The sequence below is a fragment of the Spirillospora sp. NPDC052269 genome (genome assembly GCF_040679435.1).
Taxonomy (GTDB): domain Bacteria; phylum Actinomycetota; class Actinomycetes; order Streptosporangiales; family Streptosporangiaceae; genus Spirillospora.
The window spans coordinates 85,115-309,101 of sequence record NZ_JBFAUU010000007.1 but is presented as its reverse complement, the minus strand read 5'-3'; the positions used below and the strand labels follow the sequence as shown (position 1 = coordinate 309,101).

The window sequence follows — 223,987 nt, the reverse complement described above, 5'->3', positions numbered from 1 at the left end:
CCTCGGCGATCACCAGGTCCATGGCGTCACGGAGCGTCACGGCCAGAGGACTGCCGGCCGCGTCGACTCCGTGGACGATCGCCAGAGACGTCCCTCCGGCGCCCCGGAGCCGTTCCGCGTGATCTGCGAAAACGGGAACGGAGTCGAGGCATGCCTTGCATGTCAGAGAGAAGAATCCGACAAGGGTTTCCTTCCCGAGAAGGGACCTTTCCGAGACACTGGTTCCGTCGAGGGTTCGGGCCGAGAAATTCGGAATCCGGTAGATCATCCGGGCCTGGCCTTCGGATCCAGTGGCCGGAGGACCTGCGGACTCCATCTCCCGCCACCGGCGGAGCATCGTCAGGAGGATCGCCAGGTTCAGGACGCCGACAATGCCGACGAGAACCAGCACGACAACAGCGAATACCACGAATGGCTCCTCTCCCAGAACCGAACGGAACCGGTGGGCCGCGGCCACTCGTTCATGATCACCCAGCGGCCGCCAGACCGCAATGGCGGATTTATCAACACTTCAGAGAGAAATGCCTTTAAGATAACTCCGCGTAGTGGGAGTGCCCGGGGCGGCACGATCAGAACGGTGCCGTGGCAGCCGGAGCCGCCGACAGGCCCGGCCGCACACCAGGCCGGGCTGCGATGTCGTCGCGGGTCAGACTGTGGCGTCGCCGGGGCCGGCGGCGGCGATGACGCGGGTGAGGGTGCGGTGCAGGTCCTGGAGTTCGTCCAGGCTCATGCCGAGGCGCTCCATGACCATGGCGGGGATGCTCTCCGCCTCCTTCCGCAGGGCCTCACCGGCGGACGTGACCGTGACGGCCAGCAGGCGCTCGTCGCGGACGTCCCGCTCGCGGCGGATGAGCCCGGCGGCCTCCAGCCGCTTGAGCAGCGGCGACAGCGTGCCCGGGTCGAGCTGGAGCAGGCCACTGAGCTCCTTGATCGACAGCTGGCGGTGCTCCCACAGCGCCAGCATCACCAGGTACTGCGGGTGGGTCAGCCCCATCGGCTCGAGGATCGGGCGATAGTGCGCCAGAACGGTCCGCGAGGCCACCACCAGGGCGAAGCAGACCTGGTTCTCCAACGCCAGGGGGTTGGGGATGTTGCGCAGATCACCGGCCACGGTTCCTCCAGACACGCGCTTGTGGGGTAGAAAGATAGTACTGCAATGTTTTGTACACCAACCATTTGCGCGTCAACAGAGACCGTCCGGTCCGCCGGACGCGCCCGCCCCGCCGGAACCGTCGCCCCGACGGCCGTCCCAGCGCCCTGAGGAGAGTGGATGTCCCTCAAGCGACCGTCCTTCCTGCCGTCCCTGGACGAGCTGGAGGACCAGGCCCTCAAGCGTTCCGCCGCGCCGGCCGAGGCGGGCTCCCAGTTCGACCACCCCACGGCCAAGAAGCTGTTCTGGGCCGTCGGCATCCTCACCGTCATCGCCCACGTCGTCGGCGGCGTCATCTTCTTCTTCCTCGGCTCCTGACCCCCGGTTCCCGCCTCTCGGCTCCTGAGGCCGGGCTTCCGCCGCCCGCCTCCCGAGCCCCGCCCTGCCCACAGGGCGGTCCCCGCCGGCGTCGCACCTCGGATCCGCCATCCCGACGTGCGGCGCCGGCCACCCCAGGCGTCGTAGTCGGCGGCGCCCAGCGCGTCCAGGCCCGCCCAGCGCCCCCCTCCATGTCCCGCGCCTGACCGAGCCCGACCGTGTCGAAGAGGTCGAACGCCCCTCGCGTGTCTGGCCGCTTCCACGCGCCTGCCATCGACCGCCCTTCGCCAGCGGCTCGCCACCGAGGGCGCGGACCTGTGGCAGGTGGAGCCCGGGGTGTCCGGCCAGCTGCTGTGCTCGTGGAACGCGTTCGTCCTGCAGTCGATCGGCGAGAACCTGCTGGACGCCGACTACGCCGCCGACCCGAGGACGGCCGGGTACGTCCCGCCGGTCACGCACACGCAGGTGACGGCGTGCTTCGACCAGGTCGAGCCGTGGACGTCGCGGGCGCGGCAGGCCGCCGGGAACCCGGGCTTCGACGTCGTCGGCGTCGTCCGCCTGCCTGCGGCCCTTCCGGACTGGGCGGAGGCCGAGCCGCGTCCGCTGCCGCACCTGCGGGGCATGCTGGAAGCCGTGCGGATCATCCGGATGCACGCCGAGGTGGCGCTGGGGGCGCTCGAGGCGTCCGTCCAGGACACCGAGGAACACCGGTCGGACCTCCGTCGGCTGCACCAGCTCGCCGCCGAGGGAGCCACCGCGGCGGACTACGCCGACGGACTCCTCAACGCCGCCCACGAGCCGCGGTTGCATGAGGCGGTCGAGCAACGCCTCCGGTGCGCGCTGGACTGCTTCCACCGCCTGGGCCAGCTCACCGCCATGCCGACGCTCATCGCGCGGCACGGCACCGTCAAGGCCGACGCCCGCGGGAACAGGCTGCCCATTCGGGAACTCCCGACGCCCGACTCGTCCGCGTTCGACCCCTGGTGCCTGACCGCGCCGCAGGCGCGTCCCAGGTGGCGCAAGAACCCCCAGGCCCAGCGGTCGATCGAGGAGCTGTGGGAGTTCGATCCCGCGCCCGTGACCACCCTGCGAATCCAGGACGAGATCGACGCGGCCAGGCGCGGAGGGGCGATCGACTACGCCCGGGACAAGACCGGCGGGCTCCTCGGCAGCTACTTCGCGTGCCCCTGGGGCGCGGTCTACACCGTCCGCCGCCCCGTGACGATCAACGGGCGCCGCCTGCGCCTCGGCCAGCAGTTCACCTACGCGGTCAACGCCGACAAGATCCGCGAGGGAGGCGAGTTCACCCGCCGCCTGATCGTCGGGAGGTTCAGCCACACCGACGAGGTCCAGTACAGCGAGCACGACTGAACCTCCGTCCCCCCGCCGCGGACGCGGGCGTGCGAGGCGGCGGGTGCTTCCCGGCCGGGCGGCGTGTTAGGTTCCGAATCTGATTCGGTATCGAGGTGGAGGCGGCCGTGGCGGACGACGTGTGGAGCACTCCCGAGCGGACGGCGCTGCGGAAGATGGTGCGGGACTTCACCGAGCGCGAGGTCCTCCCCCACCTGGACGGATGGGAGGAGGCCGGGGAACTGCCGCGGTCGCTGCACCGGACGGCGGCCGAGGCCGGGCTGCTGGGGATCGGGTTCCCCGAGGACGCGGGCGGCCAGGGCGGGTCCGTCATCGACGCGCTGATCGTCGCCGAAGAAATGATCCACGCGGGCGGGTCGGGCGGCCTGGTGGCCTCGCTGTTCACGCACGGGATCGCGCTTCCGCACATCGTGGCGTCCGGCGACCGGGACCTGATCGGACGGTTCGCCGAACCGACCCTGGCGGGCGAGATGATCGGCGCGCTGGGCGTCACCGAGCCGGACGCCGGGTCCGATGTGGCGGGGCTGCGGACCACGGCCGTCCGGGACGGCGACTCCTACGTGGTAAACGGGTCCAAGCTGTACATCACGTCCGGTGTCCGGGCCGACTTCGTGACCACGGCCGTCCGGACGGGCGGGCCGGGGTTCGGCGGCATCTCACTCCTGGTCATCGAGAAGGGCACGCCCGGGTTCGCCGTCTCGCGATCGCTGCGGAAGATGGGCTGGCTCTGCTCCGACACCGCCGAGCTGTCGTTCACCGACGCGCGGGTCCCGGTGGCCAACCTCGTCGGGGCGGAGAACAGCGGGTTCGTGCAGATCGTCCAGAACTTCGTGGCCGAGCGGCTCTCGCTCGCCGTCCAGGCGAACGCGCACGCGCAGCGGTGCCTCGACCTCACGCTGCGCTGGGTGCGCGACCGGGAGACGTTCGGGCGTCCGCTGTCGTCGCGCCAGCTCGTCCGGCACAAGGTCGCCGAGATGGCACGGCAGGTGGACGTCGCGCGCGTCTACACACGGCACGTCGCCGAGCGCTACGTGGCGGGCGAGGACGTGTTCACCGAGATGGCCTTCGCCAAGAACACGGCCGTCCAGGCCTGCGAGAACGTCGTCAACGAGGCCGTCCAGCTGCACGGCGGCATGGGCTACCTGCGCGAGTCCGAGGTCGAGCGCCACTACCGCGACATCCGGATCCTCGGCATCGGCGGCGGCACCACCGAGATCATGAACGAGATCGCCGCCAAACGCCTCGGCCTGTAGGCGAGCGTGCCGTGCTCCCAGGGAGCACCTTCAGCCGACGAGCAGCCCGCCCCGCCCCCGAGGGGCGGGCATCGTCGTGGCACTCAAAGCCGAAGGCCGCGCCAGGGCTGCCTCCCGCGGACACTCGGCCCGTTCTTGGAATCAGCACCATTGCCGGTAGGCAGTCCCATTGCACGCAACGAGGAGCAGATTCATGCATGGCTCCCGGGCCAAAAGCCAAGCCCGCACTGACCACCGGCGCAGCAGCGACGCGGCGGAATTTCTACATGTCGCGCTCCCCGTTCCACCTCGGCTTTGACATCGACACCGAAACGCTCGAGCGGCTTTCCATCAAGATCGGAACTTTCACCGCACCACGCCGATTGATCAACTTTGACAAGCGTATCGAATTTGATGTTCACCGCTCAATGACCTCTTTGCACAGCGACCGCTGGGGTCGGTTTCTGTTTGCTGCGTCAGTGGGATGCCACCTGCCGTGACCGCACCGTCACCCCCGCTTGCGGCAGGCCGGGGTCCGATGCGAGGCGCGGATGGCGTCCAGGAGGCCGCGCGGTCAGCAGGCCGGCATGGGCGGGGCCGCAGCGGAGAAGGCGACGTCTTCTGGGATTTCCCTGGGCCTGGGCGGGACATCTCGGGGTAGAAACGGTCGACGGGTCTTCGGTGGAGAGGCGATGCGAGATGACGGCCGGTTTCGACGACGGGCGACAGGCCAGCCAGTCCGAGACGGTACGGCGGCTGGTGATGGGCCCGAACGGTTCACAGGCACTGCTGCAGTGGCTTGCGCTGCAGCTCAACGGCCATGTCGTGCTGGCGGACGCGAACGGAACGCCCCTTCAGTCATCCCCCGGGCGTCCTACGAATCTCCTGGCGCAGGCGGAGGAGGGAATCCAGCGCGTCACCGCGGGGAAGGCCACATCCGCGACCGTGGACATCGGATCACATGCCGTGTGGGTCTCGTCCGCGGGCGGCGAGGATCCTCGGATCACACTGATCGCCGCCTGTGGAAAACCCTTCACTCCCCGGCATCGGAAACTGATCTCGGACGCCTCCGGCTATCTGTGGCTACGGTGGCGGCTGGAAGAACTCCAACGACACCGCGATCAGGTGGAGCTGGCGAACGTGCAGAGCCAGGAAGCGGCTTTGCAACTCCTGCTGGTCGGGGATCTCGACGGGGCCCGGCGCGTCACCGGAGCCCTCGGCCTGCCTCTTCCCGACGTCATACGCCTCTACGTCATCGAATGCCCGCCTCATCTCAGGGACGAGTGCCTCCTCGAGTGCGAGCGGGCCGCACAGGGCCGGGTCTGGCTGGTCCGCTGCCCCGTGTACACACGGCACCTCATCGTCCTGGCCCCGCCAGGGCCCGAGGACACGCCTGATCCCTTGGACCAGGCGTTGCGGAACCTGGCGGCGGATCGGAGGCACTGCCACGTGGGCGCGGGCCAGGCTGTGCCGCTCCGTGACATCGCGGCAGGGTACGAACAGGCGTTCCATGCGCTCGCGGTCGCCAGGAACACCGGCGCACTGTGCGCGACCTTCAGCCCGCGCGACGAGTTGGCGGCCTTGATCGGCCCGGCCGGCGGCCGGTGGGCGGCCAGGCGGGTCCAGCCGCTGCTCGATCACCGCCCCCGCCGCGCCCAGGATCCCGGCGCCGCCGAGCTTCAGGCGACCCTCGCCTCCTGGCTGGCCTTCTCCACGCGAGCGGCCCGGCAACTGAAGATCCACCGCAACACCCTGACCGCCCGGCTGCGACTCATCGCCGACCTCCTCGACTGCGACCTCAACGACCTCGCCGTCCTGTCCGAACTCCACCTCGCGCAACGTCTCCTCGGCCAACCCCGGCAGGCCGGGCACCCCGACATGCTCGACGACCTGTCCCTGGATCGGCTCCTCGACGCACCGCACGTCACCCGCTGGGCCCGGAACCGCCTGTCCGAAATCAGCGGTAGTGATCCGCGCCTTCTGCACACCCTGCGGATCTGGCTGAGCCACAACGGACACCTGCCCAGCACCGCGGACTCACTGCAGCTCTCGGTCCCGGCGACACGCAAACGGATCCTTCGCATCGAGCAGATCCTCAAGCGGTCCCTGCTCAACGCGCCTTCTGCGCTCTGCGACATGCAGCTCGCCATCCGGATCGCCGACCAGGGACGCCACCCCGGCGACCGCACGGCGTCCTAGACAAGGCAAGGCGTGGCGACGCTCAGGCGACCGGTGCGGGGGCGTGGGTTCCGGTGGCGCCTTGGACGAGTGCCAGCCGCGCCCGCGCGAGCCTGCGGACCGCCTCGGCGAGCTGAGCCGACGGGAGCGTGTACGGCAGGCGGACGTGGCGTTCGAAGGCCCCGCCGATCCCGAAGCGCGGTCCGGCCGCGATGGTCACTCCGTGGTCCGGTGCGATCGCCGCCAGCCGGGAGCTGATGGGCTCGGGGAACGTCGCCCAGAGCGTGACGCCGCCGGCCGGTCGCGGTGCGTGGACGTCCGGCAGGTGCTCGGCGAGCGCGTGGGACAGCGCGTCGCGTTGCGACCGCAGTTGCCGCAGCATGTCGGCCCGCCTGGTCTGGCCCTGTTCGAGAAGGACGGCCGTGGCCAGCTGTTCGACGACGGGCGTGCCGAGGTCGGTGGCGGGACGGCGTTGTTCGAGGCGTTCCAGGAGGGAGGGGACGGCGCGGATCCAGCCGATGCGGAGGCCACCCCAGATGCTCTTGGAGACCGAGCCGACGCTGATGGCGGTCGGCATGTGCGCTGCGAAGGGTTCCGGTCCGGCGCCGTCCAGGGCCAGATCGGCCATGGTCTCGTCGATGATCGTGGGGCAGGACGGCCTGAGCCGGTGGCGCTCGCTCGCGGACATGCACATCCCGGTCGGGTTGTGGAAGTCGGGAATCAGGTAGGCCAGGTTCGCCTCGCGCCCGGCCGCGTGGAGTTGCGCCGTGTCCCAGCCGGACGTCCCGAGGGCTACGGGCAGGAGCCGGGCGCGCGCGTCGGTGAACGTCCTGATCGCGTGCGGGTAGGTGGGATGGTCGATCAGGACCCTGTCACGTGGGGCCAGGAGCGTTCGCGCGAGCAGACCGAGCGCGTGCTGCGCGCCGTTGGTGATCATGATGTGGTCGGGCGCGGTGGGCAGCCCTCTGCGCCGGTACCAGCCCGCGACCGCTTCGCGCAGCTCGGCGATGCCGTGGCGGTCGTATCCGTGCCGCTCGAAGTGCCGCGGCAGCCGTTCGAGGGCGGCCGCGTAGGCGGCGTGGAGGATCTCGACAGGCGCCGGTGGGGCGGCGAACGACAGGTCGATGGTCGCCGGGTCCGTGCTCGCCGGAGGCTCGGACGGCGTGTCCTGAGGGAGGCGCACCGTCGCCCGGGCGCGTTCCCTCGTGGCGAGGTAGCCGTGCTCGACGAGCGTGCGGTACGCGGCGCCGACGGTGGTCCTGCTGGTGCCGAGCGCGGCGGCGAGGTCGCGTTCGCCCGGCAGCGTCGCGCCGAGGGAGAGCCGTCCGTCCAGGACCAGCAGGCGCAGCCTGTCGGAGAGACGCTGGTGCGCCGGTCCGGGCCCCTCCTGCCAGGTCCCCAGCATGCGCGCGGCCGTGTGCGAGCTGATCTTCACCGGACCAGCGTAGTCAATCTGGCTATGGAATCAGAGGCCAGATGGCCTGGAGGCTTGCGCCATGGCTCCTCCCGCTTCCGCTACGCGCCCGTCCGCCTCGGCCCGTCACGACCGCCCCGCGATGACGCGCATGAACGCCTTCGCCCAGGTCCGCGCGGGCCGGAAGGCGCGCCGTCTGCCCCAACTCCTCGTCGGCCTGGTGGGGTACGGGGCCTCCGTCATGGTGCTCGTCGAATCCGGTCTCGGCACGGCCAGTTGGAGCGTCCTCACGGTCGGCGTGGCCAAGACCCTCGGCATCTCCTTCGGATGGGCCACCAACCTGATCTCACTCCTGGTGCTCCTCGCCTGGATCCCCCTGCGCGAACTACCAGGGCTCGGCACGCTCCTCAACGTCGCGACCATCGGCTTCGCCGCGGACGCCACCGCCGCACTGCTCCCCGTCCCTCACGGGATACCCGCCCAGAGCTGCTACCTCGTGGCCGGCATCATCGCGCTGTCCTTCTTCGACTCGCTCTACCTCGGCGCGCAGTTCGGATCGGGGCCGCGCGACGGCATCATGACCGGACTCATCCGGCTCACCCGCCTACCCGTGGCCGTGGTCCGTACCGGCATCGACATCACCGTCGTCGCCATCGGCTGGGCCCTCGGTGGAGACTTCGGAGTCGGCACGGTGCTCGTCGCGCTGTGCATGGGTCCTCTCGTCGGCTACTTCCTGCCACTTCTGACAGTCCGCCTCCCCTCGGCGACAACCGACGAACGGCCCTGAATGCCTCCGCCTCTGAAAACGTCGGTGGGGCTCGCTTGGATGGCGCGATGAGCGCTGTTGACATCGCCCGGGCCCTGCCGTCGATCGCCGAGGTGCGGGCGCTGAGCCAGTCCTTCGCCGTGCTGGACGCGGTCCTGAGCGGGAACGGATACGGGTCGTACGACTTCGTCCGGACATGGCGTCCGGGGCTGGAGCTCGCCTCGATGGAGACCGGCGGCGGGGACGACTACTCGATCGTTTTCACCCCCGACGGCGCCCTGATTCTAGGGTTCGACCACGAGTCGGAGATGAGCCCATACGGGAACGACGGCTACGAGGTCTGGCCCGGACTGGTCGACGAGGTGCCTGACGACTTCGCCGAGCTGCTGGCCGAGCCGGAGTTCTGCCATCACGGAGGCACCGAGCTCTTCCTGGCGGCCACGGTGTGCCTGTGGCGGCGACACGACGATCCGGCCTGGCGGACGGGCGACATCGCGTTCCCTCCGGGAAACGACCCGGACGGCGCGTCCTGGCTGTTCGAGCTGCTGGCCGCGGGCACACCCGAGGCCTACAGCGCCTACGCCGGGTACGGCGTCGAGGCCGCCATGAAGACCGCCACCATCCGGGCCGTCCTCGAACACCGTCCGCTGACCTCCGACCTGGCCGAACGCCTGAATCCCGAAGCCGACCTCAGGGTGCTCGCCGAGCGGCTCGAGGCCATCGGCTACCCGTCGGCGCTGGGCCGGTAGCGGACGCGACCAGCTCGCCGAGCTGCTGCGTGAGCTGCTCGGGGGGCTCGGTGGCGCCGACCCGCCCAGGGCCGTGCCGCTCGACACGCCGACCACCACGGCACCCGGCGCGGCGGCGCGAGGAGCGCCGCCTTCACCCAGGTGAACACGTGCCGGGTGTCGTTGTGCCAGTTGACGCTGAAGGTCTCCCAGGTCTGCTCGTGGTCGGGACATCGGTCTCTCCCTGGACGGTCTCGATTCGGTCCGCATCAAGACCGTCCGTCCTCCCGGAATCCGTCGCCGCATCCTATGTGATGTAGGTCACGTGTTCTGGAGAGCCGCTCGCAGCGCCTCCACGCTGGGCGCCCCCTCGGGGCGGCCGCCGGAGTCGGACGGGTAGAGGCGGCATGCCAGGCCGACCGGCATGTCCGGGGTGGCGAACGGGTCGCGCCCGTCGACCAGCAGGGTCGGCGACCCGTGCATCCCCCAGCGCTCCGCCTCGTCCTCGGTCCTGACCTCCTGCCGCCGGACGGTCACCCCCGGCCCGTCGCCCGACTCGCCCAACGCCTGCGCGAGCCGTTCTTCGAGCACCGAGCCGTTCGGGCAGTCCGGAACGGTCACCACCATCAGTTCCACGCGGATCTCCTTAGCCAGACGACGCCGAATCCAGACAACGCCGAAGCAGGACGGCGCCGACTTTCCCAACGTCCGGCGCCGGGCGTCAATTTCCGAACGCCGGCGTGACGCCGGCTTCCGGAGGTCAGCCCGTCACCGCGGCGATCAACACCAGGATCACGGTGGCGACCGCCAGCAACCCGTGCACCCCCGCGACCAGGAGCGGGATGGCCTGCTCGGGCGGCCCGTGCTCGTCCTGGGCGGCGGTGGGGCGCTGGGTCGGGAGCCAGCGCGCCAGCAGGGTGAAGCCGAGCAAAGCGATGACCACCAGGACGGCCAGGGCGATCCAGGCGAGGGCGGCCGCGTCGGTGGCCATGTAGACGATCCAGATGATCAGCCCGGCCACCGCCAGCAGCAGGTGGCCGAAGACCACCGGGGCCGGGAAGCGGGTCGGCCGGGTGTCCGCGGGGGCGCGCATCCCGCCGCGGGCCAGCCACAGGCGCAGCATGAAGAAGCCCCCCAGGGCGGTGAGCAGCCAGACGATGAGGGCGGTGACGGCCATGTCGGCCTCCTCGCCGGGTCGGAACCTCGAGGGGGCCCGACCCGTGGATCTCGGAATCGGACGCGGGCGGGCTCAGCGCCGCTTCGGGGCGGTGGCCCCCGCGTCGATGCGAGGGCCTCTCATCTCGGGCGGTGGCCGGTCCCCCCGCCTCGGGGGCGGGTGAACCCCTCGGCCTGGGTCTCCTCGTCGGCGACGCGGACGCCGTACCGGTAGGCGAGCCTGCCGCCCAGGTATCCCGAGGCGCCCAGGGCGACGAGGCAGACGGCCGACAGGGTGATCTGCCCGGCCTCGACCTGGTCGTAGTGGTCGCTCAGCCAGCGCCAGGCCCACCCGGCGCCGTACCCGGCGGTGACGGCGAGGTTCAGCGCCATGTGCAGCAGGGCGGTGCGGAACGCGGGCGTGCCGGGAGCGATCACCAGCAGGTCCAGGAACCCGAACAGGGCCGCGGCCAGCGCGCCGAGCACCCCGATGGCGATCAGCCAGAGCGAGCCGCGGGTCAGGAACGAGGGATCGTGGACGATCCGCGAGCCCACGTCGAACACCAGGCTCGCCACCCACGCGCCGATCGGCACGGTCACCAGGATCGGGTGCAGCGGGTGGCCGTACAGGCCCGACAGCGGTGTCACCGGACGCTTCGCCTGCCGGAGTGGATCGGACATCACCACCCCCACTTCACTGACAAGTCTTCGCCTCACGCCTCTGACCAGTCAATACTCCCCTGGTAAAGCCGTGTCGGCTCCTGCCCGGCCCCTTTCCCGCCGGGTAGCCTCCCGACTGTCGGTGACCAGATCCCGGTACGGAGATGAGAGGTGACGACGCGATGGCGGACCCCGCGACGATCGTGATCGCCGGTGGCGGACTGGCCGCGGCCAAGGGCGCCGAGGCGCTCCGCGACGAGGGCTTCGGCGGCCGGATCATGCTGGCGGGCAGGGAGCGGCACCTGCCGTACGAGCGTCCGCCGCTGTCGAAGGACTACCTGCAGGGCGCCTCCGAACGCTCCAAGATCTTCGTCCACGACGAGGCGTGGTACCGCGACCACGACGTCGACCTGCGGCTCGGCACCGAGGTCACCGCCGTCGACGCGTCCGGGCACCTGGTCACCCTCGGCGACGGCGACCAGGTCGGCTACGACCGGCTGCTGCTGGCGACCGGTTCCACGCCGCGCCGCCTGCCCGTCCCCGGCGCGGACGGCGCCAACGTCCACTACCTGCGGACGGTCGACGACAGCGACCTCCTGCGCGACACCCTCGACGCGTCCGGGCACGTCGTGGTCATCGGCGCGGGGTGGATCGGCCTGGAGACCGCCGCCGCGGCGCGCACCGCTGGCGCGCGGGTCACCGTGGTCGAGACACAGCCGAAGCCGCTGTCGGCCGTCCTCGGCTCGCCGGTCTCCGACGTGTTCACCGCCCTGCACCGCGAACACGGCGTCGACTTCGTCTTCAACGCCCGGACCAGCGAGATCACCGCCACCGGCGTCGCGCTGGACGACGGCACGCGGATCGAGGCCGACATCGTCATCGTCGGCGTCGGCGCCGCCCCGGACGTCGAGCTGGCCAGGTCCGCCGGTCTCTCCGTCGACGACGGCGTCACGGTCGGCGCGGACCTCCGCACCTCGAACCCGGACATCTTCGCCGTCGGCGACATCGCCAACGCCTACCACCCGCTGCTCGGCCGCCACGTCCGCGTGGAGCACTGGGCGAACGCGCTCAACCAGCCCGCGGTGGCCGCCCGCGCCATGCTCGGCAAGCCCGCGAGCTACGAGAACCTGCCGTACTTCTTCACCGACCAGTACGACCTGGGCATGGAGTACGTCGGCCTCGCCGACCCCGCCCGCACCACCGAGGTCGTCGTCCGGGGCGACCTGAAGGCCCGCGAGTTCATCGCGTTCTGGCTCCAGGACGACCAGGTCACGGCCGCGATGAACGTCAACATCTGGGACGTCACCGACCACACCCAGGCCCTCGTCCGCTCCAGGACCCCCGCCGACCGCGCCGCCCTCGCCGACCCGGACGTCCCGCTCGCCGACCTCGCCGCCCGCTGAGCCGCCGCACGCCCGTCGGCATGCTCTCGACTTGCGGACGGGGCGCCGGACGCGCCGCCTCGGACGTGGCCGTCCTGACCTCCTGACCAGGATCTCCCGTCCGCGCGACCCGCCGGGCGACACGCTGTGGGGCCTGGCGCGGGATCGGCCGGGCGTCGTATGGTCGCCCGACCGGGACGCGAGGGGCGGGAATGACTGATCGGCAAGTGGTGGACGCTACGGACCGGCTCGTCGAGGACGGCCGCCGCCGCTGGGGACGGCTGGCCGCCCGGCCCGCCGTCGTGAACCCGCTGGACGCGCCGTCCGCGGTGCCGCGCGCGCTGCGCCGGCTGCGGCTCAAGCAGTGGGTCGGCTGGACGCTCGTCCACCCCGAGGCGTGGTCCTCGATGATCATCCAGGACGCGCACTACCTCGCCAGCTCCGAGAGCTACGTGTACGACGCGGCGACGGGCGCGCTGACCGAGTACGCGGCGTCCGCGCGCGGCGGATCGGCCGCCCTGCCCGCCACCCTGTACGGCAACCGGATGCAGTTCGGGCGGCGCGGCCTGCGGATCGGCTACGACCTGCAGGAGGAGCGCGGCCTGCACCGGATCCGGATCGAGGCGCCCGCCACCGCCGACACCCCCGCCCTGACCGGCGACCTCGAACTCGACGGGTCGGCCGGGACCGCTCCCCTGTCGGTCAGCTCACCGCTGCCCGGCGGCGCCATGTACACCCACAAGCTCGTCCTGCCCGCGAGCGGCGTGCTGCGCGTCGGCGACCGCGTCTACCGCTTCGAGCCCGAACGCGACATGGCGATCCTGGACGAGCACCACACGTTCCTGCCCTACCGGACGCGCTGGCTGTGGGGCACGTTCGCGCAGCGCACTCCCGACGGGATCGTCGGGGCGAACTTCGTGCGGCGGCCGACCGTCCCGGGCACCGAGGAGGAGTCCTGCCTCTGGCTGCCCGGGACGGACGGCCCGCGCGCCGAACCGCTCGCCGACATCGCCTTCACGCCCCGGTCGGACGCGCCACTCGCACGCTGGGACATCGCGTCCGCCGACGGCCGCCTGGACGTGACGTTCGAGCCGGTCGGGCGCAAGGCCGTGAAACACCAGCTGGTCGCCGGGTCCATCGACTACTTCCAGCTGTACGGCACCTACACCGGGACGGTCGGCGGACGCGACGTCCGCGACGTCCACGGCGTCTGCGAGAGCATGCGCGCCCGCCTCTGACCGGCGCACCCGCCTCTGACCGGCGCGCCTGCATCTGACCGGCGCGTCCCACTCGGGCTAGGGCTTGCGGCCGACCCCGCAGTACGCGTCGACCTCGCCGCGCTCGCCGTCCGGGTCGGGGCGCCATAGCTGCAGCGGGACGACGCCCGGCTCGACCAGGTCCAGGCCGTCGAAGAACGACCGGATCTCGTCGGGGTGCCGCAGCTGGTACGGCACCGCGCCGGTCTCGTCGTACCCCTGCTGCGCCTCGAGGAACGCCTGGTCGGTCGCCGTCCCGTCGTACAGCACGAGGAAGCTGCCGGACGGAAGCGGCTCGAGCAGCCGCGCAACGATCGACCGCGCCTCCGCCGGCTCGGCGACGTGCCCGAGGATGCCCATCAGCATCAGCGCCACCGGCCGCGTGAAGTCCAGGTGCTCGCGCGCCCGGTCCGCGACGTCCTTCGGGTCGTGCAGGTCCGCCTCGATGTAGTGCGTCGCCCCCTCGGGACGGCTCGTCAGCAGGGCGCGCGCGTGCACGAGGACGAGCGGGTCGTTGTCCACGTACACGATGTGGCTGTCGGGCGCGGCCTCCTGCGCGATCTCGTGCGTGTTGCCCTCGGTCGGCAGGCCGGTGCCGACGTCCAGGAACTGCCGGACGCCCTCCTCCGCCGCCAGATGCCGGACGGCCCGTCCGAGGAACCCCCGGGACGCCCGCGCCAGGTCCACGATCGCCGGGTACACCGCCGTGTAGTCGTCACCCGCGCGCTGGTCCACGGGGAAGTTGTCCTTGCCGCCCAGCCAGTAGTTCCAGATCCGGGCCGAATGCGGGACCGTGGTGTCGAGGTCGCCCATCAGGTCCCTCTCGGCCGCCGCGAGGATCTCGTGCTCGTCGCCGCTCATGATCGCCTCCTTGTGCCCCCATCACAGCAGAAGCGAACGCCCGCCGGGACACGCTCCGATGGCTGAACCCGGTCAGGCGAAGGGGATCGAGCGCCCCGCGCCCGCGGTCAGCGCAGGTCGTCGAGCATGGCGTGCAGGAGCGGCGGCGTCCGCTCGGGCGGGCACGCCTTGATGAGCAGCCGGCCGTGTTGCGCGACGAAGTGCGAGATGACGCCCGGCTCGGCCGGGTACATCGCCGTGCCGGGCTGGTCCACGCGCACGAGGTCGGGCCGGTCGCGGTCCGGGAACCGCATCACCGTGACCGCGCCGGGAAGGATGGCCGACCCCGCGTCCTCGTCGTCGAGGATCTGCACGGTCACGCCCGGACGGCCCGCCATCCCGATCAGGTGCCGCAGCTGGCCGCGACGCGCCGCGACGTCGCCCACGTCCAGCTCCAGCGCGCGCCGGGAAATGATCGCCCACAGGCGCGGCGGACGCGTCCGGTGCAGGACGTCCTGCCGGAACGCGAGCAGTTCGACGCGGCGGCGCAGCTCGTCCGGGTGGACGTCCGGACTGTCGAGCAGGATCAGATGCCGCGCGTAGTCCGCGGCCAGCAGCAGATCAGGGACCCGGGCGGGCGCGAACACCCGGATGTCGGCGAGCTCGGGCTCCAGCGTCAGGTACAGCGCGACGTGCGGCGCCACGACCTCGTCGTAGGCCCGCCACCAGGCATGATGCGCGCGCAACTCGGCATCGGCGAGCACCTGTCCCGGGCTCCAGCCCCGTCCCGCCGCCGTCGACGGCATCGCGTCCGGGCACCGCGGCGTCGTCACCACCGGCCCGGGCGGCGCGGGCGCGACGAGCCACGCGGGCGCCGCGGGTTCGGCGTCACGAACGAACGAGTACGGAGCCTGAGCGGGCACGGTGGGCCCCGGAACGCCGACCGCCGGAAGGCCGACCGCCTGGACGCCCGCCGCCAGGCCGTTCTCCGCCGGGCCGTTCTCCGCCGGGACGCTCTCGGCGGGCACGCACCGGTCGTAGAGGTCGCGCAGCTCGTCCAGGGGGACCATCGCCGAGACGTCCTGGCCCTTGTCGAGCGCGTGGGCGTAGATCACGGCCCAGACCGACTCGACCTTCTCCCGGCGCGGCCGCCGCGCCGGGACCAGGGTGAACAGGTCGCTGAGCGTCGACCGCGGGACGCCGATGACCGTGACGCCGTGCACCCGGCACCCTTCGAGGCGCCGGGACAGCCGGTCGAGCGTGTTCAGGGTGGGCCGGCCCGCGAGGCGCAGGTTGCGCCGCAGGGCCTCGACGGCCGCACCGCAGGGGTGCCGTTGCTGGTCGGGATCGGGCATGTCGCCGGTCCATTCGGACGAGTCGGGGGCGGGCGCAACCCCATGGTCTCACCCGTCCCGCCCGTCCTTCCGGCCACCTGACACATTCCCGGCCGCATTCCCCGGACGAACTTCCGGATACCCGGAGTATCCGGGCGAACCGCCCCACCTGTCCGAGATTGCCCGAATATTGCGATTCGCGGCCGAACGATGCCGCAGAGTGAGACGGGACGGTATCCACCCACTCCCCTATCGGAGGTCTCACCGTTGCGCGCCGCACCCCGCGCCGCTCCCGACACCCCGTCCGGAACCCCGCCTGAAACCGGAGACCCGGCGCCGTCCCACTCCCCGGACACGGCCATGGAACCCGTACCCGCCGACGCGGACCGGATGGCCCTTTCGCTGGTCACCCTCTGGGCCATGCGGACGGGCCGCACGCCCCCGCCCGCTCCCTACACCGCCCTGACCGGCGCCGAACTGCTCGCCTTCTGGGCCGACCCGCGAATGGAGCCGGAAGAAGAACGACCCGCGCCCGATCCCCTGCCGTAGACAGGGGGCACTCGGCTTGAGGCGGCCGCTAGGACGCCGCCTCGAGCCGCGGGCCGGCGCGCCACGCGGCGGCCAGATCCTGGATCGGCAGGTCGAGGACCTCGCTGAGACAGGCGATCGTGCCGAACCCGGGACTGGGGAGCCGACCGGTCTCGATCTTGCGCAGTGTCTCCGGCGAGATGCCGGCCGCGCGCGCCACGTCGCCGAGCTCCCGGTCCGCCCGCGCCTCCCGCAGCAGCCTCCCGAGACGCCTGCCGGCCTCGACCTGTTCGGGGGTGAGCGGATTGCGAACCATGCCCGCCAGCGTACGGTTGGTATTTTAATACCGCAACCGCTACGGTTGGTATTTTAATACCGGCGTAGCGACGTGTGAGGGTAACCCATGATCGAGTTGAAGTCGCCCGCGGAGATCGAGCGGATGCACACCACCGGGCGGTTCATCGCCCAGATCCTGACCGAGCTGGGTGAACTCGCCGACGTGGGCGTCAACCTCCTCGACCTGGAGCACCACGTCCGCAACCGGATCCGCGAACGCGGCGCGAAGTCCTGCTACTGGGACTACGCCCCCTCCTTCGGCAGCGGCCCCTTCCGCAACGTCATCTGCCTGTCGGTCAACGACGCCGTGCTGCACGGACTGCCCCACGACTACACGCTGCTCGACGGCGACGTCCTCAGCATGGACATCGCCGTCGAGATCGACGGCTGGGTCGCCGACTCCGCCCGCACCGTCATCGTCGGCACCCCCGCGGGCGACGACCTGCGCCTCATCCGCGCAACCGAGGAGGCCCTCAGCGCGGGCATCGCGGCCGCGCTGCCCGGCAACCGCCTCGGCGACATCTCGGCGGCCATCGAGGCCGTCGTCACCGGCTTCGGCTACCCGATCAACACCGAGTTCGGCGGCCACGGACTCGGACGGACCATGCACGAGGACCCCCACGTCCCCAACCGGGGCCGGGCCGGCCGCGGCCTCAAGCTCCGGCCGGGCCTGACCCTGGCCCTCGAGCCCTGGCTCGCCCGCACCACCGACCAGATCGTCTTCGACCCCGACGGCTGGACGATCCGCTCCGCCGACGGCTCGCGCACCGCCCACTCCGAGCACACGATCGCCATCACCGAGGACGGGCCCCTGGTCCTCACCGAACGCCAGCCCCGGCACGCGGACTCGTCCTCCACCCCGGCCTGACCCGCCCTCCGGCCTGACCCGCCCCCGACCTCCGGCCTGACCCGCCCGGACCGCCGGTCAGTTCGTCCGGCCGGTCGCCAGGTGCGGGCCCAGGTACCCGATGTAGATCAGCCCGGTGTTGTCGGTGTCGTCGAAGAAGTGCAACCGGGGGGCGGGGGGCTTGCAGCGCTCGAGCTTGATGTGGGCGGTGAAGCAGGCCCGGCCGGACGGATGCGTCGCCGGACGCACCGGGAACATCCGCGCCTGCCGGAACTTCTCCTGGTGCTCCACCCGGTCCGACTCCGCCAGCGCGATGATGTTCGCGCTGATCAGCGTGCCGGGGGCGCCCGACCGGACGAACGCCAGCAGATCCGACAGGTGCGGGCCGGGCGGGGTCCCGGCCCGGCGGGCCCGCTGCTTGGCCCGCGCGTAGGCGTCCAGCGTGGTGAGCGCGTCCCGCGCCTTGCGCCGCCACGACGCCGCCTTGGGATGCGGGTCGAGCGCGGCGGCCAGGGACCCGTCCAGATCGTCCAGCACCAGCAGCGGATGCCGCGCGGCGATCTCGGCGATCAGCCCCTCGAACGAACCCGGCACCCGGTCGCCGGTGGCGGCGGGCGGCGGCGCGCTCGCGACCGCCGGGGCGACGTCGGCGAGCCGCGCCGCCAGCACCCCCCGGTCCCGGACGGCCGCGTCCCGCTCGGCCTCCGCGTCGTCCAGCGCCTCGGCGAACAGGTCCCGCTCGGTGAGCGCCTCGGCCAGCTGCCCGGCCAGGTGGTCGGCGTGCTGCTCGGCCTGCGTCCGCGCCTGCTGCGCGGCGGTCGCCTCGTCCTGGAGCAGCGTCAGCTCCCGCTTGGCACGCCGCTCGGCACTGGCCAGAACCGACTCCAGCTCTGTCAGGCGGGATTGCAGCCGGTTCACCTCGGACGCCGACTTCCCCTCACCGGCCGCGGGCCCGGCGGGCGACGACTCCGCCTCCGGCGGCTTCGCCGGAGGCGGCACCTTCGGACGTAGACGACGCGGCAGATGCTCGTTCAGCAGCGTCGCCGCGTCGACCGCGACACCCGCCGGGGACGTGCCCGACCGGGCGGACAGCGCGTCGTCGAGCAGCGCCGTCAGCAGGCCGTGCCGGTCCCGGACGGCCGAGCGGGTGAACGTCGTGTCGTCCTCGGCGTTCCCGGGCGGCCCGAAGTACCGCGCGCCGCCCGCCGGGACCGCCCGCTCGGGCAGCAGCCCGGCCAGCACCCGGCGGCCCGGCTCGATCACCACCGCCACGCTCAGCAGTCCGGGCCAGTGCACCCGGAAGAGCGTGTCGATGCTGCTCAGCGCCTTGCGCGAGTCGAGCGACACCACGAGCACGCCGACGCTGCGCTCGGGATGGCCGAGGCTGCCGGCGACCAGCGCGAGCCGCTCGTCCTCGGCCCCGTCGTCCGGCGGGACGCCGTCCAGCGGGAACAGCTTCAGCGGCTCGCCGGTCACCGGCAGCCCGCCCGAGTCGCAGATGTGCTGCCGGTCGATGCCCAGCCGCACGCACGGCGGCACGGCCCGGTGCGTCCAGCCGCGCTCGGCGTGCGCGGCGACGCCCCACTCGACCAGCCCCCGGGGCGAGTCGCGCAGCACGATCGCCGCGCGGACGGCGCCGGCGGCCGGGTCGCTCCAGCGGGCGGTGGTGCGGGCGACCAGCCGGGGCGCATCCGCCCCGTCACCCTCCTCACGGTCGAAGCGCCACGGCCGGATGCCCGCGTCGTCGCCGGGGAGCGGCGCGCGGGGCGGCGGTAGCGGCAGGGTCGCGGCACGGGAGCCGAGCAGGCGGCTCTGCGGCAGCGCGGTGGCACGCGGGGCGCACGCCTGGAGCACGCCGGTGCGCGCCGCGCCCTTCCCGAACGCCTCGAACAGGGCGTCGGCCAGGGCACGGGTCGCGCGGCGGGGGCCTGCGTCGGCGATGCCGCGCATCCAGATCATCCCGGCGCGGGCGGGGACTGCGGGGTCGTCGATCACGGTGTGCTTCCCTCTCGTCACGGGTTCCACACACCCCTATCCAAACCCGAACCGCGCCCTCCCCTCCGGCGAACGGCGTATGTCGCCGTTCTGAGAGTTTTCCGACGTTCCCCGGCCGCCGTCCTTTACGAAGTAAGATCCGTCCCGGTGCGCGGCGGCACGCTCGGCCGGGCGGCCGTGCGAGAACTGGGCGGTCAGCCGTGCGGGAACTGCTGGGTGTCGGTGCGGACCGGATGGGGCTTCGGTTCCTCGAGCGAGCCACCCCGCCGCCGTTCGGTGTGGTGCCCGAACAGCGAGTAGTCCACGATCTCCGGGAGCATGCGCGGCGCGTCCACGACGACGTCGGAGAACAGGTGGACGAACCCGCAGGCCACGAGCCCGACCGCGATCACCACCACCCCGGCGATGAACAGCGCCCAGTTCGGCCCGACGCACAGCGCCACGCCGCCGAGCACGAACCCCAGGAAGACGATCCCGACGGCGACCCACGAACTCGGCCTGCCCGCGTGCGAGCTGTGCACATCCTGCTGGGACGCGGCGGCGCCCGTTGACTCAGACATGGCGAAACCCCCCGTTCGAGGTGAAATCTTCCCTCAATGTCGCTGTGCGTAACCATGGACGGGCGGACCGTCCGGGCCTAGCATCGCCCCCGTGGTTCTTTCCGGTGCCCTGCACTACTTCCGAGTCCTGCCCGAACAGTGGCCGCACCGCCTGGGGATGCTCCGGGCGATGGGCCTGGACACGGTGGAGACCTATCTCGCCTGGAACCTGCACGAACCCGAGCCGGGCCGCTTCGTCCTCGGCGGACGCGCCGACGTCGGCCGGTTCCTCGACCTCGCGGCCGAGGCCGGGCTCAACGCGATCGTCCGGCCCGGCCCGTACATCTGCGCCGAATGGGACAACGGCGGCCTGCCGTCCTGGCTGCTGGCCGACCGGTCCGCGCGGCTGCGCTGCTCGGACCCGACGTACCTCGGGCACGTCGCGCGGTACTTCGACGCCGTCCTGCCGGCGGTCGTGGAACGGCAGCGGACGCGCGGCGGCAACGTGGTGATGGTGCAGGTCGAGAACGAGTACGGCGCGTACGGCACCGACCGCCGGTATCTGGAGTGGCTGCGCGACGGGCTGCGCGAACGCGGCGTGGAGGTCCCGCTCGCGACGTCCGACGGCCCGAACGACCTCTCGCTGACCGGCGGCGTCGTGGCGGGCGCCCGGGCCGCGGTGAACTTCGGGAAGGACCCGGAGACCGCGTTCGCGACGCTCGCCCGGCACCGCCCGGACGACCCGCCGATGTGCATGGAGTTCTGGGACGGCTGGTTCGACCACTGGGGCGAGCGGCACCACAGGCGCGACGCGTCCGACGCCGCGGACGTGCTCGACCGCATCCTCGCGGCGGGCGCGCCGGTGAACCTGTACATGGCCCACGGCGGCACGAACTTCGGCACGACGGCGGGCGCGAACCTGAGCGGCGCCGAGTCGGTCGGCGACTACCAGCCGACGATCACCTCCTACGACTACGACGCGCCGATCGACGAGCGGGGTGCGCCGACGGCGAAGTTCCACGCGTTCCGGGAGGTGCTGGCGAAGTACCAGACGCGCCCGATCCCCGAGCCGGAGCCGACTCCGCCGCTGCTGCCCGCCGGGACCGTCCGGCTGGACGAGACGCTCCGGCTGCTGGACGTCCCGCCCGCCTCGATCGCCGATGCGATCGAGCCGCGGACGTTCGAGGAGCTCGGCCTGCACCACGGCCTGGTGCTCTACCGGACGACGATCCCCGGCCCGCGCGGCCCCGGCGAGCTGCACCTGGACGGCCTCGCCGACCGCGCGCACGTCTTCGTGGACGGCTCCCTCAAGGCCGTCCTGGAACGGTCCGGCGAGACGTCCGTGCCGGTCGAGGTGAAGGGCGCGAACGCCACGCTGGAGATCCTCGTCGAGTCGATGGGACGGGTGAACTACGGCCCGCGGATCGGCGACCGGAAGGGACTGGTCGGGGCCGTCCGGCACGAACGGCAGTTCCTGCACGGCTGGACGGCCTCCACCCATCCCGTGGACGACATCTCCCACCTGCTCTGGGGCACGCCGGACCGGGCCGGGCGCGGGCCGGTCTACCACCGCGGCGTCCTCGCCGTCGACGAGCCGCGCGACGGCTTCCTCGCGCTGCCGAACTGGACGAAGGGCTATGTCTGGGTGAACGGCTTCTGCCTCGGCCGGTACTGGGACCGCGGGCCGCAGCGGGCGCTGTACCTGCCCTGGCCGCTGCTGCGGCACGGGGACAACGAGCTGGTCGTCCTGGAGCTGGACGGCGTCGCCGACCCGGTCGCCGAGATCCGGACCGAGTCCGGCGCGTTCCCGGCCGACCTCGGACGGGCCCGTCGCGGACGGCCCCGGACAGGCACCCGTTTCCGCGAATGAGATGCCGGAGCGTCTCACCCTGACTACGCTTCGTGCGCCATGACGACCACGCACGGGCTCAGCGAGATCATCGTCGGGGAGGCGCTCGAACGGCGCAGTCCCGCCCAGGGAACGTCCTACCTGTCGGGGACGGGGCGCGTCCCCGGCGCGCACATCCCCCCGGTGCTCGTCGCGCCCGTCCCCGAGCTGGTGGCGGCGCTGCGGACCTGCGACATGTACGGAATGGTGAGCGCGCACGTCGACTGGGCGCGCCGGGGGCGTCCGCTCGTCGCGGCGGGGGACCCGGTGCCGGACGACGTGCTCGCGCTCGTCCGGGAGCGGCTCCCCGACACGGCCCCGAGCGGCGACGCGCTGCGCCACGCGGCGCGGGTGTTCTGGGACGTCCTGGTCAGGGCGGACATCCTGCACCCGGACCAGCACACCGGGGTGCTTCGGCCCGGCGCGACCGCCTTGGCCCTGACCGGCCAGGACGAGGACGCGGTGCTCGCCGCCTGGCACCGCACCGTCGTCGCCCTGCTCGACGAGTGGGGCCAGGACGGGCGGCAGGGGCTCACCGCGAACCTGCTCGTCTCGATCTACACCTACGACCAGCCGATCCCCCGCACGAGCATCACCCCGTGGCTGGACGAGGACGGCAGGGCGACCATGGGCCACCACCTGGACGCGCTGCGCGAGTGCGGGCTGGTCGAGTACACGATCGCGACGGGCGCGGGCGCGGCGGCCGCGGGCGCGATGGTCGGCATCACGCCGCTCGGCCGGTCGGTGACCCGCGTCCTGCTGGAGGACGCGACCGGGATCCGGGTGCCGATGGTCGGCGACCACGCGGACGGCGACGCGGCGGGCCTGCTGGAGGCGCTGCCGTTCTACCCGTCGTTCATGGTCGATCCGGAGGTGCGGCTCTGGCTCGTCCACGGCGGCCGGACGCGGGAGGACGGCGCGTCCGAGTTCGCCGCGGCCCTGCGGGGCGTCGCGCCCGGCGCCCGCCGCGCCGGGCTGGACGTCCTGACCGGCAAGTACGGCAGGGCGTTCGGCGAGGCCGGGCGGCGGGCCCTGGCGGACCTGGCGGACGACCCGGCGCTCGGCGGCCTGGCCCGGAGCCGGCTGGACGACGGGGAGCGCGCCGTCCTCCCCCGGCCCGCGCCGCCCGGGTCCGACGCCTGGGCCCTGATCGACATGGTCGCGGAGGGCATGGAGAGCGGCGAGCACACCCCGCACGCGATCATCACCGAGCTGGGCTACACCGGCTGGCCCGGGGACAAGTTCGCCAAGCTGCTGGGCATGTTCGCCGAGTCCGACCACCCGTGGACGGACCGCGTCCTGACCCTGATGGCCGAGCACCACCCCGAGCCGTCCGGCGCCGCCGCCGCCCGCGCCCTCCTCGACCGGGACGCCTGAACCGGGCGCGTCGGTGCCGATCCCCCGGGCCGACACGCGTCCAGCCCGGGGGTCGGCGATCGGGCCTGCTCAGAAGGTCATGGCGATCTTTCCGGACAGGCCGCCGCCGCGGAAGCACTCGTGCGCGGCCTGGATGTCGTGGACGCTGTAGGTGGAGTGCACGCGCAGCCGCAGGACGCCGTGGTCGACGAGGTCGGTGAGCTCGTCCAGCCCCGCGCCGTCCTCGCGCACCTGGTAGACGGTGGTGCGGACGCCGCGCGCGGACAGGTCGGGGACGGGACCGGCCTGGGTGGCGATCGAGGCGTACCGGCCGCCGTCGGCCACCGCGTCCGTCACGAAGGCTCCGAAGGTGTCGAGGACGGCGTCGTAGGCGCGGTGCTCGAGCGTGCCGGGGTCGGTGGTGACGTGGCCCGCGCCGTGGGCGCGGGCGAAGGCGACCTGCTCGTCCCGGGAGACCAGGGCGTCGACCTTGGCGCCCCGTTCCCGGGCGAGCTGCAGGGCCAGCCCTCCGACCAGGCCCGCGGCCCCGGCGATCAGCAGCCGCTCTCCGGCGATGACCTCGAGCCAGTCCAGGGTCTGCAGGGCCGTCAGCCCGGGAAGGGGAAGGGTGGCGGCCTCGGCCATGCTGACCGCCCGCGGCGCGAAGCCCACGGCCTGCGCCGGGAGCGCGACCATGTCGGCCCAGGTGCCCCTGCCACTGCTGAGCTGGTGCGACATGGCGATGACGCGCTCCCCCGCGGCCAGGCCGCTGTCGCCGCCGTCGACCACGATGCCGGCCAGGTCCCAGCCCAGGGTCATCGGCGGCGGGGACGTCGCGTCGCCGATGGCCCCCGCCCGCGTCTTCTCGTCCACGGGGTTGATGCTGGTCGCGATGGTCCGGATCAGGACGTCCCCGGGACCCGGGTCGGGCCGGGGGACCTCCACGAACCCGAGGACACCGGGGGCACCGAAGCGGTCGATCTGTATGGCGCGCACAAAGAGCCCTTCACACGTTCTTGCCACTGACCTGCGCTGCAACAGCGGAGATGATCACCTGATTCCCGGGGCCGGAGGCTTTTTCCCGGAGCCGGCGCCGCTCGACGTGCCGGATTCGAGGCGAATCATGAGCGGGCTTTGACTTGGGCGGGACGCCTTCGCGGGCAAGAAAAGATCATGGGCACACCCGAGCCGAGCGCTCCCCTTCCGGTCCACCGCCATCCGGCCTCCCGAACACCGATCTCCCCGCCCCTGGCCGTCCGACCAGGGCGGACCGGCGCGCGGCCACGGGGAGGTCGGCGGACATGAACCCGGTCTTCTCCCCCGACATCGCCATCGACCTCGGGTCCCGCAGCGTGCGGGTGCACGTCCGGGGACGCGGGAAGGTCGTCGCGCAGCCGCCGTTGCTGGCGACCTGCGCGCGCACCGGGCGGATGCTGGCCGCCGGGGACTCGGCCGCCGAGATGCGGCGGCGCGCGCTGCCCTGGGTCCGGTTCCAGAAGCCGTTCGAGGCCGGGGTCCCGATCGACACCGAGCCCGCCTCCCGGCTGCTGCGCCGCCTGGTCAGGGCCGCGCAGGGCAGGCGTCCGTACCTGGTGAAGCCGCGGCTGGCCGTGGCCGTCCCGACGACGCTGACCGACGTCCAGGAGCGGGCACTGCGGGAGGTGCTGTACTCGGTCGGCACCCGGCAGGCTCACCTGGTCCCGACCCCGATGGCCGCCGCGCTCGGCGCGGACCTGCCGGTGGAGGGCACGCACGCGACCATGGTGGTGGACGTCGGCGCGACCGCGACCAGCGTGGCCGTGCTCGCCTGGGGCGGGCTCATCTGCGCGCACCACTCCCTGGCCGGCGGGGACGCGCTGTCCCGCGCGATCGCCTCGCTGATCCGGCACCGGGACGGGCTGCTGATCGCGGAGCAGACCGCCGACGAGGCCAAGCTCAAGGTCGGCGCCGTGCGTCCGCGCGGCAAGCCCCGCCGCATGGTCGTGCACGGCCGGAACCTCGTGACGGGCCTGCCCGGCGCGACCGTCCTCTCGTCCTCGGACGTGGAGCGGGCCGTCACGGTCCCGCTCGGCGACATCGTCCGGACGGTCCGGACGGCGCTCGCGCTGTGCCCGCCGGAGCTGTCGGCCGACATCATCCCCACGGGCATGCTGCTCACGGGCGGCGGCTCGCGGTTGAAGGGGCTTCCCCTGGTGCTGCGCGAGGCGACCGGCCTGCCCGTCCGGGTGGCGGCGGACGCCGAGGACGCCGTGGTCACCGGCGTGGCCCGCTACCTGGAGACGCTGCCCCCGACGGTGCGGCGCTTCTACGCCGGTTCACCCCGGCTGATCTGGCCGGGCACCAAGCCGTCCTGGCTTCCCGCCTCCTGACCTGCGCGGGGAGAAGGCGGCCGGGCGGTCCTGCGGTCAGGTTCCGGCGGCCCAGGCCCGGGCTCGGTCGGTCAGGGTTCTCAGGGCCCGGGGCGACCAGAGCGCGGACGGGTGCGGCGGACGCGCCGACGGGTCGATGCCGAGGACGTCCCTGACCTGGCCGGACAGGCCGAGGGGCGCGGCCAGGCCGGCGGGGACGCGCAGGGCGTCCCAGGAGCGGGCGAGGTCGTGGCCGGTGGCGTCGCCGAGGTCGGCGGCGGTCAGCGCGGCGATCACGACGGCGGTCAGGGCGGACAGGTGGTTGCTGCCGCGCGCCGCTCCGTCGAGGGCACGGGCCAGGTGCGGGCGCGCCTCGTCCGGACGGCCCAGCCGGCGCAGCGACTCGGCGAGCAGCCCGCGCAGCGGGAACGTCGCCGCGTACGCGCCGGGGTAGGCGGCATCGAGGGCGTCGATGGCGGCGCCGAGTTCGCGGCGGGCCGCGTCCGGGTCGTTCTCGGCGAGCCGGCGGAGGGCGGCCGTCCAGGCGAGGCGCTGCGGATGCGTGGCCGGGCCGCGCAGGGCGTGCCGGTCGCGCAGGGCGTCCTCCCAGCGGCGGGCCTCGTCGAGGTCGCCGCGTTCGAGGGCGAGCAGGCAGCGCGTCCGGACGGCGATGACCCGTGCGATGACCGGCGCGTCCGCCGTGTCGGCGTCGAAGCGGTCCAGGAGCGCCGCCGCCAGGTCGGGGCGTCCCCATTCGGCGAGTCCGCCCGCCGCGCGGGTGCGGCCCTCGGCGAGGTCGTGGCGGCCGAGCCCGGCGAGGATCGCCTCGTGGCCGGTCAGGGCGCACGGGTCGGCGGTGCGGAACAGGCATTCCAGCAGCGTGATCGGCGCGTCGGTGTGCGGGGTGGGGCAGCTGCCGGCCAGGCCGGGAAGGCTGCCCCGCAGCAGCTCGGCGGCCTCGGCGAACTCACCGCGCCAGACGCGCATGGCGCCGCGGGTGAAGTCGACGGCCGGACGGAGCCGGGCGGGCGCGGACGCGGCGGCCCGTTCCGCCCAGCGTTCGAACTCGCCGAGGTGGGTGACCTCCAGGACCCAGAACATCCCGAGCGCGTGGACCAGCTCGGCGGCCCGCGCGGTGTGCCCGGCCGCGAAGCCGTGGACGAGCGCGGCGCGCAGGTTCCCCACCTCGGGGCCGAGCGCGCGCAGCCCCTCGAGCCGGTCGTCCGGGGCCCGGCCGTGGACGGCGCCGGCCCGGTCGAGCCAGTACTCCAGGTGCCGGTCGCGCAGGACGGCGGTCTCGCCGCGCTCGTCGAGCCGGTCGCACGCGTGGTCGCGGACGGTCTCCAGCAGCCGGAACCGCGATCCGGCCGCGCCCCGGTAGGGCTGGACGAGGGAGTCGTCCACCAGCGCGGCGAGGACGGCCGGGACGCGTTTGCCCGGAAGGTCCGGATCGGCGCAGACGTGCCGGGCGGCGTCGGCGGTGAACCCGTCGTGGAACACCGACAGGCGCGCGAGCAGGACGCGGCCCGGCTCGTCCAGCAGGCGGCAGGACCAGTCGAGGGTGGCGGCGAGGGTCCGGTGCCGGGGCTCGACGGCCGCGCCGCCCGCCGACAGCAGCGCGAGGTCGTCCTCCAGGCGGTCGGCGAGCTCGCCGGGGCCGAACGCGCGCAGCCGGGCGGCGGCGAGTTCGAGCGCGAGGGGCAGGCCGTCCACGGCGCGGCAGACGCGGCCCGCCGCGCCGGGGGCGGCGTCCAGGTCCACGTCCGGCGCGGCCTCGGACGCCCGCCGCGCGAACAGCCGGACGGCGGCCGTGACCTCGCCCGCGGCGGGCACCGGCAGCGGCGCGAGCGGCCGGACGACCTCGCCCGGCACCCCGAGCGGACGGCGGCTCGTCGCGAGGATCCGCAGGTCGGGGCAGGCGGGGACGAGCCGGGCGACGAGCCCGGCGCACGCGTGGGCCAGGTGCTCGCAGTTGTCCAGGACAAGCAGCCGCTCGCGTCCGCGCAGCCGTTCCTCGACGCCCCGCCAGGCCGCCTCGCCGTTCCCGGGGACGTCGAGCAGCGCGGCGAGCTCGACCAGCACCTCGTCGTCGCGGGACAGGTGGGCGAGCGCCAGCACCGCGACCCCGCCGGGCGGCGCCTCCCGCGCGGCGACCCGCAGCGCGACCGTGGTCTTGCCGACACCGCCGGGCCCGGTGACCGTGACCAGGCGACGCGTCCGAACGACTCGGGCGAGGCCGACGCACTCGCGGTCGCGCCCGATGACGTCCTCGACCGGGCTGCGCGGCCCGCGCCACGGCGGCGCGTCATCCGCCCGCACCGCCGGCCGGGTCACCGGCTGGGCCGGATCAAGGGCCGGATCACCGGTCAGGACGGCCTGGTGCGCCCCGCGCAGCACGGGCGACGGATCCAGGCCGAGCTCGTCGGCGAGCCGCGCCCGGACGTCGCGGTACACAGCCAGCGCCTCGGCGCGCCGCCCGGAGCGGTAGAGCGCGATCATGAGCTGCGCGGCCGGACGCTCCCGAAGCGGGTTGTTCCGGACGAGCGCGAACAGCTCCGGAACGAGCCGCTCGTGCCGGCCGAGCGCGAGGTCGGCCTCGACGCGCTCCTCGACGACCATCAGGCGCAGCTCGTCCAGCCGCAGCGCCTCGCCCCGGAGCCGGGCGGAGTCGGCGTGACCGGAATAGGCCGCGCCGCGCCACAGTCCGAGCGCCTCGGCGAGGAGCGCGCCGCGCCGCCGCGGGTCGCCGGTCTCGCGCGCCCGCGCGACGAGGTCCTCGAAACGCCGCGCGTCGATCTCCCCGTCGGCGGCGCTCAGCCGGTACCCGGCGTCGTCGCGGACGATCCGTCCGGGGTCGTCCATGATCTGGCGCAGTTGGTGCACGTAGACCTGCAGGTTCTTGCGCGCGGACGCGGGCGGGCCGTCCGGCCACAGCCCGTCGGTGAGCGCGCCGTCGGTGACCGTCCGGTTCGCCGCCGCCAGCAGCATGAGCAGCAGCAGCCGCGGACGGCCGGTGCGGACGGCCACCGGGCGCACCCCGTCCAGCACCGCGAGGGACCCCAGAACGCGGAACTTCACAGCACGCGTTATACCCGTCCTATACCGAAGATCGGGAGGCTGTTCCCGGCAGAGTCAGCGAACCGGAGGTGCCTCTTGTTCGATTCACGCAGTACCCGGCGACGCGCGGCGTCGGCCGCGACGGCCCTGGCCTGTGGCGCGGTCCTGGTGTGGGCCGCCCCGTCGGCGTCGGCCGCCACCCCTGGGGACTGGCGGCCGTACCGGGCCCAGCCCTTCGTCGACGTCGGCGTGTGCGCGTTCACCGTGCGCGGCGACATCGTCAAGGACGAGGAGGAGGTGCGGACGCTGTCCACCTATCCGGACGGCAAGGTCGAGTGGGAGGAGAACAGGGGGGCGCTGGTCATCCGCTTCACCGGCAACGGCCACTCGGTCGACCGGGACGTGTCGGGGTACGGCTGGTTCCACCACCTCAAGGACGGCGGACTGCGCGCCTGGGTCGACGGCGGTTACAGCGCCGGGGTGAAGGCGGGCAACATCGGCTTCCCCGCGGGCGAATACGTCATTCATGGACGCTTCAGCTTTGAGTACACGCCGGACGGGAACCAGGCCATCCATCCGGCGGGCGCCACGGTCGAGAACCTCTGCGACACGCTCGGCTGACGCCCCGGCATGACACGGCGTCGCCGGCGCGGCGCCGTCAACGCGGCGACGAGCCCGGGTCCGCGCGCCGGACCCGGGTTCACCCGCACACGCGCCCGGACGTATACCCGTCCTGTACCGAAGATCGGAAGGCTGATCCCGGCAGAGTCGGCGAACCGGAGGTGCCTCTTGTTCGATTCACGTAGTGCCGCCCTGCGGGCGGCGCTGACCGCGACGGTCCTGGCCTGCGGCGCGAGCCTGGCGTGGGCCGGGACGCCCGCGTCGGCCGCCGCCCGCGGGGACTGGCGGCCGTACCAGGCCAAGCCGTTCGTGGACGTCGGCGTGTGCCCGTTCACCGTGCACGGCGACATCGTCAAGGACGAGGAGGAGGTGAGGATCCTCTCCACCTATCCGGACGGCAAGGTCGAACGGGAGGAGTTCCGGGGACCGCTGGTCGTCCGCTTCACCGGCAACGGCCGTTCGGTCGACCGAGACGTGTCGGGGTACGCGTGGTTCCATTTCCTCAAGGACGGCACGCTGCGCGCCCGGCTCGACGGCGGGCTCAGCTTCAGGATCAAGCAGGGCAACGTCGGCTACCCGGCGGGGAACTACATCCTGCACGGCCGCTTCAGTGTCGAGGTCAAGGCGGACGGGAACCGGATCGTCCATCCGGCGGCCGCCACGGTCGAGAACCTCTGCGACACCCTGTCCTGACACCGCACCGGCCCGCGTCTCCGGTGGCACGGCGCGAACGACGAGCCCGGGTCCGCGCGCCGGACCCGGGTTCACCCGCACACGCGCTCGGACGTCAGCTGAGCTGGCCCCCGACGCGGTGCGCGTTGATGTGCTCGCCGAGCTTGCGCAGCCGGAACGCGGCTCCGACCATCACCGCGCCCATCACGATCGCGAACAGCCCGATCAGCCAGGCGACGGCGATCGCGCCGGACACCGGCCAGATGAACAGCACCAGGCCGAACAGCACCGACACCGCGCCCGCGAGGGCGAGGAGCCACACGTCGTCCAGCTGCGCGCGGAGCCGGATCGCGCCGATGATCTCGAGCACGCCGACGATCAGCGCCCAGGAGGCGATCAGCAGGAGCAGCACCAGCGCCGTGACGCCGGGCCAGATGAAGGCCATCAGGCCGAGCAGGATGCCGCAGACGCCCGCGACCGCGAGCCAGCCGCGCGACTCGCCCTCCACTCCGCTGAACGCCCCGGCGAGTGCGGTCACGCCGTCCACCAGGGCGTAGACGCCGAACAGGATGGTGAGCGCCCAGACCGTGATGCCGGGCCAGAACAGGGCGAGCACCCCGAACAGGATCGCGAAGACGCCCCGGACGAGCAGTGCCCACCAGTGGCGGCTGAGTTGACCGATCATGTCCGTGACCTGTCCGCACCCGGCTGCGGGCAACACCAGCACCACGCCCAGAATGGGCAAAATCTCACGAACATGCAGATCAGCGCGCTTTCCAGGCGCCTTCCGGGCAAGGCCGGGACGGTCGTCTAGGCGCCGATGAAGCTGCCCGCGGCATAGGTGATCGCCATTGCGATCAGCCCGCCGAGGACGTTGCGCAGCACGGCCCGTCCCGGCGGCGCGCCCCCGAGGCGCGCGCTCGTCCAGCCGCAGACGGCGAGCCCGATCACGACCGACACGACGGTGATCCAGACGCGCACGGACGGCGGCGGCAGGACGATCGCCAGCAGCGGCAGCAGCGCTCCGATCGTGAACGCGACGAAGCTCGCCAGCGCCGCCTCCCACGGGTTGGCGAGCTTGTAGGGGTCGACGCCGGCCTCCGTCGCGGCGTGCGCGGCGAGCGGGTCGCGGGCGGTCAGCTCGATCGCGACCTGCCGGGCCACCTTCGGCGACAGGCCCTTGTCCACGTACGCCTGGGTGAGCTCCTCGAGCTCCTCCTCCGGCTCGTCCTCGAGCTCGCGCCGCTCGGTCACCAGGAACGCCCGCTCGGTGTCGCGCTGGGTGCTCACCGACACGTACTCCCCCGCGGCCATCGACAGCGACCCGGCGAGCAGGCCGGACAGGCCCGCGAGCAGCAGCGTGGACTCGGCGGCCGTCGCGCCCGCGACGCCGACGACGATCCCGGCCGTCGAGACGATGCCGTCGTTCGCGCCGAGCACCCCGGCGCGCAGCCAGTTCAGGCGTGAGCCGAAATTACTGTTCTCCACCGGTTCCTCCCGCCGCGGCCCGGTCAGGTGCCGTTCGGCCCGCTGCCGGCGGCCTGCGCGGCACCGGCGCCGGACTTCTCGTGGCCGCGGTCGACCCGGAAGTCCAGGGCGCCGCCGATGTGGTCCACGATCACGGTGTCGCCCTCGGTCAGCTCGCCGCCGAGCAGCATGCGCGAGAGCTGGTTGTCGATCTCGCGCTGGACGGTCCGGCGCAGCGGACGGGCGCCGAACTGCGGCTGGTAGCCCATCTCGGCCAGGTTCTCCTTGGCCGGGACGGTCACGATGAGCTCGACGTCCTGGCCCCGGAGCTTCTGCTTGGTCCTGTCCAGCAGCAGGTCGACGATCTGGAGCAGCTCCTCGCGGCCGAGCCGGTCGAAGATCACGACCTCGTCGATCCGGTTCAGCAGCTCCGGGCGCAGCGTGTGCTGGAGCAGGTCCATGAGCCGGTCGCGCAGCTCGTCCTCGCCACCGGTGTTGTCCAGGATCATCTGCGCGCCGATGTTGCTGGTCATGATGACGAGCGTGTTGGAGAAGTCGACCGTCCGGCCCTGGCCGTCGGTGAGCCGCCCGTCGTCGAGCACCTGGAGCAGGATGTTCATCACGTCCGGGTGGGCCTTCTCGATCTCGTCGAACAGCACCACGCTGTGCGGGCGCCGCCGGACGGCCTCGGTGAGCTGGCCCGCCTCCTCGAAGCCGATGTAGCCGGGCGGCGCGCCGACCAGCCGGGCGACGGTGTGCTTCTCCTGGTACTCCGACATGTCGACGCGGACCATGTGGTCGACGCCGCCGAACAGCACGTCCGCGAGGGCGCGCGCCAGCTCGGTCTTGCCGACGCCGGTCGGGCCGAGGAACAGGAAGCTGCCGACCGGACGGCCCGGGTCGGCCAGCCCCGCGCGGGACCGGCGGACCGCCTCGGCGACCGCCTCGACGGCCCGGTCCTGGCCGATGACCCGCTCGTGCAGGTGCTCCTCCAGCCGCAGCAGCCGGTCCCGCTCCTCCTCGGTGAGCTGCGCGACCGGGATGCCGGTGCGGCGCGACACCACCTCGGCGATGTCGGTGGCGGTGACCTCGGGTGACCGGTCCCGGCCGCGCCGGGCGGCCTCGAGCTCCGGGCGCAGCCGGTCGATCTCGGCGGTCAGCTCCTTGGCCCGGTCGTAGTCCTCGGCGGACACGGCCTGGTCCTTGTCGCGGTGCAGCGTCTCGAGCCGCTCCTCTAGCTCGCGGACGTCGTCGGCGGGCACCGCCGAGCGCAACCGGACCCGCGCGGACGCCTGGTCCATCAGGTCGATCGCCTTGTCCGGCAGGAACCGGTCGGTGATGTACCGGGCGGACATGGTCGCGGCGGCGTCCAGCGCGTCGTCGGTGATCCGCACCTGGTGGTGCGCCTCGTAGGCGTCGCGCAGCCCGGCGAGGATCTCCACGGTCTGCTCGACGGTCGGCTCGGCGACCAGGACGGGCTGGAACCGGCGCTCCAGCGCGGCGTCCTTCTCGATGTTCTTGCGGTACTCGTCGATCGTGGTGGCCGCGACGACGTGCAGCTCGCCGCGGGCGAGGGCGGGCTTGAGGATGTTCGCCGCGTCCATGCCGCCCTCGGCCGAGCCCGCGCCGACCAGGGTGTGCACCTCGTCGATGAAGATGATCAGGTTGCCGGAGTCGGCGCGGATCTCGTCGATGACCTTCTTGATCCGCTCCTCGAACTCGCCCCGGTACTTGGACCCGGCGACCATGCCGGTGAGGTCGAGCGCGACGACCCGCTTGCCCCGCAGGGTGTCCGGGACGCCGCCGTTGACGATCCGCTGGGCGATGCCCTCGACGATCGCGGTCTTGCCGACGCCGGGCTCCCCGATCAGGCACGGGTTGTTCTTGGTCCGCCGGGACAGCACCTCGACGGCCTGCTCGATCTCGTCCTCGCGTCCGACGACCGCGTCCAGGTTGCCCTGCCGGGCCTCCTCGGTGAGGTCGCGGCCGTACTCGTCCAGGGTCGGGGTCCGCGAGCCGTCCTCGGTCCTGCGGGGCGTCCCGCCGGACGTCCCGGACCGCTCCCGCTGCTCGCCCGCCAGGGCCCGCTGGAGGTCGTCCACGGTGACGCCCTGCGACGCCAGCAGCCGCGCGGACGCGGCGTCGGGGTTCGCGGCGAGCGCGAGGACGAGGTGCTCGGGCCCGATGTAGGACGAGCCGAGCGCGTTGGAGATCCGCTGCGCGTCCAGCAGGGCGCGCTTGGCGGATGGCGTGAACGTGGTCGGCGGCGCTCCCGGGGTCCCCGACAGCGCCTCGTCGATCGCCTTGGTCAGGCCGTCCGGGTCGGCGCCCGCCGAGCGCAGCAGCGCCCGCGGCGGGTCGGCCTGCGCGGCGGCGTTCAGCATGTCGAGGGTGTCCAGGTCGGGGGCGCCGCGCTCGCCCGCGTTCCGGACGGCGCGCACCAGCAGTTCCCGCCCCTGCTCGCTGAGCAGGCGGCCGACGTCCACCCGCTGCACGCCGGGCCGCGCGGGCGGCCAGGACTCGCCGCCGAAGACGCGTCCGCCCATCAGGTCGAAGCCCCGGAAGGGATCGTCGAAGAACGATCCGAACGGCGAGTTGGTCACGAGGCCCTCCAAGAACGGCGACAAGGGCCTCGTTTCCGTCGAGGACGGGCCATAACACCAGGTCAGGCACCTGGTTGAGTAAACAGCCGTTCAGCCCCGCGGGCCGCCGGCCCGGGCCTCGCGGACCTCACCGACTCCCGTCAGTCGTCCGTGCGTCCGCCGCGCGAGGACCGCTTGCCGCGGGCCTTCTCCAGCGCCTTCTCCTTGGCCTTGTCGGCGGCGCGCCGCGCGCGGTGCAGAGCGCTCTCCGCCCAGGCGAACTCGGTGGCGAGGATCGCCAGGCCGAGCACGATGCCGAGGATGCCCGGCCCCGGCGTGACCATCATGACCACGCCGACGGCGAGCACGGCGACGCCGACGACCAGCACGCCCCCTCGCCAGGCGAGGCGGGTCGCCCGGTTGCGGCGGACGTGAGCGCGGAGGCGCTCCTTCCGACCTCTCGGCCGATCCTTTTCCATGTCAATAGCCACGCTTTTACCCAAGGTCAGGGGCCGATCGCCATGATGCGCTTCATGCCCGTTTTCATTCGGTCCGGGACAGCCGCTCTCGGCCGTTGCACACTCGAGTCGGATCCGTCTTGAGAACTCAACGACCTGGAGTGCCAAAATGATCCGATTGCCCAGGTCAGCGACCGAATGTTCGTACGTGATATTGGTCACAGAGGCCACGGACGGCGGAATGTTCCCACAACTCGGCCCAGTTACGCGTCATAGATCGCGGGGACATCCGTGAGGGGAGTGAAGTTCCCATCCAGCGCCCGCGCGCACCGCGGGACCGACGTCCGAAGGAATGGCCATGAACAGCAGCAGTACCACCGTCTCAGCGGAGCTGGGCCTCCGGCTGGTCGTCCCCGACCGCACCACGGTCCCCCTGCTCGCCGGCCTGTCCTACGCGGCCGACGACCCCTACGCGATCCGGATGGCCTTCTACGTCGGCGACGACGAACCGGTCGAGTGGATCTTCGCGCGCGAGCTGCTCACGGTCGGCATCGTGCGCCGCGTCGGGGACGGCGACGTGGCGGTCTGGCCCTCGGCCGACGACGACGAGACCCTCGACATCGCGCTCAGCTCGCCGTTCGGCGACGCGCTCTTCGAGGCCCCGCTCAGCCCGCTGGCGGACTTCCTGCACCGCACCTACCAGGTGGTCCCCGCCGGCCAGGAGCCGCGCTTCATCGACATCGACGCGGAGCTCGCCACGCTGCTCTGGTCGTCCTGACCGCCACCGGGACGGCCCCGGGCCCCCGGCCCCGACCGTCCCGGGACGTCTCCCGCGTGACGCGGCGGAACTTCACTCCCCCGATTCCCCGCCACCACCGGCCGCGCCGGCCGGGCCGCCGGCCCCCTCAGCCGCGGCCTCCCCGACGAGCTCGGTCAACCGGGCCACCTGCCGCATCTTGTTCATCGCGTCGAGCGCGGCGACCTTGTAGGACTCGGCGAGGGTCGGATAGTTGAACACCGCGTTGACCAGGTAGTCCACGGTGCCGCCGCAGCCCATCACGGTCTGCCCGATATGTACCAGTTCGGTCGCCCCGGTGCCGAACACGTGCACGCCCAGCAGCGACCGGTCGTCCGGTGAGACCAGCAGCTTCAGCATCCCGTAGGAGTCCCCGATGATCTGGCCGCGGGCCAGCTCCCGGTACCGCGACACCCCGACCTCGAACGGGATCTTCGCCTCGGTCAGCTCGTCCTCGGTGCGCCCGACGAAGCTGATCTCGGGGATGGTGTAGATCCCGATCGGCTGCTGCTCGGACATCCGGGCGACCGGTTCCCCGCACGCGTGGTGCGCGGCGAGCCGTCCCTGCTCCATCGACGTCGCGGCCAGAGACGGGAAGCCGATCACGTCGCCGACCGCGTAGATGTGCGGGACCTCGGTCGCGTAGTGCTCGTTCACCGCGATCCGGCCGCGCCGGTCCGCGCTCAGCCCGGCGGCCGCGAGGTTCAGCCGGTCGGTCATCCCGCTCCGGCCCGCCGAGTACATCACCGTGTCGGCCGGGATCCGCTTGCCGCTCTCCAGCACCGTGATCGCGCCCCCGCCGTGCCGCTCGACGGCCGCGACCGTCTCCCGGAACCGGAAGGTGACCGCGAGGTCGCGCAGGTGGTACTTGAGCGCCTCGACGATCTCCAGGTCGCAGAAGTCCAGCATCCGCTCGCGCCGCTCGACCACGGTGACCTTGGTGCCGAGCGCCGCGAACATCGAGGCGTACTCGATCCCGATCACGCCCGCGCCGACGACCACCATCGACTGCGGGATGTGCTCCAGGTGGATGATCCCGTCGGAGTCGATGACCGTCCGGTCGTCGAAGGCCACCGTGTCCGGACGCGCCGGACGGGTGCCCGTCGCGATCACGATCCGCTCCGCGCTCACCTTCGTCTCCCGGCCCGCGAACTCGGGCGACGCGCCGGAGGACACGCCGACCGTGTGCGGGTCGAGGAACCGCCCGGTCCCGGGCAGGACGGTCACGTGGTTGCGCGCGAGCTGGCTGCGCACCACGTCGATCTCGCGGCCGACGACGTGCCGGGTGCGCATCCCGAGATCGGTGACGGTGATGTCCTCCTTGACCCGGTAGCTCTGCCCGTACAGCTCGCGCTGGCTGAGCCCGGTGAGGTACAGCACCGCCTCGCGCATCGTCTTGGACGGGATCGTCCCGGTGTTGATGCAGACACCGCCGATCATGTCGTGGCGGTCCACGAGCGCCACCCGGCGACCCAGTTTCGCGGCGGCGATGGCGGCGCGCTGGCCGCCGGGCCCTGACCCCAGAACGAGAATGTCGAAGTCGTACACGCCCCTCAGTGTGGCGAAGGTCCCCTGTTACCGACAGGCCCGTCTTGGAATGATCTTTAGGCTGGACCGGAACGAGCGGGGGTAGGCAGTGGGCATGGAGATGCTGGGCGTCGACGTGGGTGGGTCGGGCATCAAGGGCGCGCCGGTCGATCCGGCCACGGGCGAGCTGACCGCCGAGCGGCTGCGGGTGGCGACGCCCGAGCCGTCCGCCCCGGAGGCGGTCGCGGAGGCGGTCGCGCAGGTCGTCGAGCACTTCGGCGGGGACGGGCCGGTCGGGGTGACCTTCCCCGGCGTGGTGATCGGCGGCACGACCATGACCGCGGCGAACATGGACAAGAGCTGGATCGGGCTGGACGCCGCGGGCCTGCTCGCCCGCGTCACCGGGCGGCGGATCACCCTCCTCAACGACGCGGACGCGGCCGGGGTCGCGGAGATGACGTACGGCACGGGACGCGGCCGGACGGGGTCGGTCGTCCTGCTGACGCTCGGCACCGGCATCGGCAGCGCGCTGTTCGTCGACGGGGCGCTCGTGCCGAACACCGAGTTCGGGCACATCGAGATCCGCGGCAAGGACGCCGAGCGTCGCGCGGCGGCGCGGGTCCGCAAGGAGAAGGACCTGAGCTGGGAGGAGTGGGCCGAGCGGCTGAGCGAGTACCTGACGCGGCTGGAGGCCCTGATCAACCCGTCGCTGATCATCCTCGGCGGGGGCGTGAGCCGGAAGGCGGACAAGTTCGTCCCGCTGCTCGAGGGCGTCCGGGCGCCGATCGTCCCCGCCACCCTGAAGAACACCGCCGGGATCGTCGGCGCGGCGATGGCCGCCGCCAAGGACGCCAAGGCCACCAAGAGCGCCAAGCCCGCCGATGCCTCTGCGGCCGTCCGGGTCGCCATCCCGGCCGACTGACCCGCTCCGGCCGGACGGTGTGAGCACCGCCCGGCCGGATCCGCCTCAGCTCAGCGCGACGGTCGCGATCTCCCACGGGCGCAGCGGCAGGACGAGACGTCCGGACGCCACGTCCAGCTCCCCACCCGGACGGCCCGCCAGGTCGCAGCGTGCCGCCGAGGTGAAGTCGCCGGTCACGACGGCCTCGCCCGGCTCGGGACGCTCGTTCACCACGCGCAGTTCGAGCCTCCCGTCACGGCGGCGCAGGGACGACAGGACCACGCCGTCCCCCTCGATCCCGAGGCCGGAACGCGGCCCGGGCGCGGGCGTGCCCTCGGGCGCGGTACCCCGCACGGCCTTCAGCCCGTTCCCGTACAGCTCGGCCGCCGCGAGCACCTCGGGCCCCGGACGGTCGCCGTCGTAGTGCATCAGCGCCAGCTCGAAGGCGTGGCCGCCGAGGCACTGGGCGTCCGGGGTGGCGACCTGCGGCCCGGCGGGCTCCTCCCGCAGGCCGTTGTCGTCGCGGGAGAGCCAGTTCACCGACCGCAGCAGCGTCAGCGCCAGCTCCGTGCCGTCGTTGACGACCTCGTACTCGGTGACGTGCCGGAGCAGAACCGCGAGGCCGCCCGCCGCGACGAACGCGTGCGCGGAGAAGGTCGGGACCGGGACCTCCCCGTGCCCGCCCTCGCCGGTCAGTCCGCGCTCGACGACCGCGAACTGCCCCTCGCCGAACGAACTCTCCGCACGGCGCGGCAAAGGCAGGTGCAGCCGGACGCGGTGGTCGCGGCACGGGTTGTCGAACGCGACGGACACCCGGGTGAACGGCTCGTCCGCGTGGACCTCCGCGAGCGTCCGCACGGCGACCTCCGCGGTCTCCTCCGAACGGGCGTCCGCGTCGGCCTCGACGGGCCAGCGGTACGCGCGGTCGACGGCGACGGACGCGACGAGCGGCCCGGTCTCGACGACCCGGACGTGCTCGGACACCGGCTCGTCCACCACGACGTCCCGCTTCGGCGGCGCGTAGTTGTAGGTGTCGCCCACGTCGCCGACGTCCACGATCCGGCCCAGGTCCCGGACGTCGACCAGGTCGTTCCGCGGACGGTCCGCCTCCACGCGCGCCGGATGCCGCGGCTGGACGGCCGCCGCCGTCGCGGTCGCGACGCCGAGCGGCGGCACCTCCACGAGCACGGGTCCGCCGACCCGGATCACGCCGCGCCGCGGCACGGGCGACGGGTTCACGACCAGGTGGTCGCTCCTGTCGACCTGGGCCGCAAGACGGCCGGTGACCAGGTCGAACACGGCGTGGCCGAGCTGTTCGGCCTCGGCCATGCGGGCGGCGACCTGCTGGGCCGTGGCGTCGCTGCCGCACCCCGTGACCGAGTCGTGGCAGCTCACCTCGATCAGCTTCCGCCACGCCAGTTCGAGGAACCGGTCGGCCGAGGCGTCCCCGAGGTGGAGCGCGGCGAGCGGTTCGGCGTACCGGGCCACGCGGCGTTCGGCCGCGCCCATCGCCGCCTTCAGCGGGATACGCACGGAGAACACGCCGGGCAGGATGTTCGCGCGCGCGTGCGAGCGCATCTCGCCCTCCACCACGGGCAGGCCGTCGACGGACGCGTCCGTGAGGAACTCGCCGAGCGTCGCCAGCCGCATGGGCAGCGACGCGTTCTCGACCTGTTCGGCCAGGTCGGCCGCGGGCGCGGTGTGGTCGGAGCCGTACATCGCCAGCGACGGCCCGCCCTCCGGACGCCACTCGCGCAGCCACGCCGCGACCTCCTCGGCGCGGTGGTCCACCAGGCCCGCGTCGCCGAACATGTGGACGGCGTTGCCGTACCCGCCGGGCAGGTACTCGGTGCGGACCCGCGAGCCGTCCGGCGACTCCCAGACGAACGCGTGCGTCGTCACCCGTTCCGGGACGCCCCGCCACACGCACGCCCGGTCGATCCCGAACCCGCGCAGGATCTGCGGCATCTGCGCGATGTGCCCGAACATGTCGGGCAGGTAGCCGAGCCGCATCGCGCCGCCGAGGTCGTCGGCGCGGCGCAGCCCGAGCTCCAGGTTCCGGACGATCGTCTCGCCCGAGCACAGGAACTCGTCCATGAGGATCTGCCACGGCCCGACCGCGAGCCGCCCGTCCCGGACGAGCCGTCCGACCAGCTCCGCCCGCTCGGGCCGGATCTCCAGGTAGTCGTCCACGGCGGCCATCTGGCCGTCCAGGGTGAACCGCAGCCGGGGGTCGCGGTCCATCCGCTCCAGCACGTCGTCCAGCAGCCCGACCAGCCGCAGCCGGAACCGCTGGAACGGCAGGTACCACTCGCGGTCCCAGTGCGTGTGCGGGACGACCACGAGCCCTTCGTCGGTTGTCGTTGCCGAGTCCTTCAACCGCATAGTGCGATCACCTCGTTCCTGTCAGTTTCGAGGCGGTGGGTTCCTGTTCCGAGGGCGGGCAGCGTCACCCGGTCTCCGCGCACGGCCGCGCGCCGGCCGTCCGGCCCGCACAAGACAGTGCCGTCGGCGTCCAGCGCGTGCAGCTCGTCGCCGACGCGCAGGAGGATCGGGCCGCCGCGCGGGCCGGGGGTGACGGCGGTCCGCCCGGCGGCGATCGCCGCGACGACCGCCTCCGGGGAGTCGTCCTCGACGAGCACCCAGGTGGTCGGCTCGCCGAGCGTCTTGTGCTGGGACGGGTCGTGGAAGTCGCTGCCGCCGAGCGCGACCGTGTCGTCCCGCCAGAGCGCGGCCCACGCCAGCGGCGCACCCCACGTCCGGTCCCACCAGGACGAATGCCACAGTTCGACATGCCGGGCCCGCGCGTCCGGCGGGACGTCGTGCCGCCACGCGCAGTCCCCGGACAGCGGATGGTTGATCGACAGGACGCCTCCGTCGCCCGGGTCCCACTCGGCCGCCGGACGCCGGAAGTCGATCCACCCGACGTCGCCGAACACGTTCGCGTGCCCGTGGTCGGTCGTGACCTCCTGCCCCGGCACCAGCACGATCCCCGCGTGCTTGGACGCCCCGGGCAGTTCGGGATGGTGGCTGACCGTGTTGTGGTCGGTGACGGCGAGGAAGTCGAGGCCCTGCCTCACCGCGAGGCCGGCCAGCTCGGGCACGGTCAGCGTCCCGTCGCTGTGGACGGTGTGCGCGTGCAGGTCACCGGCCATCCACCGCATCCCGGACGGCTCGGGCAGCCCGTCCCGCCGCGCCGGACGGTCCGTCGTGGCGGGCGGCGTCAGCGTCTCCGGACGCTCCGGCGCGCGGTCGTGCAGCGTGACCGTGACCTCGAACGGAGTGCCGTCCGGCGGGATCCGGTGCAACCGCAGCCACACGTTCCACCAGCCCGCCTCCAGCTCGCCGGGAAGGTAGCCCGGCGTCGCCCAGTCGGCGGCGATCGTGTAGGTGTCCCGCGCGCCGCCCGACCAGCCCCGGAACCCGTCCGGCCCGCCGCAGCCGAGGTCGATCACCCCGCCCGCATGGCTCAGCCGGACGGTCAGCGCCGCCGTTCCCGGCGGCACCTCGAACGCCAGCTCGCGCATGATGCGGTCGAGCCTGTCCTCGAGCGTCCAGACGCCCTCGAATCGGATCATGCCGCCGCCGTCACGTCGTTGGTCATGAGCTCTCCTTCGCGATAGAGCAGGGCCCGGCCGGGACGCGGACTCGCCCAGCCCTCGTCCCCCGGCCCGGGTTCGGCGTCCTCGGGGACGACGACGTGGACGAGCACGCCGCCCTCGGTCTCAAGGGTCACCAGTGAGCTGGTACCCAGGTTCTCGACCACCACGACACGGCCGTGGAACGCCGCGTCCACGGGCGTCGCCGAGTAGGCGAGGTACTCGGGCCGGACGCCGTACACGACCGGCACGCCGTCCTCGACCCGCACGGGCGGGCGCAGCCGCGCCCCGGCCGCCTCGACCAGGCCGTTCGCGACCCGCGCGTCCACGAGGTTCATCGGGGTCGAGCCGATGAACGACGCGACGAACAGGTTCGCGGGCCGCCGGAACACCTCGGCGGGCGTCCCGACCTGCCGGATCCGCCCGGCCTCCATGACCGCGATCCGGTCGGCCATCGCGAGCGCCTCGGCCTGGTCGTGCGTGACGAACAGCGTCGTGACGCCCAGCTCGTGCTGGAGCTTCTTGAGGAACGTGCGGGCCTCGAGGCGCATCCGCGCGTCCAGGTTGGACAGCGGCTCGTCCAGCAGGAACACCGCCGGCCGCGCCGCCATCGCGCGGGCCAGCGCGACCCGCTGCTGCTGCCCGCCGCTCAGCTCCGCCGGACGGCGTTCCAGCAGGTCCGACAGGCCGAGTGAGGCCGCGACGGCGGCCGCCGCCGCGTGCCGCTCGGTCTTTCCCTCCTTCTTGATGCGCAGGGGGTAGGCGATGTTGTCGGCGACGGTCATGTGCGGGAACAGCGCGTAGTCCTGGAACACCATGCCGACGTCGCGGCGTCCCGGCGGCAGCCGCGTCACGTCGCGGTCGCCGATCCGGACCGTCCCGGACGTCGCGGTCTCCAGCCCCGCGATCGTCCGCAGCAGCGTGGTCTTCCCGCACCCGGACGGCCCGAGCAGCGCGAAGAACGCGCCGTCCGGGACGGCCAGGTCCAGCCCGTCCACGGCCCGGACGCCGCCCGGGTAGTCCTTGGTCAGCGCGTTCAGTTCGACCCCGGTCACCGTTTGATCCCTCCGTGGAAACGGAACCCGTACCGGCGGCTGACCAGCAGGTACATCAGCACGACGGGCACCGAGTAGAGCAGCGAGAAGGTCGAGATCAGGGCCAGGTCCGGCTGCCCGCCCTCGGTGTAGAAGGTGTACATGATCACCGACGCGGGGGCCTTGTCCGGATCCCGCAGCAGCAGGAACGGCATCAGGAAGTCGCCCCACACCTGCGCGACCGTCCAGATCCCGACCATCGCCAGGCCCGGCCGGATCACCGGGACGACCACGTGCCGCAGCGTCTGCAGCGGCGAGGCCCCGAACACCCGCGCCGCCTCCTCGTAGGACGCGGGCGTGGCGTCGGTGAAGTCCTTGAGCAGGAAGATCGCGGTCGGCAGCAGCCCGCCGGACAGCACCAGCACCACGCCGAGGTGCGAGTCGACCAGGTGCAGCTGGGTGGCGAGCAGGAAGATCGGCACCATCGCGGCCGTGCCGGTGATGATCGACGACAGCAGGAGCAGCAGGTAGAGCAGGACGTCCCGGCCGGGCAGCCGCACCCGGCTGAGCGCGTACGCGGCGAGCGCCGCGAACACCACGACGATCGCCGCGGTCCCGGCCGCGAGGATCACCGAGTTCTCCAGCGACTTCAGCGCGTACGGGTCGTCCAGCAGGACGCGGAAGTTGTCCAGCGTGAAGCTCGGCAGCGACACCTGGATCCTCGGGTTCGCGTTGAACGGCGCGCTGGCCAGCCACAGCATCGGCAGCGCGAAGAACGCGAGGACGAGCGACACGAACGTGGTCGCGGCGATCCGCCGCAGCGCCGTCCTCATGCCCGCCTCCGCCGCAGGGCCCGCAGGTACGCGAACGCGATCAGCAGGTTGATCAGCAGCATGACCAGGGAGATCGCGGCGCCGAAGCCGAGCCGTCCCTCGCCGAGCGCCGTCCGGTACACGTACGCCGACATGACCTCCGACCGGTTCTCCGGCCCGCCCGCCGTGATCAGGAACGGGGTGAAGTCGTTGAACGTCCACAGGCTGACCAGCAGCAGGCTCGTCAGCGCGTGCCCGCGGATCTTCGGCAGCACCGCGTCCCGCAGCGTCTGCCAGGTGGACGCGCCCGCCAGCTTCGCCGTCTCCAGATGGGACGGCGGAACGTTCCCGAGCGCGGCCGTGTAGAGCATCATCGAGAACGCCGTCCCGCGCCAGACGTTGAACACGATGACGCAGGCCATCGGATGGTCCAGCAGCCAGGCCGTGCCGGGCGTGCCGAGCATCGCGTTCAGCGTCCCGCCGTCCCGGTCGAGCAGCGCCAACCACAGGAACGCCACGACCGACCCCGGCAGGATCCAGGCCAGCAGGACGAGCGCCTCGACCGTCCGGCGGACGGCCGCCGGACGCTCCCGCATCACCCACGCGATCGAGAACCCGAACAGGGTCTGCCCGATCACCGCCGACCCGCCGACGAACTCCAGCGTCAGCAACAGCGAGTTGTGGAACCGCCCGTCCGCGAGCACGTCGGTGTAGTTCCGGACGCCGAGGAAGTGCGGATGCGTCGCCTCGAGCCCGGTCAGCCGGTAGTCGGTGACGCCCAGGTACAGCGTCCACAGCGCCGGGAACACCAGGAACACGACGATGAGCACCAGCGCCGGGGCGACGAACGCGGCCGCGCGCCGCCGCCCCAGCCCGACGACGTCGGCCGCCTCCGCCCTGACGGGCTCAGTTCGCGTCGACGTTGCCGGAACCACCGACGATGCCTTCCAGCTTCTTGGTGTACTGCCCGGCCGTGTCGTCCGGACTGTGCCCGGCCACGATGCCCGCCGTCGCCTCCTGCAACGCCGTCGACACCTGCGTGTACGCCGCGAGTCCCGGCCGGAACAGCGTGATCGGCAGCACCTTCTGCGCGACGAAGGTGAGGAACGGGTCGTCCTTCAGCGCCTCGGCGTTCACGTCGTTGCGCGAGGTGACCTCGGGGTTCCCCGCCAGGCGCGCCTTCACCACGTCCGGCTGGTTCAGGTACGCGAGCAGGTCGAACGCCTGCTGCGGGTACTTGGTGTGCGGGTTGATCGCGGCGACCGACCCGCCGGAGACGCTCACGAACGACTGGCCCTTGACGCCCTTGCCGGGGGTCACCGCCGGGATCAGCGCGTACCCGACCGACTGGTCGCGGTCCGCCATCTTCGCGATGCCGTCCTTCGGGTTCAGCACGCCCCGCCACAGGTAGACGCCCTCCAGCAGGACGCCGATCTTGTTGCTCGCGAACTCCTCGAACGACTTGTCCCGGCCCTTGGCCTCCTCCTGCAGCCTCTTGTCACCGAGCCCGCCCGGCCCGTAGAGCTGCCGGTAGAAGCCGAGGACCTGCTTCATCGTGGCCCCGCCGCCGGTCCACTTGCCGTTGGCGTAGATCTCCGAGCCCGCTCCCGCGAGCATCGGCAGGACGCCCTGCGTCGTCGTCGCCTCGCCCATCGCCGTCCCGGCGTTGAACTGGAGCGGCGTCACGCCGGGAAGCCTCTTCAGCGCCCGCCCGGCGGCGAGGATCTCGTCCCAGCTCTTCGGCTGCCAGTTCACCGGCAGCCCGGCCTGCGCGAACAGCTTCTTGTTGTAGAACAGCACGCGGCCGTCCGTGCTCGGCGGGATGCCGTACCGCTTGCCCTGGAACGATCCCAATTGCTGGACCGACGGGCTGATCTGGCCCCAGCCGTCCCAGGAGTCGGCCCGCGCGCCGACCACGTCGGTCAGCGGCTTGAGGTACCCCGCCTGCGCGAACTCGCCGACCCAGATCCCGTCCAGGCTGACGATGTCGGCCCCGGCCTTGGACTTCAGGTCGAGCGCGGTCTTGGTCTTGTACGCCTCGTCGTCCACGCCGTAGCCGTGGTACACGACCTTGACGCGCAGGCCCTTGGCCTTCTCCGCGGCGACGAATCCGGGGATGACGGTCTTGGTGATCCAGGACGCCTCGGCGTCGTTCTTGCCGCCGACGATGGCGTTGCGGGCGATCGTGAGGGTGAACGTCTTGGCCTTGGCGTTGCGCTGCGGGTCGGTCGAGGACGAACCGCCCCCGCAGGACGAGACGGCCGCGCCCGCCAACAGAAGGGCGAGCGCGGCCGTGAGCCGTGAGCGGAACCGTGAATCGAGGGGTGGATGGGGTCGGGAGCGTCCAGGCCGTCCGGAGATGTCCACGGTGACCTCCAATAGGCGTCACCGCTAACGTGAACGATGGGACGGGAGACGTAAAGACCTAACTGATCTTCAATCCGCTCCGGCCCCCGATCACGGGTCGGTCAGCTCGGCGGAGCGGTCGGCGAAGACCTCCATCGCCTTGCGGGTGACCGGGCCCGGCGCGGCCGGCAGCAGCGTGCCGTCCACCTTGCGGATGGGCTGGACGTTCCTGGTCGTGGAGGTCAGGAAGGCCTCCTCCGCGCGGTACAGCTCGGAGATCGGCAGGTCGCCCTCGACGCCGCCGCACCACTCCAGGACGAGCCCGCGGGTGACGCCCGCGAGGCAGCCCGCCTCCAGGGGCGGCGTGATCAGCTCGCCGTCCAGGACGACGAAGACGTTCGTCCCGGTGCCCTCGCACAGGTTCCCGGCGAGGTTCGCGAAGATCGCCTCGCCGCCGCCGCGCTCCTTGGCGTGGGCGAGCGCCAGCGCGTTCTCGGCGTAGGACGTCGTCTTCAGCCCGGCCAGCGCGCCGTGCTCGTTCCGCGCCCACGGGACGACGACCACGTCGGCGGTCTCCGGGAACGGGCTCTGCTCGGCGACGATGATCGTCGTGGTCGTGCCCTCGTCGCCGCGCGCGGAGCCGAGCGGGCCGGGACCGGACGTGTGGGTGATCCGGATCCGGGAGGACGGCCAGTCCGGGGCCGCCGCGAGCGCCGCGCGGCAGCCCTCCGCGAGCTCCTCCACGTCCGGCGCGGCCAGCCCGAGCCCCTCGGCGGACCTGCCGAGCCGCTTCAGGTGCCGGGTCAGCGCGAACGGCTCGCCGTCCACCACCTTGACCGTCTCGAACACGCCGTCGCCGACCAGCACGCCGTGGTCGAAGACCGACACGACCGCCTCGTCGGGATCCAGCAGGGCCCCGTTGACCCACACCTTCGCCCGCTCACCGCTCACCTGATGCCACCTCCAGAAGCCGAGCCGCCTTCAGCTCGGTCTCGTTCCATTCTCCCAGCGTGTCGGACCCCCAGGTGATCCCGGCCCCCGTCCCGAACCGCAGCAGGCCGTCCTCGGCCCAGAACGTCCGGATGCCGACCGCGAGCGCGCCGCGCCGCCGGTCCGCGTCCACCCAGCCGACCGCCCCGCAGTACGGCCCGCGCGGGACCGGCTCGAGCACCTCCAGCAGCGACAGCGCGCTCGCCTTCGGCGCGCCGGTCACCGAGCCCGGCGGGAACGTCGCCTCGATCAGCTCCGGCCACCCCGCGCCCGGCTCCAGCTCCGCCCGGACGGTCGAGACCAGGTGCACCAGCCCCGGATGCTCCTCCAGCGCCAGCAGCTCCGGCACCGTCACCGACCCGACCGCCGCGACCCGCCCGAGGTCGTTCCGGACGAGATCGACGATCATCACGTTCTCGGCGCGGTCCTTCGGCAGCAGGTCGGCCTCGGTCCGTCCGGTCCCCTTGATCGGCTTGGACGTCACGACCCGCCCGTCCCGCGCCAGGTAAAGCTCGGGCGACGCGGACGCGACCGCGATCCCCGGCAGCCGGAGCGTCATCGCGTACGGCGCGGGGTTCCCCCTGGCCAGCCGCGCGCCCAGGCCCGCGATGTCGGCGCCGTCCGGCAGCGGCGCGGACAGCACCCGGCACAGGTTCGCCTGGTAGACGACGCCCTCCGCGATCGCCGCGCGGATCCGCTCGACGCCCCGCATGTACTCGCCCTGGTCCAGGGACGAGACCCACTCCCCGGGCGCGCGCCATGGACCGTCCGGATGCGGCGCGGGCCGCACGTCCTCGAACCGGGCGCAGGTGATCTTGCCTTCGTAGGTGACGACGACCGCCCACCACCCGCGCGAGTCCAGCGCCGCCGGGTCGCTGGTCACCTCCGCGAGCCCGGTCGCCAGCATCCCTCCGACGTGCGCGAACATGCCCCCAGTCTGCCGCCCCGCGCCTCCCCCGAGGACACGGCACGCCCGACGGGCCGCCCACCCGCGACTCCCGGCGCGCGCGGAGGTGCCGCGAACGCGGGTTCGCGGCCAGGCGGGCCAGGCCCGTCGCGGACGAGGCGCTCGGCTCCCGCGCGGCCTAGTACGCCGCGAGGACGCAGCCGAAGGAGTCGGCGAGGCCGGCGAGGCCGTCCTCGGTGATGATGAGCGCGCGGCGTTCGCGGCCGCGCTCGAACCAGCCGAGCTCGATCATCCGCGTGGTCAGCGCCGCGCCGAGCGCCCCGTTCAGGTGCGGGCGGCGTTCCGTCCAGTCCAGGCAGGCGCCCGCGAACCGGCGCCGCCTCCCGCGCAGCGCGGCCACGTCCAGCCCGATCTCCTCGAACCGGTGCTCGCCCTTCTCGGTCGTCTCATACGGGATGCCGGTCTCGACCGGGCGGCCCTCGTCCGGCTCGATCATGCCGCCGTCCACCAGGGCCGCGAACAGCGCCACCCCGGCCTCCCCGGCCAGGTGGTCGTAGCAGGTGCGGGCGGTGTGCAGCCGCCGCGCCAGCCGCGACTGCCGCAGCCCCTTCACCTCGACGTCCGGGCTGATCCGGCTGAGCGCCTCGATCACCGCGGCGACCTCGTCCCCGGCGAGCCGGTAGTACCGCCACCGGCCCTGCGGGACGACGCTCACCAGGCCGCCGTCCAGCAGCTTCCCCAGGTGCGCGCTCGCGGTCTGCGGGCTCACCCCGGCGACCCGGGCGAGCTCCCCGGCCGCCAGCGGACGCCCGTCCAGCAGCGCCGTCAGCATCGCCGCCCGCGCCCGGTCGGCCATCAGCGCGGCCATCGGGGCGATGTCGGAGTCGTACGCGAGGCTCATGCCTGCGAGCCTAGGCGGCGGACGCTTCGACGCCGATCGAAGCGTCCCCGCGCCACGGGCTCGCGTAATCCGGTTTGGGGAAGCGGCCCGGACACGCTAATGTTCTCTCTGTCGCCGGGGAAGCCCGGAGGACACGCGGAAGTGGCTCAGTGGTAGAGCATCACCTTGCCAAGGTGAGGGTCGCGGGTTCAAATCCCGTCTTCCGCTCTGAGAGGTCGGACACGGCCTCGCTCTGGTGGAGTGGCCGAGAGGCGAGGCAACGGCCTGCAAAGCCGTGTACACGGGTTCAAATCCCGTCTCCACCTCCAAGGGCGATTAGCTCAGTGGGAGAGCGCTACCTTGACACGGTAGAGGCCACTGGTTCAATCCCAGTATCGCCCACCATAGAAATGCAGGTCAGAGACCCTGTCCCCCTCGGGGACGGGGTCTTCGCCTGTTCTGGAGAGGCCCCGAAGATCGTCCTCGGTGCCCGGTCTCCACACGCCGGGTCCTGACTCAGCGGGGTTTGAGTTCGTCGGCGCGCTGGAAGCAGGACCGGGCCTCATCCACTCGGCCCAGGCGTTCCAGGACATTGCCGCGGTTCATGGTGTCCCCGTAGCTGTCGGGGTTCAGAGACAGAGCGCGGTCGATGGATTCCAGGGCTTCCTCATAGCGCTCGAGTTCGGTGAGGACGGCACCTCGGTTGCCGTGCAGGCGCGCGGAGTGCTCGCCGCCGGTATCGATTCGGACGCCCTGGTCGAGGGCGGCCAGAGCCTCCTCATTCCTGCCCATGTCGCTGAGCAGCCATGCCTTGTTGACGTAGCTGTTCAGAAAGTTCGGGTCGACCTGGATGGACATGTCGTAGGCGGCGATCGCCGCGTCAGGCCGCCGCATCAGCATGAGCAGCTGGGCCTTGTTGAACCAGACGTCGGCGGAAAACCGATTCAGCCGAAGCGCGTCATTGTAGGCACTGAGCGCCGCGTCATGACTACCGAGCTGCTGCAGCAGCACGGCCCGGCAATGGTGGACGTCAGCACGATGGGGCCAAAGAGCGGCGGCCTTCTGAAATTCCGCGAGGGCCTCAACGGGGCGGCCCTCGCGGTTCAAGCGATGCCCCTCGCTGAAGCAGGCGTTGAAGTCGGCTTCGGTCGCGGCGGCCGCCGCCGGGCCAACGCCGGAGAGCAGGGCTTCGATGTCCGGCTCCTGCAACTCAGCGCCGCACTTCGGACAGGTGTCGACCCCGAAGGCGGCTGTCCGCCTCGCCATGCAGACGTCGCAGAGCGCCCCTTCGCACCGGCCGCAGATGCGGAAGACGAACGCGAACTCCTCCTCGGGTTCCCAGAACGCGGTCGGGTTCCCGCTGCCCACCGAGATCGTGCGCTTGCAACCGGTTCCCGTGCACCCGAGAAACACACAGACCTCCCCAGAGGCGTCGAACGTGTACAGCACGCCCGGGTCGCTCATTTTAAAGTGGATTCTCTGCGCGGTACGGGGTGGAGGCTGCGATGGACTGGACGCAGGCGTCGGCGCCCCTTGACGGGGCGGACGGGTTTCGGCTGTCGAACCGTCCTGTCGCATGCATGATCCGGAGAATCCGTCCCGGCTGACTCCGCCCATCTGTCGAAGCAGGTGCCGCGTCTCGTGAGTTCGGCCCGGTCACCGGTCCAGTGATCCCTTCGTAGGGCGACACGCTTGATCAAATGACGCGGCGCGACATCACCGTCGGCTATAGCTTGATCACGAAAAGTGGCGTGGCTGGGCCTGTGGTTCGTGTCCAGCTGGTCAGGCTCCGGGACGTCCGCCCGCGCCGGACCGTGAGGTCGGGGCCGTTTCTCAAAGCAGTGCGCGTCAATCGGGGGATACGCGATGAGGATGTTCCAGATCGGCACGAGAGTCGGGACAGGGGGCGGCGGGACACGCCCCCGGAGGTGGCGGGCCGGCCTGATGACCGTGCTGATGGCGGTGACGTCCGTGGTCGCCGTACCTGCGGCATCCCACGCGGTCGCCGCCCCGGCACCCCACGCGGCCGCCGCGGCCCCGGCCACCGACCTCGCCCTCGCTACGGGGGACAACTGGTACGGGCAACTGGGGGACGGCTCCGGCATCGGCAGCCAGACCACCCCGGTTCCGGTGGCGCTGCCTGAGGGCGTGAGCCTCACCCAGATCGCCGCCGGCCACTCCCACAGCCTGGGACTGACCTCCGACGGCCGCGTCCTGGCCTGGGGAAACAACAGCAACGGGCAGCTGGGGGACGACTCCACCACCACCCGCCGCACCCCGGTGTGGGTGCACCTGCCCGGAGGCGTCACCATCACCCAGATCAGCGCCGGCAGCTTCCAGAGCATGGCGCTGACCTCCGACGGCCGGGTGCTGGCCTGGGGCCAGAACAACCTCGGGCAGTTGGGCGACGGGACCACCATCACTCGCCCGGCACCGGTCCTGGTGGCGCTGCCTCTGGACGTCACCATCACCCAGATCTCCAGCGGCTCGCAGCACAATCTGGGGCTGACCTCCGACGGCCGGGTCCTGTCCTGGGGCTGGAACAGCAGCGGGCAGCTGGGCGACGGCACCACCACCCAGCGCCTCACCCCGGTGCCGGTCGCGCTGCCTCCAGGCGTCACCATCGACCAGATCGACTCCGGCTACTACCACAATCTGGCGCTGACCTCCGACGGTCATGTGCTGGGCTGGGGTGACAACTACTACGGGGCGGTCGGGGACGGCAGCACCACCCAGCGCAACAGCCCGGTGCCGGTGGCGCTGCCTCCAGGCGTCACCATCACCCAGGTCAGCGCCGGCTACTACCAGAGTCTGGCGTTGGCCTCCAACGGCCAGGTGCTGGCCTGGGGATACAACGAATTCGGGCAGTTGGGGGACGGCACCACCACCGAGCGCCTCACTCCCGTGCCGGTTGCGCTGCCCGGGGGCGTCACCGTCACCCAGATCAGCGCCGGCTGGGGCCATAGCCTCGCGTTGACCTCCCACGGCCGGGTGCTGGGCTGGGGCGGCAACGACGACGGGGCGTTGGGGGACGGCACCACCGTCAACCGCTACACCCCGGTCTTCATGGAGGCGCCACCGGGACATGCGGTGACCGAGGTCTCCGCGGGCTGGCGCGTTTCCTTGATGCTGGCCGAACCGACCGGCAGCAGCACCACGCTGACCGCCGAGCCCGCCCAGGCGCTCCCAGGGCAGGAGGTGAGGCTGACGGCGACCGTGACCTGCAGCCACGTCCCCGCCGCGGGCATCGTCACCTTCCTGGAGGGTGACACCGTCATCGGCACCGCCGAGCTGGACGCCCACGGCGTCGCCACCCTCACCACCACCGGACTCGCCGAAGGGCGGCACCACATCACCGCCCGCTACGGAGGCAACGCCTTCTGCCCGCCGTCCACGTCCGCGCCGGTGACCGTCACCATCACCGAACACCCCGCCCCGCCGTGCGGCCCGTACGAGCTCAAGGTCGACAAGACCGCCGACAAGGCCAGGGTGCGCGTCGGGAACAAGGTGCGCTACCGCATCCACGTCACCAACACCTGCGCCTCCACCTTCACCGGGGCGACGTTCACCGACGACCTGACCGGCGTCCTGCGCAACGGCCGCATCCGGGGCTCCATCCACGCCACGACCGGCCACATCACCCGCACCGGCCGCGGCTTCACATGGACCGGCGACCTCGCCGCCGGACGAAGCGCCGACATCACCTTCACCGTCGTCGCCCGCACGCCCGGCATCATGCGCAACCAGGTCACCTGGCGCTGCCACCCGAGCGACACGGCCCGCCGGGACGAAACGGCGGACGGGAACGGGACGGCACATGGGAACTGCACCAGCCGAACCCGTACCAAGGTGATCCTGCCGAGCACCATCTGACAGATCCGTCCACCCGGGCCCGCTCCGCCACACCGGCGGCGCGGGCCCCCGTCCGCGGCCCCACCAGCCGGCCACCGAACACCGTCCCGCGTCGCGTCCACCATCGCCCCGAGGGCCTTCGGACACGAACAGGCAACAGATCAAACTGCCTTCTTGTCGGCTTCGCGGCGCGATGTCACATTTCGGCCGGGATGGGCCGCATGGGCGCGGTTCTCCGGGGGTCCCATCGCACCAGCCTTCTTGGAGGACCGGCAGTGGCCCGATCTCGTGTTGCTCTCCGGCGCGTCGGCGCGCTCGCCCTGGCGGCGGGCCTGCTGACCGCCGGACTCACCGCCCCGCCCGCCTTCGCCGACGGCCCCGGATCCGGATCGCCGTGGGTCGTCACCCTCGGCGACTCCTACATCTCCGGTGAGGCGGGCCGCTGGGCGGGCAACAGCAACGACGGCGAACCGATGATCGACGCACTGGGCCCGACGGCCTACTACGACAACGCCACCCACACCGCCGAGACGATCACCCGGTGCCACCGCTCGCGGTCCGCCGAGGTGTACATCGGCGGCGGCGTGAACGGCATGAACCTCGCCTGCTCCGGGGCCACGACCGGCACCCACACCGACTCCAGCGGGAACTTCAAGCCCGGGATCGACTTCTACAGCAGCGGCGGCAACCAGGGCCAGGCGCTGATGCTGCAGAACTTCGCGTCGTCCCACAACGTCAAGATGGTCGCGGTCTCCATCGGCGGGAACGACTTCAGCTTCGGCCCGATCGTCCAGAAGTGCGTCACCGACTTCCTGACCTCGCCCTCGTGGCTGCCGAACTACTGCAACGACGACTCGGCGGTGACGTCCAACTTCACGTCCTCCAACATCGCCACCCAGCGGGCCAAGATCGCCCAGGCGTTCCGGAACGTCGCCCAGGCGATGGCGAACGCCGGCTACTCCCCGTCCTCCTACAAGATCGTGGCGCAGGACTACCCGTCCCCGATCCCGACGAGCTCGGGCTTCCGCTACTCGCAGTCCGGCTACACGCGGCAGTCGACGGGCGGCTGCGGCTTCTGGAACGCGGACGCGAACTACGCCAACTCCACCGCGCTGACGCTGATCGACCAGGCCGTGGCGGGCGCCGCGTCCGACGCCGGCCTGTCCAACCTGGTGACCATGCGCCTGTCCTCGGCGTTCAACTCCCGGCGGCTGTGCGAGAACACCGTCGGCCTCGTCGAGGAGGCGGGCCTGAGCTCCTGGAGGAGCGCGGGCGCGGTCGACAAGACCGAGTGGATCAACCAGATCCGCACCGTCACCACCATCGGCTCGGACTACTACATCCAGGAGTCCATCCACCCCAACTACTGGGGCCAGCTGGCGCTGCGCAACTGCCTGCGCCAGGCCTACAACGGCGGTTCCCCCCACGGCGGCGCCTGCACCCGCAGCGCCACCGGCACCAACACCAACGGCGAACCCAACATGAACCTCGGCTGACCCAAGGAACGGACGCCGGGCCGGGTTCCCCGGCCCGGCGTCTATCGAACCTCGCGCAACCACGCTTCGAGGCGTTGATGAATCTGCGCGGCGGCCAGAAGCACCGCCGGGCAGGGCACGGCGACAGCCCCGTTCGATGAGCGGAACCACGGAATGTCGGTGTCCACGAAGACGCCCGGACCGGACGCAACGGTGATGGTGTCGCAGAGCCAGCGATAGCCGGGGTCATAGACATCGAGTCGGGGCGGATCTGCCTTGTACCGGCGATCGCAGACCCAACCTTTGTCCGCGAGAGCGATGGCGAGGCGGTCGAGGTGGACGGTCAGCGGCGGTTCGGCCGCGCGGCCGGGGAAGACGGGGGCGACTCCCCCGGCCACGCGACCTCCCTTCCCCCAGGGCAGGCGCGGGACCCTGATCCGCGCCCGCCCACGGTGACGACCTGGACGACTCACCCGTCCGGCCCTCACCGGTCCTTGTGCCTGGCGCGCAACTGCTCCACGACGAGCGCCTGCTGAAGCTCGTCCGCCGAGGAGCAGATGACGGTCGGGTCTATCCCGGCGTCCGGGTCGTGCAGCGTGGCGCCCCAGTCGCCGAGCCGTCCGTCATGGCGCGTCGAACGCCAGATGCGGTGCCCGTTGAACGTCGAACGCAACTCCGCCAGCGTCACGTCCTCGGGATTCACGCCGTGTCCCATCGCCGTTGACCTCTCGTCGTCTCTTCTCCGGATGACGGGGTCAGCCTGCTCCCACAGAGTTACTCTCTGCTATGAAGCGACCTCAAGCGGTTCTCAAGGGCGAGAGCCACGCATCAAGGGGGAATCTCGTGCCCCGACAAGCGCGTCCGCTGTACCCCCACTCGCTGCGCACCCACTTCGGCGGCGAGGTGCGCTTCCTCCGCGAGAAGGGGGAGTTGTCGCTCGCCGGGCTCGCCGAAGTCCTCGGCTGCACCCCGCAGTGGATCTGGGCCCTCGAACAGGGCGGCGAGAAGCCCTCCCTGGACTTCGCCGACGACTGCGACACGTACTGGAAGACCGACGGCCGGTTCCGCCGCCTCGTCGAAGCCCACGAACGCGAACTCAAACTGCCGCGACCACCCGCGAACTTTCCCCGATTCAAGGTCCTCGAGGACGAGTCTTCTGTTCTCTACATGTACGAGGCGCTGCTGATCACCGGCCTATTCCAGACCGAGCGCTACGCACGTGCCGTACTTGATCCCATCCAGCCGCCAGCCAGCATCGATCAGCTTGTAGCGACTCGCATGGCACGCCAGGCAGTTCTGACCAAGAAGAATGCTCCCCGACTCTGGGTGATTCACGACGAGCGCGCATTGCGCTGCATGATCGGCGAAAGAGAAGTCATGCGTGAGCAGTTGGAGCACCTGATCCAGGTGTGCCAGCTCCCCAACGTCACCCTCCAGGTGGTCCCAAGGAGCGTCAGGGGGCTGGCGAGGGCGGAAGGCAGCTTCACCATCCTCAAATTCCCTGACGAACGGCCAGACATGGTCTATGTCGATGCAGGTAGCGCGGATCAGGTACTCGACGACCCGGCGCACGCGGACGAATACCACGTAAGGTATGACCTGATACGCGCGCACGCCCTGTCGGTCGAGCAGACACTCGAATTGATCAAGTCGATCTTGGAGAGCCTATGACTCAGCATGGCTTCACGACCCTCAACTGGCGTAAGAGCAGCTACACCAGTTCCGGTGGTGGCCAATGTGTTGAGCTGGCGCCCTTCGCGCCAGCAGTGGTTGTGCGAGACTCGAAGGATCCGGACGGGCCGAAACTGATGTTCGACGCTGCCGCCTGGGCCGCATTTTCCTCCGAGGTGAAGGAAGGCAGGCTCGATCTGGCCTGATGGGCGTCCCTGCTCGGCATGGTGATTGCATCCTCTGCCTCAGTCGCGGATTTCCAAGTAAAGTTGGACTTGTTCCGCGGGTACTTAATTCCCGCTAGGCCGTCGCGCGATCCGATCAAGTCGATCTTGGAGGGTCTATGCCCCGGTCCGCAGGCTCAGCCTCCGCATGGCACAAGAGCAGCCACAGCGGCCCTCACGGAGGAGACTGCGTCGAAGTCACTCGCTGGCGCAAAAGCAGCGTCAGCGGCAGCGGTGGCGGGGATTGCATCGAGGTCGGACGCTGGCGCAAGAGCAGTTCCAGCGGCCCCGAAGGGGGCGACTGCGTTGAGGTGTCTGCTTGGCGCAAGAACAGCCACAGCGGACCCGACGGCGGCCAGTGCGTTGAGGTCGCCTCCTTCGCACCCGCGGTGGCGGTTCGGGACTCGAAGGATCCCAACGGGCCGAAACTGGTGTTCGGCGCGATCGCTTGGGCCGTTTTCTCCGCTCGGGTGAAGGACTGCGAGCTCGATCCGGCCTGACGGCCGCGGCCTGCACGACATGATGAGGTGGTGCCGTATCTGCTGATCCTCCGTGGTTCCGTCCGGCCGCTTCCCGCTCTCGTCGCGGAGCGGGCCGCCTATCTGCGCCGCCTGCGCGATGAAGGCGTGTTCCTGATGGACGGGCCGGTCGAGGATGGTGACGCTGCCGGGGTGGCTCTGGCGGTCGGCGCATGGGAGGACGTGGAACGGGCTGCGGACGGTGATCCCTACGTCAAGGCGGGCATCGCCGTCTACGAGATCCTGTCCTTCGCCCCTGAGCACGTCCGCGAAGGTCTCACCGGTCTTGTCGATGTTCGGCCGACGGCACTGGACGGGGCGTTCGGCTGGGACGGCGAGGCGCTGGTCCGGCTGCGTCGACGTGACCTCTCCGTGCTCGGCGAAGGTCGGCCTCTGCGTCCGGTGCTCCAGCACGTCGGCCAGGCGCTTCTGATCAGCGGTGTCGCAGGCCACGCGGACCTCGCCGAGCGATGCGCCCGAGGGCTGCGCGATCGGGGCCTGCCTGGCGACGACGTGCTGGATTGTGAGCTGACCGTTGCGCTCGGCCGTCCGGTGGAGCCTGATTCCTTCGACTGGGAGTGGCCGCTCGCCCCTGCGCCTGTCGACCTCAGCGAGCTCGCCGAGGCGTTGCACGGCGATCCACGCCACGGACCTGGGGCACTCGACCCGGGGTCCGGCATGATCGTCCCCCCTGGCTTGTCGGACCACCTCGCAGAACTCGCAGAGGACGACCTCGTCGACCGGAATTCCAGCCTGACCATCGATCCCGGGAGCGCCGAGGGATTCCGGGACATGCGCGACTTCGCCGATTCGGTCACGGACGCAGGGCTCCAGGCGCGGCTGCTACGTGCCCTGGAGGCACGCGGATCCTTCCGGCGCTTCCGTGATGTCCTGCATGACTTCCCAGAACAGCTCACCCACTGGTCCCTGTTCAGCGGTGAGCGGGAGCTCGGCCGCGCTCGCCTCTGGTTGGCCCGCGAGGGTTACCGGGCCGTCCTCCCCTCCCGCTGAAGCGTGGCCGCACCGGGGCGATCAGAAGTCTCCTTCCGCGACCTGGAGGACGCTGAGGCCGAGGCCGCGCCACATGGCGACGACGGCGGCGCGGTCCTCGAGGACCGCCGTGACCTGTTCGTTCGGTCGGTCCACGACCTGACCGCCACCAGAAGCTGGGGCATGCCACACGAGCCTCGGAGAACGCCGGGTTCCTGGGGTTGGCCGACAAGCTCTACCAAGTGCGGACGGCCGTTGCTCGGTCCGTACCGAGGCACGGGCAAACCTGAGTCGCAGGAGGACGCCAACCGGGCCCACGCCCGACTTCGTGCGCCCGGTGGACGCGCGAACGCGCAGCTCAGCACTGGGCCATCCTCCATAAGCTCCGCTGCCGCCCGCGCCGAGTAGGCCGCCTCGCCGAAGCCGTCCGCGTCCTGCAGACCCGCGAAGCCCGAACTCAATGAAAAGGCTCACTGGTTGTGGTGCGGGTGCATCCGTCTTTCAGGTGGGTGCCATGGGGCAACGGACTTCTCCTGCGGCGGGTGTGTATCGCGGGCGTATTGAAAGACTCATACGTTGCTGCAACGGGCTCCGGTTTTCACTGGGGGAATGACTGATAGCGCATCACTGTCTGCGCCGGCCCGTCGTGGGGTCGCCTGCCGCCTGAGGTTTCGGTGGTGAGGCCTGGTGCAGCACTGGAGACGGTCGCGCTTGAGCGCCGGTCGGGGACGTTTCGTCCGCCGACCTTGCAGACGCTGCCAGTGGCGGTGACGGCCAACGTGGCCAGGGTTCGCGCGAGGACCCGGAGCACGATCATGGCCGTGGTCAAGGCGGACGGTTACGGCCACGGGGCCGTCACGGTGGCCAGGGCCGCCGTCGCCGCCGGGGCCGAATGGCTTGGGACGACGAGTATCGCGGAGGCCTCCGCGTTGCGCGCCGCGGGGCTGACGGTGCCGATCCTCACCTGGCTGAATCCTTCCGGGATCGACGCGGAGGCGGCGGCCTCCGGCGGGATCGACGTCGCGGTCGGGTCGGTGGACGAGCTTGGCGCGCTCGTCACGCAAGCGGCGACGGTGCGGGTTCACCTGCATGTGGACACCGGGATGTCGCGTGGCGGCTGTCCTCGTCGGCAGTGGGACGAGCTGATCGGTCTCGCTCGGCGTGGTCAGCGTTCCGGGAGGGTCCGCGTCGCGGGTGTCATGGGGCATCTGGCGCTGGCCGACCAGGCCGACCCGTCGGCGAACGCGCCCGCCGTCGCCGCGATGCACGAGGCGCGGCAGGCCGTCGAGGCCGCCGGGTTGGGATCCCCGCTCGCCCATCTGGCGGCCACCTCGGGCGTGGTGACCGACCCGGCGACGCATTTCGGCATGGTCCGCGTCGGGGCGGGACTGGTCGGCATCGATCCGTCCGGGACCGTCGAGATGCACGGCGCGTCCCGTCTGACCGCGTCGATCGTGCACACGACGAAGGTCGCGGCCGGCACTCCGGTCGGCTACGGCGGCGCGTATGTCACCGATCGGGCCACCCACCTGAGCGTCCTGCCCATCGGGTACGCCGACGGGATCCCGCGAGAGTGCTCGCCGGAGGCCGGCGTTGAGATCCGCGGGCGCCGTTTCCCTGTCGTCGGACGGGTCTCGATGGACCAGATCGTGATCGACACCGGTGCCGAGTCCTTCCGGGCGGGGACGGTCGCGACCGTGTTCGGCCCGGACGGGGCCGCGACCCCGACCATCCACGACTGGGCCCGCTGGGCCGGAACCATCCCGCACACCATCGTCAGCGGCATCGGGCCGCGCGTGAAGAGGAGCATCGCTTGAGTAGGAGAACCGAATGACACGGCGGATCGCGGTGATCGGCGGCGGGCAGAACGCCGAGCACGAAGTCTCCCTGGCGACCGCCGCGGCGGTGTCGCGGGCGTTGGCTTCCAGCGGATTCACAGTGGACGAGCTGACCATCGACCGCGACGGGACGTGGAGGCAAGGAGCGAACGCGCTCGGAACGCGGCCCATCGGTTCCTTGGCTGCGGCATTGGACGTCATCGGACGTTCCGACGTCGTCTTCCCGGCGGTTCACGGCCCGTGCGGGGAGGACGGCACGCTCGCCGCACTGTGCGCCATGGCGCACACGCCGATGGTCGGCTCGGGCCTGCGCTCCGGAGCGATCGGCATGGACAAGTGGGCGACCAAGCTCGTGGCGGAGGCCGTCGGGATCCGCACGGCTCCCGGTCGGCTGGTGGCGGCGGCGGAGATCGGCGATATCCGGTTTGAGAGGGAGGTGGTGGTGAAGCCAGCCTCGGCCGGGTCGAGCTTCGGCGTCGCCCTGGCACGCGACGCCGACCAACTGCGCGAGGCGCTGGACTGCGCGGCGCGCTTCGACGACCGGATCCTCGTCGAGGACGTCGTCGTGGGCCGGGAGATCGACGTGGCCGTGCTGCGCGAGGCCGATGGCAGCCGCTGGGCGTCGCCGCCACTGGAGATCCACACCGACGGGCCGTTCGACACCCGGTCGAAGTACGACGGTTCGGCCCGGTTCAGTGTGCCCGCCGCCCTCGACGCCCCCGACCGGACGGCCCTGACCGGGGCGGCGCTGCGGATGTTCGACGCGCTCGGCTGCGCCGGCGTGGCCCGCGTCGACTTCTTCCTCACCGACCACGGGCCCGTCCTCAACGAGGTCAACACCATGCCGGGAATGACCGCCGAGTCCCAGGTGCCGAGGATGTTCGCCGCGACCGGGCTCCCCTACGAGCGACTGATCGCGCGCCTGATCGACGCCGCCGCCGTCCCCGCGTCCGCGCCGCTGCCCGCAGCCACCGCCACCACCCGCTGAACGCGGGGCAGAGCTACGATCGGCCCCAGCCTGCTGGAGCGTCCTGGACGGGGAGCAGATCACGATGAAGCCGAACGACATCCAGCCGGCGTCGCTGGTCGGCTACCACGTCGTCGAGATCGGTCTTCGACAGGCTTGGCCGTTCGTGACCCTGGCCCCTGGCGACGAGACGGCAGACGAGACGGCAGAGTTCGGCGAAGTCCGCCTCTACATCGACAGCGCCTTCACCGTGCGACCATCACCACCCGACACGGGCACAGGCGCCGAGGACGACGAGCGGCTCTGGCTGCTGCGGCTGGCAGAGGTCCTCTATCTGACCGTGGATTCCGTCAGCGTCGCCACAGACGCCTCGCTGTCGATGCGGTTCGCCGGAGACATCACCCTGGAAGTCTCCGGGCAGGGCGCACCATGGACGATTGCTGAAGTCTGGTGGCTCGGCCGACCCTGACCGGCGACGATCTCGACAGGGAGGGCACGACTGTCCGATGCGCTTGCCGTCTCAGCTGGGCTGGTCGGTGGGGGGACCAATGGGCTTGTCCGTGCCGTAGAAGCGGCCCTGCTCGCACAGGGCGTCGATCTCGGCGTTGTCTTCCTCGCTCAGTTGTGCATCCAGCGCGACGCTGATGACGCGTCGGGCGCGGGCCAGTCGCCGAGCGACATCCCAGTCGGCGATGAATTCGCCGACTGTATGGTCGTCGGCGGTTCCGGATGCCTGGCGGGATCCGAGTCGGTCCAGGGAGACGACGAACTCGTTCAGGTCCCGCAGGACTGCCACGACCTCGTCGAGGGGCATGCGGATCTCTCGGGCGGACATGTCCATCAGCCGATTCAACTCCAGAGCCGGTGCCCGGTCCAGATCATGCCGCCGGGCGGCGGGCTCGCCGAGGACACCGCCTTTGTGGCCAAGCCCGAACCGGCCCGGGTGATCTACGGCTGGGGGATCAGAAGTCTCCGTCGGCGACCTGGAGGACGGTGAGGCCGAGGCCGCGCCACATGGCGACGACGGTGGCGCGGTCCTCCAGGACGGCCGTGACCTGGTCGTACGGTCGGACGTGGCGCTTGTACAGCTCGGACTTGACGGTGGTGTCGCGGCGGCGGTCGCCGTCCATACGCATGAGCAGTGCCTCGCCGGGGACGGCGACGTGTTCGGCGAGCCAGGCACGGGTGGCGGTACGGCAGGCGTCGGACCGGCCGGTCACGTAGATGATGCGGTGGCCCGCGGCGGCGAGGGCTTGGACGACAGTGATAACGGGCGCGTTGGGGACGTCCTCGCCGACCCGATGCCAGTCGTACGGCGCGCGTTCGTCGGGTCCGGGACGGCGCAGCGCGACGGTGCCGTCGATGTCGACCAGGAACAGGCCTCGGCCTGCGGGCGGCTTGGTCGGCGTCACAGAGCTCCTTGGCGGAATGTGCGAAGAACACGTCGGGGCGGGAACCGCACCTAACCACAGAAACAGCACCCAGATCACCCGATATCCGCATGCAGCGGCTTCAGCTCGCGCGCCTGGTCGCGGCGGTCCCGGGACGCCGGGCCGAACCCTCTCGGCCCGGCGTTCCGTCACCGCGTGGAGGCGTCCTTGCGGGCGCGCCTGAGTGGGAGGCCCAGGGCCACGGCCGCGGTGAGGATCCAGATCGCCTGCACGACCGACAGCAGCAGCGCGCAGCCGACGATGGCCGCGATCCCCGACAGCCGCGCGGCCGTCCCGCTCAGCCTCAGCAGGACCATGAAGAACACGACGCTCAGCAGCGCGCCCGTGGCCTGGAGCCAGCCACCGGCGTAGAACAGCAGCGAATGGCTGTCGGCGTATCTGAGGAGCTTGTCGGGCGAGGCCCCGCCGTAGGGCCAGCCCGTCACCGCGGGCGTCCCGAAGTAGATCACCAGCAGGACGGGGCCCGCGACGCCCGCCAGCGCCCCCAGGAGCCGAAGCCTGTCGTCGCTCATCTCGGCGGGTGCGCGGTCCGCCGTTCCGGCGCGTGACAAGGTGATCTCCCTTCCCTCTGCCCCCGTGTCCCGGAGAGCCCTGTCCCGCGGACGTCGGGAGCCGGTTCGGCGCGGGTCCACTGAGCCCATCGTGCGGGCCGGACCGCCCCCGACCCATGACTTGGCCGTCATCGGCCCCGGTCCAGGCGCGTTCCGCGTCTCCAAGTCCGGCGGAGCGACGCGTCCGGGCGCCTCGCCTGCCGGATCGGGCATCTGATCCGGGCGATAGCGTTGTGGGGTGAGCGCCACTCTCGTTGCCAAGGAACTTGCCGCTGGGCATGGGGACCGTCTGCTGTTCTCCGGGTTGGACCTGGTCGTCGCTCCTGGCGACGTCGTGGGGCTGGTCGGGGTCAACGGGGCTGGGAAGTCGTCGCTGTTGCGGCTGCTCGCCGGGGTGGATGCTCCGGAGGCCGGATCGGTGAGGCTGAGTCCGCCGTCGGCTTTGGTGGGGTATCTGCCGCAGGAGCCGGAGCGGCGGCCTGGCGAGACGGTCGAGGCGTTCTTGGGGCGCCGGACGGGTGTGACGCAGGCCCAGGCCGACCTGGACGAGGCGACCAAGGGCCTGGTCGACGAGGTCGAGGGCGCGGACGACGCGTACGCCGAGGCGCTGGAGCGGTGGCTCGCGCTGGGCGGGGCCGACCTGGCCGATCGGGCGGGTGAGGTGGCGGCGGAGCTCGGCCTCACCGTGGATCTTGGGCAGCCGATGACGTCGTTGTCGGGTGGGCAGGCGGCTCGGGCCGGGTTGGCTTCGTTGTTGCTGAGTCGGTACGACGTCTTTCTGCTGGACGAGCCGACCAACGATCTCGACCTGGACGGCCTGGAGCGGCTGGAGCGGTTCGTCACCGATCTTCGGGCGGGCACCGTCCTGGTCAGCCATGATCGCGAGTTCCTCACCCGGACGGTCACCCGCGTCGTCGAGCTGGACCTCGCTCAGCAGCAGGTCAACGCCTACGGCGGCGGGTACGAGTCGTACCTGGCCGAGCGGGACGTCTCGCGGCGGCACGCGCGGGCCGACTTCGAGGAGTACGCCGACAAGCTGTCCTCGCTCAAGGACCGGGCGCAGACGCAGCGGTCGTGGATGGACAAGGGCGTCAAGAACGCGCGCCGGAAGGCGGGCGACAACGACAAGATCGGGCGGAAGTTCCGGTCGGAGGCGAGCGAGAAGCAGGCGTCCAAGGCGCGGCAGACCGAGAAGGCGATCGAGCGGCTGGAGGTCGTCGCGGAGCCGCGCAAGGAGTGGGAGCTGCGGATGGAGATCGCCGCGGCCCCGCGCTCGGGCGCGGTCGCGGCCACCCTGCGGGGCGCGGTCGTCCGGCGCGGGTCGTTCACGTTCGGCCCGGCCGACCTGGAGATCCGGTGGGCCGACCGGGTCGCGATCACGGGCGCGAACGGCGCGGGCAAGACGACGCTGCTCAGCGCTCTATTGGGGCGGATCCCGGTGGACGAGGGGCACGCGGCGCTCGGTCCCGGCGTCCTGGTCGGCGAGATCGACCAGGCGCGCGGGCTGTTCCTCGGCGACGCCGCTTTGATCGACGCGTTCGGCGCGGCCGTCCCCGAGATGACCGCCGCGGACGTCCGGACGCTGCTGGCGAAGTTCGGCCTGCGCGCCGACCACGTGCTGCGCCCGGCGGGCACCCTCTCCCCCGGCGAGCGGACCCGCGCGGCGCTGGCGCTGCTCCAGGCCAGGGGCGTGAACCTGCTCGTCCTGGACGAGCCGACCAACCACCTCGACCTGCCCGCGATCGAGCAGCTGGAGCAGGCCCTCGAGTCCTACACCGGCACCCTGCTGCTGGTCACCCACGACCGCCGGATGCTGGACGCCGTCCGGACGACGCGGCGCCTGCGCGTCGAGGACGGCAAGGTCATCGAACTCTAGGGCGTGCCTCGAAGTCGGCGCCCGTGGCAAGCGGCGTCGCGCGGTAGGGCCGGGTGGCGCGGGCGGCGAGCCGGACGATCCTGGTGTGGCCGCCCGGCCGGATGGCCAGCCAGCCGGCGGGCCAGGCGTAGCTGGGCAGGCCGTCGCGGTGGAGGTCGGCGACGCGCGGCTCGTCCAGGGACGCGGCGGTGAAGCGGTAGAGCGCGGCGGCGCGTTCGTTGATCAGGCCGTGGTCGAGCAGCCGGGGCAGCCCGCCCTCGGCGCCGGCCAGCGACTCGGCGCTGAGGCCGGTGAGCGGGTAGTGCTCGGGGAAGGCCCGGCGCAGGTCGAGGAAGAAGCCGACCGTCCCCTTGCGCGGGTCGCCGAGGAGGGGGCCGAGCGGCGCCAGCGGGCCGAGGGCGAGGCGCGGGTGGGCGACCATGGCGTGCGTGTAGAGGACGCGCATGAGCGCCACGTTCATCATGATGCGCTCGGCGGGCAGCTCGGCGAGGGCCAGGGGCAGGTTCTCCAGGTAGCCCGCGACGACGCTGGCGTTGTGCGCGCGGTACCAGGCGGCCGGTGACGGCCTGCGGAGGAAGGTCTGCCAGAGGGCGACGCGGGGGTCGGACGCCGGGGTTCCGTCCAGGAGCGCGGCCTCGGTCTTGTCGTGCAGGAGGCGCTCGTTGACGGCCCGCCACCAAGGGCTTCCGGGGGGATCGCCGTCCGGCGGGTTGAGGACGCCGCGGGCGATCGTCCAGCGCAGGAAGCTGAGTTCGGCTCGTCCGTAGCGGGCGTGGCGGTCGTGGTAGAAGGCGGCGGCGAGGCTCAGGCGGCCGGCCGGGGGCCCGTCCCGGACGGCGCCGACCCGTTCCGCCGCCGTCCTCGCCGCCGTGTTCCCGTCTCCCACCCGTCCAGTGTGACAAAGCGTCCCGGTCGCAATTCGGATGAGGGCTTTTGGGGTTTTCGCCCGTCGCCGTTCCCGTCCCTTTCTTCCGCTCACGACCCTCGCGTGGTGATACTCCTCACGCGATCCGGTGTGTGGAGGGAGTCCCATGGGCATCGACGACCTGACACGACGCGGTTTCCTCGCGGGGACGGCGGGCACGGCCGCCGTGCTGGCGGCGGGCGGCGCCGAGGCCGACGCGGCGGCGTCCACCCGCGCGCCCGTCTCAAAGCTGCCGGAGCCGTCCGGGTCGGGGATCGACCACATCGTCGTCGTGATGATGGAGAACCGCTCCTTCGACCACTACCTGGGCTGGCTCCCCGGCGCGGACGGCAGGCAGGACGGCCTGACTTTCACCGACGCCCAGGGCGCCGCGCACCCCACGCACCACCTGACCGTCCCGTGGGGCTGCGGCTTCAACGACCCCGACCACTCCTACGGCGGCGGACGCGTCGAGTACAACGGCGGCAAGTGCGACGGCTGGCTGCGCGCCGGGCACAACGACGTGTTCTCGATCGGCTACTACAAGGGCGCCGACCTGGGCTTCCACGGCCACGCCGCCCGGGACTGGACGGTCTGCGACCGCTACTTCCCGGCGATCATGTCGTCCACCTTCCCGAACCGGATCTTCCAGCACGCGGGCCAGACCGACCGGACGTCCAACACCTTCACGATCTCCCAGCTCACCACCATCTGGGACCGGCTGAAGGCGAAGAAGGTCTCCTGCCGCTACTACTTCAGCGACGTCCCGTTCACCGCGCTGTGGGGCCTGAAGCACCTGGACGTCAGCCGGAACATCGCCGAGTTCTACGCCGACGCCAAGGCCGGACGGCTCCCCGCCGTGAGCTTCGTCGAGCCCGGCTTCCTCGGCGAGGCGCTGCCCGGCATGTCCGAGGACGAGCACCCGCTCGCCGACATCCGCCTCGGCCAGAGCTTCCTGAACCGGGTCTACACGGCCGTCACCACGTCCCCGAACTGGCCGCGGACGCTGTTCGTGATCAACTACGACGAGTGGGGCGGCTTCTTCGACCACGTCCCGCCGCCCGCCGGCCCGGACCCGCGTCCCGACCTCGGCACCGGCCTGCGCGGGTTCCGCGTCCCCTGCCTGCTGATCTCCCCCAGGGCCCGCCGCCGCTCGATCGCCCACGAGGTCTACGACCACACGTCCGTGCTCAAGGCCATCGAGTGGCGCTGGGGCCTCCAGCCGCTGTCCGTCCGGGACGCCGCCGCCCGCAACATCGCCGAGGTCCTGGACTTCCACGCCAAGCCGAACCTGCACGCCCCGCGCTACACGGTCCCCCGGCCGACCACCCTCGGCTGCATCGATCCCCACGCCCACACCGGCGACGACTGGCACGACCTGGCCGCCTACGCCACCCGCCACGGATTCGCCGCCAAGCGCCGCTGACCGCCGAGCCGGACGGCCGTCCGGGCCGTCCGAGGAGGGCCGCGGCGCTGATCAGCCCGGCTCCGATGTCACATGCACTCGGAATCCACGCTAAAGTTTTCCTTGTCGCCGCGAGGGGCCGGACCGAAAGGGAAAGCACCGAGCAGCACACGCGGAAGTGGCTCAGTGGTAGAGCATCACCTTGCCAAGGTGAGGGTCGCGGGTTCAAATCCCGTCTTCCGCTCTCCGGCTCACCCTCTCGAGGGTGGACGTCCGGGCGATTAGCTCAGTGGGAGAGCACTACCTTGACACGGTAGGGGTCACTGGTTCAATCCCAGTATCGCCCACCGCAACGATGCAGGTCAGAGACCCTGTCCCCCCTCAAGGGGATGGGGTCTCGGTCTGTTTCTGGAGATCACCTTCGATGGAGCGCCACCGGCTCGTCCCCACTCCCCTGCTCCGTCCCTCACGCTGGGTTCCAAGCGGCACAGGGCCCGGCGCGGTGGGGCGCCGGGCCGTGCGGTTCGTCAGCCGCAGCGGTAGAGAGAAGGTCCGCTGCTCTGCGTGGAGTCGCCGTACTCCGAAGGCTTGACGGCGGTGCAGTTCTCGCCGACCCAGGAGGCCACCTCGGGCCCGCCCCCTCGGGCGAACCCGCCGCCGGTCATCACGTAGTGCAGTTTTCCAGCCTTGACCAAATCCTGGAGCCTCTGCGCCGTCATCGCCCGGTCACCACCGCCGAAGCCGAACATGGAGATCACCGGCTTGCCGGTCTCCAGGATGACCGACGCCGCGCCCTGCGAGTTGCCGACCGCGACGAGCCAGGTCGCACCGCCCTGGTTCTTCTCCAGATACGAGATCATCTGCGGGTTCAGGCCCATACCGGGACCGCCCCCCATTCCGGAACCACCCCCCTGAGCGGGGCCGCCCTGCGCTTGGCCGCTCGGACCGCCTCCCCGACCAGGGCTGTCGGCCTGATCAGGACCGCCCTGCGCTTGGCCGCCGGGAGCACCACCGGGCGGGGGCACGAAGTTCATGCCGCCGGAGTTCGGGCCGGCCGTCGGGTTGCCGCCGTTCGGGTGGCTGCCGGCGGCGGAGACCGCGAAGGCCGCCGGTCCGGCGAGCCCGGCTGCCAGGCCGACGGTACCCGCCAGGACGCTGAGGCGGGTGAGCGCGCCGTGGCCGAGGCACGCGGCGACCAGGCTGACCACGGCGACCGCGGTGAGACCCGCGACCACCCAGATCAACCAGGGGTTCCAGCCCGGGGCGCGCCTCAGGAGGACGAACGCCCAGGCGCCCGTCACCGCGACGGCCACGGGCAGGACCCAGAGCCGGGCATCGCCGGGCCGGCGCTCGCGGGTGAGCTCGACGGCTCCGATGCCGGCCAACGCGGCGATCGCCGGGGCCATGGCCGTCGTGTAGTAGGGGTGCATGACGCCGCCGGCGAAGCTGAACACGACGAAGTGCAGGACCAGCCAGCCGCCCCACATCACCAGCGCCGCCCGCGTCAGGTCCGTGCGCGGCCGCCTCCGGTAGAGCACCAGCCCGGCCACCAGCACGATCGCGGCCAGGGGCAGCAGCCAGGAGATCTGACCGCCGAGGACGTCGTTGAACATCCGGCCGATGCCGGACTGACCGGAGAAGCCGCCCGCGGGCCCGCCGCGGGCGCCACCGCCCGGCATCTTCGCACCGCCGGCCATGCCTCCGCCGCCCGGACCGCCACCCTCATCGCCGGTGATCCGGCCGATGCCGTTGAAGCCGATGACGAGGTCCCAGGCGGTGCCGTCCATGCTGCCGCCGATATAAGGCCGCTTGCTCGCGGGGATCAGGTCGACGATCGCCATCCACCAGAAGCTCGACACCGCGAGGACGCCCCCGGCGGCCAGCAGGTGCCCGATCCGGCGGAGCGCGCCGCCCTGGGCGAACAGCAGGTGGACGAGTGCCAGCGCGGGCAGCAGGATGTACGCCTGCAGCATCTTGGTGTTGAACCCGCAGCCGAGGAAGAGTGCCGAGGCGAGCAGCCAGCGCAGCCGACCGGATTCCAACGCCCGCTGGCAGGCCCACGCGGCCAGGACCAGCAGCAGCACGAGCAACGTGTCGGGGTTGTTGTCCCGGTTGATCGCCACGGTGATCGGCGTGAACGTCATCACGAGCGCGGCGAGGACGCCCGCGACCGGCCCGAAGACGCGCCGGACCGTCGCGTACACCACGGCGACCGCCGCGACGCCCATGACGACCTCGGGCAGCAGCAGGCTCCACGTGCCGAATCCCACCACCCGGCCGAAGATCTCCTGGACCCACAGGGCCATCGGCGGCTTGTCCACCGTGATGAAGGACGCGGCGTCCAGGGAGCCGAAGAAGAACGCCTTCCAGCTCTCGGTGCCGCTCTTGACGGCGGCGGAGTAGTAGGCGTTCGCGTACCCGCCCCCGGAAAGGCCCGAGGCGTACAGCGCGGTGGCCAGCACGAGCACGATCCACAGCGCGGGGCGGGTCCAACGCGGATCGTCGGGGAGACCGAGCGCGAGACGAGTGAACCGATTCCGGGGTGGCGCGTGCCGTTCATCGATGAGGTCGGACACCTGAGTGGTCAACGGGACTGCTCCTGGGGGACGGGATCCGATCCGTCGGCGGCGCGGCGCGGGTGGAAGACCCAGGCGCGCAGCAGGACGAAGCGTGCGACGGCGGCGAACAGGTTGAGGGCGAACAGCGCTCCGATCTCGCCGAGCCGCGGTGCGTGCGGAAAGACGGCGTTCAGCGTGGCGAGTCCGGCGGTGCTGATGAAGAGGCCGGCGAGGAAGGCGACGCCGCCTTCCAGCTGGTGCCGTACGGCACGCCGACGGCCCCGTACGCCGAACGTGAACCGCCGGTTCGCCGTGGTGTTGGCGACCGCGGCGAGGAAGTACGACACGACGTTGGCGGCGACGACCGGCAGGAGAAAGCGCAACAGCGCGTACAGCACGAGCTGGGCGACGGTGCTGACGACTCCGATCACCGCGAAGCTCGGCAGCTGTCGGCGCATCCCGCTCGGCAACCGCGCCTCCCGTGCGCGGGAGGGGACCGGCACGTGGAAGGCGCCCGACAGGACACGACGGGCCACCCGGGCCATGCCGCGCAGGTCGTCCAGGGCCGTACGGACGACGTCGACTCGGCTGTCGGGGTCGTCGACCCAGTCCACCGGCACCTCGTGGATGCGCAGGCCGTTCCGCTCCGCGAGGAGCAGCAGTTCGGTGTCGAAGAACCACGCCTCGTCCTCGACGGCGGGCAGCAGGGCCCGCACGATCTCGGTGCGGCCCGCCTTGAACCCGCACTGGGCGTCGGAGAAGTGCGCGGCGAGCGTCGTCCGCAGCAGCAGGTTGTAGGTGCGGGAGACCAGTTCCCGCTTCGGCCCGCGGACGACGGCCGAGCCGCGCGACAGGCGGGTGCCGATCGCCAGGTCGCTGTGGCCGGACACCAGCGGCGCGATCAACGGAAGGAACGCGTGGAGATCGGTGGACAGGTCCACGTCCATGTAGGCGACCACATCGGCGGCGCTGGTGCTCCACACGTGCCGGAGGGCCCGCCCGCGTCCTTTGCGGTCCAGGTGGACGACGTCCACCTCGGGGATCTCCAGTGCCAGCCGCTGGGCGACGTCCCAGGTCGCGTCGGTACTCGCATTGTCGGCGATCGTGATGACGAAGCGGTACGGAAGGACGGCGCGGAGGTAGGCGTGCAGTCGGCGGACGCTGGCCGCCAGCACATGCTGTTCGTTGTAGACGGGGATGGCGACCTCGACGAGCGGGTCGCGGGGGTCTTCGTCGTTCCGTTCCGGCGGCCTTCCCAGGAGGCTGAGCCGGGAACGCGCGGCCGCGCCGTGCGCCGGCCCCTCCCCCGGGGGCGCCCCGGAGATCATCGACTCGATCATGGTGACCAAGATCGCCACTCATCGTGGGAGGGGCCTGAGCCGCCTGTTAAGCGGGAATGAGAACCCGTTTCTCAGCGGCCGCCCGCGTCGGTGACGTCGATCCGCGGCTCGTCGCGACCCGGCTCCGAGCCTCGTGGCGGCGTCGCGGATCCCGGCAGGCGGAGCCACGCCAGGGTGCCGCCGCCGTCCGCGCGCCCCAGCCGGACCTCGCCTCCCGCGTTCGCGACGGCACTGGCGACGATCGCCAGGCCCAGTCCTGATCCGGGCAGGCCACGGGCGGAGGGGGAGCGCCAGAACCGGTCGAAGACGTACGGCAGGTCCTCGGACGGGATCCCTGGGCCCTGGTCGCGCACGGTCAGCTCGCCGCCCTTCAGCCGAACGGCGACGGTACCGTCCGGCGGGCTGAACTTCACGGCGTTGTCGAGGAGGTTCACCACCGCGCGTTCGAGTGAGGCGGCGTCACCACGGACGTACCAGGAGGAGACGTCCGCGTCGATGCGCAGGCCGGGGCCGCGCAGCCGCGCCCGGCGTACGGCATTGCCGACGGCTTCGTGCAGGGCGACGCCCTCCTCGACGTGGGCGTCGGTGGCGAATTCGGGCCGGGACAGATCGAGCAGACCGCTGACGAGGTGGGTGAGCTCGACCAGCTGCTCCTTGACGTTGCCGAGGAGCAGCCGCTTGTCCGCGGTGGGCAGCGCTCGGCCGGTCGTCTCGCTGCGCAGCATCAGGTCGATGGTCGTGCGCAGGCTGGTCAACGGCGTGCGCAGCTCGTGGCCGGCGTCGACGATGAGCCGCTGCTGGCGTTCGCGCGCGCCGGCCAGCGCGCAGGTCATGCTGTTGAACGACCGGCCCAGCCGCGCGATCTCGTCGTGGCCGTCGGTGGGGATCGTCGTGGCCAGGTCCTCGGTACGGGCGACGTGCTCGACGGCGGCGGCGAGGCGGTCCACGGGCCGTAGCCCGGCACGGGCGACGAGCAGGCCGGCGGTGGCCGCGCCGACGACCCCGACGGCGGAGACGACGACCAGCAGCATGGCGAGGCCGTCGAGCTTCTCGTCGACCGGGCCGAGGGGCTTGGCGATGGACACCGCCGCTCCGGTCGCCGGGTCCCGCCCGGTGAACACCCGCATCCGCGTGCCGCTCCGCGTGTGGCCGTCGCGGCGCACCCTGTCGCGGCCGCCCTGCGCGACGGCCACGTCACTGGCCGTCGGTACGAGCGGGTCGGAGGTGTCCTGCGGGCTGCAGGTGGTGCCGCCGGCCCACACCACCAGCATGGTGGGCAGGAATTCACGGAACCGGTCGTCGCCGCTCCGCGGTGGCTGCTCGCAGATGTTCGCGATGGAGCCGGCGTTCTTGTGCGGCGGTCCGCCCCGGCCGCCGCCCGGCGGCCCGTCACGGAGGACGATCTTGGGACTCGACAGCGACTGGTCGAGCTGCTCGACGAGCTGCCGCCGGACGACGAACCAGCAGCCGATCGCGCAGGCCGCGACCGCGACGGCCATGGCCATGCTCGTCAGCGCGGCCAGCCTCGTGCGCAGCGACATCCGCATGGTCACACTTTCCGCAGGACGTACCCGACACCACGTACGGTGTGGATGAGCCGCGGCTCGCCCATCTTGCGGCGCAGGTACATCACGTAGACGTCGAGGGAGTTCGAGGCGGGTTCGAAGTCGAAGCCCCAGACCGTCTCGAGGATCCGCTCGCGGGTGAGCACCTGATGCGGGTGCGCCAGGAACATCTCCAGCAGGGTGTGCTCCGTACGGGTCAGGCCGAGGACCCGCACGTCCCGGGTGACCTCCCGCGTCAGCGTGTTCATTCGCAGACCGGCGTATTCCAGGACGTCGCCGGGCTCCGCCGACCGGGAGGTGAGCACGCTGCGTCGCAGCAGCGCGCGGACCCGGGCCAGCAGTTCGTCGAGCTCGAACGGCTTGACCAGGTAGTCGTCGGCGCCGCAGTCCAGGCCGGTGACCCGGTCGCCGATGGTGTCCCGCGCGGTGAGCATGAGGACCGGCACGGTCTCCCCGCGAGCGCGCAGCCGGCGGCAGGTGGTCAGGCCGTCGAGGCGGGGCATGAGGACGTCCAGCAGGATCAGGTCGGGCTTGACGACGTCAAGCCTCTTCAGGGCCGCCAGCCCGTCCACTGCGGTCTCCACCTCGTAGTTCTCAAAGGCGAGGCTGCTCGCGAGGGTTTTTCGGACGGCGGGTTCGTCTTCCACGACCAGAATACGCACGATTTGACGTTACCGACGACCGGCGAGGGACCACCCCAGGGCAGACGATCACCGGTTGCATTCTCATCCAACTCTCAGAAGGACCCGACTTTCACATCCGTGGACGCGACCACCAGCGGCAGGACCATCGCACTTCCGGCACGCACCGGGTTTCTTGAGGCCGGGGATTCCGGGATTGGCGCATATCGCGGGCGTATCAAAAAACGCATACGCCACCGCAACACTCTCTCGTCTTAAGTCGAGGCACCGACCACATGGGTGGGGTGACCGGGGGCCGACAGCGGTCGCCGGTGGACCCGCGAATGGCCGGTTCGTCGATCAGGAAAAGGGCGTGATCATGGGCTCGGATTCGGTACGTGGTGTCGACCGGCGGCGGCTGCTCGGGTGGGGCGGCTTGGCGGCCGCCACCGGAGTGGTGGCGGCAGGCACGCAGCTGGTGGGCGCCCGCCCCGGCCACGCCGACACGGCCCTGGCCGACACGATCCCGCCGGACACCCTGCCCGGCGGAGCCTACGACCGGTACGTGACGAAGCTGGCCGCCGACGGCAGGTTCTCCGGCGTGGTGCTGCTGTCGCACCAGGGCAAGACCGTGCTGTCCCGCAGCTTCGGCATGGCCGACAAGGACGCGAAGACCCCCAACAGCGAGGGCACGGCGTTCACTCTCAGCTCGGCGGGCAAGCCGTTCCTGGCGGTGGCCATCTTGCAGCTGGCCCAGCAGGGCAAGCTGACGCTGTCGGACATGGTGGGCGCCCACCTGACGGGCTACGCCCAGGACATCGCCGAGCAGGTGACCATCCATCACCTGCTCACCGGCACCGGCGGGCTGGACGCCCCGGAGCTGGACGTGCAACGCGTCTTCCAAAGCCCGGACGAGGTGCACGAGTACTACGGGCAGTGGTCCCGGCAGGCGAAGTTGGTGGTACCCCCTGGCTCGGCGGACCAGGGTCATGCCAACGGAGCCGGCGCCGGGATCGCCATGGCCGCGCTGATCCTGGAGGCCGTGACCGGCAAAACGTACTGGGACTACGTCCAGGAGAACATCTTCGGGCGGTGCGGGATGACCGGCTCGGGGTTCTTCACCAGGCCGCAGTGGCTCTCCGACACCCACATCGCGCACCCGTACATGACGCTGGCCGACGGCAGTCAGGTGGACGCCGTCCGCAATCTGGACAAGAGCAGTTCGAACCCGATGACACCAGGCAAGAACCCGGGCCGCGCCTTCATCGATGCCCCCGGCGACGGCGGCTTCGCCACCGCGCCGGATCTGGTCCGGTTCGCGCGCGCTCTGGGCGACGGCACGCTCCTGGACCGGCCCTGGGCCGACGTGCTCACCGCCGCCAACAGCCCCCACGGACCGACGTCGTTCGGCGCCTACGGGCCGGTGGTCCGTATCGTCGGCGGCCAGTGGTCATGGAGCCGGGGCGGCGCCAACCCCGGTGTCGCCGCCAACTGGAGCATCTACCCCTACACCGGCTGGGTCGGCGTCATCCTCGGCAACATCGACGGCGTGCCGCTGCAGGAGATGATCGGGCAGGAGACGCAGGCCGTCACCGGGGCTGCGCCCGGCGGCGGAGGTGGCTGAGGTACTCCGGCGGCCGGCACACCAACGATGCAGGTCAGGCACTTCGCTTGACCTGCTTCTCGTTTTCCGCCCCGATTTCGGGGCTTCCGCACTCAGGGTCGGGGTCGGGGTCGGGGATGATCGTGGCGGCCCGGTTCAGTTCTTGGCGCGGTAGACGCGCATGGTCAGCGGAGCGAAGATCGCCGTGGTGAGGGCCGCCGCGGCCACCACGACGATGATCTGCCCGAGGTGCGGGTGGCCGTTCATGGTGTCGCGGACAGCGGTGACCAGGTGCGTCACCGGGTTGGCGTTGACGAGGACGCGGAGCCAGGCCGGCATGGTCCGGGGGTCGACGAAAGGTGTTGCTGGCCATGGTGAGGGGGAACAGGACCAGGAACGCCAGGCTGGTGACGGCGTTCGCGGTCCGCAGGATCAGCCCGAGCCAGGTGAACACCCACGACAGTGCCGTGGAGAACGCGACGACCAGGGCGACACCGAGGGCGACGCCGGCGGGTCCGCCGTGGGGGCGGTATCCGAGGGTCAGGCCGAGGGCGACGATGAGGACGGACGCCAGAAGGTAGCGCAGGACGTCGCCGAGCAGCGCTCCGACGATGGGCGCGGGCGGCCACATCGGGAGGGTGCGGAACCGGTCGTAGACGCCCTTGCCGAAGTCGGCGTTGAGGTTGACACCGGTGCAGATGGTGGCCAGGAGTACCGCCATGACCAGGGTGCCCGGCAGAAGGAACTGCAGGTAATGGTGGGGCGAGCCGGCCAGGGCGCCGCCGAACAGGTAGGTGAACATCAGGGTGAAGATGACCGGGACGGCCAGCACGTCCGATAGCTGCTCGGGAACGTGCCGGATCTTCAGCAGGGATCGCCAGGCGAACACGCGGGCGGCCGTCAGGGCCGAGGGACGGGCGGGCCGCGGCGCGGCGGCGATGACCGTGACGAGCGTGGCCGCGCCGGAACGGGTGGTGGAGGTCATCGGGAGCTCCCGAGGTCCGGTTCGGTGGTGGACGCGGTCAGGGTGAGGAACGCTTCTTCCAGGCTGGGGCGGTCCAGGGAGAATCCGGACAGGGTGATGCCGCCCGCGAGGAGTTCGGCGAGCACGGCGTTGGCCTCCCAGGGCCGGATGCCCGCGAAGGTGAGCACCGCCGGGTCGGTCGCGCCGACGCTCGGCCGGTCGACGAGGCGGGCCGCGTCGTCCCGGCGGGACGGGTCGTCCAGGTGGAGGCGCAGGACTCCGGACCCGGTGGCGGCCCTGAGCTGACCGGGTGTCCCCTCGGCGATCAGCCTTCCGTGGTCGATCACGGCCAGGCGGTCGGCGAGCCGGTCGGCCTCGTCCAGATACTGGGTGGTGAGCAGCACCGTCGTTCCGTGGGCGGGCAGCATCGCGATGACGTCCCACACCAGGGCGCGGGCGGCCGGATCCAGGCCGGTGGTCGGCTCGTCCAGGAACAGCAGCTCCGGCGTGACGATCAGGCTCGCGGCCACGTCGAGGCGGCGGCGCATCCCTCCGGAGAATGTCTTGACCAGCCGGCCCGCGCGGTCCGCCAGGCCGAAGGCGTCCAGCAGGTCTCCGGCGCGGGCGCGAGCCGCCTTGCGGCCGCGGGGGACGGTCAGGTCCAGCCCGTCCACGGCGCGGGTGTCCCCGAAGCGCTTGGTGAGTCCGGCGGTCTGGAGGGCCGGAGGCGGAGGTGAAGCCGTCATGGTTCCCTCACAGATCTGCACAAGGTTGACAGATGCGTCAACTTTAACTCTCGGATGTATCCTTGACAACCATGTCCAGCTTGACGCCTTCCCCGGCGCCCCGGCGCCGGCGCGCGGACGCGCTGCACAATGCGGCGACGATCCTCGACGCCGCGTCCCGGGTCCTGTCCGAGCGGCCCGACGCGGGCCTGGCGGAGGTCGCCAGGGCGGCGGGGATCAGCCGCCAGACCCTGTACTCGCACTACGCCTCGCGCGAGGCGCTGATCGGCGCGCTGATCGAGCGGGCGACCACCCGCGTCCTGGCGGCGCTGGACGCCGCCGACCTGGAGAAGGGCCCGGCCGACCAGGCGCTGGTGCGGCTGCTGGAGGCCGGCTGGCAGAGCTTCGACACCGACCCCTTCCTGCTCCACCTGTCCACCCCGCCAGTCTCCCCCGAGGAGGACCGGGACCGGCACGCGCCGATCATGCGACGCCTGGGCGAGGTGATCGAACGCGGCCGGCGCGAAGGGGACATCGCCCCGGACCTGGAGACCGGCTGGGTGCTCGCGGCGGTGCTGGCTCTGGGGAACGCCGCGGGCGAGGAGGTCCGCGCCGGACGCATGACCTCCGAGGCCGCGATCCGGGCGCTGCGGATCAGCGTCCCCCGCCTGCTCCGCCCGGCCTGACCGCCCTCGACGCGGGTGCCGTGGCAGTCGCGCGGTCCTCTTCCGAAGTGGACGGCGGGCCGTCCGCGGGGCGCTTTCGCGAGCGCAGCGTGAGGGGGTAGCGCCCGCCGGTGATCTTGTAGTGGATCATTCCGGAATCGGGCGAACTTACTGGTCGGAAGGTGGGCGCGCCGGGTCGGCGGGGTGGCACACTGCGGGCGGGGACGGGATTCATCGGGGGCGATGAGCTTTGGGTGGAGGAGTTTCATGGCCGGGATCACGCGGCGGTCGGAGAAGGAGCCGCTGCTGAAGACGCGGTTCCTTTCGCACGGGACGCTGGAGGTGATCGACCTTCAGGAGTCGCGGCGCTTCTACGAGGAGGTGCTCGGGCTCGAGGTGCTCCAGCACGCGCCGATCGGGCTGCTGGTGCGGCTCGGCGGCGACCACGTGTACGTGGCCGTCGAGACGCCGAAGGCCGAGCAGCACGAGATGCCGCTGCTCGGGCACAACGGCGTCGACGTGGGCAGCCGCGAGGAGGTCGATGACGCGCACGCCAAGCTCTCGGCCGTCCGCGAGGAGTACGGCATCCGGAAGCTGACCAGGCCGGTCGACCAGCACGGGACGTACGCGTTCTACGTGCAGGACCTCGACCGCAACTGGTGGGAGATCGGGCACATGCCGCCCGGCGGCCACACGTTCCGCTTCCGCGACCCGGACCAGTACGACCTCACCGCCCGGGACACCCCGGAGGACCAGGCCGGCTGAGCCCGGCGCGCGGCGGCGGCACCCGGGCCCGGGTGCCGCCGCCTTTTTGCAGGGATGCTCGGTGGCGTTGGTGTTGGACGCCGCGCACGCGTTACGAGAGTTCTTTGAACGCCCTGGCCAGGAGGGCGAGCCCTGTGGGGACGCGGTCGGTCGGGATGGCGCCGTAGCCGAGGACGATTCCGGGGCGGTCGACGTCGGTGCAGTAGGTCGACAGGCTTTCGGCGGCGACTCCTAGTTCCTTGGCTCTGAGCAGCACCGAGGGGACGTCGACGGGGGCTTTCAGCAGGGCGCACAGGTGCAGGCCCGCGGTGGAGGGGACGGGGTCGAGCCAGGTCGCCAGGTCGCCGGTGAGGGCCTCGACGATCAGTTCGTGACGGGCGGCGTAGGTGCGGGTGGCCTTGCGGATGTGGCGAGGCAGCTCGCCCGAGTCGATGAACCGGGCGAGGGCCGCCTGCGTGACGGGGTCCCCGTGCCAGTCGGTGAGCAGCTTGGCCGTGTGCAGGGCCGGTCGCAGCGAGGCGGGCGCGATGAGGAAGCCGACGCGCAGCATCGGCAGGAGGGTCTTGGAGAACGTCCCGACGTAGACGACGCGTCCGGCGCGGTCGAGGCTCTGGAGCGGGTCGAGAGGACGGTCGGAGAAGCGGAACTCGCTGTCGTAGTCGTCCTCGACGATCACGGCGTCGTGGCGTCCGGCCCAGTCGAGCAGTGCGGCGCGGCGGGCCAGCGACATGGGCGTCCCCAGGGGGAACTGGTGCGAGGGCGTCACGTGGACGAGGCGCGCGCCGTCCGGGAGGGCGTTCACGTCGAGGCCCTCGCGGTCGACGGGGACGGGCGTGACGCGGGCGCCGTGCGTGCGGAACAGGTGCCGGGCCGGCGGGTAGCCGGGGTCCTCGACGGCCACGACGTCGCCGGGTTCGATCAGCACGCGTCCGATGAGGTCGAGCGCCTGCTGGGCGCCCTGGGTGACCAGCACGTCGTCGGCGGTCGCGCGGACGGACCGGGACAGTCCGGTGGAGCGGGCGACGGCCTCACGCAGACCCCGGTGTCCGGCCGGGTCGCCGTATCCCCCGCTTCCGACGGTCGCGGCGCGCCATTCCGCCGTGAGCAGCCGCCGCCAGACCGGGAGCGGAAACAAGGCCGGGTCGGGCGTGCCAACGCGGAAATCGTAGGGAAACGTCTCTGATGGCGGTGCCGACGGGTGCGCCAGTGCGTCCCACAGCGGACGGGGGCGGGCGGCATCGCCTTCCGGGACGTCGCGGGGACGCGCGATGGGAGCGCGGCCGACGTAGGTTCCGGAGCCGACCCGGGCGACCAGCAGTCCCTCGGCGGTGAGGCGTTCGTAGGCGACGGAGACGGTGTTGCGCGACACGTCCAGGCGGCGGGCCAGCTCACGCGTGGGAGGCAGCCGCTCCCCCGGGCGCAGGCGTCCGTCGAGGATCGCGTCCAGGATCCGCCGGTGGATGCGCGTGGCGAGGTCGCCCGGTCCGTCCAGGCTGATGTGCAGGTCGATCGTGATTGGCCCATCGAGTCATGCGCCCATTGGCACTTCCTGCCGCCAATCGTAGGGCGTTGACTGGTGCCACCGAAAACACGAATGACCTTGGAGTACGTCCTTGACCACCGTCGACATGTGGTTCGACCCGAAGTGCCCCTGGGCCTGGAACACCTCCCGCTGGCTGCTCGAGGTGGAACGCGTCCGCGATGTGGACGTGCGGTTCCGCGTGATGAGCCTTTGGCTGCTGAACGACGGCCGCGAGGGGTTGGAGGAGTGGTACCAGCGCTGGCTCGGCGACACCCTCGGGCCGGTGCGGGTGGCGATCGCGGCCGAGCAGAAGTACGGGACGCCCGTCCTGCGGGACCTCTACACCGCGTTCGGCAACCGCATCCACCACGAGAAGACGCCGATCGGGCGGGAGCTGTATGTGAGCGCCCTGGACGAGGTCGGCTTGGACGCCGGTCTTGCCGAGGCCGCTGAGGTCGTCGACTTCGACGAGGCGCTGCGGGTGAGTCATCATGCGGGGCTCGATCCGGTCGGCGACAACCTCGGGACGCCCGCGATCCATGTCCCCGGGCCGGACGGGCGGGTCAACGCGTTCTTCGGGCCGGTCGTCACGCCCGTCCCGCGCGGTGAGGACGCGGGACGCCTCTGGGACGGCGTCCTGCTCGTCACGGGCGCGCCGGGGTTCTTCGAGCTGAAGCGCGGACGCACCGAGTCCCCGCGCGTCGGATGATCCGTCCGTTCCGGGGGCTTCCGGGGCCCGCTCGCCCGCTCGCGCTCGGGCAGCTCGCCAACTCGATCGGGGACGGGGCGTTCTACGCGACCTCGGCGCTGTTCTTCACGCGGGTCGCGGGGTTCCCGCCGTCCCGGGTGGGGATCGCGCTGACGGTCGGCTGGGCCTGCGGAATGCTGGCCGGGGTCCCGCTCGGACGGCTCGCCGACCGCCGGGGGCCGCGCCGCGTCACGGTGGCGCTGGCCCTCGCGACCGCGGCGGCCCTGGGCGCGCTGCTCGCCGTGAGCTCGTTCCCGCTGTTCGTCCTGGTCGTGTGCGTGTACGCGTGCTGCCAGGGCGGGTTGAACTCGGCGCGGCAGGCGCTGCTCGCGGGCCTGGTGGAGCCCGCCCGGCGGACGGTCGTCCGCGCCCATCTGCAGTCGACGCTCAACGCGGGGCTGGCTGTGGGCGCGGGTCTGGGCGGCCTGGCCCTGACCTGCGACGACGCCGCCGTCTACCGGGCGGTCTTCGTCATGGACGCGGTGGGGTTCGTCGTCGCGGCCCTCGTCCTCCGGCGGCTTCCCGAGGTCGCCGCGAGCATCGGGGGTCCGTCCGGCGGGCCCCGCGCGGCGGTGTTGCGTGACCGTCCGTACGCGATGCTCATGGTGCTGAGCGCCGTCATGCACCTGAACATGCCGATCCTCAGCTTCGGGTTGCCGCTGTGGATCGTCCGGCACACCGAGGCCCCGGGCTCGATGGCGGCGGTGATCCTGGTGGTCAACATGCTGACCGTCGTGCTGTGCCAGGTCCGTGTGAGCAGGCGGGTGGACGGCCCTCGCGGCGCCGTCCGGGCTTCGCGGCGGGCCGGGGCGCTGATGCTCGCTGCCTGCGGCGTCTACGCGTTGTCGGCGGCCCACGTGGGTGCCGCCGCGGCCGTCGCGATCCTCGTCGCCGCCGCCCTGATCCAGGTGCTCGCCGAGATGCTGCACAGCGCGAGCGCCGCGGAACTCGGCTTCGGGCTCGCGCAGGACGGACGGCAAGGGCAGTACCAGGGGTTCTTCGGCATGGCTCCGCAGCTCGCGCGGATGGCGGGCCCTATGGTCCTGACCTCGCTGCTCGTCGGCTGGGGTTCCCCGGGCTGGCTGGTGCTGGGCGCGTTGTTCCTGCTCAGCGGGCTGGCCGTGGGGCCGGTCGTCCGGCTCGCCCTCGTGGGCTCACGGACGGAGGCCCGGACGGCGCGCGCCGCTGCTGCCGCGCGGGCCGTCCGGTGACCGGTCGTGGGCCGCTACCAGGTCGTCCCGGCGGGGGTGCGGAAGGTGGTGTTGATCCGGTTGAAGAAGTTGGTGAGCGCCACCATCAGCACGATCGAGCCGAGCTGGCGTTCGTCGAAGTGCTTCTTGGCGTCGTCCCAGATCTCGTCGGTGACCGCGCCGGGACGGTCCGACAGCCGGGTGGCCGCCTCGGCGAGCGTCAGCGCGGCCCGCTCGGCGTCGTCGAACGCCGGGTTCTCGTACCAGGCGGCGACGCCGTGCAGCTTGCCCGCGTCGACACCGGCCTTCGTCGCGCCGGCGACACCGGCGTCCACGCAGGCGCTGCACCCGTTGATCTGGCTCACGCGCAGGTGCACCAGCTCCAGCGTCTCGTTCGGGACGCCGCCGGAGTAGACGTCCTTGAAGAGGTGCTGAACGCCCTTGGTGAAGTCGGGCGAGACCGCCGTGTTCTGGATGCGAAGGGTCATCTCTCCTCCAGGAGGATGTCGTCGTGATCGGTGAACGCGACTACGACGTCCGGTCGCGGCGGGAGGTAACGCGGGCCCCGGGCGTTACCTCTGCGGCGCCCGGCGCGTCGTGGTGGTGACACCACCCCACGTCGAGGAGAGCAGTGACCGATCAGGACGATCTCGCCGCGCGGTTCGAGATCCAGCGCCCCTACCTCCACGCGATCGCGTTCCGCGTGCTCGGCTCGCACGCGGACGCCGACGACGCCGTCCAGGAGGCGTGGCTCCGGCTCGCCCGGACCGGCCACGACGGCATCGAGGACCTGCGCGGCTGGCTCACCACGGTGACCGGCCGGATCTGCCTGGACGTCCTGCGTCGGCGCGGCGTGCGGGGCGAGCAGCCGCTCGAACTCCACGTCGGCACGCTCCCGCGGGAGGCGGACGGGAACGCCCGGATCGACCCGGAGGAGGAGGCCGTCCTCGCCGACTCCGTCGGCCTCGCGCTGTACGTCGTCATGGACGCCCTCACCCCGGCGGAACGGGTGTCCTTCGTCCTTCACGACGTCTTCGACGTGCCGTTCAGCGGCATCGCGGCCATCCTCGGCCGGAGCACCGCCGCCACCAAGATGCTCGCCAGCCGGGCGCGCGGACGTCTCCGCTCCGGCTCGCCCGCGACCGACGCCGCGACGCGCGAGGTCGTCGACGCGTTCCTGGCGGCGGCGAGCCGAGGCGACGTCGCCGGACTGCTCGCCGCCCTGGCCCCCGAGGTCGAACTGCGGGCCCAAGGGCCCGAGGGGCTGGCCGTCATCCGCGGCGCGGCCAAGGTCGCCGCCCAGGCCACGCGGTTCGCCGTCCCGGACGCCGTGGCGCACCCGGCCGTCGTGGACGGCGTCCCCGGCGTCCTCATCACCCTGAACGGACGTCCGATCAGCGTTCTGGCCTTCACGGTCGAGGGCGGGGTCGTCACCACCATCCACGGCCTGAGCGACCGAGCCCGCCTCGCCCAGATCGTCCCGTCCTGGGTCGCCTAGCGAGGGTTACCGGCGACACCTTCCGGCTGTTTGTGGCGGGCTCACCGTCGGAGATCGGGCCGTGCCGTCGGCTTGTTCAGGAGTGACCGGCGATCCGGTGGGGGCGGTAGGGGGCCTCCAGCCTGGCCGTCTCCTCTTCGCTCAGGGACACGTCGACCGCCGCGATCGCGTCCTCCAGATGACCCACCTTGCTCGCCCCGACGATCGGCGCGTTCACCCCGGGCTTCCCGAGCAGCCAGGCGAGGGCGAGTTGCGCCGGTGGCAGGCCTCGTTCGGCGGCGACCGCACGCACCACGTCGACGACGTCGAAGTCCGCGTCCTCGTACATGTCGTCCGCCACCGGGTCACTGCCGGACCGGACGGTGCTCTGCTGCCCGCCCCGGTAGCGGCTTCCGGTGAGCAGGCCGCGTGCCAGCGGGCTCCACGGGATGACGCCCACCCCCTGGTCCAGGCAGAGCGGGAGCATCTCGCGTTCCTCCTCCCGGTACGCGAGGTTGTAGTGGTTCTGCATCGACACGAACCTGGTCCAGCCGGCCGTCCGCGCGGTGTGCTGCGCCTTGGCGAACTGCCAGGCGTACATGCTGGACGCCCCGATGTAGCGCGCCTTGCCCGCCTTGACGACGTCGTGGAGGGCCTCCATGGTCTCCTCGATCGGCGTCTCGGGGTCCCAGCGGTGGATCTGGTACAGATCGACGTGGTCGGTCCCGAGCCTGGTCAGCGAGGCGTCGATGGCGGCCATCACGTGCTTGCGGGACAGCCCTCGGTCGTTCGGGCCCGAACCCGTCGGGAAGTAGACCTTCGTGGCGAGGACGTAGTCGTCGCGGCGTGCGAAGAGCTTGCCGAGCAGCCGTCCGGTGATCTCCTCGCTCACGCCGCCCGAGTACATGTCGGCGGTGTCGAAGAACGTCACGCCGGCCTCGACCGCGCGCCGCACGATCGGCTCGGCCGCGTCCTCGCGCAGCAACCAGTCCCTGTTTCCCGGGTCGCCGTACGTCATCATGCCCAGGCAGATCCGGGAGACCTTCAGTCCCGACGTCCCCAGCCTTACGTATTGCATTTCGTCTTACCTTTCTCTGGATTTCACCTCGGCCCGCGGAGGCCGGGATTCCTGATGAAGCGCGACGGAGAGCACGACGAGCCCGACCCCGGCGAGCTCGGCCGGTGTGGGGAGCTGCACGAGCACCGCGATGCCGATGACCGTCGCCGTGGCCGGTAGCAGCGCCACCAGCAGCGCGTACGTGGAGCGGTCCATGCGTGCCATGGCGAGTTGGTCGCACACGTACGGGATCACCGACGAGCAGATCCCCACCCCGACGCCCGCGGCGAGGGTGACCGGGTCGAGCAACGCGGGAGCGGCCTGCCGAACGGCCACCGGCGCGACGAACACGGAGGCGATGAGCATGGCCACGGCCAGCCCGTCGATGCCGCTGATGCCGCGCGGATGCCGGGACGTCCGGTGGGCCAGCACGATGTAGGCGGCGAACAGCACCGCGTTGGCGAAGGCGAACAGCAGGCCCAGCGGCTCACCGGCCAATCGGATGCCGGTCAGCACGTAGACACCAGCGACGGCGGCCACGAGCGCCGCGAGGTTGCGCGCCGTCCGGGCGCCGAGCGCGGCCAGCACGACGACCGGCAGGAACTCGATCGCGGCGACGGTCCCCAGGGGCACGCGGTCGATCGCCAGGTAGAAGCACACGTTCATGGCCGCGAGCACCGCGGCCCAGGCGATGACCGTCCGGCGTTCCTCGGCGTCGAGTCGGCCGAGGGTCCGCCAGGGGCGGCGCCAGAACGCGAAGACGAGTGCGGCGCTCCAGATCCTCAGCACCGCGACGCCGAGCGGGGCGAGCCTGCTGAACAACAGCACGGCGAAGGCCGGGCCGAGGTAATGGAAGACGGCGCTTCCAACGAAACAGGTCCATGGAGGCGCCGCGGAGAGGACGGCGCGAGGGCCGGTTGGCGGCATGACGTCATCGTCGGCCACCGCGTAATTTGGAGGAATGGCGAATCGACGGATCAGGCCGGAGCGGGCCTACGAACCCAAGGGAATGGACGCCCTCGACCTTCGCATTCTCACCGAGCTCCAGGTCGACGCCAGGGTCAGCTTCGCCGAGCTGGGCCGACGCGTCGCCCTGTCGGCTCCGGCGGTGGCCGACCGGGTGCAGCGGCTGGAGGAGGCCAGAGTGATCACCGGCTACCGCGCCGAGGTCGACCCGCGGGCGCTGGGCTTCCCGGTCACGGTGATGGTGCGGATCCGCCCGGCCATCCGGGAACTCCAGCGCATCTCCAAGATCGCCCAGGAGGTTCCCCAGATCGTCGAGTGCTACCGGATGACCGGCGACGACTGCTTCTACTTCACCATGCACCTGCGCGCGGTCGACGAGCTCGAGCCGATCCTCGACCTGTTCACCCCGTACGGCCAGACGACCACGTCCCTCATCCACACCGCGCCCGTGCCCCGCCGTCCCCTCCCTCTGGACTGAGACACGGGCGCGACCAGCCGGACGACGATCCGCGCCGGCTATCTGTAGGTGACGTCGACTCTCAGGTGGGCCTTGTTGGAGGTGACGGTCTCTCCGTTGTCCTGCCGGGTGCCCGTGGCCGTGGCGGTGTTGTCGACGTGGCCCTGGGACTTCTCCTTCGAGGTGACCTTGTGCGTCGCATAGCAGGTGAGCGACTGGCCGGGCTCCAGGGTGCGGGACGCGCAGGACACGCTCCCGGTCAGGGAGTCGTGGATGGTGATCGTGCTGATCGCCACCTCGCCGTCGTTGGTGACGACGAACCGGTACCTGACGGCGTCGTGCTCGCGCCAGGCGCTCATTCTGGCGTTGCTCCGCGACCTGGCCTTGGACTTGGGCCTGGACCCGGCCGGTTCGACGAACCGATCGAACTTCTTGACCAGATAAAGGCTCGCATGTGATCTGATCGGCTCGGCCAGCACCAGCGAGTGGTAGCTGCCCGCGCCGACCGCGGTCGCCACCGTCCCCTCGGGCAGCAGCATCTCCACCGGGGTCTCGCGCTGCTCGGTGGTGCCGTCACCCAATGGCCCGCGGCCGTTGTAGCCCCAGGCCAGGGCCCGGCCGTCCGAGGTCGCCGCGAGGCTGTGGAACCAGCCGGCGGAGACCTGGGTGACGTGTGCGCCGGGCGGCATGTGCACCTCCACCGGGGCGAAGCGGTCGGTGGTGGTTCCGTCCCCCAACTGCCCGCCGCTGTTGGCCCCCCAGGCCAGAGCCCGGCCGTCGGAGGTCACCGCCAGACTGTGGGCGGTGCCGGCGGCGACCCGGGTGACGTGGACGCCCGAGGGCAGCTGCGCCTGCACCGGGGTGAGGCGGGGAGTGACGTCGGTGCCGTCCCCGGTCTTCCCGACGGTGTTGTCCCCCCAGCCCAGGACCCTGCCGCCGGAGGTCACCGCGAGACCGAAGCTGTAACCGGCGGAGACCTGGGTGACGTGGACGCCAGGCGGCACGTGCACCTCCACCGGAGTGGTCCGTTCGTTGGTGGTGCCGTCCCCCAGCCGGCCCTGGTTGTTGTTCCCCCAGGCCAGGGCCCGGCCGTCGGAGGTCGCCGCCTGGCTGTGGTTGTAGCCGGCGGAGACCTGCGTGGCGGTGACGCCCGCGGGCAGGTGCGTCTCCACCGGAGTGGTCCGGTAGGCGTAGGTGCCGTCCCCCAACTGCCCGGCCCCGTTGGAACCCCAGGCCAGGATCCGGCCGTCGGAGGTCAGCGCCAGACTGTGAGTGTGGCCCGCGGCGATCTGGGTGACGGTGACGCCCGCGGGCAGATGCACCTCCACCGGTGTGAGCCGGTCGGTGGTGGTGCCGTCGCCCAGCTGCCCCACGCCGTTGTACCCCCAGGCCAGGACCCGGCCATCGGAGGTCAACGCCAGACTGTGGTACCCGCCTCCGACGACCTGGGTGACCGTGACGCCCGCAGGCAACGCCACTGGTCCCGGGATCTCAAGGTCCGCGTTATTGCCGTCCCCCAACTGCCCGTACTCGTTGTACCCCGCGCCGAGGACGAGGTCGGTGGGCGGAGCCGCGGCCTCTGAACGCCGCACCGCCCCCAACCCCCAGACCGCGCACACCGCGACCATCAGCACGGCCACGACATTGCGCCAACCCACCCGCGATCGGCGCGACCGCGTCCTGCCGCTTCCCCGCACTTCGGGTAGACCGACCCGTCCAGCACTCATCGCGCATCCCCCCGATGCTGATCCGATGCCGCCGATCCGATGCCCGCGCTCCTCAGGACACGCGCCACCGGCGACCTCGCTCAGCCGCGGCCGAAGGCCTCAGAGGAGAACGACAAGATCAACTCGTCGCCGCACAGCGTAGCCCCGCAAAGCCGGAAAGTAATCAACAGAAGCACTGCGTGGCGACCTGCCACGACGCCCGCCCCTCAAACCCCCGACCAAGGGCGTCACGCACAGCAGGGCGATGGTCGGGGCAGGTCGTCCGCTGTATCTTTTGATCGTTTTGTGGTCGTTCGTTGCGTCGACTGGTAGACCACTCGGCAGGACGGGGCGTCGGGCGCGTGCGCTTCGATGAGAGGGGATCTGTGACCGAGCGGCAGTGGCGTGTGGGGCCGCCGGGCCGGGGGCGGCTGGTGGCGTTGGCCGGGGCGCTGATGGTCGGGGCGGGGTTCGGGGCGGCGACTTCCCTGCTCAACGCGTTGTCCGGGCATTTCGCGGACCTGGACAGCAGGGAGGCCACGACGAGCGGGGCGTCGCCGCTGGAGATCGCGAGCACGCTGCTGGACTCGGGGTGGGCCTGGGCGGGGTTCGCGGTCGCCGCCGGATGGCTGTTCACACGTTCCGAGCGCGACGCAAAGACCGCGCTGGTGGTGGGTGCGGCGGCCGGTGCGCTGGGCCTGTTCGCGGCGACGGCCGCCTACAGTGCCGTGGACGTCTGGCGTGGGGCCGCAGCGTCCAGCTGGTCCGAGCCGGTCGTCTGGTGGGTGGCCGGTGTCGTGCTCGGGAGCCCGTTGGGTCTCGTGGGCGCGTACGCCAGGCGGCCGACGGTGGTGGGACTGCTCGCCCGGCTGACCGTGCCGGTCGGGGCCGCCACGCAGATGCTGGTGCTTCCGACCGGCCGCAACGGCAGGATCACCGCCATCACGCAGGGGATCGTGGGGACGGCGGCGGCGGTGTGCGTTCTCCTAGTCGTCGGTCTCTTCGTCGGGGCGAGGCGACGCCGCGCGACGTGACGGCTCGCCGGCCGGGGACGGCGGGGTGGCCAGCTCGCGGCTCAGCCGGTCCAGGTCGGTCTCGGGCTGGTCGTACTTGAGCATGCGTGCGACCTTGGCCTGCTTGGCCTTGGCTCGGCCTCGTCCCATGGGTTACGTCCTCCTGGCGCCGGTTTGCGGCCTGCCAGTATAGGCAATTGCATAATTCGGCAACCTGCGGCCCGGCCGGTGACGGTCAGTGGCTTGCTAGTCTCAGCGAGCTGAGGGTCGCTGGAGGACACGTGATCGGTATGGGGGCGACGTCGATGGACCGGACGCCGTGAGCGCGCCGCTGTACCAGCTGAAGGCGGAGTTTTTCAAGACACTGGGGCATCCGGCGCGGATCCGGGTGCTGGAGCTGCTCAGCGAGCGCGACCACGCGGTGGCGGAGATGCTGCCGGTGGTCGGCATCGAGCCCGCGCACCTGTCCCAGCAGCTGGCCGTGCTCCGGCGGGCCGGGCTGGTGGTGTCGCGCAAGGAGGGGGCGACGGTGATCTACTCGCTGACCAGCCCGCGGATCGCCGAACTGCTGGCGGTGGCCCGGGGCATCCTGACCGGGGTGCTCTCGGAGCAGGCCGGCCTCCTGGACGATCTCCGCGCGTCCGGACGGCCCGTAGCGTCCTGACCGTCCGGTGAGATGGGCACGGGTCAGGCCTCCATGGCAATTGCTAAAGTCTGCAATTGCGCATGTCGGTATCCCGTGTGTGCGCCACCAGAGGACCCACTTTCCGAGGACGCCGTGAGACAGCTGCTGCGCAGGATCCGCGCGACCGGCCGCGCGACCGGCCGGGTGGCCGGGCCTCCGCGCGAGCTGCCGGACGCGGAGGCGCCGGGCAAGGGCCCTGAGCTGGGCGGATCGGTCCAGTTCCGGCATGTGGACGCCGGGTCGTGCAACGGCTGCGAGGTGGAGATCGCCTCGGCGTTCGGACCGGTGTACGACGTCGGGCGGTACGGGGCGCGGCCGGCGGCCTCGTCCCGGGACGCCGACGCGCTGGTGGTGACCGGGCCGGTGACGCGGAACATGCGGACGGCACTGCGCCGCGCCCACGAGGCCGCCCCGGAGCCCCGGCCGGTGGTCGCACTCGGTGACTGCGCGCGCGGCTGCGGAGTGTTCGCGGAGGCGCACGGGGTCGAGGGCCCGGTGTCGGACGTGGTGCCCGTGGACGTCGAGGTGCCGGGGTGTCCGCCCGCGCCCGAGGCGATCGTGGCCGCGCTTCGCGGTCTCACCGGCCGGTGAGGGGATCGTCCGCCCCGTTGAACGTCACCGTCACCGAGGTCTCCCCCGCGCGGCTGCCCGCGCACGCCGCCGTGCTGCTGGACGCCGGGCACCGGCTCGCCCTGACCGCCGCGCACGAGGACCCGGACGGATCACTCCGCGTCGTCTACCTGTTCACCGCCGCCGCCACTGGCGCTTCTCCTGAGCGGCGGGACGAGTTGCACGTCCAGCTCGATCCGTCCGATCCGGTCGTGCCGAGCCTGGCGCAGCTGACCTTCCCGGCCGGACGGTTCGAACTCGAGATGCGGGATCTGTACGGGATCGTCCCGGCCGACCACCCGCTCCCGAAGCCCGAGGCGCGGCTCCGCTTCCTCCACAAGGGTCTGGAGAAGCTGTTCGAGGGCCGCCTCCCGGTGGACGCGCTTCCGCTCGCCGAGCGGGTCAGCGGCGACACCGCCGTCGGCCACGCGCTGGCGTTCTGCCTGGCCGTCGAGGACGCGGCGGGCGTCACGGTCTCGCCCGGAGCGCAGCGGACGCGGGCCCTGCTGCTGGAACTCGAACGCCTCTACAACCACGTCACCGACCTCGGCGCGCTGTGCGACGACGTGGGTCACTCGATCCTGAACGCCCACTTCGGACGCGTCCGGGAGCAACTGCTCAGGCTGAACGCCGCCACGACCGGGCACCGGCTGCTGCGCGGCGGTGTCGTGCCGGGTGGGGCTCTGCTCCTCGCCGTCCCCGACGCCGCCGGGCTGCAGGCGCTGGCCGCCGACATCGCCGAGCTGGTCGACCTGGCACTGGGGCACACCGCCGTCCTCGACCGGTTCACCGGGACCGCGCCGCTCTCCCTGGACGCGGCCCGCGACCTCGGCACCCTCGGCTACGTCGCCCGCGCGAGCGGGCTCGACGTCGACGCCCGCCGCGACCACCCGATCACCGACCTGCGTCCGGCGCTGACCGTCGCGACCCGGTCGTCCGGCGACGTGCTGGCGCGCTTCCAGGTCCGGGCCGACGAGATCGCCGCGTCCATCGCGCTGGTAACCGACCTGGCCTACGGGATGTCCCCCGGCCTGACCAGCTACTGGCCGCCGCTGTCCACTCCGGGCGAGCGGACGTCCGGAACCGGCGTCGTCGAGGGCTGGCGCGGGACGATCGTCCACCGGGTCGAGCTGGCCGCAGGCGGGACGCTGTCCCGCACGAAGATCGTCGACCCGTCCTTCCTCAACCGGCCGGCGCTCCCGGTGGCGCTGACCGGGACGACCGTCCCGGACGTCCCCCTGGCCGGCAGGAGTTTCCACCTCTCCCACGCCGGCGCCGACCTCTGACCGGCGAGGCGAGCCCGCCGCGCCGGGCGCGTGCTCAGTCCCTGGCGGTTTCCAGCAGCCGGTCGATCGCCTTCGCGAGCCGCGCTCGGACCTCGGGGTCGGTGATGACACCGTTCTCGTTCACCTGCGCGCGGTCGACCGGGAGGCGCACGCACGCCTCGTCCACGATCGCCGCACCGGTGTAGCCCAGGACGGTGCGCAGCGTCGCCTCGGCGCCGCCGCCACGTCCCGGCGCCGCCGCGTTCACCCAGGCGGACGGCTTGTCGCCGATCTCGTTGCCGCCCACGGTCCAGTCGAGAAGGTTCTTGAACGCACCGGGCAGGGTGCCCGCGTACTCGGGCGAGCAGACCAGCAGCGCGTCCGCCTCGTCGATCGCGGCGCGCAACTCGGCCACCGGGGCCGGGAGCGGGTCGGTGTCGTCGTCGGGGTTGAAGTGGGGCAGGTCGCCCAGCCCGGCGTAGCGCACCGCGCGGACGCCCGGCGGGACCACGTCCGCGGCCGTCCGCAGCATGACCTCGTTGGACGAATCGGCACGCAGGCTGCCGCTCAGTAGCAAGATCACAGATTCTTCCATCGCTTCAACGTAGCGCTCCGCGACCTCGCTCGAACCTCTCCCCCGGCGCCGGAAAACCCCGGTCCCGCCGGGCCGAACGGGCTTCCATCAAGTGATTGACGGATGCGCGGGAGGGGTTCTAGGTTGAGGCGGCATGAGCGTCGACTCCGCCCGTGCGCGGATCCTCGATGTCGCGACCGGGCTCTTCGCGGAGCTCGGATACGACGGAACGTCCACGCGGCTGATCGCGGAGGCGGCAGGGCTGAACATCGCCACGGTCGCCTACCACGTCGGCAACAAGCGGGACCTGTACCTGGCCGTCATGGAGCGGGCGCACCAGCGGGAGCGCGCCGCCCTGGAGGAGGCCACCGCCGACCTCACCCCGGACGTGGAGGGGGTGATGCGGCTCCTCGACCGCTATGTCGACTTCTGCGCGGCGAACCCCGACGTCCCCGCGCTGTGGGTGCACCGCTGGCTGTCGGACGCGTCGGACGTCGCGCACCTGGAGAACGCCTACGTCCAGCCCCTGATGGAGATGGTCGCCGACTCCGTGGGCAAGGTCGCCGGTGACGACGTCGACATCGAGTACCTGGTGTGGAGCGTCATCTGGTGCACCCACGGGTTCGCGAGCGGCGGAGTGCTGCGGGGCGACGGGGCACGGCACCGGATGGACGACCCGAGCGCGCTGATCCGCTTCCGCGCCCACATGCGGCGCATGGTGACGGCCACGCTCGGACTCGCCCCGTGACCACGCTGTCGCGGCGGCAACTGCTCGGCTACGGGGTCGGCTCGGTCGGGACGGGCGTGTTCTCCGCGGTCCCCGGGCTGCTGCTCCTGTACTACCTGACCGACGTGATGGGCGTTGCGGCGGGGGTCGCGGGCGCCGTCCTGGTCGTGCCGAAGGCTTGGGACGTCGTGCTCAACCCGATCGTCGGCGCGGCCAGCGACCGGGAGGCCGTCCGCACCGGACGGCGCACCCGGCTGCTGCTCACCGGGGCGGTGACCCTGCCGGTGCTGTTCGCCGCGATGTTCGCCGCGCCCGTGGACGGCGCGGGGTTCGCCGCGATCTGGTCGGGCCTGGCGTTCCTGCTGGCGGCCAGCGCGTTCGCGTGCTTCCAGGTCCCGTACGTGGCGCTGCCCGCCGAGATCTCCGAGCTGCCCGCCGAGCGGGGCCGGGCGATGGCGTGGCGGATCGTCTGCCTGACGGTCGGGATCCTGCTGGCGGGCGGGGCCGCGCCCGCGCTGTCGGACGCCGCCGGGGGCGGACGCGGCGGGCACGCCGTCATGGGCGTGACCGTCGGGCTGCTCATGGGCGCGGCGATGGTGGCCAGCGCGCTCGCCACCCGCTGGATCCCGGCGCGTCCGGGGCCGCGTCCGCTCGGGCTCGCCGCCGCGCTGCGCGCCGCCCGGGGCAACCGGCCGTTCTTCGCGCTGCTCGGCGCGTACGCGGCGCAGTCGCTCGCCATCGCGGTGATGCTGGCCGGCGCGCCGTACATCGCGGTGTACCGGCTGGACGACCACGGGCTCACCTCGGTGATGTTCGTGTGCATGGTCGGTCCGAGCGCGCTGGCCGTCCCGCTTTGGCGACGGCTCGCCGGGAAGTACGGTCACGTCGGCTGCTATGTCGCGGCGGTCGTGCTGTTCGCGGTGGCGGATGTGGCGCTGCTGCCCGCCGTCTCGGCCGGGTCCACGGCGGTCGTCCTCGCACTGACGGGGCTCGTCGGCGTCTGCTACGCGGCGCTGCAGCTGCTGCCGCTGTCGCTGCTGCCCGAGACCGTCCACGCCGACGCCGGACGGACCGGACAGGCGCAGCCGGGCGCGTTCACCGGCATCTGGACGGCCGCCGAGACCGGCGCGATGGCCCTCGGGCCGGGCGTCTTCGCGCTGATCCTCGCCGTGACGTCGTTCCACTCGTCCGACCTGGACTCTCCTGTTCGGCAGCCGGACTCGGCGCTGACCGGGCTGACCACCGGGTACACGCTCGTCCCGGCCGTCCTGCTGCTGCTGAGCGTCCCGATGCTGCTGGCCTACCGCGGGCTGGCCGCCGCCCACCGATCCACCGGAGAGCCGCAACCTCATGTCGTCTAAGCCCGCCCTGTCCGACGCCTCTCTCACCGCGACCGCTCTGCCCGCATCGGGTCGTCCGGCCGCCGACGTCCTGGCCGAGCTCGCGCGCCTGCGCGAAGGGGACCTGCCCGTGCGCGGCGGCCGGGTCACGGCCTACGTCTACGACACCGGACGCGACGCCGTGCACGACCTCGCCGCCACCGCGCACCACGAGCTGCTGGAGGTCAACTGCCTGGACCCGACGGCGTTCCCCAGCATCGTCGCGCTGGAGCGGACGGTCGTCGCGGCGGTCGCGGAGCGGCTCGGCGGCGACGCGTCCACGCCCGGGGTGTTCACCAGCGGCGGCACCGAGTCGATCATGCTCGCGGTGAAGGCCGCCCGGGACGCCCGTCCCGTCGAGGGGCGCCCGGAGATCGTGCTGCCCTCCACCGCCCATCCCGCGTTCCGGAAGGCGGCGCACTACCTCGGCCTGGAGGCCGTGACCGTCCCGGTCGACCCGGAGACCTTCCGCGCCGACCCGGAGGCCACGCGCGCCGCGCTCAGCCCGCGGACCGTCCTGGTCGTGTGCTCCGCGCCGTCCTACCCGCAGGGCGTCCTGGACCCGGTCGAGGAGATCGCGGCGATCGCCGCCGGCGCGGGGGTGCTCTGCCACGTGGACGCGTGCGTCGGCGGCTGGGTCCTGCCGTTCCTTTCCGGACGCGAGGTCCCGCCGTTCGACCTGTCCGTCCCGGGCGTCACCTCCCTCTCCTGCGACCTGCACAAGTACGGGTACGCGCCGAAGGGCGCGTCGGTCGTGCTGTTCGCGGACGAGGCGCTGCGCCGGCACGCCTACTACGCGTCCGCCGAATGGCCCGGCTACACGGTGATCAACTCGACCGTGCAGAGCAGCCGGAGCGCGGGGCCGCTCGCCGCGGCCTGGGCGACGCTGAGCGCGCTCGGCGCGGACGGCTACCGCGAGCTGACCGCGTCGGCGATGGCGGCGGCCGACCGGCTGCGGGAGGGCGTCACCGGGATCCCCGGCCTGCGCGTCCTCGGCGACCCCGCCGTGCCGCTCGTCGCGGTCACCTCCGACGATCCCGCGCTGGACGTCTTCGTCGTCGCCGACGAGGCCCGGGCGCGCGGCTGGTTCTTCCAGCCGCAGCTCGGCCACCAGGGGATCCCCGCGAACCTGCACTTCACGCTGACCGGCGTCACCGATATCGAGGCCCTGTTGGAGGCCCTCGCCGCCGCCGCCGAGGCCGCCCGGGAGGCGGGGCCGCCCGACGTCCCGTCCGACCTGGTGGACGCCCTTCGCTCCCTCGACCTGGACGGCATGACCGACGCCGACTTCGCGGGCCTGCTCGGCGCGGTCGGCGTCCAGCTGGACGGCGGCGCCGAGCCGGAGATGGCGTTCGTGAACACCGTCCTTTCCGCCCTCCCGCCCGCCACCCGCGAGAGCCTGCTGATCCGTTTCCTGTCCGTTCTGTACTCCGACGCCCTCTGACCAGGCACGACGGCCACCCCCGGTCGTCACGGAGAATCATCGTGTTGCTACTCTGAGCAACATGAATGATCTTGCCTGGATGGCGGCCGGGCCCGAGTTGCGGATCGACTGGGCCCGGATGCCGACCTACAACACGATCATGGCGGTCGCCGCGGGCACGGGGCTGATCCTGGTCGTGGCGCTGGGCCGGCGGCTGCTGCACCCGCAGGAGCGGGTCGAGACCTCGGGGTGGGCCCTGGCCTTCGCCGCCCTGGGCTTCATCCTGACCCTCACGGGCCTGCACATGACGCTCACCTGGCCGCTCGCCGGCCAGGGGTTCCCGTTCGACAACATCATCTTCGGCGAGCCCTCACTGGCGTTCGGCGTGATGCTGCTGGCGGCGTCGCTGTTCCTCTGGAAGCGCGGCGAGGCGCTCAACGCGGGCCCGGAGCGGGCCGCGATGGTGGCCCGGCTCGCGGGGCCGATCTCGGTGTTCGTGTTCGGCATGGGCCTGGCGTGCTTCGGCATCGCCGCGGCGGGCTGGAAGTACCAGCTGTTCGCCGCCCCGCCCCAGGAGCCGATCTCGGGCGAGTTCGCCAACCACCCGTGGCTCGAGGCGACGTTCATCTCCGGCCTGTACGTGCTGGTCGGCATCGGCTCGGTGCTGTTCCCGTTCGCGCTCCGCACGCCGTCGGGCTGGATCATCAAGGTCATCGGCATCGTCTGGCTGATCGCCGGCGTCCTGTTCCTGCTCTTCGGCGCCCTGAACTACTTCACCCACATCGGGCTCATCATCAACACGTCCTGACCGCGTCCCGCACGCGGCGGCCATCTAGCCCCGGCGCCCCCTGGAGCGCCGGGACGGCTCCGATCTGGGGCGCCACGGGGGCGGCGCCTGAGGAACACCGAAGACCGGTACCGTCCCCGGGTGCGGGATGTCCGCCGCCGCGATCTGCGCGGCGGTGCGCTGTTCGGCGCGGACGGGCGTGGACGGCCATGCGGACCGGTCCCGGGCGACCTCGGCGAGGTGCCGGGAGACCGTTCTCGCGGCGGCGGCCTGAGCCCGCTGGCGGGTGAGCTGGTAGAAGTCGTGGATCGCGTCGACGAGGGCCTGGAGAGCGGACGCGAGCGCGGCGAGGATCTCGCGGCCAGGGCCTTCTCCCGTCGAGGCGACGCCCAGGACGCGGGCCATGCCGCGCAGCCGCTCCCCGGCGGCCGTGCGTGGCGGGATGCGGCCGTGGGGCGGACGGGCCGCGCGGTCGTAGGCGTCCGCGGCCCGGCCGAGAACCGGATCGCCAGTCGCGAGGGCGACGGAACGGAAGAGGTCGGCCGTGGCCCAGCACGCATCGCGGACGGCATCGGGGTCGATGACGATGTCGCGGCGGATCTCTTCGGTGGCGAAGGCCGCCGCCCGGGCGGCGTCCCGGTAGATCGCACGGTATTCGTCGTCCGATGGCTCGGCGTCGCGCCAGAACTCGCCGGCGGCGGCTCGGCGGAGCGAGGCCCGCAGGTAGGCGCGGACGGTCAGCGCGTCCAGGCCCCGTCCGGACACCGGCGGGACGGCCGCGGGCCAGCGGGCGCGGAGCTTGGGCAAGGTCAGATCGGCGGCCAGTTTGGCGCCTCCGAACCAGACCGGCGATCCGGCGGCGGACCGGTAGTCCGGCAGCGCGACCGCATACCCGACCACCTGCTCCGGGTTCTCCCGGCTGTTCCGATGCCGCACCAGCACTCCGGATTCGCCTAGCCGCTCGAAGAAGTCGCGCTCCGTCCGCGCGATGGCGGCCGCCTCCTGGACGTGACGGCGCAACGTCGCGCGGGGGTGTTCCGTCCGGCCCTCGCGCCGGGCCCTCTCCATCTCACCGCGCGTGGGGCCGGGGGCGGCCGTCCGTTCGAACGGCGCGGACCACCGCAGCCCCAGCTCGTCCTCCACCGCACGGCAGCCGTCCCGGACCAGGCGGGCGCTCTTCCAGACGTCCGGCCGATGCCCGTCGACGCAGGCCAGCATGGCGACCACGTGGATGTGGTCCACGGCGTGCCGGACGGCCACCCAGCGGACGGCGTCCGGATCGCCCACCGGCGCGAGCCCGACGCGGTCCATCATCCGGCGCGCGATCCGGGCCCACTGCGCATCGGTCAGGACCGGATCCTCGGGCGCGGCCCGCAGCGACAGGTGCCATACGGGCTTCCTATAGTTCCGCTCCCCCAGCAGCTTCAGCGGCTGGTTGAGCAGCGTGCCGAGCGGGCGCAGGTCACGCCTGCCGTCCGGCCGCCGTACCGGCTCCAACTCGGCGGGCGAGCGGAACCCCGCGACGATGTGCGCGTCGCGAGGCCTGCCTTCGGCATCGGGACCGAACAGGTACCGCAGGAGTCCTTCCACCCGGGTGCCCCGCCCGAGTTTGCCGATCACGCCGCGCGCTCCGTCCGCGTCGTCATGGCAGGCGGCGGCAGATCTCGTCGGCGAGCCGGTCGAGTCGGTCCACCAGGCGGGTGCACGATCGCGCGCAGGCATCGAGCCGCCGCGCCGGATCGTCCGAACACGTTGTGGCGGACGCCCGGTCGAGGGCCTCCCCCAAGCGCCGGACCCGCTCACCGGCGCGCATGAACTCCCTCAGCGCCGCACGCCGCTCGGCGTGGGCGGGGTCCCGGAGCCCCTTCGCCTCGGCCAGCGCCGCCCGCGCGACGAAGGCGGCCATGGACAGGTTCGAGCGGGACGAGCCCTCCCGGATGATCTCGGACTCCGGCTCGGACAGCGTGATGTTGAGCCTCTTGCTCCGTCGCGGCGACTGGAGTCCGCGCCGGTTCCGGTCAGTGCCGGGCCGCCTCTTCGGCACCTGCTCGTGCTTCGGCCCACCGGGCTCGCTCATGAAGGAACTCCGTCATCAGAAGGGAACTGATCATCTGGCATTCCTTCCTGTGAGCCCGGCTGCGGATGACGCGCACAGAGATGAAGCAGCGCGCTGTGCGCTCCATACTCGCCCAGCCATCACTTATAGTCAACGAACTGGAGCGCGGAGTCACTGCGGGATCGGCCTCATTCGCCGGTGAGGCCGTCGATGGCCTCTCGGAGGAGGTCGGCGTGGCCGTTGTGGCGGGTGTACTCCTCGATCATGTGGAGGTAGACCCACCGCAGGGTCAGCGTGCCGCCCCTCCCGGGGAACTCCTCGTCCAGCGAGCGGCCTCGCGCGGTCTGCCGGGCCAGCTCGACCTCACGGGCGTGTGCGGCGAAGTCCTCCTCCGCGCCGTCCGGGTCGGCGAGGTCGAAGTCGCCGTCCGGATGGTCCGGCGAGCAGTAGAGGTCACCGACCTCGTCCTGCCCGTCGAACCTGCGCCGGAACCACCACCGTTCGTTCTCCGCCAGGTGCCGCACGAGGCCGAGCAGCGTCAGGTTCGTGCTCGGCAGCGGCTTCGACGCGAGTTGCTCCCCGGTCAGCCCGGCGCACTTGAGCAGCAAGGTGGCGCGATGGAAGTCCAGGTAGGCCTCCAGGGTCGCGCGCTCGTCTCGGGCCGGCGGGAAATTTCCGCGATCAACCGCGGGTGCAGTCCAAGTCATGGCGGCCAAGGGTCGCCCATGAGCGCCGCAGAATCCACCGGATTTCGGCGGCGGGACGGTGGTGGTCAGGCGGTGCGGGTGCCGGCGGCCAGGAAGAACGGGAGGGCGACGAACAGGCGGTCGGCGCGTGCCCTCTCGGCCTGCTCGTCGAGCCAGGCGCCTTCGGCGATGCCGGCGAGCACCGGCAGGACCCCGGCGCCCGTCCAGACGAACGTGTGGACCTCGACGGTGACGTCGGTGAAGCCGTTGTCCAGAAGGAGGTTCCGATAGCGGCGGGCGACCCGCGGGTTGGGCAGGCGGTCCGCGCGGGCATGGACGAGGGTGCGGACGAGTTCGGGGTCGTCGGAGTCGATCACGAACGTGTCCCAGTCCTGGCCGACGAGGACGGCCCTGCCGTTCCTGGCGAGGACTCGGCGGGCTTCGGCGACGGCTCGTTCGGGCTCGGCCAAAGCGTGCAGGACCTTGTCGGCGCGGTACCCGGTGACCGAGCCGTCCTCCAGGGGCAGTGCGGTGGCTTCGGCGACGTGGAACTCGCCCGCGGGCCAACGTTCGGCGGCGGCCTCGACCATGGCAGGGTCCAGGTCGACGCCGATGGCCCTCACGCCGCGGGCGGCGAGCTCGCCGACGGCGCGTCCGGCGCCGCAGCCGACGTCGACGACGGCGTCGCCGAGCGCTTCGTAGGTTCGTTCTCGCAGGTCACGGGCCTTGGGTAGGTCGTCGAAGGCGTCGAGGAGCGTCAGCAGCGTGGACATGGCTGAGATTGTGCGACTTAATGCCGACATGAAGTCAATCGGCGAAGTGGCGGCCCGGTTCGGGCTGCCGACGCACGTGCTGCGGTACTGGGAGGCGGAGGGACTCCTGAAGCCCGCCCGCGCGGGCGACCGCCGCCGCTACTCCGACGCGGACCTGCACCGGGTGGCGGCGATCCTGATCTCGAAGGAGGCGGGCTTCGAACTCGCCGACATCCGGACGATGCTGGCCGCCCGGTCCGCGGCGTCCCGCCGTGAGGTGGCGGAGCGGCAGCGCGCGAGGTTGCGGGAACGGATCGCCCGGGCGGAGGCCGCGCTCCACATGCTCGAAGGCGATTGCACGCACGACGACATCATGGCGTGCCCGCATTTCCGGGGCCTCCTGGCGGATCGCCTGGAGAACGGTGCCCATTCGACGGGAGTCCACGACGAGGACGGGTAGAACGAGAACGTTTCCGGCGAGCGAGGAGTGGCGATGGCGGCGACCGAGCCCGGGGTGCCCATGCCTGCCAGCCGCATCGGAAACGGGCATCCGCTCGCGCTCACCCTCATGACTCTCACGCTGGTCAGCGGGTTCGTCGACGCCGTCTCCTATCTGGGGCTCGGGCGTGTCTTCACCGCGAACATGACCGGCAACGTCGTCCTTCTCGGATTCGCGGCGGCGGGCGCTCCCGGGTTCTCGGCCGGGCGTTCGCTGGCCTCATTGGCGGCCTTTCTGGTCGGGGCGGTCTGCGCCGGACGCGCCGAGGCGTTCTTCCGGGAGCGGTCCCGGGTCCAGTGGGTCCGGAGCACGCTGGTCGCGGAGGCCGTCCTTCAGATCATCGCCACGATCGTGGCGTTCACGGCCGACGCCGAGTACGTGCTCATCATCCTGCTGGCCCTGGCCATGGGGCTGCGCAACGGCACGGTCCGGAAGCTGGGCGTCCCGGACATGACCACGACCGTCCTCACCCTCACCCTGACCGGGATCGCGTCCGACTCGTCCCTGGCCGGTGGGAGCAATCCCCGGATCGTGCGGCGGGTCCTGGCCGTCGTCGCGATGCTGGCCGGGGCCTTCGCCGGAGCGGCGCTGCTCCGCGGGCCCGGGCTCGCCTGGAGCCTGGCCGCCAGTACCGTGCTGGTCAGCGCCGCGGCCGTGGCCTACCGCGAACGCCTCTGACACTCGACGGCACAATGGCCGGTGACGGTCACGGGCGGCGGGTCGGGGCGGGCGGCGGGCGGGGGAAAGTGTCGGTGCGGGCCGGGAGGATGGTCCCGTGACTTCTGCTGCGATCACTGAGATCTCCGACGAGGCCGCCTACACCGCGGCCGTGCAGACCGCGCTGGACGCGGCGGACGCGTACTACGGGGACGGGACGTCCACGCTGGACGACGACGACTACGACCGGCTGGTGCGGGGCATCGCCGCCTACGAGGCCGCGCACCCCGAGCTGGTGCGGGCCGACTCGCCGACCGGCAAGGTCGCCGGCGGCGCGGTGGTCGGGGACGTTCCGCACACGGTCCCGATGCTGTCGCTGGACAACGTGTTCGGCGCCGAGGAGCTGGCCACGTGGACGGCGGGGCTGGAGCGGCGGCTCGACCGTCCGGTCGGGCAGTGGAGCGTCGAGCCGAAGCTGGACGGTCTGGCGATCTCGGCGCGGTACGTGGACGGACGTCTCGTCCAGTTGGTCACGCGGGGCGACGGCGCGGCGGGCGAGGACGTGTCGCACGGCATCAGCAGCGTCCTCGGGCTGCCGCGCGAGCTGGCCGAGCCGGTCACGGTGGAGGTCCGCGGCGAGATCCTGATGACGACCGCGCAGTTCACGGCGGCCACCGAGAAGCGTGTCGCGGCGGGCGGGACGCCGTTCGCCAACCCCCGCAGCGCCGCCGCCGGGTCGCTGCGGGCTCAGGACCGTCCCTACTCGGTCGAGATGACGTTCTTCGGCTACGGGGCGCTGCTGCTTCCGGCCGACGCCGGGTTCGGCGCGGGGACCACGGGCGATCTCGCCGAGCGGCTTCCGGAGCTGGCGCACAGCGAGGTCATGGCCCAGGTGGAGGCGTGGGGGGTGCAGACGACGTCGGGCACGCCGGTCGCCGCGTCCACGGCGGACACGCTGGAGGCCGTCCAGCGGCGGGTCGAGCAGATCGCCGAGGCCCGCGCCGACCTGGAGTTCGGCATCGACGGCATCGTCGTGAAGGCCGACCTGGCGGCCGACCAGCGGCAGGCCGGGTTCTCGTCCCGCGCGCCGCGCTGGGCGATCGCCTACAAGCTGCCCGCCGCCGAGAAGATCACCAAGCTGGTGGGCGTGGAGTGGAACGTCGGCCGCACCGGCATCATCGCGCCGCGCGCCATCCTGGAGCCCGTCGTCGTCGACGGCGTGACCATCACCTACGCGACGCTGCACAACGCCGCCGACATCGCGCGCCGCGGCCTGATGCTCGGCGACAGCGTGACGGTGTACCGCGCGGGCGACGTGATCCCGCGCGTGGAGGCGCCGGTCGTCCAGCTCCGGACCGGTGAGGAGACGCCGATCGCGATCCCCGAGGTGTGCCCTCGCTGCGGCGACGGGATCGACTCCTCGCAGGAGCGGTGGCGCTGCGTCCGCGGACGGGCCTGCCACGCGGTCGCCTCGATCCGGTACGCGGTCGGACGGGACACGCTCGACATCGAGGGCCTCGGCGAGAAGATCGTCGACCAGCTCGTCGACGCCGGGCACGTGGCCGACTTCGCCGACCTGTTCACCCTGGAGCGCGAGCAGCTCCTCGGGCTGGAGCGGATGGGCGAGACCAGCACGGCCAACCTGCTCGCCGCGATCGAGGCGGCCAAGGCCAAGCCGCTGAACAAGGTGTTCTGCGCGCTGGGCGTCCGCGGCACCGGGCGGTCGATGTCGCGGCGCATCGCGCGGCACTTCGGCACCATGGACGCCATCCGCGCCGCGGACGCCGAGGCGCTGGTGGAGGTCGACGGGATCGGCCCGGAGAAGGCCCCGGTCATCGTCGCCGAGCTCACCGACCTCGCCCCGCTGATCGACAAGCTGGTCGCCGCCGGGCTCGAGATGACCGAGCCGGGAGCGCCCCTTCGCAGCGTAGCCGGGGAGGCGGGCGAGACCGACGTGGAGGACGAGACCGACACGTCCGCGCCGCCGCTGCACGGTATGACCGTGGTCGTCACGGGAGCGATGACCGGCGCGCTCGCCGAGCTGTCCCGCAACGAGATGAACGAGCTCATCGAACGCGCGGGCGGGAAGTCGTCCTCGTCGGTGTCGGCGCGCACGTCCCTGCTGGTCGCCGGGGAGAAGGCGGGATCGAAGAAGGCCAAGGCCGAGGGGCTCGGCGTCCCGGTCGCCACGCCGGAGGAGTTCGCCGACCGCGTCCGCGACCTGCTGTGACCTGGCCGCCCGGCTCCCCCTCGGAGCCGGGCACGACCGGAGTCCGGCGCGACCGGAGTCCGGCGCGACCGGAGCCGACTCGGTGGACGCCGAACGCGACCGGCGCCTTTACGGCGGATCTGCTTCAACTCCGGCATATGCGGACGAGATCGGTAGGGTCGTCCGTCATGACTCCCACCGACGACCAGGTCCGTGAGCTCGTCCGCCGCTTCGTGACGCTCGACATGACCGGATGGGACGACGCGGCGTTCGACCGCGCCCTGGTCCATCTCGGCTGGAGTCCGAGGCAGGACGCCGTCGAGGAGCGCTTTCCGGGGTCCGGGGATTACGACACCGGTCTCGGCACGGGGTACGGGTCCTGCTACCGGCATGGCGCGGGCGACGAGCCCTGCGTGGCGCACGAGTTCCCGGCGCTCGGCGACGAGGAGGCCGAGACCGCCGCGCGCATGCTCGTCGGCGCCCTGCGGTCCCACGGCGTCGACTTCGACGACCTCTGGCACGAGCTCATCTCGGCGCAGCCCGATCTGCTCGGCATCGGCATCCCGACCCGCCGCGGCGCCCGCTTCTGACGCCGGGCGGCCCGCCGCCGCGTCCCACCGCCACCGCACCTCACCGCCTCCGGGCGTCGCGGCGGCCTCGTGACTCTCGCACGCCCGCATACTTCGCATGTCCACACATACACATACATAGATGCATGTAGGACACTCCTAGCCCTGTACCCCAGTTGTCAGTAAAGGGGTGATTTGTGTTTTCCTTCTCGGCGGACGTTCCGCTCCCCCCGTCGAAAGGAAGCGCCCGTGATCCGAGCACGAGCCGCACTCGCCCTTGTCGCCGTCGCCACTGCCGCGACGGCCTGCACGTCCTCCACGGGCGACGCTCCGCGCTCGAAGGCGGGCGAGGTCGCCGCGTCCACGCAGGTCGACCACGTGCCCTGCGCCGACCATCTCAAGCCGAACGCGACCTACCACGCGAACGGCGCGAGCTACTACACCGACTCCAAGGGCCGGCCCGAGCGCGCGGAGGCCACCAATCTGAAGTCGAGCGTCGCCGACCGCGGCAGCTGCCAGGGCAAGGCGGGCCACATGTCCGGCACGACCGGGTACGACGGCGGCCACCTCATCGCCGCGACGCTCAAGGGCGTGGACGAGCGCTACGACCTCGTCCCGCAGTGGGCCAGCCTCAACCGGGGCCTGTACGAGCGCATGGAGGCCGGGACCAAGCGCTGCCTGACCAAGCCCGGCGGCAAGATCCTGCACTACCGGATCAAGGTCACCTACGCGAACGCCACGACCCTGACCCCCAACCGCTACACCACCGACATCCAGGTCGGCACCACCGGCCACAGCGCGCAGACCATCAAGCTCACGATGAACAACCGCGCGCTCACCACGACCGAGAACACGCAGCTGCGCGGCCAGCTGGACAAGAGCCTGACCGCCGCCGGATGCAAGTGACCTGATCCCGGACCACGACGGCGGACGCCCCGGCACACGCCCGGGCCGTCCGCCGTCGGCGTCTCGGCGGCCACATCCCCCACGGCACGAGCCGCTTCGCTCACGCGTCCAACGACTCATGAGGTTCGACGCGTCCGGCATCAGGGTCGTCACCGCGTTCGAGGCGATTCGCCTCCACCCGCGGGCGTACTTCGGAATGACGCTCGACGACCCCGGGCTGCCGGGCATGGCGCTGTCCCTCGCCGTCCAGGAAGCGCTGCTCGAAGAGCCCGTCGACGCGCCGCTGCACGTCAAGGTCGCCATCGAGGGCCCGCACCGCTTCAGCGTCGAGGACGACGGCCCCGGGCTCCCCGTCGAGCCGCTGGGCCCGAACCGCACACCCGCGATCACCGAACTGATGACGACGCTGTACGCCGGCCGCCCCAAGGGCCGAAGCCGAACGGGAATGGCACCGGTGAACGCCCTGTGCACCGAGGTCGTCGCGGACGTATGGCGCGACGGCCGCCACTATCGCCAGCGCGTCGACCGAACCGCCGAACATCTCCCCTTGGACGTCCTCGAGGAATCCGACCGGCACGGCACCCGAGTGTCCTACCGCCTCAACGACTCCTACCTCTCCCCCACGGCGGAGCTCCCCCGTGACGTCGCCCCCATGCTGAGCGGCCTCTTCAACCTCCCCCAACACCCACCACACGTCCCCCGCCCCGTCCCCGGAACCACCATCGAACTCCACGACCTCCGCCACGACACCCGAGCGCGGTGGAGCCGGTAGAAGATCCGTCGTCGGCGACGTCCAGGCGTGACTGAGCCCCCGGTGTCGGGGCCGGGGGCTCGGTCACGTCACCGCCCGAGGGGGCGAGCTAACGGGCGGGCGTTCCTGGGGTCCTCCGCGTCCCTGTCAGCGGAGGAAGTGGTGGCTCCGGTCGAGGTGTCCGCGGGCCTTGAGTTCGGCGCGCAGCGGGATGTCGTCGTCCCACACGCCCGACTCGAGGGTGAAGCCGAAGTGGCTGGCGGCCTCGTCGCCGTCGCCGAGGAGCTGGCGGCGCAGCGGGCTCAGCGACCGCCACCACGCGCTGCGCCGGTCGATCGCGATGTCGTCGCGCCAGCGGATCCAGCGGTAGGTGTAGCAGAGGAAGACCATCTTCCTCGTGATCGCGGACTGGTTGGGCGACCGCGAGTGCCACAGGCGGCGGTCGAACACGAACGCGTCGCCGGGGTTCGCGGTGATCTCGACGGCGCCGGGCGGACGCGGGTACTCGCCGTCCGGGCCCGGCTCCGTCCGGTCCAGGGTGTTGTCGTGCTGGCTCCCCGGCAGGACGAGGGTGCCCCCGCGGCCCTCCTCCGCCAGGTCGCTCAGCACGTACGCCACCTTCATCGAGAACATCGGCCGCGGCTCCATCTCCAGGTCGGCGTTCTGCCGGTAGCCGTCCTGGTGCCAGCTCCACTTCGGCGCGGGCCGTTCGAGCGCGGGCGGGTTGACGTCGATGTGGCTGTGGTGGACGTAGATGTTCCAGCCCAGGTGTCCCCACAGGTGCGGGAACGTCGTGGGCAGGTCCAGCAGCTCGGTGAACGCCTCGTCACGGAACATCGCGCCGAGCACGTGCATCGAGCCGTTGTCCCCGAGGCGTCCGGCCCGGCCCTCGGACTCGTAGACGCGGTCGACGGCCGCCTCGATCCGGGCCCGCGCCGCCTCGTCCAGGGCGTTGCGGACCAGCAGGTAGCCCTGCTCGGCGAAGGTGCGGCGGCTGTCGGCGTCGATCGGCGCGAACCGGTCGGCCGGCTCGACCCGGTCGGCCTTCTCCTGGTTCAGCGTGTCGGGCATGGGCGTCTCCGCGGACGGATCGGTGGCGGCTCCCCGATGGCGCCGCCGGACGAGGCGTCACTCAAACCGAAGGCCGTGAAGAACCCGTGAAGAACCCGTGCGAAAACGATCTTTCTCCGCTCGGGCGGATCGTCCGGTTGGCCCGGTAGGTATGGTCCTGATCATGTGGACGGCCGCCCGGATCCTGCTCGCCGAAGACGATCCCAAACAGGCCCGCCTGATCCGGGTCTACCTGGAGCGGGAGGGACACCGCGTCACCGCGGTCGGCGACGGACGCCAGGCCCTCGAACAGGCCCGCGCGCTCCGTCCCGACCTGCTCGTCCTGGACGTGATGATGCCGGGCGTCGACGGCCTGGACGTGTGCCGGATCCTGCGCGCCGAGTCCTCGGTCCCGATCCTGCTGCTGACGGCCCGCTCGACCGAGGACGACCAGCTCCTCGGCCTCGACCTCGGCGCCGACGACTACCTGACCAAGCCGTTCAGCCCCAGGGTGCTGACCGCCCGCGTCCGGGCCCTGCTCCGCCGCGCGGGCGCCGGGAAGGGCGCGGAGACGTCCGCCGAGGTCCTGCGCGTCGGGGACCTGGAGATCGACCCGGACCGGTTCGAGGTGCGGATCGCCGGACGGAAGGTGGAGCTGACCGCCAAGGAGTTCGGGATCCTGCAGACCCTCGCGGCCGAGCCCCACCGGGTGTTCACCCGCGCGCACATCCTGGAACTGGCCTTCGGCTTCGACCACCACGTCCTCGAACGGACCGTCGACGCCCACGTCATGAACCTGCGCCGCAAGATCGAGGACGACCCGGCCGACCCGGTCTACGTGACCACGGTCTACGGCCGCGGCTACCGCCTCGGGCCCCTCGCCGACCGGTCCCGGCCCGAGCACGGCCCGGCGGAGGCGACCGGCGAGCGGTCGGGCTGAGGACGTGTCCTGGGGGTTCCGCGCGCGGGTGTTCGTCGTCGTCGCGCTGGTCGCGGCCGCGGCGGTGGGGGCGACCGCGTGGCTGACCGTCCGGGCCACCCGCGCGGAGTTCGCCGAGTCGGCGGCCGTCGAGAAGCGGGTGGTGGACGGCGTCTACGACACGCTGAACGTCTACGGGGTCAAGCACGGCACCTGGGAGGGGGTGGTGGGGCCGGTCGTCCGGCTCGGGCGGAGCACCGGCCAGCGGATCCGGCTCACCACCCTGTCCGGCGAGGTGGTCGTCGACACCGACACCGAGGCGGCCCGGACGGCGCGTCCGGTCACCCGGCGGCCGTCGGGCGCGCTGGACCCCCGGCAGATCATCCTGCGCGCCGACGGCGAGACCGAGACGGCGCTGCCGGCGGGTCCGTCGGGCGCGGACACGGCCGGTCCACCGCTGAAGGCGTTCCAGGCCCGGATCGCCTTCTACCGCCAGGCGCTGCGCCTCCGGGCGTGCCTCACCCGCCGGGGCGGCCTCGACCTCGACTCGGTCGAGGCCGCCCGCTGGCCGAAGGACACGCTGAGGAGCGGCGTCCCACCGGGCTTTCCCAGCGAAGCGGTCCACGGCTGCGTGCGGCTGAGCGGCAACAGCGTCGCCGAGCTCGGCGGCGACGACCGCGCGACCGAGAACTGTCTCGTCCTGCTTCGGCGCGACCCCGCGACCCGACCGACGAACGCCCCTGGGAGCGCCCGGAAGAACACCCCGGCGGGCGGTTCCGCGAACCGGCCCGCGGCTCCCCCGACCACGGTCTCCAGGGCATCGCCGTCCACCGAGGTCCAGGCCTGCGCCGAGCAGATGCTGCAGCAGCGGCTGGAGGGGGTCGCGCCCGAGCCCCTGCTGCTGTGGCTCGGGTACGGGCAGACGACCGGGCAGCGGACGTTCCAGCCCGCCCGCGTGATCACCGCGGCCGTCGTGGTCGCCGTGCTCGTGATCGCCTGCACGCTGCTGCTGAGCCGCCGGGTGCTCGCCCCGATCGGGGCGCTGGCCGCGGCGGCGCGCCGGCTCGGGGCCGGGGACCTGTCCGAACGGGTCGCCGTGCGCGGCCGGGACGAGATCGCCGAGCTGGCCCGGAGCTTCAACCGCATGGCCGACTCGCTCCAGCGCAGCGAGGAGGCGCAGCACCGCATGGTCAGCGACATCGCACACGAGCTGCGCACTCCGCTGGCCAACATCCGCGGCTACCTGGAGGCGCTGCACGACGGCGTCCTTGAGCCCGATCCCGACCTGGTCCTGTCACTGCTGGAGGAGGCGGTGCTGCAGCAGCGGCTCATCGACGACCTGCAGGACCTGGCGCTGGCCGAGTCGGGCGCGCTGCGGATGCTCCGCACGCCCCTGGACGTCCGGGAGCTGCTCGAGACCAGCCGGGTGGCGCATCGGGCGGTCGCCGAGTCGCACGGCGTGGAGCTCGGCGTCGCGGCGGACGTCGTGCCGCCGGTCAACGCCGATCCGGACCGGCTGCGCCAGGTCATCGGCAACCTCGTGACGAACGCGCTGGCCGCGACGCCGCCCGGCGGGACGGTCACGCTGCGCGCCTCGTCCGCCGGCGGTGTGGTGAAGATCCAGGTCGTCGACACCGGACGCGGCATCGCCCCGGACGAGTTGCGGAACGTGTTCGACCGCTTCTGGCGGGCGGACTCGGCGCGGGGCCGGGCGACCGGCGGACGCGGCCTGGGGCTGTCGATCGCGCAGGGGATCGTCCAGGCCCACGGCGGGAGCCTCGTCGCCGAGAGCGAGCCCGGCCGCGGCTCGACCTTCACCATCGTCCTGCCGCGAGCGGACGCGCGGACCGAGCCGGAGTGAACACGCGCGGACTGGCTGCGATAGGGGCGTGCGCGCAGGTCCGGGGCGGGGACGCGCGCTGGGCCGGGGTGAGGACGCGCGCTGGGCCAGATGAGGGAGCGTGGCGGGGGGACACCGGGTGCCGTCGATGGGGCCTCGGGCACCCGGTCGGCGTCCGTGACGGACGCCCTATCCGATCAGGCGGATCGTGTTAGCGCTTGCCGTGGTAGCGGTCCCACAGGGGCTTCATGCCCGAGGTGTAGACCACGACGTTCCCGTCGTTCTGGACGGCGAGCCAGGTGGGCTTGCGCCACGTGTGCGTGGACCAGAGCGCCTTCTTGCTCTTGCTGTAGACGACCAGGTTGCCGTCCCCTTGCATGACCGTGTACGCGCCGTTGTTGCCCGACGTGCCGGTGTGCCACGCGAACTTGCCGTAGCGGTACAGGGCCAGATCGCCGTTCGGCTGCATACGGAGCTGCCAGGCCCCGTTCTGAGACCTGACCGTCTGGTACTGGTACAGCGTCACACCGCTCGACAGCGTGGAGATCCAGTGGTAGCTGGACCAGAGCGGGGTCTTGCCCGTGTAGACGACGGCGTTGCCGTCGTTCTGCATCGTCAGGTACGCACCGTGCGCACCGGGGCGGCCCGACGTGTGGCTGCTCCAGTACCTGTGGCTTCCCTTGGCGACGACCAGGTCACCGTCGGTGCGCATGGTCGCGACCGAACCCTTGACCCAGGTGTGGGAATTCCAGATCGCCTTGGACCCCCGGTAGACGACCAGGTTGCCGTCGGCCTGCATCGCCAGCTTGTAGCCGCCGTTGGGCGAGCGCAGGTACTGCCCGGCCTTGAGGGTCTGGCCGGACTTCAGCACCGAACGCACCGCGCTCGCCTCGACACGAGGCTGCGCGGACTCGGCGAAGGCGGGCACCGCGGACGTGACGGCGGCCGTCGCCAGCGTGGCCGCGGCGAGCGCGGTCAGCTTGATCTTCATCTGTTGAACGAAACCCTTCTGTCGCTGATGTCGCGTGGAGCACGGATGTGACGTGCGAGGACGATCTTCGGTTCATGGTCTTCGAAATCAAAATCGAGTCTCAGCACGACTCGTGCCCGCCGCGGTCCCGGCGCCCGGCGGCGACCCGGCTGACGCCTTCCACGTCGTGGCGCCGTCCCCGGCCTTCCGAAGCCGGGGACGGCGGCGTGCGGCGCGGGTCATGATTCCTTCGGCGCGGATCGTGATTCCCTTCGGCGCTGGACAGGCATCGGCGGACGGAGGAAGGTCGGGAAATGGACGGGCCCACCCCACGCCGCGACCAGGCGGCCCCAGGGCCGGACGTGCTGGTCGGCCGCGAGGGCGAGGCCACGCGGCTGCGCCGGTTCGTCCGGCGGATCCTGCTGGGAGAGGGCGACGCGCTCCTGCTCGCGGGCGACGCGGGCGTGGGCAAGACGTCCCTGCTGAACCATGCCGCCGCCCTCGCCGGCGACGCCGGGATCCGGCGGCTGCGCGCGACCGGCACGCAGTACGAGGCGGACATCTCGTTCGCCGCCCTCCACCAGCTCCTGCACCCCTGCCTGGACGGCCTGCCCCGGCTGAAACCCGTCCACGCGCGGGCGCTGAACGTGGTCTTCGGGCTGGGCGACGGCCCGCCGCCCGCGCAGATGATGGTCGCCGGCGCCGTCCTGGCGCTGCTGAAGCAGGAGTCCGCGGCGCGGCCCCTGGTGCTCGTCGTGGACGACCTGCCGTGGCTCGACCGTGCCAGCGCGCTCGTCCTCGGCATGGTCGCGCGCCGCCTCACGGGCCTTCCGGTCGGGCTCCTGGCCGCGGGACGCACCGGTGAGGCGGGCTTCTTCGACCGGAGCGACCTGCCCGTCCTGCGTGTGGAGCCGCTGTCCCGGCAGGCGGCGGCGGACCTGCTGGCCTCCCGCTACCCCGTGATGACCCCGCGCGTCCGGCGGCGGCTGCTGGAGACGGCCCTGGGCAACCCGCTCGCCCTCCTCGAACTGCCCGTCTCGCTCGGCGACCTCGCGCACACGGTCGCCGGAACCCTGCCCGTGGCGCTCCCGCTCGGCCACCGGCTGCAGGAGGTCTTCGCCTCGCGCGTCCAGGCGCTGCCGCCGTCCACGCACGACCTGCTCCTGCTCGCCGTCCTGGACGGCACGGACGACCTGCGCCTCGTCCGCGCGCTGGCCGCCGGCCTCCCCGGCGAGGGCCTCGAACCGGCCGAGCACGCCGGACTCGTGCGGGCCGACGAGACCACCGAGCGGCTGGCGTTCCGGCACCCGCTGATCCGCTCGGCGGTCGTGGCGCTGTCCACCAGCGCGCAGCGCCGCCGCGCGCACGCCGCGCTCGCCGCGCGCCTCACCGACCAGCCGGAACGGCACGCCTGGCACCTGGCCGAGGCCACCGACCACCCGGACGAGCGGGTCGCCGCGCTCCTGCAGGACGTCGCGCACGCCAACCTGCGGCGCGGCGACTCCGTGGGCGCGGTCACCCAGCTCCTGCGCGCCGCCGAGCTGAGCCCGTCCGGCAGGGAGCGCAGCGGTCGGCTCTCCGAGGCCGCCTACCTCGGGTCCATCGTCACCGGCGACCTGCGCGACGCGCCCCGCCTGCTCGCGCGCGCCCGGACCGCGCACCCGGGCCCGGACGGCCCGCTGTCGGCGGCCGTCGCGGGCGCCTACCACCTCCTGCACGGCGACGGCGACGTCGACACCGCCCACCGGCTCCTGACCACGGCCATCGCCCACCGGGACGACCCGCGCGACGCCCACGACAAGGTCCTCGTCGAGGCGCTGTACACGCTGCTGATGATCTGCTTCTTCGGCGGCCGCGCCGACCTGTGGCCGCCTCTGCGGGACACCGTCGACGGTCTCCTGCCGCGTCCTCCCGAGCTGCTGGCGATCCTGTCGCGCACGTTCGGCGACCCGGCCCACCTCACCCCGGCGATGCTGGCGCGCGCCGACGCCTCGGTCGCCGACCTCGGGCAGCAGGTCAGCCCCGCCCGCATCATCCGCACCGGGATCGCCGTCGCCTACCTCGACCGGCTGTCCCTCTGCCGGGAGCCGCTCCGGCGCGTCATCCAGCACGGACGCGAGGGCGGCGCGGTCACCTCGGCCATCGAGGCGCTGTTCCTGCTCGCCCAGGACGACTTCCACACCGGCCGCTGGGACGAGGCCCGGGACCACCTCGACGAGGGCCTCCGCCTGTGCGGCACCCACGGCTACGACCTGCTCGCCTGGACGGGCCGCTTCACCGAAGCGCGCCTGGCGGCGGCCCGCGGCGACACCCGGACGGCGTCCGGGATCGCCCGGGCCATGGACGCCTGGGCCGCGCCGCGGCGCGCCGGGATCGTGAGCGACTACGCGTCCCACATCCGCGCCCTGTCCGCACTCGGCCAGGCCGACTTCGAGAGCGCGTTCCACGACGCCGCCGCCGTCAGCCCGCCCGGACCCCTCGCCCCCTATGCCCCGCACGCGCTCTGGGTCTTCCTCGACCTCGTCGAGGCCGCCGTCCACACCGGCCGCCACGAGCAGGCCGCCGCCCATGTCGCCGCCGCCCGGGACCTGCGCCTCGACCGGCTGTCCCCGCGGCTGCACCTGGTCGTCCTCGCGTGCGCCGCCATCACCGGCCCCGCGTCCGGCACCGCCGTGCTCGAAGGCACGATCGAGGACGCCATCGCCGAGCCGGGCGACGACCGGTGGCCCTTCGACCTGGCCCGCATCCGGCTCATGTACGGATCCCACCTGCGCCGCGCCAAGCGCAGCACCGCCGCCCGCCGCCACCTGACCGCCGCCGCGGACCTCTTCCACCGGCTCGGCGCGACGCCCTGGGCGGAGCGCGCGGACCGCGAACTGCGCGCCACCGGCGTCCGGCTCGCCCCGCCCGGCGCAGGCCTGGCGTCCCTCACTCCGCAGCAGCGCCAAATCGCCCAGCTCGCCGCGGCGGGCCTCAGCAACAAGGAGATCGCCGCCCGCCTGTTCCTCTCCCCGCGGACGGTCTCCACCCACCTCTACCAGCTGTTCCCCAAGCTCGGCGTCACCTCCCGGGCCGCCCTGCGCGACGCCCTGTCCGAGCCGTCCGCCGACTGACCTCAGACGCACGACGCCCCCAAGCGGGAGGCAGGACGACCCCAATACGTCATTTGACGGAATCGCCCCCGCGCCGCGCCGACCTACGTTCGGGCCATCTCCACTCCATCAACCGCCCGCCGGCCCGGGGCCGCGGGCCGAGGAGGCGCAGCGTGAACGCAGGTCCGCAGATCAAGAACGTCGTGCTCGTGCACGGCGGATTCGTGGACGGCTCGGGATGGCAGGGGGTCCACGAGCACCTGACCGCCCAGGGCCACCGGGTCGTCGTCGTGCAGAACCCGACCCTCTCGCTGGCCGACGACGTCGCCGTCACCCACCGGGCGCTGGACGGCCTGGACGGTCCCGCCGTCCTGGTCGGCCACTCCTACGGCGGCGCGGTCATCACCGAGGCGGGCGGCCACCCCAACGTCGCCGCCCTCGTCTACATCGCCGCGTTCGCCCCCGACAAGGGCGAGTCGGTCGTCACGCTGACGTCCGACCCCGCGCCGGGCGCGCCGGTGCCACCGATCCTGCCGCCCGCCGACGGGTTCCTGTTCCTGGACCGGGAGAAGTTCCCCGCGTCGTTCGCCGGTGACCTGCCTGAGGCGCAGGCGCGGTTCATGGCCGACGCGCAGGTCCCGTGGAGCGTGGACGCGGCGGGCGGCGCGGTGTCCGAGCCGGCGTGGCGGACCAGGCCGTCCTGGTACCTGGTCGCCGCCGACGACCGGATGATCCCGCCGCCCGTCCAGCACTCGATGGCCGAACGCGCCGGGGCGACCGTCACCGAGGTCCCCGGCAGCCACGCGGTGTACGTCTCCGACCCCGCCGCGGTGGCCGCCTTCATCGTCCGCGCCGCCGCGGGCGAGCGCTGACCGCCTCCGTCGCGCATCGTCCAGCCCGGCCGGGTCTTCCGGCCGGGCCGGACCCGTTCCCCCGCCTGCGGCGACCGTGACCAGGTAGTCACCGCGAGGCCACTCTCTGGCGGCGGCGACTGATCGTCCGCCCTCGCCCGGCGCGGGCGCGAGGGACGCCAGACCGGCGTCCAGGCCGGGCCGCCGGACGCCCCGGACGCGTCCGCAGGGCCCTGACCTGGAGTGCTTGCTTCCCCGGACGGCCCGCACGGTCCCCGCGGTTTGGGCCATGACGCTCTTGATGTCGTAGAACAATCGATTCGGCTGCGGCACGTCTGAGGGGACATGGGACTCATGCGGCTGGTCATGCAGTGGGCGGCGAGGATACGGGTGCTGAGTGCGCCCGGCGTCAGCCTGCTGGCCCTGAGTTACGGCTGGGCGCTCTGGAAGATGCCCGACCTGATGCACCTGGCGGATCCCAAGGACCGCCACAACGCGCGGATGCTGGTGGTGTCGGTCGCCGGGGGCATCTTCGTGGCCCTCACCCTGCTCTACACCGCCCGCGGCTACCAGCTCGCCCACCGGGGCCAGGTCACCGACCGGTTCAGCAACGCGCTCGAGGCGCTCTCCGCCGACCACAGCGACCAGCGGCTGGGCGCGGTCTACGCGCTCCAGCACGTGGCGCGCGACTCCCGCCTGCACCGCACCGAGGTCTTCGACGTGCTGGAGGCGTTCCTCCGCCGCAACGCCTTCGGCGGCGGTTCCCCGGACGTCCAGGCGGCCCTCCGGGCCATCCTGCGTCCCCCCACGTGGGCGCGTCCGCTCAACCTGCCGGACGCGAACCTGTCCGGCGCGAACCTCCACCACGCGAACCTGGCCGACTCCGGCCTGCCCGGCGCCGACCTGTCCAAGGCGACTCTGACCTGGGCGAACATGGCCCGGGTGACGCTGACCGGCGCGACCCTCCCCGGCGCCGACCTGACCGGCGCCGACCTGCACCGCGCGAACCTCACCGGCGCGAACATGACCAGCGCGAGCCTCATCCGCGCGGACCTCACCTGGGCCGACCTCACCGACGTGGACCTGACCTGGGCCGACCTGATCGGCGCCCTCCTGCGCCGGGCGACGCTGACCCGCGTGACCCTCGCCCAGGCCGACCTGAACCGCGCCGAGCTGCCCGGCGCGAACCTGACCGCCGCCACCCTGACCGAGGCGACGCTCATCCGGACGGACCTGACCTGGGCGGACCTGAGCGGCGCGAACCTCTCCCGCGCCAACCTCACCCACGCCGACCTGACCGACGCCGACCTCACCCGCGCCAACCTCTCCAACGCCGACCTCACCGGCGCCGATCTCACCGGCGCGAACCTCTCCCGCGCCAACCTCACCGACACCGACTTCACCGGCGCCGACCTGACCGACGCCGACCTCACCGGCGCCCTGGGCGTCACCTCCAAGCAACTCAGCGAAGCCGGCAAAACCGCCGGCCTCATCGGCTTCCCCGCCTGACCGTCCATCCGGACCTCCCGAGCCCGACAGGCGCACCTGGGCGGCGTGCGTCCCACGGGCAACGCCGAGCACTTCGTTCCTGCGGAACACATACCCCCCGGAGGGTGTTACCTTCGTGCATATACCCCCTATGGGTACAAGCCGGGATCGGAGAAGAAGATGCGCAACCTGCAGCCCCTCACGCCCGAGGACGCGCCGGGCAAGTCCAAGGAACTACTCGGCGACATCGTCGGACGGCACGGCTCGGCCGGCGACATGGTGAGCACGATGGCCCACTCCCCGGCGCTGCTGCAGGGGTACCTCGACCTCTCCCGATCGATGAAGCGGGTCAAGATGCCCCGCGCGCTGAGCGAGAAGATCTCCCTGGCGCTCCAGGAGTGGATCGGCTGCGGGACCTGCATGATCGCCCACATCGAGGCCGGTCAGGCGGCGGGGCTGAGCGACACCGACATCACCCTGGCCCGTCAGGGCACCTCGACCGACGTCCGCGAGGCGGCCCTGATGGGCTTCGCCCTGCGCGTCCTGACCGAGCCGTCCTCCCTCACGCCCGAGGACGTGGCGGCGCTGCGCGAGCACGGCTGGAACGACCGGGTGATCTCCGAGCTCGTCGGCCTGGTCACGCTCAACATGCTCACCGGCTCGTTCAACCTCGTCGCCGGGATCCAGCCCGACACCAGGCCGTAGGCGACATCCCGGGCGTAGGGTGTGGCGCGATCACGCAGGCGACCCGGAGGTCCGAGAATGCGTTCGACGTTCCGCACTCCCGCTGGTGTCACGCTCGGGATCGAGCACTTCGGCGACGCGGCGGCGCCCCTCGTCCTGCTCGCGGGGGGCACCACCATGCTCTCCTGGCCCGACGCGCTCTGCGAGTCGCTCGCCCAGGGCGGGCGTCACGTCGTCCGCTACGACCTGCGCGACAGCGGCGCGTCGACGACCGTCGACCCCGAGGCGCCGGCGTACACGCTGCGCGACCTCGCCGCCGACGCCGCCGCGCTCGCCCGCGGGCTCGACGACCGCCCGGCGCACGTGGCGGGCATCGGCGTCGGCGGGATGGTCGCCCAGGTCGCCGCGCTCGACCACCCGGACGCGTTCTCCGCGCTCACCCTCGCCGGAACGCGGCCCGTCGCGCCCGGTCCGGCCGACGACGACCTCCCCGACCACGACGCGGCGGCCATGGGACGCCTGTTCTCCACCCCGATGCCCGACTGGTCCGACCGTGCCGCCGTGGCGGAGTTCGCCGCCGCTGGCGCGGAGGCCCTCGGCAACGACCCCGCCGCGGCGCGCGCGAACGCCGGGCGCGTCTTCGACCGCACCCCGGGCACGGAGCCCGCGATCCAGATGGCCAACCAGATCGGCATGGTGTTCTCCAAGCTCGACTGCACGCCGCGCTGGCGCGAGCGCCTGCCCGAACTCGCCATGCCCGCGCTCGTGGTCCACGGCCGCCGCGACCCGTTCTTCCCCGTCGGCAACGGCGAGGCGCTCGCACGCGAGATCCCCGGCGCGCGGCTGCTCGTCCTCGAGGACGCCTCGACCGCGATTCCGGACGCCGCCGCCGGCGAGGTCGCCACGGCGATGCTCGCGCTGTAGACGGCCGCCGATCCCTTTCGCAGGCGGACGCCCCGCGACGCGACTCGTCCAGCGCGGCGGGTAGGAAGGGTCAGGCGGGCGGGGACGGCCAGTTCCGGAGGGCGACGTCGAGCGCGTCCAGCGTCCTCGTCCAGGACGTCTCCGAGTCGCCCGAGTGCTCGAAGCCGCCGGACGCCTCCAGGCTGACGAACCCGTGGAACGTGCTGCCCAGCAGGCGGACGGCATGGGTCTGCTCCTCGTCCGGGACGCCGTAGCCACGCAGGATCGCACGGGACATAGCGGCGTGCCGGGGGCCCGCGCTGGAGGCCGCCGTCTCAGGGTCGAGGCGCAGCCGAGCAGCCGCATAGCGGCCCGGATGCTGCTGCGCGTAGGCGCGGTAGGCGTTGCCGAACGCGACCAGGGCGTCCTTGCCCGCGCGTCCGGTCACGGCGTCGGCGACCCGGTCGGCCAGCTCCGCCAGGGCGAGCAACGCCACGCGAACGCGCAGGTCATGGGCGTTGGCGACGTGCGCGTACAGGCTCGCCACGGAGACGTCGAACCTGCGCGCGACCGCCGAGGCGGTCACCTTGTCGAAGCCGACCTCGTCGGCCAGCTCCGCCGCCGCCCGCGCCAGGCGCTCGGGGGTCACCCCAGCCCGTGCCATGAGTCTCCTCCTAGAAACTTAAAGCCTTTAATGATTTGCATGGTACCTCTAGCTTGGCTACCTTCGCGGGCATGAACCCGCTCACCGAACGCGAGATCCGGGCGTCCTTCGTCAACTGCTCCAAGGGCGAGGCCGGACGGCTCCACCTGCCGAAGGACTTCACCGACCTCGCCTGGGACGACCTGGACTTCCTCGGCTGGCGCGACCCCGCCGCCCCCGAGCGCGCCTACCTGGTCGCCGAGCACGGCGGGCGCCTCGTCGGGATCGCCCTGCGCGCCACCGGCGCGGCCTCCCGCGGCTTCACCGCCCGCAGCATGTGCTCGCTGTGCCTGACCACCCGGGCCGGCGGCGGCGTGTCCCTGATGACCGCGCGCCGCACCGGCGAGGACGGCCGCCAGGGCAACACGGTCGGCCAGTACATGTGCACCGACCTGGCCTGCTCCCTCTTCGTCCGCGGACGGAAGGAGTCGGCCACCGCCCGCGACATGGAGGAGACCCTCAGCCTGGACGAGAAGATCGCCCGCACCCGCGCCAACCTGGACTCCCTGCTGACCAAGGTCACCCGATAACCCTCCGGCCGATCGGCCGGAGAACGGCCCGCGATCGGCCCGCGATCGGCCGCGGTCACGGCTAGCGTTTCGCCATGATCACTGAGCAGGCGGCAACTCGACGCCGCGTTCTCCTCAACTTCACCGCGCTCGGCGGCTGGGCGACGGTGCCCTTCATGGTGGCCCTGACACCGATAGGACAGTCTCATCGGCTCTCGTTAACCGATGACGGCACCGGCCCTCCGCCCGGGGGCACCGGGACGGCGTGGTTCACGGCCACGGTGGTGATGACGGCCGTGGTCGGCGGAATGTCGGCGATGGCCGCGCTCGACGCCCTACACGTTCTCCGCGACAGCGGTCCGAGACCGGGATGGGACCAGAACTTCACCTATGTGTCCGGGGTCGCCCTGGGCGCACTGCTGTGGTTCGTCGGCGGGATCGCGAGCGCCTTCTCGGTGATCACCACAAGTGATTGCGGGACGGGCGGCTCAGCGCCATGCCTGGATCATCCCGGCCCCGCCATCCAACCGTTCTTCCTGTTGTGCATGGTGGCGCCGACGCTTCTGCTGGGGATCTCGTTCTGGCTCGGCGTCCGCTCACAGGTGTTCGCGCTCCTCACACCTCCCCTCATCGCGGGGATGTACCTGCTGGGGGTCCACCTCCACCTTCCGCACGTGGGCTTCGGTGACCTGAGCGGGTAGCGGCGGCGGCCCTCCGAAAGTGAGGTCGCTCACCCTCGGAGGGCTCGGCCGCACAACCCGCGACGCGCTGCATGGCCTGCGGCGTAGGGGCTGCGGGGGTCGAAAGCACGTGTCGTCGAGGCGGTCGGACGGCGTCGGCCGGACGTCGGTGGCGCGTGGCGTTGGGATCCGACCCAGAAGGTGTGCTACGGTTAGATCGTTGGTTGCAGTTGTGGTACCCATGAATTCATGTGCGCCTGACGGAAATTCCTCCATCGGGCGCATTAGTTTTTTCCGGCATCTCCGGATGGGGCCTCTGCCTACAGATCGGAGAAGGTCATGGCAACTCAGGGAACCGTGAAGTGGTTCAACGCCGAAAAGGGTTTCGGCTTCATCGAGCAGGACGGCGGCGGCCCCGACGTCTTCGCTCACTACTCCAACATCGCGTCCCAGGGCTACCGTGAGCTCCAGGAGGGCCAGCGGGTCTCCTTCGACGTCACGCAGGGCCAGAAGGGCCCGCAGGCGGAGAACATCGTCCCCGCCTAATCGGCCGGACGCGTATTCCACTCGCCGGGGTCCGCACCGCATGGTGCGGACCCCGGTTTGTGCTGTTTCCAGGAAGGCATACACCCGCATGTCCCGCAGGCCCCAGAAGCCGAACCGGCGCGCCTCGTCCTCCCCTCGGTCCGGGGCGTCGCCTCGGTCCGGGTCGTCTCCGCGGTCCGGGTCGTCGCCGACCGAGTTCAAGCTGCCGGAGAGCACGACACCCGCACTTCCCGCCGTCGAGGAGTTCGCCGCTCTCGACATGCCCGCGGGACTGCTGAGGACCCTCACCGAGCAGGGCCTCACCACTCCCTTCCCCATCCAGGGCGCCACGCTGCCCAACTCGATCGCCGGACGTGACGTGCTGGGACGGGGCCGGACCGGCTCCGGCAAGACCCTGGCGTTCGGGCTCGCGCTCCTGGCCCGCACGGCCGGACTGCGCGCCCAGCCCAAGGCGCCCCTCGCCCTCGTGCTGGTGCCCACCCGCGAGCTCGCCCAGCAGGTGACCGACGCGCTGACCCCCTACGCGGCGGCGGTCGACCTCCGCCTGGCCACCGTGGTCGGCGGACTGTCCCTCAACAAGCAGGCCATGACGCTCCGGCGCGGCGCCGAGGTGCTCGTGGCGACCCCCGGCCGGCTCAACGACCTCGTCGAACGCGGGGACTGCGTGCTCGGCGACGTCCGCATCACGGTGCTGGACGAGGCCGACCAGATGACCGACATGGGCTTCCTGCCGCAGATCACCAGGCTGATCCAGCAGGTGCGGCCCGACGGGCAGCGGATGCTCTTCTCCGCCACCCTGGACCGCAACATCGACCGCCTGGTGCAGCGGTTCCTCTCCGACCCGGTGGTGCACTCCGTGGACCCGTCCGCGGGGGCGGTGACCACCATGGAGCACCACGTCCTCCACGTCCAGGACGAGACCGACAAGAAGGCCGTCACCACGCGCATCGCCGCCCGCGACGGCCGGGTCATCCTGTTCCTCGACACCAAGCGGTCCGCCGACCGGCTCGCCAAGCGGCTGCTGGCCGTCGGCGTCCGCGCGGCGGCGCTGCACGGGGGCCGCTCCCAGCCGCAGCGCAACCGCACCCTGGAGCAGTTCAAGAACGGCCAGGTCACGGCGCTGGTGGCGACGAACGTCGCGGCCCGCGGCCTGCACATCGACGACCTCGACCTCGTCGTGAACGTCGATCCCCCGGGCGACCACAAGGACTACCTGCACCGAGGCGGACGCACCGCCCGCGCGGGCGGCTCCGGCGGCGTGGTCACCCTCGTCCTGCCCGACCAGAAGCGGGACGTCAACAAGCTCATGTCGGACGCGGGCATCCGTCCCCGGACGGCCAGCGTCACCTCGGACGACGCGGAGCTCGCCACCATCACCGGCGCCCGCGAGCCGTCCGGGCTGCCCGTCACCCTCGAGGTTCCGCAGCCGGCGACTCCGTCCCGTCCGGAGCAGAAGTCCGGCAGCGGGCGCAGCCGGCGCTCCGGTCGCGGACGTCGAGGCGGCGGCTCCGGCTCCGCCTCTGGAGCGGTGGCGAGCACGGCAGCCGGGACGAACGGCCGGGGCTCGGCCTCCCGTTCCGGAGCCGGGGCGCCAGCGGCCGGTGGCGCGTCCGCGACCGGCGGGCGCGGTTCCGCCCGCCGGGGAGGATCCACTGGGGCCAAGGCTGCATCCGGCAGCGCGGGCGGCCGCGGTTCCGAGCGTCAGACCGCGTCCGGTGCGTCGTCCGCCAAGGACGCTCGCACGCCCCGCCGCCGAACGGGCTCCGGCGGCGGCACCGGCGCCACCGGCACCCGCAATTCCAACCGCCAGGGTACCCACCGCACCTCGAACAGCTGATTCTCGCGCCTCCGGCCTCGACCACATGGTCGAGGCCGGAGGCGTTTCGTTCGATATTCAGGCAGCGGATCGTCCTCCCGGCCGGCCGACGCGGCTGGCCTTCGCTCCGCGAGACGCCGGGCCGGAATCGCTCAGTTCTCTGGTGACGCGGCCAAAGCGGTCAGGGCGAGTTCCTGTATCTCGTCGTCCATGGCCATGCCTCGCCAGCCACCGCTGTCGGTGATCCGCTCGTCGCGGTCGAGGCAGGCGTGCAGCAGGGGTGCGAGCGGACGGGCCGCGGGTCCCATGTCCGCGAGGTTTCGCAACGCGGCCAGCTCGATCTGGCTGTAGGACGCGCCTGACCTCACGTCCAGGATCTCTTGGAACACCTGGAGGGCCAGGTCGGCGTTCCCGGTCGTCCTCCAGTGCGCCCAGGCGACGGGGACGGCCTCGTGGCTCCTCCATTGCCGCTCGTTCGCGCGCAACCACTGCTCGGGCCAGGTCATCCGGCTCGTCCCAGGTCCCGGTCCCAGCGGGGCAAGACAGCGGGCCAGCGCGCTCGCGAGCGTCGCCGCGTCGCCGCTCGCCGCGGCCGCCTCCTTGGACTTCGGACGGCCGTCCTCAAGCCCCGCTCCGGCGTTCTGGCGCAGTGGAGCCGTCAGGGTGAGCACCTCGTCCACCGTGCGCAGTAGTGTCGCCTCCTCGCGGACGACGGCGAAGCGGGCGCGGGCGGCGGTGAGCGCGATGATCCAGGGGTCCGCAAGGCCGGATGTGCGAGGTCGGGCGGGCTCGGCCGGTATTGCGGGGACGTCGCGTCCGGACATCTGCGCTGACGACTCGTCCAGGGCTGTGCGTTCCACTCGTTCCAGGTGCGGGGCGCAGCTCGAGGCTGCGGGGCCTGCGGCCTCGATCACGGTGCAGGCCAACTGCGGATGCGTGGAATCGAGCAGCGCTTTCAGCTCGGGCACTGCCACGGCCGCTGCGGGCCCGCATGCCGCGAGGGCCTCGCAGAGTAGGTGGAATCGGGGCAGGCCGTCCGTACGCAGGACGATCGGGGTGGCGTCCTCGGCGTTTGGCTGCGCCGCCAGGCACCGGGCGAGCGCGGACCGCAGCGCGGGGGCCAGCAGCGAGCCGTGCCGTGCGGCGGCCGCGACCAGGGCCTCACGCAGCGGAGGTTGCGAGAACCAGTACGAACGGCCGCTGTAGAAGCCGGACTCGCCGAATCCCCTGTCCTCCTCGCGGTCCAAGGCGTGGACGAGTGCGGGGACGGCGCGCGCGTCCCCGTGTCTGGCCAGTGCCCAGGCGGCCTGGGCGGCGGTCGGACGGTCCGGGTCATCGAGCGCATGGGCCAGCCGGTCATCGAACACTTCGCCGGTGGTGCCCACTGCCGCGAGCAGATCGGCGGACATCCTGCGGTTCTCCGGTTCGGAATCCGTCAGGGTGGCCCCGACCAGCGGGAGCAGCGCCGGGACGGCCGAACGCCGTCGCACCATCGCGTCACCGGCCGCCTGCAGTGCGCCCGTGCGGACCTGCGCCCGCTCATGGCCGATCAGAGCACGGATGACGTTCAGTTGTGCGGACGCGTCGTCCCCGCACATGGCGCACAACGCCCTGGCCAGGCGAGAACCGTCCTCGGCCCACGCCGAGTAGGCCTCGTGAGGGGTGGTCGGCGCGAGCGCCGCGTCGAGCAGGTCCCGCCAGTCGGCGGCGTCCGGGTCGAGACGCTTGTTCGCAGCCAGGCAGGCGAGCCTGAGCGCTTGGGGGTCCCGGTCCGGTGCCTCCGCGAGACCGCGGACGGTCGCCGCGAGCACGCCCGCCGAAGGCGCGTTCGATTTCCGCGCCTTGGCCGCTGCTCCCGCGCCGTGCAGTCTGAGCGACACGCGCAGGGCGAGGTCCGGCTCCACGGCGTCGCGGCCGGCCAGTGCCCTCGCGGCGTCCTCCGCGCGCGGAGACCAGAGGGCGTACTCCCACAGCAGGGCCGCCGCCACGCCCCGAACCGCGCGGTCGGGGTCGTCCAGGAGGGCGACCAGAGTGTCGTGCCCGGCGACCAGCGCCGCCTGGCAGGACAGCGCCTGCTCGTCCGAGCGCCAGGGCTCGCGCATCTGGTTCTGCAGGGCCACGAACTGGCCGATCAACTCGACGATCTCCGCCCTCATCGCCAGGCCGGACGTCGCCGCGAGCTCGATGAGGAACGGCACGGCCGCCGCGCCCGCCGAATACACGGCGCCGCCCTGGTGGTAGATCGAGGCGTCCAGGTCGTCGAGCAGTTCCTCGCGTTCGGGATCAGTGCCTGGACACGCCAGCGCACGAAGCGCCGCCGGGACATCGTCAGCCGCCCCGTACGCGTGCCGGAGGTCCGCCCATGGGACGTCGTCGAGGCCGTCGAGCGGTGTCAGAGCCCCGTCCGGCGCCGGTGTCGACGTGGATTCGGCGCGCGGGCCCGCGCCGTCGGAAGGATCGAATCGACTGGCTATCGCTGACGCTTCCCCAAGGAGTCGAGACCGTCGGGCCCCGCGACTTCGCAGGACGAACCCGCCTGAACGCCGAGGCTACCGGCTTACTCAGGACCCCACGTCAGGCGGGTGCGCCAGCGCGCGGACGGAAGCGCGCATCGCGAAGCGGCGGACGATCCGGGCGAGGTAGGCGACCTTCACCCGTCCAGATCGACGGCGTTGGCGGAGCGCCCGGAATCTGCCGGAGGGCGCGGTATCGGTAGGTGACCGGCGCCCAGGTCACCGCCAGGGTCTGGGGGGCGTCCCACCTCAGGTCGGTGCACAGCACCGCGGGACCGTCGAACAGCTCCGGAGTGGCCGCGACCATCGACTCCCATGCGTGATCCATGGCTGACTGATCGGTAGCGCTCAGGGTCGGCGTCGGACCTTCACGGAACCGGATCCGACGCACGTCCAACACCTCGACAGGTGATTCGCCGGGCGACCTGATGACGGCTCTCGCGGACATCGGACTAGCGATGGTTCGGTGGCGGCGGGATGGTGGACGTGCTGGGCGCGGTCTCCGGCCAGACCAGCAGGACGGGGCAGGGGGCGTGGTCGACGATGAATCGGCTGGCGGGGCCGAGGCTGCGGGGGCCGAGGTGGGTGATGTCGCCGTCGCGGGCGAGGATGAGCAGGTCGGCGCCCTCGGCGGCGGCCACGACCTCCCGTTCGACACGGCCCGAGCGTTCGGTCCGGGTGCACGGGCGTCCCAGCCGCTCGGCCGCGGCGTCCAGGAGCCGTTCGCCCGCCGCGGCGGCCAGGTCCTCGACCCGCGTGCCGGGGTCGCGGTCGGGGCGGGCGCGGCCCAGCAGTCCCGCGTAGGCGCCGTGCGCGGCGTCCGACACCTCGTGCCCGGAGACGTGCAGCAGCACCACGTCGGCGTCCCTGGACGCGTGGGTGCGCGCGGCATCGACGCAGGCGGGCCAGGTTCCCTCCACGATCCAGACGATGATGGTCACCGTGTTCAGCCTCCGATCGCTTGGAGCGACACCCACAATGCCACCACCGAGAGCAGCAGTGCGGTGGGCACGGCGAGCAGGCCGAGCCGGGTGAACTCGCCCAGGTCCACGTCGGTGTCGTGCTCGCGCACGACGCGCCGCCACAGCAGGGTGGCCAGGGAACCGGCGTAGGTGAGGTTCGGGCCGATGTTCACGCCGAGGAGGACGGCCAGGACGGCTCCCGGTCCGATGGGGGCCGTCAGCGGCAGCAGCACCAGCACGGCGGGCAGGTTGTTGATGACGTTCGCCAATACGGCCGCCAGCACCGCGATGGCGAGGAGGGCCCCCAGGCCGGTGCCAGTGGGAACCAGGTGGCCGAGCGCGTCCGCGAGGCCGTTGTCGACCACCGCCCGGACCACGATGCCCAGCGCCAGCACGAACGCGCAGAACGGCAGAGCCGCCGCCCGGACGATCGCCGTGGGGGTGGTGCGTCGCTGAGCCAGGGCACGTGCCGCGAGGACGGCCGCGCCCGCTGCCGCCGCCCAAGCCGGATTGACGCCGAGCGCCGAGGTCAGCACGAGACCCGCCAGGGTGCCCGCCACCGTGAGCAGGGCGAACAGCGGCAGCTCACGAGGCTCGGAGGCGAGCGGGGCACCGGCGCCCGCGTCCAGGTCGGTGGCGAAGAACCGGCGGATCACCACGTACTCGGCCCCGATCGCGACCAGCCAGGGCAGCGCCATCAACATGGCGAAACGGGTGAAGGTCAGGCCGCTGGCGGCGAACGCCAGCAGGTTGGTCAGGTTGGACACCGGCAGCAGCAAGGACGCGGTGTTCGACAGGTGGGTGCAGGCGTAGACGTGCGGCTTGGCGCGAGCGCCCAGCCGGGCGGCGGTCGCGAACACCACCGGCGTCAGCAGCACCACCGTGGCGTCCAGGCTGAGCACCGCGGTGATCGACGAAGCCGTCACGAAGACGAGGACCAGCAGGCGCCGGGGGCTGCCGGCCGCCCGGCGGGCCATCCAGGCGCCGCAGGCGTGGAACAGTCCCTCGTCGTCGCACAGCTGGGCCAGGACCAGGACGGCCGCGAGGAAGCCGATCACCGGGCCCAGCCGGGCGGCCTCGGCCACCGCGTGGTCGAGCGGGATCGCTCCGGCGGCGACGACCACCCCGGCGGCGGGAACGGCCACGACCGCCTCGGTCAGACCCCACGGCCGGATCACCGCGCAGCCCAGCACCACCAGGAGCAGCACGACGGACAGCGCTTCTGCGAGTGCGGCGTTCAGCGGCGGACCCTTTCCCGACGGACCCATGACGCGAGGATTCTTCACCCACCCTCGTGCCTCAGCCCCACCCAGGACCGTAAGCCTCGCCCACCCCGCCAGAACCCACCGTCACCAAACCACCGCCAATACCGTCCCACCACCCCCGAAACCCGCCCCAACCCTCCTCACGAGTTGAAAGCCCCACCCCGACAGCCCAGCACAGCGCTCACCGGGCCGGAGACACGGGGGTGGGCCAGGGGGTTTTGCGGGCGCGGGGTGGGGGTGTGGGGGGTGAGGGTGGGGACATGATCCTTTGTTTCGGTGGTCTCGCCGTTGGTGGGGGAACCTCGTGACCGCGCTCGTCGAGGAGCTCGTCGGGGCTCGGGGGTTGCTCAGCGACCTTGATCTCGGGGGCGGGCGGGCGCGGGAGTTGTTGGCGCTGGCGGCTCGGTCGAAGGGCGCGGGGGACGCTGCGGGCCGGCCGTTGGAGGGGCGGAGCATCGCGCTGGTCTTCGAGCGGCTCTCGACCCGGTCCCGCTGTGCGCTCGAGGCGGCCGCGGGAGAGCTGGGGGCCCGAACCACCTTTCTGGACGCGTCGACCCTGCATCTGGGAAGTCAGGAATCGCCTGGCGACACCGCGCGGGCGCTGAGCGAGATCTTCGACGGGATCGTCTACGCGGGTGCCCATGCCACGCTGGTCCAGATGGCCGGGGCCGCTTCCGTGCCGGTGTGGAACGCAGGGACGGAGCGCTGGCGTCCGGTGCAGGCTCTGGCCGATGTGCTGACGATGCGGGAGTACGGCGGGGACGAGCCGAGCGAGATCGCGTTCTGCTTCACCGGGGACGCTCGCGCTCCCATCGCCGCGTCGCTGCTGGTCACCGGGGCGAGCCTGGGGATGGACGTGCGGATCGCCTCGCCTGCCCACATGCGGCCGTCGAGTGACGTCCTTCGCGGGGTCCGGGATCTCGCGCGTCGCAGCGGTGCGCGCGTCCTCGTCACCGAGGGGGCGCGGGACGCCGTCGCGGGGGCCGGGTTCGTGCACACCGCCGCCTGGCTCCGGGCGGACGAGACCCGCAGCAGTTGGATCACCCGTGTCCCCAATCTCGTCCCCTACCGCGTCACCGACCAGCTCATGGAGGCCACGGGACGGCCCGACGCGCGGTTCATGCACGACCTGCCGGCCGTCCACGACGCCGGTTCGGCGCTCGGCCGGCGGGTTCACCAGCAGTTCGGGCTCAATGGGGCCGAGGTCACCGAGGCGGTGTTCAGGTCGCCGAGGTCCGTCGTCTCCCGCCAGGTCGCCAACTGCGGGCCGGTGTTCAAGGCGGTTCTGCTGAGCACGTTCGAGCGGGATGTGTCCGGCACGTGAGCGTCTCCACGCCCCCTGGAAGGGCCCCGATGAGTGACCGAACGTTCGTGAGGAAGGGCTCGCGGTGTTCCGTTCTGGAGGACGCCGCCGTCACCGCGCTGGCGCTCCGGCTGACGCGTGCCGCTGAGCTGGCGGGGGAGCGTCCGGAGGATCTGGTGGCCGGCCTGTCGGACGCCGACCTGGGCGTCCTGTACCGCGGCTGCGTCAGGCGGATCCGCAGAGAACACGACGAGCAAGCCGTCCCCCGGGACGAGAGCCTGATCAGGAGCCGCATCCGATGAACAATCTGCACCGCGAACTCGCGCCCGTCTCCGACGCCGCTTGGGCCGATCTGGAAGGGGAGGCACGGCGGACCTTCATGCGTCATGTGGCGGGGCGCCGGGTCGTGGACGTCCCGCAACCGGGCGGGGTCGAGCTGTCCTCCGTCGCGACCGGCGGGCTCGAGCCGGTCCCCGCTCCGGCGGACGGGATCGTGGCGCACGCGCGCCGGTCCCAGCCGCTCGTCGAGCTGCGGCTGCCCTTCACCGTAGACCGGCGGCAGCTGGACGCCGTCGAGCGCGGCGCCCGCGACGCGGACTGGGGACCGGTGAAGGACGCGGCGCGGCGGATGGCGTTCGCCGAGGACCGTGCGGTCTTCCACGGGTACGCGGCGGCGGGCATCACCGGCCTTCAGGACGGCTCGTCGCATACCGGGCCGTCCCTGCCGGACGACGTGCGCGGCTATCCGGACGCCGTCAGCCAGGCGGTGACGGCCCTGCGGCTGGCGGGCGTCGGCGGGCCGTACGCGCTGGTGCTGAGCGCGGACGTCTTCACCGCCGTGAACGAGACGTCCGACCACGGCTACCCGGTCCACGAGCACATCGCCCGCGTCCTGAACGGCGACATCGTCTGGGCGCCCGCGATCGAGGGCGCGTTCCTCCTGTCCACGCGCGGCGGCGATTTCGAGCTGCGAATCGGCCAGGACCTGTCCATCGGCTATCTGTCCCACGACGCGGACACCGTCCAGCTGTACCTCCAGGAGACCATGACCTTCCTGACCCACACCAGCGAAGCCGTGGTGCCGCTCACGCGCTAGCCCCGAGGCTGGAAGGGAACCCGACGGAACGCGTTCTCTGAATCACGGCCCGGCGTTCGATCCCGCCCGGGCCACAGGGCACCGTCTGAACGGGGTGCGGGACGGCGACGAATTCACCTTCGGACGCGCCGGGCACCATGTGCGGGTGGTCGAGTGCGACCACAAGGTGCCCTGCGTGGGATACGCCTTCTCCAAACCGAGCAAGCGCTGTCGCCGGAATTCGAAGAGTTGCGGCGCCGCCTGGCGAGCGAAGGGCGGAGCCGCGAGTTCGGCCCTCTCATCGCACGCGCACGCAAGGACGGCGCAGAGGTCGAGCAGGAAGTCCAGCGGCCGCTGTTCGCCTTTCTCAGCGACACCCATGTCAGCGTGTTCGAGCGGAACCCGTGGCTGTTCGACTACCCGGTATCACCGAGTGCACCTATCTCGACGAGGACCAGCGGGAACGCGCGGACCGCGTCGGCCACACCCTCTGGAGCCAACTGCGTCCCGTGGTCGAGGCCCACCCGCGGACCCTGTTCGTCCTGACGCACTTCAGCCTGCGCCACTCGGACGCCGACGTCCTCGCGTTCTTCCAGCGTCAGTCAGCGGAAGAGGGCACCGAGGCGCTCCGCAACGTCCTCCCGTGGGCCCACCCGGCGAGTCACCTCCCCGAGCAGCACCAGCGCCGCTGACCCGGCGTGCCGCACCGAGCGTTCTGCCGGTGGCGGTCACGGGTGCCGTCCCGGGGCCCTCGGATCGGCGGGCATCCGGCGGGGGCTGGTCAGGGGGCGCCCAGGGTCATGAGGCCGGATTCGTAGGCGGCTATGACGAGTTGGGCGCGGTCGCGGGCGGCGAGTTTGGCGAGGAGGCGGCTGACGTGGGACTTGGCGGTGGCGACGGACATGTGGAGTTCGGTGGCGATCTCGGTGTTGGACAGGCCGCGCGCGATCTCCACCAGGACCTCGCGCTCGCGGTCGGTGACGTCGGCGAGGCGGCCCGCGGCCTCGGCCGCGACGGCGGGGCGGCGGGCGAACTCGGCGACCAGGCGCCGGGTCACGCGGGGGGACAGCAGCGCGTCGCCGCCGGCGACGACGCGGATGGCGGCCAGCAGGTCGTTCGGCGGGGTGTCCTTGAGGAGGAATCCGCTGGCCCCGGCGCTCAGTGCGGCGAAGACGTAGCGATCGAGGTCGAAGGTGGTGAGGACCAGCACCCGGACGGGGACGGGGTCGGGGCCCGTGAGCAGCCGCCGGGTCGCCTCGATGCCGTCCGTCCCGGGCATCTGGATGTCCATCAGGGCGACGTCGGGACGCTCGCGGCGGATCAGGTCGACGGCCTCGTCGCCGGTTCCGGCCTCGCCGACGACGGTCAGGCCGTCCGTGATGTCGATGAGCACCCGGAAGCCCGCCCGCACCAGCGTCTGGTCGTCGCAGACCGCGACCCGCAGCGTCTCGCCGATCATTCCGCGCCGCCGATCGGGAGGCGGGCCCAGACACGGAATCCGCCGAGGGGACGGGGGCCCGCGGAGAACTCGCCGCCGTAGAGGGCGACCCGTTCGCGCATCCCGACCAGGCCGTGCCCACTGGTGACGGTCTCGCCGCCGGGCGGCCCGGTTCCCTCGTCGGTCACCTCGATCTCCATATCCGTCTCTCTTCGGACGATCCGGACGCGCACCCGGTCGGTGTCCGCGTGTTTCACCACGTTGGTCAGCGCCTCCTGCACGATCCTGTATCCCGCCAGTTCACGTGCCGGGGGTAGTTCTCCCGGATCTCCGTCGATCCGGAGCTCGACCCGCAGCCCGGTGGCCTGCTCGGTCTGTTCGGCGAGCCGCTCGAGGTCGGCCAGGCCCGGCGTGGCGAGGAACGGCTCGGCGGTGTCGTCCATGGTCTCCTCGCGCAGGACGCTGAGCAGCCCGCGCATCTCGCGGAGCGCGGACCGGCTGGTCGTCTCGATGGCGGCGAGGGCCTTGGCCGCCTCGTCCGGGCGCGCGCCCGCGACGTGGTGCCCGACGCCCGCCTGGACGGCGATGACGCTCATGCTGTGCGCCACCACGTCGTGCAGTTCGCGGGCGATCCGCATCCGCTCCCGGGTGACGGTGCGCCGGGCCTCCTCGATCCGGTCCCGCGCGCTGCGCTCGGCCTGGGCCTGGAGGTGACGTTCGTATCTGCGCTGCGTCCGCAGCATGAAACCGGTCGTCCAGAAGCCGAGGAGCGCGGTGCTCTGCCCGAACCACAGGTCCCGCCAGTCGGCTCCGAAGGAGAGGGAGCCCGGCGCGCCGGACGATGCGGCGAGGGCGCAGCCGAGCCCGACCGCCAGCTCCGTCACGACCAGCGCGGTCAGGGCCCTCCCGCGCGGACGGGACGCCGCGACCAGGTAGAGGACCAGCGCCACCGCCATCGTCGGGAACTTGGCGAAGCCGTGGAGCGCCAGCCCCAGGTAGGCCGCCAGGGACGTCCCCAGGGCGGCGAACGGCCAGGGCCGCCGGATCGCCACCGCTCCGGCCGACATCGCGAGCAGCACATAGCAGAGTTCGGCCGACAGGCCGTTGCGGGCCAGTTGCGCGTCGGTCGGACGGCCGGCCGCCAGGAGCACCACGGCGGCCAGCACGTCGACGGCGACGAGCTGCCGCCAGGTCAGGCGCTTCAGCAGCGGTGGACGGGTGTTCACCGCGTGACGATAGCCCGCCGTGGCACGCCGGGGCATCCGCCTGTGGGCGGAGGCTTCCGCTCCGCCTCCGGGCCGATGCCGGACCTGTCCCCGGACGGATCCGCCGCTCCGCGCGGCCCCTCGGGTCGGAGCCGCGAAAGGGCCCGCGGCCCGATTCGCGACGGCCCGCCGGACCGGCACCGTGAAGCGGTCCCGACCAGCACTCACGGAGCGGCCATGCCCCAGCGCGAAGACCCACCCCGAATCCGCCCCGGACGGCGGGACCGGCCCCGTCCCAGACGACGGGACCGGACCCGTCCCCGACTCAGAGCGCGGCTCCCCGGCCGTGCGCCGATGCTCAGGATCGCCCTTCGCGGCCTGGTCGCGCGCAAGGCGCGGCTCGTCCTCTCGTGCTCGGCGGTGGTCCTCTCGGTGGCGTTCGTGACGGGCTCCCTGATGTTCACCCAGGCCGTCGAGGTCTCCTTCGGCGGGCCGCACGGCACCGCACCGGACGTCCTGGTGACCGCGCCTCGCAACGGCCCGGTCCGCAGCGCCGAGGACGTGGCGCAGCAGGCTGCCCGGGGCGACGGCGGCACCCTTCCCGAGGGCCTGCTCGCCCGGGTCCGCGGGGTTCCCGGTGCCAAGGCGGCCTTCGGCGACGTGACCGTCCAGAGCACGACGCTCACCACCATGTCGGGGCGCGGGATCGACACGGCGTCGGCCCTCCGGCTGAGCGGCCTCGGCAAGGACGCCTCCCCGGTGCTGGCCGGAAACTGGCCGGCGTCCGGCCGGAGTCCCGTGCGCCTGGCCTCCGGCCGCCCACCGAACGGGCCGGACCAGGTCGTCCTCGACGGTGACTCGATGGACCAGGCGCGGCTCGGCATCGGCGACGTCATCCGCGTGGTGGCGCTCCCCGGCACGTTCCAGGCGCGGATCACCGGCATCGCCGCCTTCCGGACGGCCGGCCCGGGCGGCACCCGCGCCTACTTCGACACCGTCACCGCCCAGCGCCGCCTGCTCGGACGGCCCGGGACGCTCACCTCGATCCGGGTGGACGCCGCCCCAGGGGTCACCGCCACCGAGCTGCGCCGACGCGTCGCCGCGGCCCTGGGGGGCGCGGCCACGACGCTGCCCGGAAGCGCGGCCGCCGCCGGAACCAGCGACCTCGCCGGGACGCTGGGCACCTGGACGCTGTCCTTCGCCGCGGTGGCAGTGCTGGTGGGCGGGGTCCTGATCTTCAACACGTTCTCCATGCTCGTCGGCGCGCGGACCGGCGAACTCGCCCTGCTGCGCGCCCTCGGGGCCGACCGCCGCCAGGTCGTCCGGTCGGTCCGCCTCGAAGCGCTGGTACTGGGGGTCCTCGGCTCGACCCTCGGCCTGCTCGCGGGCATCGGCCTGGTGGCCTGCCTCGAACAGGCGATGACGGTGCTGGGGCTGAACCTGCGGCACGCGCCCCTCGGCTTCTCCGCCACCACACCACTGGCCGCCTACGGCGTCGGCGTCGGCGTCGGCGTCACGCTGCTGGCGGCCCGGCAGCCCGCCCGCCGCGCGGGACGCGTTCCGCCGATGGCCGCGCTCCGCGAAAGCGTCGAGCCGCCGGCCGGGGTGTCCCGCGCCCGTACGGTCACGGGTTCGCTCCTGCTGCTCGCGGGCGCGGTCCTGCTCGTCCTCGGGAGTCCCGTCGTGCCCTTGGGCGTGCTGCTCAGCCTCGTCGCGGTCATCGTCCTCGGACCGGTCCTGGTGCTCAGGGCGGTGCCCGTCCTGACCGCCGGATACGTCCGGTTCCTCGGCCCCGTCGGCACGGTCGGGACGCGGAACGCGCTTCGCCATCCGCGCCGGACCGCCGCCACCGCCGGGGCGCTGATGATCGGCATCGCGGTCGCCACGGCGCTGTCGGTGGAGGTCGGCTCCGTCCGCGCCACCGTGGAGGCACGGGCCGACGCCATGCTCGGCGCGGACTTCGTCCTGGGCGGGCAGCGTGGAGAGGTCGGCTTCGGCCATGAGGCCGTCGACGCCGTCCGGCGCGTTCCGGGCGTCGGGCGGACCGTCCGCGAACGCGTCGCCCGCGTCACCCTCACGGCCGGGAGCAGGTCCGCCGGGCTCAGCCTGTACGGAACCGATCCGGCGTTCCCCGACGTCATGCACGAGACGTACACCGGCGGTTCCGCCTCCTACGCCCTGGCGCACGGCCAGGTCATCATGGTGGACGGCGTCGCCCGCGACCTCGGCCTGGCCGTGGGGAGCCGGGTCGTCCTCCAGTCACCCGGCGGCCGGCCGATGTCCCTCACCGTCGGGGCCCTGCAGAAGGAGGAGCCCGCGGGCACCAGCATCGGCCGCAACCGGACCGCGCCGATGGTCGGGATCGACCTGCTGGCGAGGCTCTCCCCCACGACCCCCGACTCCCGGATGTACGTCTCCGCCGCCCACGGTGCCGACACCGCGGAGGTCGGCGCCGCCCTCAGGCGGGCCGTGGCCGGGTTCCCGCAGGTGACCGTCCAGGACCGCACCGCCTACAAGGCGTTCGTCCGCGCCCGGATGGGCGACATGCTCGCCCTGGTGTACGGGCTCCTGGCACTGACCGTCCTCATCGCCGTGCTCGGCGTGGTCAACACCCTGGTCCTCGCGGTCACCGAGCGCACCCGTGAGATCGGCCTGCTGCGGGCCGTCGGCGCGTCCCGGGCCCAGGTGCGCTGGATGATCCGGCTCGAGGCCGTGCTGGTCGCCGTCCTGGGCACGGCCCTCGGCGTCCTGCTCGGCCTCGCCTGGGGCCTCGCCCTCCAGCACGGCGCGGGCCCCGGACAGGACGTCCTCGCTGTGCCCTGGCCCATGCTCGGCGCGACCGTCCTCGCCGCGGTCCTCGTCGGCCTGGCGGCGGCGGCGATGCCGGCCGCGAAGGCCGCCCGCCTCACCGTCCTGGCCGCCCTGGATCGCGACTGACGGACGTCGGCACGGACATGGTCACCATCGAGACGTCGGTCTGAGACGTGAAAAGACCCCCGGCACCGACCGGTGCCGGGGGTCTCCGGGAAGGTCACTTGGCGCCGAGGACCTCGGTGTTGGCGCAGTGCAGGAGGGGCTCGCCGTTGAGGTGCCGGGCCACGTCCTTGGCGAGGATGCGGGCGGCGTTCACGGCGGTCTGCTTGCTGGCGCCGGCCAGGTGCGGGGTGACGGTGAGGTTCTGTGTGGAGAGGAGCCGGGATCCGGCCGGGATCGGCTCCTCGGGGAAGACGTCGCAGGCGGCGGCGTACAGGTGGCCCTTGTCGAGGGAGTCGCAGAGGGCGTCGTAGTCGAGCAGGGCGCCGCGGGCGCAGTTGACGACGACGGCGCCCTCGGGGAGGGCGGCGAGCTCGGCGGCGCCGATCATCCCGGTGGTCTCCGGGGTGACGCGGGCGTGCAGGGACAGGATCTGCGCGCGGGAGAGCAGCTCGTCCAGCGAGACCAGTTCGGCGACGTCGCCGAGGTCGGTCGCGTACGGGTCGTGGACGAGGACGCGGGCGCCCAGCGCGTTGAGCATGCGAGCGACGCGGCTGCCGACGGCGCCGTAGCCGACCAGGCCGACGGTGCTTCCCTCGATCTCCGGGCCGACCTCCTCGTACCGGTAGTAGTCGCCGCGCCACAGGCCCGCGTGCAGGTCCGTGTGGGTCTGCGGGATGCGCCGGACGGCCGCCATGATCATGCCGAGGGTGTGCTCGGCGGTGGCGGCGGCGTTGCGTCCGGGGGCGAAGGCGACCGCGACGCCGTGCTCGGTGGCGGCCTCCAGGTTGGCGTTGACCGGGCCGCCGCGGCTGACGCCGAAGAACGCCAGGTCGGGGCACGCCTCGAGGACGCGCCGGGTCAGCGGCGCCATCTGGGTGACGCAGACCTGGACGCCCTGGAGTGCCTCGATGAGCTCGTCCTCGGTGCCGGACGCCTCGTCCACCTCGGCGACGCGGCCGAACGGCACGACGGGCCAGGGCAGGGTGAGCTCGGAGAACGCCAGGTCGGCGGAGGTCTCGGCGCGGACGGCGTCGACCAGGAGCCGGTTGAGGACGAAGTGGTCGCCTGCGGCGAGGACACGGGTGGTCATCGTTGACTCCTAGTGCGCGGTCGTGGTCTGGGCGCGGTCGCCGTTGCACGGGACGCCGAGGGCGCCGCGCAGCGGGGTGTTGAATTCCAGCAGGGCGGCGCGTCCGTCGGTGATCTTCAGCTCGGTCAGCGCGCAGTTGCCCACCGACGGGAACACCCGGCGGTAATCGCTCAGCGGCATGCCGAGGTGGTGGCACAGCACCAGGCGGATCGCGGTGGTGTGCGCGACGACCATGACGCGACCGTCCGGGTGCCGGGCGATGATGTCGTCCAGGCAGGAGGTGAAGCGCTCGGCGGCGGCCTGCGGGTCCTCGCCGCCGGGGAGGTGGCCGCTGACCGGGTCGTCGTGGAAGGCCCGGAGGGCGTCGGGGAAGCGTTCGCGCATCTCGGCGCGGGTGAGTCCCTCGGCGCGTCCGAAGTCGAGCTCGCGCAGGCGCGGGTCGACCTGCAGGGGCAGGCCGGTGGCCTCGGCGCTGAACGACGCGGTGAGCCGGGCGCGGGTGAGGTCGGACGACCAGAGCGCGGACAGTCCCGCCCCCTGCGCCCAGCCGGCCAGGAGTCCGGCCTGCTCGAGCCCCCGCGGGGTCAGCGCGACGTCGGAGACCCCGGCGTACCGGTTCTCGGCGTGCCATTCGGTCTCACCGTGGCGGACCAGGACCAGGCGGGTCATGCGGGCGTCCTTTCCCGTGCGTGCTCGGCGACCGGCTGAGGCAGCCAGCCGCGCCGTTCCAGTTCGCCGACCAGGCTCAGGTAGCCGTCGTCGAACCGGGTGTGGTGGGTGGGTCGGGGGTCCAGCGTCGCGCGGACGGAGACCATCCCGGCGGCGACCTCGGGCAGCGCCCGTCCGGCCGAGGCGGCGAGGACGGCCGCGCCGAGCGCGGGCTCGGCGTGCTCGGGCAGGATCACCGGGCGGCCGAGGATGTCGGCGCGCAGCTGGCTCCAGTAGGTACTGCGGGCGGCGCCGCCCGTCAGGGTGAGGTCACCGTCGACGGGCGCGCCGAGCATGGCGAGGTAGTCGAAGCACAGCCGCTCGACGTACCCGACGCCCTGCAGGATCGAGGCGAACCGCTCGGCGTCGTCGCGGGGCTCGCCGAGGACGAAGCCGCGCGCGTCCGCGGCGACGAACGGGAACCGCTCCCCCGCCGACACCAGCGGGTAGGTCACCGTGTCGGACGGCTCGTACGCGGCGGCGGCGCGGTCGAGTTCGGCCAGGTCGCGGCCGGGGAAGTCGAGGCTGATGCGGCCCGCGCCGGTGCTGGACGCGCCGCCGGGCAGCCACCGTCCGTCGGGGGCGCGGTGGGAGTAGACGACGCCGAGCGGGTCCTGGAGGAGGTCGTCGGTGACGCCCTTGAGGACCAGCGTCGTGCCGAGGACGGAGTTCCAGGAGCCGACGGTGAGGCGTCCGGTGCCGAGCTGGGACGCGCAGCCGTCGGTGCATCCGGAGACGACCGGGATCCCGGCGGGCAGGCCGGTGTGCTCGGCGGCGGACGCCGAGACGGCGCCGAGCGGGGTGCCGGAACGTTCCAACGCGGGCAGCAGGCCGTCCGGGACGCCCAGGTCGGACAGGACGTCCCGGGGCCAGTCCTCGGCGATGAGGTCGGCGCCGGTCTTCAGCGCGCTGCTGAGGTCGGTCGCGACGGGGTGGCCGGTGAGGCGCATGTTGACGAAGTCGGTCTGGTGCGCCAGCCGGACGCCGTCGCCGACGAGCTCACGGCGGTTCTCCAGCAGCCACAGCAGCCGGGGCAGCGCCCAGGCGGGCTGCATGCGCTGGTAGCCGAGCCGTCCCCAGACGTGCCCGCCCGCGCGGTTGATGCGTTCGACCTGGCCCGCGGCGCGGGTGTCGTCGTACATGAGGCCGGGCGTCAGCGGACGGCCCGCGGTGTCGGCGAGCAGGATGGTGCCGGACGTGCCGTCCACGGCGACGGCCTGGACGGCCTCGGCGGGAACGTCGCGCAGTGCCTGGCGGCAGGCCGCGCCCACGGCCGTCCACCACTCCTCCGGGTCCTGCTCGTGCCGGGGGCCGTCGCGGTGGTCGGTCAGCGGGTGGCCGCCGGCGCCGCGCACCTCCCCCTCGGCCGTCACGGCGACGGCCCGGACGCTCTGGGTGCCCAGGTCGATGCCGATCCATACCGGCTCGTTCCATACCGCCTCGTCCCGGGCGTTGAGCCGGGTCACAGGGTCCCCCCGTCGGTTCGGTCACGGTGACGCGCGTCCGCCAGGATCGGCCAGGTGGCCGCCGCGGCGTTCCGCACGTCGAGGAAGGTCTGGTACATCCGCGCGTAGAACTCCGCGCGGTCGGGGTCGGGCCGGTACGCGTCGCCCACGCGGACGTGGGCGCGCGCGGCCTCGGCGATCGTGGCGGTCCGTCCGGTGGCGACCGCGCCGACCAGGAACGCGCCGCGCGCGCCGGCCTCGGCGTCGGTGGTCCGGACGACCGGGACGCCGGTGACGTCGGCCATCATCGCCAGCCACACCGGGCTGGCCGAGCCGCCGCCGCTGACGCGCAGCTCGGTGGCGGGCGTCCCGGCGGCGGCGAGGCAGTCCCGGACGACCATGGTCAGTCCCTCCAGGACGGCCCGCGCCATGTGCGGACGCTCGTGGTCGACGGTCAGCCCGTGGAACGCGCCGCGCGCCTTGGGGTCGAGGAACGGCACCCGCTCCCCCGCCTGGGACAGGTAGGGCAGGAACACCAGGCCGCCCGCCCCGGGCGGCGCCTGCGCGGCGAGCTCCGCGAGCCCGCCGGGGTCGCCGTCCATGCCGAGCAGGCGGCAGGCCCAGTCGATGACCTGCCCGCCGGACAGCGTGGGGAAGGACCGCAGGTAGCGGCCTTCATCCCGGCCGCCCGCCAGCCCGAGGGGCAGGGTCAGGCCGGTCGGACGGCCGCCCAGGTCCGGCGCGTCGACGATCGTCTCGGTGCACACGGTGGTGCCGAGGATGACGCACGCCTGGCCGGTCTCGGTGGCTCCCGCGCCGAACGCCGTCGAGGCGACGTCGTAGGGCGCGAGGACCACCGGCGTTTCGGCCGGAACGCCGAGTTCGTCCGCGGCCCAGGCCGTCAGCCCGGCGACGCGCCGGTCGTCGGACCGGATCTCCGGCAGCAGCGGACGCGCCCACTCCATGTCGTACAGGCGCAGCAGCTCGGTGGAGTAGTCGCGCGTGCGGATGTCCATGAAGGGGACGGCCGCGTCCGACTCGTCCACGGCGATCTCGCCGGTGAGCCGGGAGAAGATCCAGCCGCCGCAGGTGAGCGTGGCGGCGGAGCGGGCGAGCCGCTCCGGGTCGTGCGCGCGCAGCCAGGTCAGGATGCCCGTGGGCACCCCGGCGAACGACACCGAGCCGTTCGTCCGGAACGCGGTGTCCATGACGCCCGCGTCGGCCCAGGTCCCGACGGTGCCCGCGGCGCGGCCGTCGCTCCAGAGGATCGCCGGGCCGGTGGGACGGCCCGAGGCGTCCACCAGCCAGCAGCCGTCGCCCTGGGCGGTGACCGCGAGGTAGGACACCGGCGCGCCGCCGAGCCGCTCGCGCACCTCGCGCACGCCGCTCGCCACGGCCCGCCAGACCTCGTCCATGTCCTGCTCGACGTGGCCGGGCGCGGGCCGCCGCACCTCGGTGGGGCGGCGGACCACGACCCGCTCGGCGCCGTCCTCGTCATACCCGACGACCTTGATCATCGTGGTTCCCGCGTCGACGCACACGACTGCCATCGAAGGAGTCCCTCTCCGCTAGGCCCGGCCCGCTGAGGCACGCGAGCGGCGGGCGACCGAGTCCAGGGCCACCGCCAGCATCAGGACGACGCCGGTGACCATGAACCGGTAGGACGAGTCCAGGTTCAGCAGCGTCAGCCCGTTGGAGATGGACTGGATGACCAGGATGCCCAGCAGGGAGGCGAACGCGCCGCCCCGTCCGCCGAACAGGCTCGTCCCGCCGATGACGGCGGCGGCGATCGCGTTGAGGTTGACGTCGCCCGCGCCGGTGCTCTGGTTGGCCGCGGCCAGCCGCGCCGCGGCGAGGATGCCGCCGATCGCGGCGAGCGTGGTGCAGATGACGAACGCGGAGGTGTAGATGGTGCGGACGTTGATGCCCGCGCGGCGCGCCGCCTCCACGTTGCCGCCGACCGCGTACACGGCCTTGCCGTACTTGGTGCGGGTCAGGACGTAGTTCGCGACGACCACCAGGGCCAGGAAGAACACGAACATCCAGCCGACGCCGCGGTCCCGGTTGAGGTACCAGACCGCCAGCACGAGCCCGGCCAGGACGGCCACGCTGCGCGCGATCAGCACCCGCTGGGACGTCGCGGTCAGCCCGGCCTTGCGGCGCGCCGAGGCGCGGGCATGGCCGGTGCCGTACAGCGCGGCGGCGGCGAGCACGACCAGCGTGTAGGCGAGCCACGGCGGGACGAAGTCCAGCTGGGCGAAGGTGACCAGCCTGGAGTCGAACGGCAGGTTGATCGCGCCCTTGGGCCCGAGGACGTGCAGCTGCAGGCCGAGGAAGCCGAGCAGGCCGGCGAGCGTGATGACGAAGCTCGGCACCCCGAACCGGTTGAAGACCTGCGCGTACACCCAGCCGATCAGGCAGGCGATCGCGACGGCGGCGAGCACCGCCAGCCACGGGTTGAACCCCTGGTCGACGAACAGCACGGCGGTGACCGCCGCGGAGACGCCGCTCAGCGAGCCGACCGACAGGTCGATCTGCCCGACCAGCAGCATGAAGACCACGCCGAGCGAGATCACACCGACCGGCACCATCTCCATGGTGAGGTTCGACAGGTTGTCGCTGGACAGGAAGACCGGGTTGAGGATCTGCATGACCGTCCAGATGACGATCAGGCCGGCGACCACGGGCGCCACGCCCAGGTCGCCGCCGCGCATCCGGGCGGTGAGGGCGGAGACAGAGCCGCGCAGGCCGGACGGCTCGTCCGCCGCGCCCGCGGCTCCTGCGGCCGCCGCGGGCGGCCGGACGTCGACGTCACTCATCGGCGTCGCCTTCCTTGTCGGCGGTGGTCCCGGCGGGCTCCGCAGCGGTGGTGGCGCCGCCCGCGGAACGGCTGGCGCGGCGCGTCACCTCGTTGTCGGTGGCGCCGGTGATGGCGGCGACGAGTTCCTCGGCGGACGTGGTGGCCGCGTCGAACACGCCGTTGTTGCGGCCCAGCCGCAGCACCGCGACGGTGTCGGCGACCGCCTTCACGTCGGCCATGTTGTGGCTGATCATGATGACGCCGTGGCCGCGCTCGCGGAGCCGCTCGATGAGGTTGAGCACCTCGGCGGTCTGCGCGACGCCGAGGGCCGCGGTCGGCTCGTCCAGGATGATGATCTTGGGGTCGCCGAGCAGCGACCGGGCGATCGCCACGGTCTGCCGCTGCCCGCCGGACAGACCGGCGATCGGCACCCGCACCGACGGGATCTTCGCCGAGAGCTGCTTGAGCAGCTCGCGCGAGCGGACCTCCATCGCGACGTCGTCCAGGCGGAGCCCGCGCAGCTCGCGGCCGAGGAACAGGTTCTCGATGACGTTGAGGTTCTCGCAGAGCGCGAGGTCCTGGAACACGGTGGCGATGCCGAGCTGCTGCGCCGCCGCGGGGCTTGCGACGCTCACCTCGCGGCCCTCGAAGGTGATGGTCCCCGAGGTGGGCGGGTGCACTCCGGACAGCGTCTTGACCAGGGTGGACTTGCCGGCGCCGTTGTCGCCCACCAGGGCGACGACCTCGCCCGCGGAGACGTCGAGGTCGACGTCGGTGAGAGCGGCGACCGCGCCGAAGGACTTGCTGATGCCGCGCAGCGACAGCAGGGGCGCGGGCGTGCCGCCCGCCTTCCCGGCGTCCGCCGCGACCGACCGGGTCGGCGAGGGTGGCGATGAGGACATGGCGAACCTTCGTGAGGCGTTCGTGGGCTGACGTCGTCGTGGGGCCGACGCCAACGTGGGCTGACGGCGTCCCGGGCAGGACGCCGTGGGCCGACCGTCCGGCGGGTGGCGGGCCGTGGGGTGGGGCGGCGTCCTCCTCGTGGTTGCGGACGAGGAGGACGCCGCCGGGCCGGCCACCCGGACGCCCGTTACCGGACGTCCGTTCCGGAGGTCTCTTCCGTGTGCCGGACTACTGGATGCCGAGCTTGGTGCAGGCCTGGGCGTACACGCCGGTGCAGACCTGCGCGGGCGTGAGCACGCCGCCCTGCTTCACCACGTCCTTGACGTTCTGCTGCGTCACCACGGTCGGGACGAACAGCTGGGACGGGGTGTCGAAGAGCGTGGTGTTGCCCTGCGGCTTCTTGCCCTGGGCGAAGTCGTGGGCGGCGACCGCCGCGGCCTCGGCCACGATCTTGATGGGCTTGGAGATCGTGTTGTACTGGTCGCCCGAGACCACGCGCTGGACCGCGGCGAGCTCGGCGTCGTTGCCGGTGACCGGCGGGACCTTCGCGCCGGCGGCCTTGAAGGCGGCGATCGAGCCGCCGCCGGTGCCGTCGTTGGCGGCGGCGACGCCGACGATCTGGGTGCGGAACTTGGTGATCTGGCCGGTGACCCACTCCTGGGCCTTGGCCGGCTCCCAGCCCGGGGTGTCGTACTCGGCGAGCAGCTTGAAGCCGCTCGGGTCGACCGCGCTGTGCATGCCCTTCTTGATCAGGCCGGCGGCCGCGTCCGTCGGGGAGCCGTTGACCTGGAGCAGGCCGCCCTGGGCCTTGGACTCCTTCAGCTTGTCGACCAGGGACTGGCCGATCATCTGGCCGAGCTTCTCGTTGTCGAACGAGACGTAGTAGTCGGCCTTGGCGGCCGGGATGGGCCGGTCGTAGGCGATGACCGTGGCCTTGCGCGCCTGCGCCAGCCGGACGATCGAGGCGGCCGCGGCCGAGTCGACCGGGTCGATGACGATGACCTTGGCGCCCTGGGCGAGCGCGGAGGTGGCCTGCTGCTGCTGCTTGGCCGCGTCGGCGTTGGCGTTCTGGTAGAGCACCTCGCAGCCGCCGCAGAGTTCCTTCATCTTGGCCTTGAACAGCGGCGCGTCGTACTGCTCGTACCGGGTCGAGGCGATGTCGGGCATCAGGAACGCGACCTTGGCCTTGTCCCCGCCGCCGCCTCCGGATCCTGAATCCTTGGACGAGCAGGCGGCGGCCGGGGCCAGGACGGCCAGCGCCACGGCCGCGGCGGCGGCCGAGCGGAAGGACAGCTTCCTCACTGAGTTCTCCTCGAAGATCCGCCCGTGGAACCCGGGCGGCTGGGCCGGGGGTGGAACAGCGCCGACTTCGCGCCGCTGCGGATGTGAAGACAACACCCGTTCACCCGCGAATGTCAACATGAAGCCGTGAACTTCACATCAAAACCTGTGACTTAGACCGGTCCGAACGTGAAGATCGTAACGTCGAACATCACTGCTCATCGCCTGCGGCCTGGGATTCCCCGACCACTGCACGGTTCCCACCGGGGAGCACGTCGCAGGCGTCGACAGTACGTAGTACGTTACTTTCCACACGAACGTCACATCGACGCCCTGCCGGGTCCCCTCCCGGCAACCCCCAGAAGGGAACCCGGTGACCGACGACACACTGCCGAGCACGACCGGACCGGACGCCGACGGCGGCAGCACCCGCCATCGCCGGGAGGCCATCCGCAGGCAGGTGACCGACGAGGGCTTCGTCCGGATCAAGGACCTGGCCGCGGCGCACCGGGTCAGCACGATGACCATCCACCGGGACCTGGACGAGCTGCAGAGCACCGGCTGGCTGCGCAAGGTCCGCGGCGGGGCGACCGCCGAGCCGTCCGCCAGCTACCACGGCGACGTCCGGCACCGCCGCCAGGCCATGGCCGCCGAGAAGCTCGCGCTGGCCGAGGCCGCCGCGGGCCTGGTCGGCGCGGGCGCGACCGTGATGATCGACGAGAGCACCACCGCGCTGGAGCTGGCCGGGCTGCTGCCCGGGCGCGGCCCGGTCACGGTGATCACCAACTTCCTGGCCGCGGTGAACGCGCTGACCGGCGAGTCCGGCGTCGACCTCATCGCGCTCGGCGGCGCGTACTACCCGGCCTACGACGCCTTCCTCGGCCTGCGCACGTCCGAGGCGATCCGGTCGCTGCGCGCGGACCTGCTGTTCATGTCCACGACCGCCATCACCAACGGCCAGTGCTACCACCAGTCGCAGGAGACGGTCGCGGTCAAGCGGGCGCTGATGGAGTCGGCCGACCGGCGGGTGCTCATGGCCGACCACACGAAATTCACGAAAAACGGTCTCTTCCAGCTCGCGCCGCTGACCGACTTCGACCTGGTCATCGTGGACTCCGGCACGCCCGAGTCCGATCTGGAGGCGCTGCGGGCGCGGGGCGTGCGGCTGCACGTCGCCGGACGCGACGGCACACCGTCCTGGCCCACCCCCACAGACCGCTGACCTGCTCTTTCACCCTCCGGGAGGGGCGGTCGCGCGATGTCGCGGCCGATGTTCACCCGAGCGTGGGGGGCTTGACAGGCGGGGTACGTTTCCGGCCCAAACGATGATCATCGAGCGAGGGGACGCTCTCGCGACCGTCGTCGGGCCTGGGTTCGCCCATGCCCGGAACACCTCACACCCGGAGACCGAAACCCACCATGCGTACTGTGCTGCTGAGTTCCGTCCTGGGCGCGGCCCTCGCCGTCGCCGGTCCCGCCGCCGCCTTCGCCGACTCCCCGTCCCGCCCGGGCGCGCTCTCGCGCCCCGACCTGCCGAAGGAGGTCTACGGCGGGGCATGGCAGTCCCCCCACGTGCAGGGCATCGCCGTGGACCGCCGCCGCGGCCACATGTACTTCTCGTTCACCGACCTGCTGGTGAAGACCGACATGTCGGGCAAGCCGATCGGCTCGGTCGTCGGCTTCACCGGCCACCTCGGCGACCTCGACTTCAACGACGAGGACGGCCGCGTCTACGGATCGCTGGAGTACAAGGAGGCCAAGTCCTTCTACATCGCGATCTTCGACGGCGACAAGATCGACCGGATGAACATGAACGCCGAGGATTCGGGCGTCGTGTCGACCGTCTACCTCAAGGAGGTCGTGGACGACTACTCCGCCGACATGAACGGCGACGGCGTCTTCGACGGCAACACGGGCGCGACCCCCGACCACCGCTACGGCTGCAGCGGCATCGACGGCGTCGCGTTCGGCCCGGCGTTCGGCAAGCGCGGCGGCCCGCAGCGCCTGTCCGTCGCCTACGGCATCTACTCCAACACCGGACGCGTGGACAACGACTACCAGGTCGTCCTGCAGTACGACATCGCGCGCTGGAAGAGCTTCGAGAAGCCCCTCACCCAGGAGGCCCCGCACACCAGCGGCCCGTCCGAGACCGGCGGCAAGTACTTCGTCCACACCGGCAACACCACCTACGGCGTCCAGAACCTTGAGTACGACCCGAGCTCCGGCACCTGGCTGATGGCGGCGTACAAGGGCGTCAAGCCGGGCTTCCCGAACTACGCCCTGTTCTCCGTGGACGCGACGGCCCAGCCCAAGCTCCAACCGATCGAGGGCCAGCCGACCGCCGAGAAGGGCAAGGTCATCCCCCTCGCGAAGCGCGGTGAGCTGGACGCCGCGACCGGCGTCCGCGGCTGGTCCGACTCGTCCGGCCAGTTCGGCCTGATCGCCGTCGGCGACGGCCTCTACTACGTCGTCGAGAGCGCCCAGATCACCGAGAACGGCGTCACCAAGCAGACCGCCCGCGCCCGACTCCACCGCTTCACCGGAGCCACCCCCAACCCCTTCACCCCGGTGAGCTGACCTGCCCCGTGGTCGCCGGGCACACTGGCCGCGTGCCCGGCGACCACCGGATCATGCCGGGCGCTCTCACCCGAGATAAACGTCTCGACCGCTCGAACGCGCAATGCGACGATCGCGAAGAAGGCCCGTCGGTTGTTCGCCGGGCCGCGCCGTCGCGCATCGGAGGGCCCTGTGTTCAGCGAACTCACCCCGCCAAACGAGTCTCCTCGGACCAGACGAAAGCTCGAAGCACTCGGGTTGAGTTGGCCACTGCTGTGGACCGCCATCCGCGCCGGCGAGGAGGCCCGCCGGACCGCGACACCCGAGGAGCCGCCGTCTTCGGGCGACCTGAAGGACTGGATCGCCCGTGTCGGCGCCCTCCGCTCCGAACTCCGCAGGCACGGATGGACCGCGGCCGACAACGAGCAGATCCCCATCTCGGTGAATCCCGGCCAGGACATCGGAATCGGCCAGTTGCTGGACTACGCGGCGACGGCGTCCCCCGATTCCGATCCGGTCAGCGGATACCCGCGTCGGAACGAGCCCCTCAATCCCCGCCACACCGCTGACGGGCTCTTCAGCCTCGCCGAGGCGGGGCGTCCCGACCTGCTGGAAGAGCACATCTACGCCAGGTTGACGACCTGGTTCCTCATCACCTTCCGGACCGTTCGGCACTCGTCGCACACCGGAATCGTCGAAGCCGTCGTCGTCAGTGAACTGGCTCTGCCCGGCGCTCGCCCCGGCCGTCTCACCGGGTTGGACGACGAGCAACACGTTCAGTTCCACAGTTGGCGGGACCACATCCTCCTGCCCGAGAGCATCTTTCCGTTGCCCGATCGAGTCGCGGGTGACGAAGGCGTTCCGACTGTGGACGTCAGCCCCTGACGGCGGCATCACCCGGTCTTCGTCCGTCCAGCGGTAGAGCCACGCCTCGTACATCTCGGGATGTACGGGCGGGGTGGGGGTTGCGGCTCGAGGTGTAGGCGGAGTGGCATCTGAGGCCCGACGCGGTGGGGAGGGGGGTGGAATGACGATGAGTGCCTGGTCGAGAGCTGGGAGGCACTCATCGTGAACGGGAGCCGGAGGGGTTCCGGAGGACGGCTGGTGGCGGTCGTTTCGGGGAGGCGCGCCAAGTGGGGCGTGCTCGCGTTGTGGATCGTCCTGCTGGTGGTCGTGGGGCCGCTTTCGGGGCGGCTCAAGGACGTGCAGAAGGACGACGCGGCGAGCTGGCTGCCGGCGGGCGCGCAGTCGACGCGGGTGGTGAAGCTGGACGAGCGGTTCCACTCCGGGGAGCCCGTCACAGCGGTCGTCGTGTACGAGCGCGCGGCGGGTATCACCGCGTCTGACCAGGTCAAGGCGCGGGCCGACGCAGTGGCCTTCGGACGGCTGCCTGGGGCCGGAGCCATGCAGGGGCCGTTCGTGTCGAAGGACGGACGGGCGCTGCGGACGCTCGTCCAGATCCGCAAGGACGACGCGGCCGACGCCGTCAAGACGGCACGGGCCATCGCCGCGCGCGGAGACGCGGGGCTGGAGACGCACGTCACCGGGCCGGCGGGCGGGGTCGCGGACCTGAGCGCGGTGTTCGGGTCCATGGACGGAATGCTGCTGATGGTCGCGGCGGGCGTCGTGATCGCGCTGCTGCTGCTCATCTACCGCAGCCCGCTGCTGTGGCTGGTCCCGCTGGTCAGCGCGGTGTTCGCGCTCGGGCTGTCGCAGTCGGCGGTGTACCTGCTCGCCCGGTACGCGGGGCTGACCTTCAACGGGCAGACCTCGGGGATCCTGACCGTCCTGGTGTTCGGCGTCGCGACGGACTACGCGTTGCTGCTGGTCGCGCGGTACCGGGAGGAGCTGCGGCGGCACGCCGACCGGCACGAGGCGATGGCCGCGGCCCTGCACCGCGCGGGACCGGCGATCCTCGCCTCGGCCGGGACGGTCGCCGTCGGGCTGCTGTGCCTGCTGGCGGCGACGATGAACAGCAACCGGGGCCTCGGGCCGGTCGCCGCCGCCGGTGTCATCGCCGCGCTGGCGGCGATGATGACACTGCTGCCCGCACTGCTGGTGGCGCTCGGCCGGTGGATCTTCTGGCCGCTCGTCCCCCGCTACGAACCCGGCGCCTCCCCGGCGGACGACCCGCAGGGCCTGTGGGGACGCGCCGGACGGCTCGTCGCGACGCGTCCGCGGGTGCTCTGGGCGGGGACGTCGCTGGTGCTCGCCGCGATGGCGTTCGGGCTCGGGTCGCTGTCGGCGAACGGCCTGTCCAACAAGGACCAGTTCGTCACCACGCCCGACTCGGTCACCGGCGCCCAGGCCATGGCACGGCACTTTCCCGCCGGATCCGGCGCTCCCGCCGTGGTCATCGGCGCGGCGTCCCGGGCCCCGGGGCTGGAGACCACCCTGCGCGGGACCGACGGGGTCGCGGAGGTCGGACGTCCGGTCGTCGCGCAGGGATACGTCCGGTATGAGGCGACGCTGCGCGATCCCGCCGACAGCCGTACCGCGCAGGACACCGTCGACCGGCTGCGGAGGGCCGTCGGGGACGACGCGCTGGTCGGCGGCACCACCGCCACCGCGCTCGACACCCGCCGCGCCGCCGCGCACGACAACCGGGTCATCATCCCGGTCGTGCTCGCCGTGGTGTTCCTCATCCTCGCCGTCCTGCTGCGGGCGCTGGTCGCGCCGCTACTGATGATGGCCACGGTCGTGCTGTCGTTCCTGGCCTCGCTCGGTGTGAGCGCGCTGGTGTTCCGGCACGGGTTCGGTTTCGCGGGCAGCGACGCGTCGTTCCCGCTGCTCGCGTTCATCTTCCTGGTCGCGCTCGGCGTCGACTACACCATCTTCCTGATGCACCGCGTCCGGGAGGAGGCGCAGCGGTCCGGGACACGGCGAGGGGTCGTGCGCGGCCTGACCGTCACCGGCGGCGTGATCACCTCGGCCGGTCTCGTGCTGGCCGCCACGTTCGCCGCCCTGACGGCGTTGCCGCTGGTCGCGATGGTGCAGATGGGCTTCGCGGTGGCGTTCGGGGTGCTGCTCGACACCGTCATCGTCCGGTCGCTGCTGCTGCCCGCGCTGGCCTACGACCTCGGATCCCGAATCTGGCTGCCCGGACGCCTCGCACGACATCCCGCGTCCGCTCAGGAGCGGACCGGAACCCTGGAACCGCTCGCCTGACAGCCGCGTGGGATCCGCCTCCCGAAGGCGGATCCCACGTTCGCGTCCGCGTTCAGGCCCGGTTCACGTTCGCGGTCGGGACCGGGTTCGCGTTCGTGGTCAGCCGAGCCAGCCGGGGCGCACCACGCCCGACTCGTAGGCGAGCACCACCAACTGCGCCCGATCGCGCGCCCCGACCTTCGCCAGGATGCGGCTGACGTGCGTCTTCGCCGTCGCATGGCTCAGCACGAGGTGCCGCGCGATCTCGTCGTTCGACATCCCCGCCGCGACCAGTTCCAGCACCTCCCGCTCCCGGACGGTCAGCGCGTCCAACACGGTGCCGGACGGCGGTGGCGCCGCCAGCCGGGTCGCGAACTCGGCGATCAGCCGCCGCGTCACGGCCGGGGCGAGCAGCGCGTCCCCGCGCGCCACCACCCGCACCCCGTGGATCAGCTCCATCGGCTCGGTGTCCTTCACCAGGAACCCGCTCGCGCCCGCCTGGATCGCCCCGTACACGTACTCGTCCAGGTCGAACGTCGTCAGGATCACCACCCGGACGCCCGCCAGCCGCGCGTCCCCGACGATCCGGCGGGTCGCCTCCAGACCGTCCAGCACCGGCATCCGGACGTCCATGAGCACCACGTCGGGCCGCAGCTCCCCCGCCAGCCGCACCGCCCGCGCGCCGTCCTCGGCCTCACCGAGGACGTCGATGTCCGGTTCGCCCTCCAGGATCGAACGGAATCCGGCGCGCACCAGCGTCTGGTCGTCGGCCAGCACCACCCGGATCACGCGGACCCCTCCCCGGGCAGCGGCAGCCGCGCCCGCACCCGGAACCCGCCGTCCGGGCCGGGGCCCGCCGTCACCTCGCCGCCCATCGACACCGCACGCTCCCGCATCCCGCGCAGCCCATGCCCGCCGCCGCCCGCCGCCGTCCCGTCCACCGGTCCCCGCCCGTCGTCGTCCACCTGCACCACCAGCGCCCCGGCGGACCTCTCGATCCGCACCGCGACCGTCCTCGCCCGCGCGTGCCGCACCGCGTTGGTCACCGCCTCCTGGACGATCCGGTACCCGGCCAGATCGACCTCGACGGGCAGCCCGGCCGCCGCGTCCCGGCCGTCCAGCCGGACCGCGAGGCCCGCCGCGACCGCCTGGTCGAGCAGCTCGCCGACCCGTTCCAGGGACGGCGCGGGCGCGACCGCCGCGACGTCCTCGTCCACCTGCCGCAGGACGCCGAGGGCCGTCCGCAGCTCCCGCAGCGTCTCGCGGCTCGCCAGCTTGATCGCCTCCAGCGCCGTGTACGCCCGCTCCGGCTCGTCCCGCCGGTGCAGCGCCGCGCCCGCCTGCACATTGATCAGCGAGATCTGGTGCGCGAGGACGTCGTGCAGCTCCCGCGCGATCCGCAGCCTCTCCTGGACGGCCCGCCGTTCCGCCTCCAGCTCGCGCGTGGCCTCGGCCTCCGCCGCGCGCCGCTCCGCCTCGTCCGTCCGAGCCCGGCGTCCCCGCACGTAGTGGCCGAGCCAGACCGTGATGAGCAGGCCCAACGCCAGCCACGCCAGCGCGTTGTCGTCCATGAGCCGCCGCCCGCGAACGAGCCCCGCCCCCACGGCCACGCCTTCGACGACCCCGGCGAAGGTCAGCGCCACCCACGACCGGCGCTCGACCGCCACCGTGAACAGCGCGACCGGGAACACCAGCGCGAACGCCCCGCCCGGATACCCGAGCGGGTAGTACAGCAGCACCGCCGACGTCACGACGACGAGCACCGAAACCGGAAACCGCCGCCGCGCCGCCAACGACGAGGCCGCCACCAGAACCAGCACCCCGCCCCAAGGCCACAGCGCCCGCTCCCCGGCGAGCCCCCGAACGGCCGGAACCCCGAAAAGCACCAAAGCCGCCACCGCCGCGAACCCCACGTCCCCACGCGAAACCCGCAGCATCCGGATCAGCCTCACGGACCCAACGTAGCTACCTTCGTCCCCCAAATCCCGCATACACAGAACCGCATACCTCGCGGTTCGCCCACAGCACGCCCAGCCCATCCCCGCATACGCGGGGAGCACGCCACCACTGGACGGCGCCTGTGGCGCAAGACGGGACCATCCCCACATGCGCGGGGAGCACATTTCGTGACCACATGCTTGCACGGTGTGGGGTGTTTCGCGTGCGATTCGAAGGTCTGCGACTAGCCCTTTCGGGACGAGACAGGCGCTCTAGGCTGACCGGATGTCATCCGATACCGGACGCTCACACGCCATCGCCGCCGACTACGAGTGGGCCGACGACGGCGGCGGGGGCCTGTTCTCGGCGTACTGCCTCACGCTGGTCCGCGGGGTCGCGCCGGACGAGTTCATGCGGCGGCTCGGCGCCCGGATCCTGCACCAGGCGCGGCCGCTCGACCTGGACTTCTACGAGACGGCCTTCGAGTACTGGGACGAGCCGCACTACGGGAACGTCCAGTTCATCGGCGCGACGAGCGTGCCCGGGGACGGCGGCGAATGGACGCTCGCCATTGAGGTGAACGGGCATCTGGGCGTCACGCCCAACGTGATCTGCCCGGTCTCGGCGGGGACCCGGCTGGTCTCGCACCGCTACAACGACGGCAACGGGCACGGCGACTTCATGTGGGCCGAGGACGGCGACGTCCGGCTGGAGTTCGAGCCGCTGTTCGCCTGGAACCGGGCGGGCAGCACGCCCGACGCGCTGCTCGACGACATGCGGCAGATCGGCTTCGACCTGGACCAGGACGGCGACGACGTCGGGCCGTCCACCTCGGGGGCGTTCGCGCTGACCGAGCGGCTGACGGGAATCCGTGTCACCGAGGCACTCGTCGATGAGGCCGTGTTCCTCTGCGGAGAGGCGTCGGACTCCCGAGCCGGTTCGTGATCGCGTAGAGCCGGACGACGCGAGGGCGCGGACACGGCCGCTGCCCCGCGCCGAAGACCTGCCTCACGTCTTCGACCGTTTCTGGCGGGCCGAGAAGTCCCGCTCGCGCCAGACCGGCGGCAGCGGGCTCGGCCTGTCGATCGTGCGCAAGCTGGTCGAGGCGCACGGCGGGACGGTCGAGGCCCGCAGCATCCTGGGCGCGGGCTCGACCTTCATCCTGCGCCTGCCTCCGGCCCCACCGGCATCGGACGGCGCCACACCGTGATCGCGGAAAATGGGTCGGGAGCGGTCGGGGGGCGGCGCTAGGGTGCGGATCATGGCAGGCGAGGAGACGGTACGGGTTGATCTGTGGATCTGGTCGGTTCGGCTGTTGAAGACCCGGTCGCAGGCGACGACGGCGTGCCGGGCCGGGCATGTGCGGGTGAACGACGAGCGCGCCAAGCCCGCCACGGCGGTCAAGGCCGGGGACGAGGTGCGCGTGCGGGTCGAGGGCCGCGAGCGCGTGGTCGTCGTGAAGAAGGTCATCCGCAAGCGGGTCGGGGCGCCGGTGGCGCAGGAGTGCCTGATCGACAACAGTCCGCCTCCGCCGCCGCGTGAGCTGACGATGCCGATCGGGCTGCGGGACCGCGGCGCGGGCCGTCCGACCAAGCGCGACCGGCGGGACATGGAGCGGCTGCGGGAGCGGCTGGACGCCCCGCTGTTCGGCGATCCGGACAAGATCAAGCGCCGGCTCGACGAGGACTGACCCCGGCGCGGGACGCCCCGATCCGCGTGGACGTCACGTCCCCGCCGATCGGGGTGTCACGTCCATGCGGATGTCGCCGTCCGCCCACAGGACGAACCGCTCGATCGGCGTGATCGTCTGCCCCGGCGCGAGCCGGAACCGGAAGCGCTTCAGCAGGATGGCCAGGACGAGCTGGGCCTCGACCATCGCCAGGGCGGCGCCCTCGCAGCCGCGCGGGCCGAGTCCGAACGGGATGTAGGCCAGGCGCGGACGTCCGGCCGACGCCTCCGGGGTGAACCGGTCCGGGTCGAAGCGCTCCGGGTCGGGCCAGTACTCCGGGTTCATGTGGACGGCCCAGAACGGATAGAAGATCGTCGTCCCCGCCGGGACGGTGTACTCGCCGAGCGCGACCTCCTCGGTGGCCTCGCGGGCGCCGTAGGGGCCCGGCGCGAACAGGCGCATCGCCTCTTTGAGGACCCTGTCCAGGTAGGTCATCCGCCTGAGGTCGCCGTAGTCCGGGACGGCCCGTCCGCCCAGGACGGCGTCGACCTCGGCGGCGGCGCGCGCGGCCGCGTCCGGGTGGCGGGCGAGCAGGTAGAGCGTCCAGGAGATCGCGACGCCGGTGGTGTGGTGGGCCGCGAGCATGATCATCAGCGCCGAGTCGCGGATCCGGGCCGGCGGGATGTCCGCCCTGGCCAGGGCCGCGATCAGGTCGGTGCGGTCGGCGTCGCCGGGTGCCGCGTGATGGGCGGCGAGGACGTCGTCCACGGTGCGGCGCAGGTAGGCCAGCGAGGACGCGGCGCGCGGCTCCGCCTCGGATCCGACCTGGTAGAGGCGGGACAGGTACTCGGTCAGGACGTCCTCGAAGGCGGAGACGACGCGTCCCGACCGCTCCGGGGAGAGGCCGCCGCCGAGCGCGTAGGCGCTGATCATGCGCAGCGACAGTTCGCTCAGGTCCTTCTGCAGCTCGACCTCGCCCTGACGCTCCCACCGGGCGGCCAGCTGGACGGTCAGCTCGACGAAACGGTCGAAGTGCGCCTCGTGCGAGGGCCGTCCGGCCAGGACGGACAGGAGCACCCGGCGCCACGGCGCGTGCTCGTCGGCCGGGAGCGTCTGGAGGTTGCCCGCCTCCTGGAGCGGGGCCAGGAAGGCGAACAGGGCCTCCGGACGCTTGTCGATCCCGGCCGTCGCCTCCAGCAGGACGGGGTCGGCGACCGAGACCGCGACGTCCGCGCCGGGCAGGGCGAACCGGACGACCGGACCGTACTCGGCGTGCAGTTTCAGCTGGTAGTTGTGCAACCCCCCGGCCGCCGCGATGGCCTCCACGCCGTCCTGCGTTGGCGGGCCGGGGATTCGGTCCAGGTCCGGGGTGCCGTCGCCTCGCATGGTGCCCTCCCGTGTCGACCGGTCACGGCACCAGGCGTACCCGGGGACGGCGCGGGGAAGCCGTCAGGGCTTGAGGACGATCCGGATCGGGTCACCCTCCTTGGCCTCCAGCGCCCGGACGGCCTTGGCGGCGTCCGCGAGCGGCATGACGGCGCTGACCGAGCGGGAGAAGTCGAGCCGGTGCGTGCGCAGGAGCTTGACCAGTTCGACGACGTGCTCGGGCGTGGAGCCGTAGTGGCCGAGCAGCTTCTTCTGGAAGAAGCTGAACAGGGTGCCCTCGGTGATCGTGATGGGCTTGTCGGTGAGGCCGACGAGGGTGAGGCGTCCGCCGGGGGCGAGGGCCGCGACGGCCTGCTCGCGGACGGCGGGGACGCCCGCGAAGTCGAACGCGGCGGCGACGCCCAGGCCTCCGGTGGCGGCGAGGACCCGATCGCGGAAGCCCGGGTCGGCCGGGTCGAGGGCGAGGTCCGCGCCGAACTCGAGCGCGCGCTCGCGGGCGGCGGGCAGCGGGTCGACCGCGATGATCGGGGCGGCTCCGGCCATCCGCAGCAGCTGGACGCCGTGCGCGCCAAGCCCGCCGACGCCCCACACGCCGACCGCCTCGGCCGGACGCACCTGGGCGGTCGCGGTGATCGCGCCCCACGGGGTGGAGACCGCGTCCGGGACGAAGCACGCCTGCTCGAACGGCAGGTCGTCGGGGATCGCGACGAGGGTGTCGACACGGGCGAGGGCGTACTCGGCCCATCCGCCGTCGTAGTCGACGCCGCGCGTGTAGGTCATGCCGTCGCGCTCCTCGCCCGCCTGGAGCAGGACGCGGTCGCCGACCTTCGCACGGGTGACGCCCGGGCCGAGGGCGTGGACGGTGCCCGCGGTCTCGTGGCCGAGGGTGACCGCGTCGGCGGTGAGCAGGAACGGGGTCAGGGTGCCGTCGATGAGGTGGGCGTCGGACAGGCAGACCCCGGCCGCCTCGACCTTGACCAGCACGTGGTCCGGGCCGGGCTCGGGCACCGGGACCTCGTCGACCCGGAACTCGCGTCCGCCTTCCTCGTTGAAGTGCAGCCGTCCGGCCAGCATGGCCATCGCCTCCCGATCCGCCGCGCCACAGGGGACGCGCGCGATGTTTGTAGCCGTATGTCCCTTTATTCCCTCCAACTCTCGACACAGTGTCGATGTTCCCGACGTGTCGTAGATCTCGACACCGTGTCGACTGGAGTCGACGGATTTAGAATCGAAGGCATGGCGACGTCACGACCCTCGGCGCACCACTCCTCGGCGAACGGCCCCTCGGCGCACCGGGCCTCCCGCAGCCGCCGCTCGTCGCGCCCGTCGGGCGACGAGCGCGAGGCGGCCATCCTCGCTACGGCCGAGCGGCTGCTGGCGGAGCGTCCCCTGGCCGAGATCTCGATCGAGGACCTCGCCTCCGGCGCGGGCATCTCCCGTCCGACCTTCTACTTCTACTTTTCGTCCAAGAAGGACGTCCTGCTCTCGCTGCTCGACCGGGTGGCCGAGGAGGCGGACCGGGCGATCGTCCCGCGCCCGCCCTCCCCCATCGCCGATCCGGCGGCCTTCTGGCGGGACGTCCTGACCGCGTTCCTCGGCGCCTTCGGCTCGCACCGCGCGGTCACCGCCGCCGCGGACGCGGCCCGCGCGAGCGATCCCGAGATCGGCGCGCTCTGGTCCCGGCTCATGACCGGGTGGGTCGACCGCGACGCCGCGATCATCGAGGCCGAGCGCGCCGCCGGCGCCGCCCCGGACGGCCCGCCCGCCCGCGAGCTGGCGACCGCCCTGAGCCTCATGGTCGAGCGCTCCATGACCGCCCTGTTCGCCGACCAGGAGCCCGCGCTCCCCCGGGAGCAGCTGGTCGAGACCCTGCTGCACGTCGTCCTGAGCGCGGTCTACGGCACGGCCGCGTGACCGTCACAGGGACCTCGAACAGCGCACGGTAAGCACTACGTCACCGAGGGACACCAAGGGGTTTTGTGGGGTTCCCACAAGGCAAAGGGCCCGGCACGTGTGGGCGCACGCCTTGGTTTGGCGGGTCGAGATCGGACAGGCTGGAGGACGGACTAGGCGACACCCGGCACCGGGTGTCGCCCATCGTGTTCACGGGTGTTTGGAGGCTCGGCCGGTGTTCAGGCGAATCGCGATCGTCAACCGCGGAGAGGCCGCGATGCGGCTCATCCACGCGGTCCGGGACCTCGCGGCGGAGACGGGGGCGCGGATCGAGACCGTCGCGCTGTACACCGACGCCGACCGCACCGCGACGTTCGTCCGGGAGGCGGACGTCGCCTACTCGCTCGGCGCGGCGGCGGACCGGCCCTACCTGGACCTGGCGGTCCTGGAGCGGGCCCTGGTGGAGACCGGCGCGGACGCGGCGTGGGTCGGCTGGGGCTTCGTCGCCGAGGACCCGGCGTTCGCCGAGCTCTGCGACCGGATCGGGGTCACGTTCGTCGGGCCGTCCGCGGACGCGATGCGGCGGCTGGGCGACAAGATCGGCGCGAAGCTGATCGCCGAGGAGGTCGGCGTCCCCGTCGCGCCGTGGAGCCGCGGCGCGGTCGAGACCCTCGAGGACGCGCTGCGCGCCGGGGAGGAGATCGGCTACCCGCTGATGCTCAAGGCGACCGCGGGCGGCGGCGGGCGCGGCATCCGGAAGGTGTCGTCGCACGACGAGCTGACCGACGCCTACGAGCGGACGAGCCAGGAGGCGCTGCGCGCGTTCGGCTCCGGCGTGGTGTTCCTGGAGCGCCTGGTCACCGGGGCGCGGCACGTGGAGGTCCAGGTCATCGCGGACGGCCAGGGCACCGCCTGGGCGCTCGGCGTGCGGGACTGCTCGGTCCAGCGCCGCAACCAGAAGATCATCGAGGAGTCGGCGTCGCCGGTGCTCGAGCCGGAGCAGGTCGCCGACCTGAAGTCGTCGGCCGAGCGGCTGGCGCTGGCGGTCGGGTACCGCGGCGCGTGCACGGTGGAGTTCCTGTACCACCCGGGCGAGCGGCTGTTCGCGTTCCTGGAGGTCAACACGCGCCTCCAGGTCGAGCACCCGATCACCGAGATCACCACGGGCACCGACCTCGTCCGGCTCCAGCTGCACGTCGCGGACGGCGGGCGGCTGGAGGGCGAGCGGCCCGCCGAGCTCGGGCACGCCGTCGAGGCGCGGCTGAACGCCGAGGACCCCGATCGCGACTTCGCGCCCGCGCCCGGACGCATCGCGCGGCTCGTGCTGCCCGCCGGCCCGGGCGTCCGGGTGGACACCGGGGTCGGCGAGGGCGACCGGATCCCGGCCGACTTCGACTCCATGATCGCCAAGATCATCGCGTTCGGCCGGGACCGCGACCACGCGCTCGGCCGCCTGCGCCGGGCCATGGCCGAGACCACGGTCGTGATCGAGGGCGGCGCGACCAACAAGAGCTTCGTGCTGGACCTGCTGGACCGTCCCGAGGTGGTCGACGCGTCCGCCGACACCGGCTGGATCGACCGGGTCCGCGCCGAGGGCGGGCTGGTCGCGCACCGGCACTCGGCCGTGGCGCTCGCCGCCGCGGCGATCGAGGCGTACGAGGAGCAGGAGCGGGCCGAGCGGCAGCGGCTGCTGGCGACGGCGTCCGGCGGACGGCCGCAGGCGCGGCACGAGTCGGGGCGTCCGCTGGAGCTGAAGCTGCGCGGCGTCGGCTACCGGGTGCGGGTCGCGCGGGTCGGCGCGCAGCGGTTCCGGGTCGGGCTGGAGGCGGGCGACCAGGTCCGCACGGCGGACGTGGAGCTCGACCGGTTCGACCGGCACGCCGGGCAGATCGTGGTGAACGGCGTCCGGTACCGGCTGCTCACCGGCACGCACGGGCCCGTCCACCTGGTCGAGGTCGACGGCGTCGCGCACCGGATCAGCCGGGACGAGGGCGGCGTCGTCCGCTCCCCCGCGCCCGCGCTGGTGGTGGCCACGCCCCTCGCGGTCGGCGCGGAGGTCGAGGCGGGCGCTCCGGTGCTGGTGCTGGAGTCCATGAAGATGGAGACGGTGCTGCGCGCGCCGTTCAAGGCCCGGCTGAAGGAATGCCTGGTGTCGGTCGGCGGCCAGGTCGAGACGGGCGCGCCGCTGCTGCGGCTCGAGCCGCTCGTGGACGACGAGGCCGAGGACGAGGACGACACGGCGCCGGTGGACCTGGACCTGCCCGCCGTCCCCGACTCGCTGCCGCCGCACGAGCGGGTCTCCCACGGCCGGAGCGAGCTGCTCGGCCTGCTGCTCGGCTTCGACGCCGACCCCTACGACGAGCGCCGGACGCTGGACGACTACCTGGCCTCGCGCCGGGCCGCCGTGGGGAACGGGGACCGTCCGCTGGGCGCCGAGCTGGAGCTGCTCACGGCGTTCGCCGACCTCACCGAGCTGGGCCGCGACCGCGCGGCCGCCACCCTGTTCGCCGGGAGCGACGTCGGCCCCGACGGGCACGTGCACAGCCCGCGCGAGTACTTCCACACCTACCTGCAGTGCCTGGACGTCGAGCGGGCCGGGCTGCCCGAGGACTTCCAGGGCAGGCTCCGCGCCGCGTTCGCGCACTACGGGGTCACCGACCTGGACCGGTCGCCCGAGCTCGAGGCGGCGGTGTTCCGGATCTTCCTGGCGCGGCAGCGGGCGTCCGCGCACGCGTCGGTCATGACCGCGCTGCTGCGCGCCTGGCTGGAGGGGCAGCCGCCGGAGGAGGCGCTGGCCGAGCCCGCCGCGCTGGCGCTGGAGCGGCTGATCTCCGCGACGCAGGTGCGGTTCCCGATGGTGTCGGACCTGGCGCGCGGCGTGGTGTTCGCGTGGTTCGGGCAGCCGCTGCTGCGCCGCAACCGCGCCCGCGTGTACGCCGGGGTCCGCCGCCACCTGCGGCACCTGGACGCGCTGCCGGACTCGCCGGACCGCGCCGAGCGCATCGCCGAGATGGTGCGCAGCACCGAGCCGCTGGTGCGGCTGCTCGGGCAGCGGCTGATCCGCGGCGGCCGCAACGGCGCCGGGCTGGACAACTCGGTCATGCTCGAGGTGCTGACCCGCCGCTACTACGGCAACAAGGAGCTGCTGGACGTCGGGACCGCGACGGCCTCGGACTGCGCGTTCGTGGTCGCCCGGCGCCGGTCCGGGTCGTCGGTGGTGTCGGCCGCGGTCGGCTTCGAACGGCTCGGCCGCGCGCTGGACGGCCTCGCCGAACTCGCCTCGGCCGCGGACGGGTCCGACGCGATCGACGCCGACATCTACCTGTCCTGGGAGAAGCAGCCCGAGGACTTCGACGCCATGGCGGCGGCCCTCCAGCAGGTGCTGGCCGTCCACCCGCTGCCCGGGCGGGTGCGCCGCCTGACCGCGACGGTCGCGGGCAGCGGCGGCGCGGTGATGCACCACCACTTCACGTTCCGGCCGTCCACCGGCGGCATGATCGAGGAGCGGCTGATCCGCGGCCTGCACCCCTACATCGCGCAGCGGATGCAGCTGGAGCGACTGAGCGCGTTCGACCTCACCCGGCTGCCGTCGGCCGACGAGGAGGTGTACCTGTTCCGGTGCGTCGCGCGGGAGAACCCGTCCGACGAGCGGCTCGTCGCGTTCGCGCAGGTCCGGGACCTGACCGCGCTGCGCGACCAGGACGGCGAGCACGTCGCGCTGCCGATGGCGGAGTACACGATCGCGACCTGCCTGGACTCGATCCGGCGGGCGCGGGCGGAGCTGCCGTCGAGCAAGCGGTTCGCGACGAACCGGATCGTCTTCTACGTCTGGCCGCCGAGCGACCTGAGCCGCGCCGAGCTGGAGCAGATCTTCGAGCGGGTGCTGCCGACGGCCGAGGCCGCGGGCCTGGAGGAGATGCTGTTCATCGGGCGGCGGCGGGACGGGGAGTCCGGCGAGCTGCGCAAGGTCGCCGTCCGGGTGCGGTTCGACGCCGCGGGCGGGGTCGAGCTGACCGTCGGCGACCCGTCCGACGAGCCGGTCGAGCCGCTGGACGACTACCGGCAGAAGGTGCTGCGGGCGCGCTCCCGCCGGACGGTGTACCCGTACGAGCTGACCGGGCTGCTCGGCGACTTCGTCGAGCACGACCTGGACGAGGCGCACCGGCTGGTCCCGGTCGACCGGCCGAAGGGCCGCAACCGCGCCGCGATCGTCGCGGGCGTCGTGACGACGCCGACCGAGCGGCATCCGGAGGGCGTCGTCCGGGTCGTCCTGCTGGGCGACCCGACCAAGGCGCTCGGCGCGCTGTCGGAGCCGGAGTGCCGCCGCGTGATCGCCGCGCTGGACCTGGCCGCCGAGATGCGGGTGCCGCTGGAGTGGTACGCGCTGTCGGCCGGGGCCCGGATCTCCATGGAGTCCGGCACCGAGAACATGGACTGGGTGGCGGCCGCGCTCAAGCGGATCGTCGAGTTCACCCAGGACGGCGGCGAGGTCAACGTCGTGGTCGCGGGCATCAACGTCGGCGCGCAGCCGTACTGGAACGCCGAGGCGACCATGCTCATGCACACCAAGGGCGTGCTGGTCATGACGCCGGACTCGGCGATGGTGCTGACCGGCAAGCAGTCGCTGGACTTCTCCGGCGGCGTGTCGGCCGAGGACAACTTCGGCATCGGCGGCTACGACCGGGTGATGGGCCCGAACGGCCAGGCGCAGTACTGGGCGCCGGACCTGCCGTCCGCGCGGGACGTCCTGATGGCGCACTACGACCACACCTACGTCGTCCCGGGCGAGTCCGGGCCGCGCACGACCGGCACGTCCGACCCGGTGGACCGCGACATCCGGGACTTCCCGCACGTGGTCGAGGGCAGCGACTTCGCCCGGGTCGGCGACATCTTCTCCGCCGAGCACAACCCGGACCGCAAGAAGCCGTTCGACATCCGCACGGTCATGCGCGCGCTGTCGGACCAGGACCACCCGGTGCTGGAGCGGTGGGCCGGGATGGCCGACGCCGAGACCTCGGTGGTGCAGGACGTCCACATCGGCGGACGCCCGGTCTGCCTGGTCGGGATCGAGTCGCGGGCGGTGCCGCGGCGCGGCTTCCCGCCCACCGACGGCCCGGACTCCTACACGGCCGGGACGCTGTTCCCGCAGTCGTCGCGGAAGACCGCGCGGGCGATCAACGCCGCGTCCGGGAACCGTCCGCTGGTGGTGCTGGCGAACCTGTCGGGCTTCGACGGCTCGCCGGAGTCGATGCGCAAGCTCCAGCTGGAGTACGGCGCGGAGATCGGCCGGGCGATCGTGAACTTCGACGGCCCGATCGTGTTCACCGTGATCTCCCGCTACCACGGCGGCGCGTTCGTGGTGTTCTCCAAGGCGCTCAACCCGAACATGACGGTGCTGGCGCTGGAGGGGTCGTTCGCGTCCGTGCTGGGCGGCGCCCCGGCGGCGGCGGTCGTGTTCTCCGGCGAGGTCAACGCCCGGACGGCGAACGACCCGCGGGTCACGGCGCTGCAGGCGGAGGTCCCGGCGGCGATGGGCGCGGAGGCGGTGGAGCTCCGGGCGCGGCTGGCCGAGGTCCGCGCGTCCGTCCGCGCCGAGAAGCTGGGCGAGGTCGCCGCCGAGTTCGACCGCGTGCACAGCATCCAGCGCGCCGTCGAGGTCGGCTCGGTGGACGCCATCGTCGGCGCCGCCGAGCTGCGTCCCCGCGTCATCGAGGCGATCGAGCGCGGCGTCCGGAAGTGACGCGGACCCCTGACCCGCCCGGCCGTCAGGCCAGGCAGGTCAGGGGTTTCCCGTCGTTGTACTCGATCATCTCGAGGATGGCGGCGCCGATGTCGAGCCGCGCGGCGGGCTCGGCCCCGGCGTGCTCGGCGAAGGCCCGGTGCAGGTTGCCGACGACGCGTTCGGCGTCCGTCCAGTCGGCGAACTCGCCGAGGTCGGCCTCGCGGGCGGCCTGCAGGGGCGTCAGGCCGGCGCCCGCGGCGTCCCGGGCGAGGTCCTGGATCCAGCGCAGGTAGCGCTCGGTGCGGTCGAACAGCTCGGGCCCGCCGACCGGCCCGTGACCGGGCAGGACGTGGTCCGCGCCGAGCGCGCGCAGCCGGTCGAGCGCGGCGAGCGTCCCGGACACTGATCCCCACAGGACGAACGGGGTGCCGCCGTTGAACACGATGTCCCCGGCCAGCAGCGTCCGCCTCTCAGGGATCCACACCACCACGTCGTTGTCGGTGTGCGCCGGGCCCGCGTGGCGCAGTTCGACCGGAAGGTCCCCGAGGTGGAGGGTCATCCGGTCGGAGAACGTCACGTCCGGCGGGCTGACCGGGACGTCGCCCCACTCCACGTCCGGCCAGAGCTGCCGCACGAGCGTCCCCTGTTCGAGGACGGCCGGACGGCAGAGGTCGTGCCCGATCACCCGTGCCCGGCCCGCGAACAGGTGGTTGCCATGCGTGTGGTCGCCGTGGTGGTGGGTGTTGACGACCGTCCGGATCGGACGATGCGTCACCGACGCGACGGCCTCGCGCAGCCGCCGCGTCCTCCGCTCGGTCGCGGCCGTGTCGACGAGGGTGACCGCGTCCGGGCCGACGAGCACGCCGGCGTTGTTGAGGCACCACGTCCCGTCCGGCTGGACGTAGGCGTGGATCCCGTCGGCGATCTCCTGGAGGTAGGGCTCGGGCACGGCGGACATTCGCGTCTCCTCGGGCGGGGGCGGCGGGACGATCGGCTCCGGGAGGGATACCCACGTCCCGGGCCGCGTACGGCTTGCTCCGCGGGCGGTCTGCGTTTCCTGTGACCCGGGTCGTCCAAAGCGGGCGAACGTGGCAGGCTGCACGCGTGGAAGCGGGTACGGGGTGACGCCTCCCCGGTGGGGGACGGGGCGTCCGCCACGGCCGGAGGGGGCGCGTCCCGGACGGTGGTCATGGGCGGACGCCGTCGTCGCGGTCGGGGTGGCGGTCCTGCTGTTCGTGGTGGTCCGCGCCGGATCCGGAACGGCGGTGTCGTTCGTGCCGTCGCGGGGCGGGCCCCTGGGCGCGGATCCCGGGCACCTGCCGTACTACGCGGTGCGCAGCCTGCTGCGGATGTTCGCGGCGCTCGCGCTGTCGCTGCTGTTCGCGCTGGTCTACGCGTACGCGGCGGCGCACTCGCGGCGGCTGGAGCGGGTGCTGATCCCGCTGCTGGACGTCCTGCAGTCGGTGCCGGTCCTGGCGTTCCTGACGGTCGCGGTGAGCGGGTTCGCGGCGCTGCTCCCCGGCTCGACGCTGGGCCTGGAGTGCGCCTCGGTCTTCGCGATCTTCACCTCGCAGGCGTGGAACATGGCGTTCGCGTTCCACCACTCGATCATCCGCACGCCGCGCGAGCTGGACGAGCTGTCCCGCGACCTCGGCTTCACCCGGTGGATGCGGTTCTGGCGGATCGAGCTGCCCGGCGGGGCGATCCCGCTGGTGTGGAACGCGATGATGAGCTTCGGCGGCGGCTGGTTCTTCCTCGTCGCGTCCGAGATGGTGACGGTCCGGAACGGCGGCCGCGCGCTGCCGGGCGTCGGCGCCTACGCGGGCCGGGCGATCGCCGCGGGCAGCCTCCGGGACGTCGGGTGGGCGATCGCGACCATGGCCGTGATGGTCGTCGGGGTGAACTTCCTGTTCTGGCGTCCGCTGGTCGCGTGGGCCGAGCGGTTCAAGGTGGAGCAGTCCGAGGCCCCCGAGGTGCAGCGGTCGCTGGTGCTGGACCTGCTGCGGCGGGCGCGCTGGCCGCGCATGCTCGCCAGGGCGCTCGCGCCGGTCGGGGAGGCCGCCGGACGCGCCGGACGCGTCTTCGGCCGCGACGGCCGCTCCTTCGGCGCGTCACGCCGGCGGCGGCGCGCCGGGGACGCGGCGTTCGCGACGGTCGTCGTGGTCGCGGTCGGCTGGGGCGCGGTCGACCTCGTCCGCTACCTGGACGACCGGACCGGCCTCGGCGTGTTCGGCGAGCCGCTGCTGCTCGGGCTCGCGACGCTCGCCCGGGTCGTGGTGCTGATCGCCGTCGCCACGCTGGTGTGGGTGCCGATCGGGGTGCGGATCGGCCTGTCCCCCCGGCTGACCCGCGTCGCGCAGCCGGCCGTGCAGGTGCTGGCAAGCTTCCCCGCGAACTTCCTGTTCCCCCTGGCCACCTGGTTCTTCGTCCGGACGGGGCTGCCGCTGAACCTCGGCGGCATCCTGCTGATGGCGCTCGGCGCGCAGTGGTACATCCTGTTCAACGCGATCGCCGGGGCCATGGCCGTCCCCACCGACCTGCGCGAGGCGATGGACGACCTGGGCCTGCGCGGATGGCGGCGATGGCGGCGGCTGATCGCCCCGGCGGTCTTCCCGGCGTACGTGACCGGCGCGGTCACCGCGTCCGGCGGCGCGTGGAACGCCTCGATCGTGTCGGAGATCGTGGCGTTCGGCGGGACGACTCTGACCGCGACCGGGCTCGGCGCCTACGTCGCGCACGCCGCCGAGGCCGGGGACCACCCGCGGCTGTTCGCGGGCGTCACCGTGATGGCGTTGTACGTGGTGGGGATGAACCGGCTGCTGTGGCGGCGGCTGTACCGGCTCGCCGAGCGCCGGTACTCGCTGTGAGGCCTGTGCTCAAGGTGGGGTGGAAATGACGGACGAGTTGCTGACCGCGCGGGGGCTGACCAGGTCGTTCGCGGGCGCGGACGGCGAGCTGCCGGTGCTGTCGGGGATCGACCTGACCGTCCGGGAGGGGGAGATCGTCGCGCTGCTGGGCCGGAGCGGGTCGGGCAAGTCGACGCTGCTGCGCTGCCTGGCCGGGCTGATCCCGCCGACCGAGGGCAGCGTGGCGTACCGGGGTGAGGTGCTGACCGGCGCGAACCCCGGCACGGCCATGGTGTTCCAGACGTTCGCGCTGCTGCCGTGGCTGACCGTCCAGCAGAACGTGGAGGTCGGGCTGGAGGCGCGCGGGATGCGGGCGGCGCGGCGGCGCGCGGCGGCGTCGCAGGCGATCGACCTGATCGGCCTGGACGGGTTCGAGTCGGCGTACCCCAAGGAGCTGTCCGGCGGGATGCGGCAGCGCGTCGGGTTCGCGCGGGCGCTGGTCGTGGAGCCGGACGTGCTGCTGATGGACGAGCCGTTCTCCGCGCTGGACGTGCTGACCGCCGAGAACCTGCGCGGCGAGCTGCTGGAGCTGTGGGAGTCGGGCGAGTTCCCGACCCGGGCGATCGTGCTGGTCACGCACAACCTCGAGGAGGCCGTGCTGATGGCCGACCGGATCGTGGTGCTCGGCGCGCGGTCCGGGGCGCCACGCGCCGGGGAGGGCGGGGTGCCGCAGGCCGGGTTCGGCGGGGCCCTGCGCGCCGAGTACGCCGTCCCGCTGGAACGGCCGCGGGACCGGGACGCGCCCGGGTTCGCGGCGCTCATCGACCGGATCTACCGGACGATGACCGGCCGCGGCGACGACGGTCCGGGCCCGCTTCCTCCGCTCGGTCTCGAGCCCGCCGCGGGGAACGGCGGTCCGGCCGCGCCGCGCCGCACCCTGGCGGGCACGCCGCTGCCGCCCGCGTCGGTGGACGGCCTGTCCGGGCTTGCCGAGATCCTGCTCCAGCACGACGGTCGGCTCGACATCGCCGAGCTGGCCGACGAGCTGGCGCTGGAGATCGACGACCTGCTCCCCCTCGTGGACGCGCTGGAGCTGCTCGGGTTCGGCGCGGTGGACGGCGGCGGGATCGCGCTCACCGGCGCGGGACGGCGGTTCTCCGGCGCGCACGTCCAGGAGTCCAAGAGGCTGTTCGCCGAGGCGGCGCTGCGCGTCCCGCTGGTCGGCACGATCACGACGAGCCTGGCGAAGGCCGCCGACCGCACCCTGCGCGCCGGGTTCTTCCGCGACCTGCTCGCGCACCACTACACCAGCGAGCAGGTCGCCCGGCAGATGGAGATCGCCATCGACTGGGGCCGGTACGCCGAGCTGTACGCCTACGACGCCGACCACACCGAGTTCCGGCTCGCCTCCGACACCCCCGGTGCCCCCGCGGCCGTCTGACCCGCGACGTCCGTCCGGCCCCCGCCTGCCGGACGGACGCCGCGCGCCGTCAGCCGCCCGCCGTCAGCCGTCCACCGTCAGCCGCCGGTCGCGAGCTGGACGATCCGGACGGCGACCAGCAGGCTCGCGACCACCAGGTAGAGGCGGAGCGAGGCCAGGCCGATCTTGCGTCCGGTGGACACGGCCGGCGCGGGCAGCTCGTCCAGCGGCGGCATGCGCCACGACATCCGGTCGCCGCCCGGAACCCGCGCGGAGGACCCGGCCGGGCGGCGCCGGACGGCCCGGACCGCCCAGAACGCGAGCGCCACCAGCCCGGCGGCTCCGCAGCCCGCGAAGATCCCGGTGATCTGCCCGCCGGTGATGCCGGGGAACAGCACGGCGGCGGTCAGGACGACCGACAGCGCGATCAGCACCGCGACGACGACCGCGGTGAACGCGTTCTTCGCCCGCCCGTTCACCCAGGGGCCGAGCACCGCGCGGTCGTTGCAGAGCAGCAGCAGGAACACCGACGCCGACGGCAGCAGGACCCCGGCCAGGGTCTGCACACCCTCGGTGAGCAGCCCCAGCGGCGAGCCCGGCGTGACGACGACCGCGGCCGAGACCGCGATCAGCCCGGCGAACACGGCGTAGAAGCCCTTGGCCTCGGCCGGGCGGCGGTGGAGGGAGTGCTTGAGCCCGAGCACGTCGCCGATCGCGTAGGCGGTGGACAGCGACACCGCGCACGCGCCGATGATGGAGGCGTCCAGCAGGGCGATCGCGAAGAGCACTCCGGCAGTGCGTCCGGCCTGGGCCTCCAAGCCCCGGGCGACGCCCTCGGCGTCGGTGAAGCCGCCCTGCCCGTGCAGCGCGGCGGCGGTGAAGCCGATCATCGCGGCGGCGCCGACGACCACGACGACGATGCCGATCCACAGGTCGGCGCGCTCGTACCGGATGAACCGGGGCGTGATGCGCTTGTCGATGACGTAGGACTGCTGGAAGAACAGCTGCCAGGGCGCGACGGTGGTGCCGACGATCGCGATGATCAGCAGCATGACGTCCGCCAGGTGCCCGCCGGGCAGGCCGGGCACCACCAGGTCCCGCGCCATCCGCCCGGTCGCGGGGTGAACGATCAGGTAGATCGGGACGAGCAGCAGGCTGCCGAGGCACAGGGCGACCGCGATCCGCTCGAACCGGCGGAAGTCGCCGGTGGACGCCGCGAGGATCACCACGCCCGCGGCGACCACCACCCCGGCCGCCTTCGGCAGTCCGAGGTAGGAGGTGGCGAGCGCGACGCCGATGAACTCGGTGACGATCGTCAGCGCGTTCAGCAGGAACAGGTCGATGACGCTGAACGCGCCCCAGAACCGTCCGAACCGCTCCAGGATCAGCCGAGCGTGCCCGACGCCGGTGACCGCGCCGAGCCGCAGCACCATCTCCTGGTTCACGTACAGGACGGGGACGAGCAGGAGCAGCGTCCAGAGCAGGCGGGTGCCGTAGTCCTGGCCCGCCTGCGAGTACGTGCCGAACGCGCCCGCGTCGTTGTCGCCGACCATGACGATCAGGCCGGGGCCGATGATCGCGAGCAGGGTCCGGAACCGGGCGGACAGGCCGGGCCGGGCGGCGAGGTCGCCGTGCCGGATCGAGCCGAACGCGCCGCGGATGTCGCCCACGTGCGCGTCGTCGAGCACGGCCTCGCGCGGCGTCGAGGTGAAGTCGGTGGTCATGTTTCAGACCCCTTTCCGGCCCGAGGGGCGGGCCGTTTCAGGGCATGCGGAAGTCCGCTCGCGAGCGCACGCGCTCAACGCCCGGCCTCAGGACAGCGCGAGAGGCATGGGCTCAGGACATGGGCTCAGGGCATGCGTCGGCGCGACCGCACAGGTCACGGCGACGAAAGGGGAAAGGCGAGCGGCTACAGCGTGCCAGGAGAGAAGAACACGCGGATGAGGGGCCGACTTCGGCCCGGACTACTACCGGACATCGTCCTCACCTCCGCCCGGTCCGGGACACCGCGCTCGGCGCGGCACCGCTCTCTCGACGGGGCCGTCCCGCGACCGGGACGGCGCGTCTTCGGGCGCACTCCGGCGCCCAGACGTATTTCACACGTATTTTCGCAACTATGCAACTAGCCAAGTATGCGGCGGTACGGGCCGTCGGAGGAAGTGAGAGGTCGCGCGGGCACGCGAGCAGCGCGTTATGGCGGGGCCGCCAGTTCGGCGGAACCGGGCGTCAGCCCCGGGCGAGACCGAGGCGCGCGACCGCCTGGCGCCGTCGCTGGACCGAGACGGTCACCGGCGCGGGCGCGTCGCCCCCGTCGCCGGGATCCGGCGGGTCGATCACGCCGGTGAGGTGCCCGGCCAGCAGCCCGGCCTCCGCGAGCACCGGACCGACGTGCGGGCTGGCCGCGCGGTAGAAGATCCGCGTGCCGTCCCGGCGCGAGGCCACCAGACCCGCGCCGCGCAGCTTCGCCAGGTGCTGCGACACGGCCGTCACATGCACCCCGATCAGCTCGGCCAGCTCACCCACGCCGTGCTCGCGCTGCGACACCGCGTACAGGATCTGGAAACGCGTGGGGTCCGCGATCGCCTTCAGCACCTCGACGATCGCCTCGACCCGCACCACCGGCGAGTCACCCGAGTCCTGCGCGTCCATGCGTCCAGCCTAAGCCACCCGCCCGATCTACGGAGGACCCGGCGGCAGGGTCCCCGGGCGCTCCCGCCGGGCCGCCGGTCTTGACGCTCGGGCCCCTTGACATGATCCACTACCTGAGTTGACTGTGCGCGAAGGATCATTCACCGGCAGGAGGGCCCGGGTCATGCCGATTCTGGACGCCGAAGACGCCTACGCCGCGGCGCTGTCCGAGACCGCGCGACTGCTCAGGGAGGACGCGCTGCTGCACGAGGCGCTCGCGGACCTGGCCGGGGACGACGCCGAGTACGCCCCGATCGGGCCGCGGCGGCCGCGCGCCGACCCCTGAAGGGCCGGCACGACAGGGGTCAGCGGGGGCACAGGCCGGCGGAGCGCGGCCCGGCAGGGCTCGGGTCGGCGGGACTCGGGTCAGCGGGACCTGGTGACGTGGACGCCGAGGTCGGCGAGCCCCGCCGCGAAGACCTCGTCACGAAAGAACGGCGTGAGCCTGCCCGTGTCCGCCTCGTCCGCCTCGTAGTCGGCCCACCACTCGACGAACGTCGCGCCGGACGCGGTGATCGGCGCGACCCGGATCGTCGCCCGGTAGCCGCGCACCGGGAACGGGCTCTCGACGAACTCGTAGCTCTGGGTGCGCGCCGCGTCGTCCAGCCCGGTCAGGCGCTCGACGAAGACGGCGTCGCCCGAGGTGAGGCGGCGGACGGCCCCGACGGTGTGGTCGTCGCCCTCCTGGAGGACGCAGGTGTCCAGCGCGGGATGCCACTCGGCGATCCCGCCGAACGCGCGGACCCACGTCCACACGTCGTCCACCGGGGCGTCGATGACCGCGCTCGCGTAGGGCTTCGGCATGGCGCCATCATGGCCCACCCGCCGCGCCCGTCCAAGGACCGGGAGCGCCGCGGCCGGGGCGCGGGCGGCCCACCTGATCACCCAAGGTAGCGTCGGGTGCGTTGAGGGAGGTGGCGAGCCTGATGGCTGCTGAAAACGGTCGGGTCGCCCTTGTGGTCGGGACGTTCGACACCAAGGGTGCGGAGCTGAGGTACGCGGCGGAGCTCGTGGCGGCGGCGGGGACGCCGGTCCGCACGGTGGACGTGTCCACCGGCGAGCACGACGAGAAGGGCGTGGACGTGACGGCGGCGGAGGTCGCGGCGTCCCATCCGGGCGGCCCGGGCGCGGTGTTCACCGGCGACCGCGGCACGGCCGTGTCGGCGATGGCCGTGGCGTTCGAGCGGTTCCTCGCCGGACGCGGCGACGTGGCCGGGGTGCTCGGGCTCGGCGGCAGCGGCGGCACGGCGATGATCGCGCCCGCGCTGCGCGCGCTGCCCGTGGGCGTCCCGAAGCTGATCGTCAGCACGGTCGCGGCGGGCGACGTCGCGCCGTACGTCGGGGTCAGCGACCTGACCATGATGCACTCGGTGACCGACGTCGCCGGGCTGAACCGGATCTCCCGGCAGGTGATCGGGAACGCCGCGCACGCGCTGGCCGGGATGGTCGCGCACCCGATCCCGCCCGCCGAGGACCGGCCCGCCGTCGCGCTGACGATGTTCGGCGTGACCACGACGTGCGTGACCACGGTCGCCGAGAGGCTGTCCGCCGACCACGACACGCTGGTCTTCCACGCCGTCGGCACCGGCGGGCGGGCGATGGAGGCGCTGGTCGGGGACGGGCTGATCAACGCCGTCCTGGACATCACCACCACCGAGATCTGCGACCTGATCGGCGGCGGGGTGTTCAGCGCGGGCCCGGAGCGGCTCGACGTGTTCGCGCGGGCGGACGTCCCGTACGTCGGGTCCTGCGGCGCCCTCGACATGGTGAACTTCGGCTCGCGCGGCACCGTCCCCGAGCGGTACGCGGACCGGCTGTTCTACGAGCACAACGCGCAGGTGACGCTGATGCGCACCAGCCCGGACGAGTGCCGCGAGATCGCCGCGTTCATCGCCGCGAAGCTGAACGCCATGGACGGCCCCGTCCGCTTCCTGCTGCCCGAGGGCGGGGTGTCCGCGCTGGACGCGCCGGGCATGCCGTTCTGGGATCCGGAGGCCGACCGCGTCCTGTTCGAGACGCTGGAGGCCCGGGTCGTGCAGACCGCCGACCGGCGCCTCGTCCGGTCGCCGCACAACATCAACGATCCCGAGTTCGCCGCCGCGCTGGTCGCGGCCTTCCAGGAGGTGTCCCGATGAGTTTCGCGCGCGCTGAGCTGGTCGAGCGCTTCACCGAGATGGCCCGGCGGGGCGAGCCGATCGTCGGCGGCGGCGCCGGGACGGGCCTGTCGGCCAAGTGCGAGGAGGCCGGCGGCATCGACCTCATCGTCATCTACAACTCCGGCCGGTACCGGATGGCGGGGCGCGGCTCGCTCGCCGGGCTGCTCGCCTACGGCAACGCCAACGAGATCGTCGTGGAGATGGCCTCCGAGGTGCTGCCGGTCGTGGAGCACACGCCGGTGCTCGCCGGGGTGAACGGCACCGACCCGTTCCTGCTGCGCGGGCCGTTCCTGGCCAAGCTGCGCGAGCTGGGCTTCTCCGGCATCCAGAACTTCCCCACGGTCGGCCTCATCGACGGCGTGTTCCGCGCCAACCTCGAGGAGACCGGCATGGGCTACGCGCTGGAGGTCGAGCTGGTCGAGGCCGCGCGCGCCGCCGACCTGCTGACCACGCCGTACGTGTTCTCCGCGGACGACGCGCGCGCGATGACCCGCGCCGGCGCCGACATCGTCGTGTGCCACATGGGCCTGACGACCGGCGGCGCCATCGGCGCGGAGACCGCCAAGTCGCTGGACGACTGCGTCGAACTCATCGACGCGTGGTCCGAGGCGTCGCTGAACGAGCGCGACGACGTCCTGGTGCTGTGCCACGGCGGCCCGATCGCCGACCCCGAGGACGCCGCGTACGTTCTCGCCAACACCAAGAACTGCCATGGCTTCTACGGTGCGAGCAGCATGGAGCGGCTGCCGACCGAGCGCGCGCTGACCGCCCAGACCCGGGCGTTCAAGCAGCTGCGGGGCTGAGCCCCGCACTCAGGGACCGGCCGTCAGGGGCCGGGCGTCCAGTGGGCGTCCGGCCCCTGAACGTCGTGTGTCCGGGGATCTGCTTCGGCGATTCCTGACAATGGACATCGACCGGAGTCGGGGTTACTTTTCCAGCAGTGATCACGCAAGCCCACTGTCCTCCTTGACCAAGGAGCCGCGTGGACAACGATGTGACTCACGCTCGCACCGAGGAGAACCCCCGGTACGGGCGTGGCCCGACCCCCGACCGCCGCCCCGCGAACCCCGACCCCGCCGCACCTCCCCCCACCTCGGTCTTCTCGCGTTCCGAGCCCGCCCCGCCGCCGTTCGACCCCGTCCGCGCGCTGGCCGAGCCCGCGGCGCTCCGGGACCCGCACGCCGTCCTCGACGAGCTCCGGTCGCACGACCCGGTCGCCTGGCACGAGGGCCTCGGCACCTGGCTGCTGACAAGGCACGCTGACTGCGTCGCGGTCCTGCGGGACGGCGAGCGCTTCGGGTCCGACCCGCGCCGCGCCGGGGTCGCGATGCCGCCGCAGGCGGTGAGCGTCCAGACGCTCGACCCGCCTGGGCACACCGCCGCGCGCCGTCCGCTGGTGGACGCGCTGCGCGAACTGGACCGTGCCGAGGTCGCGCCGATGGTCGCCGAACGCGCCCGCGCCCTCCTCGGCGACCTCGCCGGACGGCCGTCCTTCGACGTCGTGGCCGACTTCTGCGAGCCGCTCGCGGTGTCCACGATCTGCCGGTACCTGCGCGTCCCCGAGCCCGACCCGGCGTGGTTCGCGCCGCTCGCGGAGACCGTCGCGGCCGGGATGGACGCCGGGGTGTTCCCGGAACGGCTCGAGCCGGCGATGGCGGCGCGGGCGGAGCTGTCCGCGCTGACCGACGGCTGGCTCGCCGATCCGCCCCCGGACGGGATCGTCCGGGTCATCGCCGACACGGTGGAGGCGGGCGGCCTGGACCGCGCGGTCGCCGCGAACACGCTGCGGGCGCTGCTGCACGCCGGGTACACCTCGGCGAGCAAGCTGCTGGCTCTCGCGGTCGTGACGCTGCTGGAGCGGCCCGGCGCGCTCGCCGCCTTCGCCGCCGACCCGTCCCCGCACGCGGTGGACGAGCTGGTGCGCTTCTGCTCGCCCGTCCAGGCCCTGGGCCGGGTGTGCGTCGCGCCCGCCGAGCTGGGCGGCAGGCGGATCGAGCCCGGCCAGGACGTCACGCTCTTCCTCGGCGCGGCCAACCGGGACCCGGCACGGTTCGACGACCCGCACGACCTGCGCTTCGACCGCCGCCCGAATCCGCATCTGGGCTTCGGCAGGGGGGCGCACTCCTGCCTCGGCGCGCCGTTCGCCGCCGTCCAGACGCGGGTCGTGCTCTCCGTCCTCGCGGAACGTTCCGCGCCCCCGCGCGTCCTGGACGCGCCCGAGTACCGGGTCGCCCTGACCCTGCGCAGCCCCGCCCGGATGCGTGTCGCGCTGGGCTGAGCAGGGTCGGACGTCCCGCACCCATCAGGGAGTGAGAGAAGGGAGGACCCCATGAAGTACTGGCACTGATGAGCACCACATGAGGTCCGAGAGTTCGCGGCCGTCGTGCGACCGGCGGCCGCGAACGCCCGTCTTCCCACCGTCCACCTTACGCAAGCCGCCCACCTCGCAGGGAGAAATGTGTCGAACGGTTCCGCTCCGGCCGCTTTCACCGATCCGTACGCCTTCACCCCCGGCTACTACGACCTGTTCCGCGCGCACGAGGACGCGCTGCCGTCGGTGTCGTTCTTCGCCGGCCTGACGCCGCCGGACGCGGACGCGCTGGAGATCGGACCGGGCACGGGCCGCCTCGCCCTCGCCGTCGCCGAGCGGGCGCGCACCCTGACCTGCCTGGAGCGGTCCCCCACGATGCGGGCCGTCCTCATCTCCAAGCTCGCGCAGCGCCCCGACCTGCGGAGCAAGGTGACCGTGCTCCAGGGCACCGCGCCGGGCTTCGACCTCGGCCGCACCTTCGACTACGTCTACCTGGGCGGCGTGCTGGAGCACGTCCCGCCCGCCGAGCGGCCGGTGCTGTTCGCCGCGATCGCCGCGCACCTGGCGCCCGGGGGCCTGTGCGTGATGGACATGGTGCTGCGCATGCCCGCGCCCGACCTCGAGGAACGCGTGATGGACGAGCAGGACCTCGGCGAGTGCCGGTACGTCCTGTCCGCCGAGGCCGAGCGGCTCGGCCCCGACCTGTCGCGGCTGCGGCAGACCTACCGGACGTACCTGCGCGGCGAGCTGATCGCGACCGAGGAGACCGAGCGGCTGCACAACATGCACCGGCCCGAGCCCGTCCTGAAGGACCTGGCCGATGTCGGGCTGCACCCGGCGGAGGGCGACGGGCTCGCGCAGGCGACCCCGCTTCCGGACGACCCGGGCGCGGTGGTGGTGCGGAAGGCCGCGCCATGACCGCCGTCGCCACGGAGACGCCGATCCCGACGGCCGTCCCGCTCGACCGCGTCTACGACGCGGACCGGCTCGCCGCCGAGGCGGAGGCGCTGCGCGAGTTCACCTGGCGGGCGCAGCGCTCCTACGGCCAGGAGGGCCTGCGCGGGCAGGCCGAGATCGACTGGCGGATCCTGTCGCTGCGCTCCCCCGGCGGCGACCCCGCGCGCACCGACCCGGGCGGCGCGGGCCTCGTCCCGCACGCCGACACCCCGTACCTGGCGCGCACCCCGTACATCGCGGAGCTGCTGGCGGGCATCCCGGCGCCGCTGCGGGCCGTCCGGCTGATGGCACTCGGGCCGGGCGCGCGCTGCCATGTGCACCGCGACGGCAAGTGCGGCTACCCGTGGGGCGCGATGCGGCTGCACGTCCCGGTCATCACCAACCCGGGCGCGGTCGTGGTGATCGGCGGCGAGGAGCGGCACTGGGACGCCGGACGGCTCTGGTTCGGCGACTTCGACCGGCTGCACCACGTCCGCAACGAGGGCGACGAGCCGCGCGTCCACCTGGTGGTCGACGTCGGGCTCACGCCGGAGCTGCTCGCCCTGTTCCCGGACGACTTCCGCGACCGGCTCCCGTGGCGGGACGTCCTGTACGCGCGCCCGCCCAAGCCCCTGAGCGCCGCCGACCTGACCGCTCTGACCTGCGGGTTCGACATGCCCGCCTGGTTCCCGGACTGGTCGGAGGACGATGACGGGACGCCGCGCCCGGACGTGCCCGGCTCGGTGCGCGTCGCCGACGACGGCCGCCCCGTCCTGTGCGGCGAGGACGGCGCCCCGCTGTTCGCGCTCGTCCACGTCGGATCGGGCGAGTTCCACCTCGAAGGCTGGACCGAGGAGCGCACCCTCCAACTCGACCTCGACACCGGCGAGCCCCGCGTGCGGTACCAGGTGCGACGCGGGACGTCGGTGACCGAGGCCGTCCGCCCCGCCCGACCGCTCCATGTTGGAAGGACCTAGATGACCGCTGAGACCACACACAAGGAATTCGACCTCCCCCAGGACTTCGCGCAGTGGCTCGACCCGTACTCGCTGCTCGCCGAGATGCGCGCCGAGTCGCCCGTCCACCGCGCGCGGTTGCGCGGCAAGGTGGACGTCTGGGTGGTCACGGGCTACGAGGAGGCCCTGGTCGCGCTCAACGACGCCCGGTTCTCCGCCGACCTCGAGGCCGCGCCGCGCATCACCGCCGGGCTGCCGCCGGAGCGCCGCCGCAACGTCCTGATGGAGAGCCTGCTCGCGAGCGACCCGCCCGACCACACCCGGATGCGCGGCATCGTCGCGAAGGCCTTCACCGCGCGCCGGGTCGCCGCGCTGGCCCCGCGCGTCCAGGAGATCGTGGACGAGCTGCTCGACACGTTCGCCGCCGACGGCCGGGGCGACCTGGTCGAGGGGCTGGCGCTGCCGCTGCCCATCGCGGTGATCTGCGAACTGCTCGGCGTGCCGTTCGCGCGGGAGCGGTTCCGGAACTGGTCGGTGGGCCTGGCCATGCCGCCCGCCGACGGCGCGACGCTGGAACGCGCGGACGCCGCGCGCGCCGAGATGTCGGAGTTCTTCCTCGAGCAGGTCGCGCTCAAGCGCGCCGAACCCGGCGACGACCTGCTCAGCGCCCTGGTCACCGCGCACGCCAACGAGGACGTCACCGACGACGAGCTCGTCGGCCTGACGATCATGCTGTTCCTGTCCGGGCACGAGACCACGCTGTGCTTCCTCGCCAACGCCGTGGTCACGCTGCTCACCCACCCCGAGCAGCTCGCCGCGCTGCGCGCGGACCCGGACCTGATCCCGCGCGCGGTGGACGAGCTGCTCCGCTTCGACGGCCCGGTCGCGCGCGGCGTCGCCCGGTTCACGCTGGAGGACGTCCCGATCGGCGGCACGGTCATCCCGCGCGGCGAGATGGTCGTCGTCTCGATCGGCGGGGCCAACCGGGACCCGGCGCGCTACCCCGAACCGGACACGCTGGACCTGTTCCGGGAGAACAACCCGCAGCTCGGGTTCGGGCACGGGATCCACCACTGCCTGGGCGCGGCGCTGGCCCGGCTGGAGATCGTCACCGCGCTGACGACGCTGCTGCGCCGCTTCCCGGACATGGCGCTGGAGGTCCCGGTCGCCGACCTGCCGCGCCGTCCGGGGATGCTGCGCGGCCTGAAGCACGTCCCGATCTCCTTCACCCCGGATCGGTAGCCGCCTGCAAATAGACTCGGCGGTGTGAGCCATAGGAATTCCAATGGTCCGCTCGACCTGGCGCAGTTGCGGACGTTCCTCGCCGTCTACCGCGCCGGGTCGCTGACCGCTGCCGCGCGGCTGGTCGGGCTGTCGCAGCCGACCGTCACGACGCAGCTGCGCGCCCTGGAGGAGCGCACCGGGCGGCAGCTGTTCGAGCGGCTGCCGCGCGGGGTGACCCCCACCCCGGCGGGCGACGACCTGGCCGCGCGGCTCGCCGGGCCGATGGACGCGCTGGAGGCCGTCGCCGGGGGCGGCGCGGCCGGCGAGCCCGCCCCCGAGCCGCCGGTGCTGCTCGCCGGTCCCGCCGAGTTCCTGGCGGCGGCGGTCGTCCCGACGCTCGGGCCGCTGACGGGACGGGGTGTCCGGCTGCGGATCACCACGGGCGTCGCGGAGGACCTGCTCGCCGGACTGCGCGGAGGACGGTTCGACCTGGTCGTGTCGACGATCCGTCCGCGCGGCCGGGCCCTGCTGGCCGAGCCGTTCGCGGACGAGACGTTCGTGCTGGTCGCCGCGCCGTCCTGGGCGGAGCGGATCGATCCGGAACGCCTGGCGGCGGACGGCCCGTCCGCGCTGGCGGACGCCCCTCTCCTCTCCTACGCCGAGGACCTGCCGATCCTGCGCCGCTTCTGGCGGCACGTCTTCGACACCCGGCTCACCGCCGAGCCCGCCCTGGTCGTCCCGGACCTGCGCGCGATCAAGGCCGCCGCCGTCGCGGGCCTCGGCGTGACCGTCCTGCCGCGCTACCTCTGCGCCACCGAGCTCGCGGACGGCTCCCTCGTCCCCCTGCTCACCCCGGAGGACCCGCCGATCAACACCGCCTTCCTCGTCCAGCGCACCGGAGCCCTCCTGCCCCCGCACGTCGGACTCGTCCGCGACCACCTCCGGACGATCGCCCACCTGTCCTGCTGACCCATCGGAATGCCAATGGACGCCATAGAACCGTCTATTGGTAGGGCCGCGAACACCCCGGTTACGCTCCGGTCCGGTGAACGAACCTGAAGTCCGGGCACACCCTGACCCGAGACCATCCCTTGGAGCGCAGCCATGGCAAAGATCCTTTTCGTCCTGACCGGCGCGGACCGCTGGACGCTGGCGGACGGCACCGAGCACCCGACCGGATTCTGGGCCGAGGAGGCCGCGGTTCCCTACGAGGCGTTCACCGAGGCCGGGCACACCGTCACGATGGCGACGCCCGGCGGCGTCCTCCCGCCCGTCGACACGGGCAGCCTCACCCCCGAGGCGACCGGCGGCCAGGCCGAGTCCGACCGCTTCGCCGGCACCCTGAAGCGCGACGAGTTCCACTATCCGGTCAAGCTGGAGGACGTCGAGCTCACCGACTACGACGCCGTCTTCTATCCCGGCGGCCACGGCCCGATGGAGGACCTCTCCGTCAACGCCGCCTCCGGTCGCCTCCTCACCCGCGCCCTCGCGGAGGGCACCCCGCTCGGCATCGTCTGCCACGGCCCCGCCGCGATGCTCACCGCGACCAAGCCCGACGGCACCAACGCCTTCGCGGGCTACCGCGTCACGGCCTTCACCAACGCCGAAGAGACCCAGGCCGGTTTCGCGTCCAAGGCCAAGTGGCTCCTCCAGGACCGCCTCGTCCAGGCCGGGGTGGACTTCCAGGAGGGCGAGCCCTGGACTCCCCACGTGGAGACCGACCGCACCCTGATCACCGGCCAGAACCCCGCCTCCTCCGCGGCCCTGGCCGCCGAAATGCTGAAGCGCCTGCCCTGACGAGACGGAGCGACCGACCGGGACCCCGGCCGCGGGGTGGCCCCGCCACCGATGTGGCGGGGCCACCCCTTTCGGCGGACGGTTCAGGAGGCGGTCTCACCCTCCGCGAGATAGACGTTCATCTCGGCGAAGTCGAGAGTGAGCGAGAACGGCTTGAAGAACGTGTGCCCGAAGGCGGCCAGCATGTCGAACTGCGTCGGATCCATGGTCACCTCCGAGCACGTCCAGTAGATGTCGCGGGCGACGGCCGTTCCGATACGCGACTCGGCCGGATAGCACGGGTATCCCTTGAGCACCTCTCCGTGCGTGGCGCCGAACAACGGACGTGCCATGTCGGTGCGCACTCCCAGCCGCTGGGCCGACGCCAGCGCCATGGAACCCGCCATGCCGCCCTCCTGGCCGGTGTTGAGGGACACCACCCGCGGGCCGGAGCCGTTGATGCTGCCGAGGCTGTAGGGGACGTTGTGGTCGACCCACATCGGCAGGGGCGCGCTTCCGGCCCGGGCCGCCTGGGCCTTCACCGCGCGCGCCTGCCCGGCCGTCCGCGGCCGGAAGAGCAGCTTCTCGCCCGGCCAGTCGAACGTGGTCACGAAGTGCGAGAACAGCTCGAGGCCGAGGCCACCGGGATTCGGCTCGGCCCCCTGGCGGGGAGCCTCCAGGTCCATCCAGCTCACCGGAATGTTGCGGACCTCCACGTCCCCCATCCGGAAGGACGGCAGCACACCGAGGAACATGTCGATGCCCTTCTGGTCACCGCCGTTCACCTTGATCTGGGAGACCGCCTCCAGCCCGGCCTCCTCGGCCATCGCCACCGTCAGGCCCACACCCATGGTGTTGCCGGTGTCCCAGAGGAACGTCCTCGACGGGCCTCCGTTCACCGACCCCTCGACCACCGGCAGCGGGTCCATGGACATCCACGGCACCTTGCCGGACGACCCGACCGACACCTGGTACGGCTGTCCCTTGACCGCCGCGTACCACGTGGCCTCCGCGTCCTTCCCGAGGGCGCGTAGCAGCGGCACCGCCGGCGGATAGTTGTCCTGCCGCAGGTAGCAGTCGACCAGCCACTGCTTGGCCTGCCTGTCGTCCGGCGCCAGCCGCACCGCCATCGCCAGGTACTTCTCCGCGTCGGGGAACCGGTTGGAAAGCAGCGCGATGTACCCGCGCTGCCGCGCCGCGTGCGCGTTGGACGGATCCTTCCGCAGGACCTCCTCGAAGCCGCGGGCGGCCTCGTCGAACCGGCCCGCCTTCAGCAGCGCGTCCGGATCGGCCCCGTCCTCCGCCGCCGCGCCCGCCGGGGTACCCAGCAGAGGCGCCACGGCGGCCGAACCCGCGGCCAGGCCGAGCCCCGCGAGAACCCTCCGCCGGTTGAGCTCCACCATGAACACGCACCTTCCCCACAAGTCGACTTGCGTTGCGGCACCCGTCCTATCCAGCGGCGCATATCGTCGACATCTCGAAAACCCCATACGCCCTGACGACACAAGGCCCCGGATGATGGCCTCTCAGGCGTCTGCGCGGCGTGTGGCGAGTTGCTCGCTGTGGTGCGTGATGTAGATGAAGGTGAACAGGTCCGCGAGCGTCGCGGCGGTCGCCCGGAACTGGTTGTAGTAGAAGTCGGCGACGTCCACCGTGCCGAGCAGGAGAACGAGGGCCGCGAGGGCCAGCGTCCGCCCTGAACGGCGGCCGCGCAGCATCTGCCAGAGCCCCACCGCGATGACCAGTTCCAGGAGGGTTCCGCCCAGGCCGACGGTCGTCGAGCCGAAGGGCTGCGCGGGACCGGTCCGGAAGTGGTGGGTGATCCAGTGGACCGTGGCGTCCGTCTGCTCCAGCGGGAGGAGCTTGGTCGCCAGGGTGATGCCCGCCGACAGCAGTCCGTGGACGGCGCGGACCGCGAGGACGGCGGCGACGGTCCAGGCGCACCAGCGGGATCGGAGGAAACGGTCCGCCGCGGAGCCGCAGGCGTCCCAGGCCGACTGGAGTCGGCTTCGGGTGGCCCTCGACGGGTACGCGTCCACGTAGTCGCACATCGCCTCGGCCAGATGGGCGATCTCCGGCCGCGCGGCCGTTCGCAGCTCGTCCAGGGACGCCTGCGCCTCGGTCGCCTCCCGTGCGGTGAGTCGTCCTCGGGCGAGGTCAGGCAGGACTTCGAGTGCCTGCGACAACCGCGCCTCCGCCCGCTCCCCCGCGGTTCTGTTCTCATGGCGGAAGGCCACCAGCAGGGTCAGGCAAACCAGGAAGACCAGGTAGATGATGGCCGCCGCCGGACGGTAGAAGTAGTCGTTGTTCTTCGTGATGAACTTGCCGACCTCGTCCATGAACAGGCCCCAGCCGACCCCGACCAGGAGCGCGGCGACGCGGGTGGCGCGCACCGAGATCGTCATGATGAACAGCACCGCGGCGCTGAAGACCGCGAGGCCACCCCAGAGCAGATGGGCGATGTGCAGGGTCTTGCCGCCCACCTGCGGGTATCCGGTCAGCCAGAGGTATCCGCGCAGCGCCACCACCGTGACCGCGAAGCACACCACCACGAGCGTCAGGTTCCCGGTGGCGTTGAACCGCACGCGTGAGCGCATGATCACTCCAGCTCGGGAGACGGGCGCCGGTGCGCCACCATCATCACGCCGAACGAGTTCGCAGCAGGTTAAGTCCCGTTCCGGCCCCACGGCATGGAAGCCTCGGCACCCACCATCATCCCCTGAACAGCCCGAACCAACCGGCCGGGCCATTCCCTGGGGCGGCGCGTGGTCTCCATCCGCCGCCTTCTGAGATCGCATCACCGTTCACGAGACGAACAACGACCGGACCCCTGCCCGGCCCGGCCGCTCCGGGATCTTACTGCGGTGATGGAGGTGGCGGCGTGGGTGGTGCCGCACGCGCCCATGATCTTCCAAAACCGGCGAAAGGAAACGGCCGGGCCGCTTTGGGCCCGGCCGGTTTCGAGGGTCACTGCCAGATTTCGGCTATGGGGGTGGCGGTGGCGGCGCTGCCGGCGTGGGTGGTGCCGTTCATGTCCTCGAGCGTGCGGAGGACGTTGAAGTGGGTGTACTTGGTCACGTAGGCGCCGGGCTTGACGTGGGCGCCGTAGAAGATCGTGGCGATGCGGTTGCCCGACAGGCCGTTGTCCTCGTCGAAGGTCACGACCAGGAGGCTGTTGTGGGTCGTGGCCCACTGGGCGTAGGCGTCGAGGTTGTTCTTCAGCCACGTGTCGCCCGTGGAGACCGAGCAGTCGTGCATGTCGTTACAGAGGTTCGGGATGACGAACGAGACGTTCGGCAGGGTCGTGTAGTCGGTCGGGAACTGCGCGAACGTGTACCCGGACGAAGCCGGGACGTTGCTGAACGAGAACCAGGGGTTGTGCTTGCGCGCGTACTTGCCCGTGCTGTTGGAGCAGGTCGTGGAGCCCTGGGACGGTAGACCCTCGTTGTAGCTGGCCCAGGTTCGTCCGGCGGTTTGGAGTTCGGACGCGAGGTTGGCGGTGGAGTAGGGGGATCCGGGCGGCGGGCAGGTGTCGTCGGTGACGCCCTGGGTGGCGCCCGAGAACAGGTCGAAGTAGTTCGGCTGGCTCGGGTGGGTCAGGGCGTAGGACTGGGTGAGGTTGGCGCCGCCGTTGGCGAGGGACGTGATGTACGGCGCGCCGGACGTGCCCACGACCTGCGAGTACGAGTGGTTCTCGAAGACGACGACCACGGTGTGGTCGGGCGTCGGGACCGTGGCGGCCTTCGCGGCGCCGGGTGTGGTGGCCAGGCATGCCGTGCCGGCGAGCGCGAGCGCGCACGCCGCGAGGGCGGCGCGGAGGCGGGAGCGGCCCGCGTGCGGGGAGACGGCGGTGGGAGCACCTGACATCTCATCCTCCGGTGGAAGAGATCCAGTCGGGGGCCGGGCGGCCCCCGACACTCGTCACCTTCCCATCACACCTCAAAGCATGGCGCTCTGGCACACTCCGGACTTCGGACGGTTCGGAGAACGCCGCATGAACGCCCGGAGGGTCAATTGCCCTGGGGCGGCTGACCGCCTCCGGAGGTGTCCTGACCTCGGCGGCCGCCGAAACCGCCGCCTTCGTTGACGCTGGTGGCGGTCATGCTGCCGTCGCTGCCAGGCGTTCCGCGGACGATGAGCGTCGTCCCGGTCTTGAGGTCCTTCACCGTGCCGGTCTTGGTGATCTGGATGCGGGTGGCGCCGGTCGTCTTGACCGTGACGGTCTTGCCGTCGTTCGTCTGCAGGTAGAGGGTGTCGCCGACGACCTTGGTGACGGTTCCGGCCGTCATCCCTCCCCGGCCGTTCGCGCCGCCACCGGGGAAGTTCCCGCCGCCGCCTCCCCCGAACCCGCCGCCTCCGCCGTTGCGGAAGCCGCCGTAACCGCCGCCGAAGCCGCGGCCGCCCGCGGCGCGGTTGTCGGACGATCCGGACTTGCCGTCCGACATCGCCTTGTTCGTGAAGATCCCGCCGACGAACCCGGCGACGACCAGGACGGCCGCGACGAGGTAGAGCGTCGGGCCGCTCGGCGAGCGCCAGCCGGGGCCGCGGTCGGCGAGTTCCTTGTCCAGGTCGTCCTTGAACGGGGACGACTCCAGCATCTCGGCCTGCGGCGGCGGGGTCGCACCGCCACCGGGCGCCTGCGACGGGATCGCGCCGCCGCCCGGCACCGGGGGCGGGGGCGGGGTCGCGCCGCCGCCCGGCGCCGGGAGCGGGGTCGCGCCGCCGCCGGGCGCCGGGAGCGGGCCTTGCGGCGGGAGGGGTGTGGGGTCGGGGGTGTTGTCGGTCATCGGACGCCTTTCGTTGGATTCAGTCATGACGCAGGGCCTCGATGGGGCGCAGCCTGGAGGCGCGGTGGGCCGGGAGGCTACCGAACAGCAGGCCGACGGCGACCGAGACGCCGAGCGCGAGGACGATCGAGGACGGCACGAGCACCGGTTTCACGCCGACGATGGTGAACCGGCTGCAGACCACGCCCGCGACGACGCCGAGCAGCCCGCCGAGCAGGCTGAGGACGGTCGCCTCGGCGACGAACTGGCCGAGGATCGCGCCGCGCGGCGCGCCGAGCGCCTTGCGGATGCCGATCTCGCGGGTCCGCTCGGTGACGGTCACGAGCATGATGTTGGTGATGCCGATGCCGCCGACGAGCAGGCTGATCGCCGCGACCGCGCCGAGCAGGACGGTGAAGGTCCGGTTGGAGTCGGCCACGGCGGACTGGATGCCCGCCTGGCTGGTCACCTGGAAGTCGGCGGCGGCCGTCCCGGTGATGTCGTGCCGCTGGTCGAGCAGGTCGGTGACCTCGGCCTGGGCCCTGTCGACCATGGACGAGTCGCGCGCCTCGACGAGGATCTGGGACAGCCCGCCGTACGGCGCGAGCGTCCCGCGGACGGCCGTGATCGGCGCGATCACCACGCTGTCGGCGTCCTGGAACCCGGACGATCCGGACCCGCTCGCCCTCAGCACCCCGACGACGGTGAACTCCACGCCCGAGGCGGTGAACCGCTGGCCGAGCGGGTTCACCCCGGCGAACAGGTCGCGGGCGACGCTGCTGCCGATGACGGCGACGCGGTCGCCCTGGGCCACGTCGTCGTCGCCGAACGACGAGCCGCTCTGGATCCGCCGGTCGGCGGCCTCCAGGTAGGACGGGGTCGTCCCGACGAACTGGCCGACCGACGTGCTCGCCCCGCCGAACGTGACGGTCGACTGCTGCGCGTTGACGACCGGGGAGGCGCTCTTCACCGAGGGCGCGTTCACCTTGTCGACCAGCGCTTTCGCGTCGTCCATCGTCAGGTCGCGGGCCTGGGTGCGGGGGCCGGCGGCCTGGCCGTCGGCGCCCGCGCCGGCGCCACCACTTCTGAAGCCGCCTCCGCCTCCGCCGAAGCGTCCGCCTCGTCCGGTCGTGGACTTGGTGACGGTCAGGGTGTTGGCGCCGAGCCGCTGGATGCTGTCGCGGATCGCCTTGGACGAGCCGTTCCCGACCGCGACCAGGGTGATCACGGCGGCGACGCCGATGAGGATGCCGAGCGTGGTGAGCCCGGTGCGGAGCTTGTTCGCGCCGAGCCCGCGCAGCGCGAACCGCAGGACCTCGAGGATCATCGCGCGCCCTCCAGCGGACCGTGGCCGAGCCGGGGCGGCGGCGCGTCCACCGGGGCCCGCCGCCGGTCGTCGGCGACGCGTCCGTCCACGAGCCGGACGACCCGCTTGGCGTGCGCGGCGACCTCCTCCTCGTGTGTGATCACGACGAGCGTCCGGCCTGACCGGCTGAGCCGGTCGAAGATGGCGAGGACGTCGGCGGTGGACGAGCTGTCCAGGGCGCCGGTCGGCTCGTCCGCCAGGAGCAGGGTAGGGGCGGTGACCAGGGCGCGGGCGACCGCGACCCGCTGCTGCTGGCCGCCCGAGAGCGCGTTCGGCTCGTGCCGGACGCGGTCGGAGAGGCCGACCTCGGCGAGCGCGGCAAGTGCGCGGCGGCGGCGCTCGTCCCGGCGGACGCCGCCGTAGGCGAGCGGCAGCTCGACGTTCGCCAGCGCGGACATGCGCGGGATGAGGTTGAACGACTGGAACACGAACCCGATCCGGCGGTTGCGCAGGATCGCCAGGCGCCGCTCGTCGAGCCCGCCGACGTCCAGGCCGTCCAGCCGGTACCGGCCGCCGGACGGCACGTCCAGGCAGCCGATGATGTTCATGAGCGTGGACTTACCGGACCCGGACGCGCCCATCACCGCGACGTAGTCGCCGCGCTCGACGGTCAGGGTGACGCCGCGCAGGGCGTGCACGGCGGTGGCGGCGGCGTCCGCGCCGTACACCTTCGTGACGTCGCGGAGGTCGAGAACGGGCATCGCCGTTCCCGGACCGGGGGCAGGACCGGTGCCGAGGTTGGTGGCGGTCACCGGCGTCCTCCGCTGCCGCTGCCGCCGCCGAACCCGCCGCCTCCGCCGAAGCCGCCTCCGCCGGGCGCTCCCCCGCCGAAGCCACCGCCGCCGCCCGGGAATCCGCCCTGCCTGCCCGTGCCGGACGAGGTGGCCGCCGACACGACGACGATCTGGTCGCCCTCGCTGAGCCCCGACGTGATGACGGTGCCCTGGCCGCCGCGCAGGCCGGTCTTGACCGTCCGGAGGGCCTGCTTCCCGTTCTCCATCACGGTGACCGTGCTGACCCCGTTGACCGTCCGGACCGCGGCGCTCGGGACATAGAGCGCGTTCTCGGCGTGGCCGGTCGTGACCTCGATGGTGGAGGTCTGCCCGATCCGCACCCCGGACGGCACGTCGGTGAGCGCGGCCGTCACCGCGAACGTCACCACGTTGTTGCTGGTCGTCGGGGTGGTCGCGATCTGCGCGATCGTGCCGGACGCGGTCTTGCCGGACAGCGCGTCGAAGCTGACCGTGGCGTCCTGGCCGACCTTGAGTTTGGCCGCGTCCGCCTCGGTGAAGTCGGCGACGACCTCCAGCGACCTGGTGTCGACCAGCGTCACGAACCCCGACGACGATCCGCTCGAGCCGCCGCTTCCGCTGGACCCGCCTGAGCCGCTCGAACCCCCGGAACCGCCCGATCCGCCGGAGCCAGAGCCGGACGTCCCGCCGGTGCCGGACGAGGACGAGGAGGAGCCGCCGCTCACCGTGTCGCCGACGCCGCCGTTGACCTCGGTGACCGTCCCGCTGAAGGGGGCCTTGAGGACGGTGGCGTCCAGCCGGTCCTGGGCGCTGCGGTAGTTCTGCTTGGCCTGCACCCAGTCGGAGTACGCCTTGGCGTACTGCGCGCTCGCGGTGTTCGAGGACGCCTTGGTGAGCGTGTCGGCGGCGGCGTTCAGGGTGAGCCTGGTGGCCTGGAGGGTCTCCAGCGCGGAGGTCTGGTCGAGCCGGGCGAGCTCGTCGCCCTTGGTGACCTTGTGCCCGGCTCTGGCGTACAGGTGCTTGACGGTGCCGGACGTCCCGAAGTCCAGCGCCTTCTGCTGCGTGCTGGCCACCGACCCGGACGCGGACACGGTCGCCTCGACGGTCCCGCGGGCGACCGTGGTGAGGCGCTCCCGGGTCTGCGTGGCGCCCGCGCCGTCGTCGGCGAGCGAGAAGTAGGCGATCCCGGCCCCGCCCGCCAGCAGCACCACGAGCGTGCCGTTGACCAGGAGGGTCCGGCGCTTGAGCGACAGATCCATGGGCGGCAGGCTCGCGGTGCGATCTTTCCCGTCGATGATCCGAAAATGAGAATTCGATGAGGAAACCGCGCTGACCAGCGGGGGCGCCACTCCGGAAGAAATAGGCAGTTTGAACTGTTCATATAGAAGTGTACAGTCTGGACTGTCTACTTGGAGGAGGTGGCGCATGGGCTCGCGCGACGGCGGGTTCGACCGCAGGCTGATCGCACCGATGATCCTGGGATCGGTGCTGAACCCGATCAACTCGGCGATGCTCGCGGTGGCGCTGATCCCCATCGGCCGGGCGTTCGACGCCTCCCCCGCGCAGACGGCCTGGCTGGTCACCGGCCTGTACCTGGCGACCGCGATCGGGCAGCCGGTGATCGGACGCCTCGTCGACGCGTTCGGCGCGCGTCCCCTCTACCTCGTCGGGTCGGCGCTGGTCGGCGTCGCCGGGCTCGTCGGCGCGCTCGCGCCCGGCCTCGGCATGCTCGTCCTGTCGCGGGTGCTGCTCGGCTTCGGCACGTCGGCCGCCTACCCCGCGTCCATGGCGCTGCTGCGCTCCGAGTCCGACCGGACGGGCCGGGCCAGTCCGGCCGGGATACTCGCGACACTGTCGGCGTCCGCGCAGGTCACTGCGGTGGTCGGACCGACGCTCGGCGGGCTGCTGATCGGCCTCGGCGGCTGGCAGCTGATCTTCACCATCAACGTCCCGCTGGCGGTCGCGTGCCTGGTGTTCGGCATGCTCTGGCTGCCGCGCCCGCCGCGCGCCGCGGAGTCCGGCGTCCACTCCGCCCTCCGCCAGATCGACCTGCCCGGCATCGCGCTGTTCGCGGTGACGCTCACCGCGTTCATGTTCTTCCTCATGCGCCCGCGCGTCAGCACGTGGTACCTGCTCGTGGTCGCCGCCGTGGTCGGGACGGTGTTCGCGCTGCGCGAGCTGCGGTCGCGCGATCCGTTCATCGACCTGCGGGTGCTGCGCGGGAACGGTCCACTGCTGGCGACATACCTGCGGCAGTTCCTGGCGTTCACGACGTCCTACGCCTTCCTGTACGGGTACACGCAGTGGCTCGAGGAGGGGCGCGGACTGTCGTCGACGTCGGCCGGACTGCTCCTGCTCCCCCTGTCGCTGGCCGCGATCGGGGTCACCGCCCTCACCGGACGCAACCCCGAGGTGCGGCGCAAGCTGCTCGTCGGGTCGATCGTCCAGGTGGTGGGGGTTTCGGCGCTGCTGTTCGTCCACGTGTCCAGCCCGATCTGGGGGCTGATCGCGATCGGGGCCGTCATCGGCGTCCCGCAGGGGCTGACGGGCCTCGCCAACCAGAACGCCCTCTACGCGCAGGCCGACCCGGAGCGCATGGGGTCGTCCGCCGGGCTGCTGCGCACGTTCATGTACCTGGGCGCGCTGGCCGCGTCGGCGGCGAACGCCGCGGTCTTCCCGCACGGCGCGACAACCGCGGGCCTGCACCACATGGCATGGCTGCTCGTCGGGACGGCCACGTTGTTCCTGGTCACCACGCTCGCCGACCGCTCCCTCCGCCGCGTCGGGCGGACGGCCGAGAGCGGAGTGGCGGATGTGGACTCCACCGAACCGCCGGACGGACCGTCCAGCGAAGAGACCGACGAACCGTCCGACCGGGAGACCAACGAACCGTCCGACGGAAAGAACGCCGAACTGTCCGACGGGAAGAACGACGAGCCGTCCGGTGGAGCGGCCGAGGGATCGGCCGGGGACGGTGCCGTCACTCCCGGGGAGCCGACCCGGCGCTGAGCCGGTGCAGTCCGGCGCGGATGCGGTCGGGCGACATCGCGCGGGCGTCCCTCAGGTAGTCGATCACGTCGGCGCGGAGCGCGGTGAACACGGCGTGCGCGAGGTACTCGGCGTCGTCGTCCGGATGGACGGCGGCGAGGCGGTGGCCCAGTTCGGCGACCCAGAACCGGCTCGCGTCGTTGGCGTAGTAGGCGTCCGGGCCACGGTGCTCCAGGGCGCGGATGAGGCCGCGGTTGGCCTGGACGAAGTCGAACAGCGCGTCGACGTAGCGGTGCAGGGACTCACGCGGGTCGCCGCCGGGTCCCAGCGGCGGCGGGCCGGACTCGACGGCCTCGCGCAACGCCCGGACGCGCGGCTCCAGGACGGCCTGGATCAGGCCCGTCCGGTCGCCGAACCGGCGGAACACCGTGCCCTTGCCGACCCCGGCCGCCGCGGCGACGTCGTTGAGCGACACCGAGCCGACGTCCCGGCGGTCGAACAGTTCCGCCGCCGCGGAGAGGATCGCCTCCCGGTTGCGCGCGGCGTCCGCCCGCTCGCCACGAGGGGCGTCCGCCTGACCGGTGTCCGCGCTCTCGGGTGTGCTCACCATTTCCCCTTGCTTATCCGGACCGATGGTCCGTATCGTACCGGCCTGGCAATCCGGACCGACGGTCCGGTTCATCGTGGGGAGGACGCTTCATGGAGCAGCAGACGGATTGGCAGGCAGCGGCGGCGCAGGCGATCAGGGACGTCCGGGCCGCGCCGGTCCAGCCGTACCTGGAGGGGAAGCCGTCCGTGCGGGTCGTGAACGTGCCCGGTCGCCGGTCCGGCGAGCCGCGGCCGTTCGGCATCAACGTGACGATGCTCGACGGCCGCCTGTACCTGTGCTCGGCGATCCGCCGACGCGACTGGGTGCGCAACCTCGTCGCCGCCGGCGCGTGCACCATCGAACGGGACGCCCCGGACGGAACGGACGCCCGATACACCGCCACCCTGCTCGAGGGGATGGAGGCGGCCCGCGCGCTGGCGGTCTACCTGCCGCAGGCCGGATACGTCGACCCGGAACTGCCGTTCGCGGTCGACGCAACAATCGAGGAGATCGTCCCGCACACGCCGTCCACGACCGTGTTCCGCCTGGACCCCGAGCGTCCCTGACACGATTCGCCGGAATCGGGCCCGCACCGCACGTCCAATCGTGATCTTCCTGCAGCACAATCCCCGGTAGGCGAACGAAAGGGCGGCGGGAACGATGAACGAGCCATCGGACCGGTGCGGGCGCCGGCCCGTCGAGCACCCGCCACGGACCACCTCGTCCGCTCGGCGTTCAGGCGCTGGGCCGCTGCCGGAGTTCGTCCGGTGACCGGCACCGGCGCCCGCGAGGACGTTCAAGGCGCGGCCGACGGATCTAGCATGGGCAGTGGAACCGGCTGGGCGGCCGGTTTTGACGTGGGCGGGGGTCTGGCATGGGCGGACGTGTGATCGCGATCCTGCGGGGCTCGGACGACCGGTACGTGCTCCCCGCCTCGCGCGTCCTGATGGAGGCCGGCCTCATGCTGGAGGTCCAGCTGCCGACCCCCGGCGCGCTCGCCGCGATCGAGGCCCTGGACGGCGCGGGCGCGGGCACCGTCATCACCCGCTCCGACGCCGCCGACGCGATCGCCGCCGGAGCGTCCTTCCTGGTCACGCCGGGTGTGATGGCCGACGCCATCAAGTACGGCAACGACCACGGCGTGCCGGTCTACGCGGGCGCGCTCACCCCGACCGAGGTCTGGGACGCGCACCGCGCCGGAGCGGACTACGTCAAGGTCTTCCCGGCGGCCAGTGTCGGCCCCGGCTACATCTCCGCGCTGCGCCAGCCGTTCCCGGAGCCCAAGTACGTCGCGGTCGGCGGCATCAAGCTCCCCCAGGCCCCCGACTACCTGGCCGCCGGAGCCGTCGCCGTCGGCGCCGACGCGCCGCTGGTCGGGGACGTCCTCAGGACCGGCGACCTCGGCGCCCTGCGCGAACGCGCCCACGCCTGGGCCGCCCTCTGACCTGAGCATCTTTCGTATCGCCCGCAGGCCGCAACCGGGTGCCGACGCGCGAACGGGCGATCGCCGCCTTCCCCGTGTGAAGGCGTGAGGCGGGCGTCCCGGTTTCGGCAACGACAGTTGCTGTTTCATGGGGCGCGGAATCAGCCTGGATCTGGAATTGATCAACGGATCCAGGAGACCCGTACATGCACTCCCCCAGCTCTGACCGGACGACCGTCCCGTCACCCGGCCCCGACGCCGACTCCGACTCCGACGCCGTCCCGGCACGCGTCGCGCGGCGGGGCCTTCCGCTGCCCGTGTACCTGCTGGCCTTCAGCCTGTTCGGGATGGGCAGCGCCGAGTTCCTGGTCGCCGGAGTCCTGCCGGACATCGCGGGCGACCTGCGGATCTCGCTGCCGTCCGCCGGGTGGCTGATCTCCGCGTACGCGATCGGCGTGGTCGTCGGCGGACCGCCCCTGGCCGTCCTGACACTGCGCTGGCCGCGCCGGACAACCCTCGTGACCACGCAGTTCCTCTTCGCCGCCGCCGCGGCGGCCGGTCTACTGACCCACGACTACGTCCTGTTCCTGGCGACACGGTTCGTCTGCGGGCTCGCCTACGCCGGGTACTTCGCGGTCGCGACGGTCACGGCGATCGGGCTCGTCCCGTTCAACCGGACGGCCCGCGCGTCCGGCGTCGTCGTCAGCGGTCTCGGCCTCGCGATGGTGCTGGGCGGACCGGCCGGGGCACTGCTGAGCCACTTCACCGGATGGCGCGGCGGCTTCTGGGCCGTCGTGGCTCTTACTTGCGTGGGCGCCGTCCTGACTCTGACCGCCGTGCCGTCGACGAACGCGGGCGTCAGGCCGAGCGTCCGCCGCGAACTGCGCACCCTGCGGCGTCCGCGCCTGTGGCTCGTCTTCGCCGTCACCCTGCTGAGCACCGCCGCCTACATGATCACGTACAACTACCTGGCGCCGCTGCTGCGCGACGTCACGGGTGTCGCGGACGTGTGGGTCCCGGGCGTCCTGACGCTGTTCGGAGTGGGCTCCTTCGTCGGTCTCTCGTGGGGCGGACGGATCTCCGACAGGCGTCCTCACCAGGCGCTCCTCATCGGTGGCATCGGCATCGCGGTGGTCTCCGCGCTGATCGCGACGTTCGCCGGACAGGCCGTCGTCGCGATCCCGCTGGTGCTGCTCCTCGGGGTCGCCGGTTTCGTCCTGAACCCGGCCCAGTACGGACGGGTCTTCGCCCTCGCGTCGGGGGCGCCCACGCTGGCCGGGGCCACCACCGTCTCCATGTTCCAGCTGGGGATCAGCCTCGTCCCGCTCCTCGCGGGCATCGCCCTGGACGCGGGCGCCGGCCTTTCCTTCCTGCCCTGGATCGGCGTGGCCCTGGCGCTGCTCGCCGTCCTGACCGTCCTGCTCGACCGGCGAAATGTTGATCTTCCGGACATGGCACGGGAGGGGTGACTACGATCGTCCGGCATGTCGATCGAACGCCTGTTCCAAGGCGGCGCCGTGCCGTCCGAGAGCCGTATCGACGACCTCGCGGTGGTCGAGTTCGACGGCCGTCCTCTCGTGGTCTGCGTGTCGGGCCCCGAGGACGTGTGGACCTGGGACGTCCTCAAGGACGAGTGGACCGAGCGCCCTCTGGAACCTCTGCGTGAGTACGACGAAGAGGACGAAGAGGACGAGGACGAGACGGACGAGCACTGGCAGACGCTCCCCGCACACTCGGACGACATGCTCAACGCCAAGGTCGCGCGGTTCGGCGGCCGGACCCTCGTGGCGTCGGTGACCCGCGACGAGGTTCAGGTGACCGACCTGGAACGTGCCGAATAGCTGCACATGCTCACCGCTTCGGCCCCGTACACCGCCGTCGCGCTCACGAGACCGTGGTCGCGGCGGCGACCGACGAGGGTGAGCTCTGGCGCTGGAGCCTGGACGACGGCCGTCCGATCGGCGACCCGATCAAGGCCCACGACACCGGTGTCCGGGCCATGGACGCCGTCGAGGTCGACGGCCGCCCGCTCGCCGTGACCGCCGGCCGGGGCGGCGTCGTCCACATCTGGAACCTCACTCCCTGACCTCAGAGCTCGCCACACCGAACGGAAGAGGAGAATCCCCGTGTCCGGCAGGAGCCGCAAGACGACATTCCACGGCCTGCCCGTGAAGGACTTCTATCCGGACCGTCGCGGCGACATCGTGGCGGAAGAGGCCGCCTGGCTTCTGGAGGCCGAACTCTCCGGGCCTCCCGAGCTCCCCGAGGTCTTCGAATCGTTCCTCAAGGAGACCGACAGCACCCAGGTGAGTGCCCTGCTCATCGGTTTCACCGGATTCGAAGGCCCAACCGGTGCCGAGATCCTGAAGGACGTCGCCGACCGGTTCCCGCAGTTGCGGGCGCTGTCACTCGGCCACGAAGAGGATTTCGGCTTGATGGAGGAGTCCGACGACTTCACGCCGATCCTCGAACTCTTTCCGCAGCTCGAACGGTTGGACGTCCGGGGGAAGCTCGACCTGGAGTTCCGTCCCGTCCGGCACGAGGCGCTGAAGACCCTGCGGGTCGAGTCGTGCAACCTTCCGGCCGAGGTCATGCATGCCATCGCGGCCAGCGACCTGCCCGCACTGGAACGCCTCGACGTATGGCCCGGCGTCGACGACGACCGGATCGAAACCGCCGACGAAGCCAACCTGGGAGCCATCCTGACCGGCGAGCGGCTGCCGTCGCTGCGCAGCCTCGCCTTGGAGAACAGCGGCCGCCAGGACGAGATCGCCGTCGAGATCGCCACCGCCCCCGTCGTGGCCCGCCTGCGCCAGCTGAGCCTGGCCCGGGGAACCTTCAGCGACCGAGGCGCCGAAGCCCTCCTCACCGGCCAGCCACTCACCCACCTCGAACACCTCGACCTCCACCACCACTACCTCTCCGACGCCATGATGAACCGGCTCCGGGCCGCCCTCCCCACCACCGAGATCGACCTCGCCGACGGACGTGGCGAATGGCAGGGCCCGTTCGACTTCGAGGTCTTCAACTACGTCGCGGACGGCCGGGACTTCTGACGCCCAGGCCCTCACCGAACCCATCACACGACAGCTGAGCGAGAGGTATCGATGTCCCGGGAGCACACCAAGGAATTCCACGGCCTGCCAGTGGTCTGGTTCGATCCGAACCAACGACACAACGTCGTCGCGAAGGAATCCGCCTGGGACGTCCACGCCGACTTTCTCGGCTCGCCGACCCTCGCCGAGGTCTTCGCGTCCTTCTTCGAGAAGACCGACAGCACCCAGGTGACCGCCCTGGTCATCAGCTTCATCGGGTTCGAAGACCGTGGAGGCCCGACCGCCATCGAAGTCCTGATGGACGTCGCCGACCGGTTCCCCGGGTTGCGGGCCCTGTCGATCGGCCACGGCAGGACTTCTGCGGGATGGCGACGTTCGGCGACTTCACGCCCGTACTCGAACGGTTCCCGAAGCTCGAACGACTGGACGTCCGTGGACGGTACGACCTGGAGTTCCGTCCCGTCCGGCACGAGGCGCTGAAGACCCTGCGGGTCGAGTCGTGCAACCTTCCGGCCGAAGTCCTGCGCGCGATCGCGGCCAGCGACCTGCCCGCACTGGAACGCCTGGACGTCTGGCTCGGCGTCGACGACAACCGCGTCGACGTCGCGGAGGAGACGGACCTGGGAGCCATCCTGACGGGTGAGCGGCTACCCGCGCTGCGCAACCTCGCCCTGGAGAACAGCTGCCTCCAGGACGAGATCGCCGTCCAGATCGCCACCGCCCCCGTCGTGGCCCGCCTGCGTCGGTTGAGCCTGGCCCGGGGATCCTTCAGCGGCCGAGGCGCCGAAGCCCTCCTCGCCGGACAACCCCTCACGCACCTCGAACACCTCGATCTCCACCACCACTTCCTCTCGGACGCCATGATGGACCGGCTCCGGGCCGCCCTCCCCACCACCGAGATCGACCTCGACCATGGACGCGGCGAATGGGACGGCCCGTTCGACGAGGAGTCCTTCACCTTCGTCGAGGACGGCCGGGACTTCTGACACACACGATGCAGGGCCCGCCCACCACAAGGTGAGCGGACCCGCATCGCCGTGCCCCACCGACCGAACTCATCGCGACGAACCACACCCACAGCAGAGGCTGAGCCACTCCCCCGCCGTGCCGACCCGATGCAGAGTCAGACGCCGGGGCTCTGACAGTGTCGCTGCGAGATCAGGGCTGCGCCTCCGTGCCCGTGCAGACCGGCACTTCGAACCAGACCCGCCATCGCCGAAGCTGACCGTCATGCACCCGCACCGCTCCGGAACGGTCGGTCATCATGGCCACCAGCCCCAGACCGCGCCCCGACTCCGCGCACAGGTCTGCGTCCTCAAACGCGTCCTCCTTGCACGGCACCAACGGAACGCCCACCGCGCCACCGTCATCGGTGATGTCCACCCGAACGGCATGCGCAGCCTCGAACTCCGAGGCGTGCACCGTGTGAACGGCCACGTCCACTCCGCCGCCGTCACGACCGGACGCGGTGTGCCGCGCGGCGTTCGAGACGATCTCCGCCACCGCCAGATCCACGGCGTCCATGTCCACCGGCAGTGCGTGCGCCGACACCCATTTCTGCACCTGCGCGCGCACCGCCCGAACGTCCAGCCCGCCTTCACACTGCGGAGCCAGCCGCCGCGACACCACCGCACCCCAGACCATCACCGCACGACCCCGGCGATCCGCGCCGCAGCCATCGCCGACTCGTCCGCCGCCGCCCAGCTCCCCAGCCAGCCGAACACCCACCGGCCGTGGACGTCCCGCGTCACGGTCACCGAGAACCACCGTCCCGACACCGGCGCCAACACCATCAACACCGGCTCACCCGAACACGGCGAGACCAGACGCGCTTCCCGCTTGAAGTGCCGCAGGTCAGCCAGCAACCCGATCCGCTCCAGCGTCACTCCGGACACCGCTTCCACGGCCCCCGTCTTCGCCAGCGATGCCCCGGGCACCGCGTCCGATAGGTTGTGCATTGGTCCGACTCCTTACTAGTCGGGCAAGGCCCCGGCACTGGTGATGACGCACCGTTGTGCCGGGGCCGCCTGCGTTCGCGCCACTCCCAACGCGATGCCGCGGCGTTCCCAGAGCGCAGGTCAGCGGGGCCCACTCTCGCGCGGTTCCACCGGCTCGGCTCAACCACGCCAGAGGTTTCCCCGTCTACATGACTGCGCTCCGTAAGGAGTGGCATCCTCTGTGTCGTCAACACTGCAACAGGGAACACCTATTCAGCAAGTCCCAACCGGCAATTTCCCAGTTCGGGGAGGCTCTTGTGTCGATTCGTCCCACTCCGACGGTGCGCGCCCGCCGCCTGCGTTACGAGTTGAGGCGACTCCGGGAAGCGCGGGCGCTCACCATCGAGCAAGTAGCCCAGAGAGCCGAGGGCGACTTCAGCACGTCAACCATCAGCCGCTGGGAAACCGGGGACAGACGGATCAAGCCGACCGACCTTCGCCGGTTGCTGGAGATCTACGAGATCGAAGAGCAGAAGCGAGACGTCCTGTTGACGCTCGCGCGGGAGGCCCGGCAACGTGGCTGGTGGCAGAAGTACGGCACCGCCGTGCCGTCCTGGTTTCAGTTCTTCGTAGGCCTTGAGAGCGAGTGTTCCCTGGTCAAAACCTACGAGTCGGAGTTGATCCCTGGCCTGCTCCAGACACCGGACTACCACCGTGCATTCCTGCGGACGGCTCCCGCCGCCAACGACGACGCCGAGATCGAGCGCAAGATCAAGGTCCGCATGGAGCGACAGGAGCGACTCACGTCGGACACTCCACTCCACCTCTGGGCCGTGATCAACGAAGCGGTGATCCGTCGGGTCGTCGGGGGACGCGAAGTGATGCGCGACCAGCTCCAGCACGTCGCCGCCTTGGCCGAACTGCCACACGTCAACGTTCAAGTGCTGGCGTTCAGAAGCGGGGCACACGCTGCCATGGACGGGTCGTTCACGATGCTGTGCTTTCCGGAAGCCTCAGATTCCGATGTCGCGTACGTCGAGAACCAAGCGGGTGGCCTCTATCTTGAAGAAGAGGCAGAGGTGGGCCGTTATAACCTCATGCATGGGCATCTCGTCGCGAAAGCTCTCGACCCCGACGAGTCACGCGTGATGATCGCCCGCGCAGCCGAAGAGATCTGACGACCCCGATCGAGGAAGGGGTGCGAGCCGATGGACATGCACCAGCCCGGAATGTCCCGCGCCGTGTGGCGGAAGAGCAAGAGAAGCAACAACGGCGGCAACTGCGTCGAGGTGGCCGACCTCCAGTCCGGCATCGGCGTCCGAGACAGCAAGGCGCCGGACGCCGGACGGCTCACCCTGAGCCGTGACGGGTGGGCGGCGCTCACCGCCCGCGCGAAGAACGGCGATCTCGACCTCTAGAACCTATGCGTGGGCCTCCGCATGATCCGGGGGCTCACGCATAAGGTGACTGGAACCAGACAGCACGAGCAGGGGCAGATAGATCCGCTTCAACGAATGCCCGCGCACCGTGGCGCCGCCACGCTCCAGGTCATTCCCTATGCTGCGGGTGCACATCCGGGCCTGGTTGGCTCCTCCTCGTCCTTCACTTCACTGAGGCCGACGGCCCGAGCATCGCCTTCAGCCCGGAAGTATCCCGAGGGCTCATGACGACCATCCCGAGCCAGTACAAGGATGAAAGTAGGCACGAGTGGTCATCCCGCCGGATCTGTCCAGCGTCCAGTGGCGCAAGAGCAGGCACAGCAGCGGCAACGGTGAGTGCGTTGAACTCGCCGACATGCATACTTTCGTCGCCATCCGCGACAGCAAGGACCCCTCCGGCCCCGTACTCAGCCTCCCTGCGGACAAGTGGCACCACTTCACGCGGAGCCTGAGGGACCTCGCCTAGGACGCCAGCCCCTCCAGCCCCCTCTGCCCCGCTGGCCAAGGGGGTTCAGAATGCGTGAGACCTTCCCTATCTAGATCAAGCCGCCCACCCCTGGCTCTCACCCTCCGGGCGCTCGCCTCCCCACGCGCACCCGCACACCACGGTCGCGCCAGGCGACAGCGATGCCCGTACATTCCAGGCCGGGTGCGCTCGTGGGCTTCGCAATATCAATATCGGGGAGGGGAAGGGGACCTCTTCGCGTCCCTCCCTGCCCCCTTCTCCCCCGCCCTGGTCTGCCCCCACAGCTCCGCTTGGCGAGTCATCCCCCGCCCGCGGGGCCGTTCCACGGTCGATTTCGCGCGCCCCGTCGGCGCGCCACCCCGCTCCCGCGCGTCGCTCCCGGCGCTTCAGCGCCCTCCCGCTCTGCTGCCTCCCCAGCAGCCACCCTCTCCGCAGCGCACTCATATCACTGCACCGGACAGCCCGGATGCCTGTTTTATGCCCATTTGGGCTATATCATCCTTCTTGGCTGGAGGGGTGGGCTGAGCCCACCTTGTCCCGGCATCAGGGGTCGCAGCGGCCGCACTGTCGCCGACTGCCACCGACACCACAAAGTTCGGCCACCCAACGATCCATCCCCCCCCCCGACCAGCCGACCAAAAATCCGGTCTGGATGACTCCGAGGCCGTAGTCATGCGTATTGCAGGCCGTATTGAAAAGAAGTCGTGGGCGGGGGCCGGACCGAACGTAATAGCTAGTATTTAAGAGGATGTGGTGGCATGAGTGTCGAGTACGCCCATGCCGCCACACCCCTTCACCTCTGGGGATTTTAGGTTTGAAGAAAGTAATTCTTCGGCCCGGCTTTATGGCGGGGTTCGTGTCCGGGGTCTATTTGCTGGCAGTGCTGGTTGCGGCAATCGCCGTACTACAATCGCGTCATCCTGGCGATCTGTCTGGCGATATGAGCGGGCTCGGACTCATACTCGTCACAATGCCCACCTCAATCCTCTTGCTGCTTTTGCCGCGGCCCGGTCTTTATGGTGGGGTGTTCCTTCTAGTGGGCGCTGGCGTAGCGCAAGCCCTCCTTGTCTGGTTCGCGATTCGTGCCGCGATCCGAGACATGGTGGCCGCCTGGCGCGATCGGGCCAAGTAGTGCGATTGAAGTCGGGGCGTGATGGCCTGAACGGTGAGGCGGGTGATCTTTACCGATTGGCGCAGCGGTCGGAGACGAGGCCGGCGACGGCGAGGGCGGTCGACGCGTAGTGTTCGCGGCGGCCGATCCAGCGTTGCCGAGTTCTCGACTGCTTGGGTTCGGCGACGGCGCGCTCGACGCAGCTCCTTGAGGACGGTTGGGCTCTGCGTGCGGTGCCCCACGCTGCGATCTCTTTTGGGGAGGCGTGCTTGCAGGAGATCCATCAGGATGTTCCCATGAACGAGGACATCGTTGGCTTTCTGCGGACACGCTTCGACGAGGACGACGACCTCGCACGTCGAAGCGACGGCGACGGTTGCGGACAATGGATAGCGAACGGCTGGACAGTGGACTTCTGCCAGAGCGACATCTCCGGCTTCCACCCGACCATCGCCAAGCACGTCGCACGACACGATCCAGAGCGGGTTCTCCGCGAGGTCGCGGCCAAGCGACGCACGCTGGACCGCCACTCACGCAGCTCAACCGCAAACGGTCCAAAGCTGCCCCGGGGCAACCGGAACCACTGCCGGTACGACGGAAAAGCCTGGCCCTGCCCAGATCTACTGGACCTAGCCCTGCCCTACGCCGATCACCCCGACTATCGCCCCGGCTGGAAGCCATCTCACTGACACCAAGCACAACACCTACGCCCATCTCGGCGAACCACTGCCGTGCACGCTCTCGTTAGGAGGTCACGCCTTGACCTTGACTGAGGATCTCTCCCGAGCTGCATGGCGGAAGAGTTCACGATCCAATTCCTCCCCGACTGAGTGTGTGGAGCTTGCTCGATTGAGCCTTGGGGTCGCCGTGCGTGACTCTGTGGATCCCGAGGGACCGAAGCTCATGCTCTCGGAAGCCGCGTGGGCCGAGGTATTGATCCAGGTCCGGACCAGCGGTGGACACATATCCGTCTGACGCTCATCCCCCAACCAAATCAAGCCCCCGCGGCTCGCACACCACAGCCACGAGGCGTGAGGATGACGCCCGCCCCGGACGAACCGGGGCGGCAGTGGCTTCACCCGATCCGAGGGAAGGCGACCGCTCGTTCGGCGAGGAGGTCTTCGAACTCGTCGAGGACGGCCGGGATTTCTGACGCGGACGACGCAGGGCCCGTCCACCACGAGAGGGTGGGCGAGCCCGTGGCGGCGTGGGTCAACGGGTGCAGAGGGCGGTGTACAGGGCGCGTTGGTGGTCGAGGGCGCCGGTGGCGTTGGCCTGGGTGAGCATCGCGGGTGACAGCAGCTTCCCGCCGAGCAGGGCCGTGTAGAAGCGGTTCAGGTCGGCGGACGTGGTGACGCCCTGCCCGTTGGCGTCCGCCTGGGACGGCGACCACTCGGTGACATCGGCAGTGACGAGCCCGCCCTTGACACCCTTGAGCTGCATGTAGCCGCAGGCGTGCGGCCGGCGCAGACCGTAGTCGTTGGGGCCAGGGAAGTAGGTGTCCCGCATCCCGGCTTTCTCAAAGACCCGCTGCCGGACCTCCTGCTGCCACGAATGGCCGGTCAGTTTCTCGATGACCAGCCCGAGTACCACGTAGCCGGTGTTGGAGTAGGCCCAGCCCTTCCCCGGCGGGAAGTTCGGCCCCTTGGAGAAGCCTCGAGCCAGCAGGTCACTGCGGTCGTAGTGCCGGAACGGCTGGAAGTTCGCGGCGTCGGGGACCTCCTCGGTGTAGTTGTGCAGGCCGCTGGTGTGCTGGAGCAGCTCCCGCACAGTGATCTTGTGGTCGTCCCCGGCGCGTGGGGGGGATGACGCCCGGCAGGACGGTGCCGACCGGCGCGTCCAGGGAGACCTTGCCCTCCTGCGCGAGCTGCAGGACGACGGTGGACACCATCGGCTTGATGTTGCTGGCCATGCGAAGGTGCCCGCGCGGTCCCGGCATCGGCCCTCCGGTCTCCCGGTCCCCGACCCCGCTGCGCAGGTCCATCGGACGCCCTCGGTCGACCACCACCGCCGAGGCGCCGGGCAGCCCGTCCGCCTTCGTCATCCGGTCGAGCGCGTTCTGGAGTTCCTGCCGTCCCGCCACCTCTCCACCGGAAGGTTGCGCCGCCGCCGTACCAACGACCGCCGTGGCCGCCGCACATACCGTCAGCGCGGAAATCAAGACTCGTCGCATGCCTCGAACCTAGAAACGAGCCCGACGCGGGAACACCGGCCCAGCCCCCACGTCCATAGTGGGGCTAGGGCCCTGGATCGTCTGACATAGAACAGCACTCGACTTATCTCCAGGTCCGCGTCGGGCGGTTGTGACGTGTGCTGCTTGGCTTGTTGATGAGATCGCAGCGACAGTGCTCGGAGACGTCGCTTCGTCGGAGGGATGCGCTCCACGCTGACGGGGGAGGGTGGGCTGCAGCAGTAGGCGAGCAGGCGGCCCACGAAGGAGGATCTGGCGTCCGGTCGTGAGCGCAGCCATGTGGGGGCGAGCTACCCCCGATGGGATGTCAGGCTGTTCGCGAGTTGGGCGGGCGGGGGCTATGCCTGGCCGGTATCGAGGTAGGAGAGTTCGATGTTGCTGTTCTCCGGGATGGCCTCGAAAGTGAGGATGTCGGTGTCGGCGTCGGCGCGGAAGACTATGTATCTGTCCTCACGGCACCAGGTCCCGATCGCCTGGTCGTAGGGCGGGCTCAACGAGACGCTCTTGCTGTAGTCCTGGGTGTAGCTCTCCGTGCTGCCGGTGGTGGTGGTGACGTTGAGGTCGCGTCCGAACGCACCGCTGACGCTGAGTCCGAAGCCCTCGAAGGAGAAGCCGGCGCTGGCGGTGATGTTCCAGTGCGTGGATTCGGAGATCGCCTTGCTCTTTTCGGTCGTCACCCCCCAGGTGGTGGACCAGGTGTAGGTCTCGCTCTTGCCCGCGGCGTAGGTTCCCCACTTCACCAGTCGCCAGCGTGACCACCGTTTGATGATGTAGTAGGGGGAGTGTTCGGCCTGCCAGTCGGTGTCCTTGTGGGTGTCCTTCTTGATAAGGAAGAACGGCACGGCGGCGACGGCGACGAGTTGGCCGGGCTCGGGCGGCTCGTAGTTGGGCGGCGGGTTCATGTCCTTGAGCTTGGGTGATTTCAGCGGGGTGCTGTCGCCATGGCCCAAGTTCAGCACCTCGTCATAGGAGAAGGTCTCCTCGGCGATCCACAGGTCGGTGCCGTCGGTCTGCTTGTCGTCGACGAATCCGACGGTGTCGCCGTCTTCGACGGCTTGGATGTATTGGGCGGTGAGGGTGTTGCGCAACCGGAGGCCACCGGATGCGGTGTCGTCCTTGAGACTCCACTGGGTCCGGGCGGTGTCCTTCCCCCAGTGGGCAGGTGTGTCACACATGTAGTCGGGGCTGCTCTCACTCCTCACACCGGCGATCACACCCAGCGGCGCGCCGAATGCCCCCTTGCCCGCCTTGGAGACGCACAGGAGGTGGCGGGCGGGGTCTCTGGACGCCGAGAACAGCACGAATTCCGGCGCGGGTGTGGCGGGTGTGTGATGGACCAGGGCGGTGCTCCAGTCCAGGTAGGTTCCGTACTTGCTGTTCCTGAAGCGATAGCGCTTTCCCACGACCGGCAGTGCCATGACGTCGTCAGTCCTTTCGTGTCCTGTGCGGGCTTGGCTGGCAGTCTGAAGGGGGCGGTCTCCCCACGCGGGTAGGACGTCCTGTCGGGTCTCCCGCGGGACGCGTGGTGGAGTTGGCCGCCGTGCTGGCCCGGGTCCGCGGATCACAACGTCGACGTCGTTGTGATCGTGGGCGGTCCGCCAGGATTGGAGCTTTCGCCGCCGGGTGGTGGTGTCCGTCGCGGGTGGCCTGGCGACGGTCTCTACTGTCCCTCAGCCCAGTCGATGGCGCAGTAGAGGCGCTTGCGGAAGGTGGCCAGGGAGAAGACGCGGCTCTGGTCGGCGGACAGAGTCTGCCCGATGATCAGAGGTTCGGACCATGTGGTACCGCCGTCGGTGGACGTCGAAGAATTGAGCACCGCCAACGTCTCATCGATTCGGATCGTTACACAGACCAGGGTGCTGCCGTCGAAGGTTCCCATCAGCCCGGCGCTGATTTTGTCTGCCCGAATCGTCGGGATCTCAGTTTGCTCGCTCCATTGTTTTCCGTCATAGGTCTGGTATTGGAATTTTTTCCCGTCGTCATCGGGGGTCACATTGTAAAGCGTGTCGTCGACCACGGAGATGTTCGGCTGACCGTAGGGCACGGCGTCGGTAGGTGCGAGCTTCTTCCATGTCGACCCGTCGAACGAGGCACATTCCGGTTCGTGCTCCCCGGCGCAGGCCACGATAATCTCCCCGCGAAATACGGCGGCCGAGAAATGCTGGCCCTTGGCCGCGAGGATGTCGGTCGGGATCTGCTGAGGCGTATTCCACGTCTCGGCGTCTTTGCTCGACGACCACGAGTTCCCTCCGGGGAGTGAGGCGAACACGTAGAGACTTGGCTGTCCGCCCTTGGGGGTATAGGCGACGATCGCCGATTCTCTGATGTTCTTCGGGAGATTATGCTTCACCGCGTACCACGCCAGGCCATCCTTGGTCGCCATCATCCGGCCGTTACTGGCAGACGAAGTGGCGCTCTCGAAGCAGCAAAGTGCAGGGTTCGCCAGTTCGGGAGTGATGACCGCGAGCGAGGGGCCGACACTCGTGGTGTTCTCGGGAAGATATTGATCCCTCGACCACTTCTCTCCGTCGAAGTAGCGGATGATGGCGAAACGCTTGTATGCCTGCGGGGCCTTCTCGTCGAAGTGGGCTATGGTCCCGTCATCGCTCATCAGAGTTCTCCTTGGATGCTCACCAGTGCCGTGGAGGCGCCTCATCGACCGACGCCCCTCATGGCGGAGATTTGTGCGAGTTCAGTGGGATGTCCTCCATCGAGAACCTCCCCGGTTCATTCGGTTTCTAGCCACTCCGATTCACCCCAAACGACACCTCAAGCAAGTCGCATTCGAGTGAATCCGGGAAATACCTATCCCTATGGCGTCTATATAGACAAACCAGGCAGTGTCGATATCTCCGCAGGTCGGTGCGGGGGTCGGGGTGGATGACTCGCTCCGCACCGGGCACCACGGGCAGCTGGACGGGCATAGAACGGTCTCTCGCGGGGCAGTAGCAGAACGACAAGCATGCAGTGCCTCTGAAGCCACCCTCGGGATCCTCGAGGGCCGGGCCAGTGCAGCAGAATGGATCGTGATGTCGGAAGAAATCACCAAAGACGACGCCGAGGCGAAAGCGGGCACGCTTCTCAGCCATATCTATCTCCACAACTTCACCGGGAAGGAGGTGAAGTGGGCCACCTTGAAGAACGAGAGTCCGGGCCTACACACACACGATGTCCATGATCTCGCCAGCGGAACAAAGGTGAAGATGTTCGATGTGATGTGGAAGGCAGGCGCCAAGCATTGGTGGACGTTGGAGTTCTCCGTCGACGACGTGCTGTACAAGAGTGACAGGTTGCGGTGCGATCTGAAGTCGGAGGACAGCGTCAGGAACACGGCCATCAGCTTCGACCTCACCGTGATGCGGGTTCAGCGGTTTAAGAGCCCGTGTTCCGGGGCTGTCCGCCGCAAGTAGTTGCCACAGGACGTGGCGGACAATCCAGTCATTCCGGCGCACAACGTCCACGGGACCGTGTCGCAGCAGTCTCAGCGAGACCGCCTCCCGCAGCCTCGCCCCATCCCGGCCTGGGTGTTGAGGCGGGGGCGGCCCGTCGCGTGCCGCTCGGGTCAAGGGCACGCCTGCGCCGCGCGCCGGTCACGTATGTGCACTCACGGCCAAAGTATCACCGACCGTATAGAAGTCGGATTTTGGGCGATATCGGAATGTACTTTGCATATCGGTCATCCTTCTTGTCGCGTCCCACCTGAGTCCCGTCCCGCCCAAAGGGGTCCCGGATCCCTGCAAAGTGGCCCCCGGTCGACAGTGGTCCCAGTCGGCCCGGATCGGGTGGGGGTGTGCCGACGTTTTGGCCTCTAGATCTCGCTCGATCCGATGGGCGTGCGCAGGGCCGGTGATCGACGTGCCCTTGACTGCGGAACGCGGCCCGCGCTTCCCAATGCCGAGGGGGTTTGATCAGCTGCTTGGCGGCCGGGGGCACGCCGAGGGTTGCTGCTGACGGACCAAAGGTTCCTCATACCGGACCAAAGGATGCTCCGGAATCTATGCGGCGGTGAGCCCTTGCAATGCAGGTGGACTGGCGGGGGCATGTTCCGGCTGTGCTGGTGGAGGTTCGGGGAACTCAGTGGTCACTTCTCAACAGGACCATTCGTGGATTCTGACCCTGGTGCGGGCTAGCGCGCAACGCCTGGTGATCTGTGGATCTCCCGCGTGTTGACGGGAAGCGATGATCTCATTTGCCCCGTGCCGGGTACGGGAGTGGAAGCGCCACCGGCGCGGACCGCCGGCGATACGGCGTCGCCTCGGCACGGTGAGATGCGGGAGTTCTGCCTGGTGGCCTCCGGGTGTTGCCGAGACCAAACCGAAAGGCGTGGGGGGACATGCCGGTTGTGGAGATACAGCCGTGTGTCCGACGGCGAGCATTTCGTTTGCCGTAGTGATGGTTATGAAGGACATCCGGTCTGCGATGGGGAAACGCGCTAGCCGTAGAGAACATGATCCAGGAAAGGATGAGTGGGTTTGATGAGCGATGCCAGTATCGGTGGCCTGGTCACTGAAGAAACGGTTCGCGACGCCTTGGAGTTGTTCCGCCGTGCATCGGAGGAAGAAGCACGCTCCCCTCGTCGGGCCTCAGTGGCGCCAAAGGCGGTCCCCCGGGCCACCAAGAAGCACAAATCCAAGCCCGTCTTTTATGGTACGTCCGGGAGTGTGGTGTTCCAAATGCTCAATAGACGCATCGTGGGGGCGCTGGGCATGCTCCCCGGCGGGGTGGCGGCAGATGCGGGAGGCATTCTGGCGGCGCTGTGGGACCAGTTCGACCCCGACAAGCCGGACTTCAAGCAATCGCTGGCCGATCTGGAGGCCAAGATTCTGGCCGAAGTGTACGAAAGGATCAAACAAGCAATACATGAGAGCGAGGTCAGGCAGAAGGTCGCGCAGGGGAAGGCGATCATCACCGGACTGCAGGATGTCATGACCCAGTACACGAAGGCGCATGAGACCTGGGCGAAAGACAAGAACAACGCGTCACGACAGGACACCTTGAGGACCGAGTTCATCTCGGTCAAGAACATCCTCATCACATTGTTGCCCTTGTACTGGGAGAATGCAAGTCAACTGGCCCAGTTGGGAGCCGTGGCGAGCGGCCTTTTCATGGCTCTCTCAAACGACGTCCAATCCGCCGGGAAAGAGTGGGGATTTGACGAGGCGAATATCACGGACTTCAGGGTTACGGCGAGGGATCATCTGCACTACGTGCAACAAATGATACGTAGAGGTGCAGGCCGCTGGGTTGAAGAGGTAGGAGCCAGGAAGGCTCTTGCCTGCTTCAATTACACCTTCCCTTACCGTGGCCTACTGGGCTGGAATAATTACCCCATCGAACTGCATCTTGACAATATTCCGGAGACTCTCTCCTCCGACAAGGTGCACATCATCTGTCCCATATATTTCCCCCACAGCGAGGAGCAGGTTGGGGTTACCAGTGCCGTGGGAATGACCGACAACGATCCCATCGTCGAGGGCATAGGGTATCATTCGGTCGAGAAGACCTTGACCTTCGACGGAAACGCCAAATTCGATGTGAAATTCGGGATATCGATAGGCGGAATGCCGACGGCCGTGACAATCAACGGAAAGAGCTATTCCAGTAAACTTGTAGACGAATTGGACTACAATTATTACTATAGGGCCCCGGATGTCGAGACGGAAAACAAGAAGCTTTCCATAACCCTCGACACTGCCAAACTGAGCTACTTTTCCGACATAGTCCTCGTCCCCAGCAAATAACGGTGAAGACGGCGACTCAAGAGGCATTGCCCCCGGGCGGATCCGGCATGCCCGCCGATTCCGTAGCGGCAGAGCCCTGAACGTGGTGCAACCGTGCCTCACCCACCGGCCGCGCAGACAAGCAGTACGCCATACCGTCATCCCTCAACGCCTCGTGAACACCGACGGTAAGCACCACCCGGCATCACACATATGGAGAGTGACGAACTTGTAGTCGCGGCACCCGCCCACCGACCGCAGGTGAGACGTCGATGAGAACCGCAGATAGCACTGACTCAACGAACCCGCAGACCGACGAGGACGATCGTCAAGAACGTTGATGAGAGCTGCCGGGCCACCCCAGATAATTCGTTCACTGTCGGGTTGTGGCTACGCGCGGCACGGGGCGGCTGAGGCGGCCGTCGGCGGGGCCTGCGAGAGGCCGCGGTCTCGCCCCGCTGTTCACACCAACATGACCCCGTACGGCAGGTGCAACTGCGCACCCATCGCGGCGTCAGCGGCGCGTCGACACCACCTGGTGGTCGGGACGGCCAGGTGGTGTCGGCGGGCTCAGTGGTGGTCCCTACGCGGGCGGCCGGTTGTGCTTCCCGTCGAGCCAGAGCGTGTCGGACTCGTCGCGGTGCGAACCCGTGGTTCCGACGTGCTTGGCGTCGATCTTCGCGCCCTTCTTGATGACGTGCACGAGGGCCATCGCGTGGCCGCGCCCCAGGTCGTAGTCCTGCTTGAGCCATTCGATGATGACGGCGGCCTTGGTGGAGGGGGCGTCGAAGCCTCGCTGGTGGGCGAGCTCGACGAACTCGCGCGGGACCAGGCCGGTCTTGTCTTCGATGCTGTCGAGGTATGCCTGGAAGGACATGATCATTCACTCCGTGTTCATGGACGATGAGACCGGGCGGCCAAGGAGGGTCAGGCGAAGAACTCGGCGAGGGCCGGGGCGATGGCGGACGGGTCGACGTCGTGGGTCTGGCCCGGCAGGACGGTGTGGCGGGCGTCGGGGAGGGCGGCGCTGAGCGCCTTGGCGGAGTGGCTCACCCACGGGGCGGTGCCGCCCTCCAGGACCAGCGTCGGGACGGTGAGCCCGTCCAGCCCGGCGGGCAGCGACCAGTCGCCGACGATGGACGCGTCGTAGACCAGCGTGTGGGCGATGCTTTCCATGCCGGGCCACATCGGCATGTCGTGCATGGGGGTGACGAACTCGGCGGGCATGCCGACGGCGTCGACCATGAAGGAGTCGACCATGTCGGTGCGGCGTCCCTCCGCGAGCAGCTGCTCCAGGTTCTGCTTGTAGTCGGCACGGACCGGGGGCCTGGTCCCGTCCAGGACGAACGGGGCCTCCCAGATGGCGAGCCGGGCGATGTCGGCGCCCCACAAGGCGGCCTGGAGTGCCAGGATGCCGCCGCCGGAGGAGCCGAAGACACGGGCGTCGCCTCCCGCCTCGGCGATGAGGGCCTGGAGGTCCTCGTACTCGCGGGTGGTCGTGTAGGGCGCGGTGTCGCCGCTGCCGCCGCGACCGCGCCGGTCGTAGTTGAAGACGGTGAAGTCGGCAGAAAGCAGTTCGGCGATTCCGGCCAGGGCGTAGTGGTCGGTCGGGCCGGCCGCGGTCATGATGACCACCGGGCCGCTGCCGGTGCGGTCGTAGGCGATCTCGGTGCCGTCGGCGGAGATGACGGTGTGCATGCTCATGGTGGTGTCCTTACTTTCTTGGGGGGTCAGGCGGGGATGTAGGTGAGGTCCAGGACGCCGGAGGCGAAGGTGGCCGAGCGGGTCAGGGTCAGCGGCGTCCGGGCGGTGCCGTCGGGGAACAGGCGCTGCCCGCCGCCGAGCACGATCGGGTGGACCAGCAGCCGCAGCTCGTCCAGGAGCCCGGCCTCCAGCAGCGCGCGGGTGAGGGAGATGCTGCCGGACAGGTTGATGTTCTTGCCCGCCTGCTGCTTGAGGTCCTTGAGGACGGCGGTGACGTCCCGGTCGATCACGGCGGCGTTGTTCCAGCCGGGCTCGTGCAGGGTGGTGGAGACCACCAGCTTGCGGATGCCGTTGATCGCCTCGGCCAGCGGGCCGGTCTGGTGCGGCCACACCGACGCGAACGCCTCGTAGGTCACCCGTCCCAGCAGCAGCGTGTCGGCCTCGGCGTGCATCTGACCGACCGCCGCGCCCATCTCCTCGTCCATGTACGGGAAGTGCCAGCTCTCCGGCGCCTCCACGACGCCGTCCAGCGATATGAACAACCCGGCCACGATCTTGCGCTCAGCGGTCGACATCGAACTCTCCCAACGATCCGGGGGTACTTCGCGCCCTTGGTGTTCCTGCTGGTCACCGGGGCGGTGTGTGATCAACAATGCCGTCCGGCGCGGGGCTCATCAACGCCCGTTCGCGCTACGATCGGTTAGCTGAACTACCTGATCGGAGGGCCCGGTGCTGGAGCGACACGAGCTGGAGGTGCTCCTGACACTGGCGGAGGAACTGCACTTCGGACGCACCGCCGAGCGGGTGGGGATCACGTCCAGCCGGGTCAGCCAGACCGTCAAGAAGCTGGAGCGGATGATCGGCGCCCCGCTGTTCGAACGCACCAGCCGCCAGGTGCGGCTGACGGCGATCGGCCGCCGGCTCGCCGACGACCTGGCCCCCCTGGCGGCCGGGATGGACGACGCGGTGCGCCGGGCGATCGACGCCGGACGCGGCATCACCGGCGAGATCCGGGTCGGCTTCCTCAGCGCCATCGCCGGACAACTCCTGCTGAAGGCCATCGCGGAGTTCAGCCGACGGCACCCCGACTGTGAAGTGCACATCCACGAGGCCCAAGGGCACGACGCGGTCACCCGGCTGCGGGACGGTGACATCGACGTCCTGTTCACCGACCTCCTCATCGCCTCCGAGCCCGACGTGGTGGCCGGACCGGTCCTGCTGTCCGAGCGGCGGATGCTCGCGGTCGCGGCCGGACACCCACTGGCCGGACAGCGGCAGGTGTCGGTGGAGGCACTGGCCGATCAGCCGGTCATCGGGGTGCCGGCCGACATGCCCGAGGCGTTCCAGCGAGACCGCAATCCGACCTCCACGCCGAGCGGCCTACCGGTCCGGCGCGGACCTCGCGCCGCCAGCTTCAGCGAGACGCTCACCCTGGTCGCGGCGGGCCGCGGCGTCTTCCAGGTCGGCGAGAACGTCGCCCGGCTCTACCCCCGGCCCGACATCGCCTACCTCCCCTTCAGCGACGCCCTGCCGATCCGCTGGGGCCCGATGTGGCTGAACACCAACGCCACCCAACGCGTCCGCGAGTTCGTCCAGGCAGCCCGCACCGCCTGCGGAGCCGACACAACGGCCGTCGCGACCTGAGTCCCTGCGCCACGCGACCCGCTCACGTGGGCGATGACGACCAGGCCGCGGGCGTGCGCGGCGCTGACCAGTGCCTTGATGGTTTCGGAGCGCCGCGCGGTGGGCTACACGTTCGGGGGGCAACGCACGCGGAAGTGCTCCGCGATAACGAGGGTGGCGTCGTCGACCCGACTCAACCTCCGCCGCGTGAACTCCGTCCGTTCGTGAGTGCGGTGCCGGGCCGGCTGCTGATGGTCAGTCGTCCGTGGGACGTCGCGGCTCGCGCTCGGCCGGATCGATACCACGCGCCCGGAAGTAGTCCAGCGCCTCCTCACTCCATTCCCAGTCAAGACCGCCCGACGCGATCGGGTCGTCGAGCCAGCCGCTCCAGGGCGCGCCGTGCTCGCATGCGTCGAACGCGGAGGGGTCGGACTCCTCCAGCTGCTCGACGATGGCTTCGAGCCGGTCGTAGGCGGAATCGTCGTCGTCGAGTTCCTCGAGCGGGACACCGTCGATGAAGCGCTGCCGCTCGATGAGGGCGAGCGCGGCGACGTACTGGGACAGCGTGCTGTTGACGAGGCAAGGCGGGGCGTCCCAACCGAAGATGAACACGTGGACCGCCCCTGAGTTCGGGTCGAGCCACAGGTCCTCGTCACCGCTGTCGCCGATGTCCAGCAGGTGGCCCCACTCGGCGAGCATCTTCGCTCGCTGCCCGCCCGGTTCGTCGTCCGCGGCCTGTTCGCGGAAGGTCGAGGGCCGGACGAGGAAGTCGGTGTCGAACTCGAAGAAGGGCCCTTGGACCGGCAGTCCCACCTCGGCCAGGAAACGCCGCGTCGGCTCGTGCGCGATGGTGGAGAGCACCGCCTGTTCCTCAACCCGGCACAGAGTCCAATCGCCGAAAGCCGCGACGGCCTGGGTCCGGATCTCGTCATCACTCAGCATGAGCGCTAGCCAACCAGGAATCCGATCGCCGCACCCGGGGATCGGATATCAGCCGCTTTATACGCTGATCGCCCCGTCGGCCTGCACGTCCTCGGCCGCGCGCGGCCGAGGTTCGTGGCCGCCTTGCCCGCCGGAAGGTCCGCCGGTCATGGCCGCAGCGATCAGGAACACCGCACCGGCGAGCGATCCGTGCTCGACCGCTGCCAGCCCGATCCTCTAGACGACGCGGAAGCGTTCGGCTACGACGAGGGTCGTGTCGTCGATGACCGGGGTGTGGCCCAGGAACTCGGAGACGCCCTCGCTCTGGAAGAACGCCTCGTGGGCCGTCCGCCACTCGGCGGCGCCGGTGTAGCCGCGGCCTTCGGCGATCGCGAAGGCGTCGTCGATGTCCTTGATGGGGACGGTCCGGACCTCGACGAGTTCGATCGTCACGGCCGGGAGGCCGTCGGAGTCGAGCACCGCGAACCGCTGGCCGACCTCGGGCAGCGGCTCCTCGGCGTACTCGTAGATCTCCAGAAGCCCGGTCAGCGCCGTCTTCCGCCCCTCCTTGATCGCCGCCACACCACTGTCGCGCTCGGGCCCGGGGAAGGCGAGTTCAAGCGTCGGAAGCTCCTCGTTCTCCATCCCGGAAGCGTACGAACCCTCCACCGCGGAGATCAACTCCTGGCGGACGGCCCCCAAGTGAGGAGCGCAGGCTGGTCGAGTACCCATAGCCAGGTGCCGTCGGGCCGCCGGCCGGCGATCTCGGCGGTGACGCCCCCCGTCGGCGAGGCGCGTCGAGGTTGAGGCGAGGTCGCCGTCGCGGACCGTGGGGAGTTGCCGTCCAGGTGTGAAGGTCGGCTTGTCGGCGACGAGGCCTTCGCATGCCTCGCGGGCTCGTGTCGCTGGTCGCCGCTCACGCCCCGGCATCCTCCGGATCGGGTCGTCCGACGAGCGTGGCTGGGCGGATCAGGGGCGGGTGACGTTGAGGATGGCGTGGACGACCGCGTCGGTGTCGGTCAGGTCAGGCAGGACAAGTTCGGCTCCGGCGGCGCGGAGGGTCGCCTCGTCGCTGTTGCCGGTCGCGACGGCGACGACTCTGGCTCCACCTTCGTGGCCTGCGAGGACGTCGTGCGGAGTGTCCCCGATCAGGACCGTGGAGTGCGCGTTGAAGCGCTCGCCGTACTTGGCCTCGGCGCGGGTCTGGGCCAAACGGACCAGGGGTGGGCGTTCGACGCCGTCCATGCCGTAGGCGCCGATGCCGAGGTCGAGATAGCCGTCGAGGTCGAAGGCTTCGAGCTTGTGGCGGGCGATCGGCTCCGTGTTCCCGGTGAGGACGGACTGGACGACGGGCTCGTCCCCGAGAGCGGTGAGCACGGATCGCGCGCCGGGCAGTTCCTTCCCGCGTTGTGCCAGCTCATGCCGGTGTTCGTCGAAGGCGCGGCCGAGGCGGGTGGTGAAGGTGCGGACGAGGTCGTCGGTGGGGTCGATTCCGTGGAGGCGGAGCGTGTCGGTCGTGATGGCCCGCTCGGTGCGTCCGGCCATGGCCGCGAGCTGCGTCGGAGGGCGTCCAATGAGCTCCTCGAAGACCTCGCGGTAGAGCTCGCGGCTGAGCTTGTTGACGCTGATCAGGGTGTGGTCAATGTCCCAGAGCACGAGGGTCCGCACGCTGGTGATCTTACGTCGGGGGCGCGGGCACGACGTCGTAGGGGGCCGGGAGGTGGCCCGTCCAGATGGGGTCGGACAGCGATTCCGGGTAGGGGATGGTCTCCGACTCGTCGTCCAGGACGCGGGTGAGGCGTTGCTCCGGGTGGAAGGCCGGCCAGCCCGCCTCGCCTGTCGTGACGAAGCGGATCCACGATCGCTGGAGTTCGCGGGACACCCTCGTCGCCTCGGGCGGTGGGCTGTCGCCGAAGAAGGCCCGGCCCGTGGGGCTGTCGAGGGTGCCGAACGCGAGCGGGACGTCGAGGCTGTGGCAGGCGCCGAAGACCCCGCCGGACGCCGTGGCGGAGAGGGCCAGTTCGAAGAGGAAGGACGTGCCTCCGGCCTGGTGGTTCTCCTCGGCCAAGTGCAGTGAGGGCATGCGGAAGAGGGCGTCGGAGTACACCACTTCCAGCAGGGCCTCGGGGGTGGCCCGGGGGTCGGCGGCACGGTAGGCGTCGGGACCGTCCGGTGCGGGGGCGAACAGGTCGAGGGCCGTGCGGGCGTCGTCCTCGGTGAAGGTCCCGAGTCGTCCCATCATGACGCTGAACAGCCGGAACTCGTCACGAGTGTGGCCGACGAGGAGGTCGATCCCCTTCGCGCGGCCACCGGCCAGCGCCTCCCAGGGGGTTTCGGTGAGGACGTCGCCGTCGATGACCAGGCATGCCGCGACGCCGAGCTGCGCGAACCCGCCCCAGCGCTCGCGGTGCTCGGGGAGTTCGAGGCCGAGAGCCGTCAGCTCGGCGGCGAGGCGTGCGGGGGCGATGTCGGACATGGCCTCAGCGGTGGGTTCTGTGCCCAGTCGGGACGCGAGCCTGGCGGTGACCTCCTCCGCCAGCTCTCGGGTGCAGAACGAGCCCGGCACCGAGTGCGTGATGGCGCGCTGGAAGAGGGGCCGGGCGCGTCCCATGGTCAGGAGGGCCGCGATCGAGCCCGCGCCCGCGGACTGTCCGGCCACGGTGACCTGGTCCGGGTCTCCGCCGAACGCGGCGATGTTGCGCCGCACCCAGGCGAGCGCCTCGATCTGGTCGAGAAGGCCACGGTTGGCGGGGGCGCCTTCGATGAGCGCGAAGCCCTCGGCGCCCGTCCGGTAGTTAAGACTCACCACGACCAGGCCCGCGCCGGTCAGGGCCGCGGGGTCGTACATCGGGTCGCCGGACGTCCCCGCGATGAACGCGCCGCCGTGGATCCACACCAGGACGGGCAGCCCGGACGTCCCGGGATCAGGGGTGCTGACGTTGAGGGTCAGCCAGTCGGTGTCCGCGTCCGGGCTCTCGGCGGTCGGCCCCGCCTGCGGAGCGGAGGGCCCGAACTCGGCGGCCTGCCTCGTCCCGTCCCAGCTCAGGGCCGGTACGGGAGCCTGGAAGCGGAGCGAGCCCACGGGTGGCCGAGCGTAGGGGATGCCGCGGAACACCGCGTGCTCTCCCCGCAGTCGCCCCTCGACGACCCCCTCCGCGGTTCGCACCCTAGGACGTTCGGACATGACGTCTCCCCTCCTCGGACGAACCCCCAACCTATGCCGATCACCCACGACGGCGTCCTCAGGGCGTTGCACTCCGTTGGCGGGGCTAGGGTTCGCGCGTGAGTGTGAAGCTGCTTCGGATTGAATCGCGGCGCGTCGAGGCCATGGTGAGGGTCGCCGACTCGGCGTGGACGAATGAGGGGGTGCGGCGGACGCTCGTGGAGTCCGGGTGGCTGCCGGACGACCGAACGATCGACTGGGGGCCCGGCGGGGAGTTCGAGTTCGGAGGGCAGCTGGACATCGGGGACGACTGGGAGCTGGAGCTCGGCCCGCCCCCACCCGGCCCGCACTCGTACGTCGCGCTGCCGTTCGCGCTGCTCTGGCCCCCGATCGGAGCGGAGGACGACCCGGACGACGGCGAAGAGGACGAGGACGACCTGGACGAGGACTACCCGGACGCCTGGGAACGCCTCCCGGATGCCGGGCCAGCCGAGTTCGAGGCCGAGTTCCTACGCGTCCGGGCGATGGTCGAAGGGCTGATCGGACCGCCCGCGCGCGTCCACGGGAGCATCGCCGAGGGCTCGCGCTGGGACGTCTGGGAGCGCGGGGAGACGGTGCTGACCCTGTACTCCCAGGACGACGTCCCCTCGTATTCGCACTACGACCGGCTCGCGCTGGCCGTCTGGCGCGCCGAGGGGTGGCGTCCGCCCGAGTAGCCCTTCGTCCCTCAGTTCATGGAGAGGGCTATGCCGCTGCCTATGCCGAGGACGAGGGTGAGGGTGGTGGCCAGGTAGACGACCAGGGTTGCCGGGCGGGAGATCGCTGGGGGCTCGTCGTCCGTCCGGGCGTAGGTGGGGACGACCCAGCGGAGGTAGTAGAAGACGCTGGCCACGCTGTTGACGGCGGCGACGACCGCCAGCCAGGTGTAGTGGCCCTCGACGGCCGCGCCGAGCATGAGGAGCTTGCCGACGAACACGGCCGTCGGGGGCGTCCCGATCAGGCCGAGGAGGCAGATGACCAGCGACAATGCCAGCAGGGGCGAGCGGCGTGCGAGGCCCCGGTAGTCGTTGATGTGGTCGCGTCCGACGGCGACGACCACCGCGAAGGCGCCCAGGTTCGTCACGGCGTAGGCGGCGACGTAGTAGAGCAGGGCGGGTTGGGCGAGGTCGGTGCGTCCGGCCATGGCGACCGGGACGAGCAGGTAGCCCGCCTGGCTGATGGTCGAGTAGGCCAGGAGGCGGCGGACGTTGTCCTGGCCGAAGGCCGCCAGGTTGCCCAGCGTCATGGTCACGGCCGCGATGAGGGCGATGGTCAGCGCCCAGGAGTGCGGCATGACCTCCGCGCCGAGGCGGAACAGGGCGGCGAAGGCCCCGATCTTCGGGACGGTGGTGACCAGTGCGGCCACCACCGGGGGCGAGCCCTCGGCGACGTCCGGCACCCAGAAGTGGGCCGGGACCGCGCCCGCCTTGAAGAGCAGGCCCGCGACCAGCAGGACGACCCCGACCGTGACGACCGTGTTGTCGGGAAGGTTGCGCGCCAGGGTCTCGTACGACGTGCCGCGGCCCAGGCCGTAGAGCAGGGTCACGCCGGCGAGCATGAGCAGCCCGAGCAGGGCGCCCATGAGGTAGTACTTCAGCGCGGACTCGGTGCCCTTGCCGTCCTTCCGGAAACCGGCGAGCGCGTAGGCGGGGATGCTGGCCAGCAGGTACGCCGCGACCAGCACCAGCAGGTCGGACGCCGCGCCAAGCGCGATCGTCCCGAGGGCCGTGAACACCGTCAGGACGTGGAACTCGGTCTCGCGCCGGTGCCCGCGCATCGGCGCGAACCCCAGGGCCAGGACCAGCAGCGTCGTCCCCAGGACGGTCAGGCGCGTGACGTGCGTGGTCGGGTCGAGCGTGAACGCGTCGAACGTCGTCAGGCGCGGGCCCGATACGGCGATCGCGGCGGCGACCAGCCCCGCCACCACGCCGGTGGCGCAGACCAGCGCGGCGATCCACTGGCGTTGGCGTGGGACGAACATGCCGGTCAGGAGGCCGAGGACGGCGCCGAACAGCGTGAAGAGCTCCGGCAGCAGGTCCGCCGGGTTCTCGCGCATCATCGGGTTCATCGTGTTCATCGGGCGACCAGCGCGATCACAGCCGACGACACCGGTTCGATCAGGTCGAGGAGGAAGCGCGGCGCGACGCCGATGACGACGGCCAGCGCCAGCATCGGGGCGATCGCGACCCGCTCGGCCGCGCCGACGTCGGTGACCTTGGCGGTCAGGGTCCCGGGCTCCCCGAGCAGGACGCGCTGGAGCAGCCGCAGGAACAGCGCCGCCGTGATCAGGACGCCCAGCACCGAGATCCCTCCGGCGATCGCCGCGCCGGTCGTCCCGGCGCCGATGACGCCGGTGAAGATCTGGAACTCGGCGATGAATCCGGACAGTCCGGGCAGGCCGAGCGAGCCGAAGGACGCGACGGCGAGCAGTCCGGCAAAGACCGGGGCGACCCGGGCGACACCGCCGTACTCGTCCATGTCGTAGGACGAGGTGCGTTCGTACAGGACGCCGCAGAGCAGGAACAACGCGCCGGTGAGCAGGCCGTGGCTGACCATCTGCGTGACCGCGCCGGTGACCGCGAGCCGCCGGGCCGCCTCGTCCCCGGCGAGGCCGGCGGCGCCGACCGCGAGGACGATGTAGCCCATGTGGTTGACCGACGTGTAGGCGATCAGGCGCTTGAGGTTGCGCTGGGCGAGGGCGACGAGCGCGCCGTAGACGACGCTCACGACCCCGACGATCACGATCACCCATGCGTACTCGCGCCAGGCGTCCGGGAGCATCGGCATCGCGATCCGGACGAACCCGTACGTGCCCATCTTCAGCAGCACGCCCGCGAGGATCGCCGACCCCGCGGCGGGCGCGTCGGTGTGCGCGGGCGGAAGCCAGGTGTGGAACGGGACGGTCGGGGTCTTCACCGCGAGCCCGACGACGATCGCGAGCAGGACGAGTCCGGCGAGGCCGGGCTTGTCGGCCAGCGGCGGGTTCCGGGTCAGCTCGACCATGTCGAACGTCTTCGGGGACGACCCGAGGTACAGGCCGATGAAGCCCAGCAGCAGCGCCAGCGAGCCGAAGAAGGTGTACAGGAAGAACCGCAGCGCCGAGCGCAGCCGCTCGCCATGTCCCCAGCCCGCGATGACGAAGTACATCGCGACGATCGACAGGTCGAAGAACACGAAGAACAGCAGCAGGTCCAGGGCCGCGAACAGGCCGAGGCTGACGGTCTCCAGGAACAGGAACAGCGCCGCGAACGTCCGGACGCGCCGCGTCTGCCTGAGCGAGTACACCGCGCAGCACAGGAACAGCAGTGCAGTGAGGGCGAGCAGCGGCAGCGACAGGCCGTCCACGCCGAGGTGGTATCCGGCCCGGACGGACGGGATCCAGCGCGCGTTCGTCTCGTAGCCGATGCCCGGACCGTCGTAGCCGATCCAGAGCGCGGAGACGATCGCGAGGTCCGCCGCGGACGCGACGATCCACGTCCAGACGGACGCCCGGTCGCCCAGGCGGAACAGGTACAGCGCGAGCGCTGCGACCAGCGGGAGGAAGATCACCAGGGAAAGCACGGTCACCCGACCAGAACGACGACGAAGATCAACACGACGAGAAGAACGGCGGCCTGCGCGTAGTAGGTGTGCACCTGGCCGGTCTGCGGACGGCGGGCGAGGACGGCCAGCCGCCGGACGGACCGTCCGAGGCCGTCCACCAGGCCGTCCGTGGGGAACTCCACCCGCCTCGAGGTCACGGTGGCGGCGGCGCGTCCGCCCGCGGCGACCGCGCGGACGGCGCCGTCCAGCACGCGGTCGTCGAACCAGGCCAGCGCGTTCGCGAGCGCGAGCACGGGCCGCGCCACCAGCCGGTCGGCGGCCTGGCCCAGATAGAACCAGTTCCGGGCCACCGCCGGCGCGGGGATCCGGACGCGGCGGGACGCGACGACGGCCGCCACCAGCACGGCGAGCCCGCCGGAGAGCACGAGTTCGAACGCGGTGGGGCCGTCCTCACCGGACGCGCCGAGCAGCCGCTGCCACGGTCCGAGGACGCCGGGCAGGGCAACGATCCCGAAGCCCACGCCGACGGCCGCCAGGACGGGCATCGGCAGCTTCTCGGCGAGACCGACGTGCCGGGTGCCGCGCTGCTCGGTGTCGTCCCTGGTCAGGGCGTCCTCGGGATGCCAGACCGCCACGATCATCTTCACCGAGTACGCCGCCGCGAGGATCCCGCCCGCCAGGCCGACCGCGTACAGCGGCACCGGCGCGGACGCCAGGACGATGTCCTTGGTCACCCAGATCGACAGCGGCGGGAGCCCGGCGAGCGCGAGCGCGCCCACGCCGAACGTGACGCCGACCAGGCGGAACCGGCGCGCCGCGCCGTGCAGCTCGGACAGGTCCTTGGTGCCGAGGGCGGTCAGGAACGCGCCCGCGCCCAGGAAGAGCAGGCACTTCACCGCCGCGTGCGCGACGAGCTGGGCCGTCCCGCCCGCGACCGAGCCGACGCCCGCCGCGAGGACCATGAACCCGATCTGCGCGCACGTCGAGGCGGCGAGCAGCTGCTTCAGGTCCCGCTGCGCGACGGCGACCGCGCCCATCACCAGCGCCGTGAGCGCCCCCGCCCACGCGACCAGCGTCCCGGCCCAGCCGGTGGTCTCCAGCAGCGGATGGACGCGGAGCAGCAGGTACGCGCCCGCGGCGACCATCGTCGCCGAGTGCAGCAGCGCCGACACCGGGCTCGGGCCCGCCATCGCCCGCGACAGCCAGAACGAGAACGGCAGCTGCGCCGACTTCCCGAGCGCCGCCACGACGATCCCGGCGGCGACCAGGTCCCGCCAGGGGGACGCCGCGTGCGGCAGCGCGTCCAGCGACAGCGAGTGCGTGCCCGCGACGGCGCACCCCGCCGCGAAGTAGAGGCCGAGGTCGCCGGCGCGCGTGGTCAGGAACGCGACGTTCGCCGAGTCCACGCGCTCGTCGTCGTGCCACCAGAACCCGATCAGCGCGTAGGACATCGCGCCCATGACCTCCCAGGCCATGAGCAGCACCGCGAGATCGGTCGCCGTGACCGTCACGAGCATCGCCGCGGCGAACACCAGCATCAGGCCGAAGAACCGGGCGCGCGCGTCGTCCGGGCCGATGTCCCCGGCCGCGAAGAGCAGCACCGCGAGCGCGGCGGACGCCACCGTCAGCACGAGCACCGCCGACAGGCCGTCCACCGCCATGCCCGCCGGAAGCCCGGCGAACAGCGGGAACGTCACGTCCGGACGGACGACGGCCGCGGCGACCGCGAGACCGAGCGTGCCCAGCCCGGCGGCGACGGCGAGCATCGGGGCGATCCCGTCGGCACGCCGTCCGGCCAGCAGGAGCAGCGCCCCCACCACGAGCGGCAGCGCGGGCAGGGCCCAGGCGATCGCGCTCATCCCTTGAGCTCCGATGCGTCGTCGGTGACGTCCACGTCACGCGCCCGGAACAACGCCGTGGCGACCGCGAACCCCATCGCCATCTCCAGCGCCATCACCGTCACGGCGACCAGCACCAGCACCTGGCCGTCCGCCGACCCGGGCGCCACGTAGAACCAGAACGCGCCCCCGGCCACGACGAGCCCGTTCACCATGAGCTCCAGCCCCATCATCAGCATCACGATCGACTGCTGCGACAAGGCCCCGTACAACCCGACCGAGAACAACGCGGCCGCCAGCAGCAAAAATGCCTGAAGCGTCACCCGGCACCCCCTTGACCGCCATGCCCCTCATGTCCGCCATGGTCATGCGCACCATGCCCCTGCCCGGACGCCCCGTGCGCCTCATGACCACGACCAGCGTGATCCGCGTGGTCGTGGGCCTCAGGTGTGTGCGTGCCTTGCGGCTGCGTGTCATGCGCGTGCGCGTCGTGCACGTGTGCTTGGTGCTCGCCTTGGACGTCCTGGGCCTGCGCGGTGTGGGTGTGGGCCGCGTGGTCGTGCGCGGCGTGGGCCTCGGCGGGCTGGGTGGGAGCGTCCGGGGTCGGGGCGGGCTCGGCCAGGTCGTAGCGGCCTCGGTTGGTCGCCAGGACCACCGAGGCGATCATGGTGGCGAGGATGGCGAGGCCGATGACCATCATGACCAGCATCTTCGGGCCCATGAGGGCCTGGCCCAGGGCCCTGGTCGGGTCGGGCGGCGGGGCACCCTCGCGACGAGGCCAGTGGACGGTGAAGATCCCGGCCGTGAGCAGGGCGAAGACGCCGGCGGAGATGCCGAGGGCCGCGCGGTTGTTGTGCACCATCGTCATCGGCATGAGGCCGGCCGGGTTCATCATGTACATGAGCATGAAGACGGCCATCACCAGCATCTCCATGATCATCATCAGCACGACCAGGATGCCCAGGTAGTGCAGATCGATGAGCAGCAGTGCCGTGCCGACGCACAGGAAGGACGCCAGCAGCGCGAAGGTGGCGCGCGCCATCGAGTCGACGATGAAGACCATCGTCCCCGTGCCCACGGCCGCGAGGGCCAGGATCCAGAACGCCGCGTCCTGCAGCATGTCAGTTCCTCCTCACAGCGCGATCAGTCCGGTGACGAGCAGTTGGAGCAGCGTGGCCGGGATCAGGGCCGTCCACGCGAAGGTCATGAAGCGGTCCATCCGGAGCACCGGCAGGCGGCGCGCCGTCCAGACCAGGGCGGCGAGGACGGCGAGCGTCTTCAGCAGCGCCCACAGCCAGGCCGGGAGCAGCGGTCCCGCTCCCCCGCCGAGGAACAGCGGGACGGCGGCGGCCGCGGCGACCGCGAGCATCGCGTACCGGCCCGCCGAGAACACCAGCCGGTCGGCGCCGGACAGCTCGGCCGCGGCGCCGCCCGCGAGATCGGCGCCCACCGGGGACGACAGCGGTCCCCAGAACGCCATCGCCAGCGCGGACAGCAGGTACACGAGGAACGCGACGGGCATCTGGACGGCGAACCACAGGTCGTGCTGCGCCGTCACGACGTCCGAGAAGCGCAGGGACTCCGCGCCGACCCCGACCGTGATCAGCGCGAACATGTGCGGCAGCTCGTAGGCGAGGCCCTGCGCGATCATCCGGTAGCCGCCGACCAGCGAGTACGCCGAGTTCACGCCCCATCCGGCGAGCCAGACGCCCGCCCAGACCGCGACCTCCATGGCGTTGAACCAGACGATCCCGACGGACATGTCGGACGCCGCGCGGGATCCGCCGAGTGGCAGCACCGCCGCCGCGAGCACCGCCGCGACCGGCAGGACGAGCACGCCGGTGCGCCGCAGCAGCCGATCGGACGCGAGCGTGCTCCGCCGCTGCCGGACGAGTTGGCGCGCCGCCTCGCGCAGCGGCGAGTCCCACGCCCGCCAGGGCCCGGGGCTCCCCGCCGCGGACGCCGCGAGGACGGCGTCGAACGCCGCCGCCGCGATCGTCAGCACCGCGACGAGGGGAAGGACGACGAGCAGGGACTCAGACATGTTCCGCCACCGTCCTCTCCGTTTCGGGGTCGAGCGCGGCGACGAGCAGGCGCGCCGCCGCGACGTCCAGGCCGACGAGCATTTCGCCGAGCGGCGGGACCGGCGTGCGCGGACGCGTCTCCCCGCCGAGCTCGTCGAGCCAGTCGGACACGCGCGTCCAGGCGTTCGTCTCACCGAGGCGGACGTCCTGGAGCATCCAGCGCAGCGTGCGCGAACGGCGCGTGCGCCGCACGAACTTCGCCAGGCGGGACGGCTCGACGCGTCCGTCCTTGAGAGCCTCGTCGCGGAGGACGCGGGCCTGCGCGGCCTGTCCCGTCCATCCCGCGACGGCGAGCAGCCGGGCCAGCGCGTCGAGGCGGGCCGCGACCACGTTCGTGTCGTCCCAGAAGTGCTCATCGCCCGCGTCCGCGTCGAGGGTCTCCACCTCGGCGGCCTGCACGAGGTCCCCCTGCAAGGTGAAGGTCACCTTGAGCCCGGCGGGCCAGTCGGCGAGCACCGGCCCGAACGGCACATGGAGGACGTCCAGCTTGAGCCCGTCCCGGTCCGGCGCGCGATCCGCCATCGCCAGCCCGTGCGGCGCCCCCATCATGTGGTGCTCATGGCCCCCGCCATGACCACCGTGACCGCCATGACCCATCGCCGCGTGATCCATGGCCTCGTGCCCCGAAGGCTCACCTTCCATGGCCGCGTGCCCCTCATGGCCCTCGTGACCTTCGTGGCCCTCATGGCCCTCGTGGCCCTCATGGCCTTCGTCGGCGGTCTGGGGGCCGTGGTTCATGTGGGCGTGGCCCGTCGCCTCGTGGTTCATGGCCTCGTGGCCTGCGGGTTCGTGGTTCATGGCCTCGTGGCCCTCGTGGCCTTGGCTCATGTCGCCGTGTCCCATGGCGGCGTGGTCCATGTCCCCGTGGTCCATTTCGCCGTGGTTCATGGCGCTGTGGTCCATGGACTCTTCGGGGGTCCAGGACTCGCGGCTCGCGGCGTCCTCGATCTGGGCGGGTTCGTCGGCCAGGTGGGCGGACGCGGCGTCCAGGGCGGACGGGACGTCGGACGGGGTGTGCAGGTCGGCCCGGGCGCGCGGGTTCGGCATCTGCGCCCAGACGGTGTCGATGGCTCCGGCGAGGTCGGGGCCGGGGTGGCCGCAGACGACGAGGAGGTCGGCCTCGGCGGGAGAGAGGGCGGGGCGCCAGCCGCGGCGGCGCAGGTCGGCCTCGGCGGCGAGGCGGACGGCGGTGAAGCCCGGGACGGCCACGACGAGCGGGCGCGGACGGCGGGCCGCGTAGCGGAGCAGGCGTGCTCTCAGGCCCATCGGAACGCGCCCTCCCGCCAGGCGTACAGGACTCCGACCATCAGCAGCGCGAGGAAGCCGAACATCTCGACGATGGCCTTCGGCCCGACGGACGTCACGACCAGCGCCCACGGGTACATGAAGACCATCTCCATGTCGAAGGCGAGGAAGACCAGAGTGATCACGTACCAGCGGACGTGGTAGCGCGACACGGCGTGCTCGACCGGGAGGCCGCCGGACAGGTACGGCGCGGCGGCCGGTGTTCCCGGGAGCGCGGTGAACGCGGACACCGCGTAGGCGGCGCACACCAGGGCCGCCGTGAGACCGAGCAGCGCGAGCGCGACGACGAACGGCTGCATCCGCACTCCCCCCTTATCGGCTGATCCTTGCGGATCGATGACAACACCTGGGGATACGTCACCATGCCGCTACCCGGCATCCGTATGCCCCAGCGGGACGAAGTATGTCCTACACGATGTCGGAGCTACAAGCCGAGGTCAGGGCGTTCGAGTCAGGGACAAAGCCCTCCCATCCCCCCGACCGGACGCCGTGATCGTCTACATCCCCTGCCCCGTCGGGCCTCCCGGCCCCACGGGGATCCCCGCGGACGACCGGGTGAATTGTCGAAAAAAAAGATCTTTGATTCAGCTGAGCAGGCCGCGCCGGTACGCCTCGGCGACGGCGGACGCGCGGTCGCGGACGCCGAGCTTGTCGTAGATGTGCAGCAGGTGCGTCTTGACGGTGGCCTCGCTGACGAACAGCTCGCGCGCCGCGTCCCGGTTGGTGGCACCGCCCGCGACGAGGGCGAGCACCTGCCGTTCACGAGCACTGAGGGCCTGGTCGGACGGGCGCCGGACGCTCGCCATCAGCCGTCCGGCGACCGTCGGGGACAGCACGGACTCGCCGCAGTGCGCCGCCCGGACGGCCCGGACGAGTTCCTCGCGCGGAGCGTCCTTCAGCAGGTAGCCGGTCGCGCCCGCCTCGATCGCGGGCAGCACGTCGGAGTCGGAGTCGAAGGTCGTGAGCACCAGGACGCGCACGCCGGGACGGGTCTCGCGCAGCCGCGCGATGGCCTCGACGCCGCCGACGCCCGGCATCCGCAGGTCCATGAGGACCACGTCGGCGCGGTCCGCGAGCTCGACGGCCGCGGCGCCGTCGGACGCCTCACCGACGACCTCGAAGTCGGGGACGGCCCCGAACACGCCCCGCAGCCCGTCCCGGACCACCGGATGGTCGTCCACGATCAGCAGCCGGATCACCGGGCCCCCTTCCCCACCGGCGGCCTGGTCACCGGGCTCCTCCCCCGTCAGCAACCGGATCACCGGCCCCTTTCCCTCGGCGACCGGATCACCGGGCCGCCTCTCCGGCCGGGACGGCGGGCACGGTCGCGTTGACCGCCGTGCCCTCTCCCGGCGCGCTCTCCACCGACAGGCCACCCGCCACGCGCAGCATCCGCTGCCGCATGGACGAGAGCCCGAACCCCTCACCCACGACGCCGTCCGGGGCGAAGCCGACCCCGTCGTCGCGGACGTCCAGCAGCACCACGTCGCCCAGGTAGGACAGGGTGAGGCCGACGCGCGACGCCGAGGCGTGCTTGGCCACGTTGGTCAGCGCCTCCTGCGCGACGCGGAACAGCGCGACCTCCACGTCCGGGTGCAGCGGGCAGGGCTCGCCGGTCGTCTCGACGGCCACCGGGACGCCGTTCGCGGCCGTCCACTGCTCGCTCATCCGGCCGATCGCCTCGGGCAGCAGCGCCTGCTCCAGCGGCTCGGGCCGCAGCGCCTGGACGGACCGGCGCGCCTCGGCGAGGTTCTCGCGGGCCAGCGCCTGCGCCTGCCGCGCGTACCGGTCCCACCGCTCCGGGTTCTGCAGGGCCGCCTCGAGCTGGGCGACGATCCCGGTGAAGCCCTGCGCGAGCGTGTCGTGGATCTCCCGGGCCATCCGCGCCCGCTCGTCCAGCGCCCCGGCCTCGCGCGCCTGCGTGAGGAGCTGGGCGTGCAGGCCGGCGTTCTCCTCCAGGGCCGTCTCGAGCCGGGCGTTGGCCTCGGTGAGGTCGGCGAGCATCGTGCGCTGGCGGACGTTCTGGTCCCCGAGCCTGCGGATGAAGTAGACGAACGCGCCGCCGACCGTCGCGCCCACCACGCCGAACACGAGGAAGAGCGGAAACGTCCGGGCGTTCAGATGCTGGATGCCGCCGACGTAGGTCGTGGCTACGAGGAAGGCCGTGACGGTGACCCCGGCGTACCGTCCGCGGCCTGGCAGCCATCCCGACTGGACGTAGCCCGTCCATGCGAACAGGCCGAACAGGGTGGAATGCCAGATCATCACGCCGAACAGGGCGACCAGCACGGCGTAGTAGACCCACGCGAGCACCGGCCCGAACGGGCCGAACGGCCTCAGCCGGAGCAGGCCCAGCATCCAGACGGCCGCGAGGGCGGCGAGGCCGAGCGTGGTGAGCACGCCCGTCACGCCGCCCGGCTCCGCGAGGACGGCCAGCAGCGTCGAGGCCACCAGCGCGCCGTAGAGAACGGCGTGGACCCACCGGCCCTGCCGCCGTTCCCACTCCGTCATTTCGACTCCCACCTGAACAAACGCACCGCCGCCGCGATGGCGACCACAGCGTATGCGGCCAGGGCCGCGAGCTGCGCCGGGTGGGGGTCGAGGCCCTGCCAGGAGTCCCGGACGGTCTTCAGGGTCGCGCCGAGCGGGGTGTAGTCGCCGATCGCCCGCATCGCGGCGGCCTCCTTCTCGCGCGGGATGTAGACGCCGCCGAGGAGCATGCTCGGGAAGAACAGCGCCATCCCGATCGCCGACCCGGCCTTGCCGCTCGGCGCGACCGCCGCGACGACCAGGCCGATGCCGAACAGCGCGCCCATCCCGAGCAGGACGGCGAGGACGAAGTACCCGGACCGTTCCGGGATCGGCGTCCCGAAGACCGCGTTCCCGAAGACGACGACCAGCGCGACGACCAGCAGCGCCGACACCGAGTAGATCAGCAGTTGCGCGAGCAGCAGCCGCGACGGCCGGACCGGCGTGGTGCCGAGGCGGCGCAGGACGCCCTTCTCCCGGTAGTCCGAGATCACGCTCGGCAGGATCGTGAAGCCGAGGACGACCAGGACGAGCCCGACGTCGATGGACGCGATGTACTCGGCGGCGCTCTGCCCGGCCAGGTCCTTGCTGGCCCTGGTGCCGCCCGGCATGAGGCCGAAGCCCAGCAGCAGCGCGATGGGCAGCACCACGATGAGCGCGGGGCCCACGATGTCCCGGACGAACAGCCGGAACTCCATCAGGGTGATCTTGGCGAGCATCGCGGGTGCGGGCCCGCTCCTGGCGGGAACGGTCTCGGCGGGAAAGGTCTCGGCGGGAACGGTCTCGGCGGGAACGGTCTCGGCGGGCATGGTCAGTCCTCCAGGGTGCGTCCGGTCAGGGCCACGAACGCGTCGTCCAGGCCGGTCTGCCCGACCCGCAGGTCGGCGGCGATGATGTGGTTGCGGGCGAGCACGGCGGTGACCGCGTGCAGCACCTCGGGAGTGCCGGTGACCACCACCCGGTCGCCCCGCCGCTCCACCGACCGGACCTCGGGCAGGTCGCGCAGCAGGGCGTCGGGCAGCGGCGCGGACGGCCGGAAGGCGATCCGGATCCGCCGCTCGGGCTCGACCCGGGCGACGAGCCCGGCCGGGCTGTCGACGGCGACGACGCGTCCGGCGTCGATCAGGGCGAGCCGGTCGCAGAGCCGCTCGGCCTCCTCCATGAAGTGGGTGACGAGCAGGACGGTGACGCCGCGGTCGCGGATCCGCTCGACCGTCTCCCAGGTGTCGCGGCGGGCCTGCGGGTCGAGTCCGGTGGTCAGCTCGTCCAGGACGGCGACCTCGGGGCCGCCGATCAGGGCGAGCGCGATCGACAGCCGCTGCTGCTGCCCACCGGACAGCTTCGCGAACCGGGTGTTCCGCTGCGCGGTGAGGTCGAGGACGTCCAGGAGCTCGGCCGGGTCGGCGGGATCGGCGTAGAAGGACGCGTACAGCTCCAGCGCCTCGCCGACGCGCATCCGGTTCGGCAGGCGGCTCTCCTGGAGTTGCGCGCCGAGCCGGACGCGGACCTCGGCGGCGTCCCGGACGGGGTCGAAGCCGAGCACCGACACGGTGCCGCGGTCGGGCCGGCGCAGGCCCTCGACGCATTCGACCGTTGTGGTCTTGCCCGCGCCGTTCGGGCCGAGGATCCCGAAGATCTCGCCCCGCTCGACCGTGAACGACACGTCCTCGACCGCGCCCCGTTCGCGGTAGCGCTTGTGCAGGTTCCGCACCTCGATGACCGGCATGTTCCCCTCGTTTCGGCTGGTGACGGGTTCGAGCATGCGGCGCGGGCGCGGTCCCGCGGATCCACCGGCCCGCCAGGACCGCGGTGGATCCGCGCATCGACCGATCGGTTGATGCCGGATCCACCGGAGCGGCCTGCCGGGGTGGTCCGGCGCGGGCTCCGAAACGGTCAGGTGAAACATCCACATAAGCGGGCATAGCCACCCGCCAACTTCACCTCAGAGCAATACAAGAATGACCTGGGCCGGATCTGGACAGGATTCTGATTGGCTTTTTCGCAAAGGCCGTTATTAAGCTCCGTAGCGGCAGTCAGCCAAAGAGTAAAGAACGATCGACCATCGGTCGTTCTCCATCCTGAAAGGAGCGCTACCCGATGCGCTACACACCCCCCGAGCTGACACGACTGGGCAACTTCACGCAGGTCACCCTCGGCCACCCGAGCTGGGGCTGGGAGTGGGACAGCCACTGCGTCTGGCTCAACTGCGTGGGCGACAAGCACTGACACCCCCACTCCGTCCCTGACGGCTCGGAGTGAATCCGGGCGCCGACGCCGGAATTCCGGCGGGGGGGGGCCCCCCCCGGCCAATTGTGACGGAGTGAACAC

The 223,987-nt window shown here is 71.8% G+C and carries 211 protein-coding genes, 5 tRNA genes and 3 pseudogenes (1 of these 219 only partly in view); 112 read left to right on the top strand and 107 right to left on the bottom strand.

Features of this window, described 5'->3' with window-relative positions:
• Both AB0L06_RS17610 and AB0L06_RS17605 read right to left on the bottom strand, forming a co-directional pair.
• Nucleotides 1-457 carry the 5' portion of a TlpA disulfide reductase family protein gene (locus AB0L06_RS17610; protein WP_500232054.1) on the bottom strand. 134 nt of this gene lie to the left of the window's left edge, so the window shows 457 of its 591 coding nt (coding positions 1-457); its start codon is at nucleotides 455-457; its stop codon lies beyond the left edge, outside the window.
• Nucleotides 458-646: 189 nt separating this feature from the next.
• On the bottom strand, nucleotides 647-1,111 hold the full coding sequence (locus AB0L06_RS17605) for a MarR family winged helix-turn-helix transcriptional regulator (RefSeq protein WP_500232053.1): 465 nt from the start codon (nucleotides 1,109-1,111) through the stop codon (nucleotides 647-649).
• 159 nt (nucleotides 1,112-1,270) lie between these two features.
• On the opposite strand from AB0L06_RS17605, the gene AB0L06_RS17600 reads away from it, so the two are divergent.
• The 5 genes from AB0L06_RS17600 to AB0L06_RS17580 all read left to right on the top strand — a co-directional run bounded on the left by AB0L06_RS17600 (nucleotide 1,271) and on the right by AB0L06_RS17580 (nucleotide 6,270).
• Entirely contained in the window at nucleotides 1,271-1,468 is a 198-nt protein-coding gene (locus tag AB0L06_RS17600; RefSeq protein ID WP_500232052.1) for a hypothetical protein, read from the top strand.
• A 336-nt stretch (nucleotides 1,469-1,804) separates the two neighbouring features.
• On the top strand, nucleotides 1,805-2,839 hold the full coding sequence (locus AB0L06_RS17595) for a hypothetical protein (RefSeq protein WP_500232051.1): 1,035 nt from the start codon (nucleotides 1,805-1,807) through the stop codon (nucleotides 2,837-2,839).
• A gap of 107 nt (nucleotides 2,840-2,946) precedes the next feature.
• Nucleotides 2,947-4,092, top strand: coding sequence for an acyl-CoA dehydrogenase family protein (locus AB0L06_RS17590; protein WP_500232050.1), 1,146 nt, complete (start codon nucleotides 2,947-2,949; stop codon nucleotides 4,090-4,092).
• Between the two features lie 197 nt (nucleotides 4,093-4,289).
• On the top strand, nucleotides 4,290-4,571 hold the full coding sequence (locus AB0L06_RS17585) for a hypothetical protein (RefSeq protein WP_500232049.1): 282 nt from the start codon (nucleotides 4,290-4,292) through the stop codon (nucleotides 4,569-4,571).
• A gap of 199 nt (nucleotides 4,572-4,770) precedes the next feature.
• Nucleotides 4,771-6,270 (top strand): helix-turn-helix domain-containing protein, encoded by a 1,500-nt coding sequence (locus AB0L06_RS17580; RefSeq protein WP_500232048.1) that lies wholly within the window; start codon nucleotides 4,771-4,773, stop codon nucleotides 6,268-6,270.
• A 22-nt stretch (nucleotides 6,271-6,292) separates the two neighbouring features.
• Here AB0L06_RS17580 and yczR read toward each other — a convergent pair whose 3' ends face one another.
• Nucleotides 6,293-7,684 carry a MocR-like transcription factor YczR gene (yczR, locus tag AB0L06_RS17575; protein ID WP_500232047.1) on the bottom strand — a complete coding sequence of 464 codons (1,392 nt, stop codon included), beginning with the start codon at nucleotides 7,682-7,684 and terminating at the stop codon, nucleotides 6,293-6,295.
• A 130-nt stretch (nucleotides 7,685-7,814) separates the two neighbouring features.
• Here yczR and yczE point away from each other — a divergent pair, with 130 nt between their 5' ends.
• Together yczE and AB0L06_RS17565 are read left to right on the top strand one after the other, a co-directional pair.
• Nucleotides 7,815-8,450: a membrane protein YczE gene (yczE, locus tag AB0L06_RS17570; protein WP_500232046.1), complete on the top strand. Its 636-nt coding sequence runs from the start codon at nucleotides 7,815-7,817 to the stop codon at nucleotides 8,448-8,450.
• Between the two features lie 47 nt (nucleotides 8,451-8,497).
• Nucleotides 8,498-9,178: a hypothetical protein gene (locus AB0L06_RS17565; protein ID WP_500232045.1), complete on the top strand. Its 681-nt coding sequence runs from the start codon at nucleotides 8,498-8,500 to the stop codon at nucleotides 9,176-9,178.
• Between the two features lie 300 nt (nucleotides 9,179-9,478).
• Here AB0L06_RS17565 and AB0L06_RS17560 read toward each other — a convergent pair whose 3' ends face one another.
• From AB0L06_RS17560 to AB0L06_RS17550, 3 genes are all read right to left on the bottom strand, one after another.
• Nucleotides 9,479-9,793, bottom strand: coding sequence for a thioredoxin family protein (locus tag AB0L06_RS17560; RefSeq protein WP_500232044.1), 315 nt, complete (start codon nucleotides 9,791-9,793; stop codon nucleotides 9,479-9,481).
• Between the two features lie 124 nt (nucleotides 9,794-9,917).
• Nucleotides 9,918-10,334 carry a hypothetical protein gene (locus AB0L06_RS17555; RefSeq protein WP_500232043.1) on the bottom strand — a complete coding sequence of 139 codons (417 nt, stop codon included), beginning with the start codon at nucleotides 10,332-10,334 and terminating at the stop codon, nucleotides 9,918-9,920.
• Between the two features lie 119 nt (nucleotides 10,335-10,453).
• Nucleotides 10,454-10,993 (bottom strand): DUF2231 domain-containing protein, encoded by a 540-nt coding sequence (locus AB0L06_RS17550; protein ID WP_500232042.1) that lies wholly within the window; start codon nucleotides 10,991-10,993, stop codon nucleotides 10,454-10,456.
• Between the two features lie 143 nt (nucleotides 10,994-11,136).
• Between AB0L06_RS17550 and AB0L06_RS17545 the strand changes: the two genes are divergently transcribed.
• Together AB0L06_RS17545 and AB0L06_RS17540 are read left to right on the top strand one after the other, a co-directional pair.
• Nucleotides 11,137-12,375, top strand: coding sequence for an NAD(P)/FAD-dependent oxidoreductase (locus AB0L06_RS17545; RefSeq protein ID WP_500232041.1), 1,239 nt, complete (start codon nucleotides 11,137-11,139; stop codon nucleotides 12,373-12,375).
• A 191-nt stretch (nucleotides 12,376-12,566) separates the two neighbouring features.
• The gene (locus AB0L06_RS17540; protein WP_500232040.1) at nucleotides 12,567-13,592 is read left to right on the top strand and encodes a DUF2804 domain-containing protein; all 1,026 of its coding nucleotides are present in this window, start codon (nucleotides 12,567-12,569) and stop codon (nucleotides 13,590-13,592) included.
• Nucleotides 13,593-13,649: 57 nt separating this feature from the next.
• On the opposite strand, the gene AB0L06_RS17535 is transcribed toward AB0L06_RS17540, so the two are convergent.
• A complete protein-coding gene (locus AB0L06_RS17535) occupies nucleotides 13,650-14,471 on the bottom strand; it encodes an SAM-dependent methyltransferase (protein WP_500232039.1) in 822 nt (273 codons plus the stop codon).
• 107 nt (nucleotides 14,472-14,578) lie between these two features.
• A complete protein-coding gene (locus tag AB0L06_RS17530) occupies nucleotides 14,579-15,805 on the bottom strand; it encodes a DUF5753 domain-containing protein (protein WP_500232038.1) in 1,227 nt (408 codons plus the stop codon).
• Between the two features lie 246 nt (nucleotides 15,806-16,051).
• Here AB0L06_RS17530 and AB0L06_RS17525 point away from each other — a divergent pair, with 246 nt between their 5' ends.
• Entirely contained in the window at nucleotides 16,052-16,333 is a 282-nt protein-coding gene (locus AB0L06_RS17525) for a hypothetical protein (protein ID WP_500232037.1), read from the top strand.
• A gap of 28 nt (nucleotides 16,334-16,361) precedes the next feature.
• On the opposite strand, the gene AB0L06_RS17520 is transcribed toward AB0L06_RS17525, so the two are convergent.
• Nucleotides 16,362-16,628, bottom strand: coding sequence for a helix-turn-helix transcriptional regulator (locus AB0L06_RS17520; protein ID WP_500232036.1), 267 nt, complete (start codon nucleotides 16,626-16,628; stop codon nucleotides 16,362-16,364).
• Between the two features lie 87 nt (nucleotides 16,629-16,715).
• Here AB0L06_RS17520 and map point away from each other — a divergent pair, with 87 nt between their 5' ends.
• Complete coding sequence (map, locus tag AB0L06_RS17515) at nucleotides 16,716-17,516, top strand: type I methionyl aminopeptidase (RefSeq protein ID WP_500232035.1); 801 nt, start codon at nucleotides 16,716-16,718, stop codon at nucleotides 17,514-17,516.
• Between the two features lie 57 nt (nucleotides 17,517-17,573).
• Here the strand turns inward: map and AB0L06_RS17510 are convergent, their stop codons facing one another.
• Nucleotides 17,574-19,490, bottom strand: a complete 1,917-nt coding sequence (locus tag AB0L06_RS17510; protein ID WP_500232034.1) for a hypothetical protein — start codon at nucleotides 19,488-19,490, stop codon at nucleotides 17,574-17,576.
• Nucleotides 19,491-19,684: 194 nt separating this feature from the next.
• Complete coding sequence (locus AB0L06_RS17505) at nucleotides 19,685-20,050, bottom strand: HGxxPAAW family protein (protein WP_500232033.1); 366 nt, start codon at nucleotides 20,048-20,050, stop codon at nucleotides 19,685-19,687.
• A gap of 91 nt (nucleotides 20,051-20,141) precedes the next feature.
• Here AB0L06_RS17505 and AB0L06_RS17500 point away from each other — a divergent pair, with 91 nt between their 5' ends.
• Entirely contained in the window at nucleotides 20,142-21,899 is a 1,758-nt protein-coding gene (locus tag AB0L06_RS17500; RefSeq protein WP_500232032.1) for a glycoside hydrolase family 35 protein, read from the top strand.
• A gap of 39 nt (nucleotides 21,900-21,938) precedes the next feature.
• Nucleotides 21,939-23,294, top strand: coding sequence for a hypothetical protein (locus AB0L06_RS17495; RefSeq protein ID WP_500232031.1), 1,356 nt, complete (start codon nucleotides 21,939-21,941; stop codon nucleotides 23,292-23,294).
• Nucleotides 23,295-23,363: 69 nt separating this feature from the next.
• On the opposite strand, the gene AB0L06_RS17490 is transcribed toward AB0L06_RS17495, so the two are convergent.
• Nucleotides 23,364-24,269: an NADP-dependent oxidoreductase gene (locus tag AB0L06_RS17490; RefSeq protein ID WP_500232030.1), complete on the bottom strand. Its 906-nt coding sequence runs from the start codon at nucleotides 24,267-24,269 to the stop codon at nucleotides 23,364-23,366.
• Between the two features lie 305 nt (nucleotides 24,270-24,574).
• Here AB0L06_RS17490 and AB0L06_RS17485 point away from each other — a divergent pair, with 305 nt between their 5' ends.
• Nucleotides 24,575-25,642, top strand: coding sequence for a rod shape-determining protein (locus AB0L06_RS17485; protein ID WP_500232029.1), 1,068 nt, complete (start codon nucleotides 24,575-24,577; stop codon nucleotides 25,640-25,642).
• A 36-nt stretch (nucleotides 25,643-25,678) separates the two neighbouring features.
• Here the strand turns inward: AB0L06_RS17485 and AB0L06_RS17480 are convergent, their stop codons facing one another.
• Nucleotides 25,679-28,699 (bottom strand): ATP-binding protein, encoded by a 3,021-nt coding sequence (locus AB0L06_RS17480; RefSeq protein WP_500232028.1) that lies wholly within the window; start codon nucleotides 28,697-28,699, stop codon nucleotides 25,679-25,681.
• A 75-nt stretch (nucleotides 28,700-28,774) separates the two neighbouring features.
• Here AB0L06_RS17480 and AB0L06_RS17475 point away from each other — a divergent pair, with 75 nt between their 5' ends.
• Together AB0L06_RS17475 and AB0L06_RS17470 are read left to right on the top strand one after the other, a co-directional pair.
• Nucleotides 28,775-29,299 carry a hypothetical protein gene (locus AB0L06_RS17475; RefSeq protein WP_500232027.1) on the top strand — a complete coding sequence of 175 codons (525 nt, stop codon included), beginning with the start codon at nucleotides 28,775-28,777 and terminating at the stop codon, nucleotides 29,297-29,299.
• 168 nt (nucleotides 29,300-29,467) lie between these two features.
• The gene (locus AB0L06_RS17470) at nucleotides 29,468-29,992 is read left to right on the top strand and encodes a hypothetical protein (RefSeq protein ID WP_500232026.1); all 525 of its coding nucleotides are present in this window, start codon (nucleotides 29,468-29,470) and stop codon (nucleotides 29,990-29,992) included.
• 94 nt (nucleotides 29,993-30,086) lie between these two features.
• Here AB0L06_RS17470 and AB0L06_RS17465 read toward each other — a convergent pair whose 3' ends face one another.
• The 4 genes from AB0L06_RS17465 to AB0L06_RS17450 all read right to left on the bottom strand — a co-directional run bounded on the left by AB0L06_RS17465 (nucleotide 30,087) and on the right by AB0L06_RS17450 (nucleotide 34,499).
• On the bottom strand, nucleotides 30,087-30,656 hold the full coding sequence (locus tag AB0L06_RS17465; RefSeq protein ID WP_500232025.1) for an HdeD family acid-resistance protein: 570 nt from the start codon (nucleotides 30,654-30,656) through the stop codon (nucleotides 30,087-30,089).
• A gap of 125 nt (nucleotides 30,657-30,781) precedes the next feature.
• Nucleotides 30,782-31,459 (bottom strand): VIT1/CCC1 transporter family protein, encoded by a 678-nt coding sequence (locus AB0L06_RS17460; protein ID WP_500232024.1) that lies wholly within the window; start codon nucleotides 31,457-31,459, stop codon nucleotides 30,782-30,784.
• 23 nt (nucleotides 31,460-31,482) lie between these two features.
• Entirely contained in the window at nucleotides 31,483-34,041 is a 2,559-nt protein-coding gene (locus AB0L06_RS17455) for an ATP-dependent Clp protease ATP-binding subunit (protein WP_500232023.1), read from the bottom strand.
• A 140-nt stretch (nucleotides 34,042-34,181) separates the two neighbouring features.
• On the bottom strand, nucleotides 34,182-34,499 hold the full coding sequence (locus AB0L06_RS17450) for a PGPGW domain-containing protein (protein WP_500232022.1): 318 nt from the start codon (nucleotides 34,497-34,499) through the stop codon (nucleotides 34,182-34,184).
• A 337-nt stretch (nucleotides 34,500-34,836) separates the two neighbouring features.
• Here AB0L06_RS17450 and AB0L06_RS17445 point away from each other — a divergent pair, with 337 nt between their 5' ends.
• On the top strand, nucleotides 34,837-35,256 hold the full coding sequence (locus AB0L06_RS17445) for an SsgA family sporulation/cell division regulator (RefSeq protein WP_026413300.1): 420 nt from the start codon (nucleotides 34,837-34,839) through the stop codon (nucleotides 35,254-35,256).
• Nucleotides 35,257-35,328: 72 nt separating this feature from the next.
• Here the strand turns inward: AB0L06_RS17445 and sthA are convergent, their stop codons facing one another.
• Complete coding sequence (gene sthA / locus AB0L06_RS17440) at nucleotides 35,329-36,822, bottom strand: Si-specific NAD(P)(+) transhydrogenase (protein ID WP_500232021.1); 1,494 nt, start codon at nucleotides 36,820-36,822, stop codon at nucleotides 35,329-35,331.
• 94 nt (nucleotides 36,823-36,916) lie between these two features.
• Between sthA and ppgK the strand changes: the two genes are divergently transcribed.
• Nucleotides 36,917-37,723 (top strand): polyphosphate--glucose phosphotransferase, encoded by an 807-nt coding sequence (gene ppgK / locus AB0L06_RS17435; protein ID WP_500232020.1) that lies wholly within the window; start codon nucleotides 36,917-36,919, stop codon nucleotides 37,721-37,723.
• A gap of 45 nt (nucleotides 37,724-37,768) precedes the next feature.
• On the opposite strand, the gene AB0L06_RS17430 is transcribed toward ppgK, so the two are convergent.
• The 9 genes from AB0L06_RS17430 to AB0L06_RS17390 all read right to left on the bottom strand — a co-directional run bounded on the left by AB0L06_RS17430 (nucleotide 37,769) and on the right by AB0L06_RS17390 (nucleotide 48,291).
• The gene (locus AB0L06_RS17430) at nucleotides 37,769-40,087 is read right to left on the bottom strand and encodes a glycoside hydrolase family 38 N-terminal domain-containing protein (protein WP_500232019.1); all 2,319 of its coding nucleotides are present in this window, start codon (nucleotides 40,085-40,087) and stop codon (nucleotides 37,769-37,771) included.
• Entirely contained in the window at nucleotides 40,078-41,280 is a 1,203-nt protein-coding gene (locus tag AB0L06_RS17425) for a CehA/McbA family metallohydrolase (RefSeq protein ID WP_500232018.1), read from the bottom strand. The genes AB0L06_RS17430 and AB0L06_RS17425 overlap by 10 nt, the downstream gene beginning before the upstream one ends.
• Nucleotides 41,277-42,356 (bottom strand): ABC transporter ATP-binding protein, encoded by a 1,080-nt coding sequence (locus AB0L06_RS17420; RefSeq protein WP_500232017.1) that lies wholly within the window; start codon nucleotides 42,354-42,356, stop codon nucleotides 41,277-41,279. Before AB0L06_RS17420 ends, AB0L06_RS17425 begins: the two co-directional genes overlap by 4 nt.
• Entirely contained in the window at nucleotides 42,353-43,168 is an 816-nt protein-coding gene (locus tag AB0L06_RS17415; RefSeq protein ID WP_500232016.1) for a carbohydrate ABC transporter permease, read from the bottom strand. Before AB0L06_RS17415 ends, AB0L06_RS17420 begins: the two co-directional genes overlap by 4 nt.
• A complete protein-coding gene (locus AB0L06_RS17410; protein ID WP_500232015.1) occupies nucleotides 43,165-44,082 on the bottom strand; it encodes a carbohydrate ABC transporter permease in 918 nt (305 codons plus the stop codon). Before AB0L06_RS17410 ends, AB0L06_RS17415 begins: the two co-directional genes overlap by 4 nt.
• Nucleotides 44,054-45,514: an extracellular solute-binding protein gene (locus AB0L06_RS17405; protein ID WP_500232014.1), complete on the bottom strand. Its 1,461-nt coding sequence runs from the start codon at nucleotides 45,512-45,514 to the stop codon at nucleotides 44,054-44,056. The genes AB0L06_RS17410 and AB0L06_RS17405 overlap by 29 nt, the downstream gene beginning before the upstream one ends.
• Nucleotides 45,515-45,604: 90 nt before the next feature.
• On the bottom strand, nucleotides 45,605-46,444 hold the full coding sequence (locus tag AB0L06_RS17400) for an aminotransferase class IV (protein WP_500232013.1): 840 nt from the start codon (nucleotides 46,442-46,444) through the stop codon (nucleotides 45,605-45,607).
• Nucleotides 46,434-47,411 (bottom strand): chorismate-binding protein, encoded by a 978-nt coding sequence (locus tag AB0L06_RS17395; protein ID WP_500232012.1) that lies wholly within the window; start codon nucleotides 47,409-47,411, stop codon nucleotides 46,434-46,436. The genes AB0L06_RS17400 and AB0L06_RS17395 overlap by 11 nt, the downstream gene beginning before the upstream one ends.
• Before the next feature lie 157 nt (nucleotides 47,412-47,568).
• Entirely contained in the window at nucleotides 47,569-48,291 is a 723-nt protein-coding gene (locus AB0L06_RS17390) for an ArsR/SmtB family transcription factor (RefSeq protein ID WP_500232011.1), read from the bottom strand.
• A gap of 135 nt (nucleotides 48,292-48,426) precedes the next feature.
• Between AB0L06_RS17390 and AB0L06_RS17385 the strand changes: the two genes are divergently transcribed.
• The 3 genes from AB0L06_RS17385 (at nucleotide 48,427) to AB0L06_RS17375 (ending at nucleotide 48,675) form a co-directional block, all read left to right on the top strand.
• Nucleotides 48,427-48,498: transfer RNA gene (locus tag AB0L06_RS17385), tRNA-Gly, on the top strand.
• 27 nt (nucleotides 48,499-48,525) lie between these two features.
• A tRNA-Cys gene (locus AB0L06_RS17380) sits at nucleotides 48,526-48,599 on the top strand.
• A gap of 1 nt (nucleotide 48,600) precedes the next feature.
• A tRNA-Val gene (locus AB0L06_RS17375) sits at nucleotides 48,601-48,675 on the top strand.
• 111 nt (nucleotides 48,676-48,786) lie between these two features.
• Here the strand turns inward: AB0L06_RS17375 and AB0L06_RS17370 are convergent.
• Entirely contained in the window at nucleotides 48,787-49,719 is a 933-nt protein-coding gene (locus AB0L06_RS17370) for a tetratricopeptide repeat protein (protein ID WP_500232010.1), read from the bottom strand.
• A gap of 495 nt (nucleotides 49,720-50,214) precedes the next feature.
• On the opposite strand from AB0L06_RS17370, the gene AB0L06_RS17365 reads away from it, so the two are divergent.
• Both AB0L06_RS17365 and AB0L06_RS17360 read left to right on the top strand, forming a co-directional pair.
• Complete coding sequence (locus AB0L06_RS17365; protein ID WP_500232009.1) at nucleotides 50,215-52,143, top strand: RCC1 domain-containing protein; 1,929 nt, start codon at nucleotides 50,215-50,217, stop codon at nucleotides 52,141-52,143.
• 254 nt (nucleotides 52,144-52,397) lie between these two features.
• On the top strand, nucleotides 52,398-53,618 hold the full coding sequence (locus tag AB0L06_RS17360; RefSeq protein ID WP_500232008.1) for an SGNH/GDSL hydrolase family protein: 1,221 nt from the start codon (nucleotides 52,398-52,400) through the stop codon (nucleotides 53,616-53,618).
• Nucleotides 53,619-53,659: 41 nt separating this feature from the next.
• Here the strand turns inward: AB0L06_RS17360 and AB0L06_RS17355 are convergent, their stop codons facing one another.
• Complete coding sequence (locus AB0L06_RS17355; protein WP_500232007.1) at nucleotides 53,660-53,995, bottom strand: hypothetical protein; 336 nt, start codon at nucleotides 53,993-53,995, stop codon at nucleotides 53,660-53,662.
• Nucleotides 53,996-54,081: 86 nt separating this feature from the next.
• On the bottom strand, nucleotides 54,082-54,312 hold the full coding sequence (locus AB0L06_RS17350) for a hypothetical protein (protein WP_500232006.1): 231 nt from the start codon (nucleotides 54,310-54,312) through the stop codon (nucleotides 54,082-54,084).
• A 128-nt stretch (nucleotides 54,313-54,440) separates the two neighbouring features.
• Between AB0L06_RS17350 and AB0L06_RS17345 the strand changes: the two genes are divergently transcribed.
• The 4 genes from AB0L06_RS17345 (at nucleotide 54,441) to AB0L06_RS17330 (ending at nucleotide 57,021) form a co-directional block, all read left to right on the top strand.
• Nucleotides 54,441-55,268 carry a helix-turn-helix domain-containing protein gene (locus AB0L06_RS17345; protein WP_500232005.1) on the top strand — a complete coding sequence of 276 codons (828 nt, stop codon included), beginning with the start codon at nucleotides 54,441-54,443 and terminating at the stop codon, nucleotides 55,266-55,268.
• On the top strand, nucleotides 55,265-55,474 hold the full coding sequence (locus AB0L06_RS17340) for a DUF397 domain-containing protein (protein ID WP_500232004.1): 210 nt from the start codon (nucleotides 55,265-55,267) through the stop codon (nucleotides 55,472-55,474). Before AB0L06_RS17345 ends, AB0L06_RS17340 begins: the two co-directional genes overlap by 4 nt.
• Before the next feature lie 137 nt (nucleotides 55,475-55,611).
• On the top strand, nucleotides 55,612-55,992 hold the full coding sequence (locus tag AB0L06_RS17335; RefSeq protein ID WP_500232003.1) for a DUF397 domain-containing protein: 381 nt from the start codon (nucleotides 55,612-55,614) through the stop codon (nucleotides 55,990-55,992).
• Nucleotides 55,993-56,022: 30 nt separating this feature from the next.
• Nucleotides 56,023-57,021, top strand: coding sequence for a UPF0158 family protein (locus tag AB0L06_RS17330; protein ID WP_500232002.1), 999 nt, complete (start codon nucleotides 56,023-56,025; stop codon nucleotides 57,019-57,021).
• Between the two features lie 21 nt (nucleotides 57,022-57,042).
• Here AB0L06_RS17330 and AB0L06_RS17325 read toward each other — a convergent pair whose 3' ends face one another.
• Nucleotides 57,043-57,156 carry a phosphatase domain-containing protein gene (locus AB0L06_RS17325; RefSeq protein WP_500232001.1) on the bottom strand — a complete coding sequence of 38 codons (114 nt, stop codon included), beginning with the start codon at nucleotides 57,154-57,156 and terminating at the stop codon, nucleotides 57,043-57,045.
• Between the two features lie 108 nt (nucleotides 57,157-57,264).
• Here AB0L06_RS17325 and AB0L06_RS17320 point away from each other — a divergent pair.
• The 4 genes and pseudogenes from AB0L06_RS17320 to AB0L06_RS17305 all read left to right on the top strand — a co-directional run.
• A pseudogene (locus AB0L06_RS17320) lies at nucleotides 57,265-57,464 on the top strand (IS5/IS1182 family transposase); the annotation flags it as partial.
• A 210-nt stretch (nucleotides 57,465-57,674) separates the two neighbouring features.
• Nucleotides 57,675-58,817, top strand: coding sequence for an alanine racemase (alr, locus tag AB0L06_RS17315; RefSeq protein ID WP_500232000.1), 1,143 nt, complete (start codon nucleotides 57,675-57,677; stop codon nucleotides 58,815-58,817).
• Nucleotides 58,818-58,830: 13 nt separating this feature from the next.
• Nucleotides 58,831-59,826, top strand: a complete 996-nt coding sequence (locus tag AB0L06_RS17310; RefSeq protein WP_500231999.1) for a D-alanine--D-alanine ligase family protein — start codon at nucleotides 58,831-58,833, stop codon at nucleotides 59,824-59,826.
• A gap of 64 nt (nucleotides 59,827-59,890) precedes the next feature.
• Entirely contained in the window at nucleotides 59,891-60,274 is a 384-nt protein-coding gene (locus AB0L06_RS17305) for a hypothetical protein (RefSeq protein ID WP_500231998.1), read from the top strand.
• Nucleotides 60,275-60,325: 51 nt separating this feature from the next.
• Here the strand turns inward: AB0L06_RS17305 and AB0L06_RS17300 are convergent, their stop codons facing one another.
• From AB0L06_RS17300 to AB0L06_RS17290, 3 genes are all read right to left on the bottom strand, one after another.
• On the bottom strand, nucleotides 60,326-60,646 hold the full coding sequence (locus AB0L06_RS17300; protein WP_500231997.1) for a hypothetical protein: 321 nt from the start codon (nucleotides 60,644-60,646) through the stop codon (nucleotides 60,326-60,328).
• A gap of 121 nt (nucleotides 60,647-60,767) precedes the next feature.
• The gene (locus tag AB0L06_RS17295; protein WP_500231996.1) at nucleotides 60,768-61,217 is read right to left on the bottom strand and encodes a phosphatase domain-containing protein; all 450 of its coding nucleotides are present in this window, start codon (nucleotides 61,215-61,217) and stop codon (nucleotides 60,768-60,770) included.
• Between the two features lie 167 nt (nucleotides 61,218-61,384).
• Nucleotides 61,385-61,807 (bottom strand): hypothetical protein, encoded by a 423-nt coding sequence (locus tag AB0L06_RS17290; protein ID WP_500231995.1) that lies wholly within the window; start codon nucleotides 61,805-61,807, stop codon nucleotides 61,385-61,387.
• A gap of 238 nt (nucleotides 61,808-62,045) precedes the next feature.
• On the opposite strand from AB0L06_RS17290, the gene AB0L06_RS17285 reads away from it, so the two are divergent.
• Complete coding sequence (locus AB0L06_RS17285; protein WP_500231994.1) at nucleotides 62,046-63,683, top strand: ABC-F family ATP-binding cassette domain-containing protein; 1,638 nt, start codon at nucleotides 62,046-62,048, stop codon at nucleotides 63,681-63,683.
• Here AB0L06_RS17285 and AB0L06_RS17280 read toward each other — a convergent pair.
• Nucleotides 63,670-64,569: a hypothetical protein gene (locus tag AB0L06_RS17280; RefSeq protein WP_500231993.1), complete on the bottom strand. Its 900-nt coding sequence runs from the start codon at nucleotides 64,567-64,569 to the stop codon at nucleotides 63,670-63,672. The genes AB0L06_RS17285 and AB0L06_RS17280 overlap by 14 nt on opposite strands.
• Before the next feature lie 145 nt (nucleotides 64,570-64,714).
• Between AB0L06_RS17280 and AB0L06_RS17275 the strand changes: the two genes are divergently transcribed.
• The 3 genes from AB0L06_RS17275 (at nucleotide 64,715) to AB0L06_RS17265 (ending at nucleotide 66,339) form a co-directional block, all read left to right on the top strand.
• Complete coding sequence (locus AB0L06_RS17275) at nucleotides 64,715-66,013, top strand: alkaline phosphatase family protein (protein WP_500231992.1); 1,299 nt, start codon at nucleotides 64,715-64,717, stop codon at nucleotides 66,011-66,013.
• Between the two features lie 151 nt (nucleotides 66,014-66,164).
• Nucleotides 66,165-66,236 (top strand) — tRNA-Gly (locus AB0L06_RS17270).
• Nucleotides 66,237-66,267: 31 nt separating this feature from the next.
• A tRNA-Val gene (locus AB0L06_RS17265) sits at nucleotides 66,268-66,339 on the top strand.
• Between the two features lie 180 nt (nucleotides 66,340-66,519).
• Here AB0L06_RS17265 and AB0L06_RS17260 read toward each other — a convergent pair.
• The 4 genes from AB0L06_RS17260 to AB0L06_RS17245 all read right to left on the bottom strand — a co-directional run bounded on the left by AB0L06_RS17260 (nucleotide 66,520) and on the right by AB0L06_RS17245 (nucleotide 72,111).
• Nucleotides 66,520-68,580 carry an ArnT family glycosyltransferase gene (locus tag AB0L06_RS17260; protein ID WP_500231991.1) on the bottom strand — a complete coding sequence of 687 codons (2,061 nt, stop codon included), beginning with the start codon at nucleotides 68,578-68,580 and terminating at the stop codon, nucleotides 66,520-66,522.
• Nucleotides 68,577-69,890 (bottom strand): bifunctional glycosyltransferase family 2/GtrA family protein, encoded by a 1,314-nt coding sequence (locus AB0L06_RS17255; protein WP_500231990.1) that lies wholly within the window; start codon nucleotides 69,888-69,890, stop codon nucleotides 68,577-68,579. The genes AB0L06_RS17260 and AB0L06_RS17255 overlap by 4 nt, the downstream gene beginning before the upstream one ends.
• Nucleotides 69,891-69,961: 71 nt before the next feature.
• Nucleotides 69,962-71,437, bottom strand: a complete 1,476-nt coding sequence (locus AB0L06_RS17250; RefSeq protein ID WP_500231989.1) for a HAMP domain-containing sensor histidine kinase — start codon at nucleotides 71,435-71,437, stop codon at nucleotides 69,962-69,964.
• A gap of 2 nt (nucleotides 71,438-71,439) precedes the next feature.
• Complete coding sequence (locus AB0L06_RS17245; RefSeq protein WP_500232196.1) at nucleotides 71,440-72,111, bottom strand: response regulator transcription factor; 672 nt, start codon at nucleotides 72,109-72,111, stop codon at nucleotides 71,440-71,442.
• Nucleotides 72,112-72,454: 343 nt separating this feature from the next.
• Here AB0L06_RS17245 and AB0L06_RS17240 point away from each other — a divergent pair, with 343 nt between their 5' ends.
• Complete coding sequence (locus AB0L06_RS17240) at nucleotides 72,455-73,699, top strand: serine hydrolase domain-containing protein (RefSeq protein ID WP_500232195.1); 1,245 nt, start codon at nucleotides 72,455-72,457, stop codon at nucleotides 73,697-73,699.
• A gap of 34 nt (nucleotides 73,700-73,733) precedes the next feature.
• On the opposite strand, the gene AB0L06_RS17235 is transcribed toward AB0L06_RS17240, so the two are convergent.
• Both AB0L06_RS17235 and AB0L06_RS17230 read right to left on the bottom strand, forming a co-directional pair.
• Complete coding sequence (locus tag AB0L06_RS17235; protein ID WP_500231988.1) at nucleotides 73,734-74,663, bottom strand: ABC transporter permease; 930 nt, start codon at nucleotides 74,661-74,663, stop codon at nucleotides 73,734-73,736.
• Entirely contained in the window at nucleotides 74,660-75,388 is a 729-nt protein-coding gene (locus tag AB0L06_RS17230) for an ATP-binding cassette domain-containing protein (protein ID WP_500231987.1), read from the bottom strand. Before AB0L06_RS17230 ends, AB0L06_RS17235 begins: the two co-directional genes overlap by 4 nt.
• 71 nt (nucleotides 75,389-75,459) lie before the next feature.
• Between AB0L06_RS17230 and AB0L06_RS17225 the strand changes: the two genes are divergently transcribed.
• Both AB0L06_RS17225 and AB0L06_RS17220 read left to right on the top strand, forming a co-directional pair.
• Nucleotides 75,460-76,053: a TetR/AcrR family transcriptional regulator gene (locus AB0L06_RS17225; RefSeq protein WP_500231986.1), complete on the top strand. Its 594-nt coding sequence runs from the start codon at nucleotides 75,460-75,462 to the stop codon at nucleotides 76,051-76,053.
• A 246-nt stretch (nucleotides 76,054-76,299) separates the two neighbouring features.
• On the top strand, nucleotides 76,300-76,797 hold the full coding sequence (locus tag AB0L06_RS17220) for a VOC family protein (protein WP_500231985.1): 498 nt from the start codon (nucleotides 76,300-76,302) through the stop codon (nucleotides 76,795-76,797).
• 91 nt (nucleotides 76,798-76,888) lie between these two features.
• Here the strand turns inward: AB0L06_RS17220 and pdxR are convergent, their stop codons facing one another.
• Nucleotides 76,889-78,259, bottom strand: coding sequence for a MocR-like pyridoxine biosynthesis transcription factor PdxR (gene pdxR / locus AB0L06_RS17215; RefSeq protein WP_500232194.1), 1,371 nt, complete (start codon nucleotides 78,257-78,259; stop codon nucleotides 76,889-76,891).
• A 166-nt stretch (nucleotides 78,260-78,425) separates the two neighbouring features.
• On the opposite strand from pdxR, the gene AB0L06_RS17210 reads away from it, so the two are divergent.
• On the top strand, nucleotides 78,426-79,028 hold the full coding sequence (locus tag AB0L06_RS17210; RefSeq protein WP_500232193.1) for a mycothiol-dependent nitroreductase Rv2466c family protein: 603 nt from the start codon (nucleotides 78,426-78,428) through the stop codon (nucleotides 79,026-79,028).
• Nucleotides 79,025-80,278, top strand: a complete 1,254-nt coding sequence (locus AB0L06_RS17205; RefSeq protein ID WP_500231984.1) for an MFS transporter — start codon at nucleotides 79,025-79,027, stop codon at nucleotides 80,276-80,278. The genes AB0L06_RS17210 and AB0L06_RS17205 overlap by 4 nt, the downstream gene beginning before the upstream one ends.
• A gap of 14 nt (nucleotides 80,279-80,292) precedes the next feature.
• Here AB0L06_RS17205 and AB0L06_RS17200 read toward each other — a convergent pair whose 3' ends face one another.
• A complete protein-coding gene (locus AB0L06_RS17200) occupies nucleotides 80,293-80,745 on the bottom strand; it encodes a carboxymuconolactone decarboxylase family protein (RefSeq protein ID WP_500231983.1) in 453 nt (150 codons plus the stop codon).
• Between the two features lie 143 nt (nucleotides 80,746-80,888).
• Here AB0L06_RS17200 and AB0L06_RS17195 point away from each other — a divergent pair, with 143 nt between their 5' ends.
• Nucleotides 80,889-81,755, top strand: a complete 867-nt coding sequence (locus AB0L06_RS17195; protein ID WP_500231982.1) for a sigma-70 family RNA polymerase sigma factor — start codon at nucleotides 80,889-80,891, stop codon at nucleotides 81,753-81,755.
• A 76-nt stretch (nucleotides 81,756-81,831) separates the two neighbouring features.
• Here AB0L06_RS17195 and AB0L06_RS17190 read toward each other — a convergent pair whose 3' ends face one another.
• On the bottom strand, nucleotides 81,832-82,812 hold the full coding sequence (locus tag AB0L06_RS17190) for an aldo/keto reductase (protein WP_500231981.1): 981 nt from the start codon (nucleotides 82,810-82,812) through the stop codon (nucleotides 81,832-81,834).
• Nucleotides 82,813-82,818: 6 nt separating this feature from the next.
• Nucleotides 82,819-83,718 (bottom strand): EamA family transporter, encoded by a 900-nt coding sequence (locus AB0L06_RS17185; protein WP_500231980.1) that lies wholly within the window; start codon nucleotides 83,716-83,718, stop codon nucleotides 82,819-82,821.
• A gap of 34 nt (nucleotides 83,719-83,752) precedes the next feature.
• Here AB0L06_RS17185 and AB0L06_RS17180 point away from each other — a divergent pair, with 34 nt between their 5' ends.
• A complete protein-coding gene (locus tag AB0L06_RS17180; RefSeq protein WP_500231979.1) occupies nucleotides 83,753-84,235 on the top strand; it encodes an Lrp/AsnC family transcriptional regulator in 483 nt (160 codons plus the stop codon).
• A gap of 38 nt (nucleotides 84,236-84,273) precedes the next feature.
• Here the strand turns inward: AB0L06_RS17180 and AB0L06_RS17175 are convergent, their stop codons facing one another.
• The gene (locus AB0L06_RS17175; RefSeq protein ID WP_500231978.1) at nucleotides 84,274-85,872 is read right to left on the bottom strand and encodes an RCC1 domain-containing protein; all 1,599 of its coding nucleotides are present in this window, start codon (nucleotides 85,870-85,872) and stop codon (nucleotides 84,274-84,276) included.
• Between the two features lie 434 nt (nucleotides 85,873-86,306).
• Between AB0L06_RS17175 and AB0L06_RS17170 the strand changes: the two genes are divergently transcribed.
• Nucleotides 86,307-86,954 (top strand): hypothetical protein, encoded by a 648-nt coding sequence (locus tag AB0L06_RS17170; RefSeq protein WP_500231977.1) that lies wholly within the window; start codon nucleotides 86,307-86,309, stop codon nucleotides 86,952-86,954.
• Here AB0L06_RS17170 and AB0L06_RS17165 read toward each other — a convergent pair.
• Nucleotides 86,907-87,083: a DUF3073 domain-containing protein gene (locus AB0L06_RS17165; protein WP_500231976.1), complete on the bottom strand. Its 177-nt coding sequence runs from the start codon at nucleotides 87,081-87,083 to the stop codon at nucleotides 86,907-86,909. The two genes, AB0L06_RS17170 and AB0L06_RS17165, sit on opposite strands and share 48 nt — an antisense overlap.
• Before the next feature lie 169 nt (nucleotides 87,084-87,252).
• Between AB0L06_RS17165 and AB0L06_RS17160 the strand changes: the two genes are divergently transcribed.
• The 3 genes from AB0L06_RS17160 to AB0L06_RS17150 all read left to right on the top strand — a co-directional run bounded on the left by AB0L06_RS17160 (nucleotide 87,253) and on the right by AB0L06_RS17150 (nucleotide 89,513).
• Nucleotides 87,253-87,597, top strand: coding sequence for an ArsR/SmtB family transcription factor (locus tag AB0L06_RS17160; RefSeq protein ID WP_500231975.1), 345 nt, complete (start codon nucleotides 87,253-87,255; stop codon nucleotides 87,595-87,597).
• A 114-nt stretch (nucleotides 87,598-87,711) separates the two neighbouring features.
• Nucleotides 87,712-88,209, top strand: a complete 498-nt coding sequence (locus AB0L06_RS17155; protein WP_500231974.1) for an NADH-quinone oxidoreductase subunit B family protein — start codon at nucleotides 87,712-87,714, stop codon at nucleotides 88,207-88,209.
• Nucleotides 88,210-88,226: 17 nt separating this feature from the next.
• A complete protein-coding gene (locus tag AB0L06_RS17150) occupies nucleotides 88,227-89,513 on the top strand; it encodes an NADH-quinone oxidoreductase subunit D-related protein (RefSeq protein WP_500231973.1) in 1,287 nt (428 codons plus the stop codon).
• Nucleotides 89,514-89,547: 34 nt separating this feature from the next.
• Here the strand turns inward: AB0L06_RS17150 and AB0L06_RS17145 are convergent, their stop codons facing one another.
• Nucleotides 89,548-90,087, bottom strand: a complete 540-nt coding sequence (locus AB0L06_RS17145) for an NADPH-dependent FMN reductase (protein WP_500231972.1) — start codon at nucleotides 90,085-90,087, stop codon at nucleotides 89,548-89,550.
• A 133-nt stretch (nucleotides 90,088-90,220) separates the two neighbouring features.
• Between AB0L06_RS17145 and AB0L06_RS17140 the strand changes: the two genes are divergently transcribed.
• The 4 genes from AB0L06_RS17140 to AB0L06_RS17125 all read left to right on the top strand — a co-directional run bounded on the left by AB0L06_RS17140 (nucleotide 90,221) and on the right by AB0L06_RS17125 (nucleotide 94,403).
• Nucleotides 90,221-90,814 (top strand): TetR/AcrR family transcriptional regulator, encoded by a 594-nt coding sequence (locus AB0L06_RS17140; protein ID WP_500231971.1) that lies wholly within the window; start codon nucleotides 90,221-90,223, stop codon nucleotides 90,812-90,814.
• Nucleotides 90,811-92,154, top strand: a complete 1,344-nt coding sequence (locus AB0L06_RS17135; protein WP_500231970.1) for an MFS transporter — start codon at nucleotides 90,811-90,813, stop codon at nucleotides 92,152-92,154. Before AB0L06_RS17140 ends, AB0L06_RS17135 begins: the two co-directional genes overlap by 4 nt.
• Nucleotides 92,144-93,616 carry a pyridoxal phosphate-dependent decarboxylase family protein gene (locus AB0L06_RS17130; RefSeq protein WP_500231969.1) on the top strand — a complete coding sequence of 491 codons (1,473 nt, stop codon included), beginning with the start codon at nucleotides 92,144-92,146 and terminating at the stop codon, nucleotides 93,614-93,616. The genes AB0L06_RS17135 and AB0L06_RS17130 overlap by 11 nt, the downstream gene beginning before the upstream one ends.
• Before the next feature lie 61 nt (nucleotides 93,617-93,677).
• Entirely contained in the window at nucleotides 93,678-94,403 is a 726-nt protein-coding gene (locus AB0L06_RS17125; protein WP_500231968.1) for a DUF981 domain-containing protein, read from the top strand.
• Between the two features lie 24 nt (nucleotides 94,404-94,427).
• Here AB0L06_RS17125 and AB0L06_RS17120 read toward each other — a convergent pair whose 3' ends face one another.
• The 4 genes from AB0L06_RS17120 to AB0L06_RS17105 all read right to left on the bottom strand — a co-directional run bounded on the left by AB0L06_RS17120 (nucleotide 94,428) and on the right by AB0L06_RS17105 (nucleotide 97,897).
• Nucleotides 94,428-96,002, bottom strand: coding sequence for a relaxase/mobilization nuclease domain-containing protein (locus AB0L06_RS17120; RefSeq protein ID WP_500231967.1), 1,575 nt, complete (start codon nucleotides 96,000-96,002; stop codon nucleotides 94,428-94,430).
• 22 nt (nucleotides 96,003-96,024) lie between these two features.
• Nucleotides 96,025-96,459 carry a hypothetical protein gene (locus AB0L06_RS17115; protein WP_500231966.1) on the bottom strand — a complete coding sequence of 145 codons (435 nt, stop codon included), beginning with the start codon at nucleotides 96,457-96,459 and terminating at the stop codon, nucleotides 96,025-96,027.
• A gap of 167 nt (nucleotides 96,460-96,626) precedes the next feature.
• Nucleotides 96,627-97,145: a DinB family protein gene (locus AB0L06_RS17110; RefSeq protein WP_500231965.1), complete on the bottom strand. Its 519-nt coding sequence runs from the start codon at nucleotides 97,143-97,145 to the stop codon at nucleotides 96,627-96,629.
• A 65-nt stretch (nucleotides 97,146-97,210) separates the two neighbouring features.
• Nucleotides 97,211-97,897 carry a methyltransferase domain-containing protein gene (locus AB0L06_RS17105; protein WP_500231964.1) on the bottom strand — a complete coding sequence of 229 codons (687 nt, stop codon included), beginning with the start codon at nucleotides 97,895-97,897 and terminating at the stop codon, nucleotides 97,211-97,213.
• 28 nt (nucleotides 97,898-97,925) lie between these two features.
• Between AB0L06_RS17105 and AB0L06_RS17100 the strand changes: the two genes are divergently transcribed.
• The 6 genes from AB0L06_RS17100 to AB0L06_RS17075 all read left to right on the top strand — a co-directional run bounded on the left by AB0L06_RS17100 (nucleotide 97,926) and on the right by AB0L06_RS17075 (nucleotide 103,488).
• Entirely contained in the window at nucleotides 97,926-98,336 is a 411-nt protein-coding gene (locus AB0L06_RS17100) for a MerR family transcriptional regulator (RefSeq protein WP_500231963.1), read from the top strand.
• A 33-nt stretch (nucleotides 98,337-98,369) separates the two neighbouring features.
• Nucleotides 98,370-99,053, top strand: coding sequence for a YoaK family protein (locus AB0L06_RS17095; protein ID WP_500231962.1), 684 nt, complete (start codon nucleotides 98,370-98,372; stop codon nucleotides 99,051-99,053).
• 97 nt (nucleotides 99,054-99,150) lie between these two features.
• Nucleotides 99,151-101,262: an NAD-dependent DNA ligase LigA gene (gene ligA, locus AB0L06_RS17090; RefSeq protein WP_500231961.1), complete on the top strand. Its 2,112-nt coding sequence runs from the start codon at nucleotides 99,151-99,153 to the stop codon at nucleotides 101,260-101,262.
• 167 nt (nucleotides 101,263-101,429) lie between these two features.
• On the top strand, nucleotides 101,430-101,831 hold the full coding sequence (locus AB0L06_RS17085; RefSeq protein ID WP_500231960.1) for a hypothetical protein: 402 nt from the start codon (nucleotides 101,430-101,432) through the stop codon (nucleotides 101,829-101,831).
• A 228-nt stretch (nucleotides 101,832-102,059) separates the two neighbouring features.
• Nucleotides 102,060-102,716: a DNA/RNA non-specific endonuclease gene (locus AB0L06_RS17080; protein ID WP_500231959.1), complete on the top strand. Its 657-nt coding sequence runs from the start codon at nucleotides 102,060-102,062 to the stop codon at nucleotides 102,714-102,716.
• Between the two features lie 118 nt (nucleotides 102,717-102,834).
• Nucleotides 102,835-103,488, top strand: a complete 654-nt coding sequence (locus AB0L06_RS17075) for a hypothetical protein (RefSeq protein WP_500231958.1) — start codon at nucleotides 102,835-102,837, stop codon at nucleotides 103,486-103,488.
• Between the two features lie 126 nt (nucleotides 103,489-103,614).
• Here the strand turns inward: AB0L06_RS17075 and AB0L06_RS17070 are convergent, their stop codons facing one another.
• Complete coding sequence (locus AB0L06_RS17070; protein ID WP_500231957.1) at nucleotides 103,615-104,538, bottom strand: phytanoyl-CoA dioxygenase family protein; 924 nt, start codon at nucleotides 104,536-104,538, stop codon at nucleotides 103,615-103,617.
• Between the two features lie 163 nt (nucleotides 104,539-104,701).
• On the opposite strand from AB0L06_RS17070, the gene AB0L06_RS17065 reads away from it, so the two are divergent.
• Both AB0L06_RS17065 and AB0L06_RS17060 read left to right on the top strand, forming a co-directional pair.
• A complete protein-coding gene (locus tag AB0L06_RS17065; RefSeq protein ID WP_500231956.1) occupies nucleotides 104,702-105,457 on the top strand; it encodes a response regulator transcription factor in 756 nt (251 codons plus the stop codon).
• Between the two features lie 4 nt (nucleotides 105,458-105,461).
• A complete protein-coding gene (locus AB0L06_RS17060; protein ID WP_500231955.1) occupies nucleotides 105,462-107,297 on the top strand; it encodes a sensor histidine kinase in 1,836 nt (611 codons plus the stop codon).
• Between the two features lie 190 nt (nucleotides 107,298-107,487).
• On the opposite strand, the gene AB0L06_RS17055 is transcribed toward AB0L06_RS17060, so the two are convergent.
• The gene (locus AB0L06_RS17055; RefSeq protein WP_500231954.1) at nucleotides 107,488-108,267 is read right to left on the bottom strand and encodes a hypothetical protein; all 780 of its coding nucleotides are present in this window, start codon (nucleotides 108,265-108,267) and stop codon (nucleotides 107,488-107,490) included.
• 293 nt (nucleotides 108,268-108,560) lie between these two features.
• Between AB0L06_RS17055 and AB0L06_RS17050 the strand changes: the two genes are divergently transcribed.
• The 5 genes from AB0L06_RS17050 (at nucleotide 108,561) to AB0L06_RS17030 (ending at nucleotide 115,285) form a co-directional block, all read left to right on the top strand.
• Nucleotides 108,561-111,359 (top strand): helix-turn-helix transcriptional regulator, encoded by a 2,799-nt coding sequence (locus AB0L06_RS17050; protein WP_500231953.1) that lies wholly within the window; start codon nucleotides 108,561-108,563, stop codon nucleotides 111,357-111,359.
• Between the two features lie 152 nt (nucleotides 111,360-111,511).
• A complete protein-coding gene (locus AB0L06_RS17045) occupies nucleotides 111,512-112,210 on the top strand; it encodes an alpha/beta fold hydrolase (RefSeq protein WP_500231952.1) in 699 nt (232 codons plus the stop codon).
• A 324-nt stretch (nucleotides 112,211-112,534) separates the two neighbouring features.
• Nucleotides 112,535-113,698, top strand: coding sequence for a pentapeptide repeat-containing protein (locus tag AB0L06_RS17040; protein ID WP_500231951.1), 1,164 nt, complete (start codon nucleotides 112,535-112,537; stop codon nucleotides 113,696-113,698).
• A gap of 159 nt (nucleotides 113,699-113,857) precedes the next feature.
• Nucleotides 113,858-114,382 carry a carboxymuconolactone decarboxylase family protein gene (locus AB0L06_RS17035; RefSeq protein ID WP_500231950.1) on the top strand — a complete coding sequence of 175 codons (525 nt, stop codon included), beginning with the start codon at nucleotides 113,858-113,860 and terminating at the stop codon, nucleotides 114,380-114,382.
• A 57-nt stretch (nucleotides 114,383-114,439) separates the two neighbouring features.
• Entirely contained in the window at nucleotides 114,440-115,285 is an 846-nt protein-coding gene (locus tag AB0L06_RS17030; protein ID WP_500231949.1) for an alpha/beta fold hydrolase, read from the top strand.
• A gap of 70 nt (nucleotides 115,286-115,355) precedes the next feature.
• Here AB0L06_RS17030 and AB0L06_RS17025 read toward each other — a convergent pair whose 3' ends face one another.
• On the bottom strand, nucleotides 115,356-115,928 hold the full coding sequence (locus AB0L06_RS17025; RefSeq protein ID WP_500231948.1) for a TetR-like C-terminal domain-containing protein: 573 nt from the start codon (nucleotides 115,926-115,928) through the stop codon (nucleotides 115,356-115,358).
• Nucleotides 115,929-115,999: 71 nt separating this feature from the next.
• Between AB0L06_RS17025 and AB0L06_RS17020 the strand changes: the two genes are divergently transcribed.
• From AB0L06_RS17020 to AB0L06_RS17005, 4 genes are all read left to right on the top strand, one after another.
• Nucleotides 116,000-116,497 carry an FBP domain-containing protein gene (locus tag AB0L06_RS17020; RefSeq protein ID WP_500231947.1) on the top strand — a complete coding sequence of 166 codons (498 nt, stop codon included), beginning with the start codon at nucleotides 116,000-116,002 and terminating at the stop codon, nucleotides 116,495-116,497.
• A 74-nt stretch (nucleotides 116,498-116,571) separates the two neighbouring features.
• Complete coding sequence (locus tag AB0L06_RS17015) at nucleotides 116,572-117,177, top strand: hypothetical protein (RefSeq protein ID WP_500231946.1); 606 nt, start codon at nucleotides 116,572-116,574, stop codon at nucleotides 117,175-117,177.
• A gap of 318 nt (nucleotides 117,178-117,495) precedes the next feature.
• Entirely contained in the window at nucleotides 117,496-117,702 is a 207-nt protein-coding gene (locus tag AB0L06_RS17010) for a cold-shock protein (RefSeq protein WP_500231945.1), read from the top strand.
• A gap of 88 nt (nucleotides 117,703-117,790) precedes the next feature.
• Entirely contained in the window at nucleotides 117,791-119,539 is a 1,749-nt protein-coding gene (locus AB0L06_RS17005) for a DEAD/DEAH box helicase (RefSeq protein ID WP_500231944.1), read from the top strand.
• 131 nt (nucleotides 119,540-119,670) lie between these two features.
• Here AB0L06_RS17005 and AB0L06_RS17000 read toward each other — a convergent pair whose 3' ends face one another.
• From AB0L06_RS17000 to AB0L06_RS16990, 3 genes are all read right to left on the bottom strand, one after another.
• A complete protein-coding gene (locus tag AB0L06_RS17000) occupies nucleotides 119,671-121,740 on the bottom strand; it encodes a HEAT repeat domain-containing protein (protein WP_500231943.1) in 2,070 nt (689 codons plus the stop codon).
• A 743-nt stretch (nucleotides 121,741-122,483) separates the two neighbouring features.
• The gene (locus AB0L06_RS16995) at nucleotides 122,484-122,972 is read right to left on the bottom strand and encodes a universal stress protein (protein WP_500231942.1); all 489 of its coding nucleotides are present in this window, start codon (nucleotides 122,970-122,972) and stop codon (nucleotides 122,484-122,486) included.
• A gap of 5 nt (nucleotides 122,973-122,977) precedes the next feature.
• Entirely contained in the window at nucleotides 122,978-124,261 is a 1,284-nt protein-coding gene (locus AB0L06_RS16990) for an SLC13 family permease (RefSeq protein WP_500231941.1), read from the bottom strand.
• A gap of 301 nt (nucleotides 124,262-124,562) precedes the next feature.
• Here AB0L06_RS16990 and AB0L06_RS16985 point away from each other — a divergent pair, with 301 nt between their 5' ends.
• The 4 genes from AB0L06_RS16985 (at nucleotide 124,563) to AB0L06_RS16970 (ending at nucleotide 127,328) form a co-directional block, all read left to right on the top strand.
• Nucleotides 124,563-125,582 carry a Rossmann-fold NAD(P)-binding domain-containing protein gene (locus tag AB0L06_RS16985; protein ID WP_500231940.1) on the top strand — a complete coding sequence of 340 codons (1,020 nt, stop codon included), beginning with the start codon at nucleotides 124,563-124,565 and terminating at the stop codon, nucleotides 125,580-125,582.
• Between the two features lie 29 nt (nucleotides 125,583-125,611).
• A complete protein-coding gene (locus AB0L06_RS16980) occupies nucleotides 125,612-125,863 on the top strand; it encodes a hypothetical protein (RefSeq protein ID WP_500231939.1) in 252 nt (83 codons plus the stop codon).
• A complete protein-coding gene (locus AB0L06_RS16975) occupies nucleotides 125,860-126,657 on the top strand; it encodes a family 1 encapsulin nanocompartment shell protein (protein ID WP_500231938.1) in 798 nt (265 codons plus the stop codon). Before AB0L06_RS16980 ends, AB0L06_RS16975 begins: the two co-directional genes overlap by 4 nt.
• 383 nt (nucleotides 126,658-127,040) lie before the next feature.
• Nucleotides 127,041-127,328: a hypothetical protein gene (locus AB0L06_RS16970; RefSeq protein WP_500231937.1), complete on the top strand. Its 288-nt coding sequence runs from the start codon at nucleotides 127,041-127,043 to the stop codon at nucleotides 127,326-127,328.
• Between the two features lie 89 nt (nucleotides 127,329-127,417).
• On the opposite strand, the gene AB0L06_RS16965 is transcribed toward AB0L06_RS16970, so the two are convergent.
• A complete protein-coding gene (locus tag AB0L06_RS16965) occupies nucleotides 127,418-128,095 on the bottom strand; it encodes a response regulator transcription factor (protein ID WP_500231936.1) in 678 nt (225 codons plus the stop codon).
• Nucleotides 128,092-129,300 (bottom strand): sensor histidine kinase, encoded by a 1,209-nt coding sequence (locus AB0L06_RS16960; RefSeq protein WP_500231935.1) that lies wholly within the window; start codon nucleotides 129,298-129,300, stop codon nucleotides 128,092-128,094. Before AB0L06_RS16960 ends, AB0L06_RS16965 begins: the two co-directional genes overlap by 4 nt.
• Nucleotides 129,301-129,633: 333 nt before the next feature.
• On the opposite strand from AB0L06_RS16960, the gene AB0L06_RS16955 reads away from it, so the two are divergent.
• Complete coding sequence (locus AB0L06_RS16955) at nucleotides 129,634-132,216, top strand: ABC transporter permease (protein WP_500231934.1); 2,583 nt, start codon at nucleotides 129,634-129,636, stop codon at nucleotides 132,214-132,216.
• A 94-nt stretch (nucleotides 132,217-132,310) separates the two neighbouring features.
• Here the strand turns inward: AB0L06_RS16955 and AB0L06_RS16950 are convergent, their stop codons facing one another.
• The 7 genes from AB0L06_RS16950 to AB0L06_RS16920 all read right to left on the bottom strand — a co-directional run bounded on the left by AB0L06_RS16950 (nucleotide 132,311) and on the right by AB0L06_RS16920 (nucleotide 140,503).
• Nucleotides 132,311-133,345 (bottom strand): 2-hydroxyacid dehydrogenase, encoded by a 1,035-nt coding sequence (locus tag AB0L06_RS16950; protein ID WP_500231933.1) that lies wholly within the window; start codon nucleotides 133,343-133,345, stop codon nucleotides 132,311-132,313.
• 9 nt (nucleotides 133,346-133,354) lie between these two features.
• Nucleotides 133,355-134,014 carry a histidine phosphatase family protein gene (locus AB0L06_RS16945; protein ID WP_500231932.1) on the bottom strand — a complete coding sequence of 220 codons (660 nt, stop codon included), beginning with the start codon at nucleotides 134,012-134,014 and terminating at the stop codon, nucleotides 133,355-133,357.
• Entirely contained in the window at nucleotides 134,011-135,519 is a 1,509-nt protein-coding gene (locus AB0L06_RS16940) for an FGGY-family carbohydrate kinase (protein ID WP_500231931.1), read from the bottom strand. Before AB0L06_RS16940 ends, AB0L06_RS16945 begins: the two co-directional genes overlap by 4 nt.
• Entirely contained in the window at nucleotides 135,516-137,048 is a 1,533-nt protein-coding gene (locus tag AB0L06_RS16935) for an FGGY family carbohydrate kinase (RefSeq protein ID WP_500231930.1), read from the bottom strand. Before AB0L06_RS16935 ends, AB0L06_RS16940 begins: the two co-directional genes overlap by 4 nt.
• 18 nt (nucleotides 137,049-137,066) lie before the next feature.
• The gene (locus AB0L06_RS16930; protein ID WP_500231929.1) at nucleotides 137,067-138,317 is read right to left on the bottom strand and encodes a sugar ABC transporter permease; all 1,251 of its coding nucleotides are present in this window, start codon (nucleotides 138,315-138,317) and stop codon (nucleotides 137,067-137,069) included.
• Nucleotides 138,310-139,200, bottom strand: a complete 891-nt coding sequence (locus AB0L06_RS16925; RefSeq protein WP_500231928.1) for an ATP-binding cassette domain-containing protein — start codon at nucleotides 139,198-139,200, stop codon at nucleotides 138,310-138,312. The genes AB0L06_RS16930 and AB0L06_RS16925 overlap by 8 nt, the downstream gene beginning before the upstream one ends.
• 229 nt (nucleotides 139,201-139,429) lie before the next feature.
• On the bottom strand, nucleotides 139,430-140,503 hold the full coding sequence (locus tag AB0L06_RS16920) for a substrate-binding domain-containing protein (protein ID WP_500231927.1): 1,074 nt from the start codon (nucleotides 140,501-140,503) through the stop codon (nucleotides 139,430-139,432).
• A 352-nt stretch (nucleotides 140,504-140,855) separates the two neighbouring features.
• Between AB0L06_RS16920 and AB0L06_RS16915 the strand changes: the two genes are divergently transcribed.
• The 4 genes from AB0L06_RS16915 to AB0L06_RS16900 all read left to right on the top strand — a co-directional run bounded on the left by AB0L06_RS16915 (nucleotide 140,856) and on the right by AB0L06_RS16900 (nucleotide 146,206).
• Nucleotides 140,856-141,704 (top strand): DeoR/GlpR family DNA-binding transcription regulator, encoded by an 849-nt coding sequence (locus AB0L06_RS16915; RefSeq protein WP_500231926.1) that lies wholly within the window; start codon nucleotides 140,856-140,858, stop codon nucleotides 141,702-141,704.
• A gap of 206 nt (nucleotides 141,705-141,910) precedes the next feature.
• Nucleotides 141,911-143,059 carry a hypothetical protein gene (locus AB0L06_RS16910; protein ID WP_500231925.1) on the top strand — a complete coding sequence of 383 codons (1,149 nt, stop codon included), beginning with the start codon at nucleotides 141,911-141,913 and terminating at the stop codon, nucleotides 143,057-143,059.
• A 132-nt stretch (nucleotides 143,060-143,191) separates the two neighbouring features.
• Nucleotides 143,192-143,923 carry a hypothetical protein gene (locus AB0L06_RS16905; RefSeq protein ID WP_500231924.1) on the top strand — a complete coding sequence of 244 codons (732 nt, stop codon included), beginning with the start codon at nucleotides 143,192-143,194 and terminating at the stop codon, nucleotides 143,921-143,923.
• Between the two features lie 219 nt (nucleotides 143,924-144,142).
• On the top strand, nucleotides 144,143-146,206 hold the full coding sequence (locus AB0L06_RS16900) for an MMPL family transporter (RefSeq protein ID WP_500231923.1): 2,064 nt from the start codon (nucleotides 144,143-144,145) through the stop codon (nucleotides 146,204-146,206).
• Nucleotides 146,207-146,305: 99 nt separating this feature from the next.
• On the opposite strand, the gene AB0L06_RS16895 is transcribed toward AB0L06_RS16900, so the two are convergent.
• Entirely contained in the window at nucleotides 146,306-146,974 is a 669-nt protein-coding gene (locus AB0L06_RS16895; RefSeq protein ID WP_500231922.1) for a response regulator, read from the bottom strand.
• On the bottom strand, nucleotides 146,971-148,137 hold the full coding sequence (locus AB0L06_RS16890) for a sensor histidine kinase (RefSeq protein WP_500231921.1): 1,167 nt from the start codon (nucleotides 148,135-148,137) through the stop codon (nucleotides 146,971-146,973). Before AB0L06_RS16890 ends, AB0L06_RS16895 begins: the two co-directional genes overlap by 4 nt.
• 271 nt (nucleotides 148,138-148,408) lie before the next feature.
• On the opposite strand from AB0L06_RS16890, the gene AB0L06_RS16885 reads away from it, so the two are divergent.
• The 3 genes and pseudogenes from AB0L06_RS16885 to AB0L06_RS16875 all read left to right on the top strand — a co-directional run bounded on the left by AB0L06_RS16885 (nucleotide 148,409) and on the right by AB0L06_RS16875 (nucleotide 149,813).
• The gene (locus tag AB0L06_RS16885; RefSeq protein WP_500231920.1) at nucleotides 148,409-149,068 is read left to right on the top strand and encodes a DUF6461 domain-containing protein; all 660 of its coding nucleotides are present in this window, start codon (nucleotides 148,409-148,411) and stop codon (nucleotides 149,066-149,068) included.
• 49 nt (nucleotides 149,069-149,117) lie between these two features.
• Nucleotides 149,118-149,333: pseudogene (locus AB0L06_RS16880) on the top strand (sensor histidine kinase); the annotation flags it as partial.
• Between the two features lie 51 nt (nucleotides 149,334-149,384).
• The gene (locus AB0L06_RS16875) at nucleotides 149,385-149,813 is read left to right on the top strand and encodes an RNA-binding S4 domain-containing protein (protein WP_500231919.1); all 429 of its coding nucleotides are present in this window, start codon (nucleotides 149,385-149,387) and stop codon (nucleotides 149,811-149,813) included.
• A gap of 33 nt (nucleotides 149,814-149,846) precedes the next feature.
• On the opposite strand, the gene AB0L06_RS16870 is transcribed toward AB0L06_RS16875, so the two are convergent.
• Both AB0L06_RS16870 and AB0L06_RS16865 read right to left on the bottom strand, forming a co-directional pair.
• Nucleotides 149,847-151,178 carry a cytochrome P450 gene (locus AB0L06_RS16870; RefSeq protein ID WP_500231918.1) on the bottom strand — a complete coding sequence of 444 codons (1,332 nt, stop codon included), beginning with the start codon at nucleotides 151,176-151,178 and terminating at the stop codon, nucleotides 149,847-149,849.
• A gap of 63 nt (nucleotides 151,179-151,241) precedes the next feature.
• Nucleotides 151,242-152,258, bottom strand: a complete 1,017-nt coding sequence (locus AB0L06_RS16865; RefSeq protein WP_500231917.1) for a zinc-binding dehydrogenase — start codon at nucleotides 152,256-152,258, stop codon at nucleotides 151,242-151,244.
• 156 nt (nucleotides 152,259-152,414) lie between these two features.
• Here AB0L06_RS16865 and AB0L06_RS16860 point away from each other — a divergent pair, with 156 nt between their 5' ends.
• The gene (locus tag AB0L06_RS16860) at nucleotides 152,415-153,092 is read left to right on the top strand and encodes a TetR/AcrR family transcriptional regulator (protein WP_500231916.1); all 678 of its coding nucleotides are present in this window, start codon (nucleotides 152,415-152,417) and stop codon (nucleotides 153,090-153,092) included.
• A gap of 214 nt (nucleotides 153,093-153,306) precedes the next feature.
• On the top strand, nucleotides 153,307-158,811 hold the full coding sequence (locus AB0L06_RS16855; RefSeq protein ID WP_500231915.1) for an ATP-binding protein: 5,505 nt from the start codon (nucleotides 153,307-153,309) through the stop codon (nucleotides 158,809-158,811).
• Nucleotides 158,812-158,836: 25 nt separating this feature from the next.
• Here the strand turns inward: AB0L06_RS16855 and AB0L06_RS16850 are convergent, their stop codons facing one another.
• Nucleotides 158,837-159,751: an MBL fold metallo-hydrolase gene (locus tag AB0L06_RS16850; RefSeq protein WP_500231914.1), complete on the bottom strand. Its 915-nt coding sequence runs from the start codon at nucleotides 159,749-159,751 to the stop codon at nucleotides 158,837-158,839.
• 163 nt (nucleotides 159,752-159,914) lie between these two features.
• On the opposite strand from AB0L06_RS16850, the gene AB0L06_RS16845 reads away from it, so the two are divergent.
• Together AB0L06_RS16845 and AB0L06_RS16840 are read left to right on the top strand one after the other, a co-directional pair.
• The gene (locus tag AB0L06_RS16845; RefSeq protein WP_500231913.1) at nucleotides 159,915-161,660 is read left to right on the top strand and encodes an ABC transporter permease; all 1,746 of its coding nucleotides are present in this window, start codon (nucleotides 159,915-159,917) and stop codon (nucleotides 161,658-161,660) included.
• 25 nt (nucleotides 161,661-161,685) lie between these two features.
• Nucleotides 161,686-163,080, top strand: coding sequence for an ABC transporter ATP-binding protein (locus AB0L06_RS16840; RefSeq protein ID WP_500231912.1), 1,395 nt, complete (start codon nucleotides 161,686-161,688; stop codon nucleotides 163,078-163,080).
• Nucleotides 163,081-163,157: 77 nt separating this feature from the next.
• Here AB0L06_RS16840 and AB0L06_RS16835 read toward each other — a convergent pair whose 3' ends face one another.
• A complete protein-coding gene (locus AB0L06_RS16835; RefSeq protein WP_500231911.1) occupies nucleotides 163,158-164,783 on the bottom strand; it encodes an NRAMP family divalent metal transporter in 1,626 nt (541 codons plus the stop codon).
• 502 nt (nucleotides 164,784-165,285) lie between these two features.
• Complete coding sequence (locus AB0L06_RS16830) at nucleotides 165,286-165,708, bottom strand: ArsR/SmtB family transcription factor (RefSeq protein WP_500231910.1); 423 nt, start codon at nucleotides 165,706-165,708, stop codon at nucleotides 165,286-165,288.
• 163 nt (nucleotides 165,709-165,871) lie between these two features.
• Here AB0L06_RS16830 and AB0L06_RS16825 point away from each other — a divergent pair, with 163 nt between their 5' ends.
• Nucleotides 165,872-166,033 (top strand): hypothetical protein, encoded by a 162-nt coding sequence (locus AB0L06_RS16825; protein ID WP_500231909.1) that lies wholly within the window; start codon nucleotides 165,872-165,874, stop codon nucleotides 166,031-166,033.
• Between the two features lie 80 nt (nucleotides 166,034-166,113).
• On the opposite strand, the gene AB0L06_RS16820 is transcribed toward AB0L06_RS16825, so the two are convergent.
• Nucleotides 166,114-166,551, bottom strand: coding sequence for an SRPBCC family protein (locus AB0L06_RS16820; protein WP_500231908.1), 438 nt, complete (start codon nucleotides 166,549-166,551; stop codon nucleotides 166,114-166,116).
• Nucleotides 166,552-166,673: 122 nt separating this feature from the next.
• On the opposite strand from AB0L06_RS16820, the gene AB0L06_RS16815 reads away from it, so the two are divergent.
• The 8 genes from AB0L06_RS16815 to AB0L06_RS16780 all read left to right on the top strand — a co-directional run bounded on the left by AB0L06_RS16815 (nucleotide 166,674) and on the right by AB0L06_RS16780 (nucleotide 175,127).
• Nucleotides 166,674-167,882, top strand: a complete 1,209-nt coding sequence (locus AB0L06_RS16815; RefSeq protein ID WP_500231907.1) for a Tm-1-like ATP-binding domain-containing protein — start codon at nucleotides 166,674-166,676, stop codon at nucleotides 167,880-167,882.
• Complete coding sequence (locus tag AB0L06_RS16810; RefSeq protein WP_500231906.1) at nucleotides 167,879-168,706, top strand: phosphoenolpyruvate hydrolase family protein; 828 nt, start codon at nucleotides 167,879-167,881, stop codon at nucleotides 168,704-168,706. Before AB0L06_RS16815 ends, AB0L06_RS16810 begins: the two co-directional genes overlap by 4 nt.
• 179 nt (nucleotides 168,707-168,885) lie before the next feature.
• On the top strand, nucleotides 168,886-170,181 hold the full coding sequence (locus AB0L06_RS16805; protein WP_500231905.1) for a cytochrome P450: 1,296 nt from the start codon (nucleotides 168,886-168,888) through the stop codon (nucleotides 170,179-170,181).
• Nucleotides 170,182-170,361: 180 nt separating this feature from the next.
• Nucleotides 170,362-171,132, top strand: a complete 771-nt coding sequence (locus AB0L06_RS16800) for a class I SAM-dependent methyltransferase (protein WP_500231904.1) — start codon at nucleotides 170,362-170,364, stop codon at nucleotides 171,130-171,132.
• Nucleotides 171,129-172,127, top strand: a complete 999-nt coding sequence (locus tag AB0L06_RS16795) for an aspartyl/asparaginyl beta-hydroxylase domain-containing protein (RefSeq protein ID WP_500231903.1) — start codon at nucleotides 171,129-171,131, stop codon at nucleotides 172,125-172,127. The genes AB0L06_RS16800 and AB0L06_RS16795 overlap by 4 nt, the downstream gene beginning before the upstream one ends.
• Nucleotides 172,128-173,348 carry a cytochrome P450 family protein gene (locus AB0L06_RS16790; RefSeq protein ID WP_500231902.1) on the top strand — a complete coding sequence of 407 codons (1,221 nt, stop codon included), beginning with the start codon at nucleotides 172,128-172,130 and terminating at the stop codon, nucleotides 173,346-173,348.
• Between the two features lie 24 nt (nucleotides 173,349-173,372).
• Nucleotides 173,373-174,299 carry a LysR family transcriptional regulator gene (locus AB0L06_RS16785; protein ID WP_500231901.1) on the top strand — a complete coding sequence of 309 codons (927 nt, stop codon included), beginning with the start codon at nucleotides 173,373-173,375 and terminating at the stop codon, nucleotides 174,297-174,299.
• Between the two features lie 135 nt (nucleotides 174,300-174,434).
• Entirely contained in the window at nucleotides 174,435-175,127 is a 693-nt protein-coding gene (locus tag AB0L06_RS16780; protein ID WP_500231900.1) for a type 1 glutamine amidotransferase domain-containing protein, read from the top strand.
• Nucleotides 175,128-175,210: 83 nt separating this feature from the next.
• Here the strand turns inward: AB0L06_RS16780 and AB0L06_RS16775 are convergent, their stop codons facing one another.
• The 7 genes from AB0L06_RS16775 to AB0L06_RS16745 all read right to left on the bottom strand — a co-directional run bounded on the left by AB0L06_RS16775 (nucleotide 175,211) and on the right by AB0L06_RS16745 (nucleotide 183,249).
• On the bottom strand, nucleotides 175,211-176,509 hold the full coding sequence (locus AB0L06_RS16775; protein WP_500231899.1) for a tetratricopeptide repeat protein: 1,299 nt from the start codon (nucleotides 176,507-176,509) through the stop codon (nucleotides 175,211-175,213).
• 123 nt (nucleotides 176,510-176,632) lie between these two features.
• Nucleotides 176,633-177,703, bottom strand: coding sequence for a hypothetical protein (locus AB0L06_RS16770; RefSeq protein WP_500231898.1), 1,071 nt, complete (start codon nucleotides 177,701-177,703; stop codon nucleotides 176,633-176,635).
• 370 nt (nucleotides 177,704-178,073) lie between these two features.
• The gene (locus tag AB0L06_RS16765; protein ID WP_500231897.1) at nucleotides 178,074-178,973 is read right to left on the bottom strand and encodes an alkaline phosphatase family protein; all 900 of its coding nucleotides are present in this window, start codon (nucleotides 178,971-178,973) and stop codon (nucleotides 178,074-178,076) included.
• 143 nt (nucleotides 178,974-179,116) lie between these two features.
• On the bottom strand, nucleotides 179,117-179,893 hold the full coding sequence (locus AB0L06_RS16760) for a hypothetical protein (protein WP_500231896.1): 777 nt from the start codon (nucleotides 179,891-179,893) through the stop codon (nucleotides 179,117-179,119).
• 19 nt (nucleotides 179,894-179,912) lie between these two features.
• Nucleotides 179,913-181,199 carry an ABC transporter permease gene (locus tag AB0L06_RS16755; protein WP_500231895.1) on the bottom strand — a complete coding sequence of 429 codons (1,287 nt, stop codon included), beginning with the start codon at nucleotides 181,197-181,199 and terminating at the stop codon, nucleotides 179,913-179,915.
• Nucleotides 181,196-181,939 (bottom strand): ABC transporter ATP-binding protein, encoded by a 744-nt coding sequence (locus AB0L06_RS16750; RefSeq protein ID WP_500232192.1) that lies wholly within the window; start codon nucleotides 181,937-181,939, stop codon nucleotides 181,196-181,198. Before AB0L06_RS16750 ends, AB0L06_RS16755 begins: the two co-directional genes overlap by 4 nt.
• A gap of 47 nt (nucleotides 181,940-181,986) precedes the next feature.
• Complete coding sequence (locus tag AB0L06_RS16745; RefSeq protein ID WP_500231894.1) at nucleotides 181,987-183,249, bottom strand: efflux RND transporter periplasmic adaptor subunit; 1,263 nt, start codon at nucleotides 183,247-183,249, stop codon at nucleotides 181,987-181,989.
• Between the two features lie 166 nt (nucleotides 183,250-183,415).
• On the opposite strand from AB0L06_RS16745, the gene AB0L06_RS16740 reads away from it, so the two are divergent.
• On the top strand, nucleotides 183,416-184,999 hold the full coding sequence (locus tag AB0L06_RS16740; protein WP_500231893.1) for an MFS transporter: 1,584 nt from the start codon (nucleotides 183,416-183,418) through the stop codon (nucleotides 184,997-184,999).
• Here AB0L06_RS16740 and AB0L06_RS16735 read toward each other — a convergent pair.
• Nucleotides 184,971-185,585 carry a TetR/AcrR family transcriptional regulator gene (locus tag AB0L06_RS16735; protein WP_500231892.1) on the bottom strand — a complete coding sequence of 205 codons (615 nt, stop codon included), beginning with the start codon at nucleotides 185,583-185,585 and terminating at the stop codon, nucleotides 184,971-184,973. The genes AB0L06_RS16740 and AB0L06_RS16735 overlap by 29 nt on opposite strands.
• Before the next feature lie 92 nt (nucleotides 185,586-185,677).
• Here AB0L06_RS16735 and AB0L06_RS16730 point away from each other — a divergent pair, with 92 nt between their 5' ends.
• The 8 genes from AB0L06_RS16730 to AB0L06_RS16695 all read left to right on the top strand — a co-directional run bounded on the left by AB0L06_RS16730 (nucleotide 185,678) and on the right by AB0L06_RS16695 (nucleotide 191,032).
• Entirely contained in the window at nucleotides 185,678-186,133 is a 456-nt protein-coding gene (locus AB0L06_RS16730; RefSeq protein ID WP_500231891.1) for a PNPOx family protein, read from the top strand.
• Between the two features lie 308 nt (nucleotides 186,134-186,441).
• Nucleotides 186,442-187,011, top strand: a complete 570-nt coding sequence (locus tag AB0L06_RS16725; RefSeq protein ID WP_500231890.1) for a bifunctional 4-hydroxy-2-oxoglutarate aldolase/2-dehydro-3-deoxy-phosphogluconate aldolase — start codon at nucleotides 186,442-186,444, stop codon at nucleotides 187,009-187,011.
• A gap of 185 nt (nucleotides 187,012-187,196) precedes the next feature.
• Entirely contained in the window at nucleotides 187,197-188,459 is a 1,263-nt protein-coding gene (locus AB0L06_RS16720; protein WP_500231889.1) for an MFS transporter, read from the top strand.
• A gap of 15 nt (nucleotides 188,460-188,474) precedes the next feature.
• The gene (locus AB0L06_RS16715) at nucleotides 188,475-188,831 is read left to right on the top strand and encodes a hypothetical protein (protein WP_500231888.1); all 357 of its coding nucleotides are present in this window, start codon (nucleotides 188,475-188,477) and stop codon (nucleotides 188,829-188,831) included.
• Nucleotides 188,832-188,884: 53 nt separating this feature from the next.
• On the top strand, nucleotides 188,885-189,076 hold the full coding sequence (locus tag AB0L06_RS16710) for a hypothetical protein (RefSeq protein ID WP_500231887.1): 192 nt from the start codon (nucleotides 188,885-188,887) through the stop codon (nucleotides 189,074-189,076).
• A 40-nt stretch (nucleotides 189,077-189,116) separates the two neighbouring features.
• Nucleotides 189,117-190,046, top strand: a complete 930-nt coding sequence (locus AB0L06_RS16705) for an STM4015 family protein (RefSeq protein ID WP_500231886.1) — start codon at nucleotides 189,117-189,119, stop codon at nucleotides 190,044-190,046.
• A 51-nt stretch (nucleotides 190,047-190,097) separates the two neighbouring features.
• Complete coding sequence (locus AB0L06_RS16700; RefSeq protein WP_500231885.1) at nucleotides 190,098-190,526, top strand: hypothetical protein; 429 nt, start codon at nucleotides 190,098-190,100, stop codon at nucleotides 190,524-190,526.
• Entirely contained in the window at nucleotides 190,412-191,032 is a 621-nt protein-coding gene (locus AB0L06_RS16695) for a hypothetical protein (protein ID WP_500231884.1), read from the top strand. The genes AB0L06_RS16700 and AB0L06_RS16695 overlap by 115 nt, the downstream gene beginning before the upstream one ends.
• 172 nt (nucleotides 191,033-191,204) lie before the next feature.
• On the opposite strand, the gene AB0L06_RS16690 is transcribed toward AB0L06_RS16695, so the two are convergent.
• Entirely contained in the window at nucleotides 191,205-191,621 is a 417-nt protein-coding gene (locus AB0L06_RS16690; protein ID WP_500231883.1) for an ATP-binding protein, read from the bottom strand.
• A gap of 68 nt (nucleotides 191,622-191,689) precedes the next feature.
• The gene (locus AB0L06_RS16685) at nucleotides 191,690-192,004 is read right to left on the bottom strand and encodes a hypothetical protein (RefSeq protein ID WP_500231882.1); all 315 of its coding nucleotides are present in this window, start codon (nucleotides 192,002-192,004) and stop codon (nucleotides 191,690-191,692) included.
• A gap of 296 nt (nucleotides 192,005-192,300) precedes the next feature.
• Between AB0L06_RS16685 and AB0L06_RS16680 the strand changes: the two genes are divergently transcribed.
• The 6 genes from AB0L06_RS16680 to AB0L06_RS16655 all read left to right on the top strand — a co-directional run bounded on the left by AB0L06_RS16680 (nucleotide 192,301) and on the right by AB0L06_RS16655 (nucleotide 195,974).
• Nucleotides 192,301-193,161 (top strand): helix-turn-helix domain-containing protein, encoded by an 861-nt coding sequence (locus AB0L06_RS16680; RefSeq protein WP_500231881.1) that lies wholly within the window; start codon nucleotides 192,301-192,303, stop codon nucleotides 193,159-193,161.
• 30 nt (nucleotides 193,162-193,191) lie between these two features.
• A complete protein-coding gene (locus AB0L06_RS16675; RefSeq protein ID WP_500231880.1) occupies nucleotides 193,192-193,401 on the top strand; it encodes a DUF397 domain-containing protein in 210 nt (69 codons plus the stop codon).
• Between the two features lie 289 nt (nucleotides 193,402-193,690).
• Entirely contained in the window at nucleotides 193,691-193,888 is a 198-nt protein-coding gene (locus AB0L06_RS16670; RefSeq protein WP_500231879.1) for a DUF397 domain-containing protein, read from the top strand.
• A gap of 748 nt (nucleotides 193,889-194,636) precedes the next feature.
• Complete coding sequence (locus tag AB0L06_RS16665; protein WP_500231878.1) at nucleotides 194,637-195,020, top strand: SCO4225 family membrane protein; 384 nt, start codon at nucleotides 194,637-194,639, stop codon at nucleotides 195,018-195,020.
• 275 nt (nucleotides 195,021-195,295) lie between these two features.
• Nucleotides 195,296-195,688: a DUF6221 family protein gene (locus AB0L06_RS16660; RefSeq protein WP_500231877.1), complete on the top strand. Its 393-nt coding sequence runs from the start codon at nucleotides 195,296-195,298 to the stop codon at nucleotides 195,686-195,688.
• 70 nt (nucleotides 195,689-195,758) lie between these two features.
• On the top strand, nucleotides 195,759-195,974 hold the full coding sequence (locus AB0L06_RS16655; RefSeq protein WP_500231876.1) for a DUF397 domain-containing protein: 216 nt from the start codon (nucleotides 195,759-195,761) through the stop codon (nucleotides 195,972-195,974).
• A 237-nt stretch (nucleotides 195,975-196,211) separates the two neighbouring features.
• Here the strand turns inward: AB0L06_RS16655 and AB0L06_RS16650 are convergent.
• The 3 genes and pseudogenes from AB0L06_RS16650 to AB0L06_RS16640 all read right to left on the bottom strand — a co-directional run bounded on the left by AB0L06_RS16650 (nucleotide 196,212) and on the right by AB0L06_RS16640 (nucleotide 199,801).
• Nucleotides 196,212-197,043 (bottom strand): annotated as a pseudogene (locus AB0L06_RS16650) (serine hydrolase domain-containing protein).
• Nucleotides 197,044-197,528: 485 nt separating this feature from the next.
• Nucleotides 197,529-198,608 (bottom strand): hypothetical protein, encoded by a 1,080-nt coding sequence (locus AB0L06_RS16645; protein ID WP_500231875.1) that lies wholly within the window; start codon nucleotides 198,606-198,608, stop codon nucleotides 197,529-197,531.
• A gap of 242 nt (nucleotides 198,609-198,850) precedes the next feature.
• Nucleotides 198,851-199,801, bottom strand: coding sequence for a sialidase family protein (locus tag AB0L06_RS16640; protein WP_500231874.1), 951 nt, complete (start codon nucleotides 199,799-199,801; stop codon nucleotides 198,851-198,853).
• Nucleotides 199,802-200,219: 418 nt separating this feature from the next.
• On the opposite strand from AB0L06_RS16640, the gene AB0L06_RS16635 reads away from it, so the two are divergent.
• Both AB0L06_RS16635 and AB0L06_RS16630 read left to right on the top strand, forming a co-directional pair.
• Nucleotides 200,220-200,600 carry a hypothetical protein gene (locus tag AB0L06_RS16635; protein ID WP_500231873.1) on the top strand — a complete coding sequence of 127 codons (381 nt, stop codon included), beginning with the start codon at nucleotides 200,220-200,222 and terminating at the stop codon, nucleotides 200,598-200,600.
• A 1,065-nt stretch (nucleotides 200,601-201,665) separates the two neighbouring features.
• Entirely contained in the window at nucleotides 201,666-202,931 is a 1,266-nt protein-coding gene (locus tag AB0L06_RS16630) for an insecticidal delta-endotoxin domain-containing protein (RefSeq protein WP_500231872.1), read from the top strand.
• A 562-nt stretch (nucleotides 202,932-203,493) separates the two neighbouring features.
• Here AB0L06_RS16630 and AB0L06_RS16625 read toward each other — a convergent pair.
• From AB0L06_RS16625 to AB0L06_RS16615, 3 genes are read right to left on the bottom strand one after another with little or no spacing between them, the layout of a single operon-like run.
• Nucleotides 203,494-203,787, bottom strand: a complete 294-nt coding sequence (locus AB0L06_RS16625; RefSeq protein WP_500231871.1) for a DUF4287 domain-containing protein — start codon at nucleotides 203,785-203,787, stop codon at nucleotides 203,494-203,496.
• Nucleotides 203,788-203,837: 50 nt separating this feature from the next.
• Nucleotides 203,838-204,614 carry an alpha/beta fold hydrolase gene (locus AB0L06_RS16620; protein ID WP_500231870.1) on the bottom strand — a complete coding sequence of 259 codons (777 nt, stop codon included), beginning with the start codon at nucleotides 204,612-204,614 and terminating at the stop codon, nucleotides 203,838-203,840.
• Between the two features lie 26 nt (nucleotides 204,615-204,640).
• On the bottom strand, nucleotides 204,641-205,189 hold the full coding sequence (locus tag AB0L06_RS16615; RefSeq protein ID WP_500231869.1) for a dihydrofolate reductase family protein: 549 nt from the start codon (nucleotides 205,187-205,189) through the stop codon (nucleotides 204,641-204,643).
• Between the two features lie 154 nt (nucleotides 205,190-205,343).
• On the opposite strand from AB0L06_RS16615, the gene AB0L06_RS16610 reads away from it, so the two are divergent.
• Entirely contained in the window at nucleotides 205,344-206,258 is a 915-nt protein-coding gene (locus AB0L06_RS16610) for a LysR family transcriptional regulator (protein WP_500231868.1), read from the top strand.
• 234 nt (nucleotides 206,259-206,492) lie between these two features.
• Here AB0L06_RS16610 and AB0L06_RS16605 read toward each other — a convergent pair whose 3' ends face one another.
• The 4 genes from AB0L06_RS16605 to AB0L06_RS16590 form a co-directional block, all read right to left on the bottom strand.
• Entirely contained in the window at nucleotides 206,493-207,179 is a 687-nt protein-coding gene (locus AB0L06_RS16605) for an SUKH-4 family immunity protein (RefSeq protein ID WP_500231867.1), read from the bottom strand.
• 216 nt (nucleotides 207,180-207,395) lie between these two features.
• Nucleotides 207,396-207,803, bottom strand: a complete 408-nt coding sequence (locus tag AB0L06_RS16600) for an ASCH domain-containing protein (protein ID WP_500231866.1) — start codon at nucleotides 207,801-207,803, stop codon at nucleotides 207,396-207,398.
• Between the two features lie 324 nt (nucleotides 207,804-208,127).
• The gene (locus AB0L06_RS16595; protein ID WP_500231865.1) at nucleotides 208,128-208,826 is read right to left on the bottom strand and encodes an HAD family hydrolase; all 699 of its coding nucleotides are present in this window, start codon (nucleotides 208,824-208,826) and stop codon (nucleotides 208,128-208,130) included.
• A gap of 10 nt (nucleotides 208,827-208,836) precedes the next feature.
• On the bottom strand, nucleotides 208,837-210,342 hold the full coding sequence (locus AB0L06_RS16590; RefSeq protein WP_500231864.1) for a carboxylesterase/lipase family protein: 1,506 nt from the start codon (nucleotides 210,340-210,342) through the stop codon (nucleotides 208,837-208,839).
• Nucleotides 210,343-210,440: 98 nt separating this feature from the next.
• Between AB0L06_RS16590 and AB0L06_RS16585 the strand changes: the two genes are divergently transcribed.
• Complete coding sequence (locus tag AB0L06_RS16585; RefSeq protein ID WP_500231863.1) at nucleotides 210,441-211,037, top strand: hypothetical protein; 597 nt, start codon at nucleotides 210,441-210,443, stop codon at nucleotides 211,035-211,037.
• An 11-nt stretch (nucleotides 211,038-211,048) separates the two neighbouring features.
• Here AB0L06_RS16585 and AB0L06_RS16580 read toward each other — a convergent pair whose 3' ends face one another.
• From AB0L06_RS16580 to AB0L06_RS16525, 12 genes are all read right to left on the bottom strand, one after another.
• Nucleotides 211,049-212,437, bottom strand: a complete 1,389-nt coding sequence (locus AB0L06_RS16580) for an NADH-quinone oxidoreductase subunit N (protein WP_500231862.1) — start codon at nucleotides 212,435-212,437, stop codon at nucleotides 211,049-211,051.
• Complete coding sequence (locus AB0L06_RS16575) at nucleotides 212,434-213,927, bottom strand: complex I subunit 4 family protein (RefSeq protein WP_500231861.1); 1,494 nt, start codon at nucleotides 213,925-213,927, stop codon at nucleotides 212,434-212,436. The genes AB0L06_RS16580 and AB0L06_RS16575 overlap by 4 nt, the downstream gene beginning before the upstream one ends.
• Nucleotides 213,924-215,762, bottom strand: coding sequence for an NADH-quinone oxidoreductase subunit 5 family protein (locus AB0L06_RS16570; RefSeq protein WP_500231860.1), 1,839 nt, complete (start codon nucleotides 215,760-215,762; stop codon nucleotides 213,924-213,926). The genes AB0L06_RS16575 and AB0L06_RS16570 overlap by 4 nt, the downstream gene beginning before the upstream one ends.
• A complete protein-coding gene (gene nuoK, locus AB0L06_RS16565) occupies nucleotides 215,759-216,064 on the bottom strand; it encodes an NADH-quinone oxidoreductase subunit NuoK (protein ID WP_500231859.1) in 306 nt (101 codons plus the stop codon). The genes AB0L06_RS16570 and nuoK overlap by 4 nt, the downstream gene beginning before the upstream one ends.
• A complete protein-coding gene (locus AB0L06_RS16560) occupies nucleotides 216,061-216,861 on the bottom strand; it encodes an NADH-quinone oxidoreductase subunit J family protein (protein ID WP_500231858.1) in 801 nt (266 codons plus the stop codon). The genes nuoK and AB0L06_RS16560 overlap by 4 nt, the downstream gene beginning before the upstream one ends.
• 12 nt (nucleotides 216,862-216,873) lie before the next feature.
• The gene (locus AB0L06_RS16555) at nucleotides 216,874-217,785 is read right to left on the bottom strand and encodes an NADH-quinone oxidoreductase subunit H (RefSeq protein WP_500231857.1); all 912 of its coding nucleotides are present in this window, start codon (nucleotides 217,783-217,785) and stop codon (nucleotides 216,874-216,876) included.
• Nucleotides 217,778-219,091 carry a hypothetical protein gene (locus AB0L06_RS16550; protein WP_500231856.1) on the bottom strand — a complete coding sequence of 438 codons (1,314 nt, stop codon included), beginning with the start codon at nucleotides 219,089-219,091 and terminating at the stop codon, nucleotides 217,778-217,780. The genes AB0L06_RS16555 and AB0L06_RS16550 overlap by 8 nt, the downstream gene beginning before the upstream one ends.
• Nucleotides 219,082-219,429: an NADH-quinone oxidoreductase subunit A gene (locus AB0L06_RS16545; protein ID WP_500231855.1), complete on the bottom strand. Its 348-nt coding sequence runs from the start codon at nucleotides 219,427-219,429 to the stop codon at nucleotides 219,082-219,084. The genes AB0L06_RS16550 and AB0L06_RS16545 overlap by 10 nt, the downstream gene beginning before the upstream one ends.
• A 285-nt stretch (nucleotides 219,430-219,714) precedes the next feature.
• A complete protein-coding gene (locus AB0L06_RS16540) occupies nucleotides 219,715-220,329 on the bottom strand; it encodes a response regulator (protein WP_500232191.1) in 615 nt (204 codons plus the stop codon).
• An 88-nt stretch (nucleotides 220,330-220,417) separates the two neighbouring features.
• Complete coding sequence (locus AB0L06_RS16535; protein ID WP_500231854.1) at nucleotides 220,418-221,641, bottom strand: sensor histidine kinase; 1,224 nt, start codon at nucleotides 221,639-221,641, stop codon at nucleotides 220,418-220,420.
• The gene (locus AB0L06_RS16530; RefSeq protein WP_500231853.1) at nucleotides 221,638-222,468 is read right to left on the bottom strand and encodes an ABC transporter permease; all 831 of its coding nucleotides are present in this window, start codon (nucleotides 222,466-222,468) and stop codon (nucleotides 221,638-221,640) included. Before AB0L06_RS16530 ends, AB0L06_RS16535 begins: the two co-directional genes overlap by 4 nt.
• 2 nt (nucleotides 222,469-222,470) lie before the next feature.
• Nucleotides 222,471-223,385 carry an ABC transporter ATP-binding protein gene (locus tag AB0L06_RS16525; protein WP_500231852.1) on the bottom strand — a complete coding sequence of 305 codons (915 nt, stop codon included), beginning with the start codon at nucleotides 223,383-223,385 and terminating at the stop codon, nucleotides 222,471-222,473.
• A 371-nt stretch (nucleotides 223,386-223,756) separates the two neighbouring features.
• Here AB0L06_RS16525 and AB0L06_RS16520 point away from each other — a divergent pair, with 371 nt between their 5' ends.
• The gene (locus AB0L06_RS16520; protein ID WP_500231851.1) at nucleotides 223,757-223,885 is read left to right on the top strand and encodes a lasso RiPP family leader peptide-containing protein; all 129 of its coding nucleotides are present in this window, start codon (nucleotides 223,757-223,759) and stop codon (nucleotides 223,883-223,885) included.
• Nucleotides 223,886-223,987: the final 102 nt, after the last annotated feature.

Excerpts from the sequence above, each read along its gene's own strand:
- AB0L06_RS17600 (WP_500232052.1), top strand. The coding sequence starts at position 1,271 with ATGTCCCTCAAGCGACCGTCCTTCCTGCCGTCCCTGGACGAGCTGGAG.
- AB0L06_RS17585 (WP_500232049.1), top strand. The coding sequence starts at position 4,290 with ATGGCTCCCGGGCCAAAAGCCAAGCCCGCACTGACCACCGGCGCAGCA.
- AB0L06_RS17580 (WP_500232048.1), top strand. The coding sequence starts at position 4,771 with ATGACGGCCGGTTTCGACGACGGGCGACAGGCCAGCCAGTCCGAGACG.
- yczE (WP_500232046.1), top strand. The coding sequence starts at position 7,815 with ATGAACGCCTTCGCCCAGGTCCGCGCGGGCCGGAAGGCGCGCCGTCTG.
- AB0L06_RS17565 (WP_500232045.1), top strand. The coding sequence starts at position 8,498 with ATGAGCGCTGTTGACATCGCCCGGGCCCTGCCGTCGATCGCCGAGGTG.
- AB0L06_RS17555 (WP_500232043.1), bottom strand. The coding sequence starts at position 10,334 with ATGGCCGTCACCGCCCTCATCGTCTGGCTGCTCACCGCCCTGGGGGGC.
- AB0L06_RS17550 (WP_500232042.1), bottom strand. The coding sequence starts at position 10,993 with ATGTCCGATCCACTCCGGCAGGCGAAGCGTCCGGTGACACCGCTGTCG.
- AB0L06_RS17545 (WP_500232041.1), top strand. The coding sequence starts at position 11,137 with ATGAGAGGTGACGACGCGATGGCGGACCCCGCGACGATCGTGATCGCC.
- AB0L06_RS17540 (WP_500232040.1), top strand. The coding sequence starts at position 12,567 with ATGACTGATCGGCAAGTGGTGGACGCTACGGACCGGCTCGTCGAGGAC.
- AB0L06_RS17535 (WP_500232039.1), bottom strand. The coding sequence starts at position 14,471 with ATGAGCGGCGACGAGCACGAGATCCTCGCGGCGGCCGAGAGGGACCTG.
- AB0L06_RS17530 (WP_500232038.1), bottom strand. The coding sequence starts at position 15,805 with ATGCCCGATCCCGACCAGCAACGGCACCCCTGCGGTGCGGCCGTCGAG.
- AB0L06_RS17520 (WP_500232036.1), bottom strand. The coding sequence starts at position 16,628 with ATGGTTCGCAATCCGCTCACCCCCGAACAGGTCGAGGCCGGCAGGCGT.
- map (WP_500232035.1), top strand. The coding sequence starts at position 16,716 with ATGATCGAGTTGAAGTCGCCCGCGGAGATCGAGCGGATGCACACCACC.
- AB0L06_RS17505 (WP_500232033.1), bottom strand. The coding sequence starts at position 20,050 with ATGTCTGAGTCAACGGGCGCCGCCGCGTCCCAGCAGGATGTGCACAGC.
- AB0L06_RS17495 (WP_500232031.1), top strand. The coding sequence starts at position 21,939 with ATGACGACCACGCACGGGCTCAGCGAGATCATCGTCGGGGAGGCGCTC.
- AB0L06_RS17485 (WP_500232029.1), top strand. The coding sequence starts at position 24,575 with ATGAACCCGGTCTTCTCCCCCGACATCGCCATCGACCTCGGGTCCCGC.
- AB0L06_RS17465 (WP_500232025.1), bottom strand. The coding sequence starts at position 30,656 with ATGATCGGTCAACTCAGCCGCCACTGGTGGGCACTGCTCGTCCGGGGC.
- AB0L06_RS17450 (WP_500232022.1), bottom strand. The coding sequence starts at position 34,499 with ATGGAAAAGGATCGGCCGAGAGGTCGGAAGGAGCGCCTCCGCGCTCAC.
- AB0L06_RS17445 (WP_026413300.1), top strand. The coding sequence starts at position 34,837 with ATGAACAGCAGCAGTACCACCGTCTCAGCGGAGCTGGGCCTCCGGCTG.
- ppgK (WP_500232020.1), top strand. The coding sequence starts at position 36,917 with ATGGAGATGCTGGGCGTCGACGTGGGTGGGTCGGGCATCAAGGGCGCG.
- AB0L06_RS17430 (WP_500232019.1), bottom strand. The coding sequence starts at position 40,087 with ATGCGGTTGAAGGACTCGGCAACGACAACCGACGAAGGGCTCGTGGTC.
- AB0L06_RS17425 (WP_500232018.1), bottom strand. The coding sequence starts at position 41,280 with ATGATCCGATTCGAGGGCGTCTGGACGCTCGAGGACAGGCTCGACCGC.
- AB0L06_RS17415 (WP_500232016.1), bottom strand. The coding sequence starts at position 43,168 with ATGAGGACGGCGCTGCGGCGGATCGCCGCGACCACGTTCGTGTCGCTC.
- AB0L06_RS17395 (WP_500232012.1), bottom strand. The coding sequence starts at position 47,411 with ATGTTCGCGCACGTCGGAGGGATGCTGGCGACCGGGCTCGCGGAGGTG.
- AB0L06_RS17390 (WP_500232011.1), bottom strand. The coding sequence starts at position 48,291 with ATGAGCCTCGCGTACGACTCCGACATCGCCCCGATGGCCGCGCTGATG.
- AB0L06_RS17365 (WP_500232009.1), top strand. The coding sequence starts at position 50,215 with ATGACCGTGCTGATGGCGGTGACGTCCGTGGTCGCCGTACCTGCGGCA.
- AB0L06_RS17350 (WP_500232006.1), bottom strand. The coding sequence starts at position 54,312 with ATGGGACACGGCGTGAATCCCGAGGACGTGACGCTGGCGGAGTTGCGT.
- AB0L06_RS17340 (WP_500232004.1), top strand. The coding sequence starts at position 55,265 with ATGACTCAGCATGGCTTCACGACCCTCAACTGGCGTAAGAGCAGCTAC.
- AB0L06_RS17335 (WP_500232003.1), top strand. The coding sequence starts at position 55,612 with ATGCCCCGGTCCGCAGGCTCAGCCTCCGCATGGCACAAGAGCAGCCAC.
- AB0L06_RS17310 (WP_500231999.1), top strand. The coding sequence starts at position 58,831 with ATGACACGGCGGATCGCGGTGATCGGCGGCGGGCAGAACGCCGAGCAC.
- AB0L06_RS17305 (WP_500231998.1), top strand. The coding sequence starts at position 59,891 with ATGAAGCCGAACGACATCCAGCCGGCGTCGCTGGTCGGCTACCACGTC.
- AB0L06_RS17300 (WP_500231997.1), bottom strand. The coding sequence starts at position 60,646 with ATGGACATGTCCGCCCGAGAGATCCGCATGCCCCTCGACGAGGTCGTG.
- AB0L06_RS17275 (WP_500231992.1), top strand. The coding sequence starts at position 64,715 with ATGGGCATCGACGACCTGACACGACGCGGTTTCCTCGCGGGGACGGCG.
- AB0L06_RS17255 (WP_500231990.1), bottom strand. The coding sequence starts at position 69,890 with ATGATCGAGTCGATGATCTCCGGGGCGCCCCCGGGGGAGGGGCCGGCG.
- AB0L06_RS17250 (WP_500231989.1), bottom strand. The coding sequence starts at position 71,437 with ATGCGGATGTCGCTGCGCACGAGGCTGGCCGCGCTGACGAGCATGGCC.
- AB0L06_RS17240 (WP_500232195.1), top strand. The coding sequence starts at position 72,455 with ATGGGCTCGGATTCGGTACGTGGTGTCGACCGGCGGCGGCTGCTCGGG.
- AB0L06_RS17235 (WP_500231988.1), bottom strand. The coding sequence starts at position 74,663 with ATGACCTCCACCACCCGTTCCGGCGCGGCCACGCTCGTCACGGTCATC.
- AB0L06_RS17230 (WP_500231987.1), bottom strand. The coding sequence starts at position 75,388 with ATGACGGCTTCACCTCCGCCTCCGGCCCTCCAGACCGCCGGACTCACC.
- AB0L06_RS17225 (WP_500231986.1), top strand. The coding sequence starts at position 75,460 with ATGTCCAGCTTGACGCCTTCCCCGGCGCCCCGGCGCCGGCGCGCGGAC.
- AB0L06_RS17220 (WP_500231985.1), top strand. The coding sequence starts at position 76,300 with ATGGCCGGGATCACGCGGCGGTCGGAGAAGGAGCCGCTGCTGAAGACG.
- AB0L06_RS17210 (WP_500232193.1), top strand. The coding sequence starts at position 78,426 with ATGTGGTTCGACCCGAAGTGCCCCTGGGCCTGGAACACCTCCCGCTGG.
- AB0L06_RS17205 (WP_500231984.1), top strand. The coding sequence starts at position 79,025 with ATGATCCGTCCGTTCCGGGGGCTTCCGGGGCCCGCTCGCCCGCTCGCG.
- AB0L06_RS17200 (WP_500231983.1), bottom strand. The coding sequence starts at position 80,745 with ATGACCCTTCGCATCCAGAACACGGCGGTCTCGCCCGACTTCACCAAG.
- AB0L06_RS17190 (WP_500231981.1), bottom strand. The coding sequence starts at position 82,812 with ATGCAATACGTAAGGCTGGGGACGTCGGGACTGAAGGTCTCCCGGATC.
- AB0L06_RS17185 (WP_500231980.1), bottom strand. The coding sequence starts at position 83,718 with ATGCCGCCAACCGGCCCTCGCGCCGTCCTCTCCGCGGCGCCTCCATGG.
- AB0L06_RS17180 (WP_500231979.1), top strand. The coding sequence starts at position 83,753 with ATGGCGAATCGACGGATCAGGCCGGAGCGGGCCTACGAACCCAAGGGA.
- AB0L06_RS17165 (WP_500231976.1), bottom strand. The coding sequence starts at position 87,083 with ATGGGACGAGGCCGAGCCAAGGCCAAGCAGGCCAAGGTCGCACGCATG.
- AB0L06_RS17145 (WP_500231972.1), bottom strand. The coding sequence starts at position 90,087 with ATGGAAGAATCTGTGATCTTGCTACTGAGCGGCAGCCTGCGTGCCGAT.
- AB0L06_RS17140 (WP_500231971.1), top strand. The coding sequence starts at position 90,221 with ATGAGCGTCGACTCCGCCCGTGCGCGGATCCTCGATGTCGCGACCGGG.
- AB0L06_RS17130 (WP_500231969.1), top strand. The coding sequence starts at position 92,144 with ATGTCGTCTAAGCCCGCCCTGTCCGACGCCTCTCTCACCGCGACCGCT.
- AB0L06_RS17125 (WP_500231968.1), top strand. The coding sequence starts at position 93,678 with ATGAATGATCTTGCCTGGATGGCGGCCGGGCCCGAGTTGCGGATCGAC.
- AB0L06_RS17115 (WP_500231966.1), bottom strand. The coding sequence starts at position 96,459 with ATGAGCGAGCCCGGTGGGCCGAAGCACGAGCAGGTGCCGAAGAGGCGG.
- AB0L06_RS17110 (WP_500231965.1), bottom strand. The coding sequence starts at position 97,145 with ATGACTTGGACTGCACCCGCGGTTGATCGCGGAAATTTCCCGCCGGCC.
- AB0L06_RS17105 (WP_500231964.1), bottom strand. The coding sequence starts at position 97,897 with ATGTCCACGCTGCTGACGCTCCTCGACGCCTTCGACGACCTACCCAAG.
- AB0L06_RS17100 (WP_500231963.1), top strand. The coding sequence starts at position 97,926 with ATGAAGTCAATCGGCGAAGTGGCGGCCCGGTTCGGGCTGCCGACGCAC.
- AB0L06_RS17095 (WP_500231962.1), top strand. The coding sequence starts at position 98,370 with ATGGCGGCGACCGAGCCCGGGGTGCCCATGCCTGCCAGCCGCATCGGA.
- AB0L06_RS17085 (WP_500231960.1), top strand. The coding sequence starts at position 101,430 with ATGACTCCCACCGACGACCAGGTCCGTGAGCTCGTCCGCCGCTTCGTG.
- AB0L06_RS17075 (WP_500231958.1), top strand. The coding sequence starts at position 102,835 with ATGAGGTTCGACGCGTCCGGCATCAGGGTCGTCACCGCGTTCGAGGCG.
- AB0L06_RS17070 (WP_500231957.1), bottom strand. The coding sequence starts at position 104,538 with ATGCCCGACACGCTGAACCAGGAGAAGGCCGACCGGGTCGAGCCGGCC.
- AB0L06_RS17065 (WP_500231956.1), top strand. The coding sequence starts at position 104,702 with ATGTGGACGGCCGCCCGGATCCTGCTCGCCGAAGACGATCCCAAACAG.
- AB0L06_RS17055 (WP_500231954.1), bottom strand. The coding sequence starts at position 108,267 with ATGAAGATCAAGCTGACCGCGCTCGCCGCGGCCACGCTGGCGACGGCC.
- AB0L06_RS17050 (WP_500231953.1), top strand. The coding sequence starts at position 108,561 with ATGGACGGGCCCACCCCACGCCGCGACCAGGCGGCCCCAGGGCCGGAC.
- AB0L06_RS17040 (WP_500231951.1), top strand. The coding sequence starts at position 112,535 with ATGGGACTCATGCGGCTGGTCATGCAGTGGGCGGCGAGGATACGGGTG.
- AB0L06_RS17035 (WP_500231950.1), top strand. The coding sequence starts at position 113,858 with ATGCGCAACCTGCAGCCCCTCACGCCCGAGGACGCGCCGGGCAAGTCC.
- AB0L06_RS17030 (WP_500231949.1), top strand. The coding sequence starts at position 114,440 with ATGCGTTCGACGTTCCGCACTCCCGCTGGTGTCACGCTCGGGATCGAG.
- AB0L06_RS17025 (WP_500231948.1), bottom strand. The coding sequence starts at position 115,928 with ATGGCACGGGCTGGGGTGACCCCCGAGCGCCTGGCGCGGGCGGCGGCG.
- AB0L06_RS17020 (WP_500231947.1), top strand. The coding sequence starts at position 116,000 with ATGAACCCGCTCACCGAACGCGAGATCCGGGCGTCCTTCGTCAACTGC.
- AB0L06_RS17015 (WP_500231946.1), top strand. The coding sequence starts at position 116,572 with ATGATCACTGAGCAGGCGGCAACTCGACGCCGCGTTCTCCTCAACTTC.
- AB0L06_RS17010 (WP_500231945.1), top strand. The coding sequence starts at position 117,496 with ATGGCAACTCAGGGAACCGTGAAGTGGTTCAACGCCGAAAAGGGTTTC.
- AB0L06_RS17005 (WP_500231944.1), top strand. The coding sequence starts at position 117,791 with ATGTCCCGCAGGCCCCAGAAGCCGAACCGGCGCGCCTCGTCCTCCCCT.
- AB0L06_RS16990 (WP_500231941.1), bottom strand. The coding sequence starts at position 124,261 with ATGGGTCCGTCGGGAAAGGGTCCGCCGCTGAACGCCGCACTCGCAGAA.
- AB0L06_RS16980 (WP_500231939.1), top strand. The coding sequence starts at position 125,612 with ATGAGTGACCGAACGTTCGTGAGGAAGGGCTCGCGGTGTTCCGTTCTG.
- AB0L06_RS16975 (WP_500231938.1), top strand. The coding sequence starts at position 125,860 with ATGAACAATCTGCACCGCGAACTCGCGCCCGTCTCCGACGCCGCTTGG.
- AB0L06_RS16965 (WP_500231936.1), bottom strand. The coding sequence starts at position 128,095 with ATGATCGGCGAGACGCTGCGGGTCGCGGTCTGCGACGACCAGACGCTG.
- AB0L06_RS16955 (WP_500231934.1), top strand. The coding sequence starts at position 129,634 with ATGCTCAGGATCGCCCTTCGCGGCCTGGTCGCGCGCAAGGCGCGGCTC.
- AB0L06_RS16950 (WP_500231933.1), bottom strand. The coding sequence starts at position 133,345 with ATGACCACCCGTGTCCTCGCCGCAGGCGACCACTTCGTCCTCAACCGG.
- AB0L06_RS16945 (WP_500231932.1), bottom strand. The coding sequence starts at position 134,014 with ATGACCCGCCTGGTCCTGGTCCGCCACGGTGAGACCGAATGGCACGCC.
- AB0L06_RS16935 (WP_500231930.1), bottom strand. The coding sequence starts at position 137,048 with ATGGCAGTCGTGTGCGTCGACGCGGGAACCACGATGATCAAGGTCGTC.
- AB0L06_RS16930 (WP_500231929.1), bottom strand. The coding sequence starts at position 138,317 with ATGAGTGACGTCGACGTCCGGCCGCCCGCGGCGGCCGCAGGAGCCGCG.
- AB0L06_RS16925 (WP_500231928.1), bottom strand. The coding sequence starts at position 139,200 with ATGTCCTCATCGCCACCCTCGCCGACCCGGTCGGTCGCGGCGGACGCC.
- AB0L06_RS16885 (WP_500231920.1), top strand. The coding sequence starts at position 148,409 with ATGTCATCCGATACCGGACGCTCACACGCCATCGCCGCCGACTACGAG.
- AB0L06_RS16875 (WP_500231919.1), top strand. The coding sequence starts at position 149,385 with ATGGCAGGCGAGGAGACGGTACGGGTTGATCTGTGGATCTGGTCGGTT.
- AB0L06_RS16870 (WP_500231918.1), bottom strand. The coding sequence starts at position 151,178 with ATGCGAGGCGACGGCACCCCGGACCTGGACCGAATCCCCGGCCCGCCA.
- AB0L06_RS16865 (WP_500231917.1), bottom strand. The coding sequence starts at position 152,258 with ATGGCCATGCTGGCCGGACGGCTGCACTTCAACGAGGAAGGCGGACGC.
- AB0L06_RS16860 (WP_500231916.1), top strand. The coding sequence starts at position 152,415 with ATGGCGACGTCACGACCCTCGGCGCACCACTCCTCGGCGAACGGCCCC.
- AB0L06_RS16850 (WP_500231914.1), bottom strand. The coding sequence starts at position 159,751 with ATGTCCGCCGTGCCCGAGCCCTACCTCCAGGAGATCGCCGACGGGATC.
- AB0L06_RS16840 (WP_500231912.1), top strand. The coding sequence starts at position 161,686 with ATGACGGACGAGTTGCTGACCGCGCGGGGGCTGACCAGGTCGTTCGCG.
- AB0L06_RS16835 (WP_500231911.1), bottom strand. The coding sequence starts at position 164,783 with ATGACCACCGACTTCACCTCGACGCCGCGCGAGGCCGTGCTCGACGAC.
- AB0L06_RS16830 (WP_500231910.1), bottom strand. The coding sequence starts at position 165,708 with ATGGACGCGCAGGACTCGGGTGACTCGCCGGTGGTGCGGGTCGAGGCG.
- AB0L06_RS16825 (WP_500231909.1), top strand. The coding sequence starts at position 165,872 with ATGCCGATTCTGGACGCCGAAGACGCCTACGCCGCGGCGCTGTCCGAG.
- AB0L06_RS16820 (WP_500231908.1), bottom strand. The coding sequence starts at position 166,551 with ATGCCGAAGCCCTACGCGAGCGCGGTCATCGACGCCCCGGTGGACGAC.
- AB0L06_RS16815 (WP_500231907.1), top strand. The coding sequence starts at position 166,674 with ATGGCTGCTGAAAACGGTCGGGTCGCCCTTGTGGTCGGGACGTTCGAC.
- AB0L06_RS16810 (WP_500231906.1), top strand. The coding sequence starts at position 167,879 with ATGAGTTTCGCGCGCGCTGAGCTGGTCGAGCGCTTCACCGAGATGGCC.
- AB0L06_RS16795 (WP_500231903.1), top strand. The coding sequence starts at position 171,129 with ATGACCGCCGTCGCCACGGAGACGCCGATCCCGACGGCCGTCCCGCTC.
- AB0L06_RS16790 (WP_500231902.1), top strand. The coding sequence starts at position 172,128 with ATGACCGCTGAGACCACACACAAGGAATTCGACCTCCCCCAGGACTTC.
- AB0L06_RS16780 (WP_500231900.1), top strand. The coding sequence starts at position 174,435 with ATGGCAAAGATCCTTTTCGTCCTGACCGGCGCGGACCGCTGGACGCTG.
- AB0L06_RS16775 (WP_500231899.1), bottom strand. The coding sequence starts at position 176,509 with ATGGTGGAGCTCAACCGGCGGAGGGTTCTCGCGGGGCTCGGCCTGGCC.
- AB0L06_RS16770 (WP_500231898.1), bottom strand. The coding sequence starts at position 177,703 with ATGCGCTCACGCGTGCGGTTCAACGCCACCGGGAACCTGACGCTCGTG.
- AB0L06_RS16765 (WP_500231897.1), bottom strand. The coding sequence starts at position 178,973 with ATGTCAGGTGCTCCCACCGCCGTCTCCCCGCACGCGGGCCGCTCCCGC.
- AB0L06_RS16760 (WP_500231896.1), bottom strand. The coding sequence starts at position 179,893 with ATGACCGACAACACCCCCGACCCCACACCCCTCCCGCCGCAAGGCCCG.
- AB0L06_RS16755 (WP_500231895.1), bottom strand. The coding sequence starts at position 181,199 with ATGATCCTCGAGGTCCTGCGGTTCGCGCTGCGCGGGCTCGGCGCGAAC.
- AB0L06_RS16750 (WP_500232192.1), bottom strand. The coding sequence starts at position 181,939 with ATGCCCGTTCTCGACCTCCGCGACGTCACGAAGGTGTACGGCGCGGAC.
- AB0L06_RS16745 (WP_500231894.1), bottom strand. The coding sequence starts at position 183,249 with ATGGATCTGTCGCTCAAGCGCCGGACCCTCCTGGTCAACGGCACGCTC.
- AB0L06_RS16740 (WP_500231893.1), top strand. The coding sequence starts at position 183,416 with ATGGGCTCGCGCGACGGCGGGTTCGACCGCAGGCTGATCGCACCGATG.
- AB0L06_RS16730 (WP_500231891.1), top strand. The coding sequence starts at position 185,678 with ATGGAGCAGCAGACGGATTGGCAGGCAGCGGCGGCGCAGGCGATCAGG.
- AB0L06_RS16725 (WP_500231890.1), top strand. The coding sequence starts at position 186,442 with ATGGGCGGACGTGTGATCGCGATCCTGCGGGGCTCGGACGACCGGTAC.
- AB0L06_RS16720 (WP_500231889.1), top strand. The coding sequence starts at position 187,197 with ATGCACTCCCCCAGCTCTGACCGGACGACCGTCCCGTCACCCGGCCCC.
- AB0L06_RS16715 (WP_500231888.1), top strand. The coding sequence starts at position 188,475 with ATGTCGATCGAACGCCTGTTCCAAGGCGGCGCCGTGCCGTCCGAGAGC.
- AB0L06_RS16700 (WP_500231885.1), top strand. The coding sequence starts at position 190,098 with ATGTCCCGGGAGCACACCAAGGAATTCCACGGCCTGCCAGTGGTCTGG.
- AB0L06_RS16695 (WP_500231884.1), top strand. The coding sequence starts at position 190,412 with ATGGCGACGTTCGGCGACTTCACGCCCGTACTCGAACGGTTCCCGAAG.
- AB0L06_RS16685 (WP_500231882.1), bottom strand. The coding sequence starts at position 192,004 with ATGCACAACCTATCGGACGCGGTGCCCGGGGCATCGCTGGCGAAGACG.
- AB0L06_RS16675 (WP_500231880.1), top strand. The coding sequence starts at position 193,192 with ATGGACATGCACCAGCCCGGAATGTCCCGCGCCGTGTGGCGGAAGAGC.
- AB0L06_RS16665 (WP_500231878.1), top strand. The coding sequence starts at position 194,637 with ATGTGGTGGCATGAGTGTCGAGTACGCCCATGCCGCCACACCCCTTCA.
- AB0L06_RS16660 (WP_500231877.1), top strand. The coding sequence starts at position 195,296 with ATGAACGAGGACATCGTTGGCTTTCTGCGGACACGCTTCGACGAGGAC.
- AB0L06_RS16645 (WP_500231875.1), bottom strand. The coding sequence starts at position 198,608 with ATGGCACTGCCGGTCGTGGGAAAGCGCTATCGCTTCAGGAACAGCAAG.
- AB0L06_RS16640 (WP_500231874.1), bottom strand. The coding sequence starts at position 199,801 with ATGAGCGATGACGGGACCATAGCCCACTTCGACGAGAAGGCCCCGCAG.
- AB0L06_RS16635 (WP_500231873.1), top strand. The coding sequence starts at position 200,220 with ATGTCGGAAGAAATCACCAAAGACGACGCCGAGGCGAAAGCGGGCACG.
- AB0L06_RS16630 (WP_500231872.1), top strand. The coding sequence starts at position 201,666 with ATGAGCGATGCCAGTATCGGTGGCCTGGTCACTGAAGAAACGGTTCGC.
- AB0L06_RS16625 (WP_500231871.1), bottom strand. The coding sequence starts at position 203,787 with ATGTCCTTCCAGGCATACCTCGACAGCATCGAAGACAAGACCGGCCTG.
- AB0L06_RS16620 (WP_500231870.1), bottom strand. The coding sequence starts at position 204,614 with ATGAGCATGCACACCGTCATCTCCGCCGACGGCACCGAGATCGCCTAC.
- AB0L06_RS16615 (WP_500231869.1), bottom strand. The coding sequence starts at position 205,189 with ATGTCGACCGCTGAGCGCAAGATCGTGGCCGGGTTGTTCATATCGCTG.
- AB0L06_RS16605 (WP_500231867.1), bottom strand. The coding sequence starts at position 207,179 with ATGCTGAGTGATGACGAGATCCGGACCCAGGCCGTCGCGGCTTTCGGC.
- AB0L06_RS16600 (WP_500231866.1), bottom strand. The coding sequence starts at position 207,803 with ATGGAGAACGAGGAGCTTCCGACGCTTGAACTCGCCTTCCCCGGGCCC.
- AB0L06_RS16590 (WP_500231864.1), bottom strand. The coding sequence starts at position 210,342 with ATGTCCGAACGTCCTAGGGTGCGAACCGCGGAGGGGGTCGTCGAGGGG.
- AB0L06_RS16580 (WP_500231862.1), bottom strand. The coding sequence starts at position 212,437 with ATGAACACGATGAACCCGATGATGCGCGAGAACCCGGCGGACCTGCTG.
- AB0L06_RS16570 (WP_500231860.1), bottom strand. The coding sequence starts at position 215,762 with ATGAGCGCGATCGCCTGGGCCCTGCCCGCGCTGCCGCTCGTGGTGGGG.
- AB0L06_RS16560 (WP_500231858.1), bottom strand. The coding sequence starts at position 216,861 with ATGCTGCAGGACGCGGCGTTCTGGATCCTGGCCCTCGCGGCCGTGGGC.
- AB0L06_RS16555 (WP_500231857.1), bottom strand. The coding sequence starts at position 217,785 with ATGTCTGAGTCCCTGCTCGTCGTCCTTCCCCTCGTCGCGGTGCTGACG.
- AB0L06_RS16550 (WP_500231856.1), bottom strand. The coding sequence starts at position 219,091 with ATGGGCCTGAGAGCACGCCTGCTCCGCTACGCGGCCCGCCGTCCGCGC.
- AB0L06_RS16545 (WP_500231855.1), bottom strand. The coding sequence starts at position 219,429 with ATGCAGCCGTTCGTCGTCGCGCTCGCGCTGCTCGGTCTCACGGCGGCC.
- AB0L06_RS16535 (WP_500231854.1), bottom strand. The coding sequence starts at position 221,641 with ATGACGGAGTGGGAACGGCGGCAGGGCCGGTGGGTCCACGCCGTTCTC.
- AB0L06_RS16530 (WP_500231853.1), bottom strand. The coding sequence starts at position 222,468 with ATGCCCGCCGAGACCGTTCCCGCCGAGACCGTTCCCGCCGAGACCTTT.
- AB0L06_RS16525 (WP_500231852.1), bottom strand. The coding sequence starts at position 223,385 with ATGCCGGTCATCGAGGTGCGGAACCTGCACAAGCGCTACCGCGAACGG.
- AB0L06_RS16520 (WP_500231851.1), top strand. The coding sequence starts at position 223,757 with ATGCGCTACACACCCCCCGAGCTGACACGACTGGGCAACTTCACGCAG.